At 73.7% G+C, this 222,342-nt stretch carries 208 protein-coding genes, 1 tRNA gene and 4 pseudogenes (2 of these 213 cut by a window edge); 81 read left to right on the plus strand and 132 right to left on the minus strand.

The window, feature by feature from the left end; genetic code table 11:
* Positions 1–1,420, plus strand: the 3' portion of a protein-coding gene (locus tag ACIQFX_RS25430; protein WP_402468204.1) for a Tex family protein. 1,007 nt of this gene lie to the left of the window's left edge; the window shows 1,420 of its 2,427 coding nt (coding positions 1,008–2,427); its start codon lies off the left edge, out of view; it ends in the stop codon at positions 1,418–1,420.
* Positions 1,421–1,763: 343 nt separating this feature from the next.
* On the opposite strand, the gene ACIQFX_RS25435 is transcribed toward ACIQFX_RS25430, so the two are convergent.
* The 4 genes from ACIQFX_RS25435 to ACIQFX_RS25450 all read right to left on the minus strand — a co-directional run bounded on the left by ACIQFX_RS25435 (position 1,764) and on the right by ACIQFX_RS25450 (position 5,285).
* Positions 1,764–2,165 carry a hypothetical protein gene (locus ACIQFX_RS25435; RefSeq protein WP_402467569.1) on the minus strand — a complete coding sequence of 134 codons (402 nt, stop codon included), beginning with the start codon at positions 2,163–2,165 and terminating at the stop codon, positions 1,764–1,766.
* Complete coding sequence (locus tag ACIQFX_RS25440; protein ID WP_402467572.1) at positions 2,162–2,893, minus strand: 2-phosphosulfolactate phosphatase; 732 nt, start codon at positions 2,891–2,893, stop codon at positions 2,162–2,164. The genes ACIQFX_RS25435 and ACIQFX_RS25440 overlap by 4 nt, the downstream gene beginning before the upstream one ends.
* Positions 2,893–4,530: an ABC-F family ATP-binding cassette domain-containing protein gene (locus ACIQFX_RS25445; protein WP_402467575.1), complete on the minus strand. Its 1,638-nt coding sequence runs from the start codon at positions 4,528–4,530 to the stop codon at positions 2,893–2,895. The genes ACIQFX_RS25440 and ACIQFX_RS25445 overlap by 1 nt, the downstream gene beginning before the upstream one ends.
* 278 nt (positions 4,531–4,808) lie before the next feature.
* Positions 4,809–5,285, minus strand: a complete 477-nt coding sequence (locus tag ACIQFX_RS25450; protein WP_402467577.1) for a hypothetical protein — start codon at positions 5,283–5,285, stop codon at positions 4,809–4,811.
* A 70-nt stretch (positions 5,286–5,355) separates the two neighbouring features.
* Here ACIQFX_RS25450 and ACIQFX_RS25455 point away from each other — a divergent pair, with 70 nt between their 5' ends.
* Positions 5,356–6,321 carry an NAD(P)/FAD-dependent oxidoreductase gene (locus ACIQFX_RS25455; protein WP_402467580.1) on the plus strand — a complete coding sequence of 322 codons (966 nt, stop codon included), beginning with the start codon at positions 5,356–5,358 and terminating at the stop codon, positions 6,319–6,321.
* Between the two features lie 162 nt (positions 6,322–6,483).
* Here ACIQFX_RS25455 and ACIQFX_RS25460 read toward each other — a convergent pair whose 3' ends face one another.
* The 3 genes from ACIQFX_RS25460 to ACIQFX_RS25470 all read right to left on the minus strand — a co-directional run bounded on the left by ACIQFX_RS25460 (position 6,484) and on the right by ACIQFX_RS25470 (position 10,251).
* The gene (locus ACIQFX_RS25460; protein WP_402467583.1) at positions 6,484–6,780 is read right to left on the minus strand and encodes a hypothetical protein; all 297 of its coding nucleotides are present in this window, start codon (positions 6,778–6,780) and stop codon (positions 6,484–6,486) included.
* Between the two features lie 118 nt (positions 6,781–6,898).
* The gene (locus tag ACIQFX_RS25465; protein WP_402467585.1) at positions 6,899–8,212 is read right to left on the minus strand and encodes a M14 family metallocarboxypeptidase; all 1,314 of its coding nucleotides are present in this window, start codon (positions 8,210–8,212) and stop codon (positions 6,899–6,901) included.
* Positions 8,209–10,251: a Xaa-Pro dipeptidyl-peptidase gene (locus ACIQFX_RS25470; RefSeq protein WP_402467588.1), complete on the minus strand. Its 2,043-nt coding sequence runs from the start codon at positions 10,249–10,251 to the stop codon at positions 8,209–8,211. Before ACIQFX_RS25470 ends, ACIQFX_RS25465 begins: the two co-directional genes overlap by 4 nt.
* Positions 10,252–10,462: 211 nt before the next feature.
* Between ACIQFX_RS25470 and ACIQFX_RS25475 the strand changes: the two genes are divergently transcribed.
* A complete protein-coding gene (locus ACIQFX_RS25475; protein ID WP_402467591.1) occupies positions 10,463–12,022 on the plus strand; it encodes a M1 family metallopeptidase in 1,560 nt (519 codons plus the stop codon).
* 25 nt (positions 12,023–12,047) lie between these two features.
* Here the strand turns inward: ACIQFX_RS25475 and ACIQFX_RS25480 are convergent, their stop codons facing one another.
* Together ACIQFX_RS25480 and ACIQFX_RS25485 are read right to left on the minus strand one after the other, a co-directional pair.
* Positions 12,048–12,929, minus strand: a complete 882-nt coding sequence (locus tag ACIQFX_RS25480) for an oxygenase MpaB family protein (RefSeq protein ID WP_402467594.1) — start codon at positions 12,927–12,929, stop codon at positions 12,048–12,050.
* A 99-nt stretch (positions 12,930–13,028) separates the two neighbouring features.
* Positions 13,029–13,514, minus strand: coding sequence for a hypothetical protein (locus tag ACIQFX_RS25485; RefSeq protein WP_402467597.1), 486 nt, complete (start codon positions 13,512–13,514; stop codon positions 13,029–13,031).
* Between the two features lie 125 nt (positions 13,515–13,639).
* Here ACIQFX_RS25485 and sph point away from each other — a divergent pair, with 125 nt between their 5' ends.
* Positions 13,640–14,677 (plus strand): sphingomyelin phosphodiesterase, encoded by a 1,038-nt coding sequence (sph, locus tag ACIQFX_RS25490; RefSeq protein WP_402467599.1) that lies wholly within the window; start codon positions 13,640–13,642, stop codon positions 14,675–14,677.
* A 90-nt stretch (positions 14,678–14,767) separates the two neighbouring features.
* Here the strand turns inward: sph and ACIQFX_RS25495 are convergent, their stop codons facing one another.
* Together ACIQFX_RS25495 and ACIQFX_RS25500 are read right to left on the minus strand one after the other, a co-directional pair.
* Positions 14,768–15,259, minus strand: a complete 492-nt coding sequence (locus tag ACIQFX_RS25495; protein WP_402467601.1) for a hypothetical protein — start codon at positions 15,257–15,259, stop codon at positions 14,768–14,770.
* Between the two features lie 91 nt (positions 15,260–15,350).
* A complete protein-coding gene (locus tag ACIQFX_RS25500) occupies positions 15,351–15,584 on the minus strand; it encodes a hypothetical protein (RefSeq protein ID WP_402467604.1) in 234 nt (77 codons plus the stop codon).
* 78 nt (positions 15,585–15,662) lie between these two features.
* Here ACIQFX_RS25500 and ACIQFX_RS25505 point away from each other — a divergent pair, with 78 nt between their 5' ends.
* Positions 15,663–16,394 (plus strand): MerR family transcriptional regulator, encoded by a 732-nt coding sequence (locus ACIQFX_RS25505; protein WP_402467606.1) that lies wholly within the window; start codon positions 15,663–15,665, stop codon positions 16,392–16,394.
* Between the two features lie 154 nt (positions 16,395–16,548).
* Here the strand turns inward: ACIQFX_RS25505 and ACIQFX_RS25510 are convergent, their stop codons facing one another.
* From ACIQFX_RS25510 to ACIQFX_RS25525, 4 genes are read right to left on the minus strand one after another with little or no spacing between them, the layout of a single operon-like run.
* Positions 16,549–18,723, minus strand: coding sequence for a 3-hydroxyacyl-CoA dehydrogenase NAD-binding domain-containing protein (locus ACIQFX_RS25510; RefSeq protein ID WP_402467609.1), 2,175 nt, complete (start codon positions 18,721–18,723; stop codon positions 16,549–16,551).
* 38 nt (positions 18,724–18,761) lie between these two features.
* Entirely contained in the window at positions 18,762–19,976 is a 1,215-nt protein-coding gene (locus ACIQFX_RS25515) for an acetyl-CoA C-acetyltransferase (RefSeq protein ID WP_402467611.1), read from the minus strand.
* A gap of 46 nt (positions 19,977–20,022) precedes the next feature.
* A complete protein-coding gene (locus ACIQFX_RS25520; protein ID WP_402467614.1) occupies positions 20,023–21,174 on the minus strand; it encodes an acyl-CoA dehydrogenase family protein in 1,152 nt (383 codons plus the stop codon).
* Positions 21,171–22,328: a CaiB/BaiF CoA transferase family protein gene (locus ACIQFX_RS25525; protein WP_402467617.1), complete on the minus strand. Its 1,158-nt coding sequence runs from the start codon at positions 22,326–22,328 to the stop codon at positions 21,171–21,173. Before ACIQFX_RS25525 ends, ACIQFX_RS25520 begins: the two co-directional genes overlap by 4 nt.
* A 181-nt stretch (positions 22,329–22,509) precedes the next feature.
* Between ACIQFX_RS25525 and ACIQFX_RS25530 the strand changes: the two genes are divergently transcribed.
* Positions 22,510–23,895, plus strand: a complete 1,386-nt coding sequence (locus ACIQFX_RS25530) for a saccharopine dehydrogenase family protein (protein ID WP_402467619.1) — start codon at positions 22,510–22,512, stop codon at positions 23,893–23,895.
* Between the two features lie 138 nt (positions 23,896–24,033).
* On the opposite strand, the gene ACIQFX_RS25535 is transcribed toward ACIQFX_RS25530, so the two are convergent.
* The 4 genes from ACIQFX_RS25535 to ACIQFX_RS25550 form a co-directional block, all read right to left on the minus strand.
* Complete coding sequence (locus ACIQFX_RS25535) at positions 24,034–24,402, minus strand: VOC family protein (RefSeq protein WP_402467622.1); 369 nt, start codon at positions 24,400–24,402, stop codon at positions 24,034–24,036.
* The gene (mmpA, locus tag ACIQFX_RS25540; RefSeq protein WP_402467625.1) at positions 24,399–24,518 is read right to left on the minus strand and encodes a morphogenic membrane protein MmpA; all 120 of its coding nucleotides are present in this window, start codon (positions 24,516–24,518) and stop codon (positions 24,399–24,401) included. Before mmpA ends, ACIQFX_RS25535 begins: the two co-directional genes overlap by 4 nt.
* Positions 24,519–24,580: 62 nt before the next feature.
* Positions 24,581–25,285, minus strand: coding sequence for an endonuclease V (locus tag ACIQFX_RS25545; protein WP_402467627.1), 705 nt, complete (start codon positions 25,283–25,285; stop codon positions 24,581–24,583).
* A 125-nt stretch (positions 25,286–25,410) separates the two neighbouring features.
* Positions 25,411–25,944, minus strand: coding sequence for a heme-binding protein (locus ACIQFX_RS25550; RefSeq protein WP_402467630.1), 534 nt, complete (start codon positions 25,942–25,944; stop codon positions 25,411–25,413).
* Between the two features lie 159 nt (positions 25,945–26,103).
* On the opposite strand from ACIQFX_RS25550, the gene ACIQFX_RS25555 reads away from it, so the two are divergent.
* On the plus strand, positions 26,104–26,403 hold the full coding sequence (locus tag ACIQFX_RS25555; RefSeq protein ID WP_367819796.1) for a YciI family protein: 300 nt from the start codon (positions 26,104–26,106) through the stop codon (positions 26,401–26,403).
* A 104-nt stretch (positions 26,404–26,507) separates the two neighbouring features.
* On the opposite strand, the gene ACIQFX_RS25560 is transcribed toward ACIQFX_RS25555, so the two are convergent.
* Positions 26,508–27,593 (minus strand): WD40/YVTN/BNR-like repeat-containing protein, encoded by a 1,086-nt coding sequence (locus ACIQFX_RS25560; protein WP_402467633.1) that lies wholly within the window; start codon positions 27,591–27,593, stop codon positions 26,508–26,510.
* Positions 27,594–27,668: 75 nt separating this feature from the next.
* On the opposite strand from ACIQFX_RS25560, the gene ACIQFX_RS25565 reads away from it, so the two are divergent.
* The 3 genes from ACIQFX_RS25565 to ACIQFX_RS25575 all read left to right on the plus strand — a co-directional run bounded on the left by ACIQFX_RS25565 (position 27,669) and on the right by ACIQFX_RS25575 (position 30,634).
* Positions 27,669–28,139 (plus strand): (4Fe-4S)-binding protein, encoded by a 471-nt coding sequence (locus tag ACIQFX_RS25565; RefSeq protein ID WP_402467635.1) that lies wholly within the window; start codon positions 27,669–27,671, stop codon positions 28,137–28,139.
* Positions 28,140–28,318: 179 nt separating this feature from the next.
* Entirely contained in the window at positions 28,319–28,735 is a 417-nt protein-coding gene (locus ACIQFX_RS25570) for an SsgA family sporulation/cell division regulator (protein ID WP_376489942.1), read from the plus strand.
* 255 nt (positions 28,736–28,990) lie between these two features.
* Positions 28,991–30,634 carry an ABC-F family ATP-binding cassette domain-containing protein gene (locus ACIQFX_RS25575; protein ID WP_402467639.1) on the plus strand — a complete coding sequence of 548 codons (1,644 nt, stop codon included), beginning with the start codon at positions 28,991–28,993 and terminating at the stop codon, positions 30,632–30,634.
* Between the two features lie 62 nt (positions 30,635–30,696).
* Here ACIQFX_RS25575 and ACIQFX_RS25580 read toward each other — a convergent pair whose 3' ends face one another.
* Positions 30,697–31,041 carry an ATP-binding protein gene (locus ACIQFX_RS25580; protein ID WP_402467642.1) on the minus strand — a complete coding sequence of 115 codons (345 nt, stop codon included), beginning with the start codon at positions 31,039–31,041 and terminating at the stop codon, positions 30,697–30,699.
* A gap of 71 nt (positions 31,042–31,112) precedes the next feature.
* Between ACIQFX_RS25580 and ACIQFX_RS25585 the strand changes: the two are divergent.
* Positions 31,113–31,887: pseudogene (locus ACIQFX_RS25585) on the plus strand (helix-turn-helix domain-containing protein).
* A 25-nt stretch (positions 31,888–31,912) separates the two neighbouring features.
* Here ACIQFX_RS25585 and ACIQFX_RS25590 read toward each other — a convergent pair.
* Complete coding sequence (locus ACIQFX_RS25590; protein ID WP_402467645.1) at positions 31,913–32,053, minus strand: hypothetical protein; 141 nt, start codon at positions 32,051–32,053, stop codon at positions 31,913–31,915.
* Positions 32,054–32,368: 315 nt separating this feature from the next.
* Here ACIQFX_RS25590 and ACIQFX_RS25595 point away from each other — a divergent pair, with 315 nt between their 5' ends.
* Entirely contained in the window at positions 32,369–33,343 is a 975-nt protein-coding gene (locus tag ACIQFX_RS25595) for an acyl-ACP desaturase (RefSeq protein WP_402467648.1), read from the plus strand.
* A 36-nt stretch (positions 33,344–33,379) separates the two neighbouring features.
* Here ACIQFX_RS25595 and ACIQFX_RS25600 read toward each other — a convergent pair whose 3' ends face one another.
* The gene (locus tag ACIQFX_RS25600) at positions 33,380–33,631 is read right to left on the minus strand and encodes a WhiB family transcriptional regulator (protein ID WP_402467651.1); all 252 of its coding nucleotides are present in this window, start codon (positions 33,629–33,631) and stop codon (positions 33,380–33,382) included.
* 240 nt (positions 33,632–33,871) lie between these two features.
* On the opposite strand from ACIQFX_RS25600, the gene ACIQFX_RS25605 reads away from it, so the two are divergent.
* Positions 33,872–34,666, plus strand: coding sequence for an IclR family transcriptional regulator (locus ACIQFX_RS25605; protein ID WP_402467654.1), 795 nt, complete (start codon positions 33,872–33,874; stop codon positions 34,664–34,666).
* A gap of 54 nt (positions 34,667–34,720) precedes the next feature.
* Positions 34,721–35,380 carry a TetR/AcrR family transcriptional regulator gene (locus ACIQFX_RS25610; RefSeq protein ID WP_402467656.1) on the plus strand — a complete coding sequence of 220 codons (660 nt, stop codon included), beginning with the start codon at positions 34,721–34,723 and terminating at the stop codon, positions 35,378–35,380.
* Between the two features lie 161 nt (positions 35,381–35,541).
* On the opposite strand, the gene ACIQFX_RS25615 is transcribed toward ACIQFX_RS25610, so the two are convergent.
* The gene (locus ACIQFX_RS25615; RefSeq protein ID WP_402467658.1) at positions 35,542–36,450 is read right to left on the minus strand and encodes an alpha/beta fold hydrolase; all 909 of its coding nucleotides are present in this window, start codon (positions 36,448–36,450) and stop codon (positions 35,542–35,544) included.
* A 114-nt stretch (positions 36,451–36,564) separates the two neighbouring features.
* Positions 36,565–37,599, minus strand: coding sequence for a non-homologous end-joining DNA ligase (gene ligD, locus ACIQFX_RS25620; protein ID WP_402467660.1), 1,035 nt, complete (start codon positions 37,597–37,599; stop codon positions 36,565–36,567).
* A 52-nt stretch (positions 37,600–37,651) separates the two neighbouring features.
* Between ligD and ACIQFX_RS25625 the strand changes: the two genes are divergently transcribed.
* The 3 genes from ACIQFX_RS25625 to ACIQFX_RS25635 all read left to right on the plus strand — a co-directional run bounded on the left by ACIQFX_RS25625 (position 37,652) and on the right by ACIQFX_RS25635 (position 41,544).
* Positions 37,652–38,710, plus strand: a complete 1,059-nt coding sequence (locus ACIQFX_RS25625) for an ATP-dependent DNA ligase (RefSeq protein ID WP_402467663.1) — start codon at positions 37,652–37,654, stop codon at positions 38,708–38,710.
* Between the two features lie 470 nt (positions 38,711–39,180).
* Entirely contained in the window at positions 39,181–39,375 is a 195-nt protein-coding gene (locus tag ACIQFX_RS25630) for a hypothetical protein (protein WP_051034050.1), read from the plus strand.
* A gap of 75 nt (positions 39,376–39,450) precedes the next feature.
* A complete protein-coding gene (locus ACIQFX_RS25635) occupies positions 39,451–41,544 on the plus strand; it encodes an MDR family MFS transporter (RefSeq protein ID WP_402467665.1) in 2,094 nt (697 codons plus the stop codon).
* A 58-nt stretch (positions 41,545–41,602) separates the two neighbouring features.
* Here the strand turns inward: ACIQFX_RS25635 and ACIQFX_RS25640 are convergent, their stop codons facing one another.
* Both ACIQFX_RS25640 and ACIQFX_RS25645 read right to left on the minus strand, forming a co-directional pair.
* The gene (locus ACIQFX_RS25640; protein WP_402468208.1) at positions 41,603–42,280 is read right to left on the minus strand and encodes an MFS transporter; all 678 of its coding nucleotides are present in this window, start codon (positions 42,278–42,280) and stop codon (positions 41,603–41,605) included.
* Positions 42,208–42,444, minus strand: coding sequence for a hypothetical protein (locus ACIQFX_RS25645; RefSeq protein WP_402468229.1), 237 nt, complete (start codon positions 42,442–42,444; stop codon positions 42,208–42,210). Before ACIQFX_RS25645 ends, ACIQFX_RS25640 begins: the two co-directional genes overlap by 73 nt.
* Positions 42,445–42,522: 78 nt before the next feature.
* Between ACIQFX_RS25645 and ACIQFX_RS25650 the strand changes: the two genes are divergently transcribed.
* Positions 42,523–43,407, plus strand: coding sequence for an ArsR family transcriptional regulator (locus tag ACIQFX_RS25650; protein ID WP_402467668.1), 885 nt, complete (start codon positions 42,523–42,525; stop codon positions 43,405–43,407).
* Between the two features lie 15 nt (positions 43,408–43,422).
* Here ACIQFX_RS25650 and ACIQFX_RS25655 read toward each other — a convergent pair whose 3' ends face one another.
* Complete coding sequence (locus tag ACIQFX_RS25655) at positions 43,423–43,866, minus strand: YchJ family protein (protein WP_402467671.1); 444 nt, start codon at positions 43,864–43,866, stop codon at positions 43,423–43,425.
* Positions 43,867–43,979: 113 nt separating this feature from the next.
* Here ACIQFX_RS25655 and ACIQFX_RS25660 point away from each other — a divergent pair, with 113 nt between their 5' ends.
* Complete coding sequence (locus tag ACIQFX_RS25660; protein WP_402467674.1) at positions 43,980–45,323, plus strand: 6-phospho-beta-glucosidase; 1,344 nt, start codon at positions 43,980–43,982, stop codon at positions 45,321–45,323.
* 69 nt (positions 45,324–45,392) lie between these two features.
* Complete coding sequence (locus tag ACIQFX_RS25665; RefSeq protein WP_402467677.1) at positions 45,393–47,282, plus strand: M64 family metallopeptidase; 1,890 nt, start codon at positions 45,393–45,395, stop codon at positions 47,280–47,282.
* Positions 47,283–47,377: 95 nt separating this feature from the next.
* Here the strand turns inward: ACIQFX_RS25665 and ACIQFX_RS25670 are convergent, their stop codons facing one another.
* The 3 genes from ACIQFX_RS25670 to ACIQFX_RS25680 form a co-directional block, all read right to left on the minus strand.
* On the minus strand, positions 47,378–48,184 hold the full coding sequence (locus tag ACIQFX_RS25670; RefSeq protein WP_376480286.1) for an SAM-dependent methyltransferase: 807 nt from the start codon (positions 48,182–48,184) through the stop codon (positions 47,378–47,380).
* 74 nt (positions 48,185–48,258) lie between these two features.
* On the minus strand, positions 48,259–48,495 hold the full coding sequence (locus tag ACIQFX_RS25675) for a DUF397 domain-containing protein (RefSeq protein WP_015037566.1): 237 nt from the start codon (positions 48,493–48,495) through the stop codon (positions 48,259–48,261).
* Positions 48,496–49,371: a helix-turn-helix transcriptional regulator gene (locus ACIQFX_RS25680; RefSeq protein ID WP_402467680.1), complete on the minus strand. Its 876-nt coding sequence runs from the start codon at positions 49,369–49,371 to the stop codon at positions 48,496–48,498.
* 271 nt (positions 49,372–49,642) lie between these two features.
* Between ACIQFX_RS25680 and ACIQFX_RS25685 the strand changes: the two genes are divergently transcribed.
* From ACIQFX_RS25685 to ACIQFX_RS25695, 3 genes are all read left to right on the plus strand, one after another.
* The gene (locus tag ACIQFX_RS25685) at positions 49,643–50,074 is read left to right on the plus strand and encodes an ATP-binding protein (protein WP_402467682.1); all 432 of its coding nucleotides are present in this window, start codon (positions 49,643–49,645) and stop codon (positions 50,072–50,074) included.
* 5 nt (positions 50,075–50,079) lie between these two features.
* On the plus strand, positions 50,080–50,592 hold the full coding sequence (locus ACIQFX_RS25690) for a hypothetical protein (RefSeq protein WP_402467685.1): 513 nt from the start codon (positions 50,080–50,082) through the stop codon (positions 50,590–50,592).
* 75 nt (positions 50,593–50,667) lie between these two features.
* A complete protein-coding gene (locus tag ACIQFX_RS25695; protein ID WP_402467688.1) occupies positions 50,668–51,384 on the plus strand; it encodes a class I SAM-dependent methyltransferase in 717 nt (238 codons plus the stop codon).
* A gap of 59 nt (positions 51,385–51,443) precedes the next feature.
* Here ACIQFX_RS25695 and ACIQFX_RS25700 read toward each other — a convergent pair.
* The 4 genes from ACIQFX_RS25700 to ACIQFX_RS25715 form a co-directional block, all read right to left on the minus strand.
* Positions 51,444–51,531 (minus strand) — tRNA-Leu (locus tag ACIQFX_RS25700).
* Positions 51,532–51,810: 279 nt separating this feature from the next.
* Complete coding sequence (locus ACIQFX_RS25705) at positions 51,811–52,590, minus strand: class F sortase (protein WP_402467690.1); 780 nt, start codon at positions 52,588–52,590, stop codon at positions 51,811–51,813.
* A gap of 149 nt (positions 52,591–52,739) precedes the next feature.
* A complete protein-coding gene (locus ACIQFX_RS25710) occupies positions 52,740–53,294 on the minus strand; it encodes a hypothetical protein (RefSeq protein ID WP_402467693.1) in 555 nt (184 codons plus the stop codon).
* A 175-nt stretch (positions 53,295–53,469) separates the two neighbouring features.
* Complete coding sequence (locus ACIQFX_RS25715; protein ID WP_402467696.1) at positions 53,470–54,420, minus strand: beta-ketoacyl-ACP synthase III; 951 nt, start codon at positions 54,418–54,420, stop codon at positions 53,470–53,472.
* Positions 54,421–54,667: 247 nt separating this feature from the next.
* On the opposite strand from ACIQFX_RS25715, the gene fdhD reads away from it, so the two are divergent.
* On the plus strand, positions 54,668–55,495 hold the full coding sequence (gene fdhD, locus ACIQFX_RS25720) for a formate dehydrogenase accessory sulfurtransferase FdhD (protein ID WP_402467699.1): 828 nt from the start codon (positions 54,668–54,670) through the stop codon (positions 55,493–55,495).
* Positions 55,496–55,612: 117 nt separating this feature from the next.
* On the opposite strand, the gene ACIQFX_RS25725 is transcribed toward fdhD, so the two are convergent.
* The 3 genes from ACIQFX_RS25725 to ACIQFX_RS25735 form a co-directional block, all read right to left on the minus strand.
* Complete coding sequence (locus ACIQFX_RS25725; protein WP_402467702.1) at positions 55,613–55,996, minus strand: (2Fe-2S) ferredoxin domain-containing protein; 384 nt, start codon at positions 55,994–55,996, stop codon at positions 55,613–55,615.
* Complete coding sequence (locus tag ACIQFX_RS25730; protein WP_402467705.1) at positions 55,993–56,514, minus strand: isochorismatase family protein; 522 nt, start codon at positions 56,512–56,514, stop codon at positions 55,993–55,995. The genes ACIQFX_RS25725 and ACIQFX_RS25730 overlap by 4 nt, the downstream gene beginning before the upstream one ends.
* A 78-nt stretch (positions 56,515–56,592) precedes the next feature.
* Positions 56,593–57,702, minus strand: coding sequence for a bile acid:sodium symporter family protein (locus tag ACIQFX_RS25735; protein WP_402467709.1), 1,110 nt, complete (start codon positions 57,700–57,702; stop codon positions 56,593–56,595).
* Between the two features lie 232 nt (positions 57,703–57,934).
* Here ACIQFX_RS25735 and ACIQFX_RS25740 point away from each other — a divergent pair, with 232 nt between their 5' ends.
* The 3 genes from ACIQFX_RS25740 (at position 57,935) to ACIQFX_RS25750 (ending at position 61,844) form a co-directional block, all read left to right on the plus strand.
* Entirely contained in the window at positions 57,935–58,801 is an 867-nt protein-coding gene (locus ACIQFX_RS25740; protein WP_402467712.1) for a LysR substrate-binding domain-containing protein, read from the plus strand.
* A gap of 282 nt (positions 58,802–59,083) precedes the next feature.
* Positions 59,084–60,907: an AMP-dependent synthetase/ligase gene (locus ACIQFX_RS25745; RefSeq protein WP_402467715.1), complete on the plus strand. Its 1,824-nt coding sequence runs from the start codon at positions 59,084–59,086 to the stop codon at positions 60,905–60,907.
* Between the two features lie 142 nt (positions 60,908–61,049).
* Positions 61,050–61,844: an aldo/keto reductase gene (locus ACIQFX_RS25750; RefSeq protein ID WP_402468211.1), complete on the plus strand. Its 795-nt coding sequence runs from the start codon at positions 61,050–61,052 to the stop codon at positions 61,842–61,844.
* Between the two features lie 138 nt (positions 61,845–61,982).
* Here ACIQFX_RS25750 and ACIQFX_RS25755 read toward each other — a convergent pair whose 3' ends face one another.
* Positions 61,983–63,254 (minus strand): SUKH-4 family immunity protein, encoded by a 1,272-nt coding sequence (locus ACIQFX_RS25755; protein WP_402467718.1) that lies wholly within the window; start codon positions 63,252–63,254, stop codon positions 61,983–61,985.
* 129 nt (positions 63,255–63,383) lie between these two features.
* Here ACIQFX_RS25755 and ACIQFX_RS25760 point away from each other — a divergent pair, with 129 nt between their 5' ends.
* A complete protein-coding gene (locus ACIQFX_RS25760) occupies positions 63,384–63,848 on the plus strand; it encodes an RICIN domain-containing protein (RefSeq protein ID WP_402467721.1) in 465 nt (154 codons plus the stop codon).
* Between the two features lie 18 nt (positions 63,849–63,866).
* On the opposite strand, the gene ACIQFX_RS25765 is transcribed toward ACIQFX_RS25760, so the two are convergent.
* Positions 63,867–64,886: a class I SAM-dependent methyltransferase gene (locus ACIQFX_RS25765; RefSeq protein WP_402467724.1), complete on the minus strand. Its 1,020-nt coding sequence runs from the start codon at positions 64,884–64,886 to the stop codon at positions 63,867–63,869.
* 77 nt (positions 64,887–64,963) lie between these two features.
* Positions 64,964–65,899, minus strand: a complete 936-nt coding sequence (locus ACIQFX_RS25770) for an AraC family transcriptional regulator (protein ID WP_402467727.1) — start codon at positions 65,897–65,899, stop codon at positions 64,964–64,966.
* A 100-nt stretch (positions 65,900–65,999) separates the two neighbouring features.
* Between ACIQFX_RS25770 and ACIQFX_RS25775 the strand changes: the two genes are divergently transcribed.
* Positions 66,000–66,863 (plus strand): NmrA family transcriptional regulator, encoded by an 864-nt coding sequence (locus ACIQFX_RS25775; RefSeq protein ID WP_402467730.1) that lies wholly within the window; start codon positions 66,000–66,002, stop codon positions 66,861–66,863.
* Positions 66,864–66,961: 98 nt separating this feature from the next.
* Here ACIQFX_RS25775 and ACIQFX_RS25780 read toward each other — a convergent pair whose 3' ends face one another.
* On the minus strand, positions 66,962–67,912 hold the full coding sequence (locus ACIQFX_RS25780; RefSeq protein WP_402467733.1) for a helix-turn-helix transcriptional regulator: 951 nt from the start codon (positions 67,910–67,912) through the stop codon (positions 66,962–66,964).
* Positions 67,913–67,951: 39 nt separating this feature from the next.
* On the opposite strand from ACIQFX_RS25780, the gene ACIQFX_RS25785 reads away from it, so the two are divergent.
* Positions 67,952–68,437, plus strand: coding sequence for a hypothetical protein (locus ACIQFX_RS25785; RefSeq protein WP_402467736.1), 486 nt, complete (start codon positions 67,952–67,954; stop codon positions 68,435–68,437).
* Entirely contained in the window at positions 68,434–68,913 is a 480-nt protein-coding gene (locus ACIQFX_RS25790) for a hypothetical protein (RefSeq protein WP_402467738.1), read from the plus strand. The genes ACIQFX_RS25785 and ACIQFX_RS25790 overlap by 4 nt, the downstream gene beginning before the upstream one ends.
* 183 nt (positions 68,914–69,096) lie before the next feature.
* Here ACIQFX_RS25790 and ACIQFX_RS25795 read toward each other — a convergent pair whose 3' ends face one another.
* Entirely contained in the window at positions 69,097–69,843 is a 747-nt protein-coding gene (locus ACIQFX_RS25795; RefSeq protein ID WP_402467740.1) for a methyltransferase domain-containing protein, read from the minus strand.
* A 35-nt stretch (positions 69,844–69,878) separates the two neighbouring features.
* Complete coding sequence (locus tag ACIQFX_RS25800) at positions 69,879–70,184, minus strand: 4a-hydroxytetrahydrobiopterin dehydratase (protein ID WP_402467743.1); 306 nt, start codon at positions 70,182–70,184, stop codon at positions 69,879–69,881.
* A 100-nt stretch (positions 70,185–70,284) separates the two neighbouring features.
* Between ACIQFX_RS25800 and ACIQFX_RS25805 the strand changes: the two genes are divergently transcribed.
* Entirely contained in the window at positions 70,285–71,091 is an 807-nt protein-coding gene (locus tag ACIQFX_RS25805) for a helix-turn-helix domain-containing protein (protein WP_402467746.1), read from the plus strand.
* On the opposite strand, the gene ACIQFX_RS25810 is transcribed toward ACIQFX_RS25805, so the two are convergent.
* Complete coding sequence (locus tag ACIQFX_RS25810) at positions 71,081–71,497, minus strand: hypothetical protein (RefSeq protein ID WP_402467748.1); 417 nt, start codon at positions 71,495–71,497, stop codon at positions 71,081–71,083. The two genes, ACIQFX_RS25805 and ACIQFX_RS25810, sit on opposite strands and share 11 nt — an antisense overlap.
* Positions 71,498–71,762: 265 nt before the next feature.
* Here ACIQFX_RS25810 and ACIQFX_RS25815 point away from each other — a divergent pair, with 265 nt between their 5' ends.
* Complete coding sequence (locus ACIQFX_RS25815; protein ID WP_402467751.1) at positions 71,763–72,971, plus strand: low temperature requirement protein A; 1,209 nt, start codon at positions 71,763–71,765, stop codon at positions 72,969–72,971.
* A 63-nt stretch (positions 72,972–73,034) separates the two neighbouring features.
* Here ACIQFX_RS25815 and ACIQFX_RS25820 read toward each other — a convergent pair whose 3' ends face one another.
* From ACIQFX_RS25820 to ACIQFX_RS25835, 4 genes are all read right to left on the minus strand, one after another.
* Positions 73,035–73,217, minus strand: coding sequence for a hypothetical protein (locus ACIQFX_RS25820; RefSeq protein ID WP_402467753.1), 183 nt, complete (start codon positions 73,215–73,217; stop codon positions 73,035–73,037).
* 62 nt (positions 73,218–73,279) lie between these two features.
* Positions 73,280–73,654, minus strand: coding sequence for a hypothetical protein (locus tag ACIQFX_RS25825; RefSeq protein ID WP_402467755.1), 375 nt, complete (start codon positions 73,652–73,654; stop codon positions 73,280–73,282).
* A gap of 105 nt (positions 73,655–73,759) precedes the next feature.
* Positions 73,760–75,898, minus strand: a complete 2,139-nt coding sequence (locus ACIQFX_RS25830) for a phage holin family protein (RefSeq protein ID WP_402467758.1) — start codon at positions 75,896–75,898, stop codon at positions 73,760–73,762.
* Positions 75,899–76,148: 250 nt separating this feature from the next.
* Entirely contained in the window at positions 76,149–76,553 is a 405-nt protein-coding gene (locus ACIQFX_RS25835; RefSeq protein WP_402467760.1) for a hypothetical protein, read from the minus strand.
* Between the two features lie 136 nt (positions 76,554–76,689).
* Between ACIQFX_RS25835 and ACIQFX_RS25840 the strand changes: the two genes are divergently transcribed.
* Together ACIQFX_RS25840 and ACIQFX_RS25845 are read left to right on the plus strand one after the other, a co-directional pair.
* Positions 76,690–77,469, plus strand: a complete 780-nt coding sequence (locus tag ACIQFX_RS25840; RefSeq protein WP_402468213.1) for an MBL fold metallo-hydrolase — start codon at positions 76,690–76,692, stop codon at positions 77,467–77,469.
* 26 nt (positions 77,470–77,495) lie between these two features.
* Positions 77,496–78,092 (plus strand): annotated as a pseudogene (locus ACIQFX_RS25845) (DedA family protein); the annotation flags it as partial.
* Between the two features lie 117 nt (positions 78,093–78,209).
* Here the strand turns inward: ACIQFX_RS25845 and ACIQFX_RS25850 are convergent.
* The 3 genes from ACIQFX_RS25850 to ACIQFX_RS25860 all read right to left on the minus strand — a co-directional run bounded on the left by ACIQFX_RS25850 (position 78,210) and on the right by ACIQFX_RS25860 (position 81,994).
* Complete coding sequence (locus ACIQFX_RS25850; protein ID WP_402467763.1) at positions 78,210–79,274, minus strand: MBL fold metallo-hydrolase; 1,065 nt, start codon at positions 79,272–79,274, stop codon at positions 78,210–78,212.
* A 148-nt stretch (positions 79,275–79,422) separates the two neighbouring features.
* Positions 79,423–80,655 carry an aminotransferase class I/II-fold pyridoxal phosphate-dependent enzyme gene (locus ACIQFX_RS25855; protein ID WP_402467766.1) on the minus strand — a complete coding sequence of 411 codons (1,233 nt, stop codon included), beginning with the start codon at positions 80,653–80,655 and terminating at the stop codon, positions 79,423–79,425.
* 52 nt (positions 80,656–80,707) lie between these two features.
* A complete protein-coding gene (locus ACIQFX_RS25860) occupies positions 80,708–81,994 on the minus strand; it encodes a sulfite oxidase (RefSeq protein ID WP_402467769.1) in 1,287 nt (428 codons plus the stop codon).
* Positions 81,995–82,258: 264 nt separating this feature from the next.
* Here ACIQFX_RS25860 and ACIQFX_RS25865 point away from each other — a divergent pair, with 264 nt between their 5' ends.
* Positions 82,259–82,777, plus strand: a complete 519-nt coding sequence (locus ACIQFX_RS25865) for a GNAT family N-acetyltransferase (protein ID WP_402467772.1) — start codon at positions 82,259–82,261, stop codon at positions 82,775–82,777.
* An 89-nt stretch (positions 82,778–82,866) separates the two neighbouring features.
* A complete protein-coding gene (locus ACIQFX_RS25870; protein ID WP_402467774.1) occupies positions 82,867–83,703 on the plus strand; it encodes a methyltransferase domain-containing protein in 837 nt (278 codons plus the stop codon).
* Positions 83,704–84,220: 517 nt separating this feature from the next.
* Here ACIQFX_RS25870 and ACIQFX_RS25875 read toward each other — a convergent pair.
* Positions 84,221–86,461: a DUF5107 domain-containing protein gene (locus ACIQFX_RS25875; RefSeq protein WP_402467776.1), complete on the minus strand. Its 2,241-nt coding sequence runs from the start codon at positions 86,459–86,461 to the stop codon at positions 84,221–84,223.
* A gap of 180 nt (positions 86,462–86,641) precedes the next feature.
* Here ACIQFX_RS25875 and ACIQFX_RS25880 point away from each other — a divergent pair, with 180 nt between their 5' ends.
* Positions 86,642–86,974 (plus strand): DUF6204 family protein, encoded by a 333-nt coding sequence (locus tag ACIQFX_RS25880; protein ID WP_376480326.1) that lies wholly within the window; start codon positions 86,642–86,644, stop codon positions 86,972–86,974.
* On the opposite strand, the gene ACIQFX_RS25885 is transcribed toward ACIQFX_RS25880, so the two are convergent.
* From ACIQFX_RS25885 to ACIQFX_RS25895, 3 genes are all read right to left on the minus strand, one after another.
* The gene (locus ACIQFX_RS25885; protein ID WP_402467779.1) at positions 86,962–87,528 is read right to left on the minus strand and encodes a GNAT family N-acetyltransferase; all 567 of its coding nucleotides are present in this window, start codon (positions 87,526–87,528) and stop codon (positions 86,962–86,964) included. The genes ACIQFX_RS25880 and ACIQFX_RS25885 overlap by 13 nt on opposite strands.
* 224 nt (positions 87,529–87,752) lie before the next feature.
* Positions 87,753–88,103 carry a hypothetical protein gene (locus ACIQFX_RS25890; protein ID WP_402467781.1) on the minus strand — a complete coding sequence of 117 codons (351 nt, stop codon included), beginning with the start codon at positions 88,101–88,103 and terminating at the stop codon, positions 87,753–87,755.
* Entirely contained in the window at positions 88,100–88,351 is a 252-nt protein-coding gene (locus ACIQFX_RS25895; protein ID WP_402467784.1) for a DUF1049 domain-containing protein, read from the minus strand. Before ACIQFX_RS25895 ends, ACIQFX_RS25890 begins: the two co-directional genes overlap by 4 nt.
* A 193-nt stretch (positions 88,352–88,544) precedes the next feature.
* On the opposite strand from ACIQFX_RS25895, the gene ACIQFX_RS25900 reads away from it, so the two are divergent.
* Both ACIQFX_RS25900 and ACIQFX_RS25905 read left to right on the plus strand, forming a co-directional pair.
* Entirely contained in the window at positions 88,545–89,318 is a 774-nt protein-coding gene (locus tag ACIQFX_RS25900; protein WP_402467786.1) for a GntR family transcriptional regulator, read from the plus strand.
* 242 nt (positions 89,319–89,560) lie between these two features.
* Positions 89,561–90,649 carry an adenosine deaminase gene (locus ACIQFX_RS25905; RefSeq protein ID WP_376480331.1) on the plus strand — a complete coding sequence of 363 codons (1,089 nt, stop codon included), beginning with the start codon at positions 89,561–89,563 and terminating at the stop codon, positions 90,647–90,649.
* 188 nt (positions 90,650–90,837) lie between these two features.
* Here the strand turns inward: ACIQFX_RS25905 and ACIQFX_RS25910 are convergent, their stop codons facing one another.
* Genes ACIQFX_RS25910 through ACIQFX_RS25925 form a run of 4 tightly spaced genes read right to left on the minus strand, consistent with a single transcriptional unit; the run spans position 90,838 to position 95,985 of the window.
* A complete protein-coding gene (locus ACIQFX_RS25910; RefSeq protein WP_402467791.1) occupies positions 90,838–91,791 on the minus strand; it encodes an LD-carboxypeptidase in 954 nt (317 codons plus the stop codon).
* A complete protein-coding gene (locus tag ACIQFX_RS25915; RefSeq protein ID WP_402467794.1) occupies positions 91,788–93,791 on the minus strand; it encodes a prolyl oligopeptidase family serine peptidase in 2,004 nt (667 codons plus the stop codon). Before ACIQFX_RS25915 ends, ACIQFX_RS25910 begins: the two co-directional genes overlap by 4 nt.
* A 33-nt stretch (positions 93,792–93,824) precedes the next feature.
* On the minus strand, positions 93,825–95,159 hold the full coding sequence (locus ACIQFX_RS25920) for a M20/M25/M40 family metallo-hydrolase (RefSeq protein WP_402467796.1): 1,335 nt from the start codon (positions 95,157–95,159) through the stop codon (positions 93,825–93,827).
* The gene (locus tag ACIQFX_RS25925) at positions 95,152–95,985 is read right to left on the minus strand and encodes a M55 family metallopeptidase (protein ID WP_402467799.1); all 834 of its coding nucleotides are present in this window, start codon (positions 95,983–95,985) and stop codon (positions 95,152–95,154) included. The genes ACIQFX_RS25920 and ACIQFX_RS25925 overlap by 8 nt, the downstream gene beginning before the upstream one ends.
* A gap of 228 nt (positions 95,986–96,213) precedes the next feature.
* Between ACIQFX_RS25925 and ACIQFX_RS25930 the strand changes: the two genes are divergently transcribed.
* On the plus strand, positions 96,214–97,512 hold the full coding sequence (locus tag ACIQFX_RS25930; protein WP_402467802.1) for a hypothetical protein: 1,299 nt from the start codon (positions 96,214–96,216) through the stop codon (positions 97,510–97,512).
* A 10-nt stretch (positions 97,513–97,522) separates the two neighbouring features.
* Here ACIQFX_RS25930 and ACIQFX_RS25935 read toward each other — a convergent pair whose 3' ends face one another.
* Positions 97,523–100,012 carry an MFS transporter gene (locus ACIQFX_RS25935; RefSeq protein ID WP_402467804.1) on the minus strand — a complete coding sequence of 830 codons (2,490 nt, stop codon included), beginning with the start codon at positions 100,010–100,012 and terminating at the stop codon, positions 97,523–97,525.
* Positions 100,013–100,250: 238 nt separating this feature from the next.
* On the minus strand, positions 100,251–100,694 hold the full coding sequence (locus ACIQFX_RS25940; RefSeq protein ID WP_402467807.1) for an SRPBCC family protein: 444 nt from the start codon (positions 100,692–100,694) through the stop codon (positions 100,251–100,253).
* A gap of 146 nt (positions 100,695–100,840) precedes the next feature.
* Between ACIQFX_RS25940 and ACIQFX_RS25945 the strand changes: the two genes are divergently transcribed.
* The 3 genes from ACIQFX_RS25945 to ACIQFX_RS25955 all read left to right on the plus strand — a co-directional run bounded on the left by ACIQFX_RS25945 (position 100,841) and on the right by ACIQFX_RS25955 (position 104,233).
* Positions 100,841–101,881, plus strand: a complete 1,041-nt coding sequence (locus ACIQFX_RS25945; RefSeq protein ID WP_402467809.1) for an Rv2578c family radical SAM protein — start codon at positions 100,841–100,843, stop codon at positions 101,879–101,881.
* A gap of 138 nt (positions 101,882–102,019) precedes the next feature.
* Positions 102,020–103,693 (plus strand): alpha/beta hydrolase, encoded by a 1,674-nt coding sequence (locus ACIQFX_RS25950; protein ID WP_402467812.1) that lies wholly within the window; start codon positions 102,020–102,022, stop codon positions 103,691–103,693.
* Between the two features lie 81 nt (positions 103,694–103,774).
* A complete protein-coding gene (locus ACIQFX_RS25955) occupies positions 103,775–104,233 on the plus strand; it encodes a RidA family protein (RefSeq protein WP_402467814.1) in 459 nt (152 codons plus the stop codon).
* Here the strand turns inward: ACIQFX_RS25955 and ACIQFX_RS25960 are convergent.
* Complete coding sequence (locus ACIQFX_RS25960; RefSeq protein WP_402467816.1) at positions 104,204–104,806, minus strand: HEAT repeat domain-containing protein; 603 nt, start codon at positions 104,804–104,806, stop codon at positions 104,204–104,206. The genes ACIQFX_RS25955 and ACIQFX_RS25960 overlap by 30 nt on opposite strands.
* A gap of 320 nt (positions 104,807–105,126) precedes the next feature.
* On the opposite strand from ACIQFX_RS25960, the gene ACIQFX_RS25965 reads away from it, so the two are divergent.
* The 9 genes from ACIQFX_RS25965 (at position 105,127) to pssA (ending at position 116,020) form a co-directional block, all read left to right on the plus strand.
* The gene (locus ACIQFX_RS25965; protein WP_402467818.1) at positions 105,127–106,908 is read left to right on the plus strand and encodes a 3-hydroxyacyl-CoA dehydrogenase family protein; all 1,782 of its coding nucleotides are present in this window, start codon (positions 105,127–105,129) and stop codon (positions 106,906–106,908) included.
* A gap of 115 nt (positions 106,909–107,023) precedes the next feature.
* Positions 107,024–107,863 carry a TetR family transcriptional regulator gene (locus ACIQFX_RS25970; protein WP_402467821.1) on the plus strand — a complete coding sequence of 280 codons (840 nt, stop codon included), beginning with the start codon at positions 107,024–107,026 and terminating at the stop codon, positions 107,861–107,863.
* A gap of 403 nt (positions 107,864–108,266) precedes the next feature.
* Entirely contained in the window at positions 108,267–109,604 is a 1,338-nt protein-coding gene (gene ccrA, locus ACIQFX_RS25975; RefSeq protein WP_402467824.1) for a crotonyl-CoA carboxylase/reductase, read from the plus strand.
* A 14-nt stretch (positions 109,605–109,618) separates the two neighbouring features.
* Positions 109,619–111,646 (plus strand): protein meaA, encoded by a 2,028-nt coding sequence (locus tag ACIQFX_RS25980; RefSeq protein ID WP_402467827.1) that lies wholly within the window; start codon positions 109,619–109,621, stop codon positions 111,644–111,646.
* Positions 111,643–112,608, plus strand: coding sequence for an HpcH/HpaI aldolase/citrate lyase family protein (locus tag ACIQFX_RS25985; protein ID WP_402467830.1), 966 nt, complete (start codon positions 111,643–111,645; stop codon positions 112,606–112,608). Before ACIQFX_RS25980 ends, ACIQFX_RS25985 begins: the two co-directional genes overlap by 4 nt.
* A gap of 5 nt (positions 112,609–112,613) precedes the next feature.
* Positions 112,614–113,126 carry a MaoC family dehydratase gene (locus tag ACIQFX_RS25990; protein WP_015656728.1) on the plus strand — a complete coding sequence of 171 codons (513 nt, stop codon included), beginning with the start codon at positions 112,614–112,616 and terminating at the stop codon, positions 113,124–113,126.
* Positions 113,127–113,128: 2 nt separating this feature from the next.
* Positions 113,129–114,334: an acyl-CoA dehydrogenase family protein gene (locus ACIQFX_RS25995; RefSeq protein WP_402467834.1), complete on the plus strand. Its 1,206-nt coding sequence runs from the start codon at positions 113,129–113,131 to the stop codon at positions 114,332–114,334.
* A 170-nt stretch (positions 114,335–114,504) separates the two neighbouring features.
* A complete protein-coding gene (locus tag ACIQFX_RS26000; protein WP_033202964.1) occupies positions 114,505–115,161 on the plus strand; it encodes a phosphatidylserine decarboxylase in 657 nt (218 codons plus the stop codon).
* A complete protein-coding gene (gene pssA / locus ACIQFX_RS26005) occupies positions 115,154–116,020 on the plus strand; it encodes a CDP-diacylglycerol--serine O-phosphatidyltransferase (protein ID WP_402468216.1) in 867 nt (288 codons plus the stop codon). Before ACIQFX_RS26000 ends, pssA begins: the two co-directional genes overlap by 8 nt.
* 71 nt (positions 116,021–116,091) lie before the next feature.
* Here the strand turns inward: pssA and ACIQFX_RS26010 are convergent, their stop codons facing one another.
* The 6 genes from ACIQFX_RS26010 to ACIQFX_RS26035 all read right to left on the minus strand — a co-directional run bounded on the left by ACIQFX_RS26010 (position 116,092) and on the right by ACIQFX_RS26035 (position 122,147).
* Positions 116,092–117,108 (minus strand): GNAT family N-acetyltransferase, encoded by a 1,017-nt coding sequence (locus tag ACIQFX_RS26010; RefSeq protein ID WP_402467837.1) that lies wholly within the window; start codon positions 117,106–117,108, stop codon positions 116,092–116,094.
* A gap of 118 nt (positions 117,109–117,226) precedes the next feature.
* Positions 117,227–118,492: an ABC transporter substrate-binding protein gene (locus tag ACIQFX_RS26015; protein ID WP_402467840.1), complete on the minus strand. Its 1,266-nt coding sequence runs from the start codon at positions 118,490–118,492 to the stop codon at positions 117,227–117,229.
* Positions 118,489–119,583 carry a branched-chain amino acid ABC transporter permease gene (locus ACIQFX_RS26020; RefSeq protein WP_402467843.1) on the minus strand — a complete coding sequence of 365 codons (1,095 nt, stop codon included), beginning with the start codon at positions 119,581–119,583 and terminating at the stop codon, positions 118,489–118,491. The genes ACIQFX_RS26015 and ACIQFX_RS26020 overlap by 4 nt, the downstream gene beginning before the upstream one ends.
* Entirely contained in the window at positions 119,576–120,466 is an 891-nt protein-coding gene (locus tag ACIQFX_RS26025; protein ID WP_376480350.1) for a branched-chain amino acid ABC transporter permease, read from the minus strand. Before ACIQFX_RS26025 ends, ACIQFX_RS26020 begins: the two co-directional genes overlap by 8 nt.
* Positions 120,463–121,332, minus strand: a complete 870-nt coding sequence (locus ACIQFX_RS26030; protein WP_402467846.1) for an ABC transporter ATP-binding protein — start codon at positions 121,330–121,332, stop codon at positions 120,463–120,465. Before ACIQFX_RS26030 ends, ACIQFX_RS26025 begins: the two co-directional genes overlap by 4 nt.
* Complete coding sequence (locus ACIQFX_RS26035) at positions 121,329–122,147, minus strand: ABC transporter ATP-binding protein (RefSeq protein WP_402467849.1); 819 nt, start codon at positions 122,145–122,147, stop codon at positions 121,329–121,331. Before ACIQFX_RS26035 ends, ACIQFX_RS26030 begins: the two co-directional genes overlap by 4 nt.
* A gap of 194 nt (positions 122,148–122,341) precedes the next feature.
* Here ACIQFX_RS26035 and ACIQFX_RS26040 point away from each other — a divergent pair, with 194 nt between their 5' ends.
* A complete protein-coding gene (locus ACIQFX_RS26040) occupies positions 122,342–123,544 on the plus strand; it encodes a PucR family transcriptional regulator (protein WP_402467851.1) in 1,203 nt (400 codons plus the stop codon).
* Between the two features lie 554 nt (positions 123,545–124,098).
* Here the strand turns inward: ACIQFX_RS26040 and ACIQFX_RS26045 are convergent.
* Positions 124,099–125,250 (minus strand): glycerate kinase, encoded by a 1,152-nt coding sequence (locus tag ACIQFX_RS26045; protein WP_402467854.1) that lies wholly within the window; start codon positions 125,248–125,250, stop codon positions 124,099–124,101.
* Positions 125,251–125,362: 112 nt separating this feature from the next.
* Between ACIQFX_RS26045 and ACIQFX_RS26050 the strand changes: the two genes are divergently transcribed.
* Both ACIQFX_RS26050 and ACIQFX_RS26055 read left to right on the plus strand, forming a co-directional pair.
* Positions 125,363–127,039 carry a BCCT family transporter gene (locus tag ACIQFX_RS26050; RefSeq protein WP_402467857.1) on the plus strand — a complete coding sequence of 559 codons (1,677 nt, stop codon included), beginning with the start codon at positions 125,363–125,365 and terminating at the stop codon, positions 127,037–127,039.
* A 1-nt stretch (position 127,040) separates the two neighbouring features.
* Positions 127,041–128,108 carry an ADP-ribosylglycohydrolase family protein gene (locus ACIQFX_RS26055; RefSeq protein ID WP_402467860.1) on the plus strand — a complete coding sequence of 356 codons (1,068 nt, stop codon included), beginning with the start codon at positions 127,041–127,043 and terminating at the stop codon, positions 128,106–128,108.
* A gap of 199 nt (positions 128,109–128,307) precedes the next feature.
* On the opposite strand, the gene ACIQFX_RS26060 is transcribed toward ACIQFX_RS26055, so the two are convergent.
* Positions 128,308–128,511 carry a type II toxin-antitoxin system VapB family antitoxin gene (locus tag ACIQFX_RS26060; protein ID WP_402467863.1) on the minus strand — a complete coding sequence of 68 codons (204 nt, stop codon included), beginning with the start codon at positions 128,509–128,511 and terminating at the stop codon, positions 128,308–128,310.
* Positions 128,512–128,575: 64 nt separating this feature from the next.
* On the opposite strand from ACIQFX_RS26060, the gene ACIQFX_RS26065 reads away from it, so the two are divergent.
* Positions 128,576–129,295 carry an SIR2 family NAD-dependent protein deacylase gene (locus tag ACIQFX_RS26065; protein ID WP_402467866.1) on the plus strand — a complete coding sequence of 240 codons (720 nt, stop codon included), beginning with the start codon at positions 128,576–128,578 and terminating at the stop codon, positions 129,293–129,295.
* A 199-nt stretch (positions 129,296–129,494) separates the two neighbouring features.
* Here the strand turns inward: ACIQFX_RS26065 and ACIQFX_RS26070 are convergent, their stop codons facing one another.
* From ACIQFX_RS26070 to ACIQFX_RS26095, 6 genes are all read right to left on the minus strand, one after another.
* Complete coding sequence (locus ACIQFX_RS26070) at positions 129,495–129,998, minus strand: methylated-DNA--[protein]-cysteine S-methyltransferase (RefSeq protein ID WP_402467869.1); 504 nt, start codon at positions 129,996–129,998, stop codon at positions 129,495–129,497.
* 6 nt (positions 129,999–130,004) lie between these two features.
* Complete coding sequence (locus tag ACIQFX_RS26075) at positions 130,005–131,492, minus strand: AlkA N-terminal domain-containing protein (RefSeq protein ID WP_402467871.1); 1,488 nt, start codon at positions 131,490–131,492, stop codon at positions 130,005–130,007.
* 98 nt (positions 131,493–131,590) lie between these two features.
* The gene (locus ACIQFX_RS26080; RefSeq protein WP_402467873.1) at positions 131,591–132,313 is read right to left on the minus strand and encodes a DUF4232 domain-containing protein; all 723 of its coding nucleotides are present in this window, start codon (positions 132,311–132,313) and stop codon (positions 131,591–131,593) included.
* Positions 132,314–132,397: 84 nt separating this feature from the next.
* Positions 132,398–133,018, minus strand: coding sequence for an L-threonylcarbamoyladenylate synthase (locus tag ACIQFX_RS26085; protein WP_402467876.1), 621 nt, complete (start codon positions 133,016–133,018; stop codon positions 132,398–132,400).
* 9 nt (positions 133,019–133,027) lie between these two features.
* The gene (locus ACIQFX_RS26090) at positions 133,028–134,449 is read right to left on the minus strand and encodes a phytoene desaturase family protein (RefSeq protein ID WP_402467878.1); all 1,422 of its coding nucleotides are present in this window, start codon (positions 134,447–134,449) and stop codon (positions 133,028–133,030) included.
* A 64-nt stretch (positions 134,450–134,513) separates the two neighbouring features.
* Positions 134,514–135,350, minus strand: a complete 837-nt coding sequence (locus ACIQFX_RS26095; protein WP_402467881.1) for an inositol monophosphatase family protein — start codon at positions 135,348–135,350, stop codon at positions 134,514–134,516.
* 223 nt (positions 135,351–135,573) lie between these two features.
* On the opposite strand from ACIQFX_RS26095, the gene ACIQFX_RS26100 reads away from it, so the two are divergent.
* Entirely contained in the window at positions 135,574–136,383 is an 810-nt protein-coding gene (locus tag ACIQFX_RS26100) for a serine protease (RefSeq protein ID WP_402467884.1), read from the plus strand.
* Here ACIQFX_RS26100 and ACIQFX_RS26105 read toward each other — a convergent pair.
* On the minus strand, positions 136,337–137,920 hold the full coding sequence (locus ACIQFX_RS26105) for an NCS1 family nucleobase:cation symporter-1 (RefSeq protein ID WP_402467886.1): 1,584 nt from the start codon (positions 137,918–137,920) through the stop codon (positions 136,337–136,339). The two genes, ACIQFX_RS26100 and ACIQFX_RS26105, sit on opposite strands and share 47 nt — an antisense overlap.
* Before the next feature lie 316 nt (positions 137,921–138,236).
* Positions 138,237–140,216 carry a galactose oxidase-like domain-containing protein gene (locus ACIQFX_RS26110; protein WP_402467889.1) on the minus strand — a complete coding sequence of 660 codons (1,980 nt, stop codon included), beginning with the start codon at positions 140,214–140,216 and terminating at the stop codon, positions 138,237–138,239.
* 342 nt (positions 140,217–140,558) lie between these two features.
* Here ACIQFX_RS26110 and ACIQFX_RS26115 point away from each other — a divergent pair, with 342 nt between their 5' ends.
* Complete coding sequence (locus tag ACIQFX_RS26115) at positions 140,559–142,826, plus strand: Dyp-type peroxidase (RefSeq protein WP_402467891.1); 2,268 nt, start codon at positions 140,559–140,561, stop codon at positions 142,824–142,826.
* A 188-nt stretch (positions 142,827–143,014) separates the two neighbouring features.
* On the opposite strand, the gene ACIQFX_RS26120 is transcribed toward ACIQFX_RS26115, so the two are convergent.
* From ACIQFX_RS26120 to ACIQFX_RS26150, 7 genes are all read right to left on the minus strand, one after another.
* On the minus strand, positions 143,015–144,031 hold the full coding sequence (locus ACIQFX_RS26120) for a TIGR03842 family LLM class F420-dependent oxidoreductase (RefSeq protein ID WP_402467893.1): 1,017 nt from the start codon (positions 144,029–144,031) through the stop codon (positions 143,015–143,017).
* A 10-nt stretch (positions 144,032–144,041) separates the two neighbouring features.
* The gene (hydA, locus tag ACIQFX_RS26125; RefSeq protein ID WP_402467896.1) at positions 144,042–145,445 is read right to left on the minus strand and encodes a dihydropyrimidinase; all 1,404 of its coding nucleotides are present in this window, start codon (positions 145,443–145,445) and stop codon (positions 144,042–144,044) included.
* Between the two features lie 45 nt (positions 145,446–145,490).
* A complete protein-coding gene (locus ACIQFX_RS26130; RefSeq protein ID WP_402467898.1) occupies positions 145,491–146,771 on the minus strand; it encodes an aspartate aminotransferase family protein in 1,281 nt (426 codons plus the stop codon).
* A complete protein-coding gene (locus ACIQFX_RS26135) occupies positions 146,768–147,610 on the minus strand; it encodes a nitrilase-related carbon-nitrogen hydrolase (protein ID WP_402467900.1) in 843 nt (280 codons plus the stop codon). The genes ACIQFX_RS26130 and ACIQFX_RS26135 overlap by 4 nt, the downstream gene beginning before the upstream one ends.
* A 326-nt stretch (positions 147,611–147,936) precedes the next feature.
* Positions 147,937–149,631: a UL36 very large tegument protein gene (locus ACIQFX_RS26140; RefSeq protein ID WP_402467903.1), complete on the minus strand. Its 1,695-nt coding sequence runs from the start codon at positions 149,629–149,631 to the stop codon at positions 147,937–147,939.
* A 91-nt stretch (positions 149,632–149,722) separates the two neighbouring features.
* Positions 149,723–150,103 carry a PPOX class F420-dependent oxidoreductase gene (locus ACIQFX_RS26145; protein WP_402467905.1) on the minus strand — a complete coding sequence of 127 codons (381 nt, stop codon included), beginning with the start codon at positions 150,101–150,103 and terminating at the stop codon, positions 149,723–149,725.
* Positions 150,104–150,207: 104 nt separating this feature from the next.
* Positions 150,208–150,609, minus strand: coding sequence for a winged helix-turn-helix transcriptional regulator (locus ACIQFX_RS26150; RefSeq protein WP_402467907.1), 402 nt, complete (start codon positions 150,607–150,609; stop codon positions 150,208–150,210).
* A gap of 61 nt (positions 150,610–150,670) precedes the next feature.
* Here ACIQFX_RS26150 and ACIQFX_RS26155 point away from each other — a divergent pair, with 61 nt between their 5' ends.
* Positions 150,671–151,351, plus strand: a complete 681-nt coding sequence (locus ACIQFX_RS26155; RefSeq protein ID WP_402467909.1) for an NAD(P)-dependent oxidoreductase — start codon at positions 150,671–150,673, stop codon at positions 151,349–151,351.
* Between the two features lie 30 nt (positions 151,352–151,381).
* Here the strand turns inward: ACIQFX_RS26155 and ACIQFX_RS26160 are convergent, their stop codons facing one another.
* Positions 151,382–151,633 carry a helix-turn-helix domain-containing protein gene (locus tag ACIQFX_RS26160; RefSeq protein ID WP_402467911.1) on the minus strand — a complete coding sequence of 84 codons (252 nt, stop codon included), beginning with the start codon at positions 151,631–151,633 and terminating at the stop codon, positions 151,382–151,384.
* A 32-nt stretch (positions 151,634–151,665) separates the two neighbouring features.
* On the opposite strand from ACIQFX_RS26160, the gene map reads away from it, so the two are divergent.
* A complete protein-coding gene (map, locus tag ACIQFX_RS26165) occupies positions 151,666–152,433 on the plus strand; it encodes a type I methionyl aminopeptidase (RefSeq protein WP_402467913.1) in 768 nt (255 codons plus the stop codon).
* 4 nt (positions 152,434–152,437) lie between these two features.
* Here map and ggt read toward each other — a convergent pair whose 3' ends face one another.
* Positions 152,438–154,246, minus strand: coding sequence for a gamma-glutamyltransferase (gene ggt / locus ACIQFX_RS26170; protein WP_402467915.1), 1,809 nt, complete (start codon positions 154,244–154,246; stop codon positions 152,438–152,440).
* A 104-nt stretch (positions 154,247–154,350) separates the two neighbouring features.
* On the opposite strand from ggt, the gene ACIQFX_RS26175 reads away from it, so the two are divergent.
* Positions 154,351–155,082, plus strand: coding sequence for a hypothetical protein (locus ACIQFX_RS26175; protein ID WP_402467917.1), 732 nt, complete (start codon positions 154,351–154,353; stop codon positions 155,080–155,082).
* Here ACIQFX_RS26175 and ACIQFX_RS26180 read toward each other — a convergent pair.
* A complete protein-coding gene (locus ACIQFX_RS26180) occupies positions 155,048–156,334 on the minus strand; it encodes a cytochrome P450 (protein ID WP_402467919.1) in 1,287 nt (428 codons plus the stop codon). The genes ACIQFX_RS26175 and ACIQFX_RS26180 overlap by 35 nt on opposite strands.
* Before the next feature lie 89 nt (positions 156,335–156,423).
* Between ACIQFX_RS26180 and ACIQFX_RS26185 the strand changes: the two genes are divergently transcribed.
* Both ACIQFX_RS26185 and ACIQFX_RS26190 read left to right on the plus strand, forming a co-directional pair.
* Positions 156,424–157,668: a hypothetical protein gene (locus ACIQFX_RS26185; protein WP_402467922.1), complete on the plus strand. Its 1,245-nt coding sequence runs from the start codon at positions 156,424–156,426 to the stop codon at positions 157,666–157,668.
* 93 nt (positions 157,669–157,761) lie between these two features.
* Positions 157,762–159,312 (plus strand): CocE/NonD family hydrolase, encoded by a 1,551-nt coding sequence (locus ACIQFX_RS26190; RefSeq protein ID WP_402467924.1) that lies wholly within the window; start codon positions 157,762–157,764, stop codon positions 159,310–159,312.
* Between the two features lie 22 nt (positions 159,313–159,334).
* Here ACIQFX_RS26190 and ACIQFX_RS26195 read toward each other — a convergent pair whose 3' ends face one another.
* The 8 genes from ACIQFX_RS26195 to ACIQFX_RS26230 form a co-directional block, all read right to left on the minus strand.
* Positions 159,335–159,778 carry a DUF6278 family protein gene (locus ACIQFX_RS26195; RefSeq protein ID WP_402467927.1) on the minus strand — a complete coding sequence of 148 codons (444 nt, stop codon included), beginning with the start codon at positions 159,776–159,778 and terminating at the stop codon, positions 159,335–159,337.
* 103 nt (positions 159,779–159,881) lie between these two features.
* A complete protein-coding gene (locus ACIQFX_RS26200) occupies positions 159,882–160,661 on the minus strand; it encodes an exodeoxyribonuclease III (protein ID WP_402467930.1) in 780 nt (259 codons plus the stop codon).
* A gap of 118 nt (positions 160,662–160,779) precedes the next feature.
* Complete coding sequence (locus ACIQFX_RS26205; protein ID WP_402467933.1) at positions 160,780–161,412, minus strand: MBL fold metallo-hydrolase; 633 nt, start codon at positions 161,410–161,412, stop codon at positions 160,780–160,782.
* A gap of 9 nt (positions 161,413–161,421) precedes the next feature.
* Complete coding sequence (locus tag ACIQFX_RS26210; protein ID WP_402467936.1) at positions 161,422–162,681, minus strand: alpha/beta fold hydrolase; 1,260 nt, start codon at positions 162,679–162,681, stop codon at positions 161,422–161,424.
* A gap of 51 nt (positions 162,682–162,732) precedes the next feature.
* A complete protein-coding gene (locus ACIQFX_RS26215) occupies positions 162,733–166,065 on the minus strand; it encodes an SAV_2336 N-terminal domain-related protein (protein WP_402467938.1) in 3,333 nt (1,110 codons plus the stop codon).
* Positions 166,066–166,081: 16 nt separating this feature from the next.
* On the minus strand, positions 166,082–167,086 hold the full coding sequence (locus ACIQFX_RS26220; protein ID WP_402467941.1) for an AAA family ATPase: 1,005 nt from the start codon (positions 167,084–167,086) through the stop codon (positions 166,082–166,084).
* Positions 167,083–169,248 carry a trypsin-like peptidase domain-containing protein gene (locus ACIQFX_RS26225; protein ID WP_402467943.1) on the minus strand — a complete coding sequence of 722 codons (2,166 nt, stop codon included), beginning with the start codon at positions 169,246–169,248 and terminating at the stop codon, positions 167,083–167,085. The genes ACIQFX_RS26220 and ACIQFX_RS26225 overlap by 4 nt, the downstream gene beginning before the upstream one ends.
* Before the next feature lies 1 nt (position 169,249).
* Complete coding sequence (locus ACIQFX_RS26230; RefSeq protein ID WP_402467946.1) at positions 169,250–169,567, minus strand: trypco2 family protein; 318 nt, start codon at positions 169,565–169,567, stop codon at positions 169,250–169,252.
* A 203-nt stretch (positions 169,568–169,770) separates the two neighbouring features.
* Here ACIQFX_RS26230 and ACIQFX_RS26235 point away from each other — a divergent pair, with 203 nt between their 5' ends.
* Together ACIQFX_RS26235 and ACIQFX_RS26240 are read left to right on the plus strand one after the other, a co-directional pair.
* Entirely contained in the window at positions 169,771–171,804 is a 2,034-nt protein-coding gene (locus ACIQFX_RS26235; protein WP_402467950.1) for a DUF4139 domain-containing protein, read from the plus strand.
* Positions 171,805–171,811: 7 nt separating this feature from the next.
* Positions 171,812–173,395 carry a mucoidy inhibitor MuiA family protein gene (locus ACIQFX_RS26240; RefSeq protein ID WP_402467953.1) on the plus strand — a complete coding sequence of 528 codons (1,584 nt, stop codon included), beginning with the start codon at positions 171,812–171,814 and terminating at the stop codon, positions 173,393–173,395.
* Between the two features lie 2 nt (positions 173,396–173,397).
* Here the strand turns inward: ACIQFX_RS26240 and ACIQFX_RS26245 are convergent, their stop codons facing one another.
* The 6 genes from ACIQFX_RS26245 to ACIQFX_RS26270 form a co-directional block, all read right to left on the minus strand.
* Positions 173,398–173,976 (minus strand): hypothetical protein, encoded by a 579-nt coding sequence (locus ACIQFX_RS26245; RefSeq protein WP_402467955.1) that lies wholly within the window; start codon positions 173,974–173,976, stop codon positions 173,398–173,400.
* Positions 173,973–175,148 carry an ROK family glucokinase gene (locus ACIQFX_RS26250; RefSeq protein WP_402467958.1) on the minus strand — a complete coding sequence of 392 codons (1,176 nt, stop codon included), beginning with the start codon at positions 175,146–175,148 and terminating at the stop codon, positions 173,973–173,975. The genes ACIQFX_RS26245 and ACIQFX_RS26250 overlap by 4 nt, the downstream gene beginning before the upstream one ends.
* Before the next feature lie 58 nt (positions 175,149–175,206).
* Positions 175,207–176,007, minus strand: coding sequence for an ATP-binding cassette domain-containing protein (locus ACIQFX_RS26255; protein WP_402467960.1), 801 nt, complete (start codon positions 176,005–176,007; stop codon positions 175,207–175,209).
* Positions 176,004–177,059: an ABC transporter permease gene (locus ACIQFX_RS26260; protein ID WP_402467963.1), complete on the minus strand. Its 1,056-nt coding sequence runs from the start codon at positions 177,057–177,059 to the stop codon at positions 176,004–176,006. Before ACIQFX_RS26260 ends, ACIQFX_RS26255 begins: the two co-directional genes overlap by 4 nt.
* Entirely contained in the window at positions 177,056–178,081 is a 1,026-nt protein-coding gene (locus tag ACIQFX_RS26265; RefSeq protein ID WP_402467966.1) for a sugar ABC transporter substrate-binding protein, read from the minus strand. Before ACIQFX_RS26265 ends, ACIQFX_RS26260 begins: the two co-directional genes overlap by 4 nt.
* 99 nt (positions 178,082–178,180) lie before the next feature.
* Complete coding sequence (locus ACIQFX_RS26270; RefSeq protein WP_402468218.1) at positions 178,181–178,900, minus strand: GntR family transcriptional regulator; 720 nt, start codon at positions 178,898–178,900, stop codon at positions 178,181–178,183.
* A 156-nt stretch (positions 178,901–179,056) separates the two neighbouring features.
* Here ACIQFX_RS26270 and ACIQFX_RS26275 point away from each other — a divergent pair, with 156 nt between their 5' ends.
* The gene (locus tag ACIQFX_RS26275) at positions 179,057–180,049 is read left to right on the plus strand and encodes a Gfo/Idh/MocA family oxidoreductase (protein ID WP_402467969.1); all 993 of its coding nucleotides are present in this window, start codon (positions 179,057–179,059) and stop codon (positions 180,047–180,049) included.
* Positions 180,050–180,068: 19 nt separating this feature from the next.
* Here the strand turns inward: ACIQFX_RS26275 and ACIQFX_RS26280 are convergent, their stop codons facing one another.
* From ACIQFX_RS26280 to ACIQFX_RS26290, 3 genes are read right to left on the minus strand one after another with little or no spacing between them, the layout of a single operon-like run.
* Positions 180,069–181,247 carry a cytochrome P450 gene (locus ACIQFX_RS26280; RefSeq protein WP_402467971.1) on the minus strand — a complete coding sequence of 393 codons (1,179 nt, stop codon included), beginning with the start codon at positions 181,245–181,247 and terminating at the stop codon, positions 180,069–180,071.
* Positions 181,248–181,264: 17 nt separating this feature from the next.
* Positions 181,265–181,975 (minus strand): response regulator, encoded by a 711-nt coding sequence (locus ACIQFX_RS26285; RefSeq protein ID WP_402467974.1) that lies wholly within the window; start codon positions 181,973–181,975, stop codon positions 181,265–181,267.
* Positions 181,972–183,180: a sensor histidine kinase gene (locus ACIQFX_RS26290; RefSeq protein WP_402467977.1), complete on the minus strand. Its 1,209-nt coding sequence runs from the start codon at positions 183,178–183,180 to the stop codon at positions 181,972–181,974. Before ACIQFX_RS26290 ends, ACIQFX_RS26285 begins: the two co-directional genes overlap by 4 nt.
* 145 nt (positions 183,181–183,325) lie before the next feature.
* Between ACIQFX_RS26290 and ACIQFX_RS26295 the strand changes: the two genes are divergently transcribed.
* Positions 183,326–183,547, plus strand: a complete 222-nt coding sequence (locus ACIQFX_RS26295) for a hypothetical protein (RefSeq protein ID WP_402467980.1) — start codon at positions 183,326–183,328, stop codon at positions 183,545–183,547.
* Positions 183,548–183,574: 27 nt separating this feature from the next.
* Here ACIQFX_RS26295 and ACIQFX_RS26300 read toward each other — a convergent pair whose 3' ends face one another.
* Positions 183,575–184,510, minus strand: coding sequence for a DMT family transporter (locus ACIQFX_RS26300; RefSeq protein WP_402467983.1), 936 nt, complete (start codon positions 184,508–184,510; stop codon positions 183,575–183,577).
* Positions 184,511–184,699: 189 nt separating this feature from the next.
* Positions 184,700–184,879: pseudogene (locus ACIQFX_RS26305) on the minus strand (dihydrofolate reductase); the annotation flags it as partial.
* Between the two features lie 218 nt (positions 184,880–185,097).
* Here ACIQFX_RS26305 and ACIQFX_RS26310 point away from each other — a divergent pair.
* Complete coding sequence (locus ACIQFX_RS26310; protein WP_402467986.1) at positions 185,098–185,838, plus strand: SDR family NAD(P)-dependent oxidoreductase; 741 nt, start codon at positions 185,098–185,100, stop codon at positions 185,836–185,838.
* 329 nt (positions 185,839–186,167) lie between these two features.
* On the opposite strand, the gene alc is transcribed toward ACIQFX_RS26310, so the two are convergent.
* Both alc and allB read right to left on the minus strand, forming a co-directional pair.
* The gene (gene alc / locus ACIQFX_RS26315) at positions 186,168–187,286 is read right to left on the minus strand and encodes an allantoicase (RefSeq protein ID WP_402467989.1); all 1,119 of its coding nucleotides are present in this window, start codon (positions 187,284–187,286) and stop codon (positions 186,168–186,170) included.
* Positions 187,287–187,289: 3 nt separating this feature from the next.
* Positions 187,290–188,624 (minus strand): allantoinase AllB, encoded by a 1,335-nt coding sequence (allB, locus tag ACIQFX_RS26320; RefSeq protein WP_402467992.1) that lies wholly within the window; start codon positions 188,622–188,624, stop codon positions 187,290–187,292.
* A 340-nt stretch (positions 188,625–188,964) separates the two neighbouring features.
* Here allB and ACIQFX_RS26325 point away from each other — a divergent pair, with 340 nt between their 5' ends.
* Entirely contained in the window at positions 188,965–189,774 is an 810-nt protein-coding gene (locus tag ACIQFX_RS26325) for an IclR family transcriptional regulator (protein ID WP_402467994.1), read from the plus strand.
* A 7-nt stretch (positions 189,775–189,781) separates the two neighbouring features.
* Positions 189,782–190,381, plus strand: coding sequence for a hypothetical protein (locus ACIQFX_RS26330; protein WP_402467997.1), 600 nt, complete (start codon positions 189,782–189,784; stop codon positions 190,379–190,381).
* Positions 190,382–190,545: 164 nt separating this feature from the next.
* On the opposite strand, the gene ACIQFX_RS26335 is transcribed toward ACIQFX_RS26330, so the two are convergent.
* Together ACIQFX_RS26335 and ACIQFX_RS26340 are read right to left on the minus strand one after the other, a co-directional pair.
* Positions 190,546–191,226, minus strand: coding sequence for an ABC transporter ATP-binding protein (locus ACIQFX_RS26335; RefSeq protein ID WP_402468000.1), 681 nt, complete (start codon positions 191,224–191,226; stop codon positions 190,546–190,548).
* On the minus strand, positions 191,223–192,302 hold the full coding sequence (locus tag ACIQFX_RS26340) for an ABC transporter permease (RefSeq protein WP_402468003.1): 1,080 nt from the start codon (positions 192,300–192,302) through the stop codon (positions 191,223–191,225). The genes ACIQFX_RS26335 and ACIQFX_RS26340 overlap by 4 nt, the downstream gene beginning before the upstream one ends.
* Before the next feature lie 111 nt (positions 192,303–192,413).
* Here ACIQFX_RS26340 and ACIQFX_RS26345 point away from each other — a divergent pair, with 111 nt between their 5' ends.
* Together ACIQFX_RS26345 and ACIQFX_RS26350 are read left to right on the plus strand one after the other, a co-directional pair.
* Positions 192,414–193,619: a sensor histidine kinase gene (locus tag ACIQFX_RS26345; RefSeq protein ID WP_402468005.1), complete on the plus strand. Its 1,206-nt coding sequence runs from the start codon at positions 192,414–192,416 to the stop codon at positions 193,617–193,619.
* Positions 193,616–194,242: a response regulator gene (locus tag ACIQFX_RS26350; protein ID WP_402468009.1), complete on the plus strand. Its 627-nt coding sequence runs from the start codon at positions 193,616–193,618 to the stop codon at positions 194,240–194,242. The genes ACIQFX_RS26345 and ACIQFX_RS26350 overlap by 4 nt, the downstream gene beginning before the upstream one ends.
* Before the next feature lie 142 nt (positions 194,243–194,384).
* On the opposite strand, the gene ACIQFX_RS26355 is transcribed toward ACIQFX_RS26350, so the two are convergent.
* The 7 genes from ACIQFX_RS26355 to ACIQFX_RS26385 all read right to left on the minus strand — a co-directional run bounded on the left by ACIQFX_RS26355 (position 194,385) and on the right by ACIQFX_RS26385 (position 199,631).
* Positions 194,385–194,588, minus strand: coding sequence for a hypothetical protein (locus ACIQFX_RS26355; RefSeq protein WP_402468012.1), 204 nt, complete (start codon positions 194,586–194,588; stop codon positions 194,385–194,387).
* Positions 194,589–194,706: 118 nt separating this feature from the next.
* Entirely contained in the window at positions 194,707–195,150 is a 444-nt protein-coding gene (locus tag ACIQFX_RS26360) for an amphi-Trp domain-containing protein (protein WP_402468014.1), read from the minus strand.
* A gap of 2 nt (positions 195,151–195,152) precedes the next feature.
* Positions 195,153–195,584 carry a hypothetical protein gene (locus tag ACIQFX_RS26365; RefSeq protein ID WP_402468016.1) on the minus strand — a complete coding sequence of 144 codons (432 nt, stop codon included), beginning with the start codon at positions 195,582–195,584 and terminating at the stop codon, positions 195,153–195,155.
* A gap of 27 nt (positions 195,585–195,611) precedes the next feature.
* On the minus strand, positions 195,612–196,079 hold the full coding sequence (locus tag ACIQFX_RS26370; RefSeq protein ID WP_402468019.1) for an SHOCT domain-containing protein: 468 nt from the start codon (positions 196,077–196,079) through the stop codon (positions 195,612–195,614).
* 46 nt (positions 196,080–196,125) lie between these two features.
* Complete coding sequence (locus ACIQFX_RS26375) at positions 196,126–196,323, minus strand: hypothetical protein (protein ID WP_367819547.1); 198 nt, start codon at positions 196,321–196,323, stop codon at positions 196,126–196,128.
* Positions 196,324–196,457: 134 nt separating this feature from the next.
* A complete protein-coding gene (locus tag ACIQFX_RS26380) occupies positions 196,458–199,160 on the minus strand; it encodes a LuxR C-terminal-related transcriptional regulator (RefSeq protein WP_402468022.1) in 2,703 nt (900 codons plus the stop codon).
* A 150-nt stretch (positions 199,161–199,310) separates the two neighbouring features.
* Positions 199,311–199,631 (minus strand): DUF5955 family protein, encoded by a 321-nt coding sequence (locus ACIQFX_RS26385; RefSeq protein WP_402468024.1) that lies wholly within the window; start codon positions 199,629–199,631, stop codon positions 199,311–199,313.
* Positions 199,632–199,827: 196 nt separating this feature from the next.
* Here ACIQFX_RS26385 and ACIQFX_RS26390 point away from each other — a divergent pair, with 196 nt between their 5' ends.
* The 3 genes from ACIQFX_RS26390 (at position 199,828) to ACIQFX_RS26400 (ending at position 203,647) form a co-directional block, all read left to right on the plus strand.
* The gene (locus ACIQFX_RS26390) at positions 199,828–200,442 is read left to right on the plus strand and encodes an NTP transferase domain-containing protein (RefSeq protein ID WP_402468026.1); all 615 of its coding nucleotides are present in this window, start codon (positions 199,828–199,830) and stop codon (positions 200,440–200,442) included.
* 226 nt (positions 200,443–200,668) lie between these two features.
* Entirely contained in the window at positions 200,669–202,291 is a 1,623-nt protein-coding gene (aceB, locus tag ACIQFX_RS26395) for a malate synthase A (RefSeq protein WP_402468028.1), read from the plus strand.
* A 210-nt stretch (positions 202,292–202,501) separates the two neighbouring features.
* Entirely contained in the window at positions 202,502–203,647 is a 1,146-nt protein-coding gene (locus tag ACIQFX_RS26400) for a GDSL-type esterase/lipase family protein (RefSeq protein WP_402468030.1), read from the plus strand.
* 19 nt (positions 203,648–203,666) lie between these two features.
* On the opposite strand, the gene ACIQFX_RS26405 is transcribed toward ACIQFX_RS26400, so the two are convergent.
* The 3 genes from ACIQFX_RS26405 to ACIQFX_RS26415 form a co-directional block, all read right to left on the minus strand.
* Positions 203,667–205,475 carry a hypothetical protein gene (locus ACIQFX_RS26405; RefSeq protein WP_402468034.1) on the minus strand — a complete coding sequence of 603 codons (1,809 nt, stop codon included), beginning with the start codon at positions 205,473–205,475 and terminating at the stop codon, positions 203,667–203,669.
* Positions 205,476–205,668: 193 nt separating this feature from the next.
* Positions 205,669–206,757: a hypothetical protein gene (locus ACIQFX_RS26410; protein WP_402468037.1), complete on the minus strand. Its 1,089-nt coding sequence runs from the start codon at positions 206,755–206,757 to the stop codon at positions 205,669–205,671.
* Between the two features lie 260 nt (positions 206,758–207,017).
* On the minus strand, positions 207,018–207,989 hold the full coding sequence (locus ACIQFX_RS26415) for a fibronectin type III domain-containing protein (protein ID WP_402468040.1): 972 nt from the start codon (positions 207,987–207,989) through the stop codon (positions 207,018–207,020).
* 131 nt (positions 207,990–208,120) lie between these two features.
* On the opposite strand from ACIQFX_RS26415, the gene ACIQFX_RS26420 reads away from it, so the two are divergent.
* Positions 208,121–208,822 (plus strand): hypothetical protein, encoded by a 702-nt coding sequence (locus ACIQFX_RS26420; protein WP_402468043.1) that lies wholly within the window; start codon positions 208,121–208,123, stop codon positions 208,820–208,822.
* A gap of 43 nt (positions 208,823–208,865) precedes the next feature.
* Here the strand turns inward: ACIQFX_RS26420 and ACIQFX_RS26425 are convergent, their stop codons facing one another.
* The 9 genes from ACIQFX_RS26425 to ACIQFX_RS26465 form a co-directional block, all read right to left on the minus strand.
* Entirely contained in the window at positions 208,866–209,552 is a 687-nt protein-coding gene (locus ACIQFX_RS26425; protein ID WP_402468045.1) for an aspartate/glutamate racemase family protein, read from the minus strand.
* 188 nt (positions 209,553–209,740) lie between these two features.
* Entirely contained in the window at positions 209,741–211,189 is a 1,449-nt protein-coding gene (locus ACIQFX_RS26430) for a nucleobase:cation symporter-2 family protein (protein ID WP_402468048.1), read from the minus strand.
* Positions 211,190–211,488: 299 nt separating this feature from the next.
* Positions 211,489–212,877, minus strand: a complete 1,389-nt coding sequence (locus tag ACIQFX_RS26435; protein ID WP_402468051.1) for an 8-oxoguanine deaminase — start codon at positions 212,875–212,877, stop codon at positions 211,489–211,491.
* A gap of 48 nt (positions 212,878–212,925) precedes the next feature.
* Positions 212,926–214,344 (minus strand): nucleobase:cation symporter-2 family protein, encoded by a 1,419-nt coding sequence (locus tag ACIQFX_RS26440; protein WP_402468054.1) that lies wholly within the window; start codon positions 214,342–214,344, stop codon positions 212,926–212,928.
* Positions 214,345–214,417: 73 nt separating this feature from the next.
* Positions 214,418–215,341: a factor-independent urate hydroxylase gene (pucL, locus tag ACIQFX_RS26445; RefSeq protein ID WP_402468056.1), complete on the minus strand. Its 924-nt coding sequence runs from the start codon at positions 215,339–215,341 to the stop codon at positions 214,418–214,420.
* Positions 215,342–215,346: 5 nt separating this feature from the next.
* Complete coding sequence (gene uraH / locus ACIQFX_RS26450) at positions 215,347–215,736, minus strand: hydroxyisourate hydrolase (protein WP_402468058.1); 390 nt, start codon at positions 215,734–215,736, stop codon at positions 215,347–215,349.
* On the minus strand, positions 215,733–216,311 hold the full coding sequence (uraD, locus tag ACIQFX_RS26455; protein ID WP_402468061.1) for a 2-oxo-4-hydroxy-4-carboxy-5-ureidoimidazoline decarboxylase: 579 nt from the start codon (positions 216,309–216,311) through the stop codon (positions 215,733–215,735). Before uraD ends, uraH begins: the two co-directional genes overlap by 4 nt.
* Before the next feature lie 155 nt (positions 216,312–216,466).
* Positions 216,467–216,805, minus strand: a complete 339-nt coding sequence (locus ACIQFX_RS26460) for a helix-turn-helix domain-containing protein (protein WP_402468220.1) — start codon at positions 216,803–216,805, stop codon at positions 216,467–216,469.
* Between the two features lie 44 nt (positions 216,806–216,849).
* Positions 216,850–217,104 (minus strand): hypothetical protein, encoded by a 255-nt coding sequence (locus ACIQFX_RS26465; protein WP_402468064.1) that lies wholly within the window; start codon positions 217,102–217,104, stop codon positions 216,850–216,852.
* Between the two features lie 138 nt (positions 217,105–217,242).
* Here ACIQFX_RS26465 and ACIQFX_RS26470 point away from each other — a divergent pair, with 138 nt between their 5' ends.
* The 4 genes from ACIQFX_RS26470 to ACIQFX_RS26485 all read left to right on the plus strand — a co-directional run bounded on the left by ACIQFX_RS26470 (position 217,243) and on the right by ACIQFX_RS26485 (position 221,874).
* A complete protein-coding gene (locus ACIQFX_RS26470; protein WP_402468067.1) occupies positions 217,243–218,094 on the plus strand; it encodes a TIM barrel protein in 852 nt (283 codons plus the stop codon).
* 44 nt (positions 218,095–218,138) lie between these two features.
* Positions 218,139–219,029 carry a 2-hydroxy-3-oxopropionate reductase gene (locus ACIQFX_RS26475; RefSeq protein WP_402468069.1) on the plus strand — a complete coding sequence of 297 codons (891 nt, stop codon included), beginning with the start codon at positions 218,139–218,141 and terminating at the stop codon, positions 219,027–219,029.
* A gap of 187 nt (positions 219,030–219,216) precedes the next feature.
* Positions 219,217–220,674: a catalase gene (locus ACIQFX_RS26480; protein WP_402468071.1), complete on the plus strand. Its 1,458-nt coding sequence runs from the start codon at positions 219,217–219,219 to the stop codon at positions 220,672–220,674.
* A 534-nt stretch (positions 220,675–221,208) separates the two neighbouring features.
* On the plus strand, positions 221,209–221,874 hold the full coding sequence (locus ACIQFX_RS26485) for an HNH endonuclease (protein ID WP_402468074.1): 666 nt from the start codon (positions 221,209–221,211) through the stop codon (positions 221,872–221,874).
* Between the two features lie 179 nt (positions 221,875–222,053).
* Here ACIQFX_RS26485 and ACIQFX_RS26490 read toward each other — a convergent pair.
* Positions 222,054–222,342: pseudogene (locus ACIQFX_RS26490) on the minus strand (MFS transporter) (its annotated part continues 512 nt past the right edge of the window); the annotation flags it as partial.

Consider the following 222,342-nt stretch of genomic DNA (forward strand, 5'->3'; position numbering starts at 1 on the left):
CGGCGTGAAGGTCGCCGTGGTCGACGCGACCGGCAAGGTGGTGGCCACGGACACGATCTACCCGCACGTCCCCGCCAACAAGTGGGACCAGGCGCTCGACCGGCTGGCCCGCCTGGCGAAGGAGCACGCGGTCGAACTGGTCGCGATCGGCAACGGCACGGCGTCCCGCGAGACCGACAAGCTCGCGGCCGAACTCCTGGCCAAGCACCCCGAGTTGAAGCTGACGAAGGTGATGGTCTCGGAGGCCGGCGCCTCGGTCTACTCCGCCTCCGCCTTCGCCTCGCAGGAACTCCCCGGGCTCGACGTGTCGTTGCGCGGTGCCGTCTCCATCGCTCGGCGGCTCCAGGACCCGCTCGCGGAGCTGGTGAAGATCGACCCGAAGTCCATCGGCGTGGGCCAGTACCAGCACGACCTGGCCGAGGTGAAGCTCTCGCGCTCGCTCGACGCCGTCGTCGAGGACTGTGTGAACGGCGTCGGCGTCGACGTCAACACCGCCTCGGCGCCGCTCCTTTCGCGCGTCTCCGGGATCAGCTCCGGCCTCGCCGAGAACATCGTCGCGCACCGGGACACCAACGGACCGTTCCGCTCCCGCCGGGCGCTCAAGGACGTGGCCAGGCTCGGCCCGAAGGCGTACGAGCAGTGCGCGGGCTTCCTGCGCATCCGGGGCGGCGACGACCCGCTCGACGCCTCGTCGGTGCACCCGGAGGCGTACCCGGTGGTGCGCCGGATGGTGAAGGCGACCGGCGGCGAGGTCGCGGCGCTGATCGGCGACACCGCCAGGCTGCGCTCGCTCCGGGCGGACGACTTCGTCGACGGGGCCTTCGGTCTGCCGACGGTGACCGACATCCTGCGCGAGCTGGAGAAGCCCGGCCGCGACCCCCGTCCGGCGTTCAAGACGGCCACCTTCAAGGACGGCGTCGAGAAGATCGGCGACCTCGCGTCCGGGATGGTCCTGGAGGGCGTCGTCACCAACGTGGCCGCCTTCGGCGCGTTCGTGGACATCGGCGTGCACCAGGACGGCCTGGTGCACGTGTCCGCGATGTCGAAGAACTTCGTCAAGGACCCGCGCGACGTGGTGAAGCCCGGCGACGTGGTCAAGGTGAAGGTCATGGACGTCGACATCCCGCGCAAGCGCATCTCGCTGACCCTCCGCCTCGACGACGAGCCGGGCGCGGACGCGGCCGGCGGCGCACCGAAGCGCGAGCGGGGCGAGCGCCCTCCGCAGCAGCGGCAGAGCGGCACCCGCGGCGGTGGCGCCGGTGGCGGTGGCGGTGGCCGCAGGAACGAGCGGGGCGGCCGGGACGAGCGGGGCGGCCGGGACCGCGACCGTTCGCAGGCACCCGCCCCCGGCAACAGCGCCATGGCGGACGCCCTGCGCAAGGCCGGCCTCCTCGGCGAGGGCGGCGGGAAGCGCCGCTAGCGGTCACCGCACGGCACCGCCGGCCGGTTCTTACCCGCCGGCGGTACGCGCCGGCACGGGGCCCGGAGCGGCGGCGGCGAGGACCGCGCCGAGCCGGTGCGGGCGTGCGCGGGTGGCCTCGCACGGGCCGGCGCTCGCGCATGGCGTGCGCCGGCACGTGCGTGCGCCCGGGCCGGCGCGTGAACACGGCCGATCAGCGTGGGCACGAGCGGCCCGCGTCAGCGCGTACGCGGTGTCGGCCCGGACCGCGCGCCACCGGACCGCGCGCGCCGGGGAACGACCGAGGCCGCGTCCCGTCGGGGCGCGGCCTCGGTCGTGCGGGGCGGGCCCGCGGGGCGACGGGTCACGGCAGGAAGCGCATGGCCCAGTCGGCGCGGTGGGCGACGGTCAGGTCGTCGTCGTCGGTGAGCGGCTGGAGCAGCGCGCGGGCGGTCTTCGGGTCGGCCTGCACGAGCTCGACGATCTCGGCGGCCAGGCCGTCCTGGTCGTCGCCGAGGTCGACGGCCGAGGCGCGGACCAGGGCCGGCAGGGCCTCCGGGCCGCCGATGGCGGCGAGGACGCCGCCGAGGAGCTCGCGGGCGTAGGCGTTCCGCTCGGTGAGGGCGCGGTCGAGTTCCGCCTGGAGGCGCGGCAGGAGGACCGCGTCGCCCGAGGCGGCGATCTCGTCGGCGAGGTCGATCGTCTCGTCGACGTCCGCGTCCAGATCGTCCAGCATCTCGGTCAGCCGGGTCAGTAGGTCGGTCATGCTGCTGCCTCCTGGAAAGCGCCGTCCACGAGGACGGGAACGGTCGTCGAGCTGTCGGTCTCGGCGGCCACGGCCACGTCCTGCGGATAGCCGTACTCGTACAGTTCACGGCCCGAGTCGCAGCCGTGCAAGGCGGCGACCGGGTCCTTCGTCGCCGACCACAGCGTGGCCGCCGCGGTCGCCTCCGGGGTCATCGGGCCCGTGCCAGCGAGGGCGGAGAGCACCGCTCCCGCGCCCAGCAGGTCCTCCAGCGCCGGGCGCAGCGAGCCGTCGGGCCACCGCTCGCCGGCGGCGACGACCGCGAGCGGGCGGTCCGCCGTGCCGTAGCCGCGGTCCGTGAGCCGGCGGGCGACGGCGGTGCGGTTGCGCAGGGAGGCGGCGACGACGGTCGCGCCGTCGGCCTCGGCCTCGGCCGCGATCGTGGAGCCGTTCGGGGACGGCAGGACCAGACGGGCGGGCGCCGGGGCGGCGCGCAGGGCCGCCGGGGAGAGCGACCAGGGGTGCTCGGGGGTCGCCTCGCGGCGGCCGACGGCGAGGACGGCCCCGGCGCGGTCCGCGTACGCGGCGGCCGTGGCGTCCCGCCACCGGTAGGGGTGGACGGCCGTGCCGGCCTCGACGGCGACGCCCACGGCGGTGGTGAACGACAGCACGTCGACCACGACCACACAGGCGGCCGTCCGGGCGAGGGCCCGCGCCTCGACGGGCCCCCAGCCGAAGGAGACCGTCATCAGAGTTCGGTCACCTTGCCGCCGGCGACCTCGATGCGCCGGGTGGTGCGGACCGCGTCGAGCATGCGGCGGTCGTGGGTGACCAGGAGCAGGGTGCCGGTGTACGAGTCCAGGGCGGACTCCAGCTGCTCGATGGCCGGCAGGTCGAGGTGGTTGGTCGGCTCGTCGAGGACGAGGAGGTTCACGCCCCGGCCCTGGAGCAGGGCGAGCGCGGCACGGGTCCGCTCGCCCGGGGAGAGCGTGGTGGCGGGCCGCAGCACGTGCTCGGCCTTGAGGCCGAACTTGGCGAGCAGCGTCCTGACCTCGGCGGGCTCGGTGTCGGGCACCGCCGCGCAGAACGCCTCCAGGAGGGTCTCGGTGCCGTGGAACAGCTTGCGGGCCTGGTCGACCTCGCCGACGACGACGCCCGAGCCGAGGACCGTGTCGCCCGAGTCCAGCGGGAGGCGGCCGAGCAGGGCCGCGAGCAGGGTCGACTTCCCGGCGCCGTTGGCACCGGTGACGGCGACCCGGTCGGCCCAGTCGATCTGGAGGGTGACGGGGCCGAAGGAGAAGTCGCCGCGGCGGACCTCGGCCTCGCGCAGGGTCGCCACGACGGAGCCGGAGCGCGGCGCGGAGGCGATCTCCATGCGCAGCTCCCACTCCTTGCGGGGCTCCTCGACGACGTCGAGGCGTTCGATCATGCGCTGGGTCTGCCGGGCCTTCGCCGCCTGCTTCTCGCTGGCCTCGCTGCGCGCGTTGCGGCCGAGCTTGTCGCCGTCGGTGGCCTTGCGGCGGGCGTTCTTGACGCCCTGCGTCATCCAGGAGCGCTGCATGTGGCCGCGCGCCTCCAGGGCGGCCTTCTTGCCCGCGTACTCCTCGTAGTCATCGCGCGCGTGGCGCCGGGCGGTGTCCCGCTCGTCGAGGTACGCGTCGTAGCCGCCGCCGTACAGGGTGATCTGCTGCTGGGCCAGGTCGAGTTCGAGGACCTTGGTGACGGTGCGGGTGAGGAACTCGCGGTCGTGGCTGATGACGACCGTGCCCGCGCGCAGGCCCTTCACGAAGGCCTCCAGGCGCTCCAGGCCGTCGAGGTCGAGGTCGTTGGTGGGCTCGTCGAGCAGGAAGACGTCGTAGCGCGAGAGGAGCAGGGAGGCGAGGCCGGCGCGGGCCGCCTGGCCGCCGGACAGGGAGGTCATCGGCTGGTCGAGGCCGACGGTGAGGCCGAGGGAGTCGGCGACCTCGTCGGCGCGCTCGTCGAGGTCGGCGCCGCCGAGGTTCAGCCAGCGCTCCAGCGTGACGGAGTACGCGTCGTCGGCGCCCGGGGTGCCGTCGACGAGGCCCTGGGTGGCCTCGTCCATGGCGGCCTGGGCGGCGGCGACGCCGGTGCGCCGGGCGAGGAACTCGCGGACGGTCTCGCCCGCGCGCCGCTCCGGCTCCTGCGGGAGGTGGCCGACGACGGCGGTCGGCGGGGAGAGCCGCAGCTCGCCCTCCTCCGGAGTGTCGAGGCCGGCGAGCAGCCGCAGCAGCGTCGACTTGCCGGCGCCGTTGACGCCGACGAGGCCGATGACGTCGCCGGGGGCGACGACCAGGTCGAGCCCGGCGAAGAGGGTGCGTTCGCCGTGGCCGGCGGCGAGGTCCTTGGCGACGAGGGTTGCAGTCATCAGGGGACGAATCTTACGGGGGGCGCCCGCCCGGCCGTACCGCCGGTCACGGCTCCCGCCGCACCCCCCGGTCACCCGGCCCGCCGCGGAGCCCCGCTCGGACCGCCGAGCACACCGCTCCGCCACGCGCTCCCGCGCACCGCTCCGTCGGGACGTACGGCCCGCCGCGGAGTCCCCTCGCACCGCGGGGCCTACCGCTCCGCCGCACGCTCCCGCACACCGCTCCGTCGCACCGCGGGACACGCGGCCCCGCCGCATCGCCGGGACACGCGGCCCCGTCACGCCGCCCGGAGGGTGCCGGCCGGTTCGTCCGTGTCGCCGGTGTTCTCCGCGAGGAGGCGGTGGAGGACCGCGCGGTAGGTGGCGCCGTGGAAGAGGTACGGGCCGATGCCGGGGTAGACGTCGCGGTCGGGGTCGACGGCGGGGCCGGTCTGCCAGGCGAGGTCGCGCCAGACGACGTCCTCGCCGGAGCGCTCGACGACGGCGGTGACGGCTCCGCAGCCGGGGTCGTCGCAGTCGGGGCAGGAGTGGATCACCCGGCGGGTGCCGTCGGCGAGCAGGAGGAGCTCGGCGTGCCCGGCCCGGATCGTGGGAGGGAGGTCCGCCGCGAGCGGCGAGACGGCGTCGACGCCGTCGACCTCGTCGAGCCGGTGGAGCAGCGCCCTGCCGTCGACGAGGACGTCGCGCTGCGGGGTGGACGCACCGCCCGCGCCGTCGGCGGGGGCGAGGTCGAGGGATGTGTAGGGGACCGGCATGACTCGAGTCTTCCGGTTCTCCGTGGCCGGGCCGTCCCGGAAATGTCCCGGTCCCGGTACGGTCCGGGCCATGAAGAGCGACGTGGGCGACGTGATCGTGGTGGGCGGCGGGGTCATCGGCCTGACGACGGCGGTGACGCTGGCGGAACGAGGGCTCCGCGTACGGGTCTGGTCGCGGGACGACGTCACGGCGACGACCTCGGCGGTGGCGGGCGCGCTGTGGTGGCCGTACCGGATCGAGCCGGCGGCGGAGGCGGGGGCCTGGGCGCTCGACTCGCTGCGGGTGTACGGGGAGTTGGCCGCCGATCCGGAGCGGACCGGGGTGCGGTGGGTGCCGGGGGTGCACGCGGACACCGTCCTCGACGGCCTCGGGTCCTGGGCGAAGGAGGTGCCGGGCCTGCGCCGGCTGGCTCCGGAGGAGGTGCCGGGGCCGTACTCCGCGGGTCTGGCGGCCCTGCTTCCGCTGATCGACATGCCGGTCCATCTGAGCTGGTTGCGGGGCCGGTTCGAGGCGGCCGGCGGGGTCTTCGAGCGGCGCGCGGTCACCGGCTTCGAGGAGGCGGCGGCACGGGCGCGGGTGGTCGTCGACTGCACCGGGGCGGCGGCGCGGGAGCTCGTACCGGATGCCGGGCTGCGGCCGGTGCGGGGGCAGCTGGTCCTGGTGGAGAACCCCGGGATCGAGGAGTGGTTCACCGCGGCGGACGCCGGGTCGCGCGAGACGACGTACTTCTTCCCGCAGCCGGGGCGGCTGGTGCTCGGCGGGACGGCAGAGGAGGGCGACGAGCGGCTCGCACCCGATCCGGCGACGGCGGCGGGGATCGTCGCCCGGTGCGCGCGGGTGCGGCCGGAGATCGCGGAGGCGCGGGTGATCGGGCACCGGGTGGGCCTGCGGCCGGCCCGGGTGGGCGGGGTGCGGATCGAGGCGGTGCCCCTGCCCGGCGGCGGCCGCCTCGTGCACCACTACGGGCACGGAGGCGCCGGGGTGACGGTGGCCTGGGGCTGCGCGGAGCGGGCGGCGGAGCTGGCCTGCGGCTGAGCCGGCACCGGGCGGCGCCGGGTGCGGCCATCCTGCGAAGGCCTGCCGACCGGCCGCCAACGGCGCGCCAACGGCCCTGTCCCACCGGGTCCGCGGGCACGCGGAAGGGCGGGCGGCCTCCGGGGAGACCGCCCGCCCTTCAGGACGAGTCCTTCGCCTTCGCTACTTCCAGAGCGGGGGCTTGTGGTTGCTGTCCGCGTCGGCGCACTGCTGGGCGCGGCGCTCCAGGGCGTCGGCCCTGGCGTAGGCCTTGCGGGCCTCCGCCGTGGCGCCGAGGCGCTTGAGCTGGGCGGCGCGGGCGCGCTCCTTGTGGGCGTCGGTGCGGAGCTGGGAGATGTTGCAGGTGATGCGGCCGGCGGCCTCGGCGGTCGCGGTCTGCCCGAGCAGCACGCCCCCGGCGAGCAGCGTCGTGGCGAGCAGAGCCGTCAGGGTACGGCGTGCGGGCTTGATGTGGCGCATGGTGGATCTCCAACTTACGGGCCGCTGGGGCCGTTTCGAGGCATGGTCAGTACCAACGGGTAACTTTACCCCGGCAAAGGTAGGAATCACGTCACGACGGCCCCGGGTCACCCGATCGTCAACACTCCTCCACAGGACTCCCACTGACGAGGTGATAGGTCGCACGCACGTCCAGGAGCAACGGGACCAGGGCGCGCCGGGACTGCCTCAGCGGTACGAGGACCCCGGCTCCGTCCTGCCGGACGGTGATCCCGTGCAGGTCGAGTTCGTCGCCCACCTCGGCGTACTGGGCGGCGTCGAGGCGGTAGCCGCACGGCGGGTCGGTGATCACCTCGCCGGGCTCGGGCGGGTCGTTGTCGGCGCCGCCGAGGTACACGGGGCCCCGGTCGGCGAACCCGGCGTACCGGGCCGCGGAGGTCGCCGCGGTCAGCGGTCCGCGCCGCTCCTTCACGTAGGCGAAGGCCCCGTCGAGCGCCGCGTGCTGGGTGGCGACGCGCCGCCGGTGGTTGCGGGCCGGGTCGGTCTCCTCGGCGTCGTCGAACGCGTCCACCCGGGTCTCGACGAGCAGCCCGGCGGAGTGCTTGATGCCCGCCGTGTTGCGCAGGATCCGCTCCTGGCCGTCGCCGGCGACCTGCTTGAGCGGCTGCCCGGTGACGGGGTCGGTCCAGATGCCGTAGATGCCGCTGCTGTACCCGGCGAGTCCGGCGGCGGGCCGGACGTACGACTCGGAGAGCGTCCGCGACTCGTCGTGGACGCGCGCGTCGGCGTCGAGGCTGCGGGGCCAGAGGGCGAGCAGGTCCTTGTCGTAGTAGCGGGGGGTGGCACCGTACTCGTGCAGGTCGTAGACGAGTTCGGGCCGCCGGTCGCGGAGGACGGCCGCGAGGGCGCGCGCCTCGGCGGTCCGCAGGGCGATGTGGTCGCGGTTGACGTCGACGCCGGCGCCGTTCCCCCGGGTGTCGGCCTCCCGGCCGTCGGGGTTCGCCGTGGGGACGACGAGGACGGTCGTCCGGGCGAGGAAGCTCCGGGTCTCCGGGTCCCGGGCGTACGCGAGGTCGCGCACCGTGCTCAGGCAGGCCTCGCGGCCGGCGGGTTCGTCTCCGTGCTGGCTGCAGACGAGCAGCACGGTGGTACCGCCCTTCCCGGTGCCGAGGGTGGCGAGCCGGAGCGGGCGGCCCTGCGCGGTCGTGCCGATCACGCGCAGTGCCACGCGGTCGCTCCCCCGGTCGACGGCGGCGAGGAAGTCCCGCTCCTCCGCCTCGCTCGTCCAGCGGGCGCCCGCGCTCGCCTCGAAGCCGGTGCGCGGCGGCGGCTCCTTCGGCGCGGTGTCCGCCGCCTTGGCGGGCACGGTGACGAGCGGCAGCCCGAGGGTGGCGGCCCCCGCCACGAGGGCGAGGGCGCGCCGTGGACTCCGGTACGCGGTACGGATCCTCATCGGCCGGCCCCCGGCCCGGGCAGGCGCGGTCCCGTGACGGCGGCGGGCGGTACGGGGCCGCTCAGGGACGGGACGGCGGCGGGCGGCGACGGCACGGCGGGTGCCGCTCCCGTCGTGGCCCGGACGAAGGCGCCCGCGCCGCCGACCAGGGGCAGTCGTGCCCAGGTGCGGGCCAGGTCGAGGGTGAGGGTCGGGGTGGTCGACGGAGGGTCGAGGAGGTCCCGGTCGGTGCCGCCGACGATCAGGGCGAGGCGGTGTCCGGCGGGGACGACGTGGTCGGTGGCGGCGAGCCTCAGCGTGAGCGTGTACGCCCTGCCGGGGGTCAGCGGGCGTTCCCGGCCCGGGTCGGCCCAGGTGCCGAGGTCCGCCCAGCCGCGGCTGACGACGGTGAACCCGACGTCCGCGGTACGGGCGGCGGTCTCCTTGAAGCAGGCACTGTCGCCGGCGGTGCTCGCGCCCCAGCAGGTGCGGTCGGTGAGGGTGGTGATGCCCTCCCCCGCCGCCGCGTAGTCGCGGATCGTGTCCGGACCGAGGTCGACGAGGACGGCGGAGAGGTGCGCGGTGGCGGTGGTCGGCGTGGCGGTGACCGTCACCGTCGACGAGCCGGAGATCCGCAGGTCGCGGGAGAGCGGGCGGGTGGCGAAGCCGGCCTTCTCGGGGGTCGCTGCGTCGATCCGGGCCGCCCAGTCCAGCTCGCCGAGGCCCGGGTCGTCGGTGAAGGTCGCGGTGGATCCGGGGGCGGCGGGCGTGCGCCCGAGGACGCCGGGGCCGGCCGCGGGGCCGGGCGCGGGCCGCAGGGTGGTGGTCGCGGTGGTGCTCGGCGGCCACTGGCGGTCGGTGGTCCACCGGTCCGGGGCGCGCTCGATGTCGGCGACCGGTTCGCGGTCGATGCCGTTCTCGTATCCGAGCAGGTAGTGGTCGAACCAGCGGTGCAGGGTGCGGACCCAGTCGGCGCGCCGGAAGTCGAAGGGGTCGACGTGGCCGGTCTGCGAGAGCCAGATCTTCCGCTCGACGCCGTGGGCGGCGAGGGCGTCCCACCACTGGCCGAACTGGTTGGCGCGGACGTTGAGGTCCTGCTGCCCGTGGACGACGAAGACGCTGGCCCGGACCTTGGAGGCGTCCTTCACGTGGTCGCGCTCGGTCCAGGCGGCGGTCCGGTCGCCGCTGTAGGGGGTGGCGGCGGCGATCCGGTCCTGGACGGCGCCGCAGCGGGCCCGCGCCTCCGGGCTGTTCACGTACTCGGAGAGCCAGCTCGGGTTGGCGTCGTAGAGCGGGGCGCCCTGGGAGTGGAAGTAGTCGTACCAGGAGGAGATCGCGCCGATCGGCACGATCGTCCGCAAGCCCTCGACGCCGGTGGCGGCGACGCCGTTGGCGACGGTGCCGTCCCAGCTCTTGCCGATCATGCCGACGTTCCCCGTGCTCCAGCCGGTGGCGCGGGCCGGGGTCGTGCCGGTGCGGCTGGTGTAGCCGCGGGCGCGGCCGTTCAGCCAGTCGACGACGGCCTTCGCGGACTGGACGTCGGACCGGCCGCCGACGTCGTCGCAGCCGTCGGAGCGGCTGGTGCCCGCGAGGTCGACGGCGGCGAAGGCGTAGCCGCGCGGGACGAAGTAGTTGTCGTAGAAGAGCGGGAGCCGTTCGGGGTTGCCGTCGGCGTCGTACGTCTTCTTCTGGCCTTCGTTGCCGCGTCCGCAACAGGCGTAGTACGGGCTGGCGTCCATGATGACCGGGATCCGGCGGCCGGCCGCCGCGGGCTCCCGGGGCCGCACGATGTCGACGGCGACCCGGTCGGCGCGACCGTCGCCGTCGCCGTCGAGGCCGGTGTCGACCCAGACGGACTCGCGGACGGCGTCGGCGTACGAGTGGACGGGGCGGGACTCGCGCACGGCGGGCGCGGACGGGGCCGCCGCGGCCGGGGCCGCGGGCTGCGGGCGCGCGCCGGCCGGGGTGACGAGCGTCGCGAACAGGGCGGCCGTGGCCGTGGCCACGAGGGTTCCGTACGGCAGTCGGGCTCCGCGGGTTCTCCGCTTTCGCATCGGCATGGGCCGGAACGTACCCCGGTCGACTGCCGTGCAAAAGAGTGCCGGAGGGAATCCAGCGGGATTCGCGTGGCGGAGGGTTCATGTCGGCCGAATGGCGATCGTGTGACACGGGGTCGACTGGACGTGACGGTGCGTCGGGGGCTGAATAGTGTCGCGACTAAGGACCGGCGCCCACCCACGCGTCTTACGTTTCTTACGACTTGGAGCACCCGTGCATCGCAGAATCATCGTTCCGAGCGCCCTCGCGGCCTCCCTGCTGCTGGCGATCCCGGCATCGGCGGCCGACTTCGTCCCCGGTGCCGCGGGCATCGGGGACTCCTACTACCCCGCGAGCGGGAACGGCGGTTACGACGTCTCCCATTACGACCTGCGGCTGAAGTACCAGCCCGCGACGGACCTGTTGGAGGGCACGGCGACGATCCTCGCCACCACGAAGCAGAACCTGTCCCGCTTCAACCTGGACTTCGCCCTGAAGGTCAGCGAGGTCCGCGTCAACGGCCGGATCGCGAAGTTCACCGCGTCCGGCGACCACGAGCTGGAGATCACCCCGGCGACGCCGCTGGAGAAGAACAAGCCGGTCTCGGTCGTCGTCCGCTACGCGGGCAAGCCCTCAGAGGTCAAGATCGACGGCTGGTCGGCCTGGGCCCGCACCCCGGACGGCGGCGTCGCCGCGCAGGAGCCCGACTCGGCCGTCTGGTGGTTCCCGTCCAACGACCACCCGCTGGACAAGGCCACCTACGACGTCTCCGTCTCGGTGCCGGACGGCCACCAGGCCATCAGCAACGGCGTGCTGCAGTCGCAGTCCTCGCGGCTCGGCTGGACCCGCTACACCTGGCGCTCCAACAAGCCGCAGGCGTCCTATCTGGCCACTCTCGCCGTCGGCAGGTTCGACATCACGACGGACAGGACCGCGAACGGGCTGCCCGTCCTCAACGCCTACAGCAAGGACCTCGGCGACAACGCGGGCGCGGCGCGCGCCTCGGTCGAGCGGACGACCGAGGTCGCCGAGTGGCTGGAGTCGGTCTACGGGCCGTACCCGTTCAACTCCCTCGGCGGGTACGTGCCGAACGTGACCAGCGGCTTCGCCCTGGAGACGCAGACCCGCCCGTTCTACAGCCCGCGGCAGTTCGCCAACGGCGCGAACGTGTCGGTGGTCGTGCACGAGCTGGCCCACCAGTGGTACGGCGACAGCGTGTCCGTCCACGACTGGAAGGACATCTGGGTCAACGAGGGCTTCGCCCGCTACAGCCAGTGGCTCTGGTCCGAGAAGGAGGGCGAGGGCACGGCGCAGGAGCTGGCCGACTACCTGTACGCCGCCCGGCCGGCCGACGACCCCTTCTGGACGGTGAGGCCGGGCGACCCGGGCGCCGAGAACCAGTTCCACGGCGCCGTCTACGACCGGGGGGCGCTCGCCCTCCAGGCGCTGCGCAACGAGATCGGCGACGAGGACTTCTTCGCGATCCTGAAGGGCTGGCCGCAGGAGTTCGCCTACGGCAACGCGCGGGTCGCCGACTTCGTGCGGTACGCGGAGCGGATCTCCGGCAAGCCGCTGGCCGCGCTCTTCGACACCTGGCTGTACCAGCCGTCGAAGCCGTCCGCCCCGACCCTGACGGCGTCCGGTACGGCGGCCCGGGCGGATGCGCCCTCGGCGTCGCCCTCCGCGGCCGGGCAGCGGGCCGGCAAGCCGGCGAAGCCCGTCCAGCCGAAGTCGTGGAAGAAGATCGCGGCGACGGACACGATCCACGAGCGGGACGCGCACGGCGGCCACTGAGCCGTGCCGTGACCGGGGCCGCCCGTCAGCGCCGAGCGCTGCGGGCGGCCTCGCGCGCCTTCCTGGCCAGGGGCAGGAAGCGGAGCCGCTCCGGCAGGACGGGGACGACGGCCCGGACGATCCGGGCGTACCGGCGCAGGGTCCGCTCCTGCGCGTCGGTCCACTCCAGGCCGATGGCCTCGCGGGCGTCCGCCGGCATCAGCCCGACGGTGAGGAAGGCGCGCAGCCGCAGGAACGGGCGGCGCAGGACCGGCCACAGGAGCCGGAGCGCGAGCCGGACCGGCAGCGGGCCGCGATCCGGGGCCGGCACCGGAAGGTCGGTGTCGAGCAGCTCCCGTACGACGGCGGTCGCCTCCAGCTCCTCGTCGAGGACCTTGCGGTAGTACGGCCAGAACGCCTCGATCGTCTGCGGCATGTCCCGGTCGTGGATGCCGAGGACCCGGCCGACCTGGAGCCATTCCGCGTACAGCTGCCGTTCCTGCGCCCCGGTGAGGGGGCGGGCGAGGAGGCCGAGCCCGCGCAGGTACACGGGGAATCCCGTGGCGTGCACCCATGCGTAGTAGGCCGGGGTGAGGGCGTGGTAGCGGCGCCCGTGGGCGTCGGTGCCCTGGATGTTCCGGTGCAGTTCCCGGAGCCTGCGGCCCTCCCGTGCGGCGTCCTCGCCGCCGTAGATCCACAGCTGGAGCGAGCGCAGGGAGCGCTCGCCGCGACCCCAGGGGTCGGTCCGGAAGACGGAGTGCTCGTCGACTCCGGCGCCGATCGCGGGGTGCGCGACCTGCATGGTGAGGGCGGCGGGCAGCATCAGGAGGGCCCGGACGTCACCGGCCACGGTCCACAGCACCCCGCCGACGGGCGGCGGCGCCGGGTCGGCGACCCGGGCCCGGTCGAGGCTCGTCCCGGACGGCATGGCGCTCTCCTCCTCTGTCTCCAGGCTGCCACGTACGGCGAAGGGGCCGTCGCCCGGGCTCTCGCGGCCGGGCGACGGCCCCTTCGGTGGGTGTACGGGTCAGCCGCGGTCGGCGCCGACCGGCTCGCCGACGATGCGGGCGGCGAGGGCGTGCGCCCAGGCGTCGACGTCCGCGGTGAGCTCGCGCTCGGCGGCGGCGCGCTCGGCGGCGATCTTCTCGACGCCGGCGGCGACGATCGCGTCGCGCTCGGCGATGCCCTCGGCACGGGCGGCGGCGATGGCGGCCGAGCCCTCCTCGGTGGCGCGGGAGCGGATGCGGGCGGCCTCGTGGCGGGCCTCGGCGAGCTCCGCCTCGTACTGCTCACGGATCCTCGCGGCCTCGGCGCGCAGGTCGTCGGCGCGGTCGGTGCCGCCCTCGATCGCGTCCTCGCGCTCCTCGAGCGTGCGCTTGATCTTCGGCAGGATGGCCTTCGCCAGGATGAGGAAGGTCAGTCCGAACACCACGAGGCCGAGGATGAGCTCGGCCCAGACGGGGTTGAGCGGACCGAGGTCCGTCTTGAAGATCTGCGAGTTCGCGAGGGTCATGCGCGCATTCTACCTGGTTCAAACAAGGACAATTCAGACACCGGGACGAGAGTTGGCGTGATCGTGCTCGCTCGGCAAGATTCCCGGCACCCAAAGGCTACCGGAAGGTAACCACGGCTGATTGTATGTGCGGCGCCAGTCCAACCCCCCACGTCTCCACAGGAGTTCACGTGTCGTTCGCCGCCTTCCGCCGCGCCCCGGGTGCCGCGCTCTCCCTCGCGCTCGCCGCCGCCACGCTGGCGGTCGCCGCCCCGGCCTCGTCCGCCTCCACCACGGCCACCGCCGCCGAGGCCCCGCGACTCAAGGTCCTCACCTACAACACGTTCCTCTTCAGCAAGACGCTCTACCCGAACTGGGGCCAGGACCACCGGGCCAAGGCGATCCCCGCCGCCCCCTTCTTCCAGGGCCAGGACGTCGTCGTGATCCAGGAGGCCTTCGACAACTCCGCCTCGGACGCCCTCAAGGCGAACGCCGCCGGGCAGTACCCCCACCAGACCCCCGTCGTCGGACGCAGCAAGAGCGGCTGGGACGCCACCGGCGGCTCCTACTCCACGACCACCCCCGAGGACGGCGGCGTGACGATCCTCAGCAAGTGGCCGATCGTCCGCAAGGAGCAGTACGTCTACAAGGACGCCTGCGGCGCCGACTGGTACTCGAACAAGGGCTTCGCCTACACCGTCCTCGACGTCAACGGCAGCCGGGTCCACGTCCTCGGCACCCACGCCCAGTCCACCGACCCCGGCTGCTCGACGGGCGAGGCGGCGCAGATGCGCAGCCGCCAGTTCAAGGCGATCGACGCCTTCCTCGACGCCAAGAACATCCCGGCGAACGAGCAGGTGATCGTCGCCGGCGACATGAACGTCGACTCCCGCACCCCCGAGTACGGCACCATGCTCGCCGACGCGGGCCTCGCGGGCACCGACGCGCGCACCGGCCACCCCTACTCCTTCGACACCGCGCTCAACTCGATCGCCTCCGAGCGCTACCCGAACGACCCGCGCGAGGACCTCGACTACGTCCTGTACCGCGCCGGGAACGCCCGCCCCGCCGGCTGGACCAACCACGTGGTCCTGGAGCAGAGCGCCCCCTGGACGGTGTCCAGCTGGGGCAGGCAGTACACCTACACCAACCTCTCCGACCACTACCCCGTCACGGGCTTCTGACCGAGCCCTTCGGCAGGGGTACCCGCCCCCCCCGGCCGGGCCCCTCAGCAGGGCCCCGCACCGGCTCCCGACCGGGCCCCTCAGCAGGGCTCAGTAGGGGTACCCGCCGAACACGCCGTAGAGCCAGACACCCAGCACCGCGGCGACGCACAGCAGGACCGCCCAGGAGCCGGCACCCGTGTGCCGCTCCTTCCGGGGCCGGCGGCCGGGCCGGGCGGCACGCGCCGCCCGCCCCGGCCGCTTCCGCTTCTCCGGCCTCCCGGCCCGGGACGGCCCCGCCGCCGGCTCGGCCGTCCCCGCCACGTCCGCGAGCAGCCGCCGGCACACCGCCGCCAGCTCCCCCGTCCCGGCCGTCAGGTCCACGACCACCTCCGTCCGCGCCGGCGCCGTCGTCCCCCCGTCCAGGATCCGCCCCGCCCGCACCAGCGCCCGGTCCTTCCCCCCGGTCGGCGCCAGACTGATCCACCGCCGCACGTGCTCCCCCCGTATCACCACCCCACCACCCCGCTCCCGGTACACCGTGTGCTCCCGCCACAACACCCCGGCCAACTCGTCAGCCGTCTCCCTGAGTTCCGCGTACATCCCACTCCCCCGCTCCTTGGCCCGACATGATCAGCGGCCGACTCTAACCCGCCCCGTCGAACACCCCTGCGACAGCCCGCCCCCGCGCCCCTCAACCGCCGAAGTCGTACACGGTGACCGGTATCCCCCGGTCCACCAGCCGCCGGAGGACGAGGGGCTCGACCTTCGCCCAGGAGCCGCCCTCAGGTTCCGGCCAGCGCCGCGAGACCGCCACGACGAAGCCCTTGCCCCAGCCCCCGAGGTCGTTGCACACGTGCGCGACGATCTTGACGCCCTTGCCGTGCGGTGCGGTCGCGTCCCCCCGGACGTACGTGATCCCGTTCATGACGATCACGCTACGACCCACCACTGACAGTCGCGGCGGTCTTTTACAAGGATGGTGAGACAGCAATACTGTTGAACCATGGAGCAGGCGAGCGCGCAGGAGCCGGTGTACACCGTGGACGAGCTGGCGGCGCGGGCCGGGGTGACGGTGCGGACCGTGCGGTTCTACGGGACGCGGGGGTTGCTGCCGCCGCCGGTGATCGGGGCGCGGAGGGTGGGGCACTACGGGCCGGACCACGTGTCCCGGTTGGCGTTGATCGAGGAGTTGCAGCGGCAGGGGATGACGCTGGCGGCGATCGAGCGGTACCTGGAGCAGTTGCCGGAGGACCTGAGCGCGCAGGACCTGGCGATCCACCGGGCGCTGGTGGCGTCCTGGGCGCCGGAGTCGGCGGAGACGATCACGCGGCGGGAGTTGGAGCGGCGGGCGGGTCGGGGGCTGACGGAGCGGGACGTGGACCGGTTGGCGGCGATGGGGGTGCTGGACCGGACGGACGAGGCCGACACGTACCGGCTGGACGGGTCGCTGCTGCGCCTCGGGGTGGAGCTGCTGGACGTGCCGATCGAGCACGAGACGATCCTGGCCTCCCGGACGGTGCTCCTGGAGCACGCGCGGGCGGCCGCGCAGGAGCTCTCCCGGCTGTTCCAGGAGCAGGTGTGGAACCCGTACCGGGAGAGCGGCGAGGACCCGGACCACCTGACGGCGATGAGGTCGCTGTCGGCGCACATGCAGCCGATGGTGGTCCAGGCCCTCGTCACGGCGTTCCAGCGCTCGCTGAGCGAGGAGCTGAGGACGGCGTTCAGGAGCCCGTGAAGGACCCGGCTGCCTGACCGGAGGCGGGCCCGGAGTCCGGCCTGCCGGGCCCGGGCCGGAGTCCGGGCCCGGCCCGGAGTCCGGGCCCGGGGCCTGACCTGGAGTCGGGCCGTATCCCCGGCCGGACCGGAAAGCGGCCCGGCCGGGCGGCGGGTCAGGCGTCGGTGAAGACCTCGCCGCGTTCGGCCTTCTCGACGAGGAGGGCGGTCGGCGTGAAGCGCTCGCCGTAGGTCTCCGCCAGTTCGCGGGCGCGGGCGACGAAGCCGGGGAGGCCGCCCTCGTAGCCGTTGATGTACTGGAGGATGCCGCCGGTCCAGGCCGGGAAGCCGATGCCCATGATGGAGCCGATGTTGGCGTCGGCGACCGAGGTGAGGACGCCTTCCTCCAGGAGGCGGACGGTGTCGAGGGCCTCGGAGAACAGCATCCGCTCCTGCATGTCGCGGAAGGGGATCTCGTACCCGGGCTTGGCGAAGTGCTCGCGCAGGCCGGGCCAGAGCCTGCCGCGCTTGCCGTCCTCGCCGTACTCGTAGAAGCCGGCGCCGCCGCTGCGGCCGGGGCGGCCGAACTCGTCGACCATGCGGTCGATGACGGCCTCGCCCGGGTGGGTGGTCCAGGTGCCCCCCTCCTCCTCGATCGCCTTCTTCGTCTCGTTGCGGATCTTGCGCGGGAGGGTGAGGGTCAGCTCGTCCATGAGGGAGAGGACCTTCGCCGGGTAGCCGGCCTGGGCCGCGGCCTGCTCGATCGAGGCGGGCTCGATGCCCTCGCCGACCATGGCGACGCCTTCGTTGATGAAGTGGCCGATCACCCGCGAGGTGAAGAAGCCGCGCGAGTCGTTGACGACGATCGGCGTCTTGTTGATCTGCCGGACCAGGTCGAAGGCGCGGGCCAGCGCCTCGTCGCCGGTCCGCTCGCCCTTGATGATCTCGACGAGCGGCATCTTGTCGACGGGCGAGAAGAAGTGCAGGCCGATGAAGTCGGTCTGGCGCTCGACGCCCTCGGCGAGGACGGAGATCGGCAGGGTCGAGGTGTTGGAGCAGAGCAGCGCGTCGGGCGCGACGACGTGCTGGATCTCCTGGAAGACCTTGTGCTTGAGCGCGGTGTCCTCGAAGACCGCCTCGATGACCGCGTCGCAGCCGGCGAGGTCGGCCGCGTCGCCGGTGGGGGTGATCCGGGCGAGGAGCGCGTCGGCCTTCTCCTGGGTGGTGCGACCGCGCGAGACGGCCTTGGCGCACAGCTTCTCGGAGTACGCCTTGCCCTTCGCCGCCGACTCGGCGGAGACGTCCTTGAGGACCACCTCGATGCCGGCGCGGGCGCAGGAGTACGCGATGCCGGCGCCCATCATGCCGGCGCCGAGCACGGCGACCTTGCGGACCTGGCGCTTGTCCACGCCCTTCGGGCGGCTGGCGCCCGAGTTGACGGCCTGGAGGTCGAAGAAGAACGCCTGGATCATGTTCTTCGCGGTCTGGCCGATGACCAGCTCGGTGAAGTAGCGACTCTCGATGGTGAGCGCGGTCTCGAAGTCGACCTGGGAGCCCTCGACGGCGGCGGCCATGATGGCACGGGGCGCCGGGTAGGGCGCGCCGTTCAGCTGCTTGCGCAGGTTGGCGGGGAAGGCCGGCAGGTTGGCGGCGAACTTGGGGTTCGACGGGGTGCCGCCGGGGATGCGGTGGCCCGGGACGTCCCAGGGCTGGCGGGACTCCGGGTGCGCGTCGATGAAGGCGATGGCCTTGGCCATCATCTCCTCGGGGGTGGCGGCGAGCTCGTGGACGAGTCCGCTGTCGAGGGCGCGCTTCGGGTTGTACTGGGTGCCCTGGAGCAGCACCTTGAGCAGGGCGTCGGTGATGCCCATGAGGCGTACGGTGCGGGCGACGCCGCCGCCGCCCGGGAGCAGGCCGAGGGTGACCTCGGGCAGGCCGATCTTGGAGCCGGGGGCGTCGAGGGCGACGCGGTGGTGGGAGGCGAGCGCGATCTCGTAGCCGCCGCCGAGGGCGGCGCCGTTGATCGCGGCGACGACGGGCTTGCCGAGGGTCTCGATGCGCCGCAGGGCGTTCTTGATCTCGATGGCGGAGTCGAAGATGTCGCGGGCGTGCTCGGGGCCCGCCTTGACCATGTCCTTGAGGTCGCCGCCGGCGAAGAACGTCTTCTTCGCGGAGGTGTAGATGATGCCGCGGATGGAGTCCTTCTCGGCGTCCACGCGGTCGGCGATGGCGGTGATCGAGGCCCGGAAGGCCTGGTTCATGGTGTTGGCGGACTGGTTCGGGTCGTCGAGGACGAGGGTGACGATCCCGGTCGCGTCCTGTTCCCAGCGGATGGTGGTGCTCTCGCTCATGGCTCTGCTTCTCCGTAAGAGGGGTGCGGACGGGACGGTCAGACGCGCTCGACGACGGTGGCGATGCCCATGCCGCCGCCCACGCAGAGGGTGGCGAGGCCGTAGCGCTTGTCCTGGCGCTCCAGCTCGTCGACGAGGGTGCCGAGGATCATCGCGCCGGTGGCGCCGAGCGGGTGGCCGAGCGCGATGGCGCCGCCGTTGACGTTGACCTTGTCCAGGGTGGTGCCCATGTCCTTGACGAAGCGCAGGACGACGGCGGCGAAGGCCTCGTTGATCTCGATGAGGTCGATGTCGTCGATGGTGAGGCCGGCCTTGGCGAGGGCCTTGCGGGTGGCCGGGGCGGGGCCGGTGAGCATGATGGTCGGCTCGGAGCCGGAGACGGCGGCCGAGACGATCCGGGCGCGCGGGGTCAGGCCGTACCGCTCGCCGACCTCCTTGGAGCCGATGGCGACGAGGGAGGCTCCGTCGACGATGCCGGAGGAGTTGCCGGCGTGGTGGACGTGGTCGATCTCCTCGACCCAGTGGTACTTCTGCAGCGCGACGGCGTCGAAGCCGCCCAGCTCGCCGATGTCGGCGAAGGAGGGCTTGAGGCGGGCGAGGGAGTCGGCGGTGGTGCCGGGGCGCAGGTGCTCGTCGTGGTCGAGGACGGTCAGCCCCGCGCGGTCCTTGACGGGGACGAGCGACCGGGCGAAGCGGCCGTCCTTGACGGCGGCCGCGGCGCGCTCCTGGGAGAGGGCGGCGTACTCGTCGACGTCGCGGCGGCTGAAGCCCTCGATGGTGGCGATGAGGTCGGCGCCGATGCCCTGGGGGACGAAGTTGGTCTCCAGGTTGGTCATCGGGTCGGCGAACCAGGCGCCGCCGTCGGAGGCCATCGGCACCCGGGACATGGACTCGACGCCGCCGGCGAGGACGAGGTCCTCCCAGCCGGAGCGGACCTTCATGGCGGCCATGTTGACCGCTTCGAGGCCGGAGGCGCAGAAGCGGTTCTCCTGGACGCCGGCGACGGTGTCGGGCAGGCCGGCGGCGATGGCCGCGATGCGGGCGATGTCGGAGCCCTGGTCGCCGACGGGGCCGACGACGCCGAGGACGATGTCGTCGATGGCGGCCGGGTCGAGGCCGGGGTTGCGGGACTGGATCTCCCGGATGAGGCCGACGACCAGGTCGATGGGCTTGGTGCCGTGCAGGGAGCCGTTGGCCTTGCCGCGTCCGCGCGGGGTGCGGATCGCGTCGTACACGTACGCTTCGGTGCTCACGGGAAGCCTTTCGCGATGAGGGTGGGAGAGGACGGGCGGCGGGAGGTCAGCCGAGGAGGGACCGGCCGATGATCTCCTTCATGATCTCGGTGGTGCCGCCGTAGATGGTCTGGATCCGGCCGTCGGTGTAGGCACGGGCGACCGGGAATTCGCTCATGTAGCCGTATCCGCCGTGCAGTTGCAGGCAGCGGTCGGCGACGCGCTTCTGGAGTTCGGTCGCCCACCACTTGGCCATGGAGGCGTTGACCGGGTCGAGGCCCAGGCCGGTCGGGTCGGCGTGCTCGGCGATGCAGCGGTCCACGAAGGTGCGGGTGACGGCGCATTCGGTGGCCATCTCCGCGATCTCGAAGCGCACGTGCTGGAGCTTGGCGAGCGGTCGCCCGAAGGCCTCGCGTTCCTTGACGTAGCGGGTGGTGAGTTCGAGGAGGTGCTCGGCGCCGGCGATGCCCGCCACGGCGATGGCGAGGCGCTCCTGGGCGAGGTTGGTCATGAGGTGGACGAAGGCGCCGTTGAGCTCGCCGAGCAGGTTCTCCTTGGGGACGCGGACGTCCTTGAAGAAGAGTTCGGCGGTGTCCTGGGCCTTCTGGCCGATCTTGTCGAGGTTGCGGCCTCGCTCGAAGCCTTCCATGCCGCGCTCGACGACGAGGAGGGAGAGACCGTGGGCGCCGCCCTCGGGGGTGGTCTTCGCGACGACGATCACCAGGTCGGCGAGGATGCCGTTGGAGATGAAGGTCTTGGAGCCGTTGAGGATCCAGTGGTCGCCGTGGTCCTCGGCGGTGGTGCGGATGCCCTGGAGGTCCGAGCCGGCGCCGGGCTCGGTCATCGCGATGGCGGTGACGATCTCGCCGGAACAGAAGCCGGGCAGCCAGCGGCGGCGCTGCTCGTCGGTGGCGAGTTTGGTGAGGTAGGGGCCGATGATGTCGTTGTGCAGGCCGATGGCGAGTCCGGGGGCGGCCGCCTTGGTGAACTCCTCGGCAAGGACGGAGGCGTACCGGAAGTCGGGGTTGCCGCCGCCGCCGTGCTCCTCCTCGACGGCGAGTCCGAGGAGGCCCTGCCGTCCGGCGGCGAGCCATGCCGCGCGGGAGACGATGCCGTCCTTCTCCCACTGCTCGTAGTGCGGCAGCACCTCCTTCTCCAGGAAGGTGCGGACGACCGCCCGGAAGGCCTCGTGGTCGGCGGTGTAGAGCTGGCGCTTCATGCTTCGGTCTCCTGGGTCTCGGTCGGGCTGTCGAGCGCGGGTACGGCCCAGTCGCGGGCGACCTCGGCGGTGTCGGCACCGGGCAGGGCGGGGCCGCCGCGCACGGTGCCGGGGGTGACGGAGAAGCGGGGTGCGGGGGCGGGCTGGACGAGGCCGTACCGCTCGGTGAAGGTGCCGCGGGCGGCGAGGTGCGGGTGGCCCGGCGCCTCACGCAGCGAGAGGACGGGGGCGACGCAGGCGTCGGTGCCGTCGAAGACCTCCGTCCATTCCTCTCTTGTACGGCTCCGAAACCGCTCGGCGACGGCGGCGCGCAACTCCGGCCACCGCCCGAGGTCCTGGCGCGCCGAAGCCGCTTCCGCGACGCCGAGGAGGCGGACGAACTCCGCGTAGAACCGCTCCTCCAGGGCGCCGACCGCCATGTGGCCGCCGTCGGAGGTCTCGTAGACGCCGTAGAAGGGGCAGCCGCCGTCGAGGAGGTTGACGCCCCGCCGGTCCTGCCAGCCGCCGGCCGCGAGCATGCCGTGGATCATGGTGGTGAGGTGGGCGGTGCCGTCGACGATGGCGGCGTCGACGACCTGGCCCTCGCCGTGCGTCCGCGCGTGCTGGAGGGCGGCGAGGACGCCGATGACGAGGTAGAGGGAGCCGCCGGCGTAGTCGCCGACGAGGTTGGCGGGGACGGTGGGCGGGCCGTCCGGGTCGGGGCCGATCATGCCGAGGGCGCCGGTGATCGCGATGTAGCCGATGTCGTGTCCGGCGGTGGGGGCGAGCGGTCCGTCCTGTCCCCAGCCGGTCATCCGGCCGTAGACGAGGCGCGGGTTGCGGGCGAGGCAGGCTTCGGGGCCGACGCCGAGGCGTTCGGCGACGCCGGGTCGGTACCCCTCGATCAGGACGTCGGCGCGTGCGACGAGGTCGAGCACGGTGGCGGGGCCGTCCTCGGCCTTGAGGTCGACGAGGACGGAGCGCTTGTTGCGGTTGGTGAGGTCGCGCGCCGGGTCGATGCCGAGCCCGGCGCCGCCGGGCCGGTCGACGCGCACGACGTCGGCGCCGAGGTCCGCGAGGAGCATGGCGGCGAAGGGACCGGGGCCGATGCCGGCGAGTTCGACCACGCGTACGCCGGAGAGCGGGCCGGTCCCGGTGGTGTGCGTCGTGCTCATCGAGCCCCCAGGAGTGTGTGACACCAATGATGTAACACCGGAGATGCTAGGAACGTGTTCCACTCGGCACAAGCCCCCGAGCCGAGCAAGCGCTTGGAAATTGCCGACCGTCCGACTTCCGCTATCCTCCGCCGACGACAACCGCGCGCGGCGGCGCGGCACGGCCGAAACGAGGGGCTGCATGGACACAGGGGCGGACAAGGAGCGCGGGGCGGGGGCCGGACCCTCGGACGCGGTCGAGCGGAAGGCCGGGGCGGATCCGTCGGACGCGGCCGGGCGAGAGGTCGGGGCGGAGCCGTCGGGCGCGGGCAAGCGGAAGACCGGGGCCGCGCCCTCGGACGCGGTCGGCCGGGAAGCCGAGCCGAGGTCGTCGGACGCACCGGCGCCGGAGGCCGGGGCGAGGCCGTACGACGTGGTGCTCTTCGGGGCGACCGGGTTCGTGGGCGAGCTCACCGCGGAATACCTGGCCGGCCACGCTCCGGCCGGGTGCCGCTGGGCGCTCGCCGGCCGCAACCGGTCGTCGCTCGGCGCCCTGCGCGACCGGCTCGCCGCCCGGTGGCCGCACTGCGCCGACCTGCCACTCGTCGTCGCCGACGCCGACGACCCGGGCTCGCTGCGCGACCTCGCCGAGTCCACCCGCGTCGTGGCCACCACCGTCGGGCCCTACGTCTGGTACGGCGACGGGCTCGTCGCCGCCTGCGCGGAGGCCGGCACGGACTGCGTGGACCTCACCGGCGAGGCCGAGTTCGTCGACCGGACCTACGTGCGCCACGACGCGCGCGCCCGGGAGACCGGCGCCCGGATCGTGCACGCCTGCGGCTTCGACTCCGTCCCCCACGACCTGGGCGTGTACTTCACCGTCCAGCAGCTCCCCGAGGGCGTGCCGCTCCGCGTCGACGGCTTCGTGCGGGCCGGGGCCGCGTTCTCCGGCGGCACCTTCGCGTCCGCGCTCACCGCGATGGGCCGGGGCCGGGAGATCCTTCGGGCCGCGCACGAACGGCACCTGTACGAACCGCGGTTGGTGGGGCGCCGGGCCCGCGCGCCGCTGGGCGGACCCCGGTTCAGCACGGAGACGGGCACCTGGGCGCTCCCGCTGCCGACCCTCGACCCGCAGATCGTGGCCCGCTCGGCCGCCGGCCTGGAGCGGTACGGCCCGGACTTCCGCTACCGGCACTACGCCTCCGTGAAGACCCTCCCCATGGCCCTCGGGGGTGCGGCCGCCGTCGGCGCGAGCGTCGCGGCCGCACAACTCCCTTCCGTACGCGGTTGGCTGATGGAACGTTACTCGGCGGGCGAGGGCCCTTCGGCCGAGCGGCGCGCCCGCAGCTGGTTCTCGGTCCGGTTCGTCGGCGAGGGCGGCGGGCGACGGGTCTTCACCGAGGTGTCGGGCGGCGACCCCGGCTACGACGAGACGGCCAAGATGCTCGCCGAGTCGGCCCTCTGCCTCGCCTTCGACCCGCTGCCGAAGACCGCCGGCCAGGTGACGACGGCGGTCGCCATGGGCGACGCGCTCACCGACCGGCTGCGCGCGGCGGGCATCCGCTTCCGGGTGGCCCACCGGAGTTAGCGAGGAGTCGACAGGGGACGGGACCGGGGCCGTACGGGGCGGGACGGGACCGGGGGCGTACGGCCCGGGGATCTCAGGGCCGTACCGGACGGGATCGAGGCCGCACCGGACCGGATCAGGGCTGTACCGGACGGGGTCTCAGGGGCGTACGAGACGGAAGGGGTGGCCCGCCGGGTCGGCGTAGACGCGCCAGGCGGACGTCTCGCCCCCGTCGAGAGGGGTGGCCCCGAGCGCGAGCACGGCGGCGTGGGCGGCGGCGGGGTCCGCGACCCGGACGTCCAGGTGGAACTGCTGCTCGGGGGCGCCCCAGACGGGCGGCCGGTGGTCGGCCACGCTCTGGAAGGCGAGGACCGCGCCGCTCTCGCCGCAGAGCACGGCCGAGCCGTCGCCGACGGCGAGCGCGGGGTCGGGACAGGCGACCTCGCCGCCGAGCAACCGCTGGTAGAACAGCGCCAGTTCGCGTGCGTCCGGGCAGTCGAGCACGACGCAGCGCAGGCGTCCGATCATCCGAGTGTCCAGTCCGCGAGGACGTACAGGATGGCGCAGGACCAGGCGAGGGCGGAGGCCCCGCCGACGGCGAGGGCGACGGTGAGACCACGGGGTGCGGGAACACGAGCTGTCATGACGCCCACTCTGCCGTGGGGGTGTGACAACGGGCATCCGTACGGCTACTCACCCCGGGTACTCAGACGGACCCGGGCGACCGCTGCGCCTCCTTGAGCGCGCTGCGGCAGAGGGAGTCGGCGTGCCGGGTGGTCTCGGGCACGCGGTAGCGCGGGGAGAGGAGCAGGGTGTGGGCGCAGGCGTTGTCGAGGGAGACGCGGTGGCCCACGGAGACGTACACGGGCTTGACCCCGGCCTGGGTGCGCAGGGCCCTGCCGACCTCCTCCCCGTCGGCGAGCAGCGGGGCGAAGTCGCCGCGCCCGTCGCCGGGTTGCTCGTACGTGAAGGTGAAGGGGTTCTTGGCGACGCCGATGGACGGCCGTCCGGTGAGCACCCCGAGGTGGCTGGCGAGGCCGAAGCGGCGGGGGTGGGCGATGCCGTAGCCGTCGCAGACCAGGAGGCCCGGGTCGGCGGTCAGGGAGTCGAGCGCGGCGAGCACGGTCGGGACCTCCCGGAAGGCGAGGAGCCCGGGGACGTACGGGAACGAGACCCGGCCGACGGCCGTGGCCCGCTCGACCACCTCCAGGGTCCGCGCGTCGAGCACGACCGCCGCCGCGGCGACGAGGTCCCGCTCGTCGTCGTAGGCCACGTCGAGCCCGGTGACGTTCCCCTCCCCCGGCACCGGCCCGCTCTCCCCGAGCACGAGCCGGTCCCGCAACTCCCGCTGCACGTCCCGCGCGGCGCCCTCGTCGGCGGGCCAGCCCGCCGGAATCCCGATGATCGTCATGATGGGCCCAGCCTAGAGGGCCCCTCGGATGCGAGGCGTGGGCCGGTGGCCTCCGCGCACGGACCGGTGGCCTCTGCGCACGGATCGGTGACCTCCGCGCACGGATCGGTGACCTCCGCGCGTGGTCAGTGGCTGATGGCCGCGATGCCGGCCGCCGCGTACTCCTCGTCCGAGAGGCCGCTCGGGGCTCCGGCCACGCCGATGCCGGCGATCGGGGCGCCGTGGTGGTGGATCGGGAGGCCGCCGGCGAGGAACAGGGTGCCGGGGATGTCGGCCAGCGTCGGGGTCTGCTGGAGGCGGCCGACGAGGACCGAGGTCGGGGCGTTGAAGGAGGCGGCGGTGTACGCCTTGCGCTGCGAGGACTCGTAGGTGTGCGGGCCCGATCCGTCGCCGCGCAGGACGACGATGGTGTTGCCGTTCCGGTCGACGACGGCGACGCTGACGTGCTGGCCGGCCCGCTCGGCCGCGGCGAGCGCGGCGCGGGCGGCCTTGAGGGCGGCCTGCTCGGTGAGGTGGGAGGTCTGGACGACGTTGTGGTCCTTCACCTCGCCCGGACCCCCGGTCGCGGTCGCGGGCGCGGCGGTCGCCAGGCCGAGGCCGAGGACGATCAGGGAGGCGCCGACGGCGACGCGGGTGCGTAGGAAGGGGGCGTGCTTCACGAGTGCTCCTGGGGGGGCGGCTCCGGAGGCCCGGAGCGCGGTGCTGGTCATTGGAGCAGCCCCGTCCGCGGCCCCCGGCCCCCGGCGCGCCCGGTGGGCCGGACGTGGGACCGGCAATGGGCCGAACGGTCGCCGCGGGGCACGGGTAGCCTGGCGATCATGTTCGTACTGGAATTGACCTACACCGCACCCGTCGAGCGGGTCGACGCCCTCCTCGACGCGCACGTCGAGTGGCTCGACGCCCGGTATGCCGAGGGCGTCTTCCTGGCGTCCGGCCGGAAGAACCCGCGGGACGGCGGGGTGATCCTGGCCGCCGGGGTCGACCGCGCGGAGATCGAGAGGATCGCGGCGGCCGACCCGTTCAGCGTCGAGGGCGTGTGCGCGTACCGGATCACGGAGTTCTACGCGACCAAGACGGCCGACGGGATCGCCGCGTACCGGGAGCAGCTGCCCTCCTGACCGCGTGGTCCCCGTCCGGGAACGTCCGATCCCCGTCCCGGGATCTCCGGTCCCCGGACGGGGACGTGCCGGTCCCCGTCCGGGGACCGCAGGAGGACCGGACGTCAGCCCTTCCCGGCCAGTCGCGCGATGCGGCCCTTCTCGCCGGAGGCCCAGCAGGAGCCGTCGGCGGTGCAGTCGACGGTGTCGTACGAGCCGGTGTCGACGGTCCGCCAGGTGCGGCCGCCGTCGGTGGTGAGGTCGGTGCCGGTGGGGCCGACGGCGAGGGCGGCCGCCTTGGAGTGCGGGAGCCAGGCGACGCCGGAGCGGTAGGCGGGCGGCGGGGTGGCCGAGGTGCGCCAGGTGCGGCCCCCGTCGTCGGTGACGGCGCCGGCCTGCGGGGACGGCTGGTCCTTGCGGTAGTCGCCGCCGACCGCGATGCCGTGCGCGCGGTCGCGGAAGGCGAGCCCGAAGACGCCCTTGGCCGGGTCGCCGGCCGGGATCGGCGTGGTGGTGGCGGTCCAGGTCAGTCCGCGGTCGGCGGAGTGGAGGACCCGGGCCGTGGCGCCGCCGCCGGTGGCGAGCCAGACGTCCCGGGGTCCCGCCGACACCAGGCACTGGCCGCTCGCCGCGAAGCCGGCCTCGCCGGGGAGGGCGTCCGGCATGCCGGCGGTCGGCAGGACCTGCCAGGACCGGCCGCCGTCGCGGGTGGCGAGGATGCGGTACTTCCCGTCGACCGGGTCGCTCATGGCGAGGCCGTGCCGGCGGTCGAAGAAGGTCATGCAGTCGTAGAAGGCGCGCGGGTCGGTGTTGCGGAAGGACTCGGTCCAGGTGGCGCCGCCGTCCTCGGTGCGCAGCACCCGCGAGGCCTCGCCCTCCCCGATGGCCAGGACGACGGCCCGGCGGGCGTCGAAGGCCTGCACGTCGCGGAACTCCAGGTCGCCCGCGCCCGCCGGCGAGACGTTCCGCCAGCTCCGGCCGCCGTCGGTGGTGCGCAGGACCGTGCCCCGGGAGCCGGCGGCCCAGGCGGTGGAACGGTCGACCGCCGCGAGCCCGCGGAAGCGGGCGTCGGTGCCGGTCGGTGTCAGGTGCCAGCCGGCCGCGGCCGTGGGGGTCTCCCCGGCGCGCGCGGGTGCCGCGAGGGTCAGCGCGAGCGCCGCCCCGATCAGCCCCACCGACATCATTCGTCTCGTCTTCCCCATGGACGTCATGGCGCCGGAAGCTAGTGCCCCGGGACGGTCCCCGTCCAGGGTGCGTCCCGGCCCGGGCGTTCCTAGGCTGGGCGCATGAGCGAGCGAACGGACGAGCGGCCGGGCGACGAGCAGCCGAAGCTCAAGGAGTACGAGGGCGAGGGCATCACCGTCACCTTCGAACCCCGCCGCTGTCTGCACGCGGCCGAGTGCGTCCACGGCCTGCCGGAGGTCTTCGACCTGTCCCGGCGCCCCTGGGTGCTGCCCGACGCGGCCGAGACCGGCCAGGTCGAGCGGGTCGTCCGGCGCTGTCCCTCCGGGGCGCTCCAGTACCACCACCGTCCGGCGGACGCCTCCACCGAACCCCCGGACTCCCCCACCACCGTGCGCCGCAGCCGCTCCGGACAGCTCGTGCTCCGCGGGGACCTGCTGGTCACGGGCGCGCACGGGGAGCGGCACGAGACCCGGGTGATGCTCTGCGGCTGCGGGGCGTCGGGGAACCAGCCGTACTGCGACCACTCCGGCCCGTGCGCCGAGTCGGACGACGACGTGGCCGAGGATCGCTGACCGAGCCGGGCGGGGCTTTCCGGACAGGATCCGGGCCGGATCCCGCCGTTCCGTTCGTGACACAGCTCACGTGGGCACCGAGTGCACGTTCCGGCCGTCCCGCTCGTCCTTCCTGGTGTCAGGTGCCCTGGTGTCGGGGAGACGCACAGGATCCGAAGCCCGCGTGAGAGGAGACGGCCGTGTCCGCCGTCATCGAACAGTCCCTCCAGGCCCGTCTGGTCGCGTCCGCTCCCCGCATGGAGACCGTCCCCGCGACCCTGCGGTACGACCGCGAGGACCCGTACGCCGTGAGCATGGCGTTCCCGCCGCCGGCGACCCTGGAGGGCGTCGAGGTGTCCTGGGCGTTCGCCCGCGAGCTGCTCGTCCAGGGGGTCGAGCGGCCGGCCGGGGTCGGGGACGTACGCCTGCGTCCCTACGGGTACGACCGGACGGTGGTCGAGTTCCACGCCCCCGAGGGGGTGGCCATGGTCCACGTCAGGACGTCCGAGCTGCGCCGCTTCCTGGAGCGGGCGGAGGACCTGGTGCCGGCCGGGCGCGAGCACCAGTACCTGGACTGGGACCAGGATCTGGCGGAGCTGCTCCGCGACCACCCCTAGCGGGGTCCCGGCGGAATCCCGCCGTAAATCGTTTGCCCCTCTCCCGGTCCGGGTCGTACCGTCGTTCTTGACCTTGTCGTCACCCGATCGGAGAAGGACGTTGCTCGTCTGAGGTTGCGAGACACCTGCCGCGCGTGCCCCCTGTGCCGCGTGTGCCGTTCTCGACCTCGGCGTACGAGCCGTTTTCCTCACTGCCCGCGCCCCGGTGTCTCGCGTCGCCCCCATGTCCACGCTCACGCGATCCGGGAGGCCCCCATGGCGCATCACCCCACCTTCATCACCTGTTCCTCGCTCTCCTTCTCCTGGCCCGACGGCACCGAGGTCCTCGACGACTTCCGGCTCACCGTCGGCCCCGGCCGCACCGGACTCGTGGGCCTCAACGGCTCCGGCAAGTCCACGCTCCTGAAGCTCATCGCCGGCGAGCTGACGCCCGCCTCCGGCACGGTCCGGGTCACCGGCGAGCTCGGCCACCTGCCGCAGAACCTGGTCCTGGACACCGGGCGCCGGGTCGACGAGATCCTCGGCATCGCCGCCAAGCGGGCGGCCCTGCACGCCATCGAGGCGGGCGACCCGGCGGAGGAGCACTTCACCGCCCTCGCCGACGACTGGGACGTGGAGGAGCGGGCCCGGGCCACCCTCGACCAGCTCGGGCTCGACCACGTCGGCCTGGACCGGACGGTCGGCGAGATCTCGGGCGGGGAGTCGGTGCTGCTGCGGCTGGCCTCGCTGCTGCTCGCCCGGCCCGACGTGCTGCTGCTCGACGAGCCGACCAACAACCTGGACCTGCACGCCCGAGCCCGCCTGTACGAGGCGGTGGAGAACTGGTCCGGGGTCCTGGTGGTGGTCAGCCACGACCGCGAACTCCTGGAGCGCGTCGACCAGATCGCCGACCTGCGCGACGGGACGGTCGCCTGGTACGGCGGCGGCTGGTCCGCGTACGAGACGGCGCTCGCCGCCGAACAGGACGCGGCGGAGCGGATGGTGCGCGTCGCCGAGGCCGATGTGCAGCGGCAGAAGCGGGAGCTGGTCGACGCGCAGGTCAAGACGGCCCGGCGCAAGCGGTACGGACAGAAGAGCTTCGAGAACAAGGTCGCCTCCAAGATCGTGGCGAACGGCCGGAAGCGGGACGCGCAGGTGACCGCCGGCAAGCAGCGCACGCTGCACTCCGAGCGCCTCTCGGAGGCCCGGGAGCGGCTCGACGCCGCGGTGGAGGCGGTGCGGGACGACGACGAGATCCGCGTCGAACTGCCCCGCACCTCGGTGCCGCCGGGACGCGAGGTCCTGTTCCTGCGCGACCTGGAGCTGCGGTACGGGGCCCGCGTCGGGGGCGAGTTCGAGCTGCGCGGCCCGGAGCGCATCGCACTGGTCGGCCGGAACGGGGCCGGGAAGACGACGCTGCTGCGGACGATCGCCGGGGAGTTGGAGCCGCTGGCGGGCGAGACGGAGGCGCGGGTGCCGCTCCGCTTCCTGCCCCAGCGACTCGACGTCCTCGACGACGGGCTGAGCGTGGTGGAGAACGTGGCCCGCCTCGCGCCCACGGCGACGGGGAACGCGATCAGGGCGAGGCTGGCCCGGTTCCTGTTCCGGGGGGCGCGGGCCGATCAGGCCGTGGGCACCCTGTCGGGCGGCGAGCGGTTCCGGGCGACGCTCGCCGCGCTGCTCCTCGCGGAGCCGGCCCCGCAGCTGCTGATGCTGGACGAGCCGACGAACAACCTGGACATGGCGTCCGTACGGAAACTGACGGCCGCCCTCGACGCGTACGAGGGGGCGCTGATCGTGGCGAGCCACGACGTGGCGTTCCTGGAGTCCCTCGGGATCACGCGCTGGCTGCTGCTCGACGGCGAGCTGCGGCCGACGACGGCGGAGGAGGTCCGGGAGACGGTGGCGGTGCCGCGGTAGCCGTGTCGGATCCGCGTCGGCGGTGCGACGCCGGCGGAGGCGATGGCGCGGGTCGCACGGCGCTAGCGGTGGAGTAACGCCCAGGACTTGGTGCCGCCGCCGGGAGTGAGGACGGGGGCGAGTCCCCAGTCGCCGCCGTGCGAGTCGACCGCCGCGGCCAGCAGCCACATGCTGCGGCTGCGGCGGTCGCGGCATTCCTCGGCCGCGGCGGGCGCGGCGTGGGCCGGATGCTGGTCGTAGACCACGATCCGCAGCGCCTCGTACTGCCATCGGACGCGCAGGACCATCTCGCGGTCGGGGGTGAACCGGTAGGCGCCGGCGACGAGTTCGGAGGCCGCGAGGGCGGCGGTCTCACCGAGGTCGGACAGGCCGTGGCGGTTCAGGAGCGAGGTGACGGAGCGCGCCACCCAGGAGCAGCCCGACCGCACGACAGCAGCGACTCGGGAGCGAACTGCGCAAACTGCGCGAACAGTCGGGCATGTCGGCCCAGCAGGCCGCCGCCCTCCTGGGCGTCGACCGCACCCGGATCCCGCACATCGAGGCCGGACGCTTCGGGATCAGCGCCGAACGCGTCCGGACCCTCGCCTTCAACTACGGCTGCCCGGACACCGCGCCGGTCGACCTGCTCGCCGCGATGACACAGGAAAGGGACCGGGGCTGGTGGGAGGGACACCGCGGACTGCTGCCTCCCGCGCTGATCGACATCGCCGAACTGGATTTCCACGCAGCGGAGTTGCACACCGCCGTCACCACCCACATCCCGGGCCTCCTGCAGACCGAGGAGCACGCGCGGGCCGTCTTCGACACCGCCGTCCCCCCGCTTCCGGGACCCGACCTGGAGGCCCGGCTCTCCCTGCGGCTGCGCCGCCGGGAGGTCCTGCACCGCGACCGGCCGGTGCGCTACGAGGCCGTGATCCACGAGGCGGCGCTGCGCATGCGGTTCGGCGGCCCCAAGGTCACGCGGGGCCAGCTGGAGCACATCCTGGCCCACACCGACCTCGCCACCGTCTCCGTCAGAGTGATCCCCTTCGCCGCGGGGGGGTTTCCCGGGGGCCGGCCAGTCGTTCACCCATGTGTCCGCGCCCGTGCCGCAGCTCGACACCGTGCAGCTCGACTCCTCCCACGGCTCGCTCCTCCTCGACACCGACATGCAGCTGCGCCGGTACCGCGGCCTGCTGGACCGGCTGCGCGGGCTCGCGCTGCCGGAGGCCGAATCGCGCGCGTTCGTCCGAGCCGTAGCCCGGGATCCGTGAAGGCCCCCACCATGAAGAGCACCACCTACACCCCCACCGTCCGCACCACCCCGACCGCCCCAGCCGTCGAGATCGACTGGAGCACGCCCTTCTGCAGCGAGGGGGCGAACTGCTTCCGCTTCGGCCTGGACGACTCCGGCCACGCGTACATCGGCTCGACGCTCACCCCCGGCGCGTACGTCAGCGACTCGGTGGAAGCGCTGCGGGCACTGATCTCCGCGGTGAAGGCCGGCGCCGCCGACCACCTGCTCTGGGCGCCCGGGCGTCTGCGCCGCGTAGTCGACCGGAGGTCCGGAAGCGGCCTCCGCAAACGTGACCTGCGTCTCCGACACCCCCGCCGAGCAGCGCACATAACGGAACGTAACCGGACATCGCCGGGACGGGGTTGGCCGACGCCTTACGGAGCCTTAACCTACGGTCTCGTAACCTACGAATCCGTAGGTATGCCCGTATGCCCCCTTCTCCGTCCCCAGGAGTCCCCGTGACGCTCACCTCTCCCCCCCTCGGCAGCTCGACAGGGTGGACCGACGCACGGCTGCTCTACGCGCTGGAAGAGGTCGTGGAGAAGGAGCTCAACCGGCACCTCAAGGTCACCAAGGACTGGATGCCGCACGAGTACGTGCCCTGGTCCGACGCCCGGAACTTCCCCGGCTTCTTCGAGGACGGCGAGGCCTGGGACCCGGCGCAGTCCAAGGTGACCGACATCGGCAAGATCGCCCTCGTCGTGAACCTGCTCACCGAGGACAACCTGCCGAGCTACCACCACGAGATCGCCAGCCTCTTCGGCCGCGACGGCGCCTGGGGCACCTGGGTGCACCGCTGGACCGCCGAGGAGGGCCGCCACGGCATCGTGATGCGCGACTACCTGCTCGCCTCGCGCGCCGTCGACCCGGACAAGCTGGAGCAGTTCCGGATGGCGCACATGAGCGAGGGCTTCGAGTCCGACAACCGGCACTCGATGCTGCACTCGGTGGCGTACGTCGCCTTCCAGGAGCTCGCGACCCGGATCTCGCACCGCAACACGGGCCACCAGTCCGGCGACCCGGTGTGCGACCGGATGCTCGCCCGCATCGCCACCGACGAGAACCTGCACATGGTCTTCTACCGCAACCTGCTCGGCGCGGCCTTCGAGATCGCCCCCGACCTGACCATGCAGGCCGTGCGGGACGTGGTGGTCAACTTCCGGATGCCCGGACACGGCATGCCCGGCTTCGAGCGGGCGGCGGCGCAGATGGCGATCGGCGAGATCTACAACATGCGCATCCACCACGACGACGTCCTCCAGCCCGTCCTGCGCTTCCTCAAGGTGCTCCAGATCGACGGTCTGGGCCCCGACGGCCTGCGCGCGCAGGAGGAGCTGGGCCTCTACATGAACGGCCTGGACAGCGAGGCGAGCAAGTTCGACGAGAAGCTCGCGGCCCGCAAGGCCCGCATGGCGGCCCGAGCGGCCGGCTGACCCACCGGCGGAGACCGGCCCGGAACGCGGGGCGGCTCAGCGGCCCTGCCGCTTGAGCCGCCCCCGCTCCTTTTCCGAGAGGCCGCCCCAGACCCCGAACCTCTCGTCGTGGCGGAGCGCGTAGTCCAGGCAGGCCAGGCGCCCCTCGCACGCCCCGCACAGCTGCTTCGCCTCGCGCGTCGACGACCCGGGGGCCGGGAAGAAGAACTCGGGGCCGGCCTGGGCGCACAGGGCGTCCTCGCGCCAGGCGAGGTCGGGAGCGGTCAGCGTGTCGGTATCCGTCTGCATGGCTCCTACGGTGCCGCCACCGCGTAAACGAGCCATCAACGTTCGATCAATGGCGGATACCCGGCGCCGCGAGAAGCAGTTTCGGCCACCCGCCACGCCACCTCCTGAGGCGGCCCGACCAGGTGGTTCCCACGGCGTGGGAGCGGGTGTGAACGTCGTGTTCCCGACCTGGCGCGGGCCCCGTGCCGACTCCCGCCATGTGGCAGCGTGGGAGCCCGATCACCCACGGGGAGCGAACCCATGACGACCGAGGCCGGCATCGTCCGACCCCCGGCGGGCGCCCAGGCGGTCCGCCGCGCACTGGACGTGCTGCACTGTTTCCACGACAACGGGCCCGACCTGAGCGCCTCCGACCTCGCGCGCCGACTCGGCCTCTCCACCTCCACCGCCCACCGGCCGGCACGGACCCTGCTCGGCGCGGGCTTCCTCGAACAGGACGCCCGCACCGCCCGCTACCGGCTGGGCCCCGCGACGACCGAACCGGGCCGTCTCTCGTACCACCAGCGGGGGCTCCACCTGGCCGAGCCCGAGCTGTCCGACCTGGCCGAGCGGACCGGCGCGACGGCCGACCTGCCGCTGCGCAGCGGACCGCACGCGGTGATCGTGGCGGGCGGCCCGGCGACCCCGAGGGTGGGCCTGCGCCGGCCGCTGCACGCCACGGCGCCGGGGAGGGTCCTGCTCGCCCGGCCCCGGGAGGGCGAGGCCGGGCCGTGGCCGCCGCCGGCGCCGTACGCGCTCACGGACCCCCCGACCGCCGAACCCCTCGGCCCCGCGTCGGAGTCGGCACGCGTACGGGAGTCCGGGTTCGCGCTCGACGACGGCGAGTCGGCCCACGGGACGCGCACGGTCGCCGTTCCGGTCATGGAGCGGGCGGGGCACGCGCGCTTCGCGCTCGCCGTCCGCGCGACCCCGGAACTGATCACCGACGCCCGCCTCGACTGGTACCTGGCACAGGCACGGGCCTGCGCCCGCGCCCTGGAGGTGCTCCTGCTCGCGCCGGCGGAGCGCCGGGACCCGGGAGAGCGGGCCGGGTAGCACCACGGCCGCCCGCAGATGTCCGCACGGTCGTGCGTTCAGTACGATGGGGAGATGAGCGGCGACACCAGGACCAAGACCGACGGGCGCGTCGAGCGCGGCAACCAGACCCGGCGCCTGGTGCTCGGCCGGACCATGGACATCGCCTCCGTCGAGGGCCTCGAAGGACTGTCCCTGGGGCGGCTCGCCACCGAGCTCCAGCTGAGCAAGAGCGGCGTCTTCGCCCTCTTCGGCTCCAAGGAGGAGCTCCAGCTCGCCACGATCCGCGCGGCCGTCGCCGTCTTCGCCGACCGGGTCGTCACGCCCCTCGCGGACGTGCCGCCGGGCGCGGCGCGGGTGCGCGACCTCTGCCGGAACTGGCTCGCGTACTCCTCGGAGCGGGTCTTCGCCGGCGGCTGCTTCTTCTACGCGGTCTCGGCCGAGTTCGACGCCCGTACGGGCCCGGTCCACGACGCCGTCGCCAAGACCAGGCTCGACTGGAGCACCTACGTGGAGCGCGCCCTGACCGAGGCGCGCGCCGCGGGCGACTTCGCCGCCGACCTGGACGTGGAACAGCTGGCCTTCGAGGTGATCGCCCTCATGGAGGCCGCCAACGCGCGGTCCGTCCTCTTCGGCGAGACCTCGGCGTACGCCCGCGCCGACCGCGGCATCACCGCCCGGCTGCGCGCGGAGGCCACCGACCGCGGCCGCGCGGCCCTGACCGAGACGGCCTGAGGCCCGGCCCGACGTCGGTGCCGACCGGGGGACGCGGCCGCCGCCGCGCACCCATCGGCGCCGAGTCCCGGGGCCGCACGACCCTCAACCCGCCCCACACTCGCGCCCACCGACACCCACGCCCACGCCCACCGGCATCGAGTCCCGGGGCCGCGCGGCCGTCAACCCGTCGCGACCCGGCCTTCGGGGGCCGTGGCAACGGCTCCCGTGACGGAGCCGACGGAGTCGGAGGTCGCGAACTCCACGGCCTCGGCGACGACTTCGGGGTCCGTGAGGATACGGCGGTGGCCGAGCCCCCGGGTGACGACGAGCCGGGCGCGGTCGCCGTGCGCGCGGGCGAGCAGACGCGCCTGGGCGAGGGGGACCATGTCGTCGCCCTCGTCGTGGAACAGGAGGACGGGCGCCCCGAGTTCGCCGGGGTCCCGGTCGGCGCCGAAGCGGTCCCAGATGCCGGGCTCGTCGGGTGCGAGGCGGCGTTCCACGTGGTCGCGCATGCACCGGATCACCCGCTCGTCGACGCCGAGGCCGGCCCGGAAGCCGGCGAGCAGCAGATCGAAGGAGCCGACGGCGCCGAGCCCCACGAAGCGTGCCGTGCGCACCCCGTCGCGGAGGGCGAAGAGGGCGGCGAGGGCGCCGAAGGAGTGGGCGACGACGGCTTCGAAGTCGCCGTGCCGGGCGTGCAACTCCCTTATCACTTCGCGGTATTCGAGGATGTTGCTGGCCCGGCCCGGGGCTTCTCCGTGGCCGGGCGCATCGAAGGTGACCGGGCTGTAGCCGCGGGCGATCAGCTGCTCGGCGAAGGCGGTGAGGCGCGAGGCGCGCGAAGACCAGCCGTGGACGAGGAGGACGGGCCGCCGGCCGTCGCCCCAGGCGTAGGTGACGACCTCCTTGCCCCGGACCCGGAGGCGTCCGATGCGCGCGGCGGCGAACAGGTCCCGCTCCCCGGGCTTGAGCCGGGCGCGGCCGAGCGGGCGCACGAAAAGGTGGAAGGCGAGGCGGCCGGCCGGTCCGGGGGCGACGCGGGCGGCGGCGTTCAGGGTCGTGCGTACGAGCGGAGCCATCGGGTACATGCCGGTTCTCCTCGGTCGTCCTGACTAGGACAAAAATGCTAGCACGACCGTTCGTGTTGTTTTGGATCGAGGGAGAGGCGTGGCTGCGCCGCCCCGGAAGGCACCACCCCGCCCCTACGCCTCTCCCTCCCCCTCCGACCTCTTCGCCCGGCTCGGCTGCACCCGCTTCGGCTCGCCCGGCATCTTCGGGTGGTCCGGCGGATACGGGAGGTCGCCGAGGCCGCGCTCCGCCTCGTCGCGCCGGGCCAGTTCGAGCAGCGACTCCAAGCCGAACCGCTCGTCGTCCATGTCGGCGTGGACGTCGCCGACCTCGGCGTACCGGACCGGCATCGTCCTGATGTCGAAGTCGCGCGGCACGGCGTCGTCGATCTCCTCCCAGCGCAGCGGCGCCGAGACCGGGGCGTGCGGGCGGGGGCGCACGGAGTAGGCGGAGGCGATGGTGCGGTCGCGGGCGGTCTGGTTGTAGTCGACGAAGATCCGCTCGCCGCGCTCCTCCTTCCACCACCTCATGGTGACCCGCTCCGGCATCCGCCGCTCCAGCTCGCGGCCGCAGGCGATGGCCGCCCTCCTGACCTGCGCGAACGTCCACTCGGGCTGGATCGGCACGAACACGTGCAGGCCGCGCCCGCCGGAGGTCTTCGGCCAGCCGCGCAGCCCGTGCTCGTCGAGGACGGCGCGGAGTTCGTGGGCGGCGCGGACGGCGTCGGCGTAGTCCGTGCCGGGCTGCGGGTCGAGGTCGATGCGGAGTTCGTCGGGGTGGTCTGCGTCGTCCCGCCGTACCGGCCAGGGATGGAAGGTGACGGCGCCGAGGTTGGCGGCCCAGAGCACGGCCGCCGGCTCGGTGGGGCACATCTCGTCGGCCGAACGGCCGCTGGGGAAGGTGATGCGGGCCGTCGGGATCCAGTCGGGCAGGTACTTCGGCGCGTGCTTCTGGAAGAAGGACGCGCCGGTCACCCCGTCGGGGTAGCGCTCCAGGGTCGTGGGGCGGTTCCGCAGGGCGCGGGTGATGCCGTCGCCGACGGCCAGGTAGTAGGTGACCACGTCGAGCTTGGTGTAGCCGGGCTCGGGGAAGTAGACCTTGTCCGGATGGGAGACCCGCACGGTCCGGTCGCCGACTTCCAGTTCGAGCGCTGCCGTCTTGCCTGCCATGCGGGCCAGCCTAGGGCTCGCCGACAACTCGCGCATACCAGACAATCACCCCATGGATCTCCCGGTGATGCCGCCCGTGAAGCCGATGCTCGCCAAGGCCGTGAAGAAGATCCCGCCCGGGATGCAGTACGAGGCGAAGTGGGACGGGTTCCGCGCGATCGTGCACCGGGACGGGCCGGAGGTGGTCATCGGCAGCCGCACCGGCAAGCCGCTCGACCGCTACTTCCCCGAGCTCGTCGAGGCGTTCGCGGAGCGGCTGCCGCAGCGGTGCGTGGTCGACGGCGAGATCGTCGTCGAGCACGACGGGCGCCTCGACTTCGACCGGCTCGCCGAGCGGATCCACCCGGCCGAGTCCCGGGTCCGGATGCTGGCCGGGACCACCCCGGCCCGGTTCGTCGCCTTCGACCTGCTCGCCCTCGGCGAGGTCTCGCTGCTCGACGTCCCGCTGAGCGAGCGGCGGACGGCCCTGGAGCGGGTCCTCGAAGGGGTCGACGCCCCGGTCCACCTCGCGCCGGCGACCACGGACGCCGCGCTCGCCGCCCGCTGGTTCGAGCAGTACGAGGGCGCCGGCCTGGACGGGGTGGTCGCCAAGCCGCTGGACCTGCCGTACCGGCCGGACGCCCGCCTCATGTACAAGATCAAGCACGAGCGGACGGCCGACGTGGTGGTGGCCGGCTACCGCTTCCACAAGAGCGGGCCGGTGGTCGGTTCCCTGCTGCTCGGCCTGTACGACGACGGGGGCGTCCTCCAGCACGTCGGCGTGTGCGCGGCGTTCACCGCCCGGCGGCGCGCCGAGCTGGTCGAGGAGCTGGAGCCGCTCCGGACGGACCCGCCGGACGGACACCCGTGGGCGGCCTGGACGGAGGAGTCCGCGCACGCGGAGGCGCGACTGCCGGGCGCGCCGAGCCGCTGGTCGGGCAGGAAGGACCTGTCGTGGGTGGCGCTGCGGCCGGAGCGGGTCTGCGAGGTCGGCTACGACCACATGGAGGGGGACCGCTTCCGCCACACGGCCCAGTTCAAGCGGTGGCGCCCGGACCGGGCCCCGGAGTCCTGCGGCTACGGGCAGCTGGCGGAACCGGTCTCGTACGACCTGGCGGAGGTCCTCGCGTAGACCCCGTACGTCCCGGCGGGCCCGGGGGACCCGGTGGCCCCGGGGCTCCCATCGGCACAGGAGCGGCCCGACCGGAAGCCTCTCGACCGCGGAGTGAGATCCTTCACATTCCCGCGGCGATCCGGGAGCCCCCGCACCCCTCTGCGGAGATCACGTTCGACGGGCTTCCGGACGATACGCAAGGTCGGTGCACAATCCGCGGGCCGCCCGCGCGCCCCCGCACCTGCGGGAACGCCCCCGTGCCCGGTCCGCGTCGGCGGGCGGTCGGCGCGCGGGGCGGCGCCGTGTTCGAGCGGGCGCCCGGCGCGCTGTCGCCGAGCCGCGACCGGCCCGTACCGGAACCTGTACCGGCATCCGGTACGTATGGAGGGGAGAACCTTCCGCACCCTTCCCGGACCGACTAGGACTGACCCGTGATCACCTCGCCCTCGCCCCTCGTCCCCGTCCCGATCCCCGACCGCGTGGCCGCGATGATCGGCTCCTGTCTCCCGCTGCACGTCCTCCAGGCCGAGGTCGACGCGGACTGCGCGGCGCGCGAGGTGTACCGGTTCCGGGGTCCGCTGTGCGCGGAGGACCGGGCGGACCGTGAGCACGCGCTCGCCGCGCTGGCACGGGCCAACAAGATCCTCGCCAAGCACCACCCCCAGCTGCCCGTCACCCCCTGACGGAGGGCCGGCGGGACCCACCTGTTCGGCGGTCCCCCGGAGGCACGCCCGCGGCGCCGGTGTGACGCTGCGAGAGTGACCACGACCAGCGACGCAGCGCCCGCGCCCCCGGCCGCCACCGAGCCGCCCGTGCTCGACAGCCGCCGCCGCAACATCGTCTTCGGCACGATCATGCTGGGTGTCCTCCTGGCCGCCCTCGACCAGACGATCGTCGGTACCGCCCTGCCCACCATCGTCGCGGACCTGGGCGGCGCCGCCCACATGTCGTGGGTGGTCACCGCGTACCTGCTCGCGGAGACGGTCGCGACCGTCCTCGTCGGCAAGTTCGGCGACCTCTTCGGCCGCAAGGTGATCTTCCAGATCTCCGCGGTCGTCTTCATCACCGGCTCGTTCCTGTGCGGACTCGCCACCAACATGACGCTGCTGATCGTCTGGCGCGGTCTCCAGGGCGTCGGCGCCGGCGGTCTCATGGTCACCTCGATGGCGCTCATCGCCGATGTCATCCCGCTGCGCGAGCGGGGCAAGTACCAGGGCGCGATCGGTGCGGTGTTCGGCGTCTCGACCGTCATCGGCCCGCTCCTCGGCGGTCTGTTCACCGACCACCTGACGTGGCGCTGGGCCTTCTACGTCAACGTCCCCATCGCGATCCTCGTCGTCATCGCCGCCGCCCGCACGATCCCCTCCGTGCGCTCCGCGAGCCGCCCCGTCATCGACTACGCGGGCATCGCGCTCGTCGCCGCCGGTTCCAGCGCCCTGATCCTGGCGACCAGTTGGGGCGGCAACGAGTACGCCTGGGGATCCGCCGTCATCATCGGGCTGTTCGCCGGCGGCCTGATCGCGCTGGCCCTCTTCTGCTGGGTGGAGACCCGGGCGGTCGAACCCATGCTGCCCATGCGGCTGTTCCAGAACCCCGTCTTCACGGTCTGCTCCGTGCTCAGCTTCGTGGTCGGCTTCGCCATGCTCGGCGCGATGACCTTCCTGCCGACCTATCTGCAGTACGTCGACGGGGAGTCGGCGACCATGTCGGGCATCCGCACCCTCCCCATGGTCGTCGGACTGCTCATCGCCTCGATCTTCAGCGGCAACGTGGTCAGCAGGACAGGCCAGTACCGCGTCTTCCCGATCGTCGGCTGCCTGGTGATGGGCGTCGGCCTCTACCTGCTCTCGCTCATGGGCCCCGAGACCAGCACCTGGCTCGAATCGGTGTACATGTTCGTCCTCGGCACCGGCATCGGCCTGTGCATGCAGGTCCTCACCATCGCCGTGCAGAACACCGTCGAGTACGCCGACCTCGGCACCGCCACCTCCGGCGTCACCTTCTTCCGCACCCTCGGCAGCTCCTTCGGCACAGCGGTCTTCGGCACGATCTACGTCAACTCACTGAAGCCCAACCTCACCGCGGGCGTCGGCGAGGCCGCCGCCGTCGCCGAAAGCCTCGGCATCGACCCGGCCGGAATCGCGCAGGCGGCGCAGAGTCCGGCCGGCGTGCACGGGCTCCCCGACCAGGTCGCCGAGCCGATCGTCCAGGCCTACGCCGACACCCTCCACACCGTCTTCCTCTGGACCGTGCCGGTCGCCGCCGTCGGCTTCGTGGTGGCCCTCTTCCTCAAGCAGGTGGCGCTCCACGACTCGGCCCGCGCCGGCGCCCCCGACATGGGCGAGGGCTTCGCCTCCCCCACGATGTCCGGCGACTCGGAGAAGCTCCTCGAACTGTCCGTCGGCCGGATCCTGCGCCGCCAGGACATGGCGACGGCCCGCAGGATCGTCGGCGACTCCGACACCCGCCTCGACTTCGCGGGCGCCTGGGCCGTCATGCAGGTCGAGCTGTACACCCGGACCGTCGGGCACGCCAGCCTGGGCCTCATCTCCGCCGGGCGGCGTGTTCCCCCCGAGGTCCTCCTCCCGGTCTTCGACCGGATGGTCGACGAGGGCTTCCTCACCCGCGACGGCAACATCCTCTCCCACACGACGGCGGGCAGGCGCGAGGCGGACGTCATCACCGACGCCTGGGGCGACTGGCTCGCCGACGTCGTCGCGCGGGAGCGCGGCCGCCCCACCGGTCCCGAACTGCGGGTCGCCACCGACTCCATCGCCAAGAAGATCGTCGCCGAGGACCTCGCGAGCGGCATCCCCCGCACACCGGAGACGGTCGGCGCGGGCACCCGCTGAGCCAGGACCCGGCCCGGACGCCACCGCCCGCGTTCCGGCCCGCACCGCGCGTCGCCTCCTACGGTCGCGCCGCCCGGTTCTCCCGCGCCGCCCGGGTTCCCCGGAGCACCAGCAGCAGCGGGACCACGGCCGCCAGTTCGCCCAGGGCCCCGGTCCACAGGGCCGTGCGCACGCCCGCGTACTGGCCGAGGAGGCCGCCCGCCAGGGCTCCCAGGGGCATGCAGCCCCAGACCAGGAAGCGGAAGGTCGCCGTCACGCGGCCGAGCAGCGGGGCCGGGGTGAGGCGTTGGCGCAGCGCCACCGAGTTGATCTTGAAGGTCATGAAGGCGGTCCATCCGAGTCCCTGGAGCACGCACGCCAGCGCGTACCGCCCGTCGGCCTGGAAGAACGGCAACGCGAGCAGCCACAGCGCCCCGCTGACCACGACGGAGGCGCACATCGCGCGCCCCTCGCCGAGGCGGGCGGAGATCCGGGTCGTGAGGAGGCTGCCCAGGAAGCCGCCGACCGCCTCCGCCGTGAACACGAGCCCGCACAGGAACGGCGACAGGCCCAGGTCTCCCGCGAGCAGCACGAGGAGCATCGAGGTGCCGATCGTGCCGCACAGGTTGGAGATCGCGGCGGTGAGCGTCAGCCCCCGCAGCAGACGGTCGCGCCACACGAACCTCAGGCCCTCCGCGACCTCGTCCCGCAGCCGGGCGCCGGGGGCCGGCGCGGGGCGGGGGTCGGGACGGCGGATCCGGGAGAGGAGGAGCGCGGAGGCATCGCCACGAGCGGGAGCGCGAGGACGGTGACGGCGGCTCCGGCCTGGCTCACGGTGTCGCCGATCCACAGCCGGCGGAAGTCCGGCAGCCGGAGCAGCCGGGGACGGGGAGGAGAGGGGACGGAAGAGGTGGTGGTCATGTCGGCGAACACCATCACTCGCGAACGGGGCCGACCATTGATTTAGTCTGGATGAAAAGCTCGTGGGCGGGGGTGCCGGTGGGAGAGATACGGTTCGGGGTCGACGACCTGGCGCAGCTCCGGTTCGCCGTGTCCCCCTTGTGGGAGTCCGTCGCCGCCCTGCGCACCACGGTCGACCCGGGGCGCCACGCCCTCCATCTCCCCTGGATCAAAACGGCGTTGGCCGTCGGCGCGGCGCGCACCGACCTGCTCCCGCGGCTGTCCGCACTCGAAGCCCTCGTGCCTCCGCCGCGCTGCCCCCTCGCCGAGATCGAGGAGGAACTCGCCGTGCTCACGGGGCAGCCGGACCACGCGGACGGCCTGCTCGGCTGGTGGCGGGCCGGTGTGCGCCCGTACTGGCCCCGGATCAGGGCCGTGTTGGAGGCCGACCTCGCGTACCGCACCCGGCAGCTCGCCGAGGACGGCATCCAGGAGGTCTTCGCCCACCTCCACCCGAGCCTGCGGTGGGCGGAGGACCGCCTCACCGGGGCCGGCCTCCCGGCCCGGGGCATGGCCCTGGACGGCGGCGGGATCACCCTCGCCCCGAGCGTCTTCACGCCCCGCTGCGTCCTGCTCCCGGGACGGGAATCCGGGCCGGGACGGTCCGGCACCGCACCGTGCCTCGTCTACCCCGCGCGGGCCGTCGGCACCCTGTGGGAGCGGCGCGCCGAGCCGGGCGACGGGCTCGCGCGGCTCCTCGGGCGCAGCCGGGCGGGACTCCTGGGGCGTACGAGCAGCCCGACCACCACCACGGGCCTCGCCCTGCAGACGGGGCTGAGCCCCGGTGCGGTCTCACAGCACCTCGCGGTCCTGCGGGACGCGGGTCTGGTGACCCCGCACCGGTACCGGCGCGAGGTGTACTACCGGGCCAGCGAACTCGGCCTGGCCCTGCTCGGGCCGGGCTCGGAGGACGGCCCGGCCTGATCGGCGGGACGCTTCTCAGTCGATGAAGTCGCCGTCCACGTAGACCCAGGCGCCTTCGTGGCGGGCGAAGCGGCTGCGTTCGTGGAGGGAGCCGGGTTCGCCGTCGTGGCGGAAGCGGGCGGTGAAGGTGACGGTGCCGTGCTGGTGGAAGGCGGTGCCGTCGGTGGCGGCCTCGATGTCGAGGCCGGTCCAGCGCAGGGCGGGGTCGAAGTCGACGTCGTGCGGCCGGGTCTCCGGGGCCCAGGTGCGCAGGAGGTACGGCTCGTCGCGGACGACGAAGGCGCTGTAGCGGGACCGCATGAGGAGCTCGGCGGTGGGCGCCGTGCCGCCGGCCCCGGCGTGGAACCGGCCGCAGCACTCGCCGTACGCGGCGTCGAGGCCGCACGGACAGGGCGAGGTCGCGGTCACGGCGGGCGCGGCGGCCGTGGTCGTACGGGGGCGGGGCTTGCGTCGGGACATGCCGCCATTCTCCCCCACCGCGGCGGCGGGGCGGCGCCCGGCATGTGGACGCCGGAGTGGACGTCCGGCCGGAATCCCGCTGCTCAGAGGGCTCGTCCGAGTAGCGTACGAGCATGAAACTGACGATTCTCGGAGGCGGCGGATTCCGGGTGCCGCTGGTGTACGGCGCCCTGCTCGGCGACCACGCCGAGGGCCGGATCACCCACGTCACCCTGTACGACCTGGACGACGCGCGGCTCTCCGCCATCGCGAGGGTGCTCGCGGAGCAGGGCGCGGGGGTGCCGGACGCGCCCGTGGTGACGGCGACGACGGATCTGGACGAGGCGCTGCGCGGGGCCGACTTCGTGTTCTCGGCGATCCGGGTCGGCGGTCTCGAGGGCCGGGCGGCCGACGAGCGGATCGCGCTGGCCGAGGGCGTGCTCGGCCAGGAGACGGTGGGCGCGGGCGGCATCGCGTACGGGCTGCGGACCGTGCCCGTGGCGGTGCGCATCGCGCGCAGGATCGCCGAACTCGCCCCGGACGCCTGGGTCATCAACTTCACGAACCCGGCGGGGCTGGTGACGGAGGCGATGGCGCGGATCCTCGGCGACCGGGTCGTCGGCATCTGCGACTCCCCCGTGGGCCTGGGCCGCCGGGTCGCCCGGCTCGTGGGCGCGGACCCGGACGAGGCGTGGATCGACTACGTGGGCCTCAACCACCTGGGCTGGCTGCGCGGGCTGCGGGTCGGCGGGCGGGACCTGCTGCCGGTCCTGCTCGCCGACGAGGAGGCGCTCGGCTCGTTCGAGGAGGGCCGGCTGTTCGGACCGGAGTGGCTGCGCTCGCTCGGCGCGGTCCCCAACGAGTACCTGCACTACTACTACTTCAACCGGGAGGCGGTCCACGCCTACCGGACCGCCGGGCGGACGCGCGGCGCCTACCTCCGCGACCAGCAGGCCGGTTTCTACGAGGAGACGGCCAAGCCGGGCACGTCGGCGCTCGCCGCCTGGCACCGTACGCTCGCCGACCGGGAGGCGACCTACATGGCCGCCAACCGGGAGGCCGCCGGGACCGGGGACCGCGACGAGGAGGACCTGGAGTCCGGCGGCTACGAGAAGGTGGCGCTCGCCCTCATGCGGGCCATCGCGCGGGACGAGCGCGCCACCCTGATCCTCAACGTGCGCAACGGCTCGACGCTCGCCGCGCTCGACGCGGACGCGGTGATCGAGGTGCCCTGCTCCGTCGACGCGAACGGCGCCCACCCGGTGTCGGTGGCCCCGCTGCCGTACCACGCCGTCGGTCTGGTGACGGCGGTGAAGGCGGTCGAGCGGGAGGTCCTCGCGGCGGCGGAGAGCGGCTCGCGGGCGACGGCCGTGAAGGCCTTCGCGCTGCACCCGCTGGTCGACTCGGTGGCGGTGGCCCGCCGACTGGTGGACGGCTACCGGGCGGAGCACCCGGGACTTGCGTACCTGCGGCACTGAACCGTCGCGGAGCCGTACGGCCGGCGAACATCTTTACGGGGCGGAGGGCGCCGCCTAGGCTCGCGCCCCATGACCTCACAGCGCAACGGAGCACACAGAGGCCTGGCCCGGACCGTCGCGGTCTGTCTCCTGGCCGCCGGACTCGTGGGAGCGGGACCGGCGGCCGCGGAGACCCCGACGCCCGGTGACGGTCCCGTCGTCGTCCCCGTCCAGACGACCGGGCCCACCGACCGGCGGTTCAACCTGGTGTTCATGGGAGACGGTTACACCGCCGAGGAGATGCCCGCCTTCCGGGCCGACCTCGAACGGCACCTGAACACGCTGTGGAGCATCGAGCCGTTCGCCTCGTACCGCTCGTACGTCAACGTGTGGGCGGTGGAGGTCCCTTCGCCCGAGTCGGGTGTCGACTGCGACCCGGCGCTGACCGCCCCGGCCCGTGACACCCCCCTCGACATGGGCTTCTGGGGCGGCTGCAACCCGGACAGCGTGCAGCGGCTGCTCACCGTCGACAGCCGCAAGGCCGCCGCGCTCGCCGACCTGGTCCCGGGCACGACCCGCGCCAACCGGCAGATCGTCGCACTGGCCCACAGCTCCACCTACGGGGGTGCCGGCGGAAGTTACGCCACGGCCTCCGGCGGCAACGCGCTCTCCTCCCTCATCACCCCGCACGAGATAGGCCATTCGCTCGGCGGCCTCCAGGACGAGTACGACTACTACGCGCGCGGGGTGCCGGGCGAGGCCTACTCCGGGCCCGAGCCCGGCTCAGCCCACCACACCCTCCTGACGGAGGAGGAGATGCGGCGGCAGCGGGCCAAGTGGTGGCGCTGGCTCGGCGAGGACAGCGAGGCGGGCGGGGTCATCGGGCGCCACGAGGGCGGCCTGTACAGCACGAAGGAGGTCTGGCGCCCGAGCCGCCACTCCCTGATGAAGACCCTCGGCTACGCCTTCGACCAGGTGGAGCGGGAGGTGATGGTCAAGGCCATCTCGGCGAAGGTGGACCTGGTCCAGGACCACACGCCGAACACGGCGCCGATCGGCGCGGACCGGACCGTGTGGGTGGACACCCTGCACCCGGTCGGCGGCGCGCTCGCCGTCACCTGGCGGCTGGACGGCCGCACCCTCGCCACGCGCGGCGCGCGCACCGTCGACCTGCGAGGCCTCGACGTCTCCCCCGGCGCGCACACCCTGACGGCGACGGTGACCGATCCGACGCCCTTCGTCCGCGACCCCGCGGTCCGGGCCTCGACCGCGCTCACCCGGACGGTCACCTGGTCGGTGGACCCCTCGCTCACCACGCGGGAGGAGCCGGTGGAGGCCGCGTTCACCGGGCACACCCCCACCGGGAAGCCGGTCGGCGCCCGGTCGGTGGTCCACGCGGACACCACGCACCCGGCGGACCGCACCCCGGCCGTGCACTGGCGCCTCGACGGCCGGCCGGTCCGCCCGACCGGTCGCAACGACCGCGATCTGGACCTGGGTTCGCTCCGCCCCGCGCCCGGCACGCACACGCTGACCGCGCGCATCCCGGGGACGGCCGAGGAGCTGCGCTGGACGGTGGACGCCCGCCCGGCGACGGCCTCGTACGAGCTGTCGGCGCCGCTGCGCACGGTCCGGCGCACGGACGGGCCCGACGAGTACGTCTACGACGGGCCGTTCACGATGCGGCTGACCGCGCGGGACGACCAGGAGGGCGCCGTGATCAGCCAGTTCCGGGTCGACGGCGACGGCTGGTACACGTACTACGGCTGGCCGACGGACGCGGACGCGCCGTTCCGCTTCTCGCCCGGCGGGACCGTGATCGACGACCTCGTGTACGGGAAGCTGGGCCGGAGCCGTGCGGTGCCGTGGGACGACGCCACCCCGGACTACGGCACGCACACCGTCGAGTACCGCACGGTCGACGCGGCCGGGAACGTGGGCCGCGCGCGGAGCTTCCTGGTGACGCTGGTGAAGCCGTAGGGGGCACTCCTGCGCGGGAAGCGGGCGGGAAGTGAAGGGGGCCCGTGGACCGGAATCCGGTCCACGGGCCCCCTTCGCGCTCCGTACGGGTCGGGTCAGGGCTTGCGGGCCACGGCGGCCCACCCCGGGATGGGGTCGTCGCCCTGGACCGGGACGGGCTCGCCCAGCTCCGGGTGCCACTCGGCGGTGAGCGAGACTCCGGGCTCGACGAACTCCAGGCCCTCGAAGAAGGCGGCCAGCTCGTCGCGCGAGCGGGGCCGCAGGGTCAGCCCGCGCGCCTTGTACATGGCGCTCGCCTTCGCCGCGCCCTCGGGGTCGAAGTCCCCGGTGACGTGCGAGAGGACGAGGTAGCTGCCCGGCGCGAGCTTCTCGACGATCTTGGAGACCAGCTCGTAGGCACCGTCCTCGTCCCCGACGAAGTGCAGCAGGGCGAGCATCGACAGGGCGATGGGCTGGTCGAAATCAAGGACCTTTCCGGCCCTTTCGAGGATGACCTCGGGTTCGCGGGCGTCCGCCTGGATGTACTCGGTGGCCCCTTCCGGGGTCGAGCGCAGCAGGGCGGCCGCGTGCGCGAGCACGATCGGGTCGTTGTCGCAGTAGACGATGCGGGACTCCGGCGCGGCCTCCTGCGCGATCTGGTGCAGGTTGGGCTCGGTCGGGATGCCCGTGCCGACGTCCAGGTACTGCCGGACGCCGTGGGCGCTGAGCCAGCGGATGGCGCGGTGCATGAAGGCCCGGTTGACGCGGGCCATGTCCCGGCCCCGGGCGTCGACGGTGAGCAGCTGGCGTGCCATCGCCTCGTCGACCGGGTAGTTGTCCTTGCCGCCGAGGAACCAGTCGTACATCCGCGCCGGGTGGGGCTTGCTGGTGTCGATCCGGACGGATGCGGGGTCCTGGGTCATCGGCTCTCCTGGTCGGGGTGAACGGCTGGCACTACAGCAAGAGTTACGCGATGGTAGCGGTGGGACGGAAGGGTTCAGGTGAGCAGGAAGTCAGCCTGACCGGATTTGGCTCCCTGGATGAAAGCGGCGATCTCCCCGTGGGTGTAGATGAGCGCTGGTCCTTCAGGGTCTGCGGACTGTCGCACGGCGACTCTGCCGTCGGCCAGCTTCATGGCCTCCACGCAGTTGCCCCCGTTCCCGCCGCTCCAGGGCTTGTGCCATCCTTCGGCACCGAGCTCCGCGGCGGGCATGCCGTTGTATATGCGATCCATTCACAGCTCCTTGCGGAGATTCCGGAGAATCTCCTTCGTGCGTTGTGCAGTCGCGGCCTGCGCCGCCATGCGGTCCATGACCTCCAGGTGGGATGCCACCTCGGGGCGCGCGTCGAGGTAGACGGCGCCGGTCAGGTACTCGCTGTAGACCATGTCCGGCAGTTCGGGCATGGCGAAGCGGAAGAGGACGAACGGTCCGTAGGTGCCGGGATGGTGGCCGGACGCGAACTCCGCGATCTGCAGGGTGATGTTCGGCGACTCGGACGCTTCGAGCAGCCGGTCGAGCTGGTCGCGCATCACCTCGGGCCCGTCGCCGACCGGTCGGCGGAACACCGTCTCGTCCATGATCACCCAGAACTTCGGGGCGTCCTCCCTGGTCAGCAGGGACTGGCGCTCCATCCGTAGGGCTACATGGCGCTCGGCGTCCTCGTCCTTGGCGGCGTCGCTGCCGCCTCCGACCGCCCCGCTGCGCAGAATGGCACGGGCGTACGCCTCGGTCTGCAGGAGACCGGGGATGAACTGGGGTTCGTACGCCCGGATGAGGCTCGCGGCCCCCTCCAGGCTCACGTACATGGAGAACCAGCCGGGCAGCACGTCGTGGAACCGCTGCCACCAGCCGGGGAGGTTGGCCTCCTCCGCGAGGGCGATGAAGCCCTCGGCCTCGGAGTCCGTGATCCCGTACTCCTTCAGCAGGAGCTGGACGTACGGGATCTTCAGCGCGACCTCGGCGGTCTCCATGCGCCGGACGGTGGCCGGGGCCACCCGGAGGATCTTCGCGGCCTCTTCCCTCTTCAGGCCGGCCCGCTCCCGCAGATCCTGCAGGCGCCTGCCGAGAACGACCTGTCCCACCGTGGGGGCGGACCGCGGCTCGCTCACTCTCAGACCTCCCCGACGCACTGTTTCGACGAGTGTGCCACGAAGCCGGGCCAGTGAGAACAAGGCACTCTGCAATTTCCAGAGTGCCACTTGCCAAGTGTCCGACGCAGGAGGACAGTGTTCCGGTGAACCAGTACACGCTGCCGCCGTGCGCCATCAGGCCACGGCGACAGCGCCGTACGGCAGTCCTGCCCACTGTTGTGAGGAACCGGTCGTGGCTTCTGGTAACGCGCAGCCCTCAGGTCTCTTGAGCCCGCGAGCTCCCCGGGTCATGGCCCAGCGCCCACAGCAGCACACCGATCCCGTCCGCCGCTTCGCCTTCGAGCTCCCGGCCCGCACCGCATCCGTCGCACGCGCCCGCCGACTCGCCGAGGAGCGCCTCATCCTCTGGGGCTGCGGCCCCGAGATACGCGACACGGTCGCCCTCGTCGTCTCCGAACTCGTCACGAACGCCGTCGTGCACACCGCGAGCGACCGGGTGATCTGCGAACTCCGCGAGGGCGAGGACACCCTGCGGATAGCCGTGCGCGACGAGGGCGGCCCGGCGGACCCCCGGATCCGCGACTGCGGCGAGGACGAACGCGGCCGCGGACTCCTCATCGTCGACGCGCTCTGCACCGCCTGGGGCGCCGACCGCACCGGCCACGGCACCGCACAGATCGTCTGGGCGGAGCTCGCCCACGGCATGGGGGAACCGTGCTGAGGTCGATGGCCACCCTGCTGACCCCCCGGTCGGCCCGCAAACCGCCGGAGCCCCTCACCGTCCCGCGCCAGCGCGGCGCCGCCGACTCCCGCGCCCCGCAGCCCAGGCGACTCGGCTCGGCCTCGCCCGGCTCCCGGACGCTCGACTCCGCGGAACTCGACGCCATCCGCCTCGCCGTCCCCGTCGACCTCCACACCGGCCTCGGCTGCGACGCCGTCGGCGTCCCCGCCCGCTTCGGCTTCAAGATCCTCTCCCGCCTCCCCGCCAAGGGCTGCGTCTACGCGGACGCCGAATGGTGGTGGTGGCTGGTCCCCGCCGGCTCCGACCACGACCTCACCTGGCCGCTGCCCGCCTGCTACGCCCCCGGCGCCGAGATCCCCGACCGCGGGCCGCGCCTCATCCACCACCCCGACGGCACCTCCCCCTACACCCCGCCGATCCCGCTCTACCTGCTCGTCTGCCAGCTCACGGGCATCGCCCCGGCATGGCCGACACCCCCGGTGGGCAGCGCGCTCTGACGCGCCGCGGGCGGGTCTCGCCGATCGTGCCGGATCAGGGCGCTTCCGGGGCCGTCGCGGCATAGGCTCGGGGACATGTTCACCCCGCAGGGCCCCAGCCTCCGCGAGCTGACCGTCCAGGCCCTCTCCTCCGTCGAGCACGGATACGACCTGCTCGCGGACAAGTTCGACGCGACCCCGTTCCGCACCTCCGACCGCCTCCTCGGCGCCGTGGCCCGCACCCTGGAGACCCTCGGCCCCTTCGACTCGGGGCTCGACGTCTGCTGCGGCACCGGCGCCGGGCTCGACGTGCTCCGCTCGGTCTGCGCGGGCCGCGTCACGGGCGTCGACTTCAGTACGGGCATGCTGGCCCGGGCCGGGGCCGCGCACCCCGCAGCCGACCTGGTCCGCGCCGACGCCCTGGCCCTCCCCTTCGCCCCGGCCTTCGACCTGGCCGTCAGCTTCGGCGCCTTCGGCCACTTCCTCCCCGCCGAGCAGCGCACCCTGTTCGCCCAGGTCCACGCGTCCCTCCGACCCGGCGGCACCTTCGCCTTCCCGGTCGCGGCCCCGCCGCCCGTCGGCTCCCGCCTCTACTGGGTCCTGTGGGGCTTCGACGCCGTCATGCGCGTCAGGAACGCCGTCTGGCGTCCCCCCTTCGTCATGTACTACCGGACCTTCCGCCTCGCCGACGTCCGCTCCCGGCTCCGGGACGCGGGCTTCGAGGTCTCCCTCGTTCCGGTCGAGAGCCTCGGCCGCCGGGACGACGGCAGCCCGGTCTGCCGCCTCGTGGTGGCGCGCAAGCCCGCCGCCTGACGACTGCGCGGGCACACGCGAAAGTGCCGGTCGATTCGAGATCGACCGGCACTTCCGTGTGGTGTCCGAGGGGGGACTTGAACCCCCACGCCCGATAAAGGGCACTAGCACCTCAAGCTAGCGCGTCTGCCATTCCGCCACCCGGACTAGGTGTTTGTCGCTTTGCGGTTTCCCTCGCGGCGACAGATGTAACTCTACCAGGGGTTCGAGGTGCCTTTCACCAGCGTTTTCCGTGGTCAGTGCGGTGCGGGAGCGACTTCGGCATGAAATGAGGCGATTTGCCCGATCATGTACGCGTTCCGTGGTCGGCCGCGAGCACGACGTGCGGAGGGGAGGGCGGGAGCCCGGCGCCCCCCGACGCCGGCTCCGTGGGGGCCACAGTGACGACCGCGGGACGGTCCGGGCCACGGAGGCCGCGGGAGTCCGTCAGGTCGGGGGAGGTCGGCGGACCTCGACGAGGCGGGCCGAGACGACCACGTTGCCGGTGTAGCCGCTCTCCTCGGTGAACGCGCCGCCGCAGGTGATGAGGCGCAGCTCGGGGCGGCCGGAGTCGCCGTAGACGCGTGCGGCGGGGAAGGCGTCCTTGGGGACGACCTCGACGCCGTACACGGAGAAGACGGCGGTCCGGCCGTCGCGGCGGGCGATCTCGACGCGCTGCCCCTTGGCGACGGCGCCGAGGTCGTAGAAGACGGCGCGGCCGTTCGGGGTGTCGACGTGGCCGACGACGACGGCGGTGCCGCGCTCGCCGGGGGTGACCGCGCCGGTGAACCAGCCGGCGACCCGGTCGTCCTCGGGCGGCGGGGCCTCGATCCAGCCGTCGCCGTCCAGTCCGACGTCCGTGACGGGCGCGTCGATGCGGACGGCGGGGACGCGGACCCGGACGGGGGTCGACGGGGGCAGCGGATCGGGTACGGAGACCGGGGCGAGCGCGGAGGCGGCGGCGCGGGCGCCGTCGGGGGCGGCCGCGGCGAGGGGCTGGGGCGGGCCGTCGGCGCCGCCCGTGCCGCCGCGCACCAGGTGCACCCCGACGAGGAGGGCGACGGCGACGAGACCCCAGGCGCCGCGCCGCCCGTGGGCGTCGAACGCCCGGGCGCGGTCCGACCACGCGGCGCCTTCCGGCCGCTCCCGCCCCGAGGCGTGGTCCCGTCCGACGCGGTACGGCCCCGTGGCGCCGCCGTCCGGCCGTGCCGCGGTCCGGGTGCGCACGGCGCCGTCCGCACCTCCTCGCGTACCGCGCGACCACCCCACGTCCGCCCTCCTCGGCAGCGTCCCCACAGCGTGTGGCGCCCCTCCGTCCCGGACCTCGTCGCACCGGGGCGGAGGGGCCGTTTCTCGGGCCCTTGCGGGCCGGGCCGTCAGGCGCCGCCGGAGGCGTCGCGGCGGCGGGTCAGGACGACGGCGGCGCCGAGGGCGCCGGCGATGAGCAGGACGCCCGTGACGACTTCGGTGGTGCCGAGGCCGTCGGGTTCGGAGCTCGCGGCGGCGGTGCCGAAGCCGGCCTTCACGCCCTTGTGGGCTGCGGGGGGCAGGACGTCGTCCTGGCCGTCCGGGTTCGGGCGGGGCTCGCCCTGGGCGATGGTGAGGGTGGTGGTGCCGCGCTCGCCCTTGCAGTCGAAGGTGATCTCGTACTGGGTGCCGGCCTTGGCGTCGAAGTCCACGGTCGCGCTGCCGGAACGCCCCTCGGTGAGGGTCACGGTGTCGAACACGCCGGAGGTGACGGTCACGGACGGGACTTCGCAGCCGTCGGTGGTGAGGGTGACGGTGCCGCCGGGTGCGACCGTCGCGGGGGTGACGGAGAAGCCGAACGACGTGATGTTCCGGTCGCCCTCGTCCGCCAGGGCGACCGGCGCGGCCGCCACCGCGGCGACGGCGCCGAGCAGGGCGGCGGAAGCGGCACGTATCACGCGCATGGGCGGTCCTCCGGTTCACGCGAGGGGTCGGACACGGAGCGATTCCGTACCCGGGACGAAAAGACCCTCACCGCGATCGAAGCTAGGTCCGCCCCCGGCGCGCCGCCACCGGGCTCCGCCGAACGGAGCACGGCGGGAGCGGACGGGCACCGGGGGCGCCGGAGGAGGACAGGCCCTACGGGACGCGGACGACCTGGCCCGCGTACGAGAGGTTGCCGCCGAAGCCGAAGAGCAGGACCGGGGCGCCGGAGGGCAGTTCGCCGCGCTCGACCAGCTTGGCGAGGGCGAGCGGGATGGAGGCGGCCGAGGTGTTGCCGGAGTCGACGACGTCGCGGGCGACGATCGCGTTGACGGCGCCGATCTTCGCGGCGAGCGGTTCGATGATCCGCAGGTTGGCCTGGTGCAGGACGACGCCGGCGAGGTCCTCGGGGGCGATGCCGGAGCGCTCGCAGGCCTTCCGGGCGAGCGCGGGCAGCGACTGGGTGGCCCAGCGGTAGACGGACTGGCCCTCCTGCGCGAAGACGGGCGGGGTGCCCTCGATGCGGACGGCGTGGCCCATCTCGGGGACCGAGCCCCACAGCACCGGGCCGATGCCGGGCTCGTCGCCGGCGTCCTCGACGGCCTCGACGATCGCGGCGCCCGCGCCGTCGCCGGTGAGGACGCAGGTGGTGCGGTCGGTCCAGTCCGTCACCGCGGTCATCTTGTCGGCGCCGATCACCAGGACCCGGCGGGCCCCACCGGCCCGTACGGCGTGGTCGGCGGTGGCCAGGGCGTGCGTGAAGCCGGCGCACACCACGTTCAGGTCCATGGTGGCGGGCGACGTCATGCCGAGGCGGGCGGCGACGCGGGCGGCCGTGTTCGGCGAGCGGTCGATCGCGGTGGAGGTGGCGACGAGGACGAGGTCGATGTCGTCGGGAGTGAGTCCGGCCGTGGCGAGGGCCTTGCCCGCGGCGTGCGCGGCGAGCTCGTCGACCGGCTCGTCGGGCCCGGCGACGTGCCGCGTGCGGATGCCGACCCGGCTGGTGATCCATGCGTCGTCGGTGTCGACGAGTTCGGCGAGGTCGTGGTTGGTCAGCACCTTGGCGGGCTGGTAGTGCCCGAGCGCGGCGATGCGAGTGCCCGTCATACCCGGGACCCCCTAGGTGGTTCGTTCGTCCGGCAGGACCACCCAGTCTTGCCAGCGACTGATGGGTAACAGGTGACGTAAACCACCAAGATTCACCCGTACCGCTTGGCCGACCGCGACAAGGGCCCTGGTGGGGCGGGCCTCCGCGGCGCCGCGGACCCGGATGTCGTCCCCGTACCCGTGGAGGAGAATGGCCGGGGCCGGGACCTCCCGGCCTTTCCCGCGCAGAGAAACGAGAACGGTCACGATGGGTCGGGTCACCGAGCGACGGCGCGTCCTGCGGATCCGTGGCGGTGCGGTCAACGCACGGCCCGACACCCTGGTGGCCGAGGAGCCGCTGGAGATCCGGCTGAACGGGCGCCCGATCGCGATCACCATGCGCACCCCGGGTGACGACTTCGCGCTCGCGGCCGGCTTCCTGGTGAGCGAGGGGGTCCTCGCGGCCGCCTCCGACGTGCGCAGCATCGTGTACTGCGCGGGGGCCAAGGACGACGGCTCCAACACGTACAACGTGGTGGACGTGCAGCTCGCGCCCGGTGTCGCGGTCCCGGACATCAGTCTGGAGCGGAACGTCTACACGACCTCGTCCTGCGGTCTGTGCGGCAAGGCCAGCCTCGACGCCGTCCGCACCACGGCGCGCTTCCCGATCGCCGACGCTCCCCCGGTCCGGCTCACGCCCGCCCTGCTGTCCGCACTGCCCGACCGGCTGCGGGCGGCGCAGCGGGTCTTCGACACCACCGGCGGGCTGCACGCGGCGGCCCTCTTCACCGAGGACGGCGAGCTGCTCGACGTGAAGGAGGACGTGGGCCGGCACAACGCCGTGGACAAGCTCGTCGGGCGGGCCCTCACGGAAGGGCTGCTGCCGCTGGAGCGGGCCGTGCTGCTCGTCTCGGGGCGCGCCTCGTTCGAGCTCGCGCAGAAGGCCGTCATGGCCGGCATCCCCGTCCTCGCGGCCGTCTCCGCCCCGTCCTCGCTCGCCGTCGACCTGGCCGCCGAGACGGGCCTGACGCTGGTGGGCTTCCTGCGCGGACCGGACATGAACGTGTACGCGGGAGAGCACCGGATCGCCGTCTGATCCGGCCCGGGGCCGGGGGCGGAACCGGGAGCGAGGCCCGGGCCGGGGTCGGGGTCGGACCCCGGCCGGTCCGGGCCGGCCGGGCCGCCGTTCGGCGCGGCCCGGATCCGGCCGGGGTCAGTTCTTCGGCGGGTCGATCATCTGGAGGGCGAGGGTCGCCGGGGGCGGGACGATGCCGGGGCCGCCGGCCGCCGTCCAGGCGAGGATGTCGTCGAGGCAGTCCTCGTCCAGGGTGAAGCCGACCCAGGCGGCCCGGCCGCCGCGCCGCCGGCCCTCGGTGGAGGGCTGGACGACGACTATGTTGGCCTGGGCGCAGGGGCCGAGGCAGTCGCTCGTACGGACGGCGAGCCGGCCGCCGGAGGCCGCGGCGGCCTCGCGGAGCCGGGCGAGCTGGCCCGCGTGGTCGGTGCCGGGGTTCTTGCGGTCGTCGCCGCAGCAGCAGCCGCGGCAGACGACGAGCGAGCAGGGGCGGGCCCCGTAACGTATCGGAACGGGGGTCACCGCGGTCCGTCCAGCGTGATGGCGGCGACCGGTGCGACCGTGCCGAGGCGGGGGAAGTCGAGGTCGACGGAGGCGCGGTGCTCGTCGGCGGTGAGGGCCGCCATGGCGTCCTCCGCGAAGACGAGGTCGTAGCCGAGGTCGCCGGCGGCGCGGGCGGTGGACTCGACGCCCAGGTTGGTGGCGATGCCGCCGAAGACCAGGGTGGTCGCGCCGAGCCCCGAGAGCAGCTCGTGCAGCCCGGTGTCCTGGAAGCCGCCGATGGTCCGCTTGACGACGACGGGCTCGCCGTCCCCGACCAGGTCGGGGACGAGCTCGCTGCCGGGAGGCTGGTTCTCGACGTTCGGCCGCTCGACGCGGAGGTGGACGACGGGCGCGCCGGCGTCCCGGAAGGTGTCGGCGAGCCGGGCGGACGCGGCGAGGACGTCGGTGCCGGAGCGGGGGGCGAGGGGTAGCGCGACGATGCGTTCCATCAGGTCGACGAGGACGAGCGCGGTGCGGCCGGGATCGAGTGCGGGCATGGGAGCACCGTAGCGGCCCGGATGATCATCCCGGCGCCGCCGGGGGTGTGATCCGGCCGCCGGAGCACGTGCCGGGGGTCACGCACGCGCCGTGACCCCGGGTACGGGCTCGGCGGTTCCGGCGGTTCCGGCGGTTCCGGCGGTTCCGGCGGTTCCGGCGGTTCCGGCGGTTCCGGCGGTGGGAGGCTGCGGGCCGTCCGGCTCCGCGTCGTGCGAGCGGCGCTTGGCGATGACCGCGCAGACCATGAGCTGCATCTGGTGGAAGAGCATCAGCGGGAGCACGGCGAGGGAGGCGTGCGGGCCGAAGAGGACGCTGGCCATGGGCAGCCCGGCGGCCAGGCTCTTCTTCGAGCCGGCGAACTGGACGGCGATCCGGTCGGCCCGGTCGAAGCCGAGGCGGCCGGCCCCGTACCAGGTCAGGGCCAGCATCGCGGCGAGCAGGACGGCTTCGACGGCGAGCAGCAGGCCGAGCCGGGCCGGGGTCACGAGGTGCCAGACGCCGGCGACCATGCCCTGGCTGAAGGCGGTGTAGACGACGAGGAGGATCGAGCCCCGGTCGACGTACCCGAGGGCCTTCTTGTGGCGGACGAGGAATCCGCCGACCCAGCGGCGCAGGAACTGGCCGGCGAGGAACGGCACGAGCAGCTGGAGCACGATCCTCAGGAGCCCGTCGGCGGAGAGGCCGCCCGTGCCGCCGCCGAGGAGCAGGGCCGCGAGGAGCGGGGTGAGGACGATGCCGGCGAGCGAGGAGAACGAGCCGGCGCAGATCGCGGCGGGCACGTTGCCGCGGGCGATCGAGGTGAAGGCGATGGAGGACTGGATGGTGGACGGCACCAGGCAGAGGAAGAGGAGTCCGCCGTAGAGCTGGGGGGTGAGGACGGTCGGCACCAGGCCCCGCGCGGCGAGGCCGAGGAGCGGGAAGAGCAGGAAGGTGCAGCCGAGGACGGTGAGGTGGAGCCGCCAGTGCTTGAGGCCGTCGAGGGCCTCGCGGGTGGAGAGCCGGGCGCCGTAGAGGAAGAAGAGCAGGGCCACGGCCCCCGTCGACGCGCCCTCGGCGACGTCCGCGGCCGCCCCGGAGGCGGGCAGGAGCGCGGCGAGGCCGACCGTGCCGAGCAGCGCGAGGACGTACGCGTCGACGGGCGGCCGGAACGGCAGGCGAAGGGCACGGCGGGGGGTGTGGCGGGTCATGGGCTCCACTGCTCCGTACTGCGGGGCCGCGCGGACCGCGCGGGCTCGGGCGCGGCCGTACGGCGACGGGGCGGCGCGCGGGTCCGTCCCGCGCCTCCGGCCGTGCGGGGCCGTCCTGCGCCACCGGCCTCGCGGGTCCATCCTGCGCCACCGGCCGGTGATCGGGAATCCCGTACAGCGCTCTGACTGTCATCGCCTCTCGTGATGACGGCCACCGCGGTAGCGTCGTGCCGTGTACGAGCCCTCCCAGCTGCGCACCTTCCTCGCCGTGGCCCAGACGCTGAGCTTCACGCGGGCGGCCGACCGGCTCGGGCTGCGCCAGTCGACCGTCAGCCAGCACGTGCGGCGTCTGGAGGAGGCGACGGGCAGGCCGCTGTTCACCCGGGACACGCACCGGGTGGAGCTGACGGAGGACGGCGAGGCGATGCTCGGGTTCGCCCGCACGATCCTCCAGGCCCACGAGCGGGCGGCAGCGTTCTTCGGCGGGACCCGGCTGCGGGGGCGGCTGCGGTTCGGCGCGTCGGAGGACTTCGTGACGACGCGGCTGCCGGAGATCCTGGAGTCGTTCCGGCGCGAGCATCCGGAGGTCGACCTGGAGCTGACGGTCGAGCTGTCCGGGACGCTCCAGGCCCGGCTGGCGGCCGGTCGGCTCGATCTGATCCTGGCCAAGCGGCGCGGGGCCGAGAGCGGGGGCCGGCTCGTCTGGGAGGACTCCCTGATCTGGATCGGGGCGCCGGGGCTGCGGCTCGATCCGGACCGGCCGGTGCCGCTCATCCTCTACCCGCCGCCGGGGATCACCCGGGCGCGCGCCCTGGAGGCGTTGGAGGCGCAGGGCAGGGCGTGGCGGATCGCGTGCACGAGTTCCAGCCTCAGCGCGAACGTCGCGGCGGCCCGCGCGGGTCTCGGCGTGATGGCGCACACCCGGGGCCTGGTACCGCCGGGCCTCGTGCCCGTGGCGGCCCGCGCCGGGCTCCCGGAGCTCGGCGCGGTGGGCTTCGTCCTGCGGTCGGGGCGCCGCGGCGGGGCGGTGCAGGAGGCGGCCGACGCGCTGGCGGACGCGATCCTCGCGGGCGGCGACCGGCTGCACCGGCCCCGCTGAGGCGGTCGGCGCGAGGCCGCGCGGCGACCCCCCGGGGGTCGCCGCGTGAGCGGTCGGTACAGATTCGGTGGAGATTCGCGCCCGGTGGCCGTACCGTCCGGTCGGTAACAGCCCCGGAGCGTCCGCGACTTGGTCACCTCACCAGCCCTGACCTGTGGGAACACGGAATGTCCCGGCTTGGTGAAGGGCCTCCCGCCGGGCATGCGGGTGGGGTACCGTCACCCGCGCCGAACGGAGTGCGACAGAGGCTTTCCAGCCATCGAGCCGTCGAGGAGCAGGTCAGTGCGCGAGTTCACCGTGCCGCCCGTCGAGGCGGCGCCTCAGGTCGGCGGTCTGGCGGACGCCCTGTTCGTTCGCGCAGCGGCCGAACCCGGCCGGATCGTGCTGGGACGCAAGGGCCCGGACGGCGCGTGGCGGGACGTGACCGCCGCCGGCTTCCGCGACGAGGTGCTCGGCCTCGCGAAGGGGCTGATCGCGGAGGGGGTGCGGTTCGGCGACCGGGTCGCGATCATGGCCCGCACCCGCTACGAGTGGACGCTGTTCGACTTCGCGCTGTGGGCGGTGGGCGCGCAGCCCGTGCCGGTCTATCCGACCTCCTCCGCCGAGCAGGTCTTCTGGATGCTGTACGACTCCGAGGTCACGGCGTGCGTGGTGGAGCACGAGGACCACGCGATGACGATCGGCTCGGTGATCGACCGGCTGCCCCGGCTCCAGCGGCTCTGGCAGCTCGACGCGGGCGCGGTGGCGGAGCTGACGGCGGCGGGCGCGGACATCGACGAGGAGGTCGTGCACCGGCACCGGCGGGCGGTGACCCCCGAGACGGTGGCGACGGTCATCTACACGTCGGGGACGACCGGCCGCCCGAAGGGCTGCGTGATCACCCACGCGAACCTCATGTTCGAGACGGACATGCTGATGGGCCGCTGGGAGCCGGTGTTCCGGTCCCGGCCGGGGGAACAGGCGTCGACGCTGCTGTTCCTGCCGCTCGCGCACGTCTTCGGGCGGATGGTGGAGGTCGCGGCGGTCCGGAGCGGGGTGAAGCTGGGACACCAGCCGGTGATGGCCGCCGCCGAGCTGCTTCCCGACCTGGCGGCGTTCCGGCCGAGTTTCGTGCTGGCCGTTCCGTACGTCTTCGAGAAGGTCTTCCACGCGGCCCGGCGCAAGGCGGAGAGCGACGGGAGGGCCGGCCCGTTCGACAAGGCCGTGGAGGTGGCCGTCGGGTACGCGGAGGCCCTGGAGCAGAAGGCGTTCGGGACCGGCCCCGGGCCCTCCGCGGCACTGCGGGTGCAGCACCAGTTCTTCGAGAAGACGGTGTACGGGAAGGTCCGGGCGGCCCTGGGCGGGCGGGTCCGGTACGCGATGTCGGGCGGTTCCGCGATGGACCGCCGGCAGGGCCTGTTCTTCGCGGGCGCCGGGATCACGGTCTTCGAGGGGTACGGGCTGACCGAGTCGTCGGCGGCCGCCACAGCGAACCCGCCCGAGCGGACCAAGTACGGCACGGTAGGCCAGCCGGTGCCCGGCACGACGGTGCACATCGCGGAGGACGGCGAGGTGTGGCTGCACGGCGGCCAGGTCTTCTCGGGCTACCTCAACGCCCCGGAGGCGACCGCCGCCGTCCTCAACGACGGCTGGCTGGCCACCGGGGACCTCGGCGCCCTCGACGACGACGGCTACCTGACCATCACCGGGCGGAAGAAGGAGATCCTGGTGACGTCGGGCGGCAAGAGCGTCGCGCCCTCCGGACTGGAGGAGCGGGTGCGCGCGCATCCGCTGATCGCCCAGTGCATCGTCGTCGGCAACGACCGGCCGTACGTCGCCGCCCTGGTCACCGTCGACCAGGAGGCGGTGGAGCACTGGCTCGCGATGCAGGGCCGTCCTCCGCTCGCCCCGTCCGAGCTGGTGCGCGATCCCGCGCTGGAGACGGAGATCCGGCGGGGCGTGGTGGCGGCGAACACCCTGGTCTCGCAGGCCGAGTCGATCCGCACCTTCCGGATCCTGGCGCATCCCTTCAGCGAGGAGCAGGGGCTGCTCACCCCGTCGTTGAAGCTGAAGCGCAAGGCGATCGAGCGGGCCTACGCGGCGGAGGTCGAGGCGCTGTACGGCTGACCGACGGGCCGGAATGCGGAGCGCTCCGTGATCGTTGACGCTGGGAGTACCTCCGTACAGCCAGTGACGACGACGTAAGGATCCTTCCCACGTGAGCACGGACAACAGCGTTCCCTCGGTCACCCTCAACAACGGCGTCCTGATGCCGCAGCTGGGCTACGGCGTCTGGCAGGTGCCGGACGCCGAGGCGGCGACGGCCGTGGCGACCGCCCTGGAGGCCGGCTACCGCTCGATCGACACCGCCGCGATCTACCAGAACGAGGTGGGCACGGGCCGGGCCGTCGCCGCCTCGGGGATCCCCCGCGAGGAACTGTTCGTCACCACCAAGCTGTGGAACAGCGAGCAGGGCTACGACACGACGCTGAAGGCCTTCGACGCCTCGCTCGACAAGCTGGGCCTCGACTACGTCGACCTGTACCTGATCCACTGGCCGGTGCCGGCGAAGGACGCGTACGTGGACACGTACCGCGCGTTCGAGAAGATCCTCGCGGACGGGCGCGCCAAGGCGATCGGCGTCTCCAACTTCCTTCCGGAGCACCTGGAGCGGCTGATCGGCGAGACCTCGGTCGTGCCCGCCGTCAACCAGATCGAGCTCCATCCGCAGCTCCCGCAGCAGGCGTCCCGCGAGGTGCACGCCCGGCTCGGCGTCGCGACCGAGGCCTGGTCGCCGCTCGGCCAGGGCCGCGGCCTCCTGGAGGTCCCGGCGATCGTCGCCATCGCCCGCAAGCACGGGCGGACGCCGGCCCAGGTGGTGCTGCGCTGGCACCTCCAGCTGGGGAACGTGGTGATCCCGAAGTCGGTCACCCCGTCGCGCATCCGGGAGAACATCGACGTCTTCGGCTTCGAGCTGGACGCCGAGGACCTGGCCGCCGTCGCCGCCCTCGACGAGGACCGCCGACTCGGCCCGGACCCGGCCGAGTTCAACGTCGGCGCCTGAAGGACACGGAGGAGCCTGCCGCACCGCGCCGCCTCGGCGGTGCGGCGACGCCTCGGGCACGGACGGCGGGCCGGGTGACCGCGGGTGCCGGGGCCGCCGTCCGCCGCCGGCGGGCGGCCTCGCGGCCCGTCGCCGGGCTCAGTGGCCGTCGACGCCCAACTCGGTGATCGCGGCGAAGAGATGCTCCCAGACCTCCGCGCCGGGCGCGTCCTCGGCCAGCGCCCCGGCGTCCACCTCCGCCATGGCACGGAGGAACGCCTTCACGCCGTCCTCCCCTTCGTACGGGTCCCAGCACGCGCCCATGTGGCGGCGGACGCCCTCCAGGAACCGGACGAAGGAGTCCAGGTCGCGGACGAGCGGGAAGACGGCGTCTCCGCCGGGGCCGTGGCTGCCGTCCGGCTGCCGCATGCCGACCGCGCCGGTGACCGGGTGCAGGAACACCTCCCCGTCGTCGCAGTGTCCGAGGTCGAACGAGCCGACGCTCAGCAGGCCCTCCGGGCCGGGTTCCAGGAAGGCGTCCGCCGCCGCGAACGACGTGACGCCCGCCGCCCAGTGGCGCGGCAGTCCGGCCTCGGACAGCAGGACGCGGGTGGGCGCGTGGACCAGGGTCCCGGGCAGGTCGTCCCCCGCGACACGGACGACCCCGGAGGCTCCGAACACCGCGTCGAGCCGGGCCGCGGTGAGGGGACCCGCGGTGTCCCTCGTACCGGGGCGGAACCACGGTCCGCCGTCCGGCGGCGTCCGCTCCGAGGCGTCGGCGCCGCCCGTCGGCCAGTCGGCGAGGGCCGCGGCGTTCGCCTCGACGACGACCACCCCGCGCGCGTCCAGGAAGACCGAGCGGCCGTCCTCCAGCGGGACCGGCTCCTCCCAGCCCTCGGGGGCGCGCAGCGCCCAGGAGTCGTCGGCGGCGTCGAACAGCCAGGGCCCGTCCGGCTCCACCTCGTCCAGGGGCTCGGCGTCTTCGGCGGGGGCGGGGACGACCCGTCCGGTCGCCGGGTCGAACCAGGTGTCCGGGCACCACAGCGCCCAGACCTTGAGCAGCGGCCGCCCGTCGGCCTCGTACATCCCGGCGGAGCGGTCGCCGCTGAGGTTCGGCTCGGCCTCGTAGGCGCCCACCGGCCGCCACCACGCCCACACCGTCCGCCACGGCAGCGCCGGTTCGGCGGCGGCGACCCGGTCGGCGTACGCGGGGTGACCGAGGACGGTCGCCGCGAAGTGCAGCCACGAGGCGAACTCGGCGGAGGTCACGGGAGCGGCGCCGAAGACGGCCTCGGCCTGGGTGAACACCTCGCGGCCCACCCCGCCGTCGCCCTCCGGCAGGGCGTCGAGGCGGGTGCGGAGCTCGGCCCGGTCGTGGCGCAGGACTTGCGCGGGGTCGTCGAGCAGGGAACGGAGATCGGAATCGGTCACCGGCCCCATGGTGTCAGGCCAGGCCCGTTGTCGTACCCGCGCCGTAGAGTCGGTGACGGCTCTGTGGGGCCGCCCCGCGGCCCGCGTGCCGCGCGTCCAACAGCCTGGCGAAGTGAAGGAGTCGGTACGGTGAGCGGTGCTCCGGGGCCCGTGGAGGAGGGCCTCTACCGGGTGCGGAACGTGGCGAGCGGACTGCTCCTGGAGGTGTACCAGGGGTCGAGGCGCAGCGGCGCCAACGTGCAGCAGGGCACCGAGAACGGGACGCCGGGGCAGCACTGGCACATCGCGCCGGTGCCGAACGGCGGCGGGCTGCACCACCTGGTGAACGCGGCGAGCGGGAAGCGCCTCGACGTCGCGAACGCGTCCACGGAGAACGGCGCGAACATCCAGCAGTGGACGGCGAACAACTTCGGCGCGCAGGAATGGATCATCGAGCAGGACCTCCAGTCGCCCGGGACGGTGGCCCTGGTGAGCTTCGTCAGCGGGCTGTTCCTGGAGGTCGCCGACGGCTCGATGGTGGACGGCGGCGACGTCCGGCAGTGGGAGGACACCGACTCCCCGTTCCAGTGGTGGCGGCTGGAGCCGGTGTCCTGACCCGTCGCGTCGGGGCCGTCAGCCCTTGCGGGCGGTGTGGACCGTGCGGGCCGTCAGGTGGAACAGGTCACCGCGGTGGTGCAGCGACGCCGGGTCGGCCGGGTCGAGGAGCCGGTCGAGCGTCGCCTTGTCGTCCGGGTCGAGCCGGGCGCCGAAGCCGTCCCGCAGGCGCGTGTAGTGGGAGACCGCCAGGTCCCGCACGACCGGGGACACCGGTGCGGGGATGTCGGTGAGGAAGGTGCGGGTGCCGGCCGGGGTGAGTCCGGCGGCGGCGAGGAGGGCCCGCCAGTCGTCCGGCTCGTCCTTGGTCCCGGGAAGGTCGGCGCGCATCTCGCCGAACCAGTCCGCGTTGGCGGCGTCGAGCCGGGCCTCCAGGCCCGGCCGGCCGATCCCGATGTGCCAGGGCAGGTGGCGCAGGGGCAGACCGCCCTCGATGAGGACCATCAGGCCGCCGGGGTTGAGCAGTTCGGCGAAGGCCGCGAGCGCCGCTCCCTGATCCCCCATGTGGTGCATGGAGTTGCCCGCCCAGATGATGTCGGCGCTCCCCAAGGAGCCGATCGCCTCGGGGAGTTCGGCGTGCAGGGTCGAGACCCGGGAGCCGAGCCCGCGGGCCTCGGCGTAGGACCGGGCGCGGGTGAGGAGTTCGGGGCTGCCGTCGACGGCCACCGCCTCGGCGCCCGGGAACGCCTGCGCGAGCAGGCTCGTCACGACGCCCGGGCCGCTGCCGACGTCGAGGATGCGGCGGACGCCCGGCACCGGGGCGAACGTGCCGAGCCAGGCGGCCGCGTCCGCGTACGCGGGGCCCGCGACCTCGGCCTGCCGCTCCAGGAGCGGGCCCAGCTCGGCCCAGTCCAGGTGGGTGCTGTCGTGGTGGTGGCCGCCGTGGCCGTGCCGGTGCCCGGCGCCGTGCGGGTCGGCGGCCTGCGGGTCTGCGGCGTCGGCGTGCGTCTCGGTGGCGTCGGTGTGTGCTTCGGCGTGCTGGGTGCCGTGGCCCTCGCCGTGCGAGTGGCCGGGGTGGGATCCGCGATGCTGGCTCATGCGTCCAGGGTGGTTCGGGGCCGCGCGGAGCGCGAGAAATGTTGCCGGTCCGGCAAACGGCACCCGGGCGGCGCCGGTCACTGCCTGGCGGTCCGGTGCTCCTGCGGGCTGATCCCCCGTACCCGCTTGAAAGCGGCGCTCAGGGCGAACGCGCCGCTGTAGCCGACCCGCCGGGCGACGGACTCGACCGTGGCGTCCGGCTCGCGCAGCAGGTCGGCGGCGAGCGCGATCCGCCAGCCGGTGAGGTACGCCATCGGGGGCTCGCCGACGAGGGCCGTGAAGCGGCGGGCCAGCGCGGCGCGGGACACGCCCGCCTTCGCGGCGAGCGAGGCGACGGTCCACGGGTGGGCGGGGTCGTTCTGGAGGAGCCGGAGCGCCCGGCCGACGACCGGGTCTCCCATGGCGCGGTACCAGGCGGGCGCCTCCGCGCCGGGCCGGGCGAACCAGGCGCGGACGGCGGCGATGAGCAGCAGGTCGAGGACCCGGTCGAGGACGACGGACTGGCCGGGCTCGTCGCGGGAGATCTCCTCGTCGAGGAACGGCATGAGGGGGCAGTTCCACACGTCGGCGGGCAGGTGCACGAGGCCCGGCAGGGCGTCGAGCAGCCGGCGGCCGACCTCGCCGTCCATCAGGTACGTGCCGACGAGGACCGTCGTGCTGCCGTCCGGCGCGTTGCCCCACGTGCGGACGCCGAGCCGCATGCTCTGGGAGAGGGGCTCGCCGCTGAGGGTGGTGCAGGTGCCGTCGGGTCCGATCCGGGCGCGCGGCGGCGCGTCGGGTGCGTCGGCGACCGTGTACGGCTCCGGGCCGCGGGCGATGGCGATGTCCCCGGGGCGCAGGAGGACGGGAGCGCCGGTGTCGGGGACGATCCACGCCTCGCCGTCGGTGACGCACATGAGGCAGATCGGGGCCTCGTCCTCGATGCGCACGGACCACGGCGGTTCCATGATCATGCGCAGCAGGAAGGCGCCCTTGGCGCGTGGACCGTCGAGGAGTCCGGCGAGTGCGTCCATGGTGGGCAAGGGTAGGGCGTGCGCGCGGGTGAGACGCAGGCGTAGGCCCGTGAGACGGCGGAGCATGGGCCGCGGGGGCCGCGGGCGGGAGTCTTGAGCCATGACGACGAACACGCAGCAGACGCAGCCCGCATCGACCGCCCGCGCCACGACGGTCCTGGTGACCAGCGCCACCGGCAAGACCGGGCGGCGCGTGGCCGAACGCCTCGCGGCCCGCGGCGCGACGGTCCGCGCCGGGTCACGCACCGGGGCGACGCCCTTCGACTGGGAGGCCCCGGACACCTGGGCCGCCGCGCTCCGCGGCGCGGACGCCGCCTACGTGGCCTACTATCCCGACCTGGCCGCCCCCGGCGCGGTCGAGGCGATGGAGGCCTTCGGCCGGCTGGCCGCGGAGAACGGCGTACGGCGGCTCACGCTCCTCTCCGGGCGCGGGGAGCCGGAGGCGGTCCTGGCGGAGGAGTCCCTCCGCACCGCGGCATCCGGCGCCGAACTGACCGTCGTACGGGCCTCGTTCTTCGCACAGAATTTCTCGGAGGGGCTGCTCTCGGACGGCGTCGCCGAAGGCGCGGTCGTCTTCCCCGCCGGGGACACCGCCGAGCCCTTCATCGACGCGGACGACCTCGCGGACGTCGTCGTCGAGACCCTGACGGCCGACGGTCACGCCGGGCGGGTGCACGAGGTGACCGGCCCCCGGCCCGTGGCCTTCGCCGAGGTCGCCGCGGAGATCTCCCGCGCCTCGGGCCGCCCGGTGGTCTACGCGCCGGTGTCCGAGGCCGAGTACGCCGGGATGCTCGCCGGGTTCGGCCTTCCGGCCCCCGAGGCGGAGTGGCTCGCGGCCCTGTTCGCCACGCTCCTCGACGGCCACAACGCCACCGCGACGGACGGCGTCAAACGGATCCTGGGCCGCGAGCCGCGCTCCTTCGCCGACTTCGCGACGGAGGCCTGGGGCGGGCCGACCGCCTGAGGCGCCGGGGCGGGACGGGGCCGGGGAGCGGTGCAGGGCCGGGGGCGGTGCTTCCCCCAGCCGTACCGCTCCGCCGGCGTCCGTACGGTCGCGACGATTCAGCCGTACCGCTCCGCCAGCGTCCGTACGGTCTCGGCGATCCGGTCGCGGAGGTCCTCCGGCGCGAGGACCTCCACGTCCGCGCCGAGTCCCAGGAAGGTGTCGTGGGCGTGCCGTGGCGACTCCACGGGGAGGGTGGCGCGGGTCCAGCCGTCCGGTTCGGGGGTGCCGGTGGCGGCGAGGGCCCGGGCCGCGGCGCCGGTGAGCCGGGCGGCGCCGCGCGCGGAGATCCGTACGACCGCCTCGCCCTGGTGGAGCCGCCGGTGGAAGTCGGTCCGGCTCGCCCGCCAGTGCGCGGCGAGGTCGAAGTCCGCCGGGATCACGGCCTCTTCGCCGGTGACGGTGAGCGCGAGGATCTGGTCGACGCGGTAGGTGCGCGGCCCGGGTCCGGCGATCAGGTACCAGCGGCCGGCCTTCAGCACGAGACCGTACGGTTCCAGGCGCCGGTCGACGTCGGTCGGCTCCTTCCAGCGCCGGTAGCGGACCTCGAGGACGCGGCCGGCGCGGACGGCGTCGGCGACCTCCGACAGGAAGGGGGTCTCGTCCCCCTCGTCGTACCAGCCGGGGGCGTCGATGAGGAAGCGGGCCCGCAGCCGGTCGACGTGCTCGCGCAGGGCCGCCGGGAGGGCCGCGCGCAGCTTCAACTGGGCGTCGGCGAAGTGGGATCCGAGCCCGAGCCCCTCGGCGGCCCCGGGCATGCCGGCCAGGACCAGCGCCTCCGCCTCGGGGGCGAAGAGGCCGGTGAGGCGGGTGCGGTGCCCCGGCAGGAGCCGGTAGCCGCCGCGGTGCCCCGCGTCCCCGTACAGCGGGACACCGGCGGCGTGCAGCGCCTCGACGTCCCGGTAGACGGTGCGGACGGACACCCCCAGCTCCTCGGCGAGCCGGGCGGCGGTCGTCGTACCGCCGGTCTGGAGCAGCAGGAGGATCGAAAGGAGACGGCTGGACTTCACTGACACAAGGTGTCAGTGAAGGGCTCGTACGGTCCAGCCATGGCTTTCGCGGAGAAGAACCTCCTCACCCTGCCGCCGGTCGAGATCGCCGGGCGGCACCTCAAGCGCTACCACGTCACCTCCGATCCCGCGGGCATCGAACCCGAGGTGGAGCGGGCCGCCTACGCCCTCCTGCCGGAGCTCCTCCCGGAGCCGGACGGCACCCCGGCCGCGGGCTTCGTCGTACTGCACCGCGGCGGCGACACCGGCGCCTACCTCAACACGTACAGCTGGGTCTGGGACAACGTGCTCCACTTCCGCGGCGCGGCCGCCGGCCAGCCCGCCCTCGACTGCCCCGACACCGACCCCGCGCACTTCGTCCCGACCGAACGCCCCTGGATCGGCTGCGTCTGGGAGCTGGCGCCGCTCGGCCACGAACGGGACGCCTGGATACGGCACATCCTCGCGCCCGACGTCCCGGACCTGTCCGCCTACCTCGGGGACGCGTTCCCCTCCGGCACGACGGACACGGGGGCCCGCTCGTGACGCACGACGGCTTCGACTTCCTCGACGGGGCGTGGACGGTCCGCAACCGGCGCCTCGTCGACTTCCTCGACCCGGACAGCGGCTGGGAGGAGTTCGACGGGCACACCACGGGGCGGCTGTTCTGGGACGGCCGCGCCCATGTCGACGAGATCGTCTTCCCGTCGAAGGGTTTCCGCGGGCTGACACTGCGTCTGTACGAGCCGGAGACCGGCGAGTGGACGCTGAACTGGTCCGACAGCCGTACGGGAACGCTCTGCCCGCCGGTCAGGGGCCGGTTCGCCGAGGACGGGACGGGCGTCTTCGAGGGGACGGACGGCTACGCGGGACGTCCGGTCCGGGTGCGGTTCCGCTGGTCCGGGATCGGTCCGGACACGGCCCGCTGGGAGCAGGCGTTCGCGCCGGGCGACGCCGGTCCCGGCGACGGTGCGCGGTGGGTGACGAACTGGGTGATGGAGTTCGACCGCACCGACGGGTGAGGACTCGGCCGGGCCTCCAGGGGAGGGCTCTGCCGGGCCGCCGGGCGAGCGTCCGGACGCGTCGGTGTGTACGGTTCGGCGCCACCCGTGCGCGGAGACCGGGCCGCGCCCGGGCCCGAGGGTCCGGCCTCACCCACGCGCGCGAGCCCGCCCACGCGCCCGGCCCCGACAAGGCGTGAAAGCTCAGCCGCGCCTGACGAAGGACGCCAGTCGGTAGCGGGGGTCGGGGCGGCGGCGGTCCTGGTCCGGGAGGGCGTCGAGGGCGGCGGCGAGGGTCTCGGTGGTCGCCGGGTCGCCGCTGAACCAGGAGGCGAAGTAGCCGGCGCGCAGTTTCCGCGCGGTGTCGCGCGGGGTCGCGCCCTGGCCGTGGCCGGTGAAGTGGGCACTCGACAGGGGGTCGAGACCGTGGGCGGCGGCGTGCGCGGTGACGAGGTCGGCGCGGTCGGAGGCCGGTGCGGCCGAGCGGAGCGGGCGGAGGACCTCGTCGATGTCGCTGCCGACGTCGTGGGCGGCGTCCTTGTCGACGGTGGCGACGAGGACGCCACCGGGCCGCAGCACACGGGCCGCCTCGGCGACGATCTCCGGCGCGAAGGGGGCGAGGTGCAGCAGCCAGACGGCGGAGACCGCGTCCACCGAGGCGTCGGGCAGCGGCAGCCGCCGGGCGTCGGCCCGCACGGTCCGGCCGGGGACGCGCTCGGCGGCCACCCGCAGCATCGCGTGGGCGGCGTCCGCCCCGTACACGCCCAGGCCGGGCCTGGCGAGCCGCTCGGTGACGAGGCCGGTGCCGCAGGCCAGGTCGAGCAGGGTGCGGGTGCCGGCCGGCACCAGGGACAGGACGGCCCGCGCCGCGGCCTCGGCCCGGGGCACGCCGCCCCGGGTCCGGTCGTAGTGCGCTGCCTCTGCCTCGTAGTCGAGCACGGTCTCAGCCATGCCGACGATCTTACGAACGCCGGGGCACGGGGGGGTCAGTTCGCGCCGTGGCCCGGGGCGATCCCCTCGACGCGCTCGGCGAGTTCGAAGTCCTTCTCGGTGACGGTGCCGCCCGCGGAATGCGTGTTCACGGAGAGGGCGACCGTGTTGTAGCCGAGGGTCAGGTCGGAGTGGTGGTCCAGCTCCTGCTGGATCTGCGCCACGTGCACGACGAAGGCCGTCGCGGCGAAGTGGTCGCCGAGCCGGTAGGCCCGGGTGAGCCGGTCCTCGGCGACGGACCAGCCGGGGAGCTCCCGGAGCCGGTCCTCGATCTCCTTCTGCGACAGCGGCTGTGTGGCCACGGCGGTGCTCCCTCCGGTCGGGCTGTGCGGGTGACGGGGTGACGGACAGGGGCCCCGGGGGAAACCTACCCGGGGTCCCCCTCTGAGATACCGTCTGACCATGACAACCGTCGTGAGCGACACGGGCGTAGGGCCGCTGCTGCGCGGGTGGCGCGAGCAGCGCAGGCTCAGCCAGCTGGAGCTGGCGCTGCGCGCCGACTCCTCGGCCCGGCACATCTCCTTCGTCGAGACCGGCCGTTCCCGGCCGAGCGAGGAGATGGTCCTCAAGCTCGCCGAGCACCTGGACGTGCCGGTGCGGGAGCGCAACGCCCTGCTGCTCGCCGCCGGATACGCCCCCCGCTACGCGGAGTCGCCGCTCGACGCCCCGCGTCTGGAGGCGCTCCGGGAGGGCATCGAGCGGCTGCTCCAGGGCTACGACCCGTATCCGGCGCTCGTGGTGGACGGCTCGTACACGGTCGTGGCGGCCAACCAGGGCATCGGCCTGCTCCTCGCCGGGCTCCCCGAGCACCTGCTCGCTCCCCCGCTGAACGCCATGCGGATCACCCTCCACCCGGAGGGCCTGGCCCCCCGGATCCTCAACCTGCGCGAGTGGCGGCACCACCTGCTCGCCCAGATGGAGCGTCAGATCGGCCTGGCGCGCTCCGAGTCGCTGCGTGCGCTGTACGAGGAGGTGGCCGCCTACCCGCTGCCGCCCGGCGCGGAGGCCGACGACTCCCCGGAGGAGGAGCCGTACCCCTACTTCGCGCTGCCGATGCGGATCGCGCACGACGGGCGGGTGCTGTCCTTCGTGTCGTCGATCTCCACGTTCAACACCCCGATGGACGTGACCGTCGCCGAGCTGGCCATCGAGACCTTCCTCCCGGCCGACGCGGAAACCGTCGCGTACCTCCAGTCGCTCAGCGGCTAGCCGCCCGCAGCGCCGCCCACTGCAGCCCGGCGAACCCGGCGACGGCGGCCGCCTGCATCGGCGTCCACAGCAGCCCCGCCGCCGTCGGCTCCAGCCAGGCCACCAGGGCGACGACGCTCAGCACCGCCCACACCACGTTGGCGTCCACGACCGCCTTCACGGCGAGCGCCGCCGGCCGCCGCCTGCTCGCCAGCCACGCCACCCCCGCGGCGAACGCCGTGAGGAACAGACCGAGTTCGAACAGCAGCCCCGCGTCGACCCCCAGGAGCTCCCCCAGCGGACCGGACGCGGCCACGTACGCGATCCCGTTCGCCCCCGTCACCACCGCGTCGAGCGCCAGGAAGCGGCGCACCGCCACCTCGGGTCGGGTCGTGCGAGCGAGACCGGCGAGCAGAGCCTGGGACATGGCGGATCACCCTCCATGGGGATGTTCGTGCGGGTAGTGGTCCCGAAGCCCGAGCGGAGTGCGCCGCCCGGGTTCCGGTGACCACGAGCATGCCGCCCGGCACGGAGGGGGTCGATTACGTCGGAGGTAATGCCGGAGGCAGGAACGAGGGGCGGAACGCGTTGAGGTGAAGCGGAGTTCGGACAGGGCGTCGGTGGGGTGTGGGCGTGGGTATTGTTCGCGCCGGGGTGGCCGAGAGCGGTCGCTTCGAAGGGGGGATGCGGGGATGGCGTGGAACAGGGAACGGGCCCGGATGGTGGCCACCGCGGACGATCACAAGGTGACGCCGGCGGAGCTCTTCTTCGACCTGGTGTTCGTGTACGCGATCACGCAGGTCACGGCGCTGATGGCGGCGGCGCCGTCGCCGGTGCGGGTGGTCGGCGGCATGGTGGTGCTCGCGCTGCTGTGGTGGTGCTGGTGCTGCTTCGCGTGGCTGGGGAACGTCGTACGGGCCGACTCCGGGGCGCTGTTCACGGTGCTCGTGACCGTGATGGCCGTCGTGCTGATCGTGTCGCTCGCCGTGCCCGAGGTCTTCACGCACGCGCCCGGCGGGCTGCCGGCGCCGCTGCTGTTCGTGCTCTGCTACGGGGCGGTGCGGTTGCTGCACCTCGCGTCGTACTGGGTCTCCGGCCCCGGTGACCGTGCGCTGCGCGCCACCCTGCGGCGTACGGCGCTGGTGTCGGTCGCTCCCCCGCTGGTGCTGCTGCTGATCGGCAGCGCGTACAGCGGCCGGGTCCAACTCCTCCTGTGGCTCGGGGCGGTGGCCGTCGACTACGGCGGCATCTACGTGACCGGCTCGTCCGGCTGGCGGGTCAACTCGCCCGGGCACTTCGCCGAGCGCCACGGCCTGATCGTCATCATCGCGCTCGGCGAGTCCATCGTGGCGATGGGTGTCGGCGTCGGCGACTTCCCGCTCACCTACGCCGTGCTCGGCGCGTCGGCCGCCGGGCTGCTCCTGTCGGCCGGGCTGTGGCGGCTGTACTTCCGGCAGCTCGGCGAGGCCGCCGAACACCGCCTCACGTCCCTCGACGGCGACGACCGCACCCGCTTCGCCCGCGACGTGTACACCTTCCTGCACCTGCCGCTCGTCGCCGGTGTCGTCCTCTGCGCCCTCGGCATGAAGAAGGTCCTCCAGCAGGTCGCCGACACCGGCCACTACGGGCTCGCCGAGCCCCTCCACGGCGTCGTCGCCTGGTCCCTCACCGGTGGCGTCGGCGTCTTCCTCCTCGGCTCGGCCGCCATCGTCCTCCGCACCTCGGGCCGCCGCCCCACCGCCCTCGCCACCGGCGGCGTCTGCTGCCTCGCCGCAGGCCCCCTCGTCGGCCTCGTCCCCGCCCTCCTCGCCCTCACCCTCCTCGCCGTCGCCGCCGCGGGCCTCGTCGGCCTGCACGGCCGCCGCACGCCCACGCCGGTGGGCGCCGCGGAACCCGCCTGAGACACGGGCGGGGCCGGGCGACGGCGGGTGGCGGCCGCCCGGTCGGGCACCAGGCCGCGGGGGTCAGCGGCCGGGTTCCTCCCGCGACGGGCGCGGCTCGGGCGCCGGGGCGGACGTCCGCGTGCCGGGTGTGCGCGTGGCGGCCGTGCGCGTGGCGGGTTCGGGCGCCGCGCGGTCGGCGCGCTGGGCGCGGGACGCCTCCGCGCGCAGCAGGGCCTGGAGTACGGCGTACGGATCGACGGGCATGACGAAGCTCCTCGTGGTGCGGGGGTGATGTACAGGACGGACTGCCGGGAGGCTCGGGCCTCTCAGCAGCGCATCACCACGCACCCGAGGGCGTCACCGCGCGGGGCGGGTACGGGAGTCGGGGCGGAGTCCCGCAGGGGCCCGCGCGCTCCGCGAGGGCGCCTGCGGCCGGAAGCCGGCCGGACCCCCCTGCGGTGCCGTCGCGCCCGACCGGGCAGCCAGACCTCACCGGCCGCCGGTTCGTGCGTCTCCCCGCCGGCGTCGGACGCCGGGGCCGCCGTGGCGGGCCGGAGTTCGCCGCCGCCGAGCGCCCCCGCCGCCCCCGCGCCGAACAGCGCGCCGAGGACGAGCAGCAGCACCGCCCAGCGGTGCCTGCCCGCTCCCGGACGCACCGGCCCGCCCGCCGTACGGGCGGGCCCACCGGTCGTCCGTCGCACGGGGCTCACGGTGAACCGTCCTGCCCCGCGAGCACCTGGAGGAGGCGCGCCGAACCCGAGATCCGCCCGAGCGGCGTAAGGACTGTTCCGTCGGGTCCGCGGGAGTCAGGTCCGCGGAGGACGGGAGGGTTCGTCGGCCGGGAGGGCGGCCTCGGTTCGGTGGGCGGGTGGGGAGGGGGGCAGGGGGACCTGGGGGCCCGAGGACTCGCGGAGCCAGCGGCGGAGGACACGGTGGACGTGTTCGGCGCCGACGAGTTCGCCGCCCGGGGGGACGGGTGGGGAGAGGTCGGGAGGGGACAGGAGGAAGGGGTGGGACTGCTCGCCGCCGAGGCCGCCGTGGGAGCCGATCTGCTCCTCGAAGGCGTGGACGGTGCCGGTCGCGGGGTCGTACATCGAGTTGACCATGATGTCGGCGACGTGCGGGAAGCCGTCGGTGCGCCGGACGGCGTCGGCCGCGCCGGGGCCGAAGACGGCGAGGGGGCCCGTGTCGGTGAGTTCGGCGACGGGCACTTCGGTGCCGTCGCGGGAGAGCACGACCGAACCGTGCTCGGCGCTCGCGACGAGGAGGAAGCCGACGCCGGGGTGGTGGGCGAGGGTGCGGAGGAGCGCGGGGTGGCGCCGGTCGATCTCCTCGCGGGTCATGCGGTGGGGCACGTCGGGGAAGGAGACGAGGCCGAGGTTGCCGGAGGCGAGGACGAGCGGCTCCGAGAGCTTGGCGGGCAGTTCGCGGGCCGCGTCGCCGGACTCGTCGACCGGCCGGTGGAGCGCGCTGCGCAGCGCGTCCCTCGCGGCGTCCCGCGCCTCCGAACCGCTGCGGGTGCGGCGCACCCGGCGCGACACCGGAAGCCCGCACCCGGCCCGTACGAGGTCCTTGAGGGTCAGCCCGTACGCCCCCTCGAAGGTCTCGCCGGGGCTCTGGCCGTGGTCGGAGAGAAGGACGATGCGGTACGGCCTCGGGGCGTGCTCGGCGACGGTGGCGATGAGCCCGACGGCGCGGTCGAGGCGGCGCAGGACCTGGTCGGTGTCGCGGCCGTGCGGGCCCGAGTGGTGCGCCACCTCGTCGTAGGCGACGAGGTCGGCGTAGACGGCGGTCCGCCCGGCCAGCATGTCGCCCATCACGGCGGAGACGACGACGTCCCGCTCGACGACCGTCGCGAAGGCGCGGACGAAGGGGTACGTGCCGCCGCGCGAGACGCGCGGGGTCTCACGGAGCAGCCGGGCCCGGGTCGACTGGAACACCTCGCGGACGCACTCGGCGACGAGCGATCCGGCGGTGCGGACGGCGTTGGCCGGATCGGCGAAGTAGGCGAAGTAGCCGGCCCGGGAGCGGTTGCGCCGGCCGCGCCGGGCGGCCATCGAGAGGACCAGCGCGAGCTGGTCGGCGCCGCCGCTGAACAGGTTGCCGCGGGACGCGCCGTCGACGGTGAGGAGCCCGCCGTCGCCGGTGCGGCGCACGGCCCGCCGCTGGAGTTCCACGGCGCCGGCCGGCCGGTTCGACACCATGACGCGGCCGGTGTCCTTCTCGTACCAGCGGAAGGCGGGCACGTCCTCGTTGCTGCCGTGCAGGATGCCGAGCTGGCTGGCACCGGTCTGGCTCGACCAGTCGGTGCGCCACGGGGTGAGCCGGTGGCCGGCGTCCAACCAGCCCGCGACGGTCGGCATGAGGCCGTCGGCGACGGCGCCGCGCAGCACGTGGTGGCCGACGCCGTCGAGCTGGAGGAAGACCGTCCCGGGGACGGCCTCCGGGGCGTCGCCGGGGTCGCGGGGCCGGGTGCGGCCGGTGAGCCGGTACAGACGGCGCCGGTAGGCGTCGTCGTCGCGGACGGCGAGGGCCGTGGCCGTGGCCGAGGCGACGGCGGACATCACGGCGGCGACCACCACGGCGGTCTCGGGGTCGGCGGCGCCGCGCCCGTCGGGGATCAGCCACAGCGCGACGATCAGCAGCGAGCCGTTGAGGAAGAAGACGAGCAGGCCGAGGACGAGGGCAGGGACGAGCAGCAGGGCCCGGACGAGCACCGGCCAGACCAGCGCCCCGAGCAGACCGAAGGCGCCCGCGGCCGTGGCGGCGGTGAGGGCCGTCCTCGTGAAGCTGTCGCCGTCGGCGGACTGGAGCTGGAAGTCCGGCAGCAGCCCGGCCAGGACGAGCATGGTGAGCGTGGACACCGCCCACACCGCGACCACCCGCGTCACCGTCCTGCCCGCGGACCGCCAGCGGTCGGCGCCACCCCATCGCCCGTCAGCCACGCCCGCTTCGCCTTTCGCCCGTTTCCTGTCCCAAGCGTGGCACAACGCCCACGCCCGGGTCGGCGAACGGGTGACGGCCGGCGCTCCGTGTGCGTCAGGTCGACCGCGCCGGACCGGCCGCCGGGAGCAGCCGCACGCGGTCGGCCGACCGGGAGGCGTCGTACCGGACCGGACCGGTCAGATGCCGAAGCGTCGTACCGGGCCGGACCCCGCCGGAGGCGACGTGACCGGGCGGACCCGGCCGGACCCGTCAGGTGCCGTCGTAGCCGGCGGTCGGCATGGAGAGGCGGCGGTGGACGCCGGCCTTGGCGGCGGCGTCGTAGGCCGGTTCGTCGGGGCGGACGGTCTCGACGCGGACCCCGCGGCGCGCGCACTCGGCGCGGAAGCCGGGGACGGAGGTGAGCGCGCGGGCGAGGACGCGCTCGTTGGCGGCGACGAAGAGGTCGACCGCACCCGCCTCCACGTCCACCCACAGTGCCTCGTGGTCGGGCCTGATGCCGTAGAACAGCAACTGGCGGGCGATCACGTACCCCCTGTCGTCGGCCCAGCGGGCGCAGATCGCGTGCTGGGAGCGCGTGTCGACAAGGAAGGGGTCGCTGTCCAGCTCTTCGAGCGGGGTGAGGCTGGCGATCGCCGCCACCCGAACGTCGTCCATGGACCGACCCTACTGGGGAACGGCACGGCCGAACATCCTCCGGAGCACGCTCCGGACATTTACCCTCGTTACGGAGTTACGGAACGGCCGCGGACATCGGGCGCCGCGGCCGTCGCACCCGAGGACGGAAGGCGGCATACCGGTGGAGGTCACCTGGTGGGGTCACGCGACCTGCACGGTCGAGGACTCCGGGGTCCGCTTCCTCACCGACCCGCTGTTCGCCCGGCGCCTCGCCCATCTGCGGCGGCGCCGCGGCGCCCTGCCGCCGCCGGAGGCCGCCCGGGCCGAGGCCGTCCTCGTCTCGCACCTGCACGCCGACCACCTGCACCTGCCCTCGCTCGCCCTGCTCGCGCCCGGGACCCGGATCGTCGTGCCGCGCGGGGCGCCCGCCGCCGTGCCGGGCCTGCGCAGGCTCGACGGCGACGGGCTGCGGCTGACGGAGGTGGAGCCGGGCGACACGGTGACGGTGGAGGGCGTGACCGTGCGGGCCGTGCCGGCGCTGCACGACGGGCGGCGCCTGCCGGTCGGGCGGCACCGGGCGCCCGCGCTCGGGTACGTCGTCGAGGGCGAGGCGCGGACGTACTTCGCCGGGGACACCGGGCTGTTCGACGGCATGGCGGAGGCGGTCGGGCCGGTGGACGTGGCCCTGCTGCCGGTCGGCGGCTGGGGTCCGTACCTCGGGCACGGCCACCTCGACGCGGGGCGGGCGGCCGAGGCGCTCGCCGCGCTCTCGCCGGCGGCGGCGGTGCCGGTGCACTACGGCACGTACTGGCCGATCGGGCTCGACGGGATCCGGCCGCACGAGTTCCACGCCCCGGGGGACGAGTTCGTCCGGCACGCGGCGCGACTCGCCCCGAAGGTGGCGGTGCACCTGCTGGGCCACGGCGAGAAGGTGCGGCCGGAGGTCGCCCGGTGATCGGTGGGTTCACCGGTGTGGCCACGGTGGTGCGGGAGCTGCCGCCGGAGTCGACGCAGCAGGCCGTCGGCTACCCGTCGCTGTTCCTGCTCGTCGCGCTGGGCGCGCTGGTGCCGATCGTGCCGACGGGTGCGATCGTCAGTTCGGCGGCGGTGGTCGCCTTCCACCAGAGCTCGCCGACGGCGCTGCTGTTCGTCTTCCTGGTGGCGGCCTTCGCTGCGTGGCTGGGCGACACGGCGCTGTACTGGCTGGGGCAGCGCGGGGTCCGTTCCCGCAACGGTTCGCGGTGGCTCGCCGCGCTGCGCGGCCGGGTCACCCCCGAGCGGCTCTCGCAGGCGCAGGAGCGGCTGGAGACGCATCAGGTGTCGGTGCTCGTGCTGTCCCGTCTGGTGCCGGCGGGCCGGATCCCGGTGATGCTGGCCTGCCTGCTCGCCGAGATGCCGCTGCGCCGGTTCGTCCGGGGCGACCTGGCGGCCTGCCTGGCGTGGGCGGCGGCGTACCAGCTGATCGGCATCCTGGGCGGTTCCCTCTTCCCCGAGCCCTGGCAGGGCGTCGTGGCGGCGGTCGGCCTCACGGTGCTGGTCAGCGCGGTCCCCGGCCTGTGGCGGCGGCTCCGCGAGAAGCGGCGGACGGGAGGGGGACGCGCCCCGGGGAACGGGTCCGGGAGGAGCGGCGGCGCGCCCGGGAACGACGTGCCGGGGAACGGCGTCACCGGGAACGGCCCCTCCGGGAAAGGCGTTTCAGGGCACGAGCACCCGTGAGCCGCCGACCGGCAGGTCCCAGAGTTCCTCGCGGGGCAGCCCGGCCTTCTCCCAGGCGGCCCTGACGCGGGTGAGGGGTTCGAGGACGGGCTCGGAGGAGAGGACGAAGGTCGCCCAGTGCATGGGGGCCATGCGGCGTGCGCCGAGGTCCTGGTGGGCGCGGACCGCTTCCTCGGGGTCGGTGTGGACGTCGCTGAGCCACCAGCGCGGGTCGTACGCGCCGATGGGGAGCAGCGCCAGGTCGATCCCGGGGTAGCGGCGGCCGATCTCGGCGAACCAGTGGCCGTATCCGGTGTCGCCGGCGAAGTGGACGCGGCGCCCGGAGCGGTCGGTGAGCACCCAGCCGCCCCAGAGGGAGCGGCAGGTGTCGAGGAGGGTGCGCTTGGACCAGTGGTGGGCCGGGACGAAGTCGAAGCGGACGCCGTCGAGTTCGGCCGCTTCCCACCAGTCGAGTTCGGTGACGCGGTGGAACCCCCGGCGGGCGAACCAGCGGCCGAGTCCGGCAGGGACGAAGACGGGGGTGTGGCGGGGCAGCCGTCGGAGGGTGGGGGCGTCGAGGTGGTCGAAGTGGTTGTGGCTGATGACGACGGCGTCGACGGCCGGGAGGTCCTCCCAGCGGACGCCGACGGGGGTGAGCCGGGCCGGGGTGCCGAAGATGCGCCGGGACCAGACCGGGTCGGTGAGGACGGTGAGCCCGCCGATGCGCAGGACCCAACTGGCGTGCCCCGCCCAGGTGACGGCGAGCGTGTCGGGGCCCGCGGGCGGCAGCGGGCCGGGTTCGAAGGGCAGCAGGGGGGTGTCGCGGAGCCCTTCGGGGCGGGGGCGTACGGCGCCTTCGCGGGCGAGGCGCGCGAGGGCGCGGACGCCGGGGAGGGGCGCGGTGAGCCGGTCGACGAAGGTGCGGGGCCAGTCGTGGCGCAGCCGGCCGACGGGCTGGAGCACCGGGGTGGGGGCCGAGGCGGGGGCGGGTGCGGGGGCCTTGCCGGGATCGAGGTGGGGCGCGGACTGTCCGGCCCGGGCGGGATGCGCCGTCCGTTCGGTCATCTGCGGGCTCCGTTCTGCGCGGCTCGGGCGGGGCGTCGCCGGTGCGGGGGGCGGGGGGCGGGGTTCCGGCGGTGCGGCGTGCGGGGTGCCACGTACCAGTGCGGGGTGCGCGGTTCGAGGTCCGGTCGGGCGCCGCTCGGGCGGGCCGTCACCGGAGTTCCTCCAGGGCTCCTCCGAACTCGGCTAGTTTCCGGGCCACATGGGGCAGGTCGAGGGGGTCGCGGGCGTCGAGGGTCTCGGCGCGTTCGGCCTCGGTGGTGCCCAGGAACATGACGGTGCCGAACCTGACGCGGAGGGCGCCGGGTTCGTCGCCGAAGCGGTGGCCGCCGGGGACGGGGGCGCCGAGCCGTGCGGTGAGGTGGCTCTCCAGGTCCAGGGAGTCGGTGACGCCGCGGGCGGCGAGGCCGGGGCGGAGCGGCCCGAGGTCGGCGTAGAGGTGGCGGCCGGCCTGCGGGGGCCTGGCGAGGGCGCCGGCGGCGAGGACGGTGCGGTGCGCGGCCGCGGCGAGCCGCCCGTGGACGGCGGCGGCGTGCCGGGCCCGTACGGTGACGTCCTCGGGTTCGTCGAGGGCGTGCGCGGCGGCGGGGGCCACCGGGCCGGGGACGACGGCCCCGAGGACGGTGAGCACGTCGAGGACGCGGGCCCTGCGATCGGTCCAGCGGTCGGCGCGCGAGGGGTCCGTGGGCGGGAAGCGGGCGACGGCGCAGGGCCAGGCGGCCGGGGTGAGGGCGCCGCCGAGGTCGCTGAGGACGGTGACGTCGTCGGGGCACATCTCGGCGGGGCCGAGAAGCACGGTGTCGTGGGGGTGGTGGAGGGTATCGCGCCAGGTCTCGTCGCTGATGACGTGCAGTCCCTCGGCGACGGCGGCCTCGCAGGCCTCGCGGACGATCTCGGGCGGGGCGACGGTGGCGGTGGGGTCGTCGGCGATCGAGAGCAGCAGGACCCGGGGGTCGCCGCCTTCGGCGCGGACGCGCCGGACGGTCTCCAGGAGGGCGTACGGGTCGGGCACGCCGCCGCACTCGGCGGGGGTGGGCACGTGGTACGCCGGACGGCCGAGGAGCCGGGCCTGCGGGGTCCACCAGGCGGGGCAGGGCCGGGGCATCAGGAGGTCGCCGCCGTGGGCGGCGAGCAGGGCGAGGAGGAGGGCGGGGGCTCCGGGGGCGGCGACCACGTCCTCGGGGTGGGTGCGCAGGCCGCGGCGCCACCAGTAGCCGGCGGCGGCCTCCCGGAGGACGGGTCCGCCGCCGGGCGGCTCGGCGGCCGTCCGGGCGGCGGCCGCGGCGAGGAGGGCGGCGAGTCCGGGCAGGACGGGCAGGCCCGTGTCGGGCGCGGGAGGGCCGTAACGCACCGGGCCGCGGCCTTCCGGAGCCGTCTGCCGCATGTCCCGTACCTCCTGAGCGCACGGGGGCGCCGGGCAGGCACCCCCGTGCCCTTTATACGAAGGTTCGGGCGGTTCCGCCGCTTCGGACGACGGTGATCGGGTGACGTACGACCGCGTTGAAGAGGTACCCCTGGGTGTTGTGGACGGCCCGCTCGGGCTGGGTGTTGCCGGCGGCGTCGGTGGTACGGGAGAGCAGGGTGACGGGTCCGGTGGTGTGCGGGCGCCACGGCACGGTCCAGCGGACCCAGCCGTCCTTGCGGGGGGTGTCGAGGAGCCGGGCGTGGCGCCAGTGGGCGCCGCCGTCGGTGGAGACCTCGACGGTCCGCACGGGCGCGAGGGCGGACCAGGCGCGTCCGGTGAGCCGGTGGACACGGCCGGACTCCAGGGTGGCGCCGAAGGGCAGCTGGTAGGCGGACTTGAGGGTCTGGCGGCTGATCGGGGCGCTGCCGCCGGCCGGGTGCGCGGGGCCGAAGAGGCGGTACCAGTCGGTGGACCACGGCGAGTCGAGCGGGCGGGTGGAGACCTCGATGTCGCCGAGCCACTTGACGGACGCGATGCCCACCCAGCCGGGGACGACGAGCCGGACCGGGTAGCCGTGGTCGTACGGGAGCGGTTCGCCGTTCATCTCGTACGCGAGGATCACGTCGTCGAAGGCCTTGGCGACCGGCAGCGGGCGCCGCACCCGGCCGTAATCGACGCCGCCGGAGACGTACGGGTCGTCGAGGCCTCGCGGCTGGAGGTCGACGGCGTCGCGGGCGATCCCGGCGCGCCGCAGCACGTCGGAGAGGCGGACGCCGCGCCAGCGGGCGGCTCCGACGGCGCCGAGGGTCCAGGAGGTGCCGGTGACCGGCTCGCCCTGCTGGCTGGTGTAGAGGCTGCGGCCGTTTCCGGCGCACTCGATCAGGGCCGTCCGGGTGACGGAGGGCAGGTCGCGCAGCCGGCCGTAGGTGAAGTGGACGGGGCTCCGGCCGTGGAGGCCGTCACCCCAGAGGGTCAGCCGCCAGTCGTCGGCGTCGAGCACCGGGGTGCTGGTGTGGTTGCGGACGAAGAAGCGGTCGGCGGGGGTGAGCAGGCCGGTGTCGCCGAGGGCGTCGTACCGCGCCTCGGCGTTGGTGCCCCGGACGGTGAAGTGCTCGGCCGGGAGGGCCTTGACGATCCCGGGGGCGGTGGCGACCGGCGCGGCGGGTGCGGCGGAGGCCGCCGCGGGCCTGGCGGGTGCCGGCACGGTCGCGGCGCGCGCGGGTGCGGCGGCGGCGATCCCGCCGACTGCGGAGACCGCCGGGCCCGCCGCGATCAGCTTCAGCAGGGAGCGGCGGGCGGGCGCGGGCGAGTACGGCACGGGACTCCTCGGCACGTGGGAGGGGCGGACCGCCGGGCGGCGGCGCGCCGATCCTAGGGGCGCGGGCCGGGCCCGCACGGCCCGTTCACATTCCTGTCATACACGGATTCGCCAGGTCGGGCCGTCCGTCGGAAACCACCGCGGACGACGGCCGCCCGCCCGTCGGGGCGGGCGTCCGGGCGGGCGTCGGGGGCGGGCGGGGGCGGGGGGCGGGGGGGCGGGAAATCGTGAGCGGTCGGCCCTCCCCCGGGCCGACAATGGCGCATGCCGATACGCGAAGCACTTCCCGAGGACGCGGCCGCGCTCGCCGCCGTGCACGTCCGGTCCTGGCGGGCCGCCTACCGCGACCTGCTGCCCGCCGCGTACCTGGACGCCCTCGACGTCGAGGAGCGTTCCACCGTGTGGCGGGCCCGGCTGACGGCGCCGGACCGGCCCACCGTGCTGCTGAGCACGGGCGCGGACGGGCGGCCCGTCGCCTTCTCGTGCTTCCGCGCCTGGCCGGACGAGGACCTGCCCGCCGGGACGGCGGCGGAGCTCGCCGCGCTGTACGCCCTGCCGGAGGTGTGGGGCACGGGCGTCGGGCGGGCGCTGCTCTCGGCGTCGGTCGAGGCGCTCGTGGCGGACGGGTTCCGCGAGGCGGCCCTGTGGGTGTTCGCGGGGAACGAGCGGGGCCGGAGGTTCTACGAGGCGGCGGGCTGGCGGCCGGACGGCGAGGTCGTCCGCGAGGAGACCGGTGGCGTGGTGCTCGACGAACTGCGTTACCGGCGGGCCCTGTTCACTTGAGGTGCCGTCCACATTTCAAGACGCCCATCTCAATATCCGGCCACGCGCTTACGGTGGTGACACGCACCCACACCGAGGGAGTCGCATCCATGACGCACGCCTCCGCACCGTCCGCGGCCCACGAGACCGCGGTCTACACCCACGGCCACCACGAGTCCGTCCTGCGCTCGCACACCTGGCGCACCGCCGCCAACTCGGCGGCCTACCTGCTGCCGGAACTGCGTGCCGGCCTGGACGTCCTGGACGTGGGCTGCGGCCCCGGCACCATCACCGCCGACCTGGCCGCACTGGTGGCGCCCGGCCGCGTGACGGCGGTCGACGCGGCCGACGACGTCCTGGAGAAGGCCCGCGCCGTGACCGCCGAACGCGGCCTGGAGAAGGTCGAGTTCGCCGTGGCCGACGTCCACGCGCTGGACTTCCCCGACGACTCCTTCGACGTCGTCCACGCCCACCAGGTGCTGCAGCACGTCGGCGACCCGGTCCAGGCGCTGCGCGAGATGCGGCGGGTGTGCCGACCCGGCGGCGTCGTCGCGGCCCGCGACAGCGACTACGGGGCCTTCGCCTGGTACCCCGAACGACCCGCGCTGGACGGATGGCTGGACCTGTACCACCGCGTCGCGCGCGCCAACGGCGGCGAACCGGACGCGGGTCGGCGGCTGTTCTCCTGGGCCCGGCAGGCCGGCTTCACCGACGTCACGACGACGGCCGGCACCTGGTGCTTCGCCACCCCGGACGAGCGGGCCTGGTGGAGCGGCCTGTGGGCGGACCGTACGACCGCGTCCGTCTACGCCGAACTGGCCGTGTCCGGCGGCCACGCGACCGCCGCCGAACTGGCGGCGATCGGCGAGGCCTGGCGCGAGTGGGGCGAGCAGGAGGACGCCTGGTTCATGGTCCCGCACGGCGAGATCCTGTGCCGGGTCTCCTGACGCCCCCGCGAGGGGTCCGGGCCGGGCCGTCGACCAGACCCCTGAACGACCGGACCGCCTCGGTCCCGGACCGGACCGCCCCGACTCCGGACCGGACCGCCCCGACTCCGGACCGGACCGCCCCGACTCCGGACCGGGCCGCCCCGACTCCGGGCCTCCAGGATTCCGGAACGGCCCGAACGGACGGGTCCCGGAACGACCGGACCGCCTCAGTCCCGGAAGAAGTCGTGGAATCCGAGGCAGTCAGGGTCCTGGAAGGGGGGAGTCCGGATGCGGGGTGCGGTCCGGCTCCGGCGGGGCGGGCGCGGGGTCCGCGGAGCCGGCCGCCGGCGGCGGCAGCTCGAACCCGCCGCACAGGCACGCGGCGCAGGCACCGGAGAACCGGGGCGCGTCGTGGCGGAAGCGCGGGTGGCCGCACCGGCATTCGGCCGTCGCCCAGGACGTCATCTCCGGACCTCCCGTCCCTCCGCGGCGCGCGCCGCACGGCCCCACCGTACCGCCGCCCCCGGCCCGTGCGTCAGCTCGGGCGCATCCTGAACTCGTAGGCGTCCGGCAGGGGTTCGTCCGTGAGCTCCGCCCACAGCTCGCCCAGGACCTCGGCGCCCTCGCGCAGGTCGGCGACCTCGAAGCCCGCGTCGAAGACGGCGCGGGCCTCGCCCGTCCGGCCCTCCGCGAGCAGGATCCGCGCCTCCAGGAGGCGGAACGCGCCCCTGCCCCGGACCTCCTCCGGGAGCCTCGCCCACACCTCCCCCGCCGTGCCGGGCCGTCCGGCGGCGAGCAGCGCGCCGATCGCCTCGCGCCCGAGCGCCGCGGCCACCGCGAGCCCTTCGCCGGCCCGCGAAACGAGGCCCGCACCGGAGTGCCCGGCACCTGGGTGCCCGGCGTCCGAGTGCGGGGCGTCCGAGTGTCCGGAGTCCACATACCCGGCGCCCGAAGGCCCGGCGTCCAGCGACCGCGCGGCCACGGGCCGGTCGTACGGGGTCCGCGAGTACGGAGTCCGGGGGGTGTACGGGGTCCCGGTGTGCGGGGTCCCGGTGTCCGCGAGCCACGTCTCCACGTGGCCCGTGTCCTGCGGCCCGGCACCCGCCAGGCCGGCGGCCCCGGCCCCGGTCCCGGCACCGAAGGCCTCGGCGTGCTCGGCGAAGGCCTCCGTGAACCGGTCGGCGGCCCGCGCGGGGTGGCCGTCCTCGCGGTCGGCGACGGCCAGGCAGTACAGCAGGGGCCAGCGGACCTCGGCGTCCCGCAGGCCGCGCTCCCAGCTCCGTACCGCCTGGGCGCGGTCACCGGCGTGCCACTGGGCGATGCCGAGGTGGTACTCGGTGGACGGGTCGGCGGGGGCGGTCTCCAGCATGTCCCGCCACGGGGCGGCGACCAGCGGCGGGCCGGGCGCGGCGCCCTTCGCCGGGGCCGGCAGGACGCCGGTGCGCAGCAGCACGCGCCAGGGCTCCTGGTCGGGCCCGATCGTCGACTCGGGGAACGGGGTGCCCGGCAACTCGTAGCGCCCGCGCAGCACTTCGAGCGCGCCCCAGCCGGAGCCGGTCGCGAGGGGCGTCTCCGGCGCGGTGTCGGCGGCGCCCTCCCGCCAGGCCGCGTGGGCGGCGTCGACCGAGGCGCGGGGCAGCGCCGCGGCGAGGGCGCCCTCGACCTCGGTGCGAGCCGCGGCCCAGTCGGCGCCGAGGGCCGTGGCGGGATCGGCGGCCAGCGGCCCGTACGCCTCCAGCCAGCTGAACTCGGCGCCGCCCGCGAGCTCCAGGTGCTCCAGCTGGGTGCGGGCGAGTCCGGCCTGGATCTCGGCGTAGCCGGGGGTGCCGGGCTCGGTCAGCCACTCCTGCCAGCGGCGGCCGCCGCGCTCCGCTCCCCAGAGGAAGAGCTTGCGGCCGCGCAGCGGGTCGGTGGAGGTGTGGACGAGGCCGGTGCCGTCGCCGTCGAGGGCCGCGATCCAGCGGCGCTGCCCGTCGGGCAGGTCGTAGAACCAGTCGGCGGCGTGCGCGCCGTTCAGCGGGTACGAACGGTCGGTGCCGTCCTCGGTGACGGGTACGGGGACCCGGCGCAGGCCGCGGTCGTAGCCGTGGTGCCAGGCCGCGTCGGCGGGGACGAGGACACGGCGGTCCTCGGGCACGGCGGTGTTCGACCACCAGTAGACGGGGGCGGTGTGCTCGTGGGGGTTGCGGACGCGGATCCCGGCGTACAGGAAGTCGGAGCCCTCCGGGAGCCAGAGGTCGACCTGGAAGGGGAGGTCGCGCAGTCGTTCCCACTCCCAGAGGCGGAGCATCGGGCCGCCGTCGGGGGCGGGGACGGTCGCGGCGTGGAGGGGCGAGCAGGACAGGGCGGTGTGGCCGGTGGCGCCGATGTTCCACTCGATGCCGCCGGAGTACCAGGCGCCGTTGAGCGCGAACGCCGCGGGCTGGAACACCGGGTTGCGGTAGAGGAGTTCGCGCCCGGTGGGCTTGTGGTGCAGGGAGTGGACGCGGCCGCCGAGGCCGGGCAGCACGGTCACCCGGAGCCGGTCGTTCTCGATCACGATCGTGTCGAGGTCCGCGGGGGTGCGCTCGCGCCCGTAGCCGTCGCGCACCGGCGCGGGCAGCAGGCTGCGCAGGGGGTCGCGCCCGATGCCTCGGGCCATGTCGCGCGGCAGGGACGCGAGGGTGTGCGCGTCGACCGCGTGCGTCCCGTCGTGGGGGCGCAGGGCGGGCAGCGGGTTGTCCGGGCCCAACGGGGCCGCGGGCAGCGTCAGTACGGCACGTCGTACGGTCGTCATTGCCCCATGGAACACGTCGGCGTCGGCCGTGACCAGGGGTTCTCCGCGTCAGGCTTCGGCAAAGGAGCGGCGGCGCCGGCGGCCCGGATATTCCCGGCGGTCCGGGCGCCCGCCGCCGTACTGTGGCGGGTCGGCGCCGCCCCGGCGGCCGAGGGAACCAGGGCACAGGGAGTACGAGGAATGGGCACGCAGCACACCTACCGGGTCATCGTGCGCGGCACGTTCGACGGTCTGTCGGAGGAGAGCCGCACCCGGCTGCTCGCCGAGGTCGATGCGCACGGGCTGACCGCGATGCAGTTCACCGAGGAGGGCTCGCTCGCCTACGACCGGACGCTGAAGCACTTCTCGTACCGTCTGGTCGTCGTCTCCGACGCGGCGGACGGCGACGAGATGGCGGGGGCCCTCGCCGAGGACCGGGTGGAGACCGCGCTCAAGGAGCTCGGCCACGCGCACGGGCCACTGCGCTCCACCGTGACGGACCTCGACACGATGAAGATCAACTACAAGCGCTGAGCCGCGCCCGTGGGTTCCGGGGCCGTGATCGCCCAGCGTTCGTGGTCCCGCCAGGCGCCGTCGATGAACAGCATCGCCGGCGAGAACCCCTCCAGGCGGAAGCCCGCGCGGCGGACGAGCGCGCGGGAGGCAGTGTTGCCCGGCTGGATGTTCGCCTCCAGGCGGTGCAGCTCCAGCGGCCCGAAGGCGTACGCCAGGAGCACCCCGAGCGCCTCGGTGAGCAGTCCGCGCCCGGCGGCGTGCGCGAAGGCGCCGTAGCCGAGCGCCCCGCTGCGGAAGGCGCCGCGGACGATGTTGTTGATGTTGACGAACCCGGCGATCCGGCCGCCGTCCTCCCGCTCGCACACCAGGAACCCGGCGCGCGCCGGGTCCCCCAGGAGCACACCCGCGTACGCGGCGTACGCCTCCGCCGTGCACGGCGGGAACAGCCAGGGGCGGTGCAGCTCCCGGCTCTCCCGGGCACGCGCGGTGAACTCCCCCGCGTCGTCGTGCGAGAAGGCGCGCAGGCCCACGCGGGGCCCCGCCGCGAGGTACCGGCCGTGATCGTCGGACATGGGGCCAGGCTAGGGCCTGTCCGGCGGATCACGGGCGGACCGAGGTCGGAACAGGGCGTGGCGCGCGGGTGCGGCCTCCCGGTGCGGTGTCCGGGTACGGCGTACGGGTGGACGTACGGGTGCGACGTACGGGGCCGGCGCGCGCGTGGGCGTCCGGGGCCCGGCCGTCCGCGCACGGCTTCTGCGGTGTCCGGGGTCGGCCGTCCGCGCGCGGCGCAGCGGGCTCAGCGGCGGGCGCTCTGGACGCGCGGGGGGCAGCTCTCGCCCCTGCGGACGACGCCGATCATGACCGTGGTGCGGCGGTCGAGGCCCGTGCCGGCCGACGGGTACTGGGTGCAGACCTGCCAGCTCGGCGGCCAGAGCACCCGCCGGTCGCGTCCGCTCACGTCGTGGACGTCGAGCCTGGTCCGGCGCGGGAGGCGGGTGAAGACCCGCCAGAGCCCGCGGCCCAGGAAGTCCGGCATCGGGCGCGCCCCGGCGTCGTCACCGGGGGCGGCGGCCTCCCCGGCCGAGCCGGCGGCGAGGGCCGCGAGCGCGAGGAGCGCTCCCGCGCCCACGGCGGCGGCCCGCTTCACTTCCGCCTCCGGGCGGCGGTGTAGTAACCGCAGGCGGCGCCGAGGAGGGCGGTCGCGAGCAGGGCCCCGTACAGCGGCATGGTCACTTCGGGGATCAGGAGTCGGATCTTGACCTCGCGGGTGTTCTCGAAAATGAAGACCAGGGTGAGGACCGCGACCGCGATCATCGCGATCCGGCCCGGGGTGAAGGCTCCGCTGAACCGGGACGTGCCCCCGTGCGCTGCCCGTGGCGTCTCCTTGGGACTCATGCCCGGCCCCTCTCCTCCGCTCGTGCCGTCGGTCGTATCCGGGCGACCGCCGTGGGTCCAGAATGGGCCGAGCGGAGCCCCACCGGGCCGGTGGGAGGAGCCGTACGGGTGACCTGTCAGACAACGTGGGCCGCTACCGTGGGTGCCGGACACCGGCGGGGACCAGGCGGCCGGGACGAGACGAGGAGGGGCCGTGGCGGTCAGCGGACAGCGGCGGCGACCGGTCGTGGCGCTCTACGAGCGGATCGCGGACGCCGTCCACGACGGCACCTACCCTCCGGGCTCGACACTCCCCTCCGAACCGAAGCTCGCCGCCGAGCTGGGCGTGAGCCGGCCGGCCCTGCGCGAGGCGCTCCTGCTGCTCCAGGAGGACGGCGTCCTGACCGTGCGCCGCGGGGTCGGCCGCACGGTCAACGACCGACCGCCGCGGCGCGGCTTCGAGCACGTCCAGCCGCTGGAGGAGCTCATCGGCGCCGGTGCGCCGCTGCGCGTGAGGGCGCTGCTGCGCACCGTCGAGGAGCCGACCGACTTCACCACCCAGCACCTGCTCGCCCCGGCCCGCGCCGAGCTGCGCTTCTGGGAGTCGGTGCTGACAGGAGAGGGCACGGCGGCGGCCCTCAGCCACGAGTGGGCGGCGCCGGACGACCTGCTCGCCCGGGTCCACCCCGACTTCGCCCGCGCGCTGCGGGCGGCTGACCCCGAACCCCCCGCGGCTGCCGGGCCCGGCCACGCCGTCTCCATGCTCTCGGTCCTCGTCGGCGCCTCCCGCGAGACGGCCCTGAGCGCACACAGCGGCATCACGGCCACCCTGCTCGGGCGCCGGCGCGGCGAGCAGCTCGGCCGCCCCGCGGACACGCCCGCGGTCCTGGTCACCCAGGTCGTGCGGGTCGGCGAGACGCCCGTCCTGGCCGCCAAGCACATGCTCCCCACGGGCGCGCCCGCACTGCCGGTGCTGCAGTCCCACTGACCACCGGCCGACGGGTCGAGGGCAGGCTCCACCGACCACCGGCCGACAGGTAGAGGGCAGGCTCCACCGACCACCGGCCGACAGGTAGAGGGCAGGCTCCACCGACCACCGGCCGACGGGTCGAGGGCGAGCTCCGCCGAACGGTTCCCCGGGCCCCTGCGGGGCCCCCGGCGCGTCGCGCGCCGGTCGCCCGTCGTCGCCGTCACAGCACCCGTCCCGGGCGTGGCGTACACTTCCCGGCCATGCACTTGTCTGACAACTCCGCCACGCCTGCCGCCCCCGCCGTTTCCGAGTGGATCCGCCGGGCCCCCAAGGCCGTCCTCCACGACCACCTCGACGGCGGGCTGCGCCCCGCGACCATCGTCGAGCTGGCCCGCGAGTGCGGCTACACCGCGCTGCCGACCGAGGACCCGGCCGCGCTCGCGGTGTGGTTCCGGGACGCCGCCGACTCCGGTTCGCTGGAGCGGTACCTGGAGACGTTCGCCCACACCTGCGCGGTGATGCAGACCCGCGAGGCGCTGGCGCGCATCGCGGCCGAGTGCGCCGAGGACCTGGCGGCGGACGGCGTCGTCTACGCCGAGATCCGCTACGCCCCCGAACAGCACCTGGAGGGCGGGCTGACCCTCGACGAGGTCGTCGAGGCGGTCAACGACGGTTTCCGCGAGGGCGAGCGCCGCTCCGGCGGCCGGATCACCGTCCGTACGCTGCTCACCGGCATGCGCCACACGGACCGGTCGCTGGAGATCGCGCGCCTCACGGTCGCGCACCGCGACAACGGCGTGGCCGGCTTCGACATAGCCGGCGGCGAGATCGGCAACCCGCCGGCCCGCCACCTCCCCGCCTTCCAGCACCTGAAGCGGGAGAACTGCCACTTCACCATCCACGCGGGCGAGGCCGTCGGCGCGGAGTCGATCCACGAGGCCGTGCAGGTCTGCGGCACCGAGCGGATCGGCCACGGCGTCCGGATCACGGACGACATCGCCGAGGACGGCACCCTGGGCCGGCTGGCCTCGTACGTCCGCGACAACCGCATCGCCCTGGAGGTCTGCCCCACCTCCAACCTCCAGACGGGCGCGGCGAAGGACTACGCCTCGCACCCGATCGACGAGCTCCGCCGCCTCGGCTTCCGCATCACGCTGAACACCGACAACCGCCTGGTCTCCGGCACCACCATGAGCGAGGAGTTCCAGCACATGGTGGACGCCTTCGGGTACGGCCCCGAGGTCTTCGAGGAGTTCACCGTCGCCGCCCTCGACGCCGCGTTCCTCCCGCTGCCGGACCGCCGGCGGCTGATCGACGAGGTCGTCCGCCCGGGGTACGCGGCGCTCTAGGGCCTGTCTGAACGATTCCCGCCGGGTTGCGGCCCGGACGGCACCCGTACGGCGCCCGTACGGCACCCGGCCGGTCCCGCAGGCCGGCCGGGCCGCCGGAGACGGCGGCGCCGGGCCGAGTGGGCGGTACCGGTCGCAAGGGAGGGCGGCGCCCGGTCGGACCGCTCGACCGGGCGCCGACCGGCCGTTCAGTGCAGTGCCGGTACGTCCAGGGTCAGGGTGCCCGCCTCCGCGTCGAGGACCGCGGGCACGCCGAGCGGCACGGTGAGTGCCGTGGTGCTGTGGCCGAAGCCCAGCTCCTCGACGACCGGGACGCCGAGCCCGCCGAGGCGGTCGGCGAGGACGGCGCGCACGTCCTCGTAGGGGCCGCAGTCCACCCAGGAGCCGAGGGCGACGCCCGCGACGCCGTCGAGCCAGCCGGAGCGGACGAGCTGGGTGAGGACCCGGTCGAGCCGGTACGGATCCTCGCCCACGTCCTCCAGGAGCAGCAGCCCGCCGCGTGCCGAGGGACGGGCGTGCGGGGTGGCGAGGTCGGCGGCGAGGAGGCTGGCGCAGCCGCCGAGGGTGACGCCGTGGGCGCGACCGGGCACCAGGGCCCGCGCCGTCTCCAGGCCGAGCGTCCGGACCGACTCCGGCTCGAACAGGGTGGCGCGCAGGGACTCCTGGGTGCGCAGGTCCGCGAGGAACGTGGCGGCGGCGACCATCGGGCCGTGCAGGGTGGCGAAGCCGGCACGGACGGCGAAGGCCTCGTGGAGGGCGGTGACGTCGCTGTAGCCGACGAACACCTTGGGCCCGGCCGCCCTGATCGCAGGCCAGTCGACGAGGTCGACCATGCGCTGGGCGCCGTAACCGCCGCGCGCGCAGATCACGGCGGAGACGGAGGGGTCGCACCAGGCCTCGGTGAGGTCGCGGGCCCGTGCCGGGTCCTCGCCGGCGAGGTGTCCGAGGGTGGGGTGGGCGTCCAGGACGTGCGGGGCGACGACGGGGTCGAGGTCCCAGCCGCGCAGGATGGCGAGCCCCGCGTCGAGTCGTTCCTCGGGGATGGGCCCGCTGGGGGCGACGACGGCGACCCGGGCCCCGGGGCGGAGCCGCTCGGCCCGGACCGGCGGTTCGGCGGCGGCATGCGGGGTCGTGGTGCTCATGTGCGGTACTCCAGGGCCGGCACGTCCGTGCGCTCGATGCCGAAGGTCCTTACGTACAGGTCGAGTTCGGCTTCCAGGGACCGGGTGATCGTGTCGGCCCTGCGGAAGCCGTGCCCCTCCCCCTCGAAGGCGAGGTACGCGTGCGGGACGCCCCGGCCGGCCGCGCGGGCGAGGAAGCGCTCGGCCTGGGCGGGCGGGCAGATGACGTCGTCGAGCCCCTGGAGCAGCAGGAAGGGGGCGGTGACCCGGTCGACGTGCTCGACGGGTGAGCGTTCCTTGTAGCGGGCCGGTACCCGGTCGAGCGGTCCGACCAGGCCGTGGAGGTACTGGGACTCGAAGTCGTGGGTCTCGCCGGTCGCCCAGGCGCGCAGGTCGAGGACGGGGTAGATGATCGTTCCGCAGGCGTAGACGTCCGTGCCCGTGAGGGAGGCCGCCGCCGTCCAGCCGCCGGCGCTGCCGCCCCGCACGGCGAGCCGGGCCGGGTCGGCCGTGCCCTCGGCGGCGAGCGCCGCCGCCACGGCGGCGCAGTCCTCGACGTCCACGACGCCCCACTGCTCGCGCAGTCGCTCCCGGTACTCCCGTCCGTAGCCGGTCGAGCCGCCGTAGTTGACCTCGGCGACGCCGATGCCCCGCGAGGTGAAGTAGGCGATCTCCAGGTCGAGGACGAGCGGGGCGTGGCCGGTGGGCCCGCCGTGCGCCCAGATCACGTAGGGCGGCCGTTCCCCCGGGGGTCCGGTGAAGTCGGGGTGGCGGGGCGGGTGGACCTGGGCGTGGATCTCCCGCCCGCCGGGGCCGGTGAAGACGCGGAGGCGGGGCTCCGGGTAGTAGGCGGGGTCGACGGCGTCCGTGTGCGCGGCGCCGACCACGCGGGTGCGGCCGGTGCGGGTGTCCAGCTCGACGAGTTCGTAGGAGGTGTGCGGTCCGGCGGCGGCGCCGACCACCCGGCTGCCGTGCGCGGCGAGGGTCGAGGCCCACTCGGTCCAGGGTCCCGGGGCGTCGGCGAGGGTGCCGCTGCCGGGGTCGAGGATCCCGAGGGCGGTGGTCCCCTTGCCGTGGACGACGGCGATCAGCCCGTTGTCCAGGGGCGTGAACCAGCGGAGCCCGATCTTCCAGAGCGGGCCGGCGAACTCCTCGGCGCGGGGGCAGAGGGCGACGGGTTCGCCGAGGTCGCCGTCGGCGCCGAGCTCCGCCCGGTAGAGGTTCCACCAGCCGGTGCGGTCGCTGACGAGGAGCAGTCGCCCTTCCGCGTCCCAGTCGACCTGCGGGATCGACTCGGCGGGCCCGCCCGCGACGGTCCTGGCGTCCCGGAGGGTGCCGTCGGGGGCGATCCCGGCGAGTCGGACCTCGGTGCCGTCCCAGGGCATCCGGGGGTGGTCCCAGGCGATCCAGGCGACCCGGCGGCCGTCCGGCGAGACCCGGGGGCCGGTGACGAACCGGTGGCGCGCGTCGGTGAGTTCGCGCACGGCGGTGCGGTCCTCGGCGGCCGATCCGTCCAGCGGCACGGCGGCGAGGACCCTGCGCACGTCGGTGGGGGCGGGCCCGGTGAACTCCTCCAGGACGCACCACACCTCGCCGAGCTCCGGTCGGACGACCGGATCCGCCCAGCGCAGTCCGTCGCCGACGGCCGAGACGGGGGTGAGGGGCCGCGGCTCCGCGCCGTCCGCGGCGTCGGGCTCGTACGCGTACAGCCGCTGGTCGGGGAAGTGGGCGAAGACGACGAGCGGTCCGTCCGCGGGGCGCGCGACCGCGGCCCAGGGCTGGCCGCCGTACTCGATCACCCGGCTGCGGACGTTCCACGGGGCGGGCAGCACGCCGTCCTCGGTGCCGTCGGCGCGGCGCCGGACGAGGGCGCGCCGGCCGCCCTCGGCGGGGCGGGGCGCCGTCCACCACAGTTCGTCGCCGACGGCGCCGAGGTACTCGGGTCGGCCGTCGTGCGCGGCGGTGAGCGCCGCGTCGACGGGTGACGGCCAGCTGCCGTGGGCGGCCTCGGTCGGTTCCATCTCGACTCCCCCTGTCACAGGTCCTGCCCCGTCCTACGCGGACTTCAGATAGTGGTCGAGCACCCGGACGCCGAAGTGCAGGGCGTCCACCGGCACGCGTTCGTCGACGCCGTGGAAGAGCGCGCCGTAGTCGAGGTCCGGGGGCAGCCTGAGCGGCGAGAAGCCGTAGCCGGTGATCCCGAGCCGGGAGAACTGCTTGGCGTCGGTGCCGCCGGACATCGTGTACGGCACGACGTGTCCGGCCGGGTCGAAGCGCTCGACGGCGGCCCTCAGCTTGGCGAAGGTCGGCGAGTCGAAGGGGGCCTCCAGGGGCACTTCGCGGTGGTGGAACTCCCACTCCACGTCGGACCCGGTGAGGAGGTCCATCGTCGCGGCGAACTCCTCCTCCGCGCCCGGCAGCATCCGCCCGTCGATGTACGCGACGGCCTGGCCGGGGATGACGTTGACCTTGTAACCGGCTTCGAGCATCGTCGGGTTGGCGCTGTTGCGGACGGTCGACTGGACGAGCGCGGCGGCGGGTCCGAGCTTGTCGAGGAGGAGGTCGACGTCGAGGTCGGGCGCGGCGGTGTCGACCTCGATGCCGTACAGCGCGGCCAGTTCGGTGAGGGCGGCGCGGACGGTGGCGGTGAGGCGGACCGGCCAGGTGTGCGCGCCGATCCGGGCGACGGCGGAGGCGAGGCGGGTCACCGCGTTGGCCGTGTTCACCTTGGAGCCGTGGCCGGCCCGGCCGTGGGCGGTCAGCTTGAGCCAGGCGGTGCCCCGCTCCCCCGCGGCGATCGGGTAGAGGGTGGTGCCGGGCGTGGGGTGGAAGCTGAAGGCCCCCGATTCGCTGATGCCCTCCGTGCAGCCCTCGAAGAGTCCGGCGTGCCGGTCGGCGAGGAACCCGGAGCCGTCCTCGGCGCTGGCCTCCTCGTCCGCGGTGTAGGCGAGGACGATGTCGCGGCGCGGCCGCACGCCCTGGCGGGCCCAGGAGCGGACGACGGCCAGGACCATCGCGTCCATGTTCTTCATGTCGACGGCGCCGCGCCCCCAGACGACGCCGTCGCGGACCTCGCCGGAGAAGGGGTGCACGGACCATTCGGCGGGGTCGGCGGGGACGACGTCCAGGTGGCCGTGGACGAGGAGCGCCTCGGCCGAGGGGTCGGTGCCGGGGATGCGGGCCACGACGTTGGTGCGGCCGGGGGTGCGCTCCAGGAGCGTGGGTTCGATGCCGGCGGCGGCGAGCCGTTCGGCGACGTACTCGGCGGCGGGCCGCTCGCGGCAGTCGCCGCCGCCGCGGTTGGTGGTGTCGATGCGGATGAGCTCGGAGGTGAAGGTGACCACCTCGTCGAGCGCCGTCGTGTCCGGGCCCCGGACCTCCTCAGCCATACTGCTCCTCCACCGCGGCCGAGACGATGGTCGTGACCGCCTTGAACGTACGGATTGCCTCGTACATGGTCCCGCTGGTGTACGCGACGCGCCGCTCGCCGCTCCGCGCCACGCCGGGAACCACCGTGGCGGCGGCGCCCAGGTGCTCGGCGTCGAACTCCAGCTCCACGGTGAAGGGTCCGCCCCTGACCGGTTCGTGCCGGACGGCGAGCGCGGCGCCGGACTTCGCGGCCGCCCGGATGTCGGCGGCGGTCCTGGCGGGGGTGCGGCACACCGCCGCGTACCGGGAGACGTGGTCCTTGACGGCGACCTTGGGCGCCTCGGGCGCGTATCCGAGGGCGTCCTCACAGGTGAGGTCGTCCCCGGTGACGAGGACGACCGGGACGCCGTACTCCGCGACCACATGGGCGTTGAGCAGGCCCTCGCTGGCCCGCTCACCGTCGAGCCAGACGCCCGTGATCGAGTTGGCGAGGTAGGTGTGGGCGAGGACGCCCTCGGTGCCGGCGCCCGTGTGGTAGCCGACGAAGGCGATGCCGTCGACGTCCCCGTGCTGCACGCCCTCGACCATCGAGAGGGACTTGTGCCGGCCGGTGAGCATCTCGGCCCGCTCGTCGAGCCGCTCCAGGAGCAGGTTCCGCATGGACCAGTGCGCCTCGTTGATCAGGACCTCGTCGGCGCCGCCGTCGAAGAAGCCGAGCACGGCCGCGTTCACGTCGGACGTGAACATCGAGCGGCACCGCTCCCACTGGGGCGTGCCGGGCAGCACGTCGGCGGGCCAGGTCACACCGGTGGCGCCCTCCATGTCGGCGCTGATGAGGATCTTCATGCCTGGCACCGTACGCGCCGCCCGGCGGCCCTACCACCCCTGTGGATAACCGCCGTTGGAGTGGACCAATGGCGTCCTCCGGACGGCGGTACGGTACGACCTTGCGCTTCGGTGCGCGTCGCCGAGTCCTCCGGCGTCGGGCGCTTCCGAATGGGGCGAAACATCGCCAACGGGTGCGTATAGGCTGTCGGCCGCAGTTGTCGCACCCGACCTTCCGGAGAGCTCTCGGTGACCATCGCCTTCACCCCGTCCGAAACCGCGCCCGTCGAGTCCGCCGCTTCCGCCGCGCCCGTCGCCTCCGCCGCGTCCGAGTCGTTCGCGCCCGCCGGGCACACCGGTTCCGCCGAGCACACCGGTTCCGCCGGGCACGCCGAGCCGGCCGAGTCCGTCGGGCCCGTCATGGCGGAGGAGCCGGAGTTCTGGGAGCCCTCGGCGCCCGAGCCGCAGGCGGACGCGGAACCGGAGCCGCAGGCGGACGCGGAGCAGGAGCAGGACGCGGACGACACCGCCGACACCGACACCGACACCGAGGAGCACGACCCCGTCGTGGTCCGCGACGCGCACGACTTCGGCGTGTACGCGCGGACGGGCGGCTGGGCGTTCGCGCTGAAGGTGGCCCGGAGCGTGCGGCCCGGCGGCCAGGCCGCCGAGGGGACGGCGCGGACGAAGGTCTCGGCGAAGGCGTTCGCCCGGCTCGCGGGGTGCTCGCCGGAGCGGGTCATGCGGTACTACAAGGCCTGGGACATGGCGGCCGACGACGGTCTGGTCCCGCAGTTCGAGGTCCTGGTCCCGGGCGCGGACATCGAGCTGCCCGACGCGGACGTCTGGCTGTCGTACTACACCTCCCGCAACAGCGCGTCCTCGGTGCGCGGCCAGGCGATCACCGCCGCGGCCGAGGCGGAGGGCATCCGGCCGACGAAGGCCCTGGAGGTCGCGGAGAACCCGACGGCGCTGCGGGCCGCGATCCTCGCCGACCCGGGCACGGCCGAGGCCGCGCGCGGCGCGCTGCTCGACCGGATGAAGGAGGACCCGGCGCTCCAGACGGAGATGGCCCGGGCCATCGCGCGCACCGACGACCTGAAGAAGGCGGTGGCGAGCGAGGCGAAGGCGGCCGACCGCATCGGGTACGTGCGCCAGATCGTCGAGAACGGCCAGATCCGGACGCCCGCCGGGCAGACCGTCGAGGCGCCGGCCGAGGTGCGCGCCGAGGCCGAGCGGCACCTGTCGCTCCTCGACGAGCTCGACGACTCGGAAGAGGCGGGCGAGTGGGCCGGTGAGGCGTACGACACGGTGAAGGGCCTGGTCGCCAAGGCGGTCGAGGAGGATCCGGAGCTGCGCGTCCAGGAACGCCGGACGAAGTTCTACAACAGCCTGCAGAAGGCGACAAAGGTCTTCGAGGAGCTGACCCTGGACGAGGTGATGGAGGAGGACATCTACGAGGCCGACATGCTCCAGCGCCTCGAAGCCCTCCAGGAGGCGATCGGCACCTGCATCAGCGCGCTGCGCAAGGCGACGACCGCCTCCTGAGGCCGGTCGGTCAGTCCTGGTGGCCGAGCTGGAGGTCGCGCTCGGTGCGGCCCCCGCCGGCCATCTGCAGGACGGTGGCGACGGGCGGGTAGCCGGCCGCGATGACCGTGTACTCGCCGGAGGACAGGTCCACGAAGCGGAACGTGCCGTCGGCGCCGGTGGTGAGGGTGTCGACGACGTTCCCCGCGGCGTCGAGCAGGGTGACCCGGGCGTCCTCGACGGGGCGCCCGCCGCCGGCCCGTACGGTGCCGCGGAGCACAGCGCCGCCGGCCAGTTCGATGTCCTGGCGGGTCTCGCGGGAGGCCTGGACGCTCACCGGGAGCGCGGCGGGGCGGAAGGCGGGGGCGCTGGCGGCGAGCGTGTACTCGCCCGCGACGAGCTCGCTGATGACGTATCCGCCCTCGCGCCCGCTGCGGGTGGAGGCGACGACCTCGCCGCGTACGTCGGTGAGGGTGACGGCGGCGTCCCGTACCGGGGTGCCGTCGGCGGTGACGACGCTGCCCGCGAGGCGCCCGGCGCCGCCGAGGACGACGTCGAGCTCGACCGGCCGGTCGCCGACGGTGACGGACACGGCCTGCGGCTGGTGTCCGCCGGCCGCCGCGATCAGGACGTACGCGCCGCCGCCGGGGACGCTCAGCGCGTACCTGCCGTCCTCGCCGCTCGCGCCGCGGCCCACCTGCCGCCCCTGGACGTCGATGAGGGTGAGGGCGGCCCGGGGCACCCTGCTGCCGTCGTGGTGCTGGACGGTGCCGCAGACCGGCACCCCCGCGTGCGGCACCGTCGCGGCGGCCCTGGCGGGGGCGGCGGGAGCGGGGGCGGCGTGGCGGGCGTGCGGGACCGCCTGGACTCCGCCGAAGTCGTCGGCGCGCGTGGCGTCGGTGGCCTCGGTGAGGGGGCTGTGGTGGGACACCAGCGGTTTCTCCTTGAGGAAGAAGGCGAGGACGAGGCCGAGCACGAGGACCGGCACGAGGTAGAGGAAGATCCGCGGCATCGCGTCCGCGTACGCCTGGACGTACGCGTCGCGGAGGGCCGGCGGCAGGGTGTGGACGCTCTGCGGGGTGATCGACTCGGCGGGCGGCGGTGACACGGGGCCGCCCTGGGAGAGGACGCCGGCGAGCCGGTCGCCGAGCGCGTCGTCGAGCCGGGAGGCGAAGAGGGTGCCGAAGACCGCGGCGCCGACGCTGCCGCCGATCTGCCGGAAGTAGTTGTGGGCGCTGGTGGCCGTGCCGAGGTCGGCCGGGCGCACGGAGTTCTGCACGGCGAGCACGAGGACCGGCATGACCAGGCCGATGCCGGTGCCGAGGACGGCCTGCCAGAGGCTGTACTGGAGGCGCGGGGTGTCGATGTCCATCCGGGAGAGCAGCCACATGCCGAGGACGGAGACGGCGCCGCCGATCACCGGGTAGACCTTGTAGTGGCCGGTGCGGCTGATGAGCTGGCCGGAGACGACGGAGGCGACGACGATGCCGCCCATCAGGGGCAGCATCAGGAGGCCGGACTCGGTGGCGCTGACGCCCTCGACCATCTGCAGGAAGCTGGGGAGGTAGCTCGCGGCGCCGAAGAGCGCGATGCCGACGACCGCGCCGACGAGGGCGGTGACGGTGAAGACGGAGTCGCGGAACAGCCGGAGCGGGATGAGGGGTTCGGGCGCGAAGTGCTCGACGACCAGGAACAGCACGGTGGTCACGGCGGCCCCGCAGGCGAGGCCGAGGACGACCCGGGAGCCCCAGGCGTACTCGGTGCCGCCCCAACTGGTCAGCAGGACCAGGCAGGTGGAGGCGGCGGCGAGGAGCAGGGCGCCGAGGACGTCGAAGCGCGCGCGTGCCGCGGGCTTGGGGAGCTTGAGGACGGCGGCGACGACGGCGAGGGTGACGAGCCCGAAGGGCACGTTGAAGTAGAAGCACCAGCGCCAGGAGACGTGGTCGGTGAAGAAGCCGCCGAGGAGGGGTCCGGCGACGGAGGCGAGGCCGAAGGCGGCGCCGATCAGGCCCATGTACCGGCCGCGCTCGCGGGCGGGGACGATGTCGGCGATGATCGCCTGGACGCCGATCATGAGGCCGCCGGCGCCGGCGCCCTGGAGGGCGCGGAAGGCGATGAGCTCGTCCATGGACCGCGACCAGCCGGCCAGGCCCGAGCCGATGACGAAGACGACGATGGCGAAGAGGAAGACGCCCTTGCGGCCGAGGAGGTCGCCCAGCTTTCCGTACACCGGCAGGCCGATGGTGGAGGTCAGCAGGTAGGCGGTGATCGCCCAGGACATCCGGTCCAGGCCCTGGAGTTCGCCGACGATCTTCGGCAGGGCGGTGGCGACGATCATCTGCTCGAGGGCCGCGAGGAGCAGCGCGAGCATCAGGCCGCAGAAGACGAGCCGGACGCGGCGGGGGTCGAGGGCGGCGGCCTCGCCGGGGCCGGGCGGCGGCGCGAGGTCGTCGGGCGGGCCGTCCGCGGCGAGCGGTTCCGCGCCTTCCCGGACGTCCTTCACTGTGGTGATCGCACCCACGTACCTGCTCCCCTCGTCACGGCGTCTGCGCCGCGCCATTCTTCGCATTGCGCGCGAAGGGGGAGCAAGTCGGGCGGTACGGGAGGTCGGTGGCGTTCCGGAGGGCGAACATCCCTGCGCGACGGCGCACTTGGGTCGCTCATCAGCGCGTTTACGAGGAGGCCCGCGCCCCCTCGGTGCACGGGGCTCCGGCACGGGGGCGCGGGCGATCCACTCGAATCGGTGAACGCCCAGGGCGTTACTTCTCGACCTCGTCCGCGAGCTTGGCGAGGACGGCGTCGTAGATGCGGCCGAGACCCTTGGGCGCGAAGGTCTTCTCGAAGAAGCCGCCGATGCCGCCGGCACCGTTCCAGACGGTGGTGACGACGGCGCGGGACTTGCCCTCGCCGGCGGGGGTCACGGTCCAGGTGGTGACCATGGAGGAGTTGCGGTCCTTCTCGACGAGCTGCCCGTCGGTGGGCTCGGTGACCTCCAGGAGGCAGTCGCGGACGCGCTTGCTGGTGGCCTGGAGCCTCCAGTGGACGAGGGTGCCCTCGCCGTCGCCGCCCTCGCGCACCTCGTACTCGCTGAAGTGCTCGGGCAGCAGCTTCGCGCGCGTACCGGTGTAGTCGGCCAGCGCGTCGAACACCGTCTCCGCGTCCGCGGCGATGATCCGTTCGGTAGTGGCCTCGACCTGCGCCATGGACTTCCTCCAGCTCGTGTTTCCTCGGGGGTGTGGGCCAAGCGAACCACGTGGGCTCCGGGGCGCGAAATCCGGGTTGCGACGATCAAGGGAACAGGTGTTCTATTCTGGGCGCACGGTCGAGAACGGCAACCGAGGAGGCGTCCATGCGCTGGGACAATCTGGGCGACACCCCGGGCGGCCCGGCCGCACCCGCCGACGTCGCCCCGTTCGGCACGGACGCGGTCACCACCCGCACCTTCGACACCCCGGAGTTCCGCGGCATCACCTTCCACGAGGTGCGGGCCCGCTCGATCCTCAACCGGGTGCCGGGCGCCTCCCGGATGCCGTTCGAATGGACGGTCAATCCGTACAGGGGGTGCACCCACGCGTGCGTCTACTGCTTCGCGCGCAAGACCCACAGCTACCTCGACCTCGACACCGGGCTCGGCTTCGACTCCCAGATCGTCGTCAAGACCAACGCCCCGGAGCTGCTGGCGCGCCAGCTCGCCTCGGCCCGCTGGCAGGGCGCGCACATCGCCATGGGCACCGACGTCGACTGCTACCAGCGCGCGGAGGGCCGCTACCGCCTCATGCCGGGCATCCTCACCGCCCTGCGGGACCGGGCCAACCCGTTCTCGATCCTCACCAAGGGCACCCTGATCCTGCGCGACCTGGACCTCCTCGACCAGGCCGCCCGGGTCACCGAGGTCGGCATCTCCGTCTCCGTCGGCTTCACCGACCGGGAGCTGTGGCGCACGGTCGAACCCGGCACGCCCTCACCGCAGAGCCGCCTCGACGTCGTCCGCGCCCTCGGCGCGCGGGGCATCGACTGCGGGGTCCTGATGGCCCCCGTGGTGCCGTTCCTCGGCGACCGGCCCGAGCAGCTGCGCGACACGGTCCGCGCCATCGCCGAGGCCGGGGCGAGCTCGGTCACCCCGCTCGTGCTGCACCTGCGGCCCGGCGCCCGCGAGTGGTTCATGCGGTGGCTGCGCGAGCACCACCCCGGCCTGGTGCGGCGGTACGAGCGGATGTACGCGGCCGGGGCCTACGCGCCGACCTGGTACCAGCGCCGGATCACCCGTCAGGTGCACGAACTGGCGGCCGAGTTCGGCATCGGACCCGCCCACCGGGGAGCGGCGCGCCGGATTCCCGTGCCCGAGGAACCGGCCCTCGCGGCCGCTCCCGAACAGCCCACCTTCCTCTGAACGCGCCCCGGTGGCCGGGCCGGCAGTCGGGTCCGATCATCGGACCGGTCACCTGACACGCCGTCGGGTCCTCCTCTGTTCGGGTCAACTCTGGCCGAATCGGGTCCCGGCGGGGTCCGCACGGGACACAAAGGCCCTATGACCCCACGCGCAGGAATGCTGATCGCCGCTGGAGCGCTGGTCGCCGGGACGGTCACCGTCCTGCCCGCCGCTCCCGCCGGCGCCGGAGAACCGACCCCCCGCCCGCTGCCGTCGCTCACCTGGACCGGCTGCGCCACGAAGGCGTACCCGAGGCTCGAGTGCGCCACCCTGAAGGTGCCGCTCAACCACGACGACCCGGCCGGGCGGAGCATCGCGCTCGCCCTGACCCGGGTCGCGCACACCGCGAAGACCTTCCAGGGCCCGCTGCTCGTCAACCCGGGCGGGCCCGGCGGCAGCGGGCGCGCGATGGCCGGGTACGTGGCGGCCTCGCTGCCCGCGAAGGTGGCCGCCGAGTACGACGTGATCGGCTTCGACCCGCGCGGCGTCGGCGAGAGCGAGCCCGCGCTCGACTGCCGGCCGGGCCACTTCGCGCCGGTCCGCGCCGACTCGGTGCCCACCGGCGCCGCCGCCGAGCGGGCGTCGGTCGAACGGGCCCGGTCGTTCGCCGACGCCTGCGGCGCGAAGTACGCCGACGTCCTGCCGTACATCGACACGGTGAGCACCGCGCGGGACCTGGACTCCGTCCGCGCCGCGCTCGGGGCCCCGCGGCTCAACTACCTCGGCTACTCGTACGGCACCTACCTGGGCGCGGTGTACGCCCGGCTGTACCCGGACCGGGTGCGCCGCATGGCCCTCGACTCCGTCGTCAACCCGCACGGCGTCTGGTACGAGGACAACATCGCCCAGGACTACGCCTTCGACACCCGCCACAAGGACTTCATGGCCTGGGTGGCCCGGCACGACGCCGTCTACGAACTGGGCGCCGACCCGGCCGCGGTCGAGGCCGCCTGGTACCGGATGCGCGACGCGCTGCGCGCGACCCCGGCGGGCGGGAAGGTCGGACCGGGCGAGCTGGAGGACACCTTCCTGCCCGGCGGGTACTACAACGGCTACTGGCCCCGCCTCGCGGCCGCGTTCTCCGCGTACGTCAACGACGCCGACCCGGCGCCGCTGACGGCCGCGTACGAGCGGTACGGGGAGGCCGACGCGGCCGCGGACAACGGCTACTCGGTCTACACGAGCGTGCAGTGCCGGGACGCGGCCTGGCCCCGGGACTGGAACGTCTGGCGCAAAGACAGCTGGGACGTGCACGCCAAGGCGCCCTTCTCGACCTGGAACAACGCCTGGTACAACGCGCCGTGCGCGTTCTGGCCGGTAGCGTCGCTGACCCCGCCGGACGTCGCGAACGACCAGGTACCGCCGGTCCTCATCCTCCAGGCGACGGACGACGCGGCCACGCCGTACGAGGGCGGGGTCGCCCTGCACCGGCTCGTCCGCGGCTCCAGCCTGGTCGTCGAGCAGGGCGGCGGGAACCACGGGGTGACCCTCGGCGGCAACGACTGCCTCGACGGTCACCTGGTCGCCTACCTCGCCACGGGCAGGGTCCCGCGCGCCGAGGGCGACTCCGAGGTCGACGCGGTCTGCGAAGCGCTCCCGGAGCCGGAGCCCGACCCGGTGGCCCCGGCCGGGAAGAAGGCCCGGAAGAAGGACCGGACCCAGGGGGAGTCCCCGGAGGCGGCTCCGGAGCGGCGCGGCGGCGAGCGCGCCGCCGCACCGCGCGCGGAGCCGGCCGGCGCGGCCCTGCACGGGCTCCTCGGCCACGTGCGCTGACTCGCCGCCCCACCCTCCGACGGTGCCCGCGTCCCCCAGGGGGCGCGGGCACCGTCAGTGCCGTGCGCGAGGATGTCCGACATGACGAGCCACCTCACCCACGTCCCCGCTCCCGACGGCCTCGCGCCCAGCCCCCAGTACAGCCACGTCGTCTGGGGCACGGGCCGGTTCGTCGCGATATCCGGGCAGTGCGCGCTCGACGCCTCGGGGGCGGTCGTCGGGGAGGGCGACGCGGCGGCCCAGGCCCACCAGGTCTTCGCGAACCTGGAGCGGTGCCTCGCCGCCGCCGGCGCGGGCTTCGCCGACGTGGTGAAGCTGACCTACTTCGTCACGGACGTCGCCCACCTCCCGGCGGTACGGGACGCCAGGGACGCCCACTTCGCAGGGGCGCCGCTGCCGGCGAGCTCGGCGGTGCAGGTCTCGGCCCTGGTCCGGCCGGAGCTGCTCCTGGAGATCGAGGCCTTCGCACTCGTCCCCGAGGGCGCCCTCCGGCACCCGGCCGTCCGCCCGTCAGTCGGCGGGGCCGAGCAGGTGGAGTGAGTGTTCGGCGGCGGCGCCGAGTCGAGGGTGCGGGAGGGCCGCCTCCAGGGCGGGGCGGGCCGCGGGGTCGCCGAGGGAGCCGAGGCCCTCGACGCAGGCGAGTCCGACCCTCCAGTGGGGGTCGTCGGCGGGAAGTCGCCGTTCGAGGACGGTGATCAGGGCCGGTACGGACTCGGGGGCGCGGAGCGCGGCGAGCAGCCGGACCGGCAGGAGGGCGTAGGCGGCGCGGAGTTCGTTGGTGGCGAGGGCGGCGGCGGCGCGTGCGGTGCGCGGGTCGCCGAGCCGGGTCAGGGCGTGGGCGGCGGTGACGCAGCGCTCGGGGTCGCGGTGGTTGAGGAGGAGGACGAGGGCCTCGAAGGCGCGGGGGTCGCCGGCGACGCCGAGCGCGTAGGCGGCGATCTCGCGGGCCCAGAGCGGTTGTCCGGGTGCCGTGAGGACGTGGTGCAGCTCCTCGGGGTCGCCGGCCTCGGCGAGGTGGCGGAATGCCTCGGGGACTTCTCCGGTGTCATTCTCGATCTCGTCGCGCAATCGATCGATCATCGAGCAGAATTCCGGATCCTCGGCGTATTCCATGAATCCGAGCCTATCCGCGATCCAGATCACATTTTCCTCAACTTCCCGGGACTGGCGCGCTCGTTACCGGCCGGTTAGTCTCAGGTGAGCGGGCCACCACCCGCACTTCCCACGACGGCCTGGTGACGCAGCCGTTGTGTCGTACGTCGGTTCGGCAGTTTCGATGTGACTCCGGGACAGAGTCCGTCGGCCCCTTTTCCGAGGGCATCGCCCTCATTTCCCGGCACCGCCCCCTTTCCGCGGCATCGCCTTCGCCGTTCTCCCGCGCCCTTTCGCGCGCACTGCCCTCAGTCGTCACTCTTCCTCCCTGGAGTCCCCTGATGGACACCCCTCTCTCCACCATCGCCGTCGTCGGTCTCGGCACCATGGGCGCGGGTATCGCAGACGTCCTCGCCCGGGCCGGCCGCGAGGTCATCGGCATCGACATCAGCGACACCGCCGCCGCGCGGGCCGTCGCCGCCCTGGAGGCCTCCACCGCCCGCGCGGTCGCCCGCGAGCGGATCACCGAGGAGGAGCGGCAGGACGTCCTGGCCCGCTTCCGTACCTTCTCCGACCTCCAGGCGGCCGCCGAGGCCGACCTCGTGATCGAGGTCGTGCCCGAGTCGTACGAGGCGAAGCAGGAGGTCTTCCGGGCCCTCGACGCGATCGTCCGCCCGGACGCGATCCTGGCCACCGGCACCAACGCGCTCTCCGTCACCCGGCTCGCCGCCGACTCGGCCCACCCCGAGCGGGTCCTCGGCCTGCACTTCTTCGCGCCGGTCCAGGCCATGAAGCTGGTCGAGGTGGTCTCCTCCGTCCTGACCGACCCGCGGGCCGTCGACGCCGTCACCCGGCTCGCCCAGGACCTCGGCAAGGAGCCCGTCGCGGTCGGCGACCGGGCCGGCTTCATCGCGGACGGCCTGCTCTTCGGCTACCTGAACCAGGCCGCCGCCATGTACGAGGCGAAGTACGCCTCCCGCGAGGACATCGACGCGGCGATGAGGCTGGGCTGCGGTCTGCCGATGGGCCCGCTGGCCCTGCTCGACCTGATCGGCGTCGACACGGCCCGGACGGTCCTGGAGGCCATGTACGCCTCCTCGCACGACCGCCTGCACGCCCCCGCCCCGATCCTCAAGCAGCTCAGCGAGGCGGGTCTGACCGGCCGCAAGGCGGGCCGCGGCTTCTACACGTACGAGGCGCCCGGCTCCGCCGAGGTGGTGGCCGACGCGCTGACCCCGTCGGCCTCCGCCGAGGCCGGTGCGGGCCGCGAGGTCCGCTCGGTCGGCGTCGCCGGCTCGGGCACGATGGCGTCCGGCATCGCCGAGGTCTTCGCCAAGGCCGGCTACCAGGTCGTCCTGGCCGCCCGCTCCCAGGAGAAGGCGGACACCGCCAAGGCCCGGATCGCCAAGTCGCTGGCCCGTTCGGTCGACAAGGGCCGGATGACGGGCGAGGCCCGTGACACCACGCTGGGGCTGATCACCGCGGCGGGCACGCTCGACGCCTTCGCCGAGGTCGACCTGGCCGTCGAGGCGGTCGCCGAGGACCTGGAGATCAAGCAGGAGCTGTTCGCGCGGCTCGACAAGATCTGCAAGCCCGGCGCGGTGCTCGCCACCACGACGTCCTCGCTGCCGGTCGTGGCCTGCGCCCGCGCCACCACGCGCCCGCAGGACGTCATCGGGATGCACTTCTTCAACCCGGCGCCGGCGATGAAGCTGGTCGAGATCGTCCGTACGGTCCTGACCGCGGACGACGTCCACGCCACCGTGCGCGAGGTCACCGCGAAGATCCGCAAGCACCCGGTGGACTGCGGCGACCGGGCCGGCTTCATCGTGAACGCGCTGCTCTTCCCGTACCTGAACAACGCGATCAAGATGGTCCAGGAGCACTACGCGACCCTGGACGACATCGACGCGGCGATGAAGCTGGGCGGCGGCTACCCGATGGGCCCGTTCGAGCTGCTCGACGTGGTCGGCCTGGACGTCTCGCTGGCGATCGAGCAGGTGCTGCACCGCGAGTTCCGCGACCCGGGCCTGGCCCCCGCCCCGCTCCTGGAGCACCTCGTGGCGGCCGGCTGCCTCGGCCGCAAGACGGGTCGCGGCTTCCGCGAATATGCCCGACGCTGAGCCCCGCACGGCCGGCTGGGGCGGTCTGCTGAGCTCCCCGGGCACCGTCGGTGTCCCGGGGGGCTCCCCGCCCCCACCTGGGCACACTCCCCCGCCGATGCAGTACGTTCGGACCATGCCCAAGGCCGCGAAGACACCCCGTGCCACGTCCACGTCCGACGCTCCCGAGAGCGCGGCGGGCACTCGTGCCGCCGCCCAGCGGCTCAAGATGCGCCGGGAGCTCGCCGCGGCGGCGATGGAGCTCTTCGCCACCAAGGGGTACGAGGCCACCACGGTCGACGAGATCGCGGCCACGGCCGGGGTCGCGCGACGGACCTTCTTCCGCCACTTCCGCTCCAAGGAAGAGGCGATCTTCCCCGATCACGACGACACGCTGGTGCGGGCCGAGGCGGTGCTGAACGCCGCACCGCCGCACGAGCACCCGCTCGACACGGTGTGCCGGGGGATCAAGGAAGTCATGAAGATGTACGCGGGGTCGCCCGCGGTCTCGGTGGAGCGCTACCGGCTCACCCGTGAGGTGCCGACGCTGCGGGAGCGCGAGATCGCCTCGGTGGCCCGCTACGAGCGGCTGTTCACCCGCTATCTGCTCGGGCACTTCGACGAGCGCGACCACCACGACGGCAACGACGACCCGCTGCTCGCCGAGGTCGCCGCGTCGGCGGTCGTCACGGCCCACAACCACGTGCTGCGGCGCTGGCTGCGGGCGGGCGGCCAGGGCGACGTGGAGGCGCAGCTGGACCACGCCTTCGCCATCGTCCGGGAGACCTTCGGCTCGGGCATAGGCGCGGGCCGTCCGGCCCCTTCCCCGCAGGCCGAGCCGGCGCCCGCCGCCCGGGTCTCCGCCCCCGCCGCCAGGGTCTCCACGGCCGGCGACGTGGTCGTCGCCGTGGCCCGCACGGACGCACCGCTCGACGAGGTCATGCGCACGATCCAGCAGGCGCTCAAGGAAGCCTGAGCACCGTTCCACGACGAGGGCCGCCCCCGGTTTCCGGGGGCGGCCCTCGTGCGTTCGCCCAGCTCACGGGCCGTTTCGATCGATCATCGCTCATTCGTGACGGGTGTATGGCATCTGAGTGAAATTGTTGGCACGCAGTGCCTTGCCAGGTGACACGGCGTGCCATACGTTGATGTTGTCCGGGCGGCCGGCGCGCAGAGATCACACCTCGTGCGCCGGCTGTCCCCACCAGCCGACGGCTCGTGCGCCCGGACGCCTGCGTCACAGGCACCCCGCGCTCCACCACACAGCGCAGCCATCGCACCACCCAGCCGAACCGACGGCACACCTCCACAGCAGCAGCACTTCCCGCCGTAACCCCCAGGCGTCCCTCCCTCAGGACGCTCACCGCCGGAGGCAACCCGTGAAGGAAATCCTGGCCGCGATCCAGTCGCAGGACGCCACGTCCGCCGACTTCGCGAACATCCCGCTCCCCGAGTCGTACCGGGCCGTGACCGTCCACAAGGACGAGGCGGAGATGTTCGCCGGCGTCGCCAGCCGCGACAAGGACCCGCGCAAGTCGCTCCACCTCGACGACGTCGCGCTCCCGGAGCTCGGCCCGGGCGAGGCGCTCGTGGCCGTCATGGCGAGCTCGGTGAACTACAACTCGGTCTGGACCTCGATCTTCGAGCCGGTGTCGACCTTCGGCTTCCTGGAGCGCTACGGCCGCCTCTCCGAGCTCACCAAGCGCCACGACCTGCCATACCACGTCATCGGCTCCGACCTCGCGGGCGTCGTCCTGCGCACCGGCCCGGGCGTCAACGCCTGGAACCCGGGCGACGAGGTCGTCGCGCACTGCCTCTCGGTCGAGCTGGAGTCCTCCGACGGCCACAACGACACGATGCTCGACCCCGAGCAGCGCATCTGGGGCTTCGAGACCAACTTCGGCGGCCTGGCCGAGATCGCCCTCGTCAAGTCGAACCAGCTGATGCCGAAGCCCGACCACCTGAGCTGGGAGGAGGCGGCGGCCCCCGGCCTCGTCAACTCCACCGCCTACCGCCAGCTGGTCTCCCGCAACGGCGCCGGCATGAAGCAGGGCGACAACGTCCTCATCTGGGGCGCGAGCGGCGGCCTCGGCTCGTACGCCACCCAGTTCGCCCTCGCCGGCGGCGCCAACCCGATCTGCGTCGTCTCCTCCCCCGAGAAGGCCGACATCTGCCGGTCCATGGGCGCGGACGCGGTCATCGACCGCAACGCCGAGGGCTACAAGTTCTGGAAGAACGAGAACGAGCAGGACCCGCGCGAGTGGAAGCGCTTCGGCTCCAAGATCCGCGAGCTCACCGGCGGCGAGGACATCGACATCGTCTTCGAGCACCCGGGCCGCGAGACCTTCGGCGCCTCGGTGTACGTCACCCGCAAGGGCGGCACCATCACCACCTGCGCCTCGACCTCGGGCTACATGCACCAGTACGACAACCGCTACCTGTGGATGTCCCTCAAGCGGATCGTCGGCTCGCACTTCGCCAACTACCGCGAGGCCTGGGAGGCCAACCGCCTGATCGCGAAGGGCAAGATCCACCCGACGCTCTCCAAGGTCTACTCCCTGGAGGACACCGGCCAGGCCGCCTACGACGTCCACCGCAACCTCCACCAGGGCAAGGTCGGCGTGCTCGCCCTCGCCCCGCAGGAGGGCCTGGGCGTGCGCAACCCCGAGATGCGCGCCCAGCACATCGACGCCATCAACCGTTTCCGCAACATCTGAGCCCGGGACCATAGATGACTGAGCGCCAGAAGGACCGGCCGTGGCTCATGCGGACCTACGCCGGTCACTCCACCGCCGAGGCGTCCAACGAGCTGTACCGGCGCAACCTCGCGAAGGGTCAGACCGGCCTGTCGGTCGCCTTCGACCTGCCGACGCAGACCGGATACGACCCCGACCACATCCTCGCCCGCGGCGAGGTCGGCCGGGTCGGGGTCCCCGTCTCGCACCTCGGTGACATGCGCAGGCTGTTCCAGGACATCCCCCTGGAGCAGATGAACACCTCGATGACCATCAACGCCACGGCGATGTGGCTGCTGGCGCTCTACCAGGTGGCCGCCGAGGAGCAGGGTGCGGACATCACCAAGCTCCAGGGCACCACCCAGAACGACATCGTCAAGGAGTACCTGTCGCGCGGGACGCACGTCTTCCCGCCCGGCCCGTCGCTCCGCCTGACGACGGACATGATCTGCTACACGGTCAACAACATCCCCAAGTGGAACCCGATCAACATCTGCAGCTACCACCTGCAGGAGGCCGGGGCCACGCCGGTCCAGGAGATCGCGTACGCGATGTCGACCGCCATCGCGGTGCTCGACTCCGTGCGCGACTCCGGGCAGATCCCCCAGGACCGGTTCGGCGATGTCGTCGCCCGCATCTCCTTCTTCGTGAACGCGGGCGTCCGCTTCATCGAGGAGATGTGCAAGATGCGCGCCTTCGGCCGCATCTGGGACAGGATCACCCGTGAGCGGTACGGCATCGAGGACGCGAAGCAGCGCCGGTTCCGCTACGGGGTCCAGGTCAACTCGCTCGGCCTGACCGAGGCCCAGCCGGAGAACAACGTCCAGCGGATCGTCCTGGAGATGCTGGCCGTCACCCTCTCCAAGGACGCCCGCGCCCGCGCCGTCCAGCTCCCCGCCTGGAACGAGGCCCTCGGCCTCCCCCGGCCCTGGGACCAGCAGTGGTCGCTCCGCATCCAGCAGGTGCTCGCCCACGAGTCCGACCTGCTGGAGTACGAGGACATCTTCGCCGGCTCCCACGTCATCGAGGCCAAGGTCGACTCGCTCGTCGAGGAGTGCCTGGCCGAGATCGAGCGGATCCAGGAGATGGGCGGCGCGATGGCGGCCGTCGAGTCCGGCTACCTCAAGTCGCAGCTGGTCTCCTCGCACGCCGAGCGGCGCGCCCGGATCGAGGCCGGCGACGAGAAGATCGTCGGCGTCAACATCTTCCAGTCGACGGAGGAGAACCCCCTCACCGCCGACCTGGACACCGCGATCATGACGGTCGACCCGGCCGTCGAGGCCCGGGTGGTCGGCTCGCTGAAGTCGTGGCGGGACAACCGCTACCAGCCGCCGTTCAACCACCCGCGCCCCTGCAAGGCCCTCGAACGCCTCAAGGAGGCCGCCAAGGGCACCGGGAACCTCATGGAGGCCACCCTGGAGTGCGCCCGCGCCGGCGTCACCACGGGAGAGTGGACCGGGGCCCTGCGCGAGGTGTTCGGCGAGTTCCGGGCGCCCACCGGCGTCTCCTCCGCCCCGGTCGCCGTGACGGCCGAGGCCGGCACGCCGCTGGCGGTCGTACGGGAGAAGGTGGCGCGGACCGCCGAGGAGCTGAACTCCGGGCGGCTGCGGCTGCTCGTCGGGAAGCCCGGCCTCGACGGGCACTCCAACGGCGCCGAGCAGATCGCCGTCCGCGCGCGTGACGCCGGTTTCGAGGTGGTCTACCAGGGCATCCGGCTGACCCCCGAGCAGATCGTCGACGCGGCGCTCGCCGAGGACGTGCACTGCGTGGGCCTGTCGATCCTCTCCGGCTCCCACGCCGAGCTCGTCCCCGACGTCCTGGACCGGCTCCGCGAGGCCGGCGCCACCGACATCCCCGTCATCGTCGGCGGGATCATCCCGAACGCCGACGCCACAGAACTGAAGCGCGCGGGCGTGGCCGCCGTCTTCACACCGAAGGACTTCGGTATCACGGAGATCATCGGCCGTATCGTCGACGAGATCCGGACAGCTAACAAGCTCAGCCCCCTGGAGGTCCCCGCATGACCAGCCCCGTGAACCGGCTCCGCCCCCGCCGCTCCTGCCTGGCGGTTCCCGGCTCCAACCCGCGGTTCCTGGAGAAGGCCCAGGGCCTCGCCGCGGACCAGGTCTTCCTCGACCTGGAGGACGCCTGCGCCCCGCTGGCCAAGCCGGACGCCCGGCACACGATCGTGAAGTTCCTCAACGAGGGCGACTGGACCGGCAAGACCCGCGTGGTCCGCGTCAACGACTGGACGACCCACTGGACGTACCGTGACGTCGTCACCGTCGTCGAGGGCGCCGGCCAGAACCTCGACTGCATCATGCTGCCGAAGGTCCAGGACGCCCAGCAGATCGTGGCGCTCGACCTGCTGCTGACCCAGATCGAGAAGACGATGGGCTTCGAGGTCGGCAAGATCGGCATCGAGGCGCAGATCGAGAACGCCCAGGGCCTCACCAACGTCAACGCGATCGCGCAGGCCTCCCAGCGCGTCGAGACGATCATCTTCGGCCCGGCCGACTTCATGGCCTCCATCAACATGAAGTCGCTGGTCGTGGGCGAGCAGCCGCCCGGCTACCCGGCGGACGCGTACCACCACATCCTGATGAGCATCCTGATGGCGGCCCGCGCCAACAACCTCCAGGCGATCGACGGCCCCTACCTGCAGATCCGCAACCAGGAGGGCTACAAGGCCGTGGCGCAGCGCGCCGCCGCCCTGGGCTTCGACGGCAAGTGGGTGCTCCACCCGGACCAGGTCGCCGCCGCGAACGAGATCTTCTCGCCCTCGCAGGAGGACTACGACCACGCCGAGCTGATCCTCGACGCGTACGACTACTACACGTCCGAGGCCGGCGGGAAGAAGGGCTCCGCGATGCTCGGCGACGAGATGATCGACGAGGCCTCCCGCAAGATGGCCCTGGTCATCTCCGGCAAGGGCCGCGCCGCCGGCATGCAGCGCACCACCAAGTTCGACATCCCGGAGGCCTGAGCACCATGCAGTTCGGTCGTACCTACGAAGAGTTCGAAGTCGGTGCCGTCTACAAGCACTGGCCCGGGAAGACGGTCACCGAGTACGACGACCACCTCTTCTGCCTGCTGACGATGAACCACCATCCGCTGCACATGGATGTGAACTACGCCGAGAACACGACGGACTTCGGCAAGAACGTCGTCGTCGGCAACTACATCTACTCGCTGCTGCTCGGCATGTCCGTGCCGGACGTCTCCGGCAAGGCCATCGCCAACCTGGAGATCGAGTCGCTGCGGCACGTGGCGCCGACCTTCCACGGCGACACGATCTACGGCGAGACCACCGTCCTCGACAAGACCCCGTCGAAGTCGAAGAACGACCGCGGCATCGTCTACGTCGAGACCAAGGGCTACAAGCAGGACGGAACCCTCGTCTGCGTCTTCCGCCGCAAGGTGATGGTCCCCACCGAGACGTACATCAAGGAGCGCGGCGGCGAGCAGCCCGGCCGCCCCGAGCTCAAGGAACAGGGGAAGTAGTCATGGCGCGTCTCGCCCAGACCCACGGTCTGACCGATGTCCAGCAGGAGATCCTCGCCACCGTCCGGGACTTCGTCGACAAGGAGATCATCCCGGTCGCGACGGAGCTCGAGCACCGCGACGAGTACCCCCAGGAGATCGTCGACGGGCTCAAGGAGCTCGGCGTCTTCGGCCTGATGATCCCCGAGGAGTACGGGGGCCTGGGCGAGTCACTGCTCACCTACGCGCTGTGCGTGGAGGAGATCGCCCGCGGCTGGATGTCGGTCTCCGGCATCATCAACACGCACTTCATCGTGGCGTACATGCTGAAGCAGCACGGCACCCAGGAGCAGAAGGACCACTTCCTTCCGCGGATGGCGGCCGGCGAGACCCGCGGCGCGTTCTCGATGTCCGAGCCGGGCCTCGGCTCGGACGTGTCGGCCATCACGTCCAAGGCGGTCAAGGACGGCGACGAGTACGTCCTCAACGGCCAGAAGATGTGGCTGACCAACGGCGGAACGTCAACGCTGGTGGCCGTTCTCGTCCGAAGTGACGAAGGACACCCCGAGGGCACCGCCCCCCACAAGTCGATGACGACCTTCCTCGTCGAGAAGGAGCCCGGCTTCGGAGAGGTCCGCCCCGGCCTCACCATCCCCGGGAAGATCGACAAGATGGGTTACAAGGGCGTCGACACGACCGAACTCATCATGGACGGACTGCGCATTCCGGCCAATCGGGTCCTCGGTGGCGTCACCGGCCGAGGGTTTTACCAAATGATGGACGGCGTCGAGGTCGGCCGCGTGAACGTGGCGGCCCGTGGTTGCGGCGTCGCTCAGCGTGCTTTCGAACTCGGTGTCTCGTATGCCCAGCAACGTCACACTTTCGGCAAGGCGATCGCTCAGCACCAGGCGATTCAGTTCAAGCTGGCCGAGATGGCTACCAAGGTCGAGGCCGCTCATGCCATGATGGTGAATGCAGCACGCAAAAAGGACTCCGGGGAACGAAACGACCTCGAAGCAGGGATGGCGAAGTACCTCGCCTCCGAATACTGCAAGGAGGTCGTCGAGGATGCCTTCCGTATTCACGGTGGCTACGGGTTCTCGAAGGAGTACGAGATCGAGCGCCTCTACCGGGAGGCGCCGATGCTGCTCATCGGTGAAGGTACCGCCGAGATCCAGAAAATGATCATTGGTCGTCGGCTGCTCGAGGAGTACCGATTCCAGGGTTGATTGTGGCTTTTGAGTCGGTTCGGCCGCGAAGAAGATCACACCCTGTGTTCGTCTTCCGGCCGTCGACTCGGTTCCTGGCTTGCCCAGTTGCGCCCCGCAACCGATAGCATCGCCGGAAAGCCGCCGTCCCCCCGTTGCCAGCGCGGCATCATCCGCTACGAAGGTCATCCATGCCCCACAGCCAAACCTCTGCACACCGCGACAGCCTTGCCGGCGTACGCCTCGCGCGCGGAGCATCGCCGTGGCTCCTCCCGACCGTCGCCACCGCGGCGCTCAGCCTCGTGCGCGCGCGCAAGTCGAAGCGTGCCGCGGCCATCGCCGTGCCGACCACCGCACTCGCGGCCGGCATGCTGTGGTTCTTCCGCGACCCCGAGCGCGAGATCGCTCAGGGCCGGGTCATCTCCCCCGCCGACGGTGTGGTGCAGAGCATCATGCCGTGGAAGGACGGACGCACCCGGGTCGCCATCTTCATGAGCCCGCTGAACGTGCACGTCAACCGCGCACCGCTGGCCGGCACGGTCACGTCCGTGGAGCACGTCCCCGGCGGGTTCGTCCCGGCGTTCAACAAGGAGAGCGAGAACAACGAGCGCGTTGTCTGGCACTTCGACACCGAACTCGGCGACATCGAGATGGTGCAGATCGCGGGCGCCGTCGCTCGGCGCATCGTGCCGTACATCCCGCAGGGGACGAAGGTGGAGCAGGGTGACCGGATCGGTCTGATCCGCTTCGGCTCGCGGGTCGACATCTACCTCCCGGAGGGTGTCGAGGTCGCCGTCGAGGTCGGGCAGGCCACGACCGCGGGGGTGACTCGCATTGACCGTGATTGATCCCGACACACGGGCCGCCGAATGGGTCGCCGACGCCGAGGCGGAGGCGGCCGAAGAGGCCGAGGAGATGCCGCTGTCGCTGAGGCTGTCCATAGCGGACGCCCTCACGCTCGGTAACGCCACGTGTGGCTTCATGGCGGTCTACTTCACGACGACCGGCATCCTGATCCCGCACCTCACCGGCAGCTCCGAGACGGGAATGGCCCGCAACAGCGCCGCCACCGCGGTGATACTGATGCTGTGCGCGGCGATCTTCGACCTCTTCGACGGCATCGTGGCGCGCAAGCTCCGCAGCTCGCCGATGGGTGCCGAGCTCGACAACCTGTCGGACCTGATCAGCTTCGGTCTCGCCCCGGCCTACTTCGTACTCGTGTACGGCATGGTCGCGGACGACGCTCAGCAGAAGGTCTCGGCCGTGGCCGCGATCGTGGTGCTGCTCGCGGTGGTGCTGCGGCTGGCGAGGTTCTCGTGCGTGACGATGAAGGACGGCATGTTCCAGGGCATGCCGAGCCCCTTCGGCGCGCTGACGGTCGTCTCGATCGTGCTCCTGGAGCTGCCGTTCATCCCGACGCTCCTCGCGATCATCGGGGTGGCCTGGCTGATGGTGAGCCGGGTCGAGTACCCGAAGCCGCGGGGCGTCCTCGCGGTGGCGATGCTCAGCTGGATCGTCGGTGCGATGGCCATGCTGGCGGCCTGGGCGTTCGACGCTCCGGGCGGGGCGTTCCTGCTCCAGACCGGCTGCGCCCTCCAGGTCGTGCTGGGCGCCGTGATCCCCCTCTTCGCGACGGCCCGCCGAGTGAACACCTTCCGCGACAACCGGCGCGAGAGCCGGGAGGCACGGGCGGCGCAGCTGCCCTAGCGGACGAAGCGGTACGAGAAGGGCCCCGGGAGGCATCGGCCTCCCGGGGCCCTTTCGCGTGCCCTGTGCCCCTACGGGGTGTCGTCCTGCCCGAGGCGCTTGTAGTAGAGCGTGGTGGGGCGGAGGGTTCCGGACGGGTCGGCGGCGAAGTCCGGGACGGTCCCGGCGGCCGTCCAGCCCGCGGCGCGGTAGAGGCGCTCGGCGGGGCTGTCGGTCCGGGTGTCCAGGACGAGCAGGGTGAGGCCGGTGGCGGCGGCGTGCGCCTCGGCCGCGGCGAGCAGGCGCCGTCCGAGGCCCCGGCCCCGGGCGGAGCGGTGGACGAGGAGCCGGGCGATCTCGCCGCGGTGGGCGCCGTTGGCGGTGCCCGCGCGGACGAGGGTGACGACGCCGACCGGGCGGCCGTCGGGGCCGGGGGCCGCCCAGACGTCCCGCACGCCCTCGGCGGCCTCCTCGGCGACGCGGGACCACCAGGCGGCCGCCTCGGCCGCTTCCAGAGGCGCCAGGAAGCCGACGGAGGCGCCGCCGTCCACGGCGTCGACGAGGAGCGCGGCGAGGCCGTCGGCGGCGTGGGCGCGTACGGCCTCGGGGGACAGCCGCTCGACGGCGTCGAGCGGCTTCTCCAGGCAGAGCAGGTCGGGCCGGTCGTCCCAGGGGGCGACGGTGGCGAAGCCGAGGCTCCGGTAGAGGGCGAGCGGCTCGTCGCGCCAGGACCAGACCGTGAGGCGCACGGCGGGCGCCCCGGACGCGGCGGCCCGGCGCAGGGCCTCGGCCATCAGCGACCTCGCGAGGCCCTTCCGCCTCGCACCGGGCGCCACCCAGAGCCGCTTGATCTCGGGGGCGCGCCCGTCGCGGGGAGCCTTGAGGACGACGCAGCCGGCCGGCGCGTCGGCGCCGGCCGGGGTGGCGAGCAGGACCGTGTCGGCGGCGAAGGCGGCGGCCGGGTCCTCGGCCTCGACGCGGTACACGGCCGGGAGCTCGGCGACCGTGCCCACCGCCGTCCCCTTCTCCTCCTGGTTGACCAGGTGGTAGGCGCCGAGCAGGCCGGCGAGCCGCGGGTGGGAACGGTTCTCCTCGATGCGTGGCTTCATGGGCCCGAGCTTCACACCGAGATGTTTCGGGCAGGTGAAGACCGCCCGGGCCCCGGCGCCCGGGTCGGGCGGGTCGGGCGGGTCCCGGTCCGCCCGGGCGGCGGACCGGGTGCGGGGGTCAGGGCGTGTAGGACGCGGCCGCGTCCGAGACGAACGGCTGCCGGACCGTGCGCATGCCGCCGGGGACGGACTTGTCGGGCTGGAGGATGACGGACTCGCGGGACGACGGCGCCTCGGGGTCGCCGAGGTCGTGGGTCATGCCGAAGCCGGCGTCGTGGGCCTTCATCGTGAGGAGGGCCTTGTCGACGCCCTCGCGGGTGAGGTCCTTGTCGGCGCAGGCCTTCTTCAGCGCCTCGCCGAAGACGCTCGCGGCGGTCCAGCCGGCGACGATGCCGTTGTCGAGGCCGTCGTTCGGGTAGGCCGCCCGGTAGTCGGCGACCAGCTTCTTCGCGGTGGGGGTGTCCGCGCCGATGGGCAGGCTCGGGGAGGCGAACCAGTACATCTTCTCCAGGGCGGGCCCGGCCTGGGTGCCGAGCAGCTGCGGGGCGAAGGCCGAGTTGTTGCCGACGACCGGCACCCTGAGGCCGGTGGCGGCGGCGACGCCGACGAGGGAGGCGGCCTGGCGGGGTCCCGCGCTGATGACGACGGCCTTGACCCCGGCCTGCTTGAGCGCCGCGACCTGCGCCGACATGTCGTTGTCGGTGGGCTTGATCTTCTGCTCGACGACGGTCAGGCCCGCCTTGCCGGCCGCGTACTTCGAGCCGGTGAGCGCGTTCTCGCCGTAGTCGCCCTCGAAGTAGACGTGGCCGAGCTTGTCGCCCGCCTTCAGGCCCTTGTCCTTGACCAGGAAGTCCACGGCGTTGATCGTCTCGACGTCGTACGTGGCGCCCAGGACGCGGATGTACGGGGAGCCGAGCAGCGAGGCCGACCAGGCCTGCGGCAGGACGAGGCCCTTGTCCTGGCCGTCGACGCGGGACTTCACGGCGGCGACGAACGGGGAGCCGATGAACTGGGGGTAGCCGACGACCTTCGGCTCCAGCTCGGTGTAGGCGGCGAGCGCCTTCTGCGGGTCGTAGCCGTGGTCCCGGACCGTCAGCTCCAGCTGCCGGCCGCAGATCCCGCCGGCGGCGTTGACCTGCTTCACGTACAGCTGCTGGGCCTGGGTGACGCTCTTGCCGAGGGTCGCGTACACCCCGGTCATGTCGGTGAGCGCGCCGAGGGTGATCGTCTTGTCCGTGACGCCCTCGCCGGTCTTCACCCCGCCCGCGCCGGTCTCCTTGCCGTCACCGGTCCTCGCCTTGGAACTGCATCCGGCGGCGGTGAGCGCGACCAGTGCGGCGAGCGCCGCGGCCAGGCCCCGCACGGCCTGTCGTCCGTGGTTCATCGTGCCTCTCCTGAGGGTCGGTCTGACGTGGGGGTCTTGCGTGCCCGGGCGGCGAGGCGGACCAGGCCGCCGGGCAGGAACAGCACCACCGCGACGACGGCGGCGCCGTACAGGTAGCGCGCCGCCTCCCCCGGTGCGATCCCGCCCGTCCCGGGGGCGGAGACCAGGGGCAGGGCGTCGCTGTAGCGGGTGAGGAGCTGCGGCAGGAGGGAGACGAAGACCCCTCCGGCCACCGCGCCCGCGACCGAGCCGAGACCGCCGATGACGATCATGGCCAGGTATTCGAGGGACAGCGCCATGCCGAAGTACTCGGGCACGGTGCGCTGGAAGACCAGGGCGAGCAGGACGCCCGCCAGGCCCGCGTACATGGACGACAGGACGAAGACGGCGGCGCGGTAGCGGGCCACCGGGATGCCCATGACGCCGGCGGCGATCCGGTGGTCCCTGATGGCGTTCATCGCCCGCCCCGGACGGCCGCCGAGGACCCCGCGGGCGAAGAGGACACCGCCGGCGAGCAGCACGAGCCCCAGGTACCAGAGCTTCTCGACGGCACCGAACGGCACCTGGGCGACGAGGAGTTCGGTGTCGTCGAAGGTGAGGCCGAAGAGGGAGAGCGGGGGCACGGCACGGCCGTTGTAGCCGCCGGTGACGTCGTGGGCGTTGAACAGCACGTGCTGGCCGATGAAGATCAGCGCGAGGGTGGCGATGCCCAGGTACGCGCCCCGCAGCCGCCCCGCGATGGGGCTGAACACCCCGCCCGCCAGGCCCGCGAGGGCGACCGCGAGGACGGCGGCGAGCCAGCCGGGCAGGCCGAGGCCGGCCAGGCCGTCCGCGCCGTCGCCGGCGAAGGCGCAGTAGCCGTAGGCGCCGACGGCGAGGAAGAAGGCGTGCCCCATCGACAGCTGGCCGGTCGCGCCGGTCAGCAGGTTGATGCCGACGGCGCCCAGCGCGGCGGCCATCGCGAACAGCCCGGCCTGGAGCCAGAAGCGGTCCAGGTAGAACGGGAGCGCGGCGAGCAGCAGGCCCGCGGCGGACCAGCCGTACACCCGGGTGCGGACCCGGACGGCGGGGCGGGTGAGGGTCTCAGACACGCGCGAGCTCCTTCGTGCCGAACAGTCCGGCCGGGCGGATCAGCAGCACCGCGACCATCACCAGGTACGGGGCGACGTCGCCGATCCCCCGGCCGAGGAACGCCAGGTCGCCCTGGTAGCCGGTGGCGAGGGACTCCGTGATCCCCACCAGCAGCCCGCCGACCAGGGCGCCCGTGGTGGAGTCGAGGCCGCCGAGGATGGCGGCGGGGAAGGCCTTCAGGGCGGCGAGCGACGTGGCCCGCTCCAGGCCGGGGGTCGGGAAGACCGTCAGGAACAGGGCGGCGACGGCGGCGAGACCGCCCGCCACCGCCCAGGCGCCCAGCGAGACCCGGCCGAGCCGGATGCCCATCAGGGCGGCGGTCTCCTGGCTCTCCGCCGCGGCCCGCATGGCCACGCCCCAGGACGTGTACCGGAAGGCGAGCAGGAACGCCGTGATCAGCAGGGCCGCGGCGAGGAGCGCCGCGATCCTGGTCTCGGCGATCGTCACCGGGCCCACCGTGACCACGGCGTCGCCCCACGGATCGCCGAGGGCGAGGATGTCGGTGCCGATCCGCCGGGTCAGCTCGGTGGCGAGGAGGATGTCGACGCCGATCGTGACGATCGCGAGGACGCTGTGGTCGGCGCCCCGGTGCCGGCGCATCACCAGGAACTCGACGGCCGCGCCGACCACCGCCGCGCCCGCCACCCCGGCGAGCAGCGCGGGCCAGAAGCCGATCGTGTCGTGCAGCACCGCGGTGACGTAGCCGCCGGCGAGCAGGAGCGAGGCGTGGGCGAAGTTCACGACCTCCGTGGCGCGGAAGATCACCACGAAGCCGAGGGCGATGAGGGCGTAGATCGAGCCCAGCGAGACGCCGTTGATCAGGAATTCGGCGAAGGTGCTCACGCGGCGGTCTCCTCTCCGAGGTAGGCGCGGACGACCGCCGGGTCGTTCTGCACGTCGGCGGGTGCCCCGTCGGCGATCCGGCGGCCGAAGTCGAGGACGGTCACGGAATCGGCGAGCCGCATCACCAGGCCCATGTCGTGCTCCACGAGCAGCACCGAGATGCCGAGGCTGTCGCGGACCCCCGCGATGACCGAGGCGGTACGGCGCCGCTCGTCGGCCGTCATCCCCGCCACCGGTTCGTCCAGCAGCAGCAGCTTCGGCTCCATGCACAGCGCGCGGGCCAGCTCGGCGAGCTTCTGCTGCCCGTACGGCAGCGAGCCCGCGGGCCGCGCGAGCTGCCCCTCCAGGCCCACGAACGCCGCGATCTCCCGGACCCGCGCCCGGTGCCTCGCCTCCTCCCGCGCCGCCGACGGCAGCCGCAGCCCCGCCGCCAGGAAGCCGGTGCGGGTCAGCCGGTGCCGACCCAGCATCAGGCTGTCCTCCACGGTGGCGCGCGGCGGCAGCGCCAGGTTCTGGAAGATCCTGCCGACCCCCAGGTCCGCGATCCGGTGCGGAGCCAGGGCGGTCAGCTCGTGCGGACCGAACCGGACCGAGCCCCCGGTCGCCCGGTAGACGCCCGAGAGCACGTTGAAGCACGTGGACTTCCCCGCCCCGTTGGGCCCGATCAGGGCGTGCACGGTGCCCGGCCGCACGGTGAAGCCGACACCGTCGAGAGCGGTCAACCCGGCGAACCGGACGGTGACGTCGCGGACTTCGAGGGCGGGGACATCGGGCGGGGGCGGTACGGGGGCGGGCCCGGGCGGTACGGGGGCGGCGGGCCCGGCGGTGGGCTCCGGCCGCTCCCCCGGCGGCGGGGTGCTCGTCATCGGGTTTCCTCCCAGCGGGACAGGACCGGGTGGGCGGCGCGCGCCACGGCGGCATCGGCCGCGGCCGCCTCGTCGACGACGCCCAGGTAGCGGCGGCGGACCTCGTCCGAGGCGGCCAGCTCCGCGGCGGGACCGGAGAGCGTGACCTCGCCGACCTCCAGGACGTACGCGAGGGAGGCGAGCCGCAGCGCGAGCGCCGCGTTCTGCTCGACGAGGAGCACCGCCGTGCCCTGCGCGTTGATCTCCCGGACGGCGTCGGCGATCCGGGCCGCCATCAGCGGCGCCAGACCGAGGGACGGCTCGTCGAGGAGCAGCAGCCCCGGCTCCGCCATCAGCGCGCGGCCGACGGCGAGCATCTGCTGCTCGCCCCCGGAGAGCAGCCCGGCCTGCTGACGGGCCCGGTCGGCCAGGACGGGGAAGAGCTCGTGGACCCGCCGCAGCGCCGCCGCCTTCGCGGACCGGCCGCCGCGCCCGCCGAGCGCGCCCGCCCGCAGGTTGTCCTCGACCGACATCCGGGCGAAGACCTGGCGGCCCTCCGGCACCTGCGAGACACCGGCCGCGACGACCCGGTCGGGCGGCAGCCCGTCGAGCGGCCGGCCGTCACGGCTCACCGTGCCCGAGACCACGGCGCCGCCGTGGAAGCGCAAGGTGCGCGAGACGGCCCGCAGCAGCGTGGACTTCCCGGCCCCGTTGCCTCCCAGGACCGTGACGACCGCGCCGGCCGGCACGGTCAGCGAGACCCGCCGCAGCGCGTGCACGGGCCCGTATCCCGCCGTCAGGTCCGTCACCTGGAGGGCGGGTGCGGTGCCTCCCATGGTTCCCCTTTCCCCGGCCGCCCTGGTCACCGGCCGTGCAGTGGCGCTCACCCCAGCACCGCCCCCGACCGCCCGTCCACGCCCCGCGGCCGAAACGCTGCCGGTGACCAGCGGGCACGGCGAAGGGCTGTGCATGCGCACAACGCTGCGCGTCAGGGCTGTGCCCGGGGGCCCGGGCAGTGGATCCTCCCGGCATGGGACGGCGCAGACGGCGGACCGGTGACGACTGGAAGGTGCTCGCCCAGGCGTGCGCGGCACTTCTGGAACGGGTACCGGAACTGGTGGACGAGCATCTACGGGAACTCCACGCGTACGAACCCGCCTACGGGCGGATCCTCCCGTACGACCAGCACTGGCAAGAGGCCCAGGAGGCCATGCAGATCGGGATCGAGATGATCGCGGCCCCCCGCGACTCGCCCCGGCGCGACCTCGAACACGCCGACGAGATGGGCCGGCGGCGGGCCGCCCAGGGCATGCCCCTGGAACTCGTCGTCCACGCCTACCGGCACGCCGGACACCTGGTGTGGGACGCGCTCATCGAAAGCGCCGGAACCGACACGAGGCAGCTCGCCGCGCTCATGCAGTCCGCCACCACGGTGTGGTCCGCCGTGGACGCCCAGGCCGACACCGCGTCCGAGGCCTACCGGTCCGCCGAACTCGAACTCCGCCGCCGCACCGACGAACAGCTCAAAGCCCTCCTCGACGCCCTCCTCCAGGGCCAGCGCTCCCCCGAACTCGTCTCACGCGCCGCGGCCGGCCTCGACCTCCCCGAACAGGGCCGGTACGCGGTCGTCGTCCTCCGCTACGACCGCCGCGAGGAACGCGAACCCTTCCACCGGCAGGTCCAGGGCGAAGGCGTCCGCTTCCTCTGGCGCATGGGGGCCGACTGCGAACTCGGCGTCGTCGCGCTCGCCGGCGACACCGGCCTCGACGCGCTGACCGAACTCCTCGACGGCCGCTGCCCCGGCCCCGGCGGCATCAGCCCCGTCGTCCTCGGCCTCACCGAACTCGGCCGCGCCCGGCGGCTCGCCGAGCTCGCGCTCCGCACCTGCCCGCCCGGCAGCCGCGCCATCGTCCGCCTCGACCGCCGCATGTCGGCCGCCCTCGTCGTCTCCCAGCCCGACATGGCCCACCTCCTCGTCTCCGACGTCCTCGGCGCGCTCCTCGAACTCGACCCCGCCGACCGGGCGGTCCTCCTCGAAACCCTCGACACGTGGCTCGACTGCGAAGGCTCCGCCGGGCGGGCGGCCGGGCGGCTCTACTGCCACCGCAACACCGTCTTCAACCGCCTCCGCCGACTGGAACAACTCACGTCCCGCTCCCTCTCCCGCCCGCGGGACCTCACGGAGATGACCCTCGCCCTCGACGCCTTCCGCCTCACCGCCCCGCCCCCATAACCCCGCCGTGCGGCGGCCCCCTCCACCCGGCCCACCCCGTCCCGGGCCTTCCCCGCGCCGGGGCGGCACCCAGCCCCGCGCCCGCCACCCCCGTCGTGGGCATCCGTCCCGCCGGGGCGGGCGCAGCCCGCACGAGGCGGGGGGGCGCAGCCCGCACGGCGGGCCAGGGCGGCGGGCACGGGCCCGCACGGGCAGTGGGGCGCCAGGGCCAACGTGGGTGCGAGGGCCGCCGGGCGCGGGCTGGCGCGGCGGGCGCGGGCCCGCACCGTGGGTGGTGGGCGTGGGGCCCGAGACGGAGGGTGATGCCCGCCGACCCGAGACGGAGGGTGGCGCCCGCCGACCCGGGCGGGGGCGGGACGCACCCAGCGGGGTGCGGGGGCGCGGCCCGGCTCGGGCGGGGGCGGGACGCACCCAGCGGGGTGCGGGGGCGCGGCCCGGCTCGGGCGGGGGCGGGACGCACCCAGCAGGGTGCGGGGGCGCGGCCCGGCTCGGGCGGGGGCGGGACGGGAGGCGTCCAGTGGGGTGCGGGGGCGCGGCCCGGCTCGGGTGGGGGGTTAGGAGAGGAAGTCGTGGGCGATGGCGGTGGCGGTGGATTCGAGGAGGGGGCCCGCGTTGGCGATGCACTTGGCGGTGTCGGGCTCGAGGGCGGTGAGGGGGTAGGCGCGGCGGATGCCGGCGGCGCCGAGGGCCTCCGGGGGGAGGGCGAGGCGGCCGCAGACGGCGACGACTTCCTTGCCGGCGGCACGCGCGGCGGCGGCGACGCCGGCGGGGGCCTTGCCGTGGAGGGTCTGTTCGTCGAGGGAGCCTTCGCCGGTGATGACGAGGGTGGCGCGCTCGAGGGCGGGGGCGAAGCCGAGGACGTCGAGCATGAGCTCGATGCCGGGGCGGAAGCTCGCGCCGAGGATGAGGGCGCCGTAGCCGATGCCGCCGGCGCCGCCGGCGCCGGGGGCGAGGGCGGCTTCGGCGGCCTTGGGGCCGATGGCCTTCTCGAGGACGGTGGCGAAGTGGGCGAGGGCCGCGTCGAGGGTGCGGACGTCGTCGGGGGTGGCGCCCTTCTGGGGGCCGTAGACGGCGGGGGCGCCCTTGGGTCCGGTGAGCGGGTTGTCGACGTCGCTGGCGAGGATGAGGTCGATGTCCGCGAAGCGGGGGTCGAGGCCGCCGAGGTCGGCGGTGGCGAGGTCGGCGAGCGCCGCGCCGCCGGGGCCGACGGGCTCGCCGGCCGCGTCGAGGAGGCGGGCGCCGAGCGCGGCGAGCATGCCGGCGCCGCCGTCGGTGGTGGCGCTGCCGCCGACGCCGAAGACGATGGTGGTGGCGCCCGCGTCGAGGGCGGCCCGGAGGAGCTCGCCGGAGCCGTAGGTCGTGGCGGTGAGCGGGGCGAAGACCCCGGCAGGGAGGAGCTGGAGGCCGGAGGCCTCCGCCATCTCGACGACCGCGGTGGTGCCGCGCAGCGCGTAGGCCGCGACGACGGGCTCGCCGAGGGGTCCCGTGACGGGCACCTCTCGGCGTTCGAATCCGGCCGCCACGGCCGCCGCGACGGTGCCGTCGCCGCCGTCGGCGACGGGCAGGGTCTCCACCGTGAGGTCGGGGAGGACCCGTCGGAGTCCTGCGGTGACCCGCTCCGCGACCTGCACGGCCGTGAGCGAGCCCTTGAACTTGTCGGCCGCCACGAGCACGTGAGCGACCTGAGTTGCTGCTCCGTCCGTCACCTTGCATCCCTTGCTTTCGAACGTGCAGTCGCGCCGAGGCCGACCCTATCCGTACCGCCAGACGGCGTGCCACCCCCTGATGAGGGGATATTCCGCACCATAGTGGGGTCGCATGAGTACGGAACCGATCGAACGGGCCCCGCGCGAGCGGCACGCGCCCGATGGCAGGGTCATCGGGATCGGGGTGGCGGCGGTGGTGGCGGCGGTGGCCTGGGCGGCGCTGGGCGAGGAATCGTTCGACAGCGCGTCCTCCACGGCGCTGAGGTGGGTCCTGTCGAACTTCGCCTGGCTCTTCGTGGTCGCCGCGGACACCTTCCTGGTGCTGTGCGTGGTGATCGCGTTGAGCCGGTTCGGGCGGATCAGGCTGGGTGCGGACGACTCGGAGCCGGAGTTCACGAACCTGGCGTGGATCGCGATGATGTTCAGCGCCGGCATGGGAATCGGTCTGATGTTCTACGGGGTCGGGGAGCCGCTGCAGCACTTCCTGAGCCCGCCGCCGGCGAGCGGTGTGCCGGCGGAGTCGGGTGCGGCGGCCCGTACGGCGCTGGAGTACTCGTTCTTCCACTGGACGCTGACGCCGTGGGCGATCTACGGCATCGCGGGGCTCGCGCTGGCGTACGCGGGCTTCCGCAAAGGCCGCGGGAACCGGCTGAGCTCGGCGTTCGTGCCGCTGATGGGGGTGCGGCGGGCGGACGGGTGGCAGGGGAAGGCGATCGATCTGCTCGCGGTGTTCGCGACGGTGTTCGGTACGGCGACGAGTCTGGGGCTCGGCGCGCTGCAGGTGGCCGAGGGGCTGAACCTGACCATGGACGTGGAGAACTCGACGACGACCCAGCTGGTCGTCATCGTGGCGCTGTCGGCGGCCTTCGTCCTGTCGGCGTTCTCGGGGCTCCACAAGGGCGTGAAGTGGCTGTCCACGATGAACATCGTGCTCGCGGCCTGCCTGATGGTCTTCGTCTTCCTGCTCGGCCCGACCGTGTACATCCTGGACACCGTCCCGGCGTCCGTCGGCGGCTACCTCCACCAGCTGCTGCCGATGGCGAGCCGTACGGGCGCGTTCACGGACCGTGCCTGGCTGGGGACGTGGACGATCTTCTACTGGGCGTGGTGGCTGTCGTGGGCGCCGTTCGTCGGCACCTTCATCGCCCGGATCTCGCGCGGCCGGACGATCAGGGAGTTCCTGACGGGGGTGCTGCTCGTGCCGTCGGGGGCGACGGTGGTGTGGTTCTGCGTGATGGGTGGTACGGCGATCCGGCTGCAGTCGACGGGCGCGGCCGACCTGGCGACGGCGGTGGGAGACGGGGTGGAGGCCTCGCTGTTCGCGATGCTGGAGGCGCTGCCGATCGGCACGGTCACCTCGGTGGTCGCGATGCTGCTGGTGATGACGTACTTCATCACCAGCGCCGACTCCGCCTCGCTGGTGATGGGCTCGCTGACGAGCCGCGGTTCGCTGAATCCCCCGACGTGGCTGGTGGTGACCTGGGGTGTCCTGATGGCGGCGGTGGCGGCGGTGCTGCTGGTGGTGGGCGGTCTGGGCTCGTTGCAGACGGCGACGATCCTGGTGGCGCTGCCGTTCGTGGTGGTGATGCTGGTGCTGTGCTTCGCCCTCCTGAAGGAGCTGCGCGAGGACCCGGGGGCGGGTCCGGCCCGGCACCAGGCCCTGCACGGGTTGCGGGACGCGGTGCGGACGCTGGTCGGCGAGGCGATGACGGAGCGGGCCGGCGGCGGCCGTCAGGACCCGCCGCGCCGGGCCGGGGCGGACGCGGGGCGTCCCGAGGGCGGGGCCTGAGGTGCCCGGGGCGTACGAAGGACTCGCGGACCGGATCCTGGGCGGCTGGACGGGCCGGATCGCCGGGAACATGCTCGGCAAGCCGGTGGAGCGGGGTGACCACTGGACGCGTGAGCACATCGACGCGTACCTGCGGTTGACGGACGCGCTGCCGCTGACGGACTACCTGCCGCCTCCGCCGCCGGGGGCGACCGGGTTCGAGCTGCGGCCCGAGTGGCCGGTGTGCGTGCGCGGCGGGGTCGACGGGAGCTGCCGGGACGACGACGTCGACTGGTCGGTCCTCGGGCTGCACGTCCTGGAGACCCGCGGGTTCGCGTTCACGACCGAGCAGCTCGGCGAGGAGTGGCTGCTGCGGCTGCCGTACCTCCAGACGTTCACGGCGGAGCGGGCCGCGTACCGGAACCTCGTGAACGGGCTGCGGCCGCCGCTGTCGGCCACGTACGACAATCCCCACCAGGAGTGGATCGGTGCGCTGATCCGGGCCGACGTCTACGGCTGGACGTGCCCGGGCGACCCGCGCCGGGCGGCCTCGCTCGCCCGCCGGGACGCGGTCCTCTCGCACACCGGGAACGGCGTGTACGGGGCGATGTGGGCGGCGGCCGTGATCGCGGCGGCCTTCACGGCGCCGGACGTCCGGTCGGCCCTGGAGGCGGGGCTGGCCCAGGTGCCGGCGAGCAGCCGGCTCGCCCGTACGGTCCGCGGGACGATCGCGCTGCACGAGTCGGGCCTCGACTGGTCCGCGGCGCTCGGCGAGCTCGCGGAGCGCACGGCGGGGCTCGGCTGGATCCACGTCGTCCCGAACGCGGCCGTGCTCACCGCCGGACTCCTGTACGGGGAAGGGGACTTCACCCGCACGATCGCGCTGACCGTGCGGGGCGGCCTGGACACGGACTCCAACGGGGCGACGGCGGGTTCGGTGGCGGGGGTGATGTGCGGGGCGGCCGCGATCCCGCCGCAGTGGTCGGAGCCGCTGCGGGACCGGGTGCGCAGCGCGGTGTTCGGCTTCGACGGCGTCCGGATCAGTGAACTGGCCCGGCGGACCCTGCGGTTGGCCGCGCCTCCCGCGTGACAGGAGGGGCGGCGGTCCGGTCGGTGGCGGCCGGTTCGGTGGTGGTCGGCTTCGGGTCCACGGGGCGGACCATGGACGACACGGCCGCGGAGAAGAGCGGCAAAACACCGACGATCAGGACGAGGACCGCCACGAGGATCCAGAAGCACCCGCCGATCACCAGGCGGGCGCGCCGGTCGGACGCGTCCGGCACCGGCGCTCAGCCCTGCGGGGGTTCCGGCGGGACGACCTCGCCGGTGCGGTGGGCCTCGTCGCGGCTGACGGCCCTGGCCTCGGTGCGGTGGCCGCGGGCGATGTAGTCGCGCACGACGGCTTCGACGGCGTCCTGGGGGTTGCCGATTCCGGCCAGGACCATGACTTCCACGACGAGTTCGGCATCGAGCGCGATGTTCACCTTGGCCATGGCGGGAACCTAACACCCGGAAACCCGTTCGCGGGGGCGGATTCCCGTGCCTAGGGTCGGTCGTATGACGATGGTGGCGATTCTCAGCGGAGCCGGTATCTCGACGGACTCGGGCATCCCCGACTACCGGGGGCCGAACGGCGTCTGGCGACGGGACCCCGAGGCCGAGCGGCTCGTCACCTACGGGCCGTACATGGCCGACCCCGAGATCCGCCGCCGCTCGTGGCGCATGCGACTCGACGGTCCGGTCCTGAGGGCCGAGCCGAACGTGGCGCACCGCGCCCTCGCGGCGTACGAGCGGAGCAGCGGCAACGCGCTGCGGGTGATCACGCAGAACGTGGACGGACTGCACCAGGCCGCCGGGGTGCCCGAGCGGAAGGTGCTCGAACTCCACGGCTCGGCGCGGTCGGTGGTGTGCACGGGGTGCCACGCCCGTTCGTCGATGGCGGAGGCGCTCGACCGGGTGCGGGCCGGTGAGGACGACCCGGCGTGCCGGGTGTGCGACGGGATCCTGAAGTCGGCGACGGTGATGTTCGGGCAGAGGCTCGATCCGGAGGTCCTCGGCCGGGCGATGTCGATCGCCAAGGCCGCCCAGGTGTTCGTCGCGGTCGGCAGCAGCCTGCAGGTCCAGCCGGCCGCTTCCCTCGCGGGGATCGCGGCCGAGCACGGCGCCCGGCTGATCATCGTGAACGCCGAGCCCACCCCGTACGACCCCGTCGCCGACGAAGTCGTCCGCGAGCCGATCGGCACGGCGCTGCCCGCGCTGCTCGACCGGCTCCGGTAGCCGCGGCTAGTGCTGTGGCCGGAAAGGTCCGCCGGTTCGCGGCGTCCGGTGCACGGGGCCTCCCCAGGCCCGCCAGGGCCGAGGGGACGCGTCGCAAGGCGGAGGGCCCCGGCTCGTACCGGACTGCTTGCGCGGTCCGACAACGCGGCGGGGTGCCGCGCCGGGCGTCGTGAGGCGGTGAACCCTTCCGGCCACAGCACTAGAACAGGACGTCGGGTTCCGCCGCGCCCGACTCGAAGGCGAGGAGGCGCTGCTTGCGGTCGAGGCCGCCGCCGTAGCCGGTGAGGCTGCCGCCGGCGCCGATCACGCGGTGGCAGGGGACGATGATGCTGACGGGGTTCTTGCCGTTGGCGAGGCCGACGGCCCGGGAGGAGCCGGGGTTGCCGAGTTCCTCGGCGAGTTCGCCGTAGGTGCGGGTCTCGCCGTAGGGGATGCGGAGCAGCTGGTCCCAGACCCGGAGCTGGAACGGGGTGCCGACGAGGTTCAACGGCAGGTCGAACGCGGTCAGTTCGCCGGCGAAGTAGGCGTCGAGCTGGCGGACCGCCTCGGTGAAGGGGCGCGGGTCGGGTTCGCCGAAGGTCTCCTCGGGCGGACGGTGGCGCTGGTCGGTCATGTGGACGCGGCTGAGGACGCCGTCGACGGCGACGAGCGTCAGCGCGTCGTAGGGACTGTCGACGACGGTGTGCCGGACGGAGGGGGCCATGGCGGTTCAGTGTCCTTCGTGGGGCAGGTGGTTGATCGGGTGGTCGTCGGTCGCCCAGAGGTACTGGACGGCGTAGGCGCGCCAGGGGCGCCAGTGCGCGGCGCGGGCGGTGAGGGCGGCCGGGGTGCCGGGCAGGCCGAGTCCCTCGGCGGCGCGGCGGACACCGAGGTCGCCGGGGAGGAAGGCGTCGGGGTCGCCGAGGGCCCGCATGGCGATGATCTCGGTGGTCCAGGGGCCGAAGCCGGGCAGGGCGAGCAGCCGGGCGCGGGCCTCCTCGCGGTCGTCGGCGGGGCCGAGGGTGAGCGAGCCGTCGGCGAGGGCCCCGACCAGGGTGAGGAGGGTGGTGCGGCGGCTGCGCGGCAGGGCGAGGCTGTCGGGGTCGAGGGCGGCGAGCGCCTCGGGGCTCGGGAACAGGTGGGTGAGGCCGCCCTCGGGGTCGTCGACGGGGACGCCGTGCGCGGTGACGAGCCGGGCGGCGTGGGTGCGGGCGGCGGCGGTGGAGACCTGCTGGCCGAGGACGGCCCGGACGGCGAACTCGGCGGGGTCGACGCTGCCGGGCACCCGGCGGCCCGGCGCCTTGTCGACGAGGGGCGCGAGCAGCGGGTCGGTGCGCAGCCGTTCGTCGACGGCGACGGGGTCGGCGTCGAGGTCGAGGAGCCGGCGGCAGCGGCTGATCGCGTGGGCGAGGTCGCGCGGGTCGGTCAGGGAGAGCCGGCAGGCGATGTGGTCGGGGCGGGGGGCGAGGGCGACGATGCCGTGTCCGTACGGGAGGCTCAGCGTCCTGCGGTAGGCGCCGCCGCGCCATTCCTCGACGCCGGGGACGGCGGTGGCGGCGAGGTGGCCGAAGAGGTTGGAGGGCTCCAGCGGGGCGCGGAACGGCAGTCTGAGGCTGATCGTCCCGGGGGTGGGGGGCGGCCCGGCCGGTGAGCGGCGGATGGCGCGGGCGCGGAGTTCGCCGGGGGTGAGGGCGAAGACCTGGCGGACGGTGTCGTTGAAGGTGCGGATGGAGGAGAAGCCGGCCGCGAAGGCGACCTCTCCCAGGGGCATCGGGGTGGTCTCGATGAGCACCCGGGCGGTCTGGGCGCGCTGGGCGCGGGCCAGGGCGAGGGGGCCGGCGCCCAGTTCGGCGAGGAGCTGGCGTTCGATCTGGCGGGTGGACCAGCCGAGGTGCCGGGCGAGCCCGGGGACGCCTTCCCGGTCGACGACGCCGTCCTGGATGAGCCGCATGGCGCGGGCGACGGCGTCGGCCCGGACGTTCCAGTGGGGCGAGCCGGGGCTGGTGTCGGGCCGGCAGCGCTTGCAGGCCCGGAAGCCGGCGCGCTGGCAGGAGGCGGCGCTGGGGTGGAACTCCATGTTCTCGGGCTTGGGCGGGACGCCCGGGCAGCTGGGCCGGCAGTAGATCCGGGTGGTGCGGACGGCGGTGAAGAACACGCCGTCGAAGCGGGCGTCCTTCGACTGGACGGCCCGTACGCAGCGCTCGGTGTCGGTGTGCATGGTTCCAGGATCGGGGACGGGCGGGACGCGGGCTGGCGAGAAAACGACATGGCCGTCCGCCCTCGCGCGGACCGGGCGCCGGGACCGGCGCGGCCGGGTCAGTTGCCGCCGACGGGTCCGACGTACGAGCCGGGGTGGGTGGCTCCGTCCTGGAGCAGCACCGAGGAGAAGTCCCAGGTCAGCGTGGTCGAGCGGGTTTCGCCGGGCGGGGTGACGACGAGCCGCTTCGGGGTGAGCTCGACGCCGGAGCCCTCTTCGTACGACTGGTAGGTGACAGTGAAGGTCGTCGTGGCCCCGGGCTTCAGCGTGACCGGGCGGGGCGTCTGGGAGGTCTGGCGGGGGAGCGACCAGGTGGTGTCGCCGACGAGGTCGACGCCGGGGTAGCCCTTGAGGGTGCAGGGGGCGCCGCTCTTGTTGGTGAGCTCGACGACGACCGCGCCCTGTTCGCCGACGGCCTGGGCGCCGCTGCCGGGCGCGATCGCGAAGCCGAGTCCGGCCGTGCGGCAGGGCCCGGACGCCGCCGGGGCGTCGGACTCGGTCGCGGTGCCGCCGGAGGCCGTGCCGCCCGTGCCGCCCGAGCCGCCCGTGCTCCCCGAGCCGGAGGAGCCGCCGGTCGCCGTACCGCCGGTCGACGACGAGCCGTCCGACGACGGGCCGCCGGCGGCGTCCGGGGCGGAGGGCGCCGGGGCCGAGGTGGTGCCGGGGGTCGAGCCGCCGCTCGCCGAACCCGAGGTCGTGCCGCCCGAGCAGCCCGTCAGGGCGAGGCCGCAGACGAGCGCGGCGGCGGACAGGGCGGACGTGCGAGGGCGACGCCTTGACATGGTGGAACTCCCCCGTTGTGGTGCCGTGTCGGAACGGCACAGGATCACACGCCGGGACGCGGCCCGGCCGGTCGGCGCGCCGTCCTACTCGAACCGCGTGGTGTCTCCCGCCCCGCGGCGCACGATCTCGGGCTCGCCACTGGAGAAGTCGACGACGGTGGTCGGTTCGGTTCCGCATTCGCCGGAGTCGAGGACCGCGTCGACCTGGTGGTCGAGGCGCTCCTTGATCTCCCAGCCCTGGGTGAGCGGTTCGGCCTCGTCGGGCAGGAGCAGGGTGCTGGAGAGGAGCGGCTCGCCGAGTTCGGCGAGGAGCGCCTGGGTGACGACGTGGTCGGGGATGCGGACGCCGACCGTCTTCTTCTTGGGGTGCAGCAGCTGGCGCGGCACCTCCTTGGTGGCGGGCAGGATGAAGGTGTACGCCCCGGGGGTTGCCGCCTTGACCGCGCGGAACACGTCGTTGTCGATCTGCACGAGCTGGCCCAGCTGGGCGAAGTTCTGGCACATCAGCGTGAAGTGGTGCCGGTCGTCGAGGTCGCGGATCGCCCGGATGCGGCTGATGCCGTCCCGGCTGCCGAGCCGGCTGCCGAGCGCGTAGCAGGAGTCGGTCGGGTAGGCGACGAGCGCTCCGTTCCGGATGCTGTCGGCGACCGCGGCGATCGTGCGGTGCTGGGGGTTGTCGGGGTGGACGTCGAAGTACTTGGCCATGGGGGCAGTCTATTTTCGCAGCCGGCGCCAGACGGCCTTCGCCGCGTTGTGGCCGGACATGCCGTGCACGCCGGGGCCGGGCGGTGTGGCGGAGGAGCAGAGGAACACCGCCGGGTGCGGGGTGTTGTAGGGGCGCGCGGAGAGGGTGGGGCGCAGCAGGAGCTGGAGGCCTCGGGCGGCGCCGCAGGCGATGTCGCCGCCGACGTAGTTGGCGTTGCGGGCGGCGAGTTCGGGCGGGCCGGCGGTGGCGCGGGCCAGGACGCGGTCGCGGAAGCCGGGGGCGAAGCGTTCGATCTGGCGCTCGATCGCCTCGGTGAGGTCGCCGCGCCAGTCGTGGGGGACGTGCCCGTACGCCCAGAAGACGTGCTTGCCCTCGGGGGCGCGGGACGGGTCGACGAGGCTGGGCTGCGCGGTGATGAGGAAGGGGGCGTCGGGTGCGGTGCCGGAGGACGCCGCGCGCAGGGCGGTGTCGATCTCGCCCGCGGTGGGGCCGATCTGGACGGTGCCCGCGCGCCGGGCCTCGTCCGCGGTCCACGGCACCGGGCCGTCCAGGGCGTAGTCGATCTTGAAGACGCTCGCGCCGTAGCGGTAGTGGTCGTAGTGGCCGCCGAAGCCGGCGATCCGGGCGAGGGCGGTCGGCGAGGTGTCGAAGACGTAGGCGCGGGCCGGCGGCAGGTCGTCGAGGCGCTTGACCTCGAAGTCGGTGTGGACGGCGCCGCCGAGGTCCTTGAGGTACGCGGCGAGGGCGTCCGAGATCGACTGCGAACCGCCCCGGGGCATGGGCCAGCCGCCCGCGTGCGCGGCGAGCGCGAAGACCAGGCCGACGGCGCCGGTGGCGAGGCCGCCGAGCGGGGCGATGACGTGGCCGACCAGCCCGGCGAACAGGGCGGGGGCCTTCTCGTCCTGGAACCTTCGCATCAGCCAGGTGGACGGGGGCAGGCCGGCGAGGCCGAAGCGGGCGAGGGTGACGGGGTCGCGGGGCAGCGCGGTGAGCGGCAACTGCATGAAGTCCCGGGCCAGGGTGTCCCACTTGCCGAGGAAGGGGGCGACGAGCCTGCGGTAGGCCCCGGCGTCGCGCGGCCCGAAGGAGGCGGCGGTCTCGGCGACGGAGCGGGCGAGGACGGCGGCGGTGCCGTCGTCCCAGGGGTGGGCCATGGGCAGTTCGGGGTGGAGCCACTCCAGGCCGTACCGGTCCAGCGGCATCGTCCCGAAGACGGGCGAGCCGGCTCCCAGGGGGTGCACGGCGGAGCAGGGGTCGTGGCGGAAGCCGGGGAGCGTCAGCTCCTCGGTCCTGGCCCCGCCGCCGATGGTCGGCTCGGCCTCGAAGACGGCCGTGGAGAAGCCCCGCCGGGCCAACTCGACGGCGGCGGTGAGTCCGTTGGGCCCCGCCCCCACGACGACCACATCGAGCACCGACGTCCCGTTCGTCACCTTCGAACTCCTTCGTCAGCCGATGGCCAAGGCTCCCCAGGATAGGCCGGTGGCCCGGCCGGGCTCACCGCCCCCCGAGGAGTCTCCGGATCCGCTCCGCCGTCGCCGCGTCCCTGGCGGCGGTGAACGGCAGCGCGTTGCCGCCGGCGACGCGGAAGCGCTCCCCCGTGATCGTGGTGTCCGTGCCGCCCGCCTCGGCGACCAGGAGCAGTCCGGCCGCGTGGTCCCAGGCGTACTCCCATCCGAACGCGGTGGCGTCGAGGTCGCCCCGCGCCACCGCGAGGTACTCGAGCCCGGCGGAGCCGCACGGGCGGCGGCGCACGCCCTCCGTGTCCAGGGAGAGCAGCGCGCGCTTCTGCTCGGGGCTGCTGTAGTCCGGGTGCGAGGTGGCGACCTCGACGATCGCGCCGGGCAGCGGCGATCCGGAGCGCAGCGGCCGCCCGTCGAGGGTGGCCCCGCGGCCGCGGACCGCGACGGCCATCTCCTCCAGGGCCGGTGCGAAGGTCCACGACGCCAGGACATCGCCGTGTCGTGCGAGGGCGACGAGCGTGCAGAACGCGGGGTCGCCGTTGACGAACTGGCGGGTCCCGTCGACGGGGTCGACGATCCACACCGGGGCGTCGCCGCGCAGCGCCTCGCAGACGGTCGGGTCGGCGTGCACGGCCTCCTCGCCCACCACGACGGAGCCCGGCAGCAGCGCGGTCAGGGAGGCGGTGAGGTGCGCCTCGGCGGCCCGGTCGGCCACCGTGACCAGGTCGTGCGGCCCGTTCTTCTCGATGATCTCGTCCGCGCCGAGCTGCCGGAACCGCGGCATGATCTCGGCGGCGGCCGCCTTGCGCACCGCCTCCTCCACCTCGCCCGTACCACCGTCGAGGACGTGCCCCAGGAAGTCTCCGATCATGCCCCCAGCTAAGCACGCGCCCCTGACATCCGGAACGTCGCGCCCGCCACCCTCCGTTTCCCCGCAGGCTGCCTCGCGGCCGGGTCGGGCGTCGACCGTCCGTGACCGGTGTCCGCCGTGATCGTTGACGAGCCGACGGGCCGGGGCGGACGCGGGACGGGGAGAGGAAACGTCTCCGCAGTGCCGGGGTCCGGGAAGACGTCGTCGACGGGTCGGAGGGTTCATGAGCTGGGCGCGGAAGGTGACGGGCGCGGTGGCGGGGGCGGTCGCGGCGCTGGGGGCGCTGGGCACGGGGCCTGCGGCGGGGATCGTGGGAGGGGAGGAGGCGAGGCCGCACCAGTATCCGTTCATGGCGGGTCTCGTGGACCTGGAGGAGCGGCGGGTGATGTGCGGCGGGGCCCTGATCGGGGAGCGGTGGGTGGTCACGGCGGCGCACTGTGTGACGGGGTCGTACAGCAGCACGGACCGGGTGGGGGTGCTGCTCGGCGAGCACGACCTGACGGTGCGGGAGGACAGTCCGAACGCGGTGATGGCGGCGACCGCGCGGATGGTCGTGCATCCGGACTACGACCCGGAGAGCCAGCGGAACGACATCGCGCTGGTGCGGCTGGCCGAGCCGGTCGCGTTCGACCGGGACGTGCGGCCGATCGCGCTCCCGTACTCGTTCGAGCGGGGGGCGTTCGACCACACGCGGGTGGAGGCCCCCGGCTGGGGCACCACGTCGTTCGGGGGACGGCCGTCGGCGGTGCTGCGGACGGTGACCCTGGACACGATGAGCAACCCGGTGTGCGGGACGAGGGGTATGCCGCAGGTGGCCCCGTCGCAGCTGTGCACGTACGCCCCCGGGCGGGACACGTGCCAGTACGACTCCGGCGGACCGCTGGTGCACGCGGTCGCGCGGAAGCCGTACCTGATCGGCCTCGTGTCGTACGGGAAGGGGTGCGCGACCGAGACCCCGGCGGTGAACACCCGGGTCTGGTCGTACCTCAGCTGGATCGAGCGGACGACCGGGAGGCTCCCCCGCGCCTCATGAGGACGGTGTGGAGGAGCAGGGAGGCGGCGAGGCCGACGGCCCAGCCGTAGTCGGCGAGGGGCTTGAGGAAGGGGATGAGGCCGTCCTCGGGGAAGGGGCCGGCGCCGGGGGCCGAGTGGGAGCCGCCGACGGCGAGGACGCCGCCGACCGCGAAGGCGAGGACGGCCGCCGGGTTCCAGCCGCCCCGGTACCAGTAGGGGCCGTCGGGGCGGTAGAGGCCCGCGAGGTCGAGGGCCGTGCGGCGGACCAGCCAGTAGTCGGCGATGAGGATGCCGGCGACCGTGCCGAGGAGCCCGCCGACGAGACCGAGCCAGGTGAAGATGTACAGCTCGGGGGTGGCGGTGAGCTTCCACGGCATGATGACGACGCCCACGACGCCGGTGATCAGCGCGCCCGTGCGGAAGTTCACCCGTTTCGGCGCCAGGTTGGCGAGGTCGTACGCCGGGGAGACGACGTTCGCCGCGATGTTCACCGACAGGGTGGCGACGAGGACGGTCACCAGGGCGAAGAGGAGCCCGAAGACGCTGTCGGTCTGGGCGGCGAGCGCCACCGGGTCCCAGACGGGCGCCCCGTACACGGCCTGCGAGCCGGAGGTGACGAGCACCGAGAGCAGCGCGAAGAGCGTCATCGTGGTGGGCAACCCGAGGCTCTGGCCGAGGACTTGGGAGCGCTGCCCGGCGCCGAAGCGGGTGAAGTCCGGGATGTTGAGGCTGAGGGTCGACCAGAAGGCGATCATGCCCATGAGGGCGGGGAAGAAGACGGGCCAGAAGTCGGCGCCCCAGCCGAGCGCGGACGGCTGGTCGAGGAGCGGTCCGAGACCGCCCGCCTTGGCCGTGATCCACCCGAGAAGGGCGAGCGCGCCGACGATGACGAACGGCGCGGCCCAGTTCTCGAAGCGGCGCAGCGCCTCCATCCCCCGGTAGATGATGGCGAGTTCGAGCGCCCAGAAGAGGACGAAGCAGAGCCAGAGGGTCCAGGGCTGGCCGCCGATCCGCGACGCGTCCGCCCAGCCGGTGCCGAAGAGCACGCCGAGGACCTTGTCGAACAGGACGAAGACGCCCTGGCCGCCGATCCAGGTCTGGATGCCGAACCAGGCGCAGGCGACGCCGGCGCGGACGAGCGCGGGCAGGTTGGCTCCGCGCAGCCCGAAGGAGGCGCGGGCGAGGACCGGGAACGGGATGCCGTACTTGGGCCCGGCGTGTCCGGTGAGCAGCATCGGGAGCAGGACGACGACGTTGGCGAGGGCGATGGTGAGGACGGCCTGCTTCCAGTCCATGCCGAGGGCGACGAGACCGGAGGCGAGCATCCAGGACGGGATGTTGTGGGCCATGCCGACCCAGAGGGCGGCGAAGTTGTAGGTGGTCCACCGGCGCTCCGCGACGGGGACCGGGAGCAGGTCGTCGTTGACGAAGCGGGGGTCGTCGGGGGTGCTGCCGGGCGCGAGCTCGACGCGGCCGTCGTGGACGTCGTACGCGCCGGGCGTTCCGGCGGGAGTTCCGGGGTCTCCGGGTCTTCCGGAGGAATCGGTCGCGGTCATGGGGCGGAACCCTTCGTTCGGGGACGGAACGAGGCCGTGCGGGCGTGGGGTTCTTGGATGTGCGGAGTTTCGTCCCGGGCGACTGGACCGTCAAGACCGGCCGCTCCAGCGGTCGTCACGACTTTCTGACGGGTACCGGAGCGACGTGCCGGAAGGGCGGGAGGGTGTGAAGGCGCCGTGCCCGGCGCGACCGGTGAACTTCTGCTCGATGACGGGTCCGGGCCGCTCGCCGTCATCATCGAGGCCCGGTCGGCGGTGAGCCCCCAGCCGTGTCCCTGCGACCGGCTGGGGGCTCACCCCGGGAAGGCGACGGGTGTCAGTCGTCGGCCTTCCCCTTGGTGGCGGTGGCACCCGTGGTCGTGGCCGTCGGGGGCTTGAGCTGGACCCAGCCGGCCTTGCTCGGTGCGCCCTCCTCGTTGAGGAGGAAGAGCATGTAGTGGCCGGGCGGCGCTGCAGCGGCGCCCGGTGGGGCCTGAAGCTCCAGGAAGTTGCCGCCGCGGCTCTTGATGCGCAGTTCGAGGTGGCGCTGACTGGTGTTGATCGAGTGGGTCGCGGTGGTCGGGGCCAGCAGTACGGCGCGGGTGACGTCGCCGGGTGTACTGGTGCTGACCGTGATCTTCTCGTTGTAGCCGACGCTGGGGTTGAAGATCAGGCCGAGCGCGGGGCGGCTGCCCTGGTGGAGGTAGGCCGGCTCGTAGATCTCGATGCTGCCGTTGTTGTCGTCGGTGATGTCGGGGTCGTTGGCGAGCTGCTGGAGCTCATCGCCCGTGATCATGACGCGGCCGTCCGGGAGGACCACGGCGTTGGAGTGGTAGCCGCGCGGCAGCCGCTGGACGGGGCCGAGCTTCCAGTCGCCGTTCTCGTCGCGCAGTTCGACCTGGCGGTACTTCAGGTCGGCGTTGGGGTTGTACGGTCCGTTGCCGTAGTCGCGGATGTCGAAGGCGCCGTTGACGGTGAGCAGGTTGCCGTTCGGCAGGAGCAGGGTGTCGTCCTGGGTACGGCCGAAGGCGCGGGGCTTCTCGGTGTTCCACTTTCCGCCGGCCAGACGGTAGGTGTTCGGGTCGTTGCGGTCGCCGCCCAGGACCAGGACCGAGTCGGGGCCCCTGAAGCCGGCCGGCAGGGGGACCGCGGAGCCGTAGTTGCGCCTCCACTCGCCGCCGTCAGGGCCGGGCTTGTCCTTGTTGGTGTCCGGGCGGTTCGGCAGGTCGGTCTTGGTGTCGGCGGCGGTGTCGAAGAGCCATTGCTGGTCCACGGAGCGGCCGAGTCCGTAGATCTTCCCGTCGCGCAGCGAGAACAGGTGCGGGTAGTCCCACTTGAACGGGGCTTCGGTGGTGAGCTTGTCCACCCCCCAGCCGATCGGCTTGACCGTCTTGTCGACGGGCACGGGGTGGGCCGCGGCGGGGAAGCGCTCGACGACCGGGGTGGGGGTGCCCCAGCCGAGCTCCGACTGGCCGGACATGATCAGCTGACGTCCGTCGGCGCCGGTGACGACGGACGGGTACCACCGGCCGACGGACATGTCCTTGTTCAGGTACCACTCCTCCGTCCAGGGGTCGAAGACCAGGGACAGCTTGGCGCCGGAGCCTCCGTTGCCGCCGAGGTTGCCGCCGAAGACGCCGAGCATGCCGTTGGGCAGGTAGGAATGGCCGGCGCAGAAGAACGGGGCCGGGCGGGGTTCGTTCTTGCCGTCGGGCATGTTGATGACCGGCGGCTTCTTCTCGGAGAACGCGCCGGGGCCGGTTCCCTTTGCGGGGTCCCAGATCCAGGCGCGGCCGGCGTTCTCCTTGCCGATGGTGTCGGTGGGGGCCGGCTCCTTCTGCGGGTTGACCTCGATCCGCTCGAAGGAGAACAGCAGAACCTTGCCGGTCGGCAGCAGCGCGATATGGGCCGCGAAGTCGGGGGACTGGAAGTACTCGCGGAACCGGCCGAACTCGGCTGCGTCGAAGCCCGCGTTGGCCTTCTCCTGAGAGGCGGTCAGTGCCTTGAGCCGCTCTGTACGGGTGGTCTGCGGGTACTCGCCGACGCCGGCCAGTGCCTTCCTCGTGCGGGCGTGCTCCTCGGCGTGCTCCTTGCCGAGCGTCGCCGCCTCGTCGGGGTCGACGGTGACCGGTGCGGTCGCCGCCCGGGAGGCGGGGCCGGAGGGAAAGGAATCGCCCCCCTCGTCGTGACCGTTGTGGGCGAGTACGGGGCCTGCCGACGCCAGGGCCATGGACGCGGCCATCGCGGTGGCGGCGCAGACGGAGACGGCCGTGGCGAGCCGTCGGCGGACGGGCCGGGGCGGACTACTGCGGGACATGGGACTCCTTGCCGCGGAGGTGTGGGCGCACCGGCCACCGGCCGGGGACGTGTCGGGAGCGGGCTGCGCCAGGACTGCCAGCTGTTCACTCAGAGTGGCAGGCTTCAGCTTTCCGGCGGGTTGCTCGGCTGTCACCCCGAGACATGCAGGCGGGTGATCCCGAGCGCCGAATGCGCCCCGCCGCGCCTCACGCGCCCCCCGACCAGCACGTTTATGGAAAACAAACGGGTGACGGACGGCTTCGCCGGCCGGTCGACCACCGGAAGCACACAGGGGTGCCGCATACCTTGCCGATTACTCCGCGCAACAACGGCGCGGAGGTGTCGATCTTCTGGAGTGAGCATGGTGGACGACCTCAAGCTGCGTGACAGCGACGACATCCAGGGCGATGTCATCGCCGGCTTCAAGAAGGACCAGATGACCCTGCTGTTCCTCAAGTTCGAGGACGCGGCGCGGGCGCGTACCTGGGTCAAGGGCTTGGAACCGCAGATCTCCACGACGCGGCAGGTGGCGACCTTCAACGCCGCCTTCAGCAAGGCCAGGAAGGCCTCGGCCGGAGACGACCCGAAGACGCTCAAGGCCACCTGGATCAACGTGAGCTTCACCTGCGCGGGCCTGCGGGAGCTGACCGGGAAGGACCCCCTGCCCTCCGTCAGGCCCGGGAGCGGCCTGGAGGCCTTCAAGCAGGGCTCGGACAAGCGGGCACTCGGGGACACCGGCGACAGTTCGCCGGAGATGTGGCTCTTCGGCAACGGCAGGGGTCAGGTCGTCCACGCCGTCCTCACCGTCGCCTCCGACACCGTCCAGGACCTGCAGGCGACGGTCAGACAGCAGCGCGAGGCGTGCGCCGCGGCCAAGATCGTGATCGTGTTCCAGCAGGACGCCGCCACCTTGCCCGGGAGCCGGAGGGGCAAGGAGCACTTCGGCTTCAAGGACGGCGTCAGCGAGCCCGGCGTGATCGGCTTCGACGAGCCGGACCCCGTCAAGCCCGAGTACGTCAAGGGCCATCACGGCACGCGGCTGATCCCACCCGGCGAGTTCGTCGTCGGCCACGACCGGGTCGGCGGCGTGCCGCACGAGACGCCCGCCTGGGCCGACAACGGCACCTTCCAGGTGGTCCGCCGGCTGGGTCAGGACGTCCCGGGCTTCTGGGCCCAGGTCGCCGGGCAGCTGAAGGTGCTCAAGGAGGCCAAGGTCGTGCCGCCCGAGGCCACCTCGGAGTGGCTGGCGGCCCGCCTCGTCGGCCGGTGGCGCTCGGGCACCCCCGTCGCCACGTGCCCCAACGCCGACAGGCCCTCCAACGCACTGGCCGGCGACGACAACGACTTCGGCTACCGCAACGACCCCGAGGGCTTCATCACCCCGCTCTTCTCGCACCTGCGCTGCACCAACCCCCGGGACGGCCTGCAGGAGAAGCCCGGCGATCCGCCGTTCGACGAGAACCCGGTGATGGACCGCCGCCGGATCATCCGCCGCGGCGCCCCGTACGGCGCGCCGTTCGACCCCGCCTCGGAGGGGCCCGGCGGGCCCGACGAGAAGCGCGGCCTGCTCTTCGTCTGCTACCAGTCGGACATCGAGCAACAGTTCGAGTTCATCCAGAAGGCATGGATCGACAGCCCGGACTTTCCGCCCAACCGTCCCCACAAGCCCGGCCCCGACGGCATGGTCGGCGCCGCCGGCAAGCTCAGCTACGAAAGCCCCGGCAGGACCACACAGCTGAGCATGAGCCAGTTCGTCGTCACCGAGGGGTCCGTCTACGCCTTCGTCCCCTCGCTGACACTGCTACGGCTGCTCGGCGACGGCCGGCTCACCGACAAGCCGCCCGCCGACGTCAGGCCGACCGACGCCTTCCTGCCCGTCCCCGACATGCAGCGGACCGACGGCAAGAGCTGGTACTGGGCGTACGGGACGGGCGCCGACGGTGACACCGTCTGCCGGACCCTCTCCATCGCCGACGGGGACGAGCACACGGACGTCCGCGAGCGCCCCGACCGGCCGCTGAGCACCTGGCCGTGCTACATCGGCGTGAAGAAGGTCGACGCGATCCTGCCCGTCCCGGACGAACAGCGGATCAACGGCCGCAGCCGGTTCTGGCTGTTCCACACCGTCGAAGGCCGGCAGGTCTACCGGAAGATCTCGATCGCAGACGGCGCCGAGTCCGGGCGCCCGCCGGAGCAGTCCGCCGCGATCGACCTCCCGGACCGCTCGCTCTCCGCCTGGGTCTCCTTCAACGGCATCGAGAGGGTGGACGCCTTCCTGCCGGTCCCCGACATGCAGCGGGTCGACGGCAAGAGCTGGTACTGGGTGTTCCACACCTTGACGGGCCGCCAGGTCTACCGACTCGTCTCGGTCGCCGACGGCAGGATGCACCAGGACAACCTCGAACGCGGCGACCGCGGGCTCGACCTGTGGCGATCGCTCGCCGGAATCACGCGCATCGACGAATTCCTCGCGCTACCGGACATGCAGAGGATCAACGGCATGAGTCTGTTCTGGGCGTTCCACCAGGACAAGTACCGGATCATCGTGATCCGCGACGGCCACGGCCACGAGGACCAGGTCACGGTGGAGGACCGGCCGCTGACGATGTGGAGGTCCCTGACGGGCTGACCGGCCCTTTCCGACCCTCGCTCCGGCATCGGGAGCAGCCAGTGGCCCGCCACGGCTGCCCCGGGGCCCGTTCACCGGAGCGCGGCCCCGTGCCGGGCAACCCTGGGGAGGCGGTGGGCCGCTGCCCTCCCTCGTCGGTGGACCGGCACGGCGTCGTGCCTGGCGTGCGGAGGTCCGGTGGCCCTGCGTCAGGCGTTGAGCGCCGGGATGACGTCGGTGCCGTACGCGTCGATGGTGCCCTCCCGGCTGTCGTGCATGTCGTAGACGGCGAACTGGTCGACGCCGAGGGTCTTCAGGTGGCGGAGCTTCTCGATGTGGGCCTCGGCGGGGCCCAGGAGGCAGAAGCGGTCGACGATCTCGTCGGGGACGAAGGCGGTGTCGGGGTTGTCGGCGCGGCCGTGGTGGGAGTAGTCGTAGCCCTGGCGGTCCTTGATGTACGCGGTGAGCTCCTCCGGGACCATCGAGGAGTGTTCGCCGTACTTGGCGACCAGGTCGGCGACGTGGTTGCCGACCATGCCGCCGAACCAGCGGCACTGGTCACGGGCGTGCGCCAGGGCCTCGGGCGAGTCGTCCGCCGTGACGTAGGCGGGGGCGGCGACGCAGACGGTGAGGGCGTCGGGGTCGCGGCCGGCGTCCTGGGCGGCCTTGCGGACGGCCTTGACCATCCACTCGGTGAGGAAGGGGTCGGCGAGCTGGAGGATGAAGCCGTCGGCCTTCTGCCCGGCGAGCGCGAGGGCCTTGGGGCCGTACGCCGCCATCCAGACAGGGAGCTTGCCGTTCTTGATCCAGGGGATGCGGATCGGATTGCCGTCCACGGTCGCCTCGCGGCCCTCCGCCAGGTCGCGGATGACCTCGATGGCCTCGCCCAGGCGGGCCAGGGTGTTCGGCTTGCGGCCCGCGACGCGCATGGCGGAGTCGCCGCGGCCGATGCCGCAGACGGTCCGGTTGCCGTACATGTCGTTGAGGGTGGCGAAGGTGGAGGCGGTCACCTCCCACGTACGCGTACCCGGGTTCGTGACCATCGTGCCCACGTGGAGCTTGGTGGTGTGGGCGAGGATCTGGCTGTAGATGACGAAGGGCTCCTGCCACAGCACGGCGGAGTCGAAGGTCCAGCCGTAACGGAAGCCGTTGCGCTCCGCCCGGCGCATCAGCCCGACGACCTCCGAGGCCGGCGGGTCGGTCTGCAGGACGAGTCCGAAGTCCAACGTCGTTCTCCTAGTTCAGGTACTGGCAGGTGGAGCGGGGGGCGAAGGCGCCGTGCCCGGCACGACCGGTGAACTTCCGCTGGTCGATGACGAGTTCGCCGCGCGAGAGGACCGTCTCGACCTGACCGGTGATCTCCCTCCCCTCGTACGCGGAGTAGTCCACGTTCATGTGGTGGGTGGCCGCGGAGATCGTCTGGCGGGCGTGCGGGTCGTAGATGACGACGTCGGCGTCGGCGCCGGGCGCGATCGTGCCCTTCTGCGGGTAGAGGCCGAACATCCGGGCCGGGGTCGCGCAGGCGATCTCGATCCAGCGGCGGCGCGAGATGTGCCCGTCGACGACGGCCTGGTGGAGCAGGTCCATGCGGTTCTCGACGCCCGGCAGGCCGTTGGGGATCTTCGAGAAGTCCCCCCGACCCAGCTCCTTCTGGCCCACGAAGCAGAACGGGCAGTGATCCGTCGACACCACCTGGAGGTCGTTGGTCCGCAGCCCGCGCCAGAGCGCCGCCTGGTGCTCCTTCGGCCTCAGCGGCGTCGAGCAGACGTACTTGGCGCCCTCGAAGTCCGGCTCCGCCAGGTTGTCGGTGGACAGGAAGAGGTACTGCGGGCAGGTCTCGCCGAAGACCGGGAGGCCCTTGTCGCGGGCGGCGGCGATCTCGGCGACGGCCTCCTCGGCGGAGACGTGGACGACGTAGAGCGGCGCGCCGGCGACCCGGGACAGCTGGATCGCGCGGTGGGTGGCCTCGGCTTCCAGGAGGGCCTTGCGGACCTCGCCGTGGTAGCGGGGGTCCGTCTCGCCGCGGGCGAGCGCCTGTTCGACGAGGACGTCGATGGCGATGCCGTTCTCGGCGTGCATCATGATCAGCCCGCCGTTGTCGGCGGAGCGCTGCATGGCGCGCAGGATGCGGCCGTCGTCGCTGTAGAAGACGCCCGGGTACGCCATGAACAGCTTGAACGAGGTGATGCCCTCCTGGACGAGCTTGTCCATCTCCTTGAGCGTGTGCTCGTTGACGTCGGAGAGGATCATGTGGAAGGCGTAGTCGATCGCGCAGTTGCCGTCGGCCTTGGCGTACCAGGTGTCGAGCCCCTCGCGCAGGCTGTGGCCCACGCTCTGGACGGCGAAGTCGACGATGGTGGTGGTGCCGCCCCAGGCCGCGGCGCGGGTGCCGGTCTCGAAGGTGTCGGAGGCGGAGGTGCCGCCGAACGGCAGCTCCATGTGGGTGTGGGCGTCGACGCCGCCGGGCAGCACGTAGCGGTCGGTGGCGTCGATGGTCCGGTCGGCGGTCCAGCCCGCCGCCGCGTCCGAGCCGTGGGCCGCGAGGGCGGCGACGCGGCCGTCCTCGATCAGCACGTCGGCGTGGACTTCGTCGGCGGCGGTGACGACGAGACCGCCCCTGATCAGGGTGCGGGTGCTCACGGGACTGCTCCTCTCCCTGCTGGGGGGCGTACTGGCTGGGGCGTACTAGAGGGTCCGGAGGGCCTGTTCGAGGATGGCCGCGCCTTCCTCGGCCTCGGCGACGGTGAGGGAGAGCGGCGGGGCGATGCGCAGGGTGCTGGTGTTGTGGCCGCCGCCCTTGCCGATGAGCAGCCCGCCCTCCCTGGCCGCCTCCAGGACGGCGGCGGCCGCGTCCGGGGCGGCCCGTTCGGTGCCCGGCTCGGTCAGCTCGATGCCGATCATGAGGCCGCGGCCGCGGACCTCCCGCACCTCGGGGACTCCGGCGCAGGCGGCCCGGACGCGTTCGATGAGGAGGCCGCCGACGCGCCGGGCGTTGCCCTGGAGGTCGTTCTCGAGGAGGTACGAGAGGTTGGCGAGCCCGGCGGCCATGGTGACCGGGGAGCCGCCGAAGGTCGAGATGGAGTTGGCGTCGAGGCAGTTCATGACCTCGGCGCGGGCGACGACCCCGCCGACGGACATGCCGTTGCCGATGCCCTTGGCGAAGGTGAGGACGTCGGGCGGCCCGGCCTGGCCGTGCGCCTGCCAGCCCCAGAAGTGCTCGCCGGTGCGGCCCCAGCCGGTCTGCACCTCGTCGGAGATCCAGAGGATGCCGTGCCGGTCGAGGACGCGGCGGAAGGCGGCGTACAGGCCGTCGGGCGGGGAGGTGAAGCCGCCGACGCCCTGGATGGGTTCGGCGATGAGGGCGGCGACGTTCCGGGTGTGGCCGAGCAGGTCCTCCAGGTCGGCGACGCAGGCCTCGATGAACTGCTCGTCGGTGTACTGGGCGTACGGGCCGCGGGTGCGGACGCCGCCGTGGACGTACAGGGTCTGGAGCGGGGAGAGGCCGGTGGGCGACCAGGCGCGGTTGCCGGTGATGCCGACGGTGGAGAAGGAGCGGCCGTGGTAGCTGTTCCGCATGGCCAGGATCTGGTTCGAGCCCCGGTACGCAGTGGCGAGGAGGAGGGCCGTGTCGTTGGCCTCGGTGCCGGAAGTGGTGAAGAAGACGCGGGCGTCGGGGATGCCGGAGAGGCCGGCGACCCGCTCGGCGAGCTCCACCATGGGCCGGTTGAGGTAGAGCGTCGAGGAGTGGATGATGCGCCCGGCCTGCTCGGCGACGGCCTTGGTGACCTCGGGCAGGGCGTGGGCGGTCATGGTGGTGAGGATGCCGCCGAAGAAGTCGAGGTACCTGCGCCCGTCGGCGTCCCAGACGTGGCGGCCCTCGCCGTGGGTGATCTCGATGGGGTCGCGGTAGTAGAGGGCGACCCAGTCGGGGATGACGGCCTTGTGCCGGTCGAAGAGGCTGCTCACGGCTGCACCAGCCCGTCGTACGCGTCGGGGCGGCGGTCCCGGTAGAACGCCCACTGCTGGCGCACTTCCTCGATGAGGCCGAAGTCCAGGTCCCGGACGACGAGTTCCTCCTCCTTGTCGGAGGCGACGTCGCCGACGAACCGGCCGCGCGGGTCGACGAAGTAGCTGGTGCCGTAGAAGTCGTTGTCGCCGTACTCCTCGACGCCGACGCGGTTGATCGCGGCGACGAAGTACTCGTTGGCGACGGCGGCTGCGGGCTGCTCCAGCTGCCAGAGGTAGGAGGAGAGGCCGCGGTGGGTGGCCGACGGGTTGTAGACCAACTGCGCTCCGTTGAGTCCGAGTTGGCGCCAGCCCTCCGGGAAGTGCCGGTCGTAGCAGATGTAGACCCCGACCCGCCCGACGGCGGTGTCGAAGACCGGCCAGCCGGCGTTGCCCGGGCGGAAGTAGTACTTCTCCCAGAAGCCCTTGACCTGCGGGATGTGGTGCTTGCGGTACTTTCCGAGGTAGCTGCCGTCGGCGTCGATGACGGCGGCGGTGTTGTAGTAGAAGCCCTCGCTCTCGACCTCGAAGACGGGGACCACGATCACCATCCCGGTCTCCCGGGCGAGCTCCCGCATCCGCGAGACGGTGGGGCCGTCGGGGACGGGTTCGGCCCAGCGGTAGTGCTCGGGCTCCTGGACCTGGCAGAAGTAGGGGGCGTTGAACACCTCCTGGAAGCCGATCACCTTGGCACCCTGCCGGGCCGCCTCCCGGGCGTGCTCCTCGTGTTTGGCGATCATGGATTCGGTGTCGCCCGTCCAGGTCGCCTGGACGAGCGCGGCGCGTACGACGTCGGTCATGAGCTGCTCCTTCGGCACGGCGTCAGAGAGCCTCTACGCACGTAGACGCGGTGCGTAGGAGGAGAACGTAAGCCCCGTCACACCCCGGAGCAAGACCGCCGCCGCGAAGCGGCCGGGTCGATCATGTTTCATACCCGAGTGGTCGACGTCGGACACGTGCCGACACGTACGGACCAGTACGGAACGCACGAAAGGTCCGTGTCCCGGTCCGCGCGAGCGAGGGCCGCCAGGCCCGGCCGGAGAACCGTCGCGGGGCGCTCGCGAAGCCCTGGCGAAGGCCCTCGTGAGGCGCTCGCCAGAGCTCCTCACAACCCGTCCGACCCGCCTCAGATCCCCGCCAGGCCCGCCACGCGCAGGGCGTGCAGCAGGTCGCGCTCGCGGGAGGCGGACACCGCGCGGGCGGCGTCGAGGAGTTGCGGGACGAGGCCGCGCGGGTCGGCGCCCGCGAGGCGGGCGGCGTCCTCGGGGGCACGGACCCGGACGAAGGCGGTGAGCAGGGCCTGCGCCTCGCGGTGGTGGTCCTCGGCGCGCAGCGCGGCGCACGCCCCGGCCAGCTCCTCGACCGGCCGGGCCACGCCCTGGCGCAGGAGCTGCTCGCAGTCGGCCGCCCGGCCCGCGTCCGCCAGGGCGCCCGCGACGGCGGCGAGCCGCCCCGGCGGCAGCGAGGCCGCCTCCCAGAGCAGGGTGGCCCAGTCGGCGCCGAGCCCGGCCCGGTGCAGCTCCGCCGCGAGGGCCGGCAGCCTGGCGGGCGGCCCGTCGAGCGCCTCGCACAGCAGGGCGTGCGCCTCGCCGCTGCGGCCCTGGGCCCGGAGCCTCCGGAGCGCGTAGACGGCGTTGGCCGCGGCCCGTACGGCCTCCTCGGAGTCAGGGCGCGGGGTCCCGGGCGCGCCGCCGCCCCCCTCGGGTTCGGCCACTCCCCCGAACCGGGCGCCCCGGGGTGCGGCTCCCCCCGCCGGGAGTGCGGGCAGCGGCTCGGGCGCCGCCGTCGCCTCCGCCCCCTCGGCACTCTCCTCCAGCCAGGCGTACCGCGCGCCCCTCGGTCGCCGCTTGCCCCGGACGCCCTTGGCACCGCCCTCCGGCGGTGCCCCTGCCGGGCCGGCCGCCGGGGCGGGCGCGGCGGGTCGGCCCGGCGGGGCGAGCACGGGCGCGGTAGGCCGGGCGGGCGCGGCGGGCCGCCCCGGTGCGGCGAGCCCGGTTCCGGCAGAGTGGTCCGGCACGGCGGCGGCAGGCAAGGGCTCGTTCGGCCGCCCAGGCGCGGCGAGCACGGCCTCGGTGGGTCGTTCAGGCGCGGCAAGCACGTTGGCGGCGGCTCGCCCCCGTACGGCGAGCACGGGCCTCGCGGGTCCCTCCCGTACGGCGAGCACGGGCCCGACGGGCCGGTCCGCCGCGACGACCACCGGTCCGGCGGCCATCGGTCCGGCAACCACCGAGCCTCCGGTCACCGAGCCGCCGGCCGCCGGGCCGCCGGTCGCCGGGCCGCCGGTCGCTGTCGTGGCCGGCCGCCGCGCCCCGTCCCGCGCTCCCTCGCGCACCCGGGAGAGTCGGCCCGTCAGGTCGTGGACGCGGGCCAGTGCCCTGGCGTGGTCGTCGCGGGTCCAGGCGAGGTCGTGCTCCAGGCGGGCGGTCGCGTCGGGGTCCGGCGCGGGGGTCGCGCGGAGGCGTGCGCCGAGTTCGCGGGCGCGGGTTTCGGCGTGGCGGCGTTCGGCTTCCATGAGGTCGCGGCGTTCGGCGAGCGCGTCCGCTCCGCCGGGCCGGCGGTCGTACGCGGTGGCGGCGGCCGCGTACAGGGTCCGGCCCTGGGTGGCGAGGGGCCCGTCGGCGGCTTCGCCGGCGTCCTGGAGGAGGGACTCGACGACGTCCCAGGGCAGGAGCTCCCTCCCGTCGAAGCAGGCGCGCAGCCCTTCCGGGTCGCGTTCGGCGAAGACGCCGTACCAGCCGGCGCCCGGTCGGAGGCGTCCGGCGAGACCGGTCAGCCATCCCGTGAACACGGCGATCTCCGCCGGTAGTTGATACACCGTCATGCGTCACGCACCTGCCCCGCAGTCGACTGGAACCTTCCGGTCCGCGAGGTATTGGACCGCAGTCGTGTTACAGGACGACTACGGACCGTTTTCAGAACGTCACGACGATCCCTGTGTGCGGGCGCTTGCCGCGCCGGGCGATCATGGCGGGGACGTCGGTCAGCCAGAACTGCCAGCCGTACTTGCGCGAGAGCAGGCCCCTGATCCGGCGCAGCTCCTCGCCCTGCACGAGCCGGCCCTCGCCGGTCATCCGCTCGGCCCCCTCGGGGACGTTGCCGCGCACGTCGCACACGGCGACCACGACCCGGGGGTCCTTGCGGAGCCGCTTGACCTTCCAGGAGTCGGTGCGGGTCCAGGCGTACAGCTCGGAGCCCTCCACCGCGTACCAGACGGGCGTGGCGACCCCGGTGCCGTCCTTGCGGAAGGTGGTCAGGCTGACGTAGCGGCCGCGTCGCAGCTCTTCGGAGATCATGCCGGGAGCCTACGGGGTGCGTCGCCGGTCGGGCGGAGGTCGGACGGGAGGCGCGGGCGAGGGCCTCCCGGGCGACGAGGAGGTCGTCCGTCCCGCGCCCGGGGTCACGCCGGCGAGCCGGCCTCTCCGTACGCGGCCCGGGCCTCGCTGATCCGCGGCGCGTGGACGCGGGCCCGGTCGCAGGCCGTGTCGAGCGGCCCGATGAGCGAGCTGCCGAGGGGGGCGATGCCGTGCTCGACGCGGGGCGGGTTCTCGTCGTGGACGGTACGGGTGAGGAATCCGTCGCACTCCACGGCCCGGAGGGTCCCCGTGAGGACCTTGGGGGTGATCCGGTGCAGCGGGACGCGGAGTTCGGCGAAACGGCGGGGCGTTCCGTCCTGGAGGCAACGCAGCACCGTCGCCGTCCACTTGCCGCCGACGCGGATCGGCCGCGCCGGGCTCCCGCCGCAGTCGGGGTCCGGGAAGAGGCCGGGGTCGAGTGGCGGCGCGGGCGGCGGGTCGATCATGCGGCCGGCGCTAGCCCGGTACCGTTGAAGTAACCAGGGGACCCCGTCCTACGGTCCGGCCATGAACAACGACGACACCGGCAAGAACAACGGCGACGACCTGCGGATCGTGGTCTTCGGGGCGGGCGGACGGGTCGGCCGGGCGGCCGTGGCGGAGGCGGTGGCACGGGGCCACCGCGTGACCGCCGTGGTCCGCAGCCCGGAGGCCCACCGCGACCTGGCGGGCGAGGGCGTCTCGCTCGTACGGGGCGACGCGACGGACGCGGCCTCGGTGGCGGCGCTCGCGGCCGGCCACGACGCGGCGCTGAACACGGCGGTGCGCCTGGACGTGCCGTCGGTGGACTTCTTCACGACCTCCTCGCGGGCGCCGGTCGGCGGGCTCGCCGAGGCGGGCGTCGGGCGGCTCCTCACGCTCGGCGTCGCCACGACCCCGGAGACCGAGGCCGGGGTGAGGCTGATGGACGCGCCGGACTTCCCGGCGGAGTGGCGGGCGTTCTCGCAGGGGCACGTGGCCGAGTTCGAGTCGCTCACGGCGGAGGCCGGGCCGGGGCTCGACCGGCTGATGGTGGTGCCGCCGCTGGACCTGGACGCGGCGGCCGAGCGGACGGGGACGTACCGGACCGGGGTGGGCCGGGTGGTCGACGGCCCGGGCCGCATCGGGCACGCCGATCTGGCGCTCGCGCTCCTGGACGAGATCGAGCGTCCGCGCCACAGCCGCGTGCAGCTGGCCGTCTCCCTCTGAGGGGCGGCCCTCAGGCCCCGGCCCCGGAGGTCAGACCGGGGCCGGGGAGCAGAGCGTGACGAGTTCGTCCATGGAGAGGTCGAGGACCGCGGCGAGGGCTGCGACGGTGAAGAAGGCGGGCGTCGGGGCCCGGCCCGTCTCGATCTTGCGGAGGGTCTCGGCGGAGAGTCCGGCGGCCGCGGCGATCTCGACCATGGACCGCTCGCCGCGCGCCGCGCGCAGCAGGAGGCCGAGGCGCTCGCCGCGCTCGCGCTCTTCGGGGGTCAGGGGTGTGCGCACCATGCCGCCATTCTAATACCGGTATAGTAATTGGCATGGTGGAGATCAAGACGAACGAGTCCCTGGCGGCCATGCGCGAGGCCGGCCGCGTGGTGGCGCGCGCCCTCGCGGCCGTACGGGAGAAGGCGGCGCCCGGCGTCGAACCGGCCGAGCTCGACCGGGCCGCACGGGAGGTGCTGGCGGAGGCGGGGGCCGGGTCACCCTTCCTGGACTACCACCCGGAGTGGGCGCCGGTGCCGTTCCCCGCGGTCGTGTGCCTCTCCGTCAACGACGCGATCGTGCACGGCATCCCCGGCCCGGACCGGCTCGCCGACGGCGACCTCGTGTCCGTGGACTGCGGCGCGATCCTGGGCGGCTGGGCCGGCGACGCGGCCGTGAGCTTCACCGTCGGCCGCGCCCGGCCGGAGGACACCCGCCTGATCGCCACGGCGGAGCGGGCCCTGGAGGCGGGCATCGCCGCGGCCGTCGTCGGCAACCGCATCGGCGACATCGCGCACGCCATCGGGCGGGTCTGCCGCGAGGCGGGGTACGGCATCCCCGACGGCTTCGGCGGCCACGGCATCGGCCGCGCGATGCACGAGGACCCGGGCGTCCCCAACGAGGGACGCCCGGGCCGCGGCATGAAGCTCCGGCACGGCATGGTGCTCGCGATCGAGCCGATGCTCATCGGCGGCGGCACGGACGACCACTACACCGCCCGCGACGGCTGGACCGTCCGCACCTCCGACGGCTCCCGCGCCTCGCACGCCGAGCACACGGTGGCGATCACGGACGACGGCCCGCGCGTCCTCACCGCCCTGTAGGCCCCTACGGCGCCGGGCGGACCACCATCGCCGAGCCGCCGCCGCGCCGGACTGTCTCCGCCGCGGCCAGCCAGCGGCCGTCGGGCAGGCGCTGGACGCCGGTCGCCGCGCCGATCTCCGGGTTCTGCCGGAAGCCGTGCCCGATCCCCTCCAGTTCCGCCCTCAACGGGCTGTTCCACAGGGCGGGTTCGAGTTCCGTCGTGGCCTGGTTGCGCTGGCTGGCGCGCGGCGCGGCGATGGCGTCGACGAGCGGGAGGCCCCGGTCGAGGACACCCGTGAGGGTCTGGAGGACGGTCGTGATGATGGTGGCGCCGCCCGGGGAGCCGAGGGCGAGGACGGGCCGGTCGCGGTCGTCGAGGACGATCGTCGGCGAGATCGAGGAGCGGGGCCGCTTGCCGGGGCCCGGCAGGTTCGGGTCGTGGACGGCCGGGTTCGCCGGCGCGAAGGAGAAGTCGGTCAGCTCGTTGTTGAGCAGGAAGCCCCGGCCCGGCACGGTGATCCCGCTGCCGCCGGTGGACTCGATGGTGAGCGTGTAGGCGACGGTGTTGCCCCACTTGTCGGCGACCGTCAGGTGGGTCGTGTTCTCGCCCTCGTAGGTGGTCGGGGCCGCCGTGCCGCCGCTCGCGCACGGCACCGGGTTCGCGGGGTCGCCGGGCGGGAGCGGGCTGGTCAGGGCGGCGTCGTCGCGGATCAGGCAGGCCCGGGAGTCGGCGTACCGCTGGGAGAGCAGGCCCCGGGTGGGCACGGACTCGAAGGCCGGGTCGCCGACCCAGCGGCCCCGGTCGGCGAACGCGATGCGGCTGGCCTCGATGTACCGGTGCAGGTATCCGGCCGGGGAGGCGGCGGCGAGGTCGGTGCCCTCCAGGATGTTCAGCGCCTCGCCGACGCTCGTGCCGCCGGACGACGAGGGGGCCATGCCGTACACGTCGAGTCCCCGGTAGGAGACCTTGGTGGGCTTGCGGAACACGGTCCGGTACGCGGCGAGGTCCCCCTCCGTCAGGTCCCCCGGGCGCACGGTCCGGGTGGCGCCCGCGCGGACCGGGGGCGTGCGGACGGTGTTCACGATGTCCCGGGCGAGCGGTCCCCGGTAGAGCGCGCCGACGCCCTCGCGGCCGAGCTTCTCATACGTACGGGCCAGGTCGGGGTTCTTGAACGAGGCGCCGACCACCGGCAACTGGCCGCCGGGCAGGAAGAGTTCGGTCGTGGCGGGGAAGTCGCGGAACCGGGCCTCGTTGGCGGCGGTCTGGGCGCGGAAGGTCGCGTCGACGGTGAAGCCGTCGCGGGCGAGGCGTTCGGCGGGTTCGAGGAGGGCGCCGAGCCGCCTGCTGCCCCAGGCGTCGAGCGCGGTCTGCCAGGTGGCCGGGGTGCCGGGGGCACCGACGCCGAGGCCGCTGGTCTGGCCCTCCTCGAACGGGATGGGCTTGCCGTTCTCCGTGAACAGGTTCGCGTCGGCGGAGCGGGGCGCCGTCTCGCGCCCGTCGATGGTGTGCACGGTACGGCTCTTCGCGTCGTAGTACACGAAGAACCCGCCGCCCCCGATGCCCGCCGAGTAGGGCTCGGTGACGCCGAGGGCAGCGGCGACGGCGACGGCCGCGTCCACGGCGTTGCCCCCCTTGCGGAGCACCTCGACGCCGGCGGCCGAGGCGTCGGCGTCGACGCTGGCGACGGCGCCGCCGTGGCCGACCGCGACGGGCTCCTTGACGGGTGGCGGCGCGGCGGAGGGCGGGGCCGGGGCCGGGACGGCGGCGCCCATCGAGAGCACCGTCGCCGCGACGGCGAGAACGGAGACCTTCCCAGCGGCGGAGCGACGCATTCCTACCTCCAGTCAACGACCGTCCGCGCAGCGTAACTTCCCCCCGCCCGTTCCGTCAGGACCGCCTCGAACAGGAGGCCGGTCGACCGCTAGCATGCGCGCCCATGAACGAAGACGTGCGGAACATCGTGCTGGGAGTCCTGGCGACCGGGGTCAGCGCCTCCCTGGGCTGGCTGGCCCGCACCTACCTCTGGCGGCGCAGGCTCCGCCGCAAGCAGGCCTTCTTCGGCCTGCCGGGCGGTTCGGAGTGCCTGCTCGTGGTGAACCGCGAGGCGGGTGGGGACAACGTCGTGCACCGCTTCGACGTCTTCGCCATGCTCGAACTCTCCGCCCTCATCAAGGACTGCGGCGCGCAGGCCCGAATACTCGCGCACGACGTCGCCCACCAGGGCTTCGGCGACCGTACCGAGTTCTGCGTCGGCGGCCCGTACTCCAACCGCCGGACGGCCGCCCACCTGTCCACGCTGCTGCCGGGCGTGACCATGAACGTGGACGTGCAGCCGTCCGGCACCCAGGGGCGTATCACCGTCGGCACCGAGCACTACGCCATGGACAAGGGCGTCTCCGAGTACGTGATCCTCGCCCGGCTGACCGCGGGCGAGGGCGGGCGTCCCGTCTTCCTCTTCTGCGGGCAGCGCGCCATCACCAACCAGGCGGCGACCCGCTACCTGGCGCGCCACCACGAATCCCTGGCCCGCACCCACCGCTCGGGCTCCTTCGTGCTGCTCCTCAAGGTCGTCAACACCCAGGCGTACGGGCCCGACGTGGTGGAGCTGGTCGCCGACGTCACGCGGCTCGCGCTCACGGCTCCCGCAGCCGCACCGGCAGCGACTTGATCCCGTTGATGAAGTTCGAGACGAGCCGGCGGGGCGGTCCGGCGAGCGCCAGCCCCCCGCAGGTCCCGCGCGCCTCCTCGTACAGCACCCGGAGCTGAAGCCGGGCGAAGTGGGCGCCGAGGCAGACGTGCGGCCCGTCCCCGAAGGACACGTGCGGGTTCGGCGTCCGCCCCAGGTCGAGGCGGTGCGGGTCGGCGAAGACGCGCTCGTCGTGGTTGGCGGACGCGTGGAACACGACGACCTTCTCGCCCGCCCGGATCGGCTGCCCCGCCAACGCGGTGTCGCGGTTCGCCGTGCGCCGGAAGGACAGCACGGGCGGGTGCACGCGCAGGAGTTCGTCGACCGCCGTGTCCACGGCCACCTCTCCGCTCCACAGTCTCCGCTGCTCGTCGGGGTGTTCGGCGAGCGCGAGGAGTCCGCCGGGGGCGGCGCTGCGGACCGTGTCGTTGCCCGCGACGGTCAGCAGGAAGAAGAACATCTCCAGTTCCGCGTCGGCGAGTTCGGAGGTGGCGAGCGAGGTCATGACGTCGTCTGCGGGATGGGCCCGCTTGTACGCCGCCAGCTCCTGGGCGTACGCGAACATCTCGGCGAGCATCGCGGGCGACCGGGGGTTCACCGGGCGGCCCTCCGCGTCGAGCACGGGCGGCTCGTCCGGGTCCTGGTAGGCGATGACCCGCTCGGTCCAGGCGTGCAGCAGCCCCCGGTCACCCGCCGGCACCCCGAGCAGATCGGTGAGGTTGAGGAGCGCGTAGTCGTCCGTGACGCTCCGGACCAGGTCCACCTCGCCCCCCGCCGCGACGGCCCCGGCGAGCAGCTTCCCGGCCCGCTCGCGCGCGGTCACGGCGAACCGCTCGATCCTCCCCGGCGTGAAGGCACGGCTGACCAGCCGCCTCAACCTGCCGTGCTCCGGCGGGTCCTGATTGAGCATCATCCTGCGGATGAACGGCAGGTCGGCCGGGGCGGGGTCGCGGATCTGGGTGGCGCCGAGGTGCGAGGAGTACGTCCCCGAGTCCTTGAGCACGCGGACCACGTCGGCGTGCCGGGTGACGGCCCAGAAGCCGGAACCGGCGGGCCAGCCCAGGATCTCGGGCTCCTCCTGGCGGGCGACCGGATGGTGGTCGCGCAGGGCCCGGAAGCGGTCGTGCGGGATGCCCGCGGCGTAGATCCGCGGATCGAAGACGTCGGGTACGTCGGCCCGTTCCCCCACCGTGCCTCCCGCCGGCAGCCGTCCCAGGGGTGATGACGTATCCATCATGACAGGTCAGAGCCGGTTTTCGTAGGACGGAACGCACAGTTCGCGAGCCTTGTCCGGGCTGTCGCCCGACTCCCAGAATCTCCGTCGTGCATCACACGGAGAACAGGGGGCACATGGAAGACACGGCGAAGGTCGATCAGGACGCGGTGCTGCGGGCGCGGGTACTGCTGCTGGGGTCCGGGAGGCTGACGGCCCGGGAGCGGGTCGGGGCGTACCGGGTGCTCGCGGAGGTGAGCCCCTTGGCGTACCTGCCGAAGCTGGTCGACGCGCTGATCGAGCGGACCCACGAGCTCGACGAACCGGAACTGCACGTGACGCTGTACGCCGAGGCGCTGGCCGCGGCGCGGCGGCTCCCCGCGGACGCGCCGCGCCGGGAGGGGCGGCTGAGCCGCACCCTGAGCGGATACGAGCACGCACTGTTCGCCGCCGGCCGGCGGGCGGAGGGGCGCGCGCTGTGCGAGGAGTCGGCGAAGGCCGGGCGTCACGGTCGCCTGGCGGTCGTCCTGGCCGAGGAGGGGTGCCACGCGGAGGCGGCCGAACTCCTCGGCGGGCACGCCGGGACGGGGGACGGGGACCCGGGGTCCGACTGGACGCTGATCGAGTGGGCGGCCGAACTCGACGCCTCGGGACGCCACGTGGAGGCCCTGGAGGTGTTCGCGCGCCTCGTGGCCGACGGGCGGCGCGGGGCCGCGGCGGACCGCACGCCGCTGGCCTCCCTGGTGTGGAAGCTGGACCGGTACGCCCGGATGCTCGGGGCCGCCGGGCGCCGGGACGACGAGGCCGCCGCACGGCGCGAGGCGCTGGGCCTGCTCACCCGTCTCGCACGGGGCGGCGAGCCGGTGAGCTGGAGCAACATCCAGGCCTTGTGGGCCACCCTGCTCGGCCTGTCGGGCCGGTCGGACGAACCGGCCGCCACGTCCGGCGCCCCGCTGCCGGCGTTCGGGGTCCACGTGTTCCACGGGTGGTCCCCGGACACGCGGGAGGGCTACTTCGCCTCCCTCGCGCTCCTCGAACGGCAGGCCGCCGCCCTGCGCGCGTCGGGCGATCTGCCCGGACTGATCGTCGCCCAGCGCCGCCTGACGGTCCGCCGGGCGCTCCGCTGGGAGAGTTCGGGGCGCCGGTCGGAGGACGTGCTGCGCCCGTCCTTCGACGAGGGCGTCGCGCTCGCCCGCCGCTCTCCGGCCGAGCCACGGATCCTCGCCCGCGCCCTCGCCGACCGGTCCATGTTCCTGCTCGCCGTCAAGCGGTACGGGGAGGCGCTCGCGGACTTCACCGAGGCCGGCGCCCTCCTCGACGGCCCCACCCCGCCCCCAATCGTTACCCGCACGTAACTTACCGACCAGTTACCACGGGTAAGTCCGGCCGGTTACCGTCGGGTCACTTTCACTGCCCCCCCATCAGTGCCCCCCAGTGAGGAGTGACCCGTGCGCACATCCCTGGTCCTCGCCGTCTCGGCCGCCCTCGTGGCCGGGACGGCGCTCGGGCTCGCGCCCGCCGCGCAGGCCGCCGAGACCGCCGGCTCCCTCCGGTTCGTCGACATCGCGGGCGAGGGCGGCACCGTCCTCAAGGCGAACGTCGTCACACCGGCAGGGGCCGACGGGTCCACCCGCCACCCCGTGATCGTGCTGCCCACCAGCTGGGCCATGCCCCAGATCGAGTACCTCGCACAGGCACAGAAACTCGCCGACTCCGGTTACGTCGTGGTGAGTTACAACTCGCGCGGGTTCTGGCAGTCCGGCGGGGAGATCGAGACCGCGGGACCCAAGGACGTCGCCGACGCGTCGAAGGTGATCGACTGGGCCCTGGCGAACACGCCCGCGGACCCGGGCCGCATCGGCATGGCCGGCGTCTCGTACGGCGCCGGCATCAGCTTGCTCGCCGCCGCGCACGACCCTCGGATCAAGGCCGTCGCCGCGCTGAGCGGCTGGGCGGACCTCATCGAGTCGATCTACAGCGGGCGGACCCAGCACCTCCAGGCCGCCGGGCTGCTCGGCGGAGCCGGCTACCTCACCGGCCGCCCCGGCCCCGAACTCCAGGAGATCCTGGGCGACTTCCTCTCGTCGAACCTCGACAAGGAGGACGAGATGATCGCCTGGGGCCGGACCAGGTCGCCCGCGACCCACCTGGACCGCATCAACGCCAACGGCGCCGCGATCATGCTCGGGAACGCGTGGGGGGACACGATCTTCCCGCCCAACCAGTACGCGAGCTTCTACGAGAAGCTCACCGGCCCCAAGCGGCTGGAGTTCCGCCCCGGCGACCACGCAACCGCCGAGGCCACCGGCCTGTTCGGGCTCCCCAACGACACCTGGACCAGCGCCCACCGCTGGTTCGACCACTACCTGAAGGGCGTCGACAACGGCGTCGACCGCGAGCAGCCGGTCCGGCTCAAGTCCCGCTCCACCGGCGGTTACGAGGGCTACCCGGACTGGAAGTCGGTGAACGCGAACCAGCGGAAGTTCGCCCTCGGCGGCACGCAGCGGGTCTGGGCGAACATCGACTCCGGCGCCAACGGCGGCATCACGCTGCTCACCAACGCCCTCGACCAGTTCCTCCGCACCCCGCCCGTCGTGTCCGTCCCGCTGCTGCCCCGCGCCTTCGCCGGCGTCTGGCACTCCGAGTGGTACGACACCCCGCAGCGGGTGCGCGGCACGGTGAAGGTCCACACGACGGTGACCCCGACCGAGGAGAGCGGCACCCTCGTCGCGTACCTCTACGACGTGGGTCCGCTGGGCGTCGGCAAGCTCGTCAGCAACGCCCCGTACACCTTCCACGACCGGACGCCGGGGAAGCCGTTCGCCGTCGACCTGGAGCTGTTCTCCACGGCGTACGACGTGCCGGCCGGACACCGCCTCGCGCTGGTCGTCGACACCGTCGACCCGCTGTACATCGAGCACAACCCGACCGGCGCGCAGCTGACGTTCTCCTCCCCGTCGGCCGACCCGTCGTACGTGTCGGTTCCCCTGCGGGAGTAGCGGGGCGCGGCCGGGCCCCGGGTCAGTACTCGGCGGCCTCGGCGTACACCTGGGAGAGCTCCGGCGAGCCCGTCATCGCCCAGTCGAGACCGGCCTCGACGACCTGGATCTCCCGGCCGGAGGCGAGCCGTACCACCGGTCCGCCGCCCGGCCACACCTGCCACCGCGCGTCCGGCACGTTCCGGACGATGACGGTTCCGAGGTAGAGCCCCGCGTCGTTGCCGATCCAGGGCAGCTCCTCCGAATCGTTCCTCCACCGCGGCGGCAGCTGGTCGAGCTCCTGGAGGGAACGCGGGGTGTCGTCCAGGACCACGCCGGCCGCCCCCACCCGGGCACGCAGCAGCTGGCACTCGGAGAGCAGCTCGGCCACTCCCTCCGGATCGCGGTCGAAGGCCGCGGCCAGGGGGGAGTCGGCCGGCTCGGGCTCGTGCCGCTTGAGCCAGTTGTCCAGAAACGGGATGTTCATCCGAACAGCGTCGCACCGTCACCTACCGGTCGACCACCCGGCGCGCGGAGACGATCTCCGCCGCCGGGACGGCCCGCCCGCCGCGCGAGGGGCGGAACCACGGTCAGACGTCGAGGTCCACGACCACGGGGGCGTGGTCCGACGCGCCCTTCCCCTTGCGCTCCTCACGGTCCACGTAGCTGTCCGAGACCGCCTCGGCGAACGGCTTGTTGCCGTAGACCAGGTCGATGCGCATGCCCTTGTTCTTCGGGAAGCAGAGCTGGCGGTAGTCCCAGTACGTGAACGGGTGATCGTACTTGAGCGGGCGCGGGACCACGTCGGCCAGCCCGGTCTCGCGCAGGCCCGCGAGCGCCGCCCGCTCCGGCTCCGTCACGTGCGTGGCGCCCTCGAAGACCGCCCGGTCCCAGACGTCGTCGTCCGTCGGGGCGATGTTGTAGTCGCCGAGCACCGCGAAGGGGCGCTCCCCCGCCGCGTCCTCCCCGACGGCCGCCTTCAGGGCCTCCAACCAGCGCAGCTTGTAGGCGTAGTGCTCGTGGGCCACCTCCCGGCCGTTCGGCACGTACACCGACCAGAGCCGGACCGGGCCGCAGGTCGCGGAGATCGCCCGGGGCTCCTCCGCCCCGTCGTACTCCGGACCGCCGGGCAGCCCGGTGACCACGTCGGCGAGGCCGACCCGCGAGACCAGGGCCACGCCGTTCCACCGGCCGGTGGCGTTGACCGCCGACTCGTACCCCAGGGCGCGGAGCTCCTCGGTGGGGAACTGCTCGGCCGCGCACTTGGTCTCCTGGATGCACAGCACGTCCGTGCCGGTGCTCTCCAGCCAGGCCAGCAGTCGCGGCAGCCGAGCGGTGATCGAATTGACGTTCCAGGTGGCGATGCGCATGCCCGCAAGCCTACTGGCGGGGTGTGACAGTCCACCGGTGCGGCGGCACCGGAGGGCGTGCCCCCCGCCGTGCGGGCCCGGCTTCCCCCCGGGCCTGCTCGGACGTCTACGGCTCGGCTCAGACCTCGGCGGACGCGCCCGACACGAGGCGCGCGTGGTCGGTGCCGCCGAGCGCACCGATCTGCCGGTCGTAGATCGGCCGGGCGAGGTCGGTGAGCAGGGCGTCGTGGATGTCGTACGCCCGGCGCGGCCCGACCTCGCGGACGTAGTCGATGACCTCGGAGATCTTGTTCCACGGGGCCATGACGGGCAGCAGCAGCGTGTCCACGGGCTGATCGGGCACGGTGAGCGCGTCGCCCGGATGGAACACGGAGCCGTCGACGAGGAAGCCCACGTTCGTGACCCGCGGGATGTCCGGGTGGATCACCGCGTGCAGCTCGCCGTGGACCTGCACCTCGAAGCCGGCCGCCGTGAACGTGTCGCCGTGCCCGACCGTGTGCACCCGCCCGGGGAAGGCCGCCGAGAGGTGCTCCGCGACGCTGCGCAGCGTCCAGATCTCGGCGGCCTCGTCGGCCTCCAGGGCCGCGCGCAGCCGGCCCTCGTCGAAGTGGTCGGGGTGCTCGTGGGTGACGAGCAGCACGTCCGCCCCGCGGACCGCGTCCTCCTCGGTGAACACGCCGGGGTCCAGGACGAGCGTCCGCCCGTCCTTCTCCAGCCGTACGCAGGCGTGGGACTTCTTCGTCAGCTTCACGCCGCCAGATTACGCCGGGGGCGTCGTCTCCTCCTCGATGACGCGGGCGACCACCCGCAGGGCCGTCTCGGCCGCCGGCAGCCCGCAGTACACGCCCGTGTGCAGCACGATCTCGCGGATCTCCTCCGGGGACAGGCCGTTGCGGAGCGCCGCCCGCGTGTGGTCGGCGAGCGCCTCCCGGTGCCCCCCGGCGATCAGCGCGGTCAGCGTCACCGCGCTGCGCGTCCGCCGGTCGAGCCCCTCCCTGCCCCAGACCTCGCCCCAGGCGTACCGGGTCACCAGGCCCTGGAACGCGCCGTCCGGGTCGGCCGCGAGCGCCTGGTCCACATGCGCGTCGCCCAGGATCTCGCGGCGCAGCCCGAGCCCCTTCTCGTACGGGTCGGGCCGCCCGGCCTCCGCCGCCTCGGCCGGCGGCTCGGCCGGCACGGGCTCGACGACGGGCACCGGCCCGGCGGGCATCGGCGGCACCGTCAGCGTCCCGCTCGCCTCCTGCGCGCTCCCCGCGAAGTGCTCGCACAGCAGGTCCGTGACGGCCGCGGGCTGCTCCACCGGCGCCAGGTGCGAAGCGCCCGGCACCACCGCGAGCCGCGCGTCCGCGATCCCCGCCACCAGCGTCCTCGCCTCGGCGGGGCCGGTCACCTGGTCCTCCGACCCGACGAGCACCAGGGCCGGCACCCCGATCCTCCCGAGCGCCTCCCGCACGTCGAACACGGCCAGCGCCTCGCACGCCGCGATGTAGCAGGCGGGGTCCGTCGTCCGCACCATCTGCACGGCCCAGTCGACGATCGCCGGCTGCGCCCCCGCGAACACCGGCGTGAACCACTGCTCGGGCGCCATCCGCGCCATCGGCTCCAGCCCGTTCGCCCGGACCATCACCCCCCGCTGCCGGAACTCGTCCGCGCTCCCGAACCGCGGCGAGGTCGCCACCAGCGCCAACGACGCCACCCGGTGCGGCGCCCGCAACGCCAGGTCGAGACCCACGGCCCCGCCCAGCGAGCACCCCGCGTACCCGAACCGCTGCACCCCGATCCCGTCCAGCGTGGCCAGCAGCCGGTCCCCCAGCTCCGCCACCGACGTGAACGGCTGCGCCGGCGCGCCTCCGTGCCCCGGCAGGTCGAACCGCACCACCCGCCACTCCCGGGTGAGCTCGGGTATCTGCCGGTCCCACATGTGCCATGTCGTGCCCAACGAGGGCCCGATGACCAGGACCGGCGCGTCCTCCCGCCCGTCGACGCGGTATTGCAGGGTGTTCGTCGATGTCTCACTCACCCGCAAGACCCTCTCATCTTTCACCGGAGCCCGTACGTCCGGGGGCGCGATCTAGCCGGAGGCCTCCGGGTCGTCGTCGCTCTCCACGAGGACTCCTTGCTCGGGAACGCCGGACCGCATCGCCTCCCTCACCGCGAGGGAGTGCGCGAGGTCGTTCCGAGCGACACGGGTGTCGGGATGCTCCGGGCCCAAGGCCCGCTCGGCATCACGGAGCACCCGCTCCTGCAGGGCGATGGCCTCCTCTATGCGCCCCGCCTGCCGGTAGGAGAAGGCAAGGTTGACGCGGGCGTTGACGGTGTCGGAATGATCCGGCCCCAGGATCCGCTCACGGACGGCCAGGACCGGTTCCTCCAGCGCGATGGCCTCGTCGCTCCGCCCCACCTGGTAGTAGGAGACGGCGAGGGAGGCGGTGGCGTTCATGGTCTGGGGATGCTCCGGGCCCAAGGCCCGTTTCCGCTCGGCGAGCACGTCCTCCTGCAAGGCGACGGCCTCTTCGATCCGCCCCGCCTGCCGGTAGGAGGCGGCGAGGTTGGCACGAGCCGCCACGGTGTCTGCATGCTCCGGGCCCAGGAGCCGCTCACGGACGGCCAGCACCGGTTCCTCCAGCGCGATGGCCTCGTCGCTCCGCCCCGCCTGGTAGTACGAGAAGGCGAGGTTGGCACGGGAGGTGATCGTGACGGCATGCTCCACGCCCAGGACCCGCTCACGGACGGACAGGACCTGCTCCTCCAAGCGGATGGCCTCTTCGTTCCTCCCCACCTGCCTGAAGGAGAAAGCGAGGTCGGCGCGCGCGGTGATCGTGTCGGGATGCTCCGGACCCAGGACCCGCTCGAAGTCGACGACCGTCCGCTCCTCCAGCGCGATGGCCTCGTCGAACCGCTCCACCTTCCCGTAGGAGAAAGCGAGATCGGCACGAGCGGTGATCGTGTCGGGATGCTCCGGACCCTGGACGCGCTCGCGGACGGCGACGACCTCCTCCTGCAGGACGATGGCCTCGTCGTTCCGGTCCGCACGCCTGAAGGCCCGAGCGAGGTCGGCACGAGCAGTCAGAGTGGCGGGATCGTCCGGTCCCCGAACCCGCTGGGAGTCGGCGACCACTCGCTCCCACAGAGCGATCGACTCGTCGAGTCGCCCCATCCTCCCGTAGCTGAAAGCGAGGGTCGTCCGCGCAGTGAGGGTGGCGCGGTGCTCAGGGCCCAGGACCCGCTCCCGGTCGGCCAGAACCCGCTCCTCCAGGCCGACGGCCTCGTCGGTCCGCCCCGCGTCGGTGTAGGAGAAGGCGAGGGCGGCTCCGGCGGCCAGCGTGGAGGGGTCCTCGGGGCCCAGTACCCGCTCCCGGTCGGCCAGAACCCGCTCTTGCAGAGCGATCGCCTCGTCGAGCCGCCCGGCCTTCCGGAATGCGAAGCCGAGGTCGGCACGAGCGCGGAGAGTGTCGGGATGGTCCGGTCCCAGCAGCCGCTCGAAGTCGACGACCGCCTCCTCCAGCAGAACGAGCGCCTCGTCGAGTCGCCCCGCCTCCGTGAGGGCGAAGACGAGGTCGGTCCGGGCGTCGAGAGTGCGGGGATGGTCGGCGCCGAGTTCCCGCACGCGGTCGGCGACTTCGTACTTCTTCAGGGCGATGGCCACGTCGTCCCGCCCCACCTGTCCTCGGGCGACCGTCGGGACCTCCGGCCCTTCCGCGCCCGGCCTCCCAGGCCCCGACCCGTCCGAACCCACGGCGGCGGCCGTGACGAGCGGACCGGTCTCCTGGATCTCCTGGATCTCCTGGATCTCAGGGCCGTACGGCTCCGGCTCCTCGCTCCCCGGCAGTGGGGGGAGGCCGAGGCGGGTGAGGAGTTGGGTCTGGATCCAGCCGAAGGAGCGGTCGGGGTGGTCGACGAGGGCGGTGCCGTCGGGGTGGCCGACCCAGGCGGGGAAGACGGGGGCGCGGCCGATGGCGGATTCGAGGCGGCGGGTGAGGACGTCGGCGGTGTGGAGGAGTTCCCTCGGGGGGACGGCGGTGAGGAGGGTGCGGCGGGCTTCGGGGTGGAAGTCGAAGCGGCGGAGGTGGGGCAGGGGTCGGGGCTCGGCGGGGTCGACCTCGTGCATGAGGCCGCCGAGGAAGACCTCGGTGAGGTGGCCGGGGTCGGTGGGCGGGCCGAGGGCGGCCTGGACGAGGCGCATGACGGGGGGTGTGACGGGGGCGACGGCGGCCATGTGGGCGGCGAGGCGGTAGGCCTCGGTGGAGGCGGCGGCCTTGAAGCGGAGGACGGACGCGGCGCCGGTCGCCCGGGGGTCGTCGTCGGGACGGCCCGGATCGCCGTCGGCGGACGGGGTGGTGCGGCTCCGTGCGTCGTCCCACAACGGCAGGAGCGCGGTGGCGCCGGGTGCGGCGACGAGGCGGGCCCAGTCGCCGATGGCGGTGGGGGTGGGTTCGAGGACGGGGACGGGGACGGAGTCGAAGCGGACGAGTTCCGGGGGGAGGTCGGGGTCGGTGACCTGCCAGGACCGGGTGGGGCCGCCGCGGCCGGGGGTGGTGACCTGCCAGGTCCGGGCCGGGATGCCGGTGCTCGGCCAGAGGCGGGTGGGGAGGGCGTGGAGGAGGGCGGTGGGGCCGTTCCGGGCCCAGGAGTGCATGACCCGGCGCATGCCGCCGTCGCGCCAGGCCTCGCCGACGCCGTCGCTGAGGACGAGGACGAGGGTGTTGCCGGTCGGGTCGCAGAGTGCTTTCGGGGACTCGGGGCGGGCGCGGTGGCTGTACGGGCTGCTGCGCAGGGTCGGGGTGCCGCCGCGGGTGTCGAGGCCGTGGACACGGACGTCGCGGAAGGATCCGGCGCGTTCCATGAGGGTGCGGATGTCGGAGGCGAGGCGCTGCCAGAGGATCATGGAGACGCCGTCGTCGACGACGAGGGCGAGGGTGAGCCAGCGGGTGCGCAGGGGGCGGGTGACGGTCTCGCGGACGCCGGTCTCGGCGATGGCGGTGACGGTGCCCGGGATGTCGAGGGCGTGGCGGCGGGGGTCGGGGAAGCGCTGTCTGAGGGGGCGGAGCGCCTTCTCCAGGCGGAGGCGTGCGGGGCCGAGGGAGTGGCGGTCGGGGACGGTGACGGGGTGGGCGGGTGACGGGGCCGTCGTTCCGTCGCCGGCGGTGCGGTGCCCGCCGGCGGAGGCCAGGAGCGGGTGGGCGGGGTGGGGTGGTCGCCGTGTCCCGGCGGACGGGGACTCCGGTGCCGGGTCGGGGGTCTCGGGGTGCGGTGCGGGGGTGCCGTCGGGGTGGGACGGCTCGTTCCGTTCCGCGGCGCGCGCGAGCGACCCGGCGCCCCGGGGCAGCCTGCCGGCCAGCCACAGGGCGTCGAGGAGCTCCTCGTGGGAGAGGTCGAGTCCGCTGTCGGCGAGGAGTTGCGTCACGCGTGAGATCACGGCGTCACACGGCTCCGCCGAGGCGGTGCAGGACGGCCTGGAGGAGGGGGCCCGCGTCGAGGGTGATGCCGCCCTTGCGGAGGAAGACGGCGTTGAGGAGCTGGTCGGTGGCGAGTTCGCCGGCGGCGCGGCGTTCGAGGAAGGTCTCCAGGAGGTCGTCGACCTGGTCGAGGGCGCTGTCGCCGAGGTGGGCGGCGACGATGTCCCGGAGGCGCCGCTCGTCGGGTTCGGGGAGGTCGAGGCGGATGCAGCGGCGGAGGAAGGCGGGCGGGAACTCGCGTTCGCCGTTGCTGGTGATGATGACGACGGGGAACTCGGCGCAGCGGACGCGGCCCCGTTCGACGGGGGCGGGTGTGTCGGGGTGGTCGGTCTGTACGTGGACGGGCGCGTGGTTCCCCGGGAGCCGGGCGAGTTCGGGGATGACGAACTCACCTTCCTCGAAGACGGTCAGCAGGTCGTTGGGGAGGTCCACGTCGCCCTTGTCGAGTTCGTCGATGAGGAGGACGCGCGGGCGTTCCCGGTGGACGAGGGCGTTGCCGAGGGGGCCGAGCTGGATGTACTGGCCGATGTCGGGTTCCGTGCCGTCGGCGTCGCGCGGCAGGGTGGCCTCGCGCAGCCGGCCGACGGCGTCGTACTGGTAGAGGGCTTCCTGGAGGGTGGAGCGGCTGTTGACCGGCCAGTGGAGGACGCGGCCGAGGCCGAGTTCGTGGGCGACGGCGTGGGCCAGGGAGGACTTGCCGGTGCCGGGCTGTCCGGTGACGAGGAGGGGGCGGCGCAGATGGAGCGCGGCGTTCACGACGTCGGCCTCGTCGGGGCCGATGAGGTAGGGGCGGGGGTGGGGGACCTTGGCGCCGGTCGTGGATTCGGGGCGGTCGAAGCGGCGCCACGGGGGTGCTTCGGGGAAGGCGACGGGGCGGCGCTCGCCGTCGCCGCGGAAGAGGCGCCAGTCGTCTCCGTCGGGTGCCCGCTCCGGGGAGTCGGGGCCGGTCGTCCGGTCGTGGGTGGTCATGACGGGTGGGTTCCTCTCCAGGGGTCCCTCAGGTGGAGCAGTTCGGTCCTCGGGTGGGAGTCCTCGGGTTCCCAGACGAGCGAGGGGCGGGCCCGCGGTTCCTCCGGGTGGGCCGCGGTGCGGCTCCGGAAGACGCGTACCCGCTCGGCGAGTCCGTCGAGCGCGCCGGCGGGTGCCAGTTCGCCGAGCCGGTCGGCGTCCTCGTACCCGGTGGCGTCGCGGTCCCACAGGACGACGGGGACGCCGAGGGCGAGGCAGACCTTGAGCCAGGACCGGCGCTGGTCGGCGGGGCCGTGGAGGACGACGCGGGCGGTGTCGCGGTGCTCGGTGCGCAGCAGGTGCACGAGTTTCCGCGCGTCGCCGCAGGAGGGGCCGGTGACGGCGACCGCGGTCCGGCCCTTCTTCCAGCGGCGTTCCCGGTCCTGGCCCCGGTCGGCGACGATCCGGTCGAACTCCGGGCAGCTGAGGGAGACCTGGTAGTCGGCGCCGATCGGCGAGGGCGGCAGGACGTCCTCGGGTGCTCCGGCCTCCCATTCGTCGACGGCCAGGTGGAGGCCGTGCTCGTCGACGACGACGGTCACCCAGGGCACGTGGTCGTGGCGGCCCGGCTCCTGGCGTGCGGCGCTGACGGCGTCGGCGAGGGCGCTCGCGGCTTCCTGCGGGGTCCTGGGCTCCGACTCCGGGGCTTTGAGGACGCGGTGGGTGCCGTCGCTGCGGACGAGCAGGATGCGGCACCGGTACCGGTCGCCGCCGCCGGTGCCGTCGTGTTCCAGTTCCATGACCACGCGGGAGACGAGGGAGTTGCGGCGGCGTTCCGCCCATCGGGCGGCGTCCATGCGGCGTTCGGCGAGGGCGTCGCCGTGGATGCCGATCCGGTCGGCCGTGCGCGTGGACCAGGCGCGCAGGCCGTGGCGCTGTTCGCCTTCGACGGTGGCGGCCACGTACTCGACGAGGCGGAGCAGGGCGGGGACGGGCGGGCTGCCCTCGGGGACGCCCTCTCCGTCCGACAGTTCCTCCAGTGCCTCGATCGTCGCGGCGAGTTCGCCGTCCTCGATGGTGGGGCGGTCGAGGGCGGCGGGGAGTACGGCGTACGGGAGGGCGTCGCGGGCGGCCTGGGGCAGCAGCGCCGACTGCTCGCGGCCGATCTCGCCCAGCAGGCGGAGGAGTTCGTCGAATTCGTCCGGGGAGAGCAGGGGGCCTCGGCCGAGCGTCCGCGCCTGGGTGAGGAAGGCGGTGAGGTGGGCGCGGAACGCCGGATCGGCGGCGCGCGGGGCGAGGGCCTGGCCGAGTGCGGCGTGGGCGCGGGGGTGCGACCGGAGGAGGGCGACGAGGTCGGCGGTGGTGGGGTGGTAGTCGCCGGTCTCGTAGCCGAGGCCGCCGGCCAGTTCCCGCGCGTAGGCGGCGCGGGAGCCCGGGTCGGCGAAGAGCGGGAGGAGCAGTGTCTCCAGGGCGCGTTCGACGGGGGTGCGTTCGGCGCCGGGCTCGGCCCTGGGCGCGGGTACGCCGATCGCGACGAGGTCGGCGGTGGCGCAGGCGTGTTCGGCGAGGTGGTGCAGGAAGCCGGGGTCCTCGACGAAGGAGTGCGCGGGGACGGCGAGGAGGCGCCGGGCGCCGTAGGCCTCGGGTTCCTGGGCGACGACGCCGACGAGGGTGCCGCGGCAGAAGACCGCGGCGCCGGACGCGCCGCCCCAGGCGTTGCCGCCGTCCGTGGCGGCGACGGGCGCGGCCCGCTGGTCGAGGACGTAGTACCGGCCGTTGCCGGAGAGGGGCGAGAGGACTCCGCCGAGGGTTTCGACGGCGCGGGTGCCGGTGGTGGCGGCCTTCGGGTAGCCGAGGCCCTGGTAGGGCAGCGGCACCCGGCCGGTGGGCCGGCCCCAGGTGACGGCGCCGGGGATGTCCGCGGTGTGGTCGACGCGCAGCAGCGCGACGTCGAGGTCGTCCTGCGGGGTCCACAGCAGTTCGGCCGCGACGCTCCGGGCCGGCCCGTGGTCGAAGTGGCCGATCCGGACCCGGATCGTCGGCCACGGCTCGCCGGTCTCCCGGTCCACCAGGACGTGACGGGCGGTCAGCACGAGCCGGGGGCCGATCAGATAGCCGGAGCCGGTGCTTCGGGTCTCTTCCTCCGTACCGCCGCGGATCAGCGCCAGTCTGGCCTGATCCACGTCAGTCCTCGTCGTCCCAGGACCCGGTCTTGTCGTCGCTGACCTCGGGGCGGGTGCCGCCGGCCGCCTTGTCCGAGACGGACAGCCGGATCCTCAGCGTGTGGGTGCGGACGGTGGCGTGCTCGCCGCCCCCGCCGACGGTGACGACGCCGAAGGAGAGCTTGCCGTCGCCCTTCAGGGAGTCGCGCAGTTCGAGCTGGAGCTCCAGCTCGGCCTCTTCCACCCCGAAGGCGAACTGCTGGCCGACGCCGTTGCGCTGGGCCTGGTACAGCTCCTGTCGCAGTTCCTCGATGGCCGCGGCCAGACCGATCGTCGACATCCCGGCAGCTCCCCCGCTCCGACCTTCGGACAGTCACAAGAACACTAGGTCAGCGGTACGTTACAGCGAACGGGGGACGTCTCACACCGGCCTGTGGAGAATCGGCCGACGGGCGGGGACGGCCCGCGGGAAATACCGGCCCTGTCGCGGGCGGGCCGGGCGTAGGCTGCAGCCGGCGTGAACGTGACTGGGGGGCGGGGCACATGACGGACGGGTCCGGGCAGCGGTGGGCGTCGGCGCTGGATTCGGTGGTGGTGTACGCGCGGGGCGCGGTGTGCCGCCGGCTGGCGCGGGGGACGGCGGGTCCGGACGGCCGGGTGCGGGTGACGGGGCTGCCCCGGTCGCTCGACCCGGGGTCGCTGCGGGCCCGGGTGCTCGGCGCGCCGGGGGTGCGGGTCACCGAGGCGCGGGTGGTGGTCGAGGCGTCGCCGCTCGGGCCGGACGCGCCCGAGGACGCCCGGCAGGAGGTCGACCGGATGAGGGACGCGCGCGAGGCGGCGGAGGCGCGGCGGGACCGGCAGCTGGCGCGCGTCAAGGAGGTCGCGGGGATCCATCCGGTGGCGCCCGGTCGGAAGCGGGACGATCCGCACCGCCGGACCCCGGTCGACGCATGGCTGGAACTCGCCGATTTCGTGGACGAGCGGCTGACGGCGATGCACGCGCGTCTGGCCGAGCTGGAGGAAGAGCTGCGCGGGGCCGAGCACGCGCTGTCCGTCGCCGCCGACCGGCTCCGCCGTGCCTCCACGGACGCGCCGTCGGCGCATGTGGGGACCCTGGTCTGCGCGGACCTGACGCTCGACGGCGCCGGTGACGCGGACGTGGAGGTGGAGCTGGAGTACGGGGTGCCGGGCGCCGTGTGGGTGCCGACGTACCGGCTGACGCACCGCCAGGGCGACGGCAGCGGACGGCTGCTGCTGCGGGCCTCGGTCGCGCAGCGGACCGACGAGGACTGGACCGGGGTGCGCGTCGCCCTGTCCACCGCCGATCTGCGGCGCCGCAGCGACCTGCCGAGGCTCCGGTCGATCCGGCTCGGCCGCCGTCAGGACGCCCCCGCGCCGTCCGGCTGGCGCGAGCCCCCGGCGGGTCTCGCGGACCTGTTCTCCGGGTACGACGCGGCGGGCCCCCGCCCGTTCGCCGTCTCGGGGCCGGGGGCCGTCGCGGGCGATGCCGGAGCGCCCGTGCCCGTTTCCGCCGTGCCGACGCCCCCGCCGGCCCCGGCCCCCGCACCGGCGCCCGTGATGCGTGCCCGGCGCCCCTCCGTACCGCTCGCGCCGCCCCCGCCCCAGGCGCCTGGGGGAGCGTACGGCGCTCCGCCGGCGTTCGCGGGCGCCCCGGCCGGCCTCGTGCCGTCGGCCCCCGCGGCGGCCATGGCGCCTCCTCCGCCCCCGCCGCCCCCGGGTCCGCCGCAGCCGAGCGGTGACGAGCTCGACTACGCGGCCCTCGTGCTGCGCGGACCCGACGAGCAGGGCGGTCGCCGGGGCCTGCTGTTCCCCGACGCTCCCTCCGACCCGGTGGGGACCGAGTACCGCCGCCGTGCCGAGGCGGTGGCCTCGCTGCCGCTGCCGGGTCACGCCGTGCGGCCCCGCGCGTCGGCGGGCTCGTTCGACCATCGGTTCGACGCCGCCGCCCGCGCCGACATCCCGTCGGACGGCACCTGGCACACCGTCACCGTCGGCGAGATCGCGGTCGGCCTGCGCACCGAGTACCTGTGCGTGCCGTCCGTCGAGCAGACCGTGTACGCGACGCTGGTCCTGTCCAACGCCACCGACCAGGCGCTGCTCGCCGGCCCGGTGGAGGTCACCGTCGACGACGACTTCCTGCTGACGGCCGCGCTGCCCACGCTCGCCCCCGGCGGGGTGCGCCGGGTGGGCCTCGGGCCCGCCGAGGGCATCCGGGTCACCCGCCGGACGCACCTGCGCGAGTCGACCGCCGGGCTGCGCAACAACACCACCGTGCTCGACCACCGGGTCCACGTGGAGCTGGCGAACCGGCTCGCGCGCCCCGTCACCGTCGAGGTCCGCGAGCGGGTGCCGGTCACCTCCGACGGGGACGTCCGGATCGAGGAGAAGGCCGACTGGACGGCGCCCGAGGAGGGCGCGGACGGCGACCGCCTCGCCCCGGGCACCCGCGTCTGGCGCCTGGACCTGCCCGCGGGCACCACCGCCGCCCTCGACGGCGGCTACGAGATCCGCATCCCGACCGGCAAGGCCCTGGTCGGCGGAAACCGCAGGAGCTGACACCGCCATGACCACGACCCCGATGACCGACCCGAGCCCGGCCCCGGTGCCGATCGCCCTCCCCGTCACCGCCGTGACGTGCCTGGAGGACCGCGCCCACGTCGAGCGCACCGCCGTGCTCGACCTGGCGGCCGGCGTGCAGCGGCTGCGTCTGGGCCCCGTCAGCGCGCTGGCCGTCGACCGGACCCTCCACGCCGAGGTGACCGCCGACCACCCGGCGACCGTGCTCGACGTGCGGATCGTCCGGACCTGGACCCCGCGCGCGCCGCGGCCGTCCGCCGACGACTCCGCCCTGCGCCGGCGCGTGGACGCCCTGGAGGAGGAGCAGGCGTCCCTGGAGCGGCGGGCCGACCGGCTGCGGACCCGCCTCGGGCTCCTCGACCGGATCTCCGCCGACCTGCTGAGGGAGATCGGCGAGGGCGCCGGTTCCGGGGAGAGCGAACGGACCCGCTGGTCCGCCGAACTGGACCGGGTGGACGGTGAGCGCGACGCGTACGGCGAGCGGCTCCGGGCCGTGCGGGCCCGGCGGGAAGCCCTCGACGCGGAACTGGCGGAGACCGAGCGCGCCCTGTACGCCTCCGAGGAGGAGCCGGCCGAGCTGGTCGGGCACGTCGAGCTGACCGTGGAGGCCTCGGCCGCAGGTCCGGCGGAGCTGCGCCTGAGCCATCTGACCCCGTGCGCTTTGTGGCGGCCCGCCTACCGGGCGGTGCTCGACGGCGGCTCGCTGACCGTCGAGACCGACGCGATGGTCTGGCAGCGCACCGGTGAGGACTGGTCGGGCGTACGGCTGACGCTGTCGACGGCCCGGTCGGCGCTGGCCACCGAACCGCCGCGGCTCGCCGAGGACCGGCTGACGTTGAAGGACCGCTCGGCGGCCGAGCGCCGCACCGTCGACGTCGAGCTGCGCGAGGAGGAGATCGGCGACCTCGGCCCCGCCGCCGTGCTCGGCCTGCCGGGGGTGGACGACGGCGGCGAGGCACGGGTGCTGAGCGCCCCCGCGCCGGTCTCGGTGCCCGGGGACGGCCGCGCCCACCGGGTGCCGGTCTCCGCGTTTACCACGGCCGCGCGCACCGAGTACGCCTGCTCGCCGGAGCTGTCCCCGCTGGTCACCCAGGTGGTGCGGTGCGACAACCTGTCCGGCCACGTGCTGCTCGCGGGGCCCGTGGACCTGGTCCGTGGCAGCGGGTCCGGCGGACGCGGCACGCTGGACTTCACGGCGGCGGGCGCCCCGGTCGAGCTGGCCTTCGGCAGTCGGGACGACTACCGGGTGGTCCGGGAGGCCGAGGAGTCCCGCGACACCGTCGGCCTCACCCAGCGGACGGTGGTCACCCGCACGGTGCGGCTGCACCTGTCCCGCTTCTCCCCGCCCGGGGAGCACGACGAGCGGACGGTCGTCCTCCGGGAGCGGATCCCGGTCTCCGAGGTGTCGGCGGTGGAGGTGCGCCTCCACAAGGACGCCTGCTCCCCCGCGCCGGACGCGGTCGACGCCGAGGGCATCGCCCGCTGGGAGCTCGCCCTCCCGCCGGGCGGGCGCCGCACGGTCACCCTGGTGTACGAGCTGTCGGCGGGCGCCAAGGTCACCGGGCTCTGAGGTCAGGGGCTGGTGGTGGACACCGCGTACACCCGGGGGAACGCCGGGTCGGTGAGGTCGACGGTGATGTCGGTGTCGGGACGGGGTTCCTCGCGGGTGACGGTGGTGCCGGCCCAGGTCCTGGCGTCGTCGAAGGTCCAGTCGACGATGTCGGCGTCGCGCCCGCCGACCGTGACGCTGTCCGGGGTGAGCCGGGCGCGGCTGGTGCCGGACTCGGCGAGGAAGGCGTCGAGTCCGGTGGCGTTGGTCGTGAACTGGACGTAGAGCCGGCTCGTCTTCCAGTTGCTCGTCTCGTAGTAGGCGACGTCCCAGGCGCCGGCGGGGATCGGGACCTCGAAGACCCGCCGCTTCATCTGGGAGGGCACGTTGGTCTGGAGGCCGGCCGCCGAGGACTCGCGTTCCTTGTCGCGGCCGCTGTCGCGGCTCTGGCCGGCGGAGACGACCAGGTAGCCGGCGGGGATGCCGACCAGCAGCACGATGATGACGGCCGTCAGCCAGCGGCGGCGGATCATGTGCCGGCGGTCCTCGGGCAGCTTGGCCTGCGGGTCGCGCGGTGGGGTGGTCTGGTGGGGCAGGGTCATGAAGAGGGGTCCTCGGGGGTACGGGCGGCCCGGCCCGAGGTCCCGTTGCGCAGGGCCTGGGCGTAGCGCTCGTACCGTTCGTACCGCTCGACGCGGCGCCGGTTGGCGCGGCGGAAGCGGCGGGCGACGAGCCGGGCGAGGTCGGCGGCGCCGACCATGCCCGCCTCGGGGCCGAGCTGGGCGCGGGTGATGCGGGCCTCGGGGCGGTAGCCGCGGCCGGTGAGGTGGCGGCGGAAGGCGTCCCGGGCGGGGCCGATCAGGAGGTCGTCGGCGGCGGAGACGCCTCCGCCGATGACGAAGCAGGAGGGGTCGAGGGCGGCGGCGAGGTTGGCGATGCCGACGCCGAGCCACTGGCCGATGTCCTGGAAGAGTTCGACGCACATGGCGTCGCCCTCGCGGGCGAGCTCGGTGATGAGCGGCCCGCTGATCTCGGGGACGTTCCCCTTGACCCGTTCGATGATGCCGTAGGCCACCGGGGAGTCGGCGGCGGCGAGCTCGCGGGCCTCGCGGACCAGCGCGTTGCCCGAGCTGTACTGCTCCCAGCAGCCGCGGTTGCCGCAGGGGCAGCGGTGGCCGCCGGGGACGACCTGCATGTGGCCGAACTCGCCGGCGACGCCGTACTTGCCGCGCTTGACCTGGCCGTCCTCCAGGATGGCGCCGCCGATGCCGGTCCCCAGGGTGATCATGACGAGGTGGTCCTCGCCGCGCCCGGCGCCGAAGCGCCATTCGGCCCAGGCGGCGGTGTTGGCGTCGTTGTCGACCATGACGGGGACGGCGAGCCGGCCCTGGAGGGCGTCGCGGAGGGGTTCGTTGCGCCAGGCGAGGTGCGGGGCGAAGAGGACCCGGGCCCGGTCGGCGTCGACCCAGCCGGCCGCGCCGATGCCGACGGCGTGCACGTCGTGCCGGTCGGACAGGTCGAGGACCAGCTCGACGATGGTGTCCTCGACGACCTTGGGGCTCTTGGACTTGTCCGGGGTCTCCGTGCGGAGCTTCTCCAGGATGTTGCCGTCGGCGTCGACGACACCGGCCATCACCTTCGTACCGCCGATGTCGATGCCGACGGTCGGCACCCGGGGCGCCGTCAGGTGGGAGCGCCGCTCGCGGGTCCCGACGGTCCGCAGGACGGTGCCCCGGGCCGAGCCCCGGTGGGTGAGGTCGCGGTAGGTACTCATCGGCTCCGATTCTGCCAGCTGGGGAGTGAGCGGGCCGTGAGGTCGGCCGCGGCGGCCGTCACGTCGCGGAGGGCCGCTCCAGTTCGTGGCGGAGGTCCTCCAGCTCGGTGCCGCCCGCCATCTGCCGGGTCAACTCGTCGAGCGTGACGGAGTCCTTGGTGTGGCTGCCGGCCATGACGCCCCGCTTGAGGAGGACGAAGCGGTCGCCGACGAGGTAGGCGTGGTGCGGGTTGTGCGTGATGAGGACCACGCCGAGGCCCTGGTCACGTGCGGCGGCGACGTACTTCAGGACGACGCCGGACTGCTTGACGCCGAGCGCGGCGGTCGGCTCGTCGAGGACGAGGACCTTGGCGCCGAAGTGGACGGCGCGGGCGATGGCCACGCACTGGCGCTCGCCGCCGGAGAGGGTGCCGATGGGCTGGTCGACGTCGCGCAGGTCGATGCCCATGCGGAGCAGCGCCTCGCGGGTGGTGGTCCGCATCAGGCCGACGTCGAGCCGCTTGAAGGGGCCGGAGCCCTTGGTGGGCTCGGAGCCGAGGAAGAAGTTCCGCCAGACCGGCATGAGGGGGACCACGGCGAGGTCCTGGTAGACGGTGGCGATGCCCCGGTCGAGGGCGGCACGCGGGTTGGCGAGGGCGACCTCCTCGCCCTCGATGCGGAAGGTGCCGACGTCGTGCCGGTGCAGGCCCGCGACGATCTTGATGAGGGTGGACTTGCCGGCGCCGTTGTCGCCGAGGACGCAGGTGATCTCGCCGGAGCGGACCTCCAGGGACACCCCTTCGAGGGCGCGGATGTTGCCGTAGTACTTGCTGACGTCGTCCAGCTCGACCAGGGCGGCGGAGGCGGTCTCGGTCGTCATTTGGTGGCCTCCACGCGCTTGCGGATCCAGGCGTTCAGCAGGGTCGCGAGCAGCAGCATCGCCCCCAGGAAGAACTTGAACCAGTCCGGGTTCCACTCGGCGTACACGATGCCCTTGCTGGTCATGCCGAAGATGAGGGCGCCGACCGCCGAGCCGATGGCGGAGCCGTATCCGCCGGTGATCAGGCAGCCGCCGATGACGGCCGCGATGATGTAGATGAGCTCGTTCCCGACGCCTTCGCCCGACTGGACGACGTCGAAGGAGAAGAGCAGGTGCTGGCCGGAGATCCAGGCGCAGAAGGCCACGCCCATGTAGAGGCCGATCTTCGTCCGGTGGACGGGGACGCCGACGGCGCGGGCCGCGTCGGCGCCGCCGCCGACGGCGAAGATCCAGTTGCCGAAGCGGGTGCGGAGCAGGATCCAGGTGGCGAGGGCGACGAGGCCGAACCACCACAGGATGGTGACCTTGAACTCGACGCCGCCGATCGTCAGCTGCGAGGCGAAGAGCTTCCGGGCGGAGGGGAAGCCCTCCATGTCGGCGATGGTCTTGGTGGAGACGGTGCCGCTGATCAGCTTGGTGAGGCCGAGGTTCAGGCCGGTCAGCATGAGGAAGGTGCCGAGCGTGATGATGAAGCTGGGCAGTTTCGTACGGGTCAGCATGAAGCCGTTGAAGACGCCGATGGCCAGGGTGACGAGCAGCGAGACGCCGACGCCGACCCAGACGTTCGCGGTCATCTGGTAGCTGAACATCGACGAGATCAGCGCCGAGGTCGTCACCAGCACGCCGGCGGAGAGGTCGAACTCGCCGCCGATCATCAGCAGGGCGACGGGGACGGCCATGATGCCGATGGTGGAGGCCGCGTAGAGGACGGTGCCGAGGCTGGAGGCGCGCAGGAAGCTGTCGGCGAAGACGGAGAAGAAGACGAAGACGGCGAGGGCGCCGACGACCGAGCCGAGTTCGGGGCGGGCGAGCAGCTTCTTCAGCGGGGTGGTGCGCAGGAGCCGTTCGTCGACGTGGTCGACGCCGTCCGAGGGCGGGGCGGTGGAGCTCATCGGGTGCCCCGCTCCGCGTAGCCGACGAGCGCGGCGGCGTCGTCCCCGGTGATGATCTGGGGGCCGGTGAGGACCGGCTTGCCGCCGCCGAGGACGTCGGCGTTGTAGCGGTACAGCCAGAGCAGGTCGACGGCCTCGTAGCCCTGGAGGTAGGGCTGCTGGTCGACGGCGAAGCCGAGGGTGCCGGCCTGGAGGGCGGTGGCGACCTTGGCGTTCAGGTCGAAGGTGTCGACCTCGGCCTTGCTGCCCGCGCTCTTCGCGGCCTGGACGGCGGTGTCGGCGAAGGGGGCGCCGAGGGTGACGACGGCGTCGACGTCCTTGTCGGACTGGAGCTTGGCCTCGATGGACGCCTTGACGTCGGGCATGTTGGTGCCGTCGACGTAGAGGTTCACGAGTTCGCCGCCGAAGGTCTTCTTCGCGCCGGCGCAGCGCTGCTCGTGGCCGACGTTGCCCTGCTCGTGCAGGACGCAGAGGGCCTTCTTCTTGCCTCGCTTGTCGAGTTCCTCGCCGACGGCCTCGCCGGCCACGGTCTCGTCCTGGCCGATGTGGGTGAGCGCGCCGTAGGCCTCGGACTGCTCGGCGCCCGAGTTCACGGTGATCACCGGGATGCCGGCCTTGACGGCCTTCTCGACGGCGGCCTTCATGGCGTCGGGCTTGGCGAGGGTCACGATCAGCCCGTCGACGCCCTTGGCGACGTACGAGTCGATCAGCTGGGCCTGCTGCTGCGCCTCGTCGCTGTGGGCGTAGAGGAAGTTGATGTTGTCCTTGGCGGCGGCCTGCTGGGCGCCCTTCTGGACGATGTCCCAGAAGGTGTCGCCGTCTCCCGAGTGGGTGACCATGGCGAAGGTCCACTTCGGGGTGTCGACGGCGGCACGGCCCTGGGCCTGTGCCTGCGCGGCCTTGCGGGCGTCCTCCGCCCGCTTCCCGCCGGTGCTGCTGCACCCCGCGAGCGCCCCTGTGAGTGTGAGCGCGAGCACGGCGCCGATGACGGCGCGCACCCCTCCGGTCCGAAGCCTGGTCACGAGGCCGTGCCCTCCTTTGTGTCCTTCTGCGTGCATTGCAGTATCGGTCATGCGGGTCGCGGCGCTCGCCGGGGGGCCTGCCCCTGGTCGGTGCACCCCCTACGGACGGACCATCAGCTGGAACTCGAACGCGTAGCGGGCGGCCCGGTAGAGGTGGGAGCCGTACTCGACGGCCCGGCCGGTGTCGTCGAGGGTGGTGCGCTCCATGGTGAGCAGCGGGGCGCCCTCCGGCTCGTCGAGGAGGGCGGCCTCGGCGGCGGTCGCGGCGCGGGCGCCGATCGACTGCCGGGCGCTGTGGAGGGTGAGGGCGGCGGAGCGGAGCATCCGGTACAGGCCGGTGGCCTCCAGGAGCCCGGTGTCGGGTGCCAGGAGCCCGGCGGGCAGGTGGTTGCGCAGGTACGCCATGGGTTCGCCGTGTGCGGTGCGGAGCCGTTCCAGGTAGTGCACCTCGCCGCCCTCGGGTACGCCGAGGGCGGCGGCGACGGGTCCGGTGGCGGGTTCGAGCCGGTTCACGAGGACCCGGGTGGCGGGGCGCTGTCCGGCGGCGTCGAGGTCGTCGTAGAGGCTGCTGAGTTCGAGCGGGCGGCGGACCCTGCTGTGCAGGACCTGGGTGCCGACGCCCCGGCGGCGGACCAGGAGGCCCTTGTCGACGAGGGTCCGGATGGCCTGGCGGACGGTGGGGCGGGACAGGCCGAGGCGGGTGGCGAGGTCGATCTCGTTGCCGAGCAGGGTGCCCGGGGCCAGCGTCCCGTCCTCCACGGCGCTCTCCAGCTGCCGGGCGAGCTGGAAGTAGAGCGGGACCGGGCTGGTGCGGTCCACGGAGAGCGGGGGCAGGGCGGATCCGGACTGCTTGGACACGGGAGGGAGCGTAGCCCCGGCGGGCGGAGGACCGGAAGCTTCATGACGGGAGGTCGTGACGTCCGGATGTCCTGACAAATCCTTGACAGTCGGACAGGCCGCCTCCACGGTGGGGGCATGCGCATCGGACTCATCGGTACGGGACGGATCGGGAGCTTTCACGCGGGTGTGCTGGCCCGCCATCCGGAGGTCGGGGCGCTGGTCGTGGCGGACGCGGACGCGGCGCGGGCGGCCGGGGTCGCGGGGGCGCTCGGGGCCGAGGCGGCTCCGGACGTGGACGCGCTGCTCGGGCACGCCCTGGACGCCGTGGTGATCGCCTCGGCGACGGCGGCGCACGCGGAGCTGATCGCCCGCGCCGCCGGGGCGGGGCTGCCGGCGTTCTGCGAGAAGCCGATCGCCCTGGACGTGCCGGGGACGGCGACGGCGCTCGCGGCGGTGGCGGCGGCGGGCACGGAGCTCCAACTGGGCTTCATGCGCCGCTTCGACGCGGGGTACCGGGCCGCGCGCGAGGCGGTGCGGTCGGGGCGGCTCGGCCGGCTGCACACCGTGCGGGCGGTGACCTCCGACCCGGAGCCGCCGCCCGCCGCGTACGTGCCGCTGTCCGGCGGCCTGTTCCGGGACTGCCTGGTGCACGACTTCGACATCGTCCGCTGGGTGACGGGCCGTGAGGTCGTCGAGGTGTACGCGACGGGCTCGGACGCGGGTCCGGCGATGTTCCGGGAGGCGGGTGACGTGGACACCGCCGCCGCCCTGCTCACCCTGGACGACGGCACGCTGGTGACGGTGACGGGGACCCGGTGCAACGGCGCCGGGTACGACGTGCGGATGGAACTGGCGGGCGACCTGGACCAGTTGGTGGTCGGCCTGGACGACCGCGCCCCGCTCACCTCGCTGGAGCCGCAGGGGCCGCCCCCGCCGGGGAAGCCCTGGCCGGGTTTCCTCGACCGGTTCGGCCCCGCGTACGAGGCCGAACTCGACGCCTTCGTCCGCCTCGTGCGCGGCGAGGCGGCCAACCCGTGCGACGGCCGCGAGGCCCTGGCCGCGCTGCGGGTCGCCGAGGCGTGCGAGCGCTCGCGCCGGGAGCGGCGTCCGGTACGGGTGGACCCGTAGTCCTACGAGGGGCCCGCGGTCACCAGCGGACCGGGAGGCTGCGGACGCCGCGCATGAGGAGGCCGGGGAGCCATTCCCAGGGGGCGCCCTCGGGGTCGAGGGCGAGGTCGGGGAAGCGGTCGAGGAGGGTGCGGAGCGCGATCCGGCCCTCCAGGCGGGCCAGCGGGGCGCCGAGGCAGTAGTGGATGCCGTGGCCGAAGGCGAGGTGGCCGCGGGTGTCGCGGCGGATGTCGAAGCGGTCGGGGTCGGGGAAGCGGGCGGGGTCGCGGTCGAGGGCGCCGATCCCGACGAGGACGCTCTGGCCGGCCGGGATCTCCCTGCCGCCGAGGGTGACGGGTTCGCGGGTGAAGCGGAAGGTGCCGGTCTCCACCGGCCCGTCGTACCGCAGGGACTCCTCGATCGCGCCGTCGAGGAGGTCCGGGTCGGCGCGCAGCGCGGCGAGCTGCTCGGGGTGGGTGAGCAGGTTGCGGACGGTGTTGGAGATCAGGTTGACCGTGGTCTCGTGGCCGGCGATCAGCAACAGGTAGGCCATGGCGCGGAGTTCGGGACCGGAGAGCCGGTCGCCGTCCTCGGCGCGGGCGGCGATCAGACCGGAGAGGAGGTCGTCGGCGGGTCCGGCGGCCCGCTTGTCCTCGATGAGCGCGTCGAGGTATCCGCCGAAGCCCTCCAGGGCGTCCTGGATGCCCCGCTCGCCGGTCGGCACGACGAGTTCGTGCGACCAGTGGCGGAAGGTGTCGCGGTCCTCGGCGGGCACCCCGAGGAGTTCGCAGATGACGGTGATCGGCAGCGGGAACGCGTAGGCGTCGACGAGGTCGGCGCGGCCGGCCGGTTCCATGGCGTCGGCGAGTTCGTGGGTGAGCCGCTCGATGCGGGGCCGCAGGCCCTCGACCCGGCGGCCGGTGAACTCCGCGGTGACCAGGCGGCGCAGCCGGGTGTGGTCGGGGGCGTCCGCCGCGAGGAGGTGGACGCCGATGACGTCCTCCTCCGGCGGCCGTACGCCGATGACGGACGGGGACTTGGCGAGGCGCGGGTCGGCGAGTGCCGCGCGCCCCTCCTCGTGGCCGACGACCAGCCAGAACTGGAAGCCGTCGGGCATCCGCACCTCGTGCACGGGGCCGGCTTCACGGAGCTTCGCGTAGGAGGGGTACGGGTTCGCGGTGAAGTCCGCTCCGTACTCCCCCAGTTCGATGACGGACATCGACGCAGACTATCCGACTAGCCGTTCGGGCGGCCGCCGGCGGCGGCGTCGTCCCCCGCGCCGTCTCCGGCGTCGTCCAGGAGGCCCGCGTCGTGGACCAGGAGGGCGATCTGGACGCGGTTGTTGAGGTCGAGTTTGGCGAGGACGCGGGAGACGTGGGCCTTGACCGTCGGGACGCTCATGTACAGCTCGGCGGCGATCTCGGCGTTGGAGCGGCCGTGGCCGACGGCGACGGCCACCTCGCGTTCGCGGTCGGCCAGGCGGGTGAGGCGGTCGGCGGCGACGGCGCTCCGGGGCTGTTCGGGCCGGCCGGCGACATGGGTCATGAGCCGGCGGGTGACGGCCGGGGAGAGGACGGGGTCGCCGGCGGCGACCCGGCGGACGGCGGCGACGATCTCGGCGGGCGCGGTGTCCTTGAGGACGAAGCCGGCGGCGCCGGCGCGCAGGGCGCGGAGCACCTGCTCGTCGGCGTGGAAGGTGGTGAGGACGACGACCTCGGGGGCGCCCGGCCGGGCGCGGAGGCGTTCGGTGGCGGTGAGGCCGTCCACGCGGGGCATGCGGATGTCCATCAGGACGATGTCCGGGGCGTGCCGGGCGACGAGTCCGGGCACCTCGTCGCCGTCGGCTCCCTCGCCGACGATCTCCAGGTCGTCGGCGCCGCCGAGCATCAGGGTGAGGCCCGCGCGGACCAGGGGGTCGTCGTCGACGATGAGCAGCCGGATGGTCATGCGGGCCACGGTAGCCAGGCGTGCAGGGCGAACCCGCCGTCGGGGTCGGGTCCGTGGTCCATCCGGCCGCCGGCGAGGGTGGCGCGTTCGGTGAGGCCGATGAGGCCCTGGCCGGAGCCGGGGACGTGCGGGACGGGGCCTGCGGGGGCGGGGTTGCGGACGTCGACGGTGAGGCCTTCGCCGGGCCGGCCGCGGACGGTGACGGTGACCGTGGTGCCAGGCGCGTGCTTGCGGGCGTTGGTGAGGCCCTCCTGCGCGATGCGGTAGACCGTGCGGCCGGTGGCGGCGGGCACGGCGGCCGGGTCGTCGACGGTGGCGTCGAGGACGACCTCCGCCCCCGCCTCGCGGGACTCGGCGATGAGCGCGTCGAGGGTGGCGAGGGTGGGCTGGGGGCGGTCGCCGTCCCCGTTCTCGCCGGGGGCGCGCAGGACGCCGATGATCTCGCGGAGGTCCTGGAGGGCTTCGTGGGCGCTGTCGCGGATGACTCCGGCGGCGCGGGCGATCTGCTCGGGCGGGGCGTCTGGCCGGAACTCCAGGGCCCCGGCGTGCACGCTGAGCAGGGTGAGCCGGTGGGCGAGGACGTCGTGCATCTCGCGCGCGATGGCCTCGCGGGCCAGCCGCTGGGCCTGGGCGGCGCGCAGCTCGGCCTCGGCCTCGGCGCGGCGGGCCCGTTCACGGAGCGCCTCGACGAGCTGGCGCCGGGAGCGGACGAGCATGCCCCAGGCGGTGACGAGGAGGATGAGGACCGCGCCGATGCCGACGTTCAGCCCGGCGTTGGTGGTGGGGTCGGGACGGACGAGGACCTGGACGGCGGAGGTGGCGACGGCGAGCGCCCCGATCCAGGCGACCTCGCGGAACGGGCGGCGTACGGCGACGCTGAACAGGCTCGCGAGGAGCGCCCCGCCCGCGACCGGGGCCACGGTGTTCACCAGGGCGAGGGCGACGGCGAGCCCGACGGGCCACCGCCGGCGCAGCCAGAGGGCGCTGCAGGCGGCGGCTCCGGCGAGCTGGTCGAGGAGGGTGACCGTCTCGCTCGTGTACTCCGCGCTGGCGTCGGCGGCGAGGAGGCCGACGAACGCGGCGAGCAGGAAGAGCGAGGTGTCCACGACCCAGTCGCGGGCCGTTCGGCGGGGTCGTGCTCCACTCCCGCCCGATTCGGCCAGGTCGGAGGGGAGCAGCCAGCGCTGCCGGTCCGTACGCGTCATATCCGCAATGTACGCAGACCAGGGGCCCCGACCGGGTACGAGCGGCGGGGGACGCTACCGAAGTCGCGCGGGTCGATACTTCGGTAGCGGGGCCGTCGACCGGAGGCGGACGCGGCCGCCCGCTCGCCCCGGCCATGATCACGGCATGAGGAGATTCCTGGAGATCGCCGGCTTCCTGCTCACCGTCCTGGGCGTCTGCGGGGTGGTCCGCGAGCTGACGGACGGCTGGTTCGAGCTGATGGGCCTGACCCGCTTCCTGACCGAGAACGTGGCGTTCCTGGAGGGCCGGGAGGTGTTCGCCAACATCGTCATCGCGGTCCTGGGCCTGGTCCTCATGATCGTGTCGGACCGGGTGCCGAAGACCTGACCCGCCGTCGCCGGCGGGGCGGGCGCCTCAGGTGCCGGTCGCCCCGTCGGCGGCGCGGCGGCCCCACGTCGTGCCCGCCAGGACGAGAACGGCCCCGGCGAGGCCGAGGACGCCGGGGCGGTCGCCGGCGACGGCGATGCCCGCGGCGGCGGCCCAGAGCGGCTCCGTGCCGAGGAGGAGGCTGACCCGGGACGGCGAGGTGCGGCGGACGGCCCACATCTGCACGAAGAACGCGAAGAGCGTGCAGAAGACGGAGAGGAACAGCAGTCCGGCCCATTCGCGCGGCCCGAAGTCGAGGGCCGCGGACCACGGCGAGGCGCCGGTGCCGGGGAAGGCCGCGATGACGGCGAACACGGCGACCGCCGAGCCGAGCTGGACGGTGGTGAGCGAGAGCGAGTCGGCCGACCGGACCGCCTTGATCCGGGACATCGCCAGGACGTGGACGGTGCGGGCGAGGGCGGCGAGCAGCATGAGCAGGTCGCCGAGGGAGGGGGCGGTGAAGCCGCCGCCCTGGGTGAGCAGGACCACGCCCGCCACGGACAGCGCGGCGGCGGCGAGGAAGGCGCGCGGGGGCCTGGCCCTGGTGACGGCGGCCTCCGCCAGCGGGGTGAAGATCATCGTGAGGCTGATGATCAGGCCCGCGTTGGTGGCGGAGGTGTGCACGACCCCGTACGTCTCCAGGAGGAAGATCCCGCTGAGGATCAGCCCGAGGGTCGCGGCGCCGCGCCACTGGGCCGCGTTCAGCGACCGGAGCCTGCGCCACCCCGCGGCGACGAGGACCGGCAGGACCACCGCGAACCGCAGGACGAGGACCGCGACGACCGTGTGGGTGGTGGTGATCCCCTTGGCCGCGAGGTAGCTGGCGCCCCAGACGACGGCGACGATCAGGACGGGCAGGTCGGTGAGCCAGGCCCGGCGGGGGGCGTCCAGGGGCACGGGTGCGGCGATCGACGAGGCTGCCATGCGGCCGTCTCCAACTCTCTGGGTGGGGTGGAGACTTCGACGGCTCGCACTCGGAGCGATCACCGTACCCGGACGTACCCGTGGCGGCTACACCTTTCCCTTCCCTGATCAGTAGCTGCCGTACGTGGGACGGCCGGCCGGTTCGTACGTGTGCAGGGCGACGCCCGCGGCGGTGGTGCGCGCGTCGGTGAGGCGGAAGGCGGTCGGCCGGGCGAAGATCTCGGTGATGCGCTGCCCGAAGTCCTCGTCGCCGAACGGCACCGACCAGCCGCCGTGCTCGAAGCCGCCGCTGGGGTCCTCCCCGGGCCCGCCGGGGGCCTGGATGACGCCGTCGAGGGTGAGGAACTGGGTGAGGCCGAGGGTGGCCATGGCGGATGCCCTTTCTGTTCTCCGGACCATCGTGTCTCACCCCTTCCGACCCCACCGCCCGACGGAAGTCATCGGTGGCCGGGTCGACGATCGGGTCGGCGGTCAGGTCGGTGTCCGGCGCGACGATCGGGTCGGCGTCCGATTCCCGCCGGTCTTCCGGCACCCCGCCAACTTTCATTGAACCCGCAACCACTTAGTGCGACTTACGGAGGTTCGGGATGTCCACGATGAACGGCACGGCGGTCCTGGTGACGGGCGGCAGCCGCGGGATCGGCGCCGCCACGGCCGTACGGCTGGCCCGGGAGGGCGCCGACGTGGCCTTCACCTACGTCCAGGACGAGGCACGGGCCCGGGAGGTCGCCGCGCGGATCGAGGAGGCCGGCCGGAAGGCCCTCCCCCTGCGCGCCGACGCGTCCGACGCCGGCGACGCGGCGGGCGCGGTGGAGTGGGCGGCGGACGCCCTCGGCCGGCTCGACGTCCTGGTGAACAACGCGGGCGTCGGCGTCCTCGGCCCGCTGGAGTCCCTCACCCTCGCGGACGTCGACCGGGTCCTCGCGGTCAACGTCAGGGCGGTCCTCCTCGCCTCGCAGGCAGCGGCCGCGCGACTCCCCGACGGCGGCCGGATCGTCACGATCGGCTCGTGCATGAGCCTGCGGGTGCCGGGTCCCGGCGGCACGCTCTACACGGCGAGCAAGTCGGCCCTCGTCGGCCTCACCAAGGCGCTCGCCCGCGAGCTGGGCGGACGCGGCATCACCGCCAACATCGTCCACCCCGGCCCCGTCGACACCGACATGAACCCCGCGGACGGCCCGTACGCCGCGGGCCAGGCGGCCCTGACGGCCCTCGGCCGCTTCGGCACCCCGGACGAGGTCGCCTCCCTGGTCGCCTTCCTCGCCGGCCCCGAGGCCCGCTACGTGACGGGCGCCGAGTTCTCGGTGGACGGTGGCCACGCGGCCTAGCACCGACGCCCGGGCCGGGCCTTGGCCAGTCACGGCGAGTGAGCCGAAGGGCGCCACCGGGGGAACGCCCCCGAGCGCGCGGAGCCTCCCGAGGAACGAGGGAGGCGAGCACGGTCGGGGTCGTGAGCACGGCTGCAGGCGCCCGGAGGCGAACCGAGCCCCGTGAGAAGGGGAACGCGAGGGCGCACCGGTGCTGTCGGGTCGGTGCGCCCTCGCGGGCCGGGCGGGGTGTCGTTCCCGCCCAGTTCGGGTGGGCCGGGCGCGCGGGCGCGCCGGGCTCGGGGAGCCGGGGGCGTGGGTCGCGCCCGGCTCGGGGGAGCCGGTGGGGGTCAGCCGCCGAGCTCCTGGTGGCTGGCGGTCAGGCGCGCGGTGCCGGCCTCCGTGAGGGAGCCGAAGAGGCGGAGGCGGGAGATGCCGCCGTCCGGGTAGATGTCGATCCGGACGCGGGAGCCGACCGCGGGGGCGTCGAGGACGAAGCGGTGGTTCGTGTCGGGCTGGAGGCGGGTCCGGGGCAGGATCTCGGTCCAGTCGTCGGAGCCCTCGGCCGCGACGGAGAGCGCGGCCCAGCCGGCGCTGTTGCCCTTGAGGTACGCGGTGTCGATCTCGACGGCGCGGATCTCGGACTCGGCGGCCAGGCCGTAGCGGATCCAGTCGTTGCCCTTGTCGCGGCGGCGGCGGGTCTCCCAGCCGTCGTCCATCTTGCGGGAGCGGCCCGGCTGGATGGTGTTGGTGGCCGGGGAGTAGAAGCGGTCGGAGGCGTCCTCGACCCGGCCGCCGTTCTCCAGGGCGGCGAGGTCGAAGGTGCCGAGCACGCCGAGCCACGCCGGGTCGGGGGCGACCTCGCCGTGGACACGGAGGCGGGCGATGCCGCCGTCGGGGTGCTGGTTGACGCGCAGGTGGGTGAAGCGCTGCTCGACGTCGACGGCGAAGCCGTTGGCGGCGTGGCCGCCGACGGCGGTGCGCGGGACGAGCGTCGTCCACTTCACGTCGTCGGCGAGGAGCTCCTCGGGCGAGGGCGAGCCGGCGACGGAGGCGGCCTCGACGGAGACGGCCTGCGGGTAGTTGCCGCGGAAGTGGGCGGTGTCGACGACGATGCCGCGGACGACGCCGGGGGCGCCGAGCCGTACGAGGGCCCAGTCGTGGTCGTCCTCGGTGGGATGCGGCTGCCGGGCCGAGATCCCGCGGCGGCGGCGGGTCTCCCAGCCGTCCATGATCTTGCCCTTGTGGCCGAAGTGCTCGGGGTCGAACTCGGCGGGCTCGGGCTTGAGCAGGTTCTCGCGCTCGGCGAAGAACTCGTCGTTGGCGGCGACCACGCCCGCGCCCAGACGCCGGTCGGCGAGGTCCGCGTACCGGGTGAAGGGGAAGTCGGCCGTGCGGTAGTCCGCGTACGGGTCGCCGCCGCCGAAGGGGCTGGCGTCGCCGGTGAAGGAGGGTATGCCGGTGCTCACGGGTCAGTTGTTCCTTTCGAGGAGGCGGCCGGAGGGCTCGGCCAGGGTGCCGTGGTCGGCGATCCGCTCGCCGCGCAGCCAGGTGGAGGTCACGACGCCGGTGAGGGTCCTGCCGGCGTAGGCGGTGATGCGGTTGCGGTGCTGGAGCTCGGCCGGGTCGACGGTGAAGGTGGCGTCGGGGTCGAGGACGGCGAAGTCGGCGTCGCGGCCGGCCTCGACGGCGCCCTTGCGGTTGAGCCCGGCGAGCCGGGCGGGGGCCTCGGACATCCAGCGGACGACGTCCGTCAGGTCGAAGCCGCGGCGGCGGGCCTCGGTCCAGATGGCGGGCAGGCCCAGCTGGAGGGAGGAGATGCCGCCCCAGGCGGAGGCGAAGTCGGGGGTCTTGAGGTCCGCGGTGGACGGGGAGTGGTCGGAGACGATGCAGTCGATCGTGCCGTCGGCGAGCCCCTGCCACAGGGCGTCCTGGTTGGAGGCCTCGCGGATGGGCGGGCAGCACTTGAACTCGGTGGCGCCGTCCGGGATCTCCTCGGCGGTGAGCGTGAGGAAGTGCGGGCAGGACTCGACGGTGATCTTGACGCCCTCGGCCTTGGCGGCGGCGAGGAGCGGCAGCGCGTCGGAGGAGGACAGGTGCAGGACGTGGACGCGGGCGTTCAGCCTGCGGGCCTGGTTGACCAGGTTCTCGATGGCCGTGTTCTCGGCGTCCCGGGGGCGGGAGGCGAGGAAGTCGGCGTACGCGCCGCCGGAGCGCTGGGGCGCGGCGGCGAGGTGGTGCGGGTCCTCGGCGTGCACGATCATCAGGCCGCCGAAGCCGGAGATCTCGGCGAGCGAGGTCGCCAGCTGCTCCTGGTCGAGCGAGGGGAACTCGTCGACGCCGGAGGGCGACAGGAAGCACTTGAAGCCGAAGACGCCGGCGTCGTGGAGGGGTCGCAGGTCCTTGACGTTGTCGGGCAGGGCGCCGCCCCAGAAGCCGACGTCGATGTGCGCCTTGCGGCGGGCGACCTCCTGCTTGACGCGCAGGTTGTCCACGGTGGTGGTCGGGGGCAGCGAGTTGAGCGGCATGTCGAGCAGCGTGGTGATGCCGCCGGCGGCGGCCGCGCGGGTGGCGGTCCAGAAGCCCTCCCACTCGGTGCGGCCGGGGTCGTTCACGTGCACGTGGGTGTCGACGAGTCCGGGCAGGACGACGTCGTCGCCGACGTCCTCGAGCCGGGCCCCGGCGGGTACCTCGGCGTCGTACGGCAGCACGGCCGCGATCGTCCCTCCGGAGACGGCGATCGACGCCGGGCGCGTCCCCTCGGGGGTGATGACGCGTGTCGAGCGCAGGACCAGGTTGACGTCCACCCGTACCCCTTCTTCAAGCACTTCGGTTCAAGCACTTCGGCAAGAAATTCAACGAACTGTTGAAGGAGTCTTCACTTCCGGACGACATGTCGTCAAGGGCACACTTCCAGCATCGACCCTCAACGAACCCGGCTTGGACGTTTCCACAAAGTGGAATGGAAATTCCGTACAGTAGAACGTAGCTCCGCACATGTGGGGCGGACCCGGACCCTCCCGGGCCCTCGCCGACACCGGACAAACACCCCCTGACCGGCCCGTACACCGGGCCCGGGACCATGTGCCCCGGCCGGTGGCCCGGTAGGCTGCTGCCTTGCCCGCCTGCCTCGAAAGGACCGTTGACGTGCCGACGTCCAGCGCCAGCACCACCGACGCCGCCAAGCCCCCCGCCGCGAGCGGTGGCGTCCAGTCCCTTGAGCGTGCCTTCGACCTCCTGGAGCGGATGGCCGACGCCGGGGGCGAGGTCGGGCTCAGCGAGCTCTCCGCCAGCAGCGGACTCCCGCTGCCCACCATCCACCGCCTGATGCGCACCCTCGTCGCCTGCGGCTACGTACGCCAGCAGCCCAACCGGCGGTACGCGCTCGGCCCCCGTCTCATCCGGCTCGGCGAGTCCTCCGCCCGCCTCCTCGGCACCTGGGCCCGCCCCTACCTCGCACGGCTCGTCGAGGAGACCGGCGAGACGGCGAACATGGCCCTGCTCGACGGCGACGAGATCGTCTACGTGGCCCAGGTGCCGTCCAAGCACTCGATGCGCATGTTCACCGAGGTCGGCCGCCGGGTCCTGCCGCACTCGACCGGCGTCGGCAAGGCGCTCCTCGCGCACACCCCGGCGGACGAGGTGCGCGCGCTGCTCGCCCGTACGGGCATGCCGGCCGCCACCGAGAAGACGATCACCACGCCGGAGGGCTTCCTCGACGCGCTCGTCGCGGTCCGCGAGACCGGCTACGCCGTCGACGACAACGAGCAGGAGATAGGAGTCCGCTGCCTCGCGGTGTCCGTACCGGACTCCCCCACCGCCGCGGCCATCTCCATCTCGGGCCCCGCCGGCCGCGTCACCGAGGCGGCCACCGAGAAGATCGTCCCGATCCTGCAGGAAGTGGCCCGCGAACTCTCGGCCGCCCTCGCGAACACCTCGGGCAGCGGCCAGGCCTGACACCGCCGTGGGCTCCGACATCGACGGGGTGATCGAGGTACGCGGGCCCGGAGGCCGCTGGGAGTTCTCCCTCGACCTGCCGGAGCCCGCGCTCCGGCGCGACCGGCACGCCCGGGAATGCCTCTTCGGCTACGGCGGGGCCCTCCAGCTGGACCGGCCCCTGTTCGACCACCGCGGCGTCCCGGACGGCGTCTCCGAACCGGTCCCGAGCACCTGCGAGGAGCTCCACCACAGCCACTCCCACGCCACCTGGGCCGAGATCGCGGCGGTCGACTGGGACGCGCCGCTCTGCGACGGCCCCGACTGGAACCACATCGGCGAATGGAGGCCGGGCCCGGACGGCGAGCTCGCCCTGCACGCCACCCCCTGGACCCCGGTCGAGGTCCTCGACGCCGCCGAGGAGCTGTTCGGCGAGGACCTCATGCCCCCGGAATGGCCTCCCGGCGGCGAGGTCCACCACGACGGGGCCGTCTGGCGCCCCGTGACCTTCACCCCCCGCATGTTCGTCCCGCCGGACGGCGACTGGGGCACGGTGTGGACGGCCATGCGGGAACGGGCGGCCGTCCACGGCGACGAGAACGTCCGCCTGGTCGTCTGGTTCGGCTGACCGCGGGGACGGGCGGCGGGCACGGCCCGCGCCCCGGTCACCGGGGCCCACGCTCCGTCCTGCCGCCGCCGGTCACCGGGGCCCGCCCGGCCGCCCCGCCCGGACGCCCCGGCCGGACGCCCCGGCCGGACGCCCGTCGGGCCGGGGCGGTCCCGCGGTTCAGGTCAGGCCCGGACCGGCTCCGTGAGCCTGCCGTCCTGGACCGTCACGGTGCGGTCCGTGCGGGCCAGGTGGGCGCGGTCGTGGGTGACCAGGACCGTCGCCGTCCCCCGCTCGGCCGTGAGGGTGGCGAGCAGGTCCATGACCGCCGCCCCCCGCTCGTGGTCGAGGGCGCTGGTCGGCTCGTCGACGAGGAGGACGGACGGCTCGTTCATCAGGGCCCGCGCGATGTTGACGCGCTGCCGCTGACCGCCGGACAGCTGGTGCGGCCGCCGGTGGGCCCGGTCCGCGAGGCCCACCGCGTCGAGGAGGTCGAGGGCCCGGCCCCGTACCTCCTTGGGCGGACGTCCGGAGAGGTGGGCCATGACCTGGAGCTGCTCGGCCGCGCTGAGCGAGGGCAGCAGGTTGGGCTGCTGGAAGACGATCCCGATGTGCTCGCGCCGCAGCTCCGCCCTGGCGGCCGGGGTGAGCGACCCGGTGTCCTTCCCGGCGACGACGACCCGCCCCTCGTCCGGGGTGACCAGGGTGGCGGCCACCGCGAGGAGGCTGGACTTGCCGGAACCGGACGGCCCGACGACGGCGGTGAGCGTGCCGGCGGGCACGTCGAGGGAGACGGCGTCGAGGGCGGTGAGCCGGCCGTCGCCGTCGGGGTAGGTGAGGGTGACGGCGTCGAGGACGAGACTCATCGGGCGCTCCCGAGGGCGGTGAGGGGGTCGACGGCGGTGATCCGCCGGATGGACAGGGCCGCGCCGAGCACGCCGAGGACGACGATCACGGCGGCCGGCCCGAGGACCGTGAGCGGCTCCAGGACGAAGGGCACGTTCCCGCCGCTGACCAGCGCACCGATGCCGACCGCGAGCCCGGTGCCGAGCAGGGTCCCGGCGGTGAGCATGAGGACGGCCTGCCCGAGGGCGTCCTTCAGGAGGTACGGGGTGGAGGCCCCGAGCGCCTTGAGGACGGCGACGTCACCGCTGCGCTGGATGGTCCAGACGGTGAAGAAGGCCCCTATGACGAGCGCGGAGATGGCGAAGAGGAAGCCGCGCATGAGCTGGAGCGAGCCGTTCTCGGCCTGGTAGGACCCTATGGCGGTGAGGGCGCCGTCGAGCGTCCTCGCCTCGGTCCCCGCGGCCGCGTCGCCGGCCGCCCAGTCCGCGCCGTCGCCGCCGCTCAGCGCGATGACGGTGGCCTGCTCCTGCGAGGTGGTACCGCTGCGGCCGAGCTCCTGCCAGTCGTCGAGCGAGGTCCACACCACCGGGGTGTGGCTGTACGACGCGTCGCCGGAGACCGCCGTGACGGTGACCTCCAGGGAGCCGAGCCGGACGGCGTCGCCCGCCGCGACGCCCAGCTCCTCCGCGGCCGACTCCGAGAGGACCGCCTTCCCCGCGCCGACGGACCCGGGCGCGATCCCCGCGTCCGGCTCCGTACCGAAGGCGGACACGGCGGCGGTACGGTCCCCGGCGGCCGCGTTGAGGGTGCGGATGCCGATCGGGTCGGCCCCGGTCACCCCGGGCCGCCCGGCCCACCGCTGCCACTGCTCCTCCGTCACCGTCGAGTTGGTGAAGGAGGCCGACTGCCCGGACGGCGGCGCCGCGAAGGCCAGCCGGTCGGCGGGCAGACCGGTGATCGCGGAGATGTTCTCCCGCGCGAGTCCGGCGGTCAGCCCGGACAGCAACCCCACGAGCAGGGTGATCAGCACGATCACGGTCCCCATGAGGGCGAACCGCCCCTTGGCGAATCTCAGGTCTCTCCATGCCACGAACATGCTGACCAGAGTGGTCGGCGGAGCCCCCGCGGGCATCGCGCCACGGATGGCTCCACAGTCAAACTTTCGGTTGAGTCCGGATTGTCTCCCGCTGTCTACCCTGGAGGGATCATGGATCCCCGCTCCTCCCTCCATCCCGCCCGGCGTCCCCTCACCCCCGCCCTGCGCGCGCTGCGCCTGTGCCTGCACCTCCTGATGGCGGGCCTCCTCGTCCTGGCTGCCGTACGGGCGCACTCGGCGTCCGGGACGGCGATGGCGGTCGTCACGGGCGCCGTCTACGCGGTCGGCTCCTCCCTGCCCTCCGTACAGGACTCGCAGCGGGCCGCCGCCGTGTGGCTGGCGGCCCTGGGCGCGTCCTGGCTGGTGCTGCTCCTCCTCACCCCGGAAGCGCTCTGGCTGGCCTTCCCGCTCTACTTCCTCCAGCTGCACCTGCTGCCCGCGCGCTGGTCGCTGCCGGCCGTGGGGCTGACGGCGGTCGCGGCGATCCTCTCGTACGTGGGACACGGCGCCGCGCTCAACCCGGGCGTCTTCATCGGGCCGCTGCTCGGCGCGGCGGTCGCGGTGGCGACGGTCCTCGGCTACCAGGCCCTGTACCGGGAGAGCGAGCACCGGCGCAGGCTCATCGAGGAGCTGATCGAGACGCGGGCGGAGCTGGCGGCGGCGGAGCGGCACGCGGGCACGCTCGCCGAGCGGGAGCGCCTGGCGCGGGAGATCCACGACACGCTCGCGCAGGGCCTGTCGTCGATCCAGCTGCTGCTGCGGGCGGCCGAGCGGGTCCTGCCGCCGGACTCCCCCGCCGCCGGGCACATCGGCCGGGCGCGCGAGGCGGCGCAGGACAACCTGGCGGAGGCGCGTCGCTTCGTCCGGGCGCTCTCGCCGCCGGACCTGGAGCACGGCTCCCTCGCCGCGGCCCTGGAGCGCCTGTGCGAGCCGGTCACCGGGGTGGCTCCGGGGGCCGCCGGGCCACGGGTCCGCTTCTCGATGAGCGGGACGCCGGCCGAGCTGCCCACCCCGTACGAGGTGGCGCTGCTGCGGATCGCGCAGTCGGCGCTCGCGAACACGGTGCGGCACGCCTCGGCCTCGCGGGCGGAGATCACCCTGTCGTTCATGGACGCGTCGGTGACCCTGGACGTGGTCGACGACGGCCGCGGCTTCGACCCCTCCTCCGTACGCCCGTCGTCCGACGGCGGCTTCGGGCTCCCCGCGATGCGCTCGCGTGCGGAGTCGCTGGGCGGCACGTTCACCGTCGAATCGTCACCCGGCCAGGGCACGGCGGTCGCCGTCTCCCTCCCCCTCCCCGCTGGAGCGTCCGCATGACCATCCGACTCCTGCTCGCCGACGACCACCCGGTGGTACGGGCGGGCCTGCGCGCGGTCCTCGACACCGAGCCGGACTTCGCCGTGGTCGCGGAGGCGGCCACGGCCGAACGCGCCGTGGAACTCGCCGCCGCCGGAGGGGTGGACGTGGTCCTGATGGACCTGCAGTTCGGCGCGGGCATGCACGGCTCGGAGGCGACGGCGGCGATCACGGCGGCGCCGGACGGGCCGAAGGTGCTGGTCCTGACCACGTACGACACGGACGCGGACATCCTCGCGGCCGTGGAGGCGGGCGCCTCCGGCTACCTCCTGAAGGACGCGCCGCCGGAGGAGCTCGCGGCGGCGGTCCGGACCGCGGCGGCCGGGCAGTCGGCCCTCGCGCCCGCCGTGGCCCACCGGTTGATGGACCGCATGCGGACCCCGGCGGAGGCGCTCACCAAGCGCGAGCTCGAGGTCCTCCAACTGGTGGGCGAAGGCCTGTCCAACCAGCAGATCAGCAAGGCCCTGTTCCTGAGCCAGGCGACCGTGAAGTCGCACCTGGTGCACATCTTCGCGAAGCTGGGCGTCGACTCGCGCACCGCCGCCGTGGCGACGGCGACGGCTCGCAGGCTCATCAGGCGGTAGGCGGTGGGCGGTGGGCCGGCCGCGGTGTCCGACAGGTGGCCGGCCGCGGTGTCCGACAGGTGGCCGGCCCCGGTGGCCGATCGGTGCGCCGGCCCCGGTGGCCGACCGGTGCGCCGGCCGCGGCGGCCGACCGGTGCGCCGCTCAGCGCGCGGCCGACGGGCTGCCGCGGTCGCCCATCAGGTCCTGGAACGACCGCATGCACGGCAGGCAGTGCCGGTCGGTGCGCGTCCCGTCCGCGCCCCGGTCGACGGGCTGGCCGCACAGGCTGCTGACGGCCTCCTTCGCGATCACGTGCCAGACCAGCAATCCGCTGGAGCAGTCGGGGGCGATGTGCATCTCGTACATGGCAGGTTCCGTTCTCCGGGTGTCCGGGTTCCCACCCAACTCCCGCCCGGCGGCTGCGGCACGGCGGCCAGGTCAAGCGGGTGAAAGAGAAGCACACCGTCCCCCGAGCGGCCCCCGCTCACGTGCGCTTCGCGGCGGGGCGCCCCGACTTGGCGGGTGACGCGGTCTTCGGCTTCGCCTTGGGCTCGGTCTTGGGCTCGACCTTGGCCGTGACCTTGGGCTTCGGCTTGGGCTCGGCCTTGGGCTCGGCCTTCGACCTGGTCTCGGGCTTGGCCTCGGGCTTCTCGGCCTTGGGCTCTGCCTTCGACTTCGCCTTGGCCTCGCTCTTCGTGTCACCGCCCGTCGGCCACTTCAGTTCGATCTCCAGCTCGATCTCGCCGTCGCCGACCTCGAACTCCACCTCGCTGCGGAATTCCTCGGGGACCCGGAGGCTCAGCACACCGGGGCCCAGCGGGAGCTCGGCCTCCTCGCCCTCCCTGAACGCGCCGGCGAGGGCTTCCAGGAGCTCCGCGGCCTCGACCCGGGACAGGGAGCGCTTCTGTTCGAACTTCAGGTCCTTCACGGTTACCTCCCGGCGGCGGCGAGCTCGTCGTCACCGCGGTCGACGCACAGCGCCCAGATGATGAACCCGGACATCGCGATCATGACCACGGACCACACCGGGTAGTACGGCAGGGACAGGAAGTTGGCGATGATGACGAGTGCGGCGATGCCGATGCCGCTGTACCGCGCCCAGGCGGCCGCCCCGAAGAGTCCGAAGCTGACGAGCAGGGCGATCACGCCCAGCCCGAGGTGGATCCAGCCCCAGCTGGTGAGGTCGAACTTGAAGACGTAGTTGGGCGTGGTGACGAACACCTCGTCCTCGGCGATGGCCATGATCCCGCGGAAGATGCCGAGCAGTCCCGCGAGGGAGAGCATGACGGCGGCGAAGACCCGAAGGCCCCCGGCCCACGCTTGCTTCGCCGACGACGTGTGGGTGGTGTGCGTGGCGGTCATGTCGGTTTCCTCTTTCGTCGGCCCGTCTCACTGACGGGGGGTGCCGGCGCCCGTGTCGGAGGGCGTGGACGGGCGGTCGTCGTTCAGGACGAGGTTCTTCGCCCGTCGGAACTCCTCCTCGCTGATGTCGCCCCGGCTGCGGAGTTCGGCGAGCCGGCCGAGTTCGTCGGCCTTGCTGGGGGCGCTGCCGCCGGTGGCGGTGTCGCGGACGTAGGCGTCGAAGGCCGCCTGCTTCTGCTGGGCGCGCGTGATCTCCCGCTGGCCCATGCTCTTGCCGCGGGCGATGAGGTAGACGAACACGCCGAGGAACGGCAGCAGGATGACGAACGCGAGCCAGCCCGCCTTGCCCCAGCCGCCCAGGGTGTCGTCGCGGAAGATGTCGCCGATGATCCGGAAGAGCAGGATCAGCCACAGGATCCACAGGAAGAACCACAGCATGGTCCAGAAGGCGCCCAACAGCGGGTAGTCGTAGGCGAGATAGGTGTGCGTTTCCATGTTTTCCGCTCCGTTCCGGGCCGTTCTCCGCGCAGGTCCGCCCTGGTCACTCCGGCAGTCGCCGCAGTTCCGCCAGGTGCAGTCCGAGCGACTGGAAGCGGGCCAGCAGGCCGTAGAGGTGGCCCTCGTCGACGAGGGGGCCGTACAGCACCGTCTGGCCGGAGATCACCACGTGCTCCAGCTCAGGGAAAGCTCCGATCAGCGTCTCCGACATGTGCCCGTCGACGCGGATCTCGTACTTCATGAGGTGCCCTCCCGAGGGTGGCTGCCACGGGGCCGGTCGTGCCCGTACCGCCATGGTCCGCCGCCGGATCCCGATGCGCCTCACCCGGTGCGGGTGACTTCTCGGGCCCCTGGGGTCACCCTCGGGGCCCGCTGTCACAGCAGCCCCAGCTCGCGGGCGCGTCGCACGGCGTCGTTGCGCCGGTGCACCGACAGCTTCCGGTAGGCGCTCTTGAGGTGGGTCTTCACCGTGTTCACGGACACGTACAGGTCGGCGGCGATGTCCTCCGTCGACATCGTCCGCGCGAGCCGTTCCAGGACTTCGCGCTCGCGCGGGCTGAGCTGCTCCACCAGCGGTCCGGGGGCGGTTCCGCCCCGGGTCCGCTCGGCGTACGCCGGTACGGGGTCGGGGCGGGGCCGCTCGCCGGACGCCGACACGGGGTCGGGTACGAGCCATCCGGCGGCGAGGGACCGCAGCGGGGGCTCCGCCAGGAAGGGGACGATCCAGGGCCCGGCGTCCCGAAAGGGTCGCCTCAGCTCCTCGCCCCGGCCCTCCTGGAGCGCCTGGGCGAGCAGTCCGCGGGCGGTGGCGGCGTCTCCCTCCAGCTCCGCCGCCCGGGCCCGTACGAGCAGGGTCGGTACGGCCACGCCCGGACCGGTCATGGGGTGGTCCGCGGGGCCGTCGAGCAGCCGGAGGGCCGCGCCGGGGTCGCCCGCGGCGAGGAGGGCCCGCGCCGCGCCGACGGTGCACAGCGGCTGGTCCCCGGCCACCCGCCGCAGGACTTCGCCGGCCGCGTCCGGGTCGCCCTCGGCCAGGTGGGCGGCGGAGGCGACCAGGGCGGCGCGGCCCTGGGCCCAGGGCGAGTGGTCGGCGGCGGGGACGTCCTGGGCCGCGACGGCCAGGGCGGCCCGCGTACGGCCCCGGGCCAGGAGCACGCCGGCGGTCACGAAGCGCCGGGCCGCGGCCGACACCGGGTCCGGCGGCTGCTCGTGCGCCGTCTCGGCGAGGAGGGCCTCGGCACGGTCCACCTCGTCCCGGTCGAGGGCGACCGCCGCCAGGACCAGACGGCCGAGGCCGGAACCCGACGGCTGGGGGGCGCCGTACCGCTCGGCCTCGGCCGTCATCTCGTGGACCCTGCGTTCCGCCGCGCTCGGCCAGCCGTGGAGGTGGTCGACGAGCGCCAGGTGCTCCAAGGCCCCCATCCGCGGGAGCACCGTGGCCGCGCTGCGGGGTCCGCGGGTCACGGTGGTGAGGGCGGCGCGGGCCTCGTCGAACCGTCCGGCCCAGAGTCGGGACGAGCCCACGTGGGTGAGCAGCAGGGCGCCCAGTTCCGGATGCCCGTCGAGCAGTCGGGCGGGCAGTTGCGGCATCAGGCGCCGGGCCGACCGGGCGGCCCGTTCGGTGCGGTGCGCGGAGCCGGACAGCCGTCCCGCCAGGGCCTCCAGGAGGGCGAGGCTCAGCTGGGCCGCGCGGGAGCCGCCGTCGTCGGCCGCCAGCCGTTCCTCCGCGCGGCGCAGGTGGACGAGGCCCTGGCCGAGGTCGGAGCGGGACAGTGCGCGCGCGGCGCGGACGAGGTGCGCGGCCGGGTCGTGCGTCTCCGCCTCCAGGCCCGCGAACCATTCCGGGGGCACCTCGGTGCCCAGGCCGGTGAAGAGCTGTCCGATCGCCAGGTCCTCGACCAGGGCCCGGGCGACGTACGTCCAGTCCTGCGCGGCGGCGCCGTGGGCGAGCATCTCCGGGAGGGCGCCGGAGCGCCGGAGCCAGTGGGCGGCGCGGCGGTGCAGCCGCGGTTCGAGGCCGGGAGCGCGTCGGCGCAGGTGGGCGCGGAGGATCTCCCGGAACAGCGGGTGGAGCCGGTACCAGCCGTGTCCGAAGTCCTCGACGAAGGCGTTGGCGCGGTGCAGTTCCGCGAGGATGTCCGCCGCGTCGGTGCGCTCCGTCAGCGCGTCCGCCAGTTCGGGGCGGAAGCGGTCGAGGACGCTGATGCGCAGCAGCAGGTCCTGGGTCTCGGGCGTCTGCCGCTCCAGCACCTCGGCAAGCAGGAAGTCGGCGATCGCGCTCCGACCGGCCTCGAACTCCTTCAGGTAGCGCTCCGGGTCCGGGCTGGCCCGCGCGGCCAGGGCGCAGAGCCGGAGTCCGGCCGCCCATCCCCGGGTGCGTTCGACGAGCGGCCGGGCGCCGGGGACGTCCAGGGGCAGGCCGTGGAGTCCGAGGAGGGTGGCCGCCTCCTCGGGGGTGAAGGCCAGTTCGGCGTCCCTGATCTCGGTCATCTCGCCGGCGACGCGGTAGCGGTGGAGCGGGAGGAGCGGCTCGGTGCGGGTGACGAGGACGAGGCGCAGGCCCGGTCTCGCGTGTTGCAGCACGAAGTCCAGCTGGCGGGCGACCTCCGGGTCGGTCATCTGGTCGTACTCGTCGATCACCACGGTGAGGGGGCTGTCGCGAGCGGCGAGTTCCGAGGCGAGCCGGCTCAGCAGAGTGTGGGGCACCCGGGTCGCGTCGGCGGGGAAGCCGATCGCGGCGGGTATCGGCACGCCGGCGGCGTTCAGGGACTGGAGCAGGTGGGCCCAGAACGTGCCGGGGCCCTCGACCGCCGCGTCGAGGGTGAGCCAGGCGACCGGCCGGTCGAGGCGCTCGGCCCAGTCGGCGACCAGGAGGGTCTTGCCGGCGCCGGCGCAGCCGTTGACCAGGGTGAGCGGGGTCAGCAGGGCCTGGTCGAGGTGCTCGTCGAGCCGGGCGCGGCGCAGGAAGGTGACGGGCCTGCCCGGCAGGGTGAACCGCGTCCTCAGGAACGGGTCCCCCAGGGGGTCGACGCCGGGGAGCGAGGTATCCGGAGGGACCTCGTCTCGCGTCGCGGTCACGCCCACCACCACCTTCTGGTCGGGGCCCGCCTGCGTCGGGCCCCTTCCAGGATGGAAGTGTTCCCCCGTACTCGGCCACCGCACAGGGCTCTGCGAACCCCTCCGGGGTACCCGAAGGTCCCGGTCAGGCGCGGCGGCCGGCCGAGCCGGTCAGGCCTGGCCCGTCCCGGGCGGTCCGAAGAGCTCGATGGCGCGGCGGACGCCGGCGAGGCCCTCGGCGAGGGCGCTGACCGAGCCGACGGAGCCGGCGACGAGGAGCAGGGAGCGGCGGAGCCGCCGTACCTCGGGGGCGCCGCTGAGGGCCATGGCGTCCAGCGCGGCGAGTTCGTCCTCGGCGATGCCGCGGTCGGCGAACTCGGCGCGGTGGTTCGCCAGTTCGCGTCTGAGTCGGGACACGGCGGACCGCAGTTCGGCCACTCTGGGGTCCACGCCCTCGCCGGTCACTCGCCTCTGCCCCACGCTTCGCAACATGGTTCTCCCCCCGCACGACACTGTGCGCAGAACTCCGTACGACGAACACTCCGAACGCTCCGGACGGACCCGCCGGACGGCGGTCGGGCGTCGCGAGCCGCGGGCCAGTTAACTCCTTCGCCACCCCGGCGCGCCACCCTTGGTGGACGGAATTCAGGCGACCGTGTCATTCCGCCGCATGAGGTATGCAGTCCTCATGACAACCGCAGAAGATCGAACCCCGCTCGTCGCCGGCCTCCTCCTCGCCGCCGGGGGCGGCAGGCGGCTCGGGGGGCGTCCCAAGGCACTCCTGACCCACCGCGGGCGTCCCCTGGTCGAGCACGCGGTGGGGGTGCTGCGGGCGGCCGGCTGCTCCGTGGTGCACGTGGTGCTCGGGGCGTCGGCGGGCATCGTACGGGAGCGTGCGGAGCTGGGCGGGTGCGTGGTGGTGGAGAACCCGGAGTGGCGGGAGGGCATGGGCTCCTCCCTGCGGGCCGGCCTCGCGTCGCTGGCGGCGGACCCGCGGGGCGTGGACGCGGCCCTGGTCGTGCTGGTCGACCAGCCGGGCATCGGAGCCGAGGCGGTGGCCCGGGTGAGGGCGGCGTACGGGTCCCGGGACTCGCTGGTCGCGGCCTCGTACGACGGGCACCGGGGGCATCCGGTGCTCTTCGGCGCGGGGCACTGGGCGGGCATCGCCGAGAGCGCCGTGGGCGACCGGGGCGCGCGGGACTATCTGGCGGCGCACCGGGATGCGATCACGCCGGTGGACTGTTCGGATGTGGCCGAGCCCTACGACATCGACACGGAGGCGGACCTCTCGCACCTGGAGTGAACGGGTTGGCACCGTGCGCCGCGGTCTGTCGATCCGGAGAATCTCGACATCAACAAACCATTGAACTTCCACCATGAGGAAACTAGTATCCACTGTTCAGAAGCGCCTGCTAGTTCAGAGGGCGTTCGCGGCCGTATCTCGGCGCCCGTGGCACTCCGTGCCCTCCCGTGACGCCCGGCGGCCGCTTGGCACCGCCCGTGAAGTCCGCTGAAGGAAGTGACAGTTCATGTCCGCACCAGCGCCGTCCCCCCTGGTCGTCGTCGATGCCGAGCCCCTGCCGCGCCAGGAGGAGGTGCTCACGGAGGCCGCCCTGGCCTTCGTCGCCGAGCTGCACCGGCGGTTCACCCCGCGCCGGGACGAGCTCCTCGCCCGCCGGGCGGAGCGCCGCGCCGAGATCGCCCGCACCTCCACCCTGGACTTCCTGCCGGAGACCGCCGCGATCCGCGCCGACGACTCCTGGAAGGTCGCGCCGGCCCCGGCGGCCCTGAACGACCGCCGCGTCGAGATCACCGGCCCGACCGACCGCAAGATGACGATCAACGCGCTCAACTCCGGCGCGAAGGTCTGGCTCGCCGACTTCGAGGACGCCTCGGCGCCGACCTGGGAGAACGTGGTCCTCGGCCAGGTCAACCTGATCGACGCGTACGCCCGGAAGATCGACTTCACCGACCCGCGCTCGGGCAAGACGTACGCCCTCAAGCCCGCCGGCGAGCTCGCCACGGTCGTCATGCGGCCGCGCGGCTGGCACCTGGAGGAGCGTCACCTCACCTTCGAGGGAAGCCCGGTGCCCGGCGCGCTCGTCGACTTCGGCCTCTACTTCTTCCACAACGCCCAGCGCCTGATCGACCTCGGCAAGGGCCCCTACTTCTACCTGCCGAAGACCGAGTCGCACCTGGAGGCCCGCCTCTGGAACGACATCTTCGTCTTCGCCCAGGACTACGTCGGCATCCCGCAGGGCACCGTCCGCGCCACGGTCCTCATCGAGACCATCACGGCCGCGTACGAGATGGAGGAGATCCTCTACGAGCTCCGTGACCACGCCGCCGGCCTCAACGCGGGCCGCTGGGACTACCTCTTCTCCATCGTCAAGAACTTCCGTGACGGCGGCGCCAAGTTCGTCCTGCCGGACCGCAACGCCGTGACGATGACCGCCCCGTTCATGCGCGCCTACACCGAACTCCTCGTCCGCACCTGCCACAAGCGCGGCGCGCACGCCATCGGCGGCATGGCGGCCTTCATCCCGTCCCGCAAGGACGCCGAGGTCAACAAGGTCGCCTTCGAGAAGGTCAAGGCCGACAAGGACCGCGAGGCCGGCGACGGCTTCGACGGCTCCTGGGTCGCCCACCCCGACCTCGTCCCGATCGCCATGGCCTCCTTCGACGCCGTCCTCGGCGACAGGCCGAACCAGAAGGACCGCCTCCGCGAGGACGTCTCCGTCGCCCCCGGCGACCTCATCGCGATCGACTCCCTCGACGCCAGGCCCACCTACGACGGCCTCGTCAGCGCCGTCCAGGTCGGCATCCGCTACATCGAGGCCTGGCTCCGCGGCCTCGGCGCCGTCGCCATCTTCAACCTCATGGAGGACGCCGCCACCGCCGAGATCTCCCGCTCCCAGATCTGGCAGTGGATCAACGCCGGCGTCGTCTTCGAGAACGGCGAGACCGCCACCCCCGAGCTCGCCCGCAAGGTCGCCGCCGAGGAGCTCGCCGCCATCCGCGCCGAGATCGGCGAGGAGGCCTTCGCCGCCGGCAAGTGGCAGCAGGCCCACGACCTCCTCCTCCACGTCTCCCTCGACGCCGACTACGCCGACTTCCTCACCCTCCCCGCGTACGAGCAGCTGACCGGCTGACCCCGGCCCCACCCCGCACGGCCCCGCCCCCGGTGAACGCACAGCTCCGGGGGCGGGGCCGTGCCGTGGGGCCTGTGGGGCACCAGGGGACGTGACGGAACCGAGATATGCAGCTACCTAGCGGTAATAAGCCGGGACGTGTCAGATTCCGCCATGTCACCGGCGCCGGCGGCTGTCCCCCACATCACTGCGTACCGCAGGAGCACAGCCATGCCTTCGTCCCCCCACCGTGCGCTGCGCGCACTCCTGGCACTGTGTACCGCCGCCGGGCTCGCGTCCGTCGCCGCCCCGTCCGCCCAGGCCTCCAACGGCAGCGGCCCCACCGCCGTCGTCACCATGGGCGACAGCTACATCTCCGGCGAGGCCGGACGGTGGCTGGGCAACAGCCTCACCAACTCCGGCAGCCGCAACGGCACCGACCGGGCCTGGACCGGAAGTGGATACGACCCGTCCCGGGTGTACGGGTCCACCGCCGGCGGCTGTCACCGCTCGGACACCGCCGAGGTGAAGAGCGCCGGACCGATCGCGAGCTCCCTGATCAACCTCGCCTGCTCCGGGGCGACCACGAAGAACGTCATCCGCGCCTCCCAGGGCGGCCAGGCCTACAAGGGCGAGTCCCCGCAGGCGGACCAGCTCGCGGCGGTGGCCGCCGCGAACGACGTGGAGCTCATCGCGCTCTCCATCGGCGGCAACGACCTCGGCTTCGCCGACATCATCGCCACCTGCGCGAAGGACTACATCGTCTGGTACTCGTACTGCCACGACGACCAGCAGGCCGAGGTCGACGCGAAGATCGACGGCGTGATGGCGGACGTCGCCAAGTCCGTCGACGAGATCCGGGCGGTCATGACCGCCGCCGGATACGCCGCGTCCGACTACCGGATCGTCCTCCAGTCGTACCCCTCGCCCATCCCCCGCGCCGCCGACAACCGCTACGGCGAGAGCGGCTGGACGCGTACCAACACCGGCGGCTGCCCCTTCTGGAACGCCGACTCCGACTGGGCGCGGGACTCCCTGGTCCCCCAGCTCGCCAACCGGCTGAAGGGCGTCGCCGCGGCGAAGGGCGTGCAGTTCATGGACCTGCGGGACGCGCTCCAGGGGCGTGAGGTGTGCGCGAAGGCGAGCAAGCAGGTGACGTCCACGGTTCCCGCGTCCGCGACGACGAGCGAGTGGGCGCGCTGGATCGACAGCCAGAGCACCCAGGGGCTCGTCCAGGAGTCGATGCACCCCAACGCCTACGGCCAGCAGGCCCTCGGCCGCTGCCTGGCGCTCGTCCACGCCCGCCCCACCGGCAACCACAGCTGCCGGAACACGGCGGGGTCGGGAGCCTCGGGGATGTACCTCACGGCGGGCTGAGGCCCCGTCGGGACCGCGTTCAGTCCACGGTGATGCCGAGCGGGCCGAGGACCCGCTCGGCCTCGTGGCGGTCCGCCGCAGCCATCGCCCTGACCAGGGCGGCGGAACCGCCGGGCCAGGCCGCCGCCGCCGCGTCGAAGGCGGTACGGCGGGACTCCAGGGGCCCCTTCTTGCCGGGCAGCGAGTCGAGGACGTGCAGCGCCCGCGCGGACGTCCGCACCTGGATCGCGTCCGCCGGCTCGTCCCGGTCGCGCAGGGCCTGGAGGGCGTACGCGCCGACGACCGGGTCGCCGAGGGCTCCGCGCAGGGCGTCGGCCGGGGCGGTGGCGGTGTCCAGGACGGCGAAGAGGCCCCGTACGGCGGCCGCGTCGGAGGTCCCGGCGTGGACGGTGCCGAGCGCGGCGAGCAGGGCGGACCAGGCCTCGGCGGCGTCCCCGCGCGCGCGGAGCCAGTCGGCGAGCACGCGCGCGGCGACGCACTCGGGCCAGCCCTCGGCGGCGGCCACCACGACCGGCGCGCTCCACACGGCGGTCTGGGCGGCGTCGGGCGCGGTGATCCCGCGCACCCCGAGGAGGTAGCGCACGACGCCCGCACCGCGCGGGGTCAGTCCGAAGGCGTCGCCGGCGCGGAACACCAGGCCGGTGGCGGCCAGCCGGTCCACGGCCGCGGCCAGGTCCCGGGCGGGTCCTTCGAGCCGCGCCCGGTCGGCCTCGTTCAGGTCCGCCGTGCCGAGCAGCCGGACGAGCTCCGGCAGCGGCGGGGTCGCGTACGCCTCCGGTGCCCTGTCCGGCACCGGTACGGGCAGGTCCTCCAGGGCCGGGTCGACGGCCCAGTCCTCGTACTCGGCGGCCTTGCGCGCGACGGACTCCGCGGCGCAGCCGCGCTGGTAGACCACGTACAGCAGGTGCGGGGCCTCGCCCCCGTAGGGCTCGAACTCCTCCTCCGCGAGCTCCTCGACGGCGGCGATCAGGGCGTCCGCGTCCGCTTCCACGGCTCCCGGTCCCGGCCCGGTCTCGATCGCGGGCGGCGGGGGGACGGGGGCGGCGACGTCCCCGTAGTAGTCCAGGTGCTCGTCGAGGAGCGCGTCGGCGAGGACGAGGTGCGGGAAGGCGTCGGGGCCCGGCGCGAACCTGGCGTACGGCCCGGCGAGCTGCTCGGCCAGCCCGGCGGCGGTCCACCGGTCCTGGAGCGCGGCGGCGACCTGCCCGATGCCGGTCGCGACGGCGTGGTCCGTGAGCAGCGGCCCCGCGGCCGGCTGCCCCTCGGCGTCCCGCACGTAAGCCCGGGTGAGCGCCTCCGCGAGGAGGACGTCCGCCAGCGCCGTCCGCCCCATGAGGTCGGCCCGGTGCACGCCGTCGGGCAGCGGCGCGCCGTCCAGGGCTGCGAGCCTGCGCCGTACGTCCTCGGGGTCGGCGAGGTCGGTGCCGCAGTTGCGCAGCAGCGCGGCGTACCAGCGGTGCCAGGTCAGGTTCCCGGGGTCGTTCATGGCCCGTTCGAAGTCGGGCCCCGCCTCCGCGACGACCGCGGCGATCCGCTCCCCGCGGCCTCCGTCGAACCGTGCCGCGAGCGCCCCGAGGACGGCCGGGTAGGCCGCCAGCTCGCCGGGCGGCGCGTACACGAACGTCGGCAGGTCCTCCACGAGCAGCTGCCGCACGAGCCCGGGCGTCGGCTCCGGCACCCCCGTGCCGCGGTCGGCCCCTCGGAGGGCGAGCAGCCCCAGCACCGCCTCGGCGGCACGCGTGAACACGGGGTCCCGGCGCTCGGGTGTTCCGTCGAGGAGTTCGAGGAACCTGTCGAGCCCGGTGTTGGTGAGTACGGTCTCGGCCACGCTTCCCAGGGTAGTTCCGGGCCGGTCGTTCCGGGCGGCAAGGCGCACGGGGCAGGTGTGTCGGAGCTCGGGGCGTCCGGCTGCGCGGGGTGTCTGTCGGGGGACGGGGGCGCGGGTCGGGGGCTCGGGTCGGGGGCTCGGTCGGAGGCGGGGGCGCTGTCGGGGGCGGTGTGGGCTCCGGGGCCGCGGGGGCTCAGCCGTTTCGGCGGAGTTCGCGGGCCACGTGGGTCAGGTGCTGGAGGTGGCCGGCGCAGATCCAGGCGTCCGGGTGGGCGGTGCCGGGCGGGCCGCTGCCGTCCGCGCAGGCCTGGAGCCAGCGGTCGCCGCGGCTGTAGGCGGCGCCTCGGAACTCGGCGGTGTCGACGATGTCCCGGGCGTGCGCGCGGACGGTGAGGTGGTGGTCGGGACGGTCGGCGCGCACCTCGCCCACGAGGAAGGTACGGGTGGTGGTGTAGCGCAGGGCGCCTCGGAAGGCGTCGTCCCCGGTGTCCGAGACGCGGTCGGCGCTCGCCGGGTCGTGGGCTCCGTAGTCGCCGTACACGGGCCGCGGGCCGAGCCCGCCGGTGGTGTGGCGCAGCAGGTCTCGGAGGTCGCGGTCGGCGCGTCCGGTCTCGGTGAGGGCGGCGCCGTACCCCTCGGGGTGGGTACGGGGGAATGAGCCGGCGAGCAGGACGACGGAGCGCCAGGGGTGCAGGGGCCCGAGGAGCTCCAGGGCGTGGAGCGCCAGGCGGTGGGCGCCGTGGTCGGTGTCGTCGACCGGTCCCAGGTCGAGGAGGAGGTCCACGGGGCAGCGCGCGAACGCGATCCGGTGCAGGAGGCGGCCGACGCCCTCCGCCCACCGCCCGTCGGAGACGGCGCGGGCCGGGCGGACCCGGACGCCGAGACCGTCGCCTCCCGCGGCGGCCGCTTCGGCGCAGGCCACCTGCTGCCACGCGGCGCGCTCGGTGCCGGTCACCGGCCGCAGCGGGGGCGGGCCCGTGGCGAACGCGCGGGGCCCGCTCTCCACGTGGCGGGTGTCCACCCAGGCGGGGCGGTCGCGTTGCACCCGCGCGATCCCGGCCAGGGCGCGGTGCACATGGCTGCCGAGGGCGAGCGCGTCGGGATCGGGCGGGTGCGGCCGCCCGTGGCCCGGGGTCCGTGGGGGGCCGACGCGGGGCGGGACGGTCCACAGGGGGGTGACGGCCGCGCGGACGTCCGGCGCCAGGGCGCCGTACGCGGCGAGGGCGTTCCGCCGGGCGGGCAGTGCGGGTACGTAGATCGGCTCGGTCGTCGGCTCGGTCATCGGCGCCCCCCAGCAGCCTGTCGTGTCCCCTGTTCGCTTCCCCTGTCCGCAGGGTGCGGGGCGACGGCGGTCGGCGAAAGGGTGCGATTTCGGCCAAGGTTGGTGGAGTTGGGCGTCGTGGAGCGTGGAGTGGGGCCTCGGAGCGTGGAGTTGGACGTCCCGGAGCGTGGAACCGGGCGCCTCCGAGTGTGGAAGCGGGAGCCCCGGGGTGTGGAAGCGGGAGCCCCGGAGCGTGGTGTCGGGGCCTCGGTCCTTCGCCGTCAGCGGACCACGACCGTCCTCGGTGCCGAGAAGTCGCCCCAGGTGCCGTCCGGGAGTTGGGCGCGGAGGGTGACGGTGTAGCGGGTGCCCGGGGGGTCGGGGACCGGGAAGGCGTAGGTGGCGCGGCCGGGGGGTGGGGTGGTGCCCCAGACGATGGTGGTGGCGAAGCGGCCGTTGAGGTGGAGTTGGTGGTGGGTGACGGGGGCGCCGGTGTCGGGCGGGGTCCAGGTGAGGGTGATCTCGCTCTTGGCGGCGGTGGCGGTGAGGTCCTTGGGGGCGGTGTTCGGGGGCGCGCCGGGGGCGGAGGCGGTGGTGAGGTCGGCGGGGGCGCTGTCGGGGGAGGAGTTCTCGGCGGCGTCGCGGGCGCGGACGGTGAACGCGTAGGCGGTGCCGGGGCGCAGGCCGGTGAGGTGGGCCGTGGTGGCGGTGCCCGGGACGGTGTGGATGCGGGTGTCGGCCTGGTAGACGTCGTACGCCGTGACCCGGGTGTCGTCCCGGGCGGGGGTCCAGCGCAGGGTGGCGGCACGGCTGCCGTCGGGGGTGGCGCGGAGCGCCTCGGGCGCGCTGGGGGGCGTGCGGTCCTCGGCGGCGGCCGGGAGGGTGGTGGCGGTGACGGCGGCGCTGGCGGGTGAGACGTTGCCGGCGGCGTCGCGGGCGCGGACGGTGAAGGTGTGGACACTGGCGGGGGTGAGGCCGACGACGTCCGTCATGAGGGTGGTCGCGGGGAGGTCCTTGACCTTGCGGCCTTCGCGGTAGACCTCGTAGCCGGTGACGGCGCGGTCGTCGGTGGCCGCGCTCCACATGACGTGGACGGTACTGGCGCTGCCGGCGGTCGCGGTGACCCCGGCGGGGACGCCGGGGGCGCGGGTGTCCTTCGCCTCGGGTGCGGCAGCGGCGGAGCAGGCGGCGAGGGTGAGCGCCAGGGTGAGCCCGAGGGCGGTCAACAGGCTTGTGGCGAGCGGGCGTTGCACGGGCCGGCCTCCGTCCGTCGAAAAGGTCCAGACCTATATCGCACAGTCGGACCCACCTCGGCAAGGGGTCGTTGTCAGTGGGGTGCGCTTCACTGGAATCGTCACTCTGAGTAATCATTCCTGGGGGGATCATGACGGACCGTACGACCTATGTGACGTTCGCCGGGGTACGCCGACGCGGCTGGACCGACGCGATGGTGCGCGACCTGCTCGGCACGCCCGACGTACAGGGGCGCGACCCGCGCCGCTGGTCCCTCGCACCCGTCCGGCTCTACCTCCTGGCCCGGGTCGAGACCGTGGAGCGGACCCCCGAGTTCGCCGAGACCTCGGTCCTGTCGCCCGCCCGCTCCGCCGCCGCCGCGGTGCACGCCGAGCGGCGGCGGTCCGCCGTCCTCGCCGCGATCCGCGCGGAACCGATCGAGGTGCCCCGGCTGCCCGGCCCCGAACTGGAGCGACGGGCCGTCCGCCACCGGCACCTCCTGACGGGCCGCGGCACGGGCGGCGCGACAGGCCTCGTGACGGGCCGCGGCACGGGCGGCGCCACGAGCCGCGCGACGGGCCGAAGTCCCGTGGCACCGCCGCCGTCCGTCCCCCCGGCCGCGCCCCCGACCGAGTCCCCGGGCGGACCGCCCGTCGGCTCGCTGGTGCGGTGGCAGGTGAGCTATCTGCGGCACGCCCTGTCGCGGTACGAGGCGCTGCTCGACGGCCTGTACGGGGCGACCGGCCGCGGCGAGGCCGAGCGGCTGCTGCGCCGGCGGCTGTACGAGTCGATCGCCGCCGCCTATCCCCCGCTGGCCCCGGAGTGCCGTCGGCGGATCGCGGTGGAGGGGTGAGCGCCGTGGGCCGGTCGGCCTCCGCCCGCCGGTCCGTCGCCCGTCAGGTCCTCAGCAGGTGGGTGATGGCTCGGCAGGCCGCCGGGATCGGGGCGACGACCCGGACCTCGCAGCAGGCGTGGAGTGCGTCGGCGGCCTCGCCGAGCGGGCCGCCGCCGATGACGACGGCGCGGGCCCCGTCGCGTTCGGCACAGGCGCGGACGGCGCGTTCCAGCCGGTCGAGGAGGAGCGGCGGGTCGGCGGAGAGCCGCTCCGGGGCACCGGCGGTGAGCCGGAGGCCGGTGTACCGGTCGCCGAGGCCGAGCTCGATCACGCGCGCGTGGATGGCGTCGGCGAGGAGCGGGGTGGTGGTGGCGATGCCGAAGGGCGTTCCGTCCGCGGCGGCTTCCAGGAGCGCCGCCTCGCCGAGGCCGACCACCGGGACCCCGGTCGGAGCGGCCGCCACGCGCAGCCGTGCGAGGCCGGGGTCTCCGAAGGCGGCGACGAGCAGGGCGGCGCAGTCGCCCTCGGCCGCGGCGCGGAGGCCTGCGGCGAGGACCTCGGGGGCGGCGGCCGCCAGGGCCTCCGGGTCGGTGAGCATCCGCGGGCCCCGGGCGGCGGTCACGCCCCGGACCGGAAGGGTGGGGCCCAGGGTGCGCCGGGCGATCGCGGTCATCATCACGGTCGTGGCGGTGGAGCTGTTGGGGTTGACCAGCACCACGGTCCCGCGCGTCGCACGGTCACCGGGCACGCCCCCTGGCTCCGCACGGTTGGCGCGTGCCCCGGCCCCGCGCCCCGCGCGGTCGGAACGTACCCCGGCCCCGCGTACCGCGCGGTCGCCGAGCACGGCCCCCGGCCCCGTGCGGTCGGCACGCGCCGCGGCCCCGGGCCCCGCGGTGTGCGCGGGGGCCGGGGCGGGCGGTGGGGCGAGGTGCGGGTTCAGTGGGCGTGCGCCGCCTTCGCCGTGCGGCTGCCGGAGATCTCGTCGCCCGGCTCCATCGGGGCGGTGACGTCGTCGTCGTCCTGTCGCCGGCCGAGGTGGTTGAAGACCACGTTGAGCAGGACGGCCGCGACGCAGCCGGTGGAGATGCCGGAGTCCAGGATGATCTGGGCCGTCTCCGGGAAGGCGTGGTAGAAGTCCGGCTTGGTGATCGGGATGATGCCGACGGCCAGCGAGACGGCCACGATCAGCACGTTGTTGTCCTTCTCCAGGCCGGCCTTGACCAGGGTCTGGATGCCGCTGGCGGCGACCGAGCCGAAGAGGACGACGCCCGCGCCGCCGAGGACGGGCCGGGGCACGACCGAGATGAGAGAGGCGGCGACCGGGGAGAGGCCCATCAGGACCAGGAAGCCGCCGCCGCAGGCGACGACGAAGCGGCTGCGGATCCGGGTCATGGCGACCAGGCCGATGTTCTGGGCGAAGGCGCTGCACATGAAGCCGTTGAACAGCGGGCTGATCGCGGAGCCGAGGGTGTCGGCGCGCAGTCCGGCCGCGATGGTCTTCTCGTCGGCGGGCCGGTCGACGATCTCGCCGAGCGCCAGCATGTCGGCGGTCGACTCGGTCATGGAGACCAGCATGACCACGCACATGGAGATGATCGCGGCGAGCGCGAACTGCGGTGCGCCGAAGTGGAAGGGGGACGGGAAGCCGACGATGTCCGCCTCGGTGACCGGGGAGAAGTCGGTGACGCCGAAGGGTATGGCGATCAGGGTGCCGATGACGAGGCCGACGAGGACGGCGATCTGCTTGAGGAAGCCGCGGGTGAAGCGGCGCAGCAGCAGGACCACGACGAGCGTGATGCCGGCGAGCGAGAGGAAGGTCGTCGAACCGTAGTCCTCGGCCTTGGGGTTGGGCCCCTGGGCCCAGCCGAACGCGACCGGGAGGAGGGAGACGCCGATCAGGGTGATCACGGTACCGGTGACGACCGGCGGGAAGAACCGCACGAGCCGGGAGAACCACGGCGCGGCGAGGAAGCCGAGGAGTCCGGCGACGATGATCGCGCCGAAGATGACGGGGAGCGCGTCGGCCTTGTTCTCGGTCGTGTCGACGATCGCGAGCATCGGTGCGACGCCGGCGAAGGTGACGCCGTTGACGAACGGCAGCCTGGCGCCGATCTTCCAGACGCCGAGCGTCTGGAGGAAGGTGGCGAGGCCCGCGGTGAAGAGGCTCGCTCCGGTGAGGAAGGTGAGTTCGGTGCCGGAGAGGCCGACGGCCGCTCCGACGATCAGGGGCGGGGCGACGACGCCCGCGTACATGGCGGCGACGTGCTGAAGGCCGCTGGTGAGCATCTTGAGTGGGGGCAGCGTCTCGTCGACCGGATGCTTCTCGCGGTCTTCGGGGGCGGGGCCTGCGTCTGGTGCATTGCGAACCTGGGGCTTGGCGGCCACGGCGGTTCCTCCGGTCGGTTACACGTCGGCGGTGACGCGGGGTTCAGGGAGGTGGTGCGATGCGGTGCGAGGTGCAGGAGGTGCGGCTCGATGCGGGGAGGTGCGGTGGTGCGGGTGTGCCGCGGAGGGGGTGCGGCGGGAGGACGGGGCCCGGTGGGGGTGCGGGCGCGCTTCACCGTCCCGGGGGTGCCGTACGTCTTCTGCGTACGGCACCGCCCGGTCCGGCTGCCGCGGACCCCGCTCGGGTCCGCGGCGACCGACCGAGGGCCGTCCCCCTCGGTCGGACTCCGTGGGGAGGATCAGCCCTGGGCCGTGATGCGGGCCAGGCGCTGTGCCTCCGCGCGCGCGTCGCGCGCGATCTGCTCCTCGTCGGCGAACAGCAGTCGGTTGTTCTCGACGATCTGCCGGCCGTTGACGAAGGAGGCGGTGACCGGGGCCGCGGCGCCGAAGACGACGGCGGTGACCGGGTCGGCGATCGAGGAGTGGCCGAGGCCGTCGATCTTCCAGAGGACGAAGTCGGCGAGCTTGCCGGCTTCGAGGGAGCCGATGTTGTCGGCGCGGCCGAGGACCTGCGCGCCGCCGTAGGTGCCGAGGCGCAGGGCCTGGCGGGCGTTGAGCGCGGCCTCGCGGTGGGCGCCGAGCCGGTTGATGAGGAGCGCGTTGCGCAGCTCGGTGTGGAGCTCGCCGGACTCGTTGGAGGCGGTGCCGTCGACGCCGAGGCCGACGGGGACGCCCGCCTTGAGCATGTCCGGTACGCGGGCGATGCCGGCGGCGAGGCGCGCGTTCGAGGAGGGGCAGTGCGCCACGCCGGTGCCGGTGCGGGCGAAGGCGGCGATGTCGGAGTCGTTCATGTGGACGCAGTGCGCCATCCACACGTCCTCGCCGAGGAAGCCGGTGGACTCGAAGTAGTCCGTCGGGCCCATGCCGAAGAGCTCGTGGCAGAACTTCTCCTCCTCCACGGTCTCCGAGCCGTGGGTGTGCATCCGCACGCCGAGCCGGCGGGCCAGTTCGGCGCCCTGCTTGAGCAGCTGCGTCGAGATGGAGAACGGGGAGCAGGGGGCGACGGCGACCTGGGTCATCGCGTCGAAGGAGGCGTCGTGGAACTTCTTCACCGTCTCCTCGGTCGCGGCGAGCGCACCCTCGGTGGTCTCGACCGCGAAGTCCGGCGGCAGGAAGCCGTCCTTCTCGCTCATGTCCATCGAGCCGCGGGCGAGGGTGAAGCGGACGCCCATGTCGGAGGCGGCGCCGATGATGGCGCCGGACAGGTCGCCGGAGTTCTTCGGGTAGACGTAGTGGTGGTCCATGGCGGTGGTGACGCCGCCGCGGGCCATCATCGCCAGGGAGCCCTGCGCGGCGACGCGGACCATCGACTCGTCGATGCGCGACCATGTCGGGTAGAGCGCGACCAGCCAGTTGAAGAGGTTGTGGTCGGTGGCCAGACCCCGGGTGATCCACTGGTAGAAGTGGTGGTGGGTGTTGACCAGACCGGGGGTCACCAGGTGGCCGGTGGCGTCGATCCGTCGGACCACGTTCTCCAGGCCCTCGGGTGCCTTGCCGGCGCCGATGGACTCGATCTTGTTGTCGGCGACGACGAGGTGACCGGAGGCGTACTCGGTGTCGTTCGCGTCGACGGTCGCGATCGCCGCGTTCTCGATGACGATGCGCTGGGCTGCCGAAGGTGCTGCCATGGCGGTGGTTCCTTCATTCCTCTGTGGTGGTGTGGGCACGGCAGGACCCTAGGAGGATTTGAGTGCCGGAGCGGTGTGACGGCTCCGGGTGCCGAGATGGTGGAAGAACAGGTTGAGCAGGACGGCGACGAGCGCGCCCGCGCTGATGCCGGAGCCGAGCACGGTCTGAGCCCAGGCAGGGAAGTCGGCGTAGAAGGTGGGGGCGGCGAGCGGGATGATGCCCGCTCCGAGCGCGACGGCCACCAGGATGATGTTGGAGCTGTCGTCGAGTCCGGCTTCCGACAGGGTGCGGATGCCGCTGACCGCGATCGAGCCGAAGAGGACGATGCCGGCGCCGCCGAGGACGGGCATCGGGACCGTGGAGACGACCGCGCCGAGGACCGGGAAGGCGCCGAGGACGATCAGGGCGCCGCCGGCGACGGCGACGACGTACCGGGAGCGGACCCGGGTCAGCGAGACGACGCCGACGTTCTGGGCGAAGGCCGAGGTCGGGAAGCCGCCGAAGACGGGGCCGAGCAGGGTGGCGATGCCGTCGGTGCGCAGTCCGCGGGTGATGGTCCGCCCGTCGCTGCGGCGGTCGCAGATCTCGCCGAGGGCGAGCATGCCGGCGCTGGACTCGGTCATGAGGACCAGCATCACGATGCAGAGCGACAGGACCGCGGCGGGCTGGAACTCGGGTGCGCCGAAGGCGAAGGGCGCGGGCAGGGCCGCGACGGGTGCCGCGCGGAGGACGCCGAAGTCCGCCATGCCGAAGGGGATCGCGGCGAGGGTGCCGATGAGCAGGCCGAGGAGCAGGGCGATCTGCTTGACGAAGCCCTTGCCGAAGCGCTGGAAGAGCAGGATGACGACGAGGGTGAAGCCGGCGAGTGCGAGGTGCTTCATCGCACCGAAGTCGGCGGCGGTCCGGTCGCCGCCCTGGGCCCAGCCGACGGGCACGGGCATCAGGGTGACCCCGATGAGGGTGATGACGACGCCGGTGACGAGCGGCGGGAAGAAGCGCAGGAGCTTGCCGAAGAAGGGTCCGACGGCGAGGCAGAAGACTCCGGCGACCATCACCGCGCCGTAGATGGCGGGGAGTTGGTGTCCGGGGGCGCTGGTCTCGGCGATGGCGAGCATCGGGGCGATTCCGGCGGAGGAGGCGGCGTTGACGAACGGGAGCCGGTTGCCGGCGAAGCGTCCGATGCCGAGGGTCTGCAGGATGGTGGCGCAGCCGGCGATGAGCAGGCTTGCCGCGATGAGCCGGGTCATTCCGGCGGCGTCCAGGCCGACCGCCTGGCCGATGATCAGCGGAGGGGTGACGACGCCCGCGTACATGGCGGCGATGTGCTGGAGTGCCGCGGGGACGAGCCGCGAGGCGGGGAGCTTCTCGTCCACCGGGTGGCACTCGGCCGTGGCCGGGGTGGTGGTGGACGGCGGGGTGGAACACGGGCCTTCGGCGGTTGCCGGCCCCTTTGCAGGCTGTGCCATGGTTGTTCCCTCCGGTCCGGTGCACCGGCCCCGCCCGACTGCGGGCGGGCGGGGCCGGTCACGCGGATGCCGCTTAGAGGTTGGTCATGTCGACCGGGATCAGCGCCGTGGCTCCGTCGCGGAGGACGGTGGCCTCGATGAGGCCGTACATGCGGTCGGCGGCGTAGTAGACCTCGTTGTCGTTCTTGAGGCCGAAGGGCTCGAGGTCGACGAGGAAGTGGTGCTTGTTCGGGAGCGAGAAGCGGACTTCGTCGATCTCCGAGCGGTGGTTGATGATGCGCGTGGCCATCTGGTACAGCGTCTGCTGGAGGGAGTACGAGTACGTCTCCGAGAAGGCTTCGAGCATGTGCTTCCTGGTCTGCTCGTACGACCGCTCCCAGTTGGGCATGCGCTGGTCGTCGTCGGTCCAGTTGAAGCGCCAGCGGCCGGACACCTGGGTGGCCAGGATGCGGTCGTACGCCTCCGTCAGCGTCGTGTACCGGTCCTTGATGTAGCCCCAGAACTCCGAGTTGGTCGAGTTCATGACGACGAGGTCCTTGAGGCCGGAGATGACCTCCCACTTCTCGCCGTCGTAGGTGATCTGGGTGACGCGGGTCTCCTGGCCCTTGCGGGCGAAGGAGTGGTTGACCTCGTCGGCGCCGATGAACTTGGAGTTGGCGTCGGAGGAGGCGATGCGCTCCCAGGCGTACTCCTCGATCCGGATGCGCGCCTGCTTGATCGGCTCCTGGCTCGTCACGAAGTGGCGGGCGAGGTGGATGCCGAACTGCTCGGCGGACTCGATGCCGTACTCCTTGGCGAACGCGAAGACGGTGTTCTTCGTCGTGTCGGTGGGGAGGCAGTGGGCGTTGGAGCCGGTGAGGTGGACGTCGTCGAGGTCGCCGGAGAGGGCGACGGAGACGTTCAGGTCCTTGATGTGGTGGGTGGCGCCGTCCCGCGTGATCTTGACGACGCGGTTCTCTGCTTTGCCGTACTGGTTCTGGCCGAGAATCGTGGGCATGTCTGCTAGCTCCCTCGGTAAACGGAGTAGCCGAACGGGTTGAGCAGCAGCGGTACGTGGTAGTGCTCGCCCGGCCTGACGGCGAACGTGATCGCCACCTCCGGGAAGAACGCACCGCTGTCCCTTACGCGGGGGGCGTCCTGCTGCGCCTCGGCTTGCTTCTTGGCGAAGTACGTCTCGGTCTCGAAGTCGAGACGTACGTGGGTGGTTTCTTCCGGCAGCGCCGGCAGGTCCTTGCAGCGCCCGTCCGCGTCGGTGGCGGAGCCGCCGAGCGTGACCCATTCCGCGTCGGAGCCGCTGCGGGCCGCGAGCGTGATGGCCACGCCCTCGGCCGGGCGGCCGATGCTGGTGTCCAGGATGTGGGTGGACACCGAGGCGGTGGTGTCGGTGCTCATGCGGAGCTCTCTTCCTCGGAGGTCTCGGAGGTCTCGGAGGTCCGGGGGGTCCCGGAGGTCTCGGGGTCCTCGGGGGTCTCCACGAGACGGGTCAGCCGGATGCGGTTGATCTTGCCCAGTTCGGTGCGGACGATCTCCCGCTCCTCCTCGGGCGAGTTCCCGATCCGCTCGCGGACCGCGTCGCGCATCTGCTCGCCGGTCCTGCCGGTGGCGCAGATGAGGAAGACGTGACCGAACTTGTCCTGGTAGGCCAGGTTGAGTTCGAGCATCTCGGCCTTGAGTTCCGCGGAGGCGCCGGCCATCCCGCTCTGTTCGCGGGAGGAGGTCGGGTCCCCTGCCTTCGGACGACCGATCGGCGGGTGGCCCGCCATCGCGTCGGCCAGGTCCTCGGCGGTCAGCTCGGCCATGGCGGCGTCGCTGGCGAGGAAGAGGGCTTCGGCGGTGGTGTACGGGCGCCGGGCAAGGAGCTTGCTCCCCCACGCCGAACTGGAGCACACCTCGTGGAGCGCGGCGACGGCCTCGCTGTCCGCCGAGGTGTTGAACCGGGTGAGGCCCGGTGTCGTTCCTGAAGTCACGGGAAGCCTCCGTGGCTGTTTTTCGCTGTGCGTCGGACGGGCTGCGGATAGCTAACGCCCTCCGCAACACAACGTCAACACTTTGTTGAAAACTCGGCCACACAAAAGCCGTCGTCCCGACATCCGGACGACGGCTTGTGGCCACACATGATCAACTACTCGCCTTTGGGGGCCTTTTCCCTGTTCAGGGCGGTCTCCCTGTTCAGGTAGTTGTACACGGTGAACCGGCTGACACCCAGTGCCCCGGCCACCGTCTCCACTCCGTGGCGCACGGAGAAGGCGCCGCGCGCCTCAAGGAGGCGGACGACCTCCTGCTTGGCCTTGCGGTCGAGTTCGGCCAGCGGCATCCCGTGCCGCCGCTCCATCGCCGCGAGGATGCGGTCGAGGGAGTCGGACAGCTGCGGCAGCCGTACGGCGAGGACGTCCTCGCCCTCCCAGGACAGGACGACGTCGTCCGCCTCCGCCTGCGCGGGCACGAGCAGCTCGGCACCCATGGCGTCCACCAGGGGCTTCACCGCCGCCACCAAGGGATGCTCGGTCACTTCTCCCCCTCGCCGATCACGTTGACCTGCAGCGAGACGCGGGTGGCGCCGGCCGCGAGCGACTTGCGCAGCAGCGAGTCGACCGCGGTGAGCACCGCGTCGACACCGCCCTCCGCCGTGTTGCCGAAGGGACCGACGTCGACCGCGTCCAGTTCGGCCGACTGGATGACCTCACGGGCCACGACCGCGTGCGCCGGCGCCTCGTCGAGGTCGAACGGCTCGGTCGTGAACTCCACTCTCAAACGCACCATGCCCCCCAAAGTACGGCCCCGATCCGGCCGACGGGAGCCCCGGACCTGCGGGGACCTCTTGACAAGTGCGGCAGCCCCCTTGCAGCATTCCGTCAGACAGAAACTTACTTCCGCGATACGGAAGGAGCGCCGCCCCTCATGGCCCGCTTCTCAGTAGGCGCAGGCACGGACCAGCGCTTCGATGTGAACCTGTCGATCCTCTTCACGGAACTCCCGCTCCTGGAGCGCCCCGCGGCCGCCGCCGCGGCGGGCTTCACCGCGGTCGAGCTGTGGTGGCCCTGGATCGACACCGCCACCCCCGAGCAGAGCGAGCTCGACGCCCTCAAGAAGGCTCTTGAGGACGCCGGCACCCAGCTGGTGGGCCTGAACTTCTACGCCGGGCAGCTCCCCGGCCCGGACCGCGGAGCCCTCTCCGTACCCGGCGAAGAGTCGGACCGCTTCCGCGCCAACATCGAGGTCGCCGCCGACTTCGCCGCCTCGGTCGGCTGCAAGGCGCTCAACGCGCTCTACGGCAACCGCGTCGAGGGCGTCGACCCGGAGGTCCAGGACGCCCTCGCCCTGGAGAACCTGGTCCTGGCCGCCCGAGCGGCCGACCGGATCGGCGCGATCCTCCTCGTCGAGACCCTCAACAAGCCGGAGTCGCCGCTCTACCCGCTGGTGAGCGCCCCCTCCGCGATCGAGGTCATCGACAAGGTCAACGCGGCCACCGGCCTCGGCAACGCCAAGTTCCTGCTCGACGTCTACCACCTGTCGATGAACGGCGAGGACGTCGGCCGGGTCATCGCGGAGTACGCCGCCAAGACCGGCCACGTCCAGATCGCGGACAACCCGGGCCGCGGCGCGCCGGGCACCGGCGACCTGCCGCTGGAGCAGCTCCTCGACGAGCTGAGGAAGGCCGGTTACGACGGCTGGGTCGGCCTGGAGTACAAGGCCGCCGACGCCGCGGCTTCCTTCGAGTGGCTGCCCGCCGAGGCCCGCCCGGCCAGCTGACGCAGGCCACCTCCCCGTATCACCTTGTTTTGAGAGGCACCCTCATGAGCAACCTCCCCAAGATCGCGTGGATCGGCCTCGGCATCATGGGCTCCCCCATGTCCGAGAACCTCCTGAAGGCCGGCTACGCGGTCACCGGCTTCACCCTGGAGCAGGACAAGCTTGACCGGCTCGCCAAGGCCGGCGGCAGCGCCGCCGCGTCGATCGCCGAGGCCGTCGAGGACGCCGACGTCATCATCACGATGGTGCCCGCCTCCCCGCAGGTCGAGGCCATCTCCTACGGCCCCGAGGGCATCCTGGAGAACGCGAAGCAGGGCGCGCTGATCGTCGACATGTCGTCGATCACCCCGCAGACCTCGGTCGACCTCGCCAAGAACGCCGCCGAGAAGGGCATCCGCGTCATCGACGCCCCGGTGTCCGGCGGCGAGGCCGGCGCGATCGAGGCCGTGCTCTCGATCATGGTCGGCGGCGAGCAGGCCGACTTCGACGAGGCCCTCCCGATCCTGGAGGCCCTCGGCAAGACCATCGTGCTCTGCGGCCCGCACGGCTCCGGCCAGACGGTGAAGGCCGCCAACCAGCTGATCGTCGCGGTCAACATCCAGGCCTGCGCCGAGGCCGTCGTCTTCCTCGAGAAGTCCGGCGTGAACCTCCAGGCCGCCCTGGACGTCCTCAACGGCGGCCTGGCCGGCTCGACCGTGCTGACCCGCAAGAAGGACAACTTCCTGAACCGGGACTTCAAGCCCGGCTTCCGGATCGACCTGCACCACAAGGACATGGGCATCGTCACCGACGCCGCCCGCAACGTCGGTGCGGCCCTCCCGGTCGGCGCCGTCGTCGCCCAGCTCGTCGCCTCCCTGCGTGCGCAGGGCGACGGCGGCCTGGACCACTCGGCCCTGCTGCGCGCCGTCGAGCGCCTCTCCGGCCAGCAGGTCTGACCCACCCGCCCCCACCCGGGGCCCCTGAATTCCGGTCGGCGGCGGCGCTGACACCTGTCCTGTCGCGCCCAAGGCGTCGCCGCCGGCCGGAACACCACACTTCCTTTTCAACAAACTGTTGACGTTGCGTTCGAGCCGAATCTACGCTCCTCGGACCGTCAGCAGAGCTCCCGTACGGAAGGTCACGATGTCGAAGCGCGTGCTTACGACCGAGTCCGGCGCCCCCGTCGCCGACAACCAGAACTCCGCCACCGCCGGCGTCGGTGGCCCGATCCTCCTCCAGGACCAGCACCTGCTGGAGAAGCTCGCGCGCTTCAACCGTGAGCGGATCCCGGAGCGCGTGGTGCACGCCCGCGGCTCCGGCGCGTACGGCTTCTTCGAGGTGACCGACGACGTCACCGGCTTCACGAAGGCCGCGTTCCTCTCCGAGGTCGGCAAGAAGACCGAGACGTTCATCCGCTTCTCCACCGTGGCCGACTCCCTCGGCGGCGCCGACGCGGTCCGCGACCCCCGCGGCTTCGCGCTGAAGTTCTACACCGAAGAGGGCAACTACGACCTCGTCGGCAACAACACCCCGGTGTTCTTCATCAAGGACCCGATCAAGTTCCCCGACTTCATCCACTCCCAGAAGCGCGACCCCTTCACGGGCAAGCAGGAGGCGGACAACGTCTGGGACTTCTGGGCCCACGCCCCCGAGGCGACCCACCAGATCACCTGGCTCATGGGCGACCGCGGCATCCCCGCCTCGTACCGCCACATGAACGGCTACGGCTCGCACACCTACCAGTGGACCAACGAGGCGGGCGAGGCCTTCTTCGTCAAGTACCACTTCAAGACGAACCAGGGCATCCGCAGCCTCTCCGCCGACCAGGCCGCCGAGCTCGTCGGCAAGGACGCGAACTCGCACCAGACCGACCTGCTCCAGGCGATCGAGCGCGGCGTGAACCCCTCGTGGACCCTGTACGTCCAGGTCATGCCGGCCGCCGAGGCCGCAGAGTACCGCTTCAACCCGTTCGACCTCACCAAGGTGTGGCCGCACAGCGACTACCCGCTCCAGCGCGTGGGCCGCCTGGTCCTCGACCGCAACCCGGAGAACGTCTTCGCCGAGGTCGAGCAGGCCGCGTTCTCCCCGAACAACTTCGTCCCGGGCATCGGCCCGTCGCCGGACAAGATGCTCCAGGGCCGCCTCTTCGCCTACGCGGACGCCCACCGCTACCGCCTCGGCGTGAACCACACCCTGCTGCCGGTGAACGCCCCCAAGGCGACCACGGCCCAGAACTACGGCCGGGACGGCTTCATGGCCACCCGCAACGGTTCGCGCCACGACAAGAACTACGAGCCCAACTCGTACCAGGGCCCGGCCCAGACCGACGCCGCGCTCTCCGCGCCGCTCGCGATCCACGGCTGGACCGGCACCCACGAGGCACCCGCGCACACCAAGGACGACGACTTCTTCCAGGCCGGCGAGCTCTACCGCCTGATGTCCGAGGACGAGAAGAAGCGCCTGGTCGCCAACATCGCCGGCGGCCTCTCCCAGGTGTCCCGCGAGGACGTCATCGAGAAGAACCTCGCGCACTTCGCCGCCGCCGACGCGGACTACGGCAAGCGCGTGGCCGAGGCCGTCCGCGCCCTGCGCGAGGACTGATCCTCGAAGAACACCCAGACTGCGTACGGCACCTGACGGGAGGTCAGTGCTGTACGCGGTCCGGATCGCCGGCCCGTATGAGGGGTGGTCGGCGGACCGGACAAGCGTGAGGACCGCGGCGGCGCCGAGCCAGTGCGGTGGTAAGGACGCAAGGCCCCCTTCCTGACCTGAAGGAAGGGACCGGCCCGCGCGCCCGTCGGCACCGCCGCGGTCCCAACGCCCCACCCGCCCCTTCGGGGCCCTCAGACTCCGCCCGGCGGCGCGAACGTCCTGTCGCGCCAGCCTCGTGCCGTCGGGCGGTCACCAGACGAGAGCGCGGAACCAGGTTTACGGTCCCTGGTTCCGCGCTCTTCCCCGTCCGTACGGCTCCTTCTCCGTCCGTACGGCCTTCTCCGTCCGTACGGCGAGGGGATGGGGAACCGTCCGTACGCCTCCGCAGCGCATCGTTTCTGCGGTGAAGATCCGCACCCGCTCGGGCGAGCGCACCGCGATTCGGGCCCGCGTCGCCCCGACACCGGCGCTATCCACTCGTACATGATCAAGAACCTGATGCGCGGCCTCGCACCGCTCGCGCTGATCCTGTCCCCGCTGGCCGCGCCCTCCCCCGCCCTCTCCGCGAACGTCGTCCTGCTGCCCGACGCGCTCGCCGGGCTCACCGAGGCCGCCGAGGACCCGGACGGGTACGAGGAGACCGCGTTCCGCCACTGGAACAACGGCCTCGACCCCGCGGACGGCTGCGACACCCGCTCCGAGGTCCTGCTCGCCGAGGCCGTCGACGCCCCGCGGACCGGGGCGGACTGCGCCCTCACCGGCGGCCGCTGGACCTCGTACTACGACGGCCAGAGCGTCACCGACCCGGCCGCCCTCCGCGTCGACCACCTCGTCGCGCTCCAGGAGGCCTGGGAGTCGGGGGCGTCCGGCTGGACCGCGGCGCGGCGCGAGCGGTACGCCAACGACCAGGGCGCGGCCGCGACCCTCGTCGCCGTCACGGCCCGCAGCCGGCAGGACAAGGCGGGGCGCGATCCCGCCGAGTGGGTGCCTTCGGACGCCGGACAGTACTGCCGTTACGTCGGCGAGTGGGTGGCCACCAAGCTCCGCTGGGGCCTGTCCGCCGACAAGGACGAGGTCGAGGCGCTCAAGCTGTTCGCCGACGGCCCCTGCGAGGAGACGGTCGTACTGCGCTCGACGGCACCCCGGTAGGCCCCCGGCCCGATGAGGACGAGGCCGGCGACCCGGCCGGGGGTCGGTTCGACGTCCTCACGGGCACCGCAAGCCCCTCCCCGCTCCGTCCGCCCCCCTTCTCACCGCGCTCGGCCAGGGCGAGGCAGAGGGTCACGGCGAGCGAGGCGGCGGCGGCGAGGACCACCATCCCCGTGCGCGGTGCGGATCCGGCCGCGCACCCGCGCCGGTACGAAACGGCCGACGGCGGTGTCCCCGGCCGGCATCCCGAACGCGCCGCACGCGAAGAGCAGCCCGGCGCGCTCGGGGGCGTACGGCACGAAGAGCGACTCGCAGCCGACGACCAGTCCGTTCGGCACCCAGAGGGCGAGGTAGGCACGGCATCGGGCGGGCGAGGACCACAGCCGCGCGTTGCTCCGCCGGGTCTCGGCGACCGAGGGCCGCCCCGGCCGCCCGGGGCGGCCGCTCCCCGAGGCCCGGGCGGGCGAC

It is taken from the genome of Streptomyces sp. NPDC093089 (assembly GCF_044754405.1).
In the GTDB taxonomy this organism is placed as follows: Bacteria; Actinomycetota; Actinomycetes; order Streptomycetales; family Streptomycetaceae; genus Streptomyces.

Bases quoted from the DNA above. Each gene is read 5' to 3' on its own strand.
- ACIQFX_RS25435 (WP_402467569.1), bottom strand. From the start codon at position 2,165: ATGACCGACCTACTGACCCGGCTGACCGAGATGCTGGACGATCTGGAC.
- ACIQFX_RS25440 (WP_402467572.1), bottom strand. From the start codon at position 2,893: ATGACGGTCTCCTTCGGCTGGGGGCCCGTCGAGGCGCGGGCCCTCGCC.
- ACIQFX_RS25445 (WP_402467575.1), bottom strand. From the start codon at position 4,530: ATGACTGCAACCCTCGTCGCCAAGGACCTCGCCGCCGGCCACGGCGAA.
- ACIQFX_RS25450 (WP_402467577.1), bottom strand. From the start codon at position 5,285: ATGCCGGTCCCCTACACATCCCTCGACCTCGCCCCCGCCGACGGCGCG.
- ACIQFX_RS25455 (WP_402467580.1), top strand. From the start codon at position 5,356: ATGAAGAGCGACGTGGGCGACGTGATCGTGGTGGGCGGCGGGGTCATC.
- ACIQFX_RS25460 (WP_402467583.1), bottom strand. From the start codon at position 6,780: ATGCGCCACATCAAGCCCGCACGCCGTACCCTGACGGCTCTGCTCGCC.
- ACIQFX_RS25465 (WP_402467585.1), bottom strand. From the start codon at position 8,212: ATGAGGATCCGTACCGCGTACCGGAGTCCACGGCGCGCCCTCGCCCTC.
- ACIQFX_RS25470 (WP_402467588.1), bottom strand. From the start codon at position 10,251: ATGCCGATGCGAAAGCGGAGAACCCGCGGAGCCCGACTGCCGTACGGA.
- ACIQFX_RS25480 (WP_402467594.1), bottom strand. From the start codon at position 12,929: ATGCCGTCCGGGACGAGCCTCGACCGGGCCCGGGTCGCCGACCCGGCG.
- ACIQFX_RS25485 (WP_402467597.1), bottom strand. From the start codon at position 13,514: ATGACCCTCGCGAACTCGCAGATCTTCAAGACGGACCTCGGTCCGCTC.
- sph (WP_402467599.1), top strand. From the start codon at position 13,640: ATGTGCGGCGCCAGTCCAACCCCCCACGTCTCCACAGGAGTTCACGTG.
- ACIQFX_RS25495 (WP_402467601.1), bottom strand. From the start codon at position 15,259: ATGTACGCGGAACTCAGGGAGACGGCTGACGAGTTGGCCGGGGTGTTG.
- ACIQFX_RS25500 (WP_402467604.1), bottom strand. From the start codon at position 15,584: ATGAACGGGATCACGTACGTCCGGGGGGACGCGACCGCACCGCACGGC.
- ACIQFX_RS25505 (WP_402467606.1), top strand. From the start codon at position 15,663: ATGGAGCAGGCGAGCGCGCAGGAGCCGGTGTACACCGTGGACGAGCTG.
- ACIQFX_RS25510 (WP_402467609.1), bottom strand. From the start codon at position 18,723: ATGAGCGAGAGCACCACCATCCGCTGGGAACAGGACGCGACCGGGATC.
- ACIQFX_RS25520 (WP_402467614.1), bottom strand. From the start codon at position 21,174: ATGAAGCGCCAGCTCTACACCGCCGACCACGAGGCCTTCCGGGCGGTC.
- ACIQFX_RS25525 (WP_402467617.1), bottom strand. From the start codon at position 22,328: ATGAGCACGACGCACACCACCGGGACCGGCCCGCTCTCCGGCGTACGC.
- ACIQFX_RS25530 (WP_402467619.1), top strand. From the start codon at position 22,510: ATGGACACAGGGGCGGACAAGGAGCGCGGGGCGGGGGCCGGACCCTCG.
- ACIQFX_RS25535 (WP_402467622.1), bottom strand. From the start codon at position 24,402: ATGATCGGACGCCTGCGCTGCGTCGTGCTCGACTGCCCGGACGCACGC.
- mmpA (WP_402467625.1), bottom strand. From the start codon at position 24,518: ATGACAGCTCGTGTTCCCGCACCCCGTGGTCTCACCGTCGCCCTCGCC.
- ACIQFX_RS25545 (WP_402467627.1), bottom strand. From the start codon at position 25,285: ATGACGATCATCGGGATTCCGGCGGGCTGGCCCGCCGACGAGGGCGCC.
- ACIQFX_RS25555 (WP_367819796.1), top strand. From the start codon at position 26,104: ATGTTCGTACTGGAATTGACCTACACCGCACCCGTCGAGCGGGTCGAC.
- ACIQFX_RS25560 (WP_402467633.1), bottom strand. From the start codon at position 27,593: ATGACGTCCATGGGGAAGACGAGACGAATGATGTCGGTGGGGCTGATC.
- ACIQFX_RS25565 (WP_402467635.1), top strand. From the start codon at position 27,669: ATGAGCGAGCGAACGGACGAGCGGCCGGGCGACGAGCAGCCGAAGCTC.
- ACIQFX_RS25575 (WP_402467639.1), top strand. From the start codon at position 28,991: ATGGCGCATCACCCCACCTTCATCACCTGTTCCTCGCTCTCCTTCTCC.
- ACIQFX_RS25600 (WP_402467651.1), bottom strand. From the start codon at position 33,631: ATGCAGACGGATACCGACACGCTGACCGCTCCCGACCTCGCCTGGCGC.
- ACIQFX_RS25605 (WP_402467654.1), top strand. From the start codon at position 33,872: ATGACGACCGAGGCCGGCATCGTCCGACCCCCGGCGGGCGCCCAGGCG.
- ACIQFX_RS25610 (WP_402467656.1), top strand. From the start codon at position 34,721: ATGAGCGGCGACACCAGGACCAAGACCGACGGGCGCGTCGAGCGCGGC.
- ACIQFX_RS25615 (WP_402467658.1), bottom strand. From the start codon at position 36,450: ATGTACCCGATGGCTCCGCTCGTACGCACGACCCTGAACGCCGCCGCC.
- ligD (WP_402467660.1), bottom strand. From the start codon at position 37,599: ATGGCAGGCAAGACGGCAGCGCTCGAACTGGAAGTCGGCGACCGGACC.
- ACIQFX_RS25625 (WP_402467663.1), top strand. From the start codon at position 37,652: ATGGATCTCCCGGTGATGCCGCCCGTGAAGCCGATGCTCGCCAAGGCC.
- ACIQFX_RS25630 (WP_051034050.1), top strand. From the start codon at position 39,181: ATGATCGGCTCCTGTCTCCCGCTGCACGTCCTCCAGGCCGAGGTCGAC.
- ACIQFX_RS25645 (WP_402468229.1), bottom strand. From the start codon at position 42,444: ATGACCACCACCTCTTCCGTCCCCTCTCCTCCCCGTCCCCGGCTGCTC.
- ACIQFX_RS25655 (WP_402467671.1), bottom strand. From the start codon at position 43,866: ATGTCCCGACGCAAGCCCCGCCCCCGTACGACCACGGCCGCCGCGCCC.
- ACIQFX_RS25660 (WP_402467674.1), top strand. From the start codon at position 43,980: ATGAAACTGACGATTCTCGGAGGCGGCGGATTCCGGGTGCCGCTGGTG.
- ACIQFX_RS25665 (WP_402467677.1), top strand. From the start codon at position 45,393: ATGACCTCACAGCGCAACGGAGCACACAGAGGCCTGGCCCGGACCGTC.
- ACIQFX_RS25670 (WP_376480286.1), bottom strand. From the start codon at position 48,184: ATGACCCAGGACCCCGCATCCGTCCGGATCGACACCAGCAAGCCCCAC.
- ACIQFX_RS25675 (WP_015037566.1), bottom strand. From the start codon at position 48,495: ATGGATCGCATATACAACGGCATGCCCGCCGCGGAGCTCGGTGCCGAA.
- ACIQFX_RS25685 (WP_402467682.1), top strand. From the start codon at position 49,643: ATGGCCCAGCGCCCACAGCAGCACACCGATCCCGTCCGCCGCTTCGCC.
- ACIQFX_RS25690 (WP_402467685.1), top strand. From the start codon at position 50,080: ATGGCCACCCTGCTGACCCCCCGGTCGGCCCGCAAACCGCCGGAGCCC.
- ACIQFX_RS25695 (WP_402467688.1), top strand. From the start codon at position 50,668: ATGTTCACCCCGCAGGGCCCCAGCCTCCGCGAGCTGACCGTCCAGGCC.
- ACIQFX_RS25710 (WP_402467693.1), bottom strand. From the start codon at position 53,294: ATGCGCGTGATACGTGCCGCTTCCGCCGCCCTGCTCGGCGCCGTCGCC.
- ACIQFX_RS25715 (WP_402467696.1), bottom strand. From the start codon at position 54,420: ATGACGGGCACTCGCATCGCCGCGCTCGGGCACTACCAGCCCGCCAAG.
- fdhD (WP_402467699.1), top strand. From the start codon at position 54,668: ATGGGTCGGGTCACCGAGCGACGGCGCGTCCTGCGGATCCGTGGCGGT.
- ACIQFX_RS25730 (WP_402467705.1), bottom strand. From the start codon at position 56,514: ATGCCCGCACTCGATCCCGGCCGCACCGCGCTCGTCCTCGTCGACCTG.
- ACIQFX_RS25735 (WP_402467709.1), bottom strand. From the start codon at position 57,702: ATGACCCGCCACACCCCCCGCCGTGCCCTTCGCCTGCCGTTCCGGCCG.
- ACIQFX_RS25750 (WP_402468211.1), top strand. From the start codon at position 61,050: ATGCCGCAGCTGGGCTACGGCGTCTGGCAGGTGCCGGACGCCGAGGCG.
- ACIQFX_RS25765 (WP_402467724.1), bottom strand. From the start codon at position 64,886: ATGAGCCAGCATCGCGGATCCCACCCCGGCCACTCGCACGGCGAGGGC.
- ACIQFX_RS25770 (WP_402467727.1), bottom strand. From the start codon at position 65,899: ATGGACGCACTCGCCGGACTCCTCGACGGTCCACGCGCCAAGGGCGCC.
- ACIQFX_RS25775 (WP_402467730.1), top strand. From the start codon at position 66,000: ATGACGACGAACACGCAGCAGACGCAGCCCGCATCGACCGCCCGCGCC.
- ACIQFX_RS25785 (WP_402467736.1), top strand. From the start codon at position 67,952: ATGGCTTTCGCGGAGAAGAACCTCCTCACCCTGCCGCCGGTCGAGATC.
- ACIQFX_RS25795 (WP_402467740.1), bottom strand. From the start codon at position 69,843: ATGGCTGAGACCGTGCTCGACTACGAGGCAGAGGCAGCGCACTACGAC.
- ACIQFX_RS25805 (WP_402467746.1), top strand. From the start codon at position 70,285: ATGACAACCGTCGTGAGCGACACGGGCGTAGGGCCGCTGCTGCGCGGG.
- ACIQFX_RS25810 (WP_402467748.1), bottom strand. From the start codon at position 71,497: ATGTCCCAGGCTCTGCTCGCCGGTCTCGCTCGCACGACCCGACCCGAG.
- ACIQFX_RS25815 (WP_402467751.1), top strand. From the start codon at position 71,763: ATGGCGTGGAACAGGGAACGGGCCCGGATGGTGGCCACCGCGGACGAT.
- ACIQFX_RS25820 (WP_402467753.1), bottom strand. From the start codon at position 73,217: ATGCCCGTCGATCCGTACGCCGTACTCCAGGCCCTGCTGCGCGCGGAG.
- ACIQFX_RS25835 (WP_402467760.1), bottom strand. From the start codon at position 76,553: ATGGACGACGTTCGGGTGGCGGCGATCGCCAGCCTCACCCCGCTCGAA.
- ACIQFX_RS25850 (WP_402467763.1), bottom strand. From the start codon at position 79,274: ATGACCGAACGGACGGCGCATCCCGCCCGGGCCGGACAGTCCGCGCCC.
- ACIQFX_RS25855 (WP_402467766.1), bottom strand. From the start codon at position 80,655: ATGCGGCAGACGGCTCCGGAAGGCCGCGGCCCGGTGCGTTACGGCCCT.
- ACIQFX_RS25865 (WP_402467772.1), top strand. From the start codon at position 82,259: ATGCCGATACGCGAAGCACTTCCCGAGGACGCGGCCGCGCTCGCCGCC.
- ACIQFX_RS25870 (WP_402467774.1), top strand. From the start codon at position 82,867: ATGACGCACGCCTCCGCACCGTCCGCGGCCCACGAGACCGCGGTCTAC.
- ACIQFX_RS25875 (WP_402467776.1), bottom strand. From the start codon at position 86,461: ATGACGACCGTACGACGTGCCGTACTGACGCTGCCCGCGGCCCCGTTG.
- ACIQFX_RS25880 (WP_376480326.1), top strand. From the start codon at position 86,642: ATGGGCACGCAGCACACCTACCGGGTCATCGTGCGCGGCACGTTCGAC.
- ACIQFX_RS25885 (WP_402467779.1), bottom strand. From the start codon at position 87,528: ATGTCCGACGATCACGGCCGGTACCTCGCGGCGGGGCCCCGCGTGGGC.
- ACIQFX_RS25895 (WP_402467784.1), bottom strand. From the start codon at position 88,351: ATGAGTCCCAAGGAGACGCCACGGGCAGCGCACGGGGGCACGTCCCGG.
- ACIQFX_RS25905 (WP_376480331.1), top strand. From the start codon at position 89,561: ATGCACTTGTCTGACAACTCCGCCACGCCTGCCGCCCCCGCCGTTTCC.
- ACIQFX_RS25910 (WP_402467791.1), bottom strand. From the start codon at position 91,791: ATGAGCACCACGACCCCGCATGCCGCCGCCGAACCGCCGGTCCGGGCC.
- ACIQFX_RS25915 (WP_402467794.1), bottom strand. From the start codon at position 93,791: ATGGAACCGACCGAGGCCGCCCACGGCAGCTGGCCGTCACCCGTCGAC.
- ACIQFX_RS25920 (WP_402467796.1), bottom strand. From the start codon at position 95,159: ATGGCTGAGGAGGTCCGGGGCCCGGACACGACGGCGCTCGACGAGGTG.
- ACIQFX_RS25925 (WP_402467799.1), bottom strand. From the start codon at position 95,985: ATGAAGATCCTCATCAGCGCCGACATGGAGGGCGCCACCGGTGTGACC.
- ACIQFX_RS25940 (WP_402467807.1), bottom strand. From the start codon at position 100,694: ATGGCGCAGGTCGAGGCCACTACCGAACGGATCATCGCCGCGGACGCG.
- ACIQFX_RS25945 (WP_402467809.1), top strand. From the start codon at position 100,841: ATGCGCTGGGACAATCTGGGCGACACCCCGGGCGGCCCGGCCGCACCC.
- ACIQFX_RS25950 (WP_402467812.1), top strand. From the start codon at position 102,020: ATGACCCCACGCGCAGGAATGCTGATCGCCGCTGGAGCGCTGGTCGCC.
- ACIQFX_RS25955 (WP_402467814.1), top strand. From the start codon at position 103,775: ATGACGAGCCACCTCACCCACGTCCCCGCTCCCGACGGCCTCGCGCCC.
- ACIQFX_RS25960 (WP_402467816.1), bottom strand. From the start codon at position 104,806: ATGGAATACGCCGAGGATCCGGAATTCTGCTCGATGATCGATCGATTG.
- ACIQFX_RS25965 (WP_402467818.1), top strand. From the start codon at position 105,127: ATGGACACCCCTCTCTCCACCATCGCCGTCGTCGGTCTCGGCACCATG.
- ACIQFX_RS25970 (WP_402467821.1), top strand. From the start codon at position 107,024: ATGCCCAAGGCCGCGAAGACACCCCGTGCCACGTCCACGTCCGACGCT.
- ACIQFX_RS25980 (WP_402467827.1), top strand. From the start codon at position 109,619: ATGACTGAGCGCCAGAAGGACCGGCCGTGGCTCATGCGGACCTACGCC.
- ACIQFX_RS25985 (WP_402467830.1), top strand. From the start codon at position 111,643: ATGACCAGCCCCGTGAACCGGCTCCGCCCCCGCCGCTCCTGCCTGGCG.
- ACIQFX_RS25990 (WP_015656728.1), top strand. From the start codon at position 112,614: ATGCAGTTCGGTCGTACCTACGAAGAGTTCGAAGTCGGTGCCGTCTAC.
- ACIQFX_RS25995 (WP_402467834.1), top strand. From the start codon at position 113,129: ATGGCGCGTCTCGCCCAGACCCACGGTCTGACCGATGTCCAGCAGGAG.
- ACIQFX_RS26000 (WP_033202964.1), top strand. From the start codon at position 114,505: ATGCCCCACAGCCAAACCTCTGCACACCGCGACAGCCTTGCCGGCGTA.
- ACIQFX_RS26010 (WP_402467837.1), bottom strand. From the start codon at position 117,108: ATGAAGCCACGCATCGAGGAGAACCGTTCCCACCCGCGGCTCGCCGGC.
- ACIQFX_RS26015 (WP_402467840.1), bottom strand. From the start codon at position 118,492: ATGAACCACGGACGACAGGCCGTGCGGGGCCTGGCCGCGGCGCTCGCC.
- ACIQFX_RS26030 (WP_402467846.1), bottom strand. From the start codon at position 121,332: ATGACGAGCACCCCGCCGCCGGGGGAGCGGCCGGAGCCCACCGCCGGG.
- ACIQFX_RS26035 (WP_402467849.1), bottom strand. From the start codon at position 122,147: ATGGGAGGCACCGCACCCGCCCTCCAGGTGACGGACCTGACGGCGGGA.
- ACIQFX_RS26040 (WP_402467851.1), top strand. From the start codon at position 122,342: ATGGGACGGCGCAGACGGCGGACCGGTGACGACTGGAAGGTGCTCGCC.
- ACIQFX_RS26050 (WP_402467857.1), top strand. From the start codon at position 125,363: ATGAGTACGGAACCGATCGAACGGGCCCCGCGCGAGCGGCACGCGCCC.
- ACIQFX_RS26060 (WP_402467863.1), bottom strand. From the start codon at position 128,511: ATGGCCAAGGTGAACATCGCGCTCGATGCCGAACTCGTCGTGGAAGTC.
- ACIQFX_RS26065 (WP_402467866.1), top strand. From the start codon at position 128,576: ATGACGATGGTGGCGATTCTCAGCGGAGCCGGTATCTCGACGGACTCG.
- ACIQFX_RS26070 (WP_402467869.1), bottom strand. From the start codon at position 129,998: ATGGCCCCCTCCGTCCGGCACACCGTCGTCGACAGTCCCTACGACGCG.
- ACIQFX_RS26075 (WP_402467871.1), bottom strand. From the start codon at position 131,492: ATGCACACCGACACCGAGCGCTGCGTACGGGCCGTCCAGTCGAAGGAC.
- ACIQFX_RS26080 (WP_402467873.1), bottom strand. From the start codon at position 132,313: ATGTCAAGGCGTCGCCCTCGCACGTCCGCCCTGTCCGCCGCCGCGCTC.
- ACIQFX_RS26085 (WP_402467876.1), bottom strand. From the start codon at position 133,018: ATGGCCAAGTACTTCGACGTCCACCCCGACAACCCCCAGCACCGCACG.
- ACIQFX_RS26095 (WP_402467881.1), bottom strand. From the start codon at position 135,350: ATGATCGGAGACTTCCTGGGGCACGTCCTCGACGGTGGTACGGGCGAG.
- ACIQFX_RS26100 (WP_402467884.1), top strand. From the start codon at position 135,574: ATGAGCTGGGCGCGGAAGGTGACGGGCGCGGTGGCGGGGGCGGTCGCG.
- ACIQFX_RS26105 (WP_402467886.1), bottom strand. From the start codon at position 137,920: ATGACCGCGACCGATTCCTCCGGAAGACCCGGAGACCCCGGAACTCCC.
- ACIQFX_RS26110 (WP_402467889.1), bottom strand. From the start codon at position 140,216: ATGTCCCGCAGTAGTCCGCCCCGGCCCGTCCGCCGACGGCTCGCCACG.
- ACIQFX_RS26115 (WP_402467891.1), top strand. From the start codon at position 140,559: ATGGTGGACGACCTCAAGCTGCGTGACAGCGACGACATCCAGGGCGAT.
- ACIQFX_RS26135 (WP_402467900.1), bottom strand. From the start codon at position 147,610: ATGACCGACGTCGTACGCGCCGCGCTCGTCCAGGCGACCTGGACGGGC.
- ACIQFX_RS26140 (WP_402467903.1), bottom strand. From the start codon at position 149,631: ATGACGGTGTATCAACTACCGGCGGAGATCGCCGTGTTCACGGGATGG.
- ACIQFX_RS26145 (WP_402467905.1), bottom strand. From the start codon at position 150,103: ATGATCTCCGAAGAGCTGCGACGCGGCCGCTACGTCAGCCTGACCACC.
- ACIQFX_RS26150 (WP_402467907.1), bottom strand. From the start codon at position 150,609: ATGATCGACCCGCCGCCCGCGCCGCCACTCGACCCCGGCCTCTTCCCG.
- ACIQFX_RS26155 (WP_402467909.1), top strand. From the start codon at position 150,671: ATGAACAACGACGACACCGGCAAGAACAACGGCGACGACCTGCGGATC.
- ACIQFX_RS26160 (WP_402467911.1), bottom strand. From the start codon at position 151,633: ATGGTGCGCACACCCCTGACCCCCGAAGAGCGCGAGCGCGGCGAGCGC.
- map (WP_402467913.1), top strand. From the start codon at position 151,666: ATGGTGGAGATCAAGACGAACGAGTCCCTGGCGGCCATGCGCGAGGCC.
- ggt (WP_402467915.1), bottom strand. From the start codon at position 154,246: ATGCGTCGCTCCGCCGCTGGGAAGGTCTCCGTTCTCGCCGTCGCGGCG.
- ACIQFX_RS26175 (WP_402467917.1), top strand. From the start codon at position 154,351: ATGAACGAAGACGTGCGGAACATCGTGCTGGGAGTCCTGGCGACCGGG.
- ACIQFX_RS26180 (WP_402467919.1), bottom strand. From the start codon at position 156,334: ATGGATACGTCATCACCCCTGGGACGGCTGCCGGCGGGAGGCACGGTG.
- ACIQFX_RS26195 (WP_402467927.1), bottom strand. From the start codon at position 159,778: ATGAACATCCCGTTTCTGGACAACTGGCTCAAGCGGCACGAGCCCGAG.
- ACIQFX_RS26200 (WP_402467930.1), bottom strand. From the start codon at position 160,661: ATGCGCATCGCCACCTGGAACGTCAATTCGATCACCGCTCGGCTGCCG.
- ACIQFX_RS26220 (WP_402467941.1), bottom strand. From the start codon at position 167,086: ATGACCACCCACGACCGGACGACCGGCCCCGACTCCCCGGAGCGGGCA.
- ACIQFX_RS26230 (WP_402467946.1), bottom strand. From the start codon at position 169,567: ATGTCGACGATCGGTCTGGCCGCGGCCATCGAGGAACTGCGACAGGAG.
- ACIQFX_RS26235 (WP_402467950.1), top strand. From the start codon at position 169,771: ATGACGGACGGGTCCGGGCAGCGGTGGGCGTCGGCGCTGGATTCGGTG.
- ACIQFX_RS26240 (WP_402467953.1), top strand. From the start codon at position 171,812: ATGACCACGACCCCGATGACCGACCCGAGCCCGGCCCCGGTGCCGATC.
- ACIQFX_RS26245 (WP_402467955.1), bottom strand. From the start codon at position 173,976: ATGACCCTGCCCCACCAGACCACCCCACCGCGCGACCCGCAGGCCAAG.
- ACIQFX_RS26250 (WP_402467958.1), bottom strand. From the start codon at position 175,148: ATGAGTACCTACCGCGACCTCACCCACCGGGGCTCGGCCCGGGGCACC.
- ACIQFX_RS26255 (WP_402467960.1), bottom strand. From the start codon at position 176,007: ATGACGACCGAGACCGCCTCCGCCGCCCTGGTCGAGCTGGACGACGTC.
- ACIQFX_RS26260 (WP_402467963.1), bottom strand. From the start codon at position 177,059: ATGAGCTCCACCGCCCCGCCCTCGGACGGCGTCGACCACGTCGACGAA.
- ACIQFX_RS26275 (WP_402467969.1), top strand. From the start codon at position 179,057: ATGCGCATCGGACTCATCGGTACGGGACGGATCGGGAGCTTTCACGCG.
- ACIQFX_RS26280 (WP_402467971.1), bottom strand. From the start codon at position 181,247: ATGTCCGTCATCGAACTGGGGGAGTACGGAGCGGACTTCACCGCGAAC.
- ACIQFX_RS26285 (WP_402467974.1), bottom strand. From the start codon at position 181,975: ATGACCATCCGGCTGCTCATCGTCGACGACGACCCCCTGGTCCGCGCG.
- ACIQFX_RS26290 (WP_402467977.1), bottom strand. From the start codon at position 183,180: ATGACGCGTACGGACCGGCAGCGCTGGCTGCTCCCCTCCGACCTGGCC.
- ACIQFX_RS26295 (WP_402467980.1), top strand. From the start codon at position 183,326: ATGAGGAGATTCCTGGAGATCGCCGGCTTCCTGCTCACCGTCCTGGGC.
- ACIQFX_RS26300 (WP_402467983.1), bottom strand. From the start codon at position 184,510: ATGGCAGCCTCGTCGATCGCCGCACCCGTGCCCCTGGACGCCCCCCGC.
- ACIQFX_RS26310 (WP_402467986.1), top strand. From the start codon at position 185,098: ATGTCCACGATGAACGGCACGGCGGTCCTGGTGACGGGCGGCAGCCGC.
- ACIQFX_RS26335 (WP_402468000.1), bottom strand. From the start codon at position 191,226: ATGAGTCTCGTCCTCGACGCCGTCACCCTCACCTACCCCGACGGCGAC.
- ACIQFX_RS26340 (WP_402468003.1), bottom strand. From the start codon at position 192,302: ATGTTCGTGGCATGGAGAGACCTGAGATTCGCCAAGGGGCGGTTCGCC.
- ACIQFX_RS26345 (WP_402468005.1), top strand. From the start codon at position 192,414: ATGGATCCCCGCTCCTCCCTCCATCCCGCCCGGCGTCCCCTCACCCCC.
- ACIQFX_RS26350 (WP_402468009.1), top strand. From the start codon at position 193,616: ATGACCATCCGACTCCTGCTCGCCGACGACCACCCGGTGGTACGGGCG.
- ACIQFX_RS26355 (WP_402468012.1), bottom strand. From the start codon at position 194,588: ATGTACGAGATGCACATCGCCCCCGACTGCTCCAGCGGATTGCTGGTC.
- ACIQFX_RS26365 (WP_402468016.1), bottom strand. From the start codon at position 195,584: ATGACCGCCACGCACACCACCCACACGTCGTCGGCGAAGCAAGCGTGG.
- ACIQFX_RS26370 (WP_402468019.1), bottom strand. From the start codon at position 196,079: ATGGAAACGCACACCTATCTCGCCTACGACTACCCGCTGTTGGGCGCC.
- ACIQFX_RS26375 (WP_367819547.1), bottom strand. From the start codon at position 196,323: ATGAAGTACGAGATCCGCGTCGACGGGCACATGTCGGAGACGCTGATC.
- ACIQFX_RS26385 (WP_402468024.1), bottom strand. From the start codon at position 199,631: ATGTTGCGAAGCGTGGGGCAGAGGCGAGTGACCGGCGAGGGCGTGGAC.
- ACIQFX_RS26390 (WP_402468026.1), top strand. From the start codon at position 199,828: ATGACAACCGCAGAAGATCGAACCCCGCTCGTCGCCGGCCTCCTCCTC.
- aceB (WP_402468028.1), top strand. From the start codon at position 200,669: ATGTCCGCACCAGCGCCGTCCCCCCTGGTCGTCGTCGATGCCGAGCCC.
- ACIQFX_RS26400 (WP_402468030.1), top strand. From the start codon at position 202,502: ATGCCTTCGTCCCCCCACCGTGCGCTGCGCGCACTCCTGGCACTGTGT.
- ACIQFX_RS26410 (WP_402468037.1), bottom strand. From the start codon at position 206,757: ATGACCGAGCCGACGACCGAGCCGATCTACGTACCCGCACTGCCCGCC.
- ACIQFX_RS26420 (WP_402468043.1), top strand. From the start codon at position 208,121: ATGACGGACCGTACGACCTATGTGACGTTCGCCGGGGTACGCCGACGC.
- ACIQFX_RS26435 (WP_402468051.1), bottom strand. From the start codon at position 212,877: ATGGCAGCACCTTCGGCAGCCCAGCGCATCGTCATCGAGAACGCGGCG.
- ACIQFX_RS26440 (WP_402468054.1), bottom strand. From the start codon at position 214,344: ATGGCACAGCCTGCAAAGGGGCCGGCAACCGCCGAAGGCCCGTGTTCC.
- pucL (WP_402468056.1), bottom strand. From the start codon at position 215,341: ATGCCCACGATTCTCGGCCAGAACCAGTACGGCAAAGCAGAGAACCGC.
- uraH (WP_402468058.1), bottom strand. From the start codon at position 215,736: ATGAGCACCGACACCACCGCCTCGGTGTCCACCCACATCCTGGACACC.
- ACIQFX_RS26460 (WP_402468220.1), bottom strand. From the start codon at position 216,805: ATGGGTGCCGAGCTGCTCGTGCCCGCGCAGGCGGAGGCGGACGACGTC.
- ACIQFX_RS26465 (WP_402468064.1), bottom strand. From the start codon at position 217,104: ATGGTGCGTTTGAGAGTGGAGTTCACGACCGAGCCGTTCGACCTCGAC.
- ACIQFX_RS26470 (WP_402468067.1), top strand. From the start codon at position 217,243: ATGGCCCGCTTCTCAGTAGGCGCAGGCACGGACCAGCGCTTCGATGTG.
- ACIQFX_RS26475 (WP_402468069.1), top strand. From the start codon at position 218,139: ATGAGCAACCTCCCCAAGATCGCGTGGATCGGCCTCGGCATCATGGGC.
- ACIQFX_RS26480 (WP_402468071.1), top strand. From the start codon at position 219,217: ATGTCGAAGCGCGTGCTTACGACCGAGTCCGGCGCCCCCGTCGCCGAC.
- ACIQFX_RS26485 (WP_402468074.1), top strand. From the start codon at position 221,209: ATGATCAAGAACCTGATGCGCGGCCTCGCACCGCTCGCGCTGATCCTG.